At 65.2% G+C, this 227,009-nt stretch carries 199 protein-coding genes, 2 tRNA genes and 10 pseudogenes (2 of these 211 running past the window's edge); 114 read left to right on the top strand and 97 right to left on the bottom strand.

What is annotated here, in order from left to right; all coding sequences use genetic code 11:
- From ACP4XC_RS20065 to ACP4XC_RS20040, 6 genes are all read right to left on the bottom strand, one after another.
- A protein-coding gene (locus ACP4XC_RS20065) for a hypothetical protein (RefSeq protein ID WP_427172474.1) crosses the window boundary here: on the bottom strand, positions 1-186 show its 5' portion. It extends 99 nt beyond the left edge of the window; only the first 186 of its 285 coding nucleotides appear in the window; its start codon is at positions 184-186; the stop codon falls past the left edge of the window.
- A gap of 109 nt (positions 187-295) precedes the next feature.
- Positions 296-1,231 (bottom strand): CHAD domain-containing protein, encoded by a 936-nt coding sequence (locus ACP4XC_RS20060; protein WP_427172473.1) that lies wholly within the window; start codon positions 1,229-1,231, stop codon positions 296-298.
- A gap of 121 nt (positions 1,232-1,352) precedes the next feature.
- The gene (locus tag ACP4XC_RS20055; protein ID WP_427172471.1) at positions 1,353-2,165 is read right to left on the bottom strand and encodes a bifunctional allantoicase/(S)-ureidoglycine aminohydrolase; all 813 of its coding nucleotides are present in this window, start codon (positions 2,163-2,165) and stop codon (positions 1,353-1,355) included.
- Positions 2,162-3,481: a DUF6986 family protein gene (locus tag ACP4XC_RS20050; protein WP_427172470.1), complete on the bottom strand. Its 1,320-nt coding sequence runs from the start codon at positions 3,479-3,481 to the stop codon at positions 2,162-2,164. Before ACP4XC_RS20050 ends, ACP4XC_RS20055 begins: the two co-directional genes overlap by 4 nt.
- A 3-nt stretch (positions 3,482-3,484) precedes the next feature.
- Complete coding sequence (gene aceB / locus ACP4XC_RS20045; RefSeq protein WP_427172468.1) at positions 3,485-5,083, bottom strand: malate synthase A; 1,599 nt, start codon at positions 5,081-5,083, stop codon at positions 3,485-3,487.
- A 26-nt stretch (positions 5,084-5,109) separates the two neighbouring features.
- Positions 5,110-6,522, bottom strand: coding sequence for an NAD-dependent malic enzyme (locus ACP4XC_RS20040; RefSeq protein WP_427172466.1), 1,413 nt, complete (start codon positions 6,520-6,522; stop codon positions 5,110-5,112).
- A 220-nt stretch (positions 6,523-6,742) separates the two neighbouring features.
- On the opposite strand from ACP4XC_RS20040, the gene ACP4XC_RS20035 reads away from it, so the two are divergent.
- On the top strand, positions 6,743-7,498 hold the full coding sequence (locus tag ACP4XC_RS20035; RefSeq protein WP_427172465.1) for an IclR family transcriptional regulator: 756 nt from the start codon (positions 6,743-6,745) through the stop codon (positions 7,496-7,498).
- Between the two features lie 563 nt (positions 7,499-8,061).
- On the opposite strand, the gene ACP4XC_RS20030 is transcribed toward ACP4XC_RS20035, so the two are convergent.
- Both ACP4XC_RS20030 and pucL read right to left on the bottom strand, forming a co-directional pair.
- Entirely contained in the window at positions 8,062-9,567 is a 1,506-nt protein-coding gene (locus tag ACP4XC_RS20030; protein ID WP_427172464.1) for a nucleobase:cation symporter-2 family protein, read from the bottom strand.
- 165 nt (positions 9,568-9,732) lie between these two features.
- A complete protein-coding gene (gene pucL, locus ACP4XC_RS20025) occupies positions 9,733-10,641 on the bottom strand; it encodes a factor-independent urate hydroxylase (RefSeq protein WP_427172463.1) in 909 nt (302 codons plus the stop codon).
- Positions 10,642-11,021: 380 nt separating this feature from the next.
- Here pucL and ACP4XC_RS20020 point away from each other — a divergent pair, with 380 nt between their 5' ends.
- A complete protein-coding gene (locus tag ACP4XC_RS20020) occupies positions 11,022-11,198 on the top strand; it encodes a hypothetical protein (protein ID WP_427172462.1) in 177 nt (58 codons plus the stop codon).
- Positions 11,199-11,200: 2 nt separating this feature from the next.
- On the opposite strand, the gene ligD is transcribed toward ACP4XC_RS20020, so the two are convergent.
- Positions 11,201-12,436, bottom strand: coding sequence for a non-homologous end-joining DNA ligase (gene ligD / locus ACP4XC_RS20015; RefSeq protein WP_427172461.1), 1,236 nt, complete (start codon positions 12,434-12,436; stop codon positions 11,201-11,203).
- A gap of 92 nt (positions 12,437-12,528) precedes the next feature.
- Positions 12,529-13,905, bottom strand: a complete 1,377-nt coding sequence (locus ACP4XC_RS20010) for an 8-oxoguanine deaminase (RefSeq protein ID WP_427172460.1) — start codon at positions 13,903-13,905, stop codon at positions 12,529-12,531.
- 367 nt (positions 13,906-14,272) lie between these two features.
- On the opposite strand from ACP4XC_RS20010, the gene ACP4XC_RS20005 reads away from it, so the two are divergent.
- From ACP4XC_RS20005 to ACP4XC_RS19980, 6 genes are all read left to right on the top strand, one after another.
- Positions 14,273-14,767 carry a nucleoside deaminase gene (locus ACP4XC_RS20005; protein ID WP_427172459.1) on the top strand — a complete coding sequence of 165 codons (495 nt, stop codon included), beginning with the start codon at positions 14,273-14,275 and terminating at the stop codon, positions 14,765-14,767.
- A gap of 14 nt (positions 14,768-14,781) precedes the next feature.
- The gene (locus ACP4XC_RS20000) at positions 14,782-16,332 is read left to right on the top strand and encodes an NCS2 family permease (protein WP_427172458.1); all 1,551 of its coding nucleotides are present in this window, start codon (positions 14,782-14,784) and stop codon (positions 16,330-16,332) included.
- Between the two features lie 158 nt (positions 16,333-16,490).
- Positions 16,491-17,804 carry an XdhC family protein gene (locus tag ACP4XC_RS19995; RefSeq protein WP_427172457.1) on the top strand — a complete coding sequence of 438 codons (1,314 nt, stop codon included), beginning with the start codon at positions 16,491-16,493 and terminating at the stop codon, positions 17,802-17,804.
- The gene (locus tag ACP4XC_RS19990) at positions 17,795-18,802 is read left to right on the top strand and encodes an FAD binding domain-containing protein (RefSeq protein WP_427172455.1); all 1,008 of its coding nucleotides are present in this window, start codon (positions 17,795-17,797) and stop codon (positions 18,800-18,802) included. The genes ACP4XC_RS19995 and ACP4XC_RS19990 overlap by 10 nt, the downstream gene beginning before the upstream one ends.
- A 2-nt stretch (positions 18,803-18,804) precedes the next feature.
- Entirely contained in the window at positions 18,805-21,657 is a 2,853-nt protein-coding gene (locus ACP4XC_RS19985) for a molybdopterin-dependent oxidoreductase (protein WP_427172454.1), read from the top strand.
- Positions 21,658-21,664: 7 nt separating this feature from the next.
- On the top strand, positions 21,665-22,648 hold the full coding sequence (locus ACP4XC_RS19980; protein WP_427175176.1) for an aldo/keto reductase: 984 nt from the start codon (positions 21,665-21,667) through the stop codon (positions 22,646-22,648).
- 25 nt (positions 22,649-22,673) lie between these two features.
- Here the strand turns inward: ACP4XC_RS19980 and ACP4XC_RS19975 are convergent, their stop codons facing one another.
- Complete coding sequence (locus ACP4XC_RS19975) at positions 22,674-23,198, bottom strand: DUF488 family protein (protein ID WP_427172453.1); 525 nt, start codon at positions 23,196-23,198, stop codon at positions 22,674-22,676.
- A 68-nt stretch (positions 23,199-23,266) separates the two neighbouring features.
- Between ACP4XC_RS19975 and ACP4XC_RS19970 the strand changes: the two genes are divergently transcribed.
- Complete coding sequence (locus ACP4XC_RS19970; protein WP_427172451.1) at positions 23,267-23,917, top strand: uracil-DNA glycosylase; 651 nt, start codon at positions 23,267-23,269, stop codon at positions 23,915-23,917.
- A gap of 4 nt (positions 23,918-23,921) precedes the next feature.
- Here the strand turns inward: ACP4XC_RS19970 and nboR are convergent, their stop codons facing one another.
- Together nboR and aceE are read right to left on the bottom strand one after the other, a co-directional pair.
- A complete protein-coding gene (gene nboR / locus ACP4XC_RS19965) occupies positions 23,922-24,530 on the bottom strand; it encodes a nicotine blue oxidoreductase (protein ID WP_427172450.1) in 609 nt (202 codons plus the stop codon).
- 83 nt (positions 24,531-24,613) lie between these two features.
- Positions 24,614-27,355 carry a pyruvate dehydrogenase (acetyl-transferring), homodimeric type gene (gene aceE / locus ACP4XC_RS19960; RefSeq protein ID WP_427172448.1) on the bottom strand — a complete coding sequence of 914 codons (2,742 nt, stop codon included), beginning with the start codon at positions 27,353-27,355 and terminating at the stop codon, positions 24,614-24,616.
- 294 nt (positions 27,356-27,649) lie between these two features.
- On the opposite strand from aceE, the gene ACP4XC_RS19955 reads away from it, so the two are divergent.
- The 3 genes from ACP4XC_RS19955 to ACP4XC_RS19945 are packed head-to-tail and all read left to right on the top strand — an operon-like array spanning position 27,650 to position 30,776.
- Positions 27,650-29,218 carry an NCS1 family nucleobase:cation symporter-1 gene (locus ACP4XC_RS19955; RefSeq protein WP_427172446.1) on the top strand — a complete coding sequence of 523 codons (1,569 nt, stop codon included), beginning with the start codon at positions 27,650-27,652 and terminating at the stop codon, positions 29,216-29,218.
- Between the two features lie 31 nt (positions 29,219-29,249).
- Complete coding sequence (locus tag ACP4XC_RS19950) at positions 29,250-29,993, top strand: aspartate/glutamate racemase family protein (protein WP_427172445.1); 744 nt, start codon at positions 29,250-29,252, stop codon at positions 29,991-29,993.
- Between the two features lie 21 nt (positions 29,994-30,014).
- On the top strand, positions 30,015-30,776 hold the full coding sequence (locus ACP4XC_RS19945) for an SDR family oxidoreductase (protein WP_427172443.1): 762 nt from the start codon (positions 30,015-30,017) through the stop codon (positions 30,774-30,776).
- A 90-nt stretch (positions 30,777-30,866) separates the two neighbouring features.
- Here ACP4XC_RS19945 and ACP4XC_RS19940 read toward each other — a convergent pair whose 3' ends face one another.
- Together ACP4XC_RS19940 and ACP4XC_RS19935 are read right to left on the bottom strand one after the other, a co-directional pair.
- The gene (locus ACP4XC_RS19940; protein WP_427172442.1) at positions 30,867-31,778 is read right to left on the bottom strand and encodes a glutaminase; all 912 of its coding nucleotides are present in this window, start codon (positions 31,776-31,778) and stop codon (positions 30,867-30,869) included.
- Positions 31,779-31,851: 73 nt separating this feature from the next.
- Positions 31,852-33,495, bottom strand: a complete 1,644-nt coding sequence (locus ACP4XC_RS19935) for a PucR family transcriptional regulator (protein ID WP_427172441.1) — start codon at positions 33,493-33,495, stop codon at positions 31,852-31,854.
- Positions 33,496-33,792: 297 nt separating this feature from the next.
- Here ACP4XC_RS19935 and ACP4XC_RS19930 point away from each other — a divergent pair, with 297 nt between their 5' ends.
- From ACP4XC_RS19930 to ACP4XC_RS19920, 3 genes are all read left to right on the top strand, one after another.
- On the top strand, positions 33,793-35,409 hold the full coding sequence (locus ACP4XC_RS19930) for an amino acid permease (RefSeq protein WP_427172440.1): 1,617 nt from the start codon (positions 33,793-33,795) through the stop codon (positions 35,407-35,409).
- Between the two features lie 27 nt (positions 35,410-35,436).
- Entirely contained in the window at positions 35,437-38,226 is a 2,790-nt protein-coding gene (locus tag ACP4XC_RS19925) for an aminotransferase class I/II-fold pyridoxal phosphate-dependent enzyme (RefSeq protein ID WP_427172439.1), read from the top strand.
- 108 nt (positions 38,227-38,334) lie between these two features.
- Entirely contained in the window at positions 38,335-39,855 is a 1,521-nt protein-coding gene (locus ACP4XC_RS19920; protein WP_427172438.1) for a cation:dicarboxylate symporter family transporter, read from the top strand.
- Between the two features lie 123 nt (positions 39,856-39,978).
- Here the strand turns inward: ACP4XC_RS19920 and ACP4XC_RS19915 are convergent, their stop codons facing one another.
- Genes ACP4XC_RS19915 through ACP4XC_RS19905 form a run of 3 tightly spaced genes read right to left on the bottom strand, consistent with a single transcriptional unit; the run spans position 39,979 to position 43,013 of the window.
- Positions 39,979-40,350: a sterol carrier family protein gene (locus tag ACP4XC_RS19915; protein ID WP_427172437.1), complete on the bottom strand. Its 372-nt coding sequence runs from the start codon at positions 40,348-40,350 to the stop codon at positions 39,979-39,981.
- Between the two features lie 32 nt (positions 40,351-40,382).
- The gene (locus ACP4XC_RS19910; RefSeq protein ID WP_427172436.1) at positions 40,383-41,399 is read right to left on the bottom strand and encodes an asparaginase; all 1,017 of its coding nucleotides are present in this window, start codon (positions 41,397-41,399) and stop codon (positions 40,383-40,385) included.
- Between the two features lie 36 nt (positions 41,400-41,435).
- The gene (locus ACP4XC_RS19905; protein ID WP_427172434.1) at positions 41,436-43,013 is read right to left on the bottom strand and encodes a molybdopterin-dependent oxidoreductase; all 1,578 of its coding nucleotides are present in this window, start codon (positions 43,011-43,013) and stop codon (positions 41,436-41,438) included.
- Positions 43,014-43,298: 285 nt separating this feature from the next.
- Between ACP4XC_RS19905 and purD the strand changes: the two genes are divergently transcribed.
- Together purD and ACP4XC_RS19895 are read left to right on the top strand one after the other, a co-directional pair.
- Entirely contained in the window at positions 43,299-44,612 is a 1,314-nt protein-coding gene (purD, locus tag ACP4XC_RS19900; RefSeq protein ID WP_427175175.1) for a phosphoribosylamine--glycine ligase, read from the top strand.
- Positions 44,609-45,565 (top strand): phosphoribosylaminoimidazolesuccinocarboxamide synthase, encoded by a 957-nt coding sequence (locus ACP4XC_RS19895; RefSeq protein WP_427172433.1) that lies wholly within the window; start codon positions 44,609-44,611, stop codon positions 45,563-45,565. The genes purD and ACP4XC_RS19895 overlap by 4 nt, the downstream gene beginning before the upstream one ends.
- A gap of 19 nt (positions 45,566-45,584) precedes the next feature.
- Here the strand turns inward: ACP4XC_RS19895 and ACP4XC_RS19890 are convergent, their stop codons facing one another.
- Positions 45,585-46,859: a helix-turn-helix domain-containing protein gene (locus tag ACP4XC_RS19890; RefSeq protein ID WP_427172432.1), complete on the bottom strand. Its 1,275-nt coding sequence runs from the start codon at positions 46,857-46,859 to the stop codon at positions 45,585-45,587.
- 129 nt (positions 46,860-46,988) lie between these two features.
- On the opposite strand from ACP4XC_RS19890, the gene ACP4XC_RS19885 reads away from it, so the two are divergent.
- The gene (locus tag ACP4XC_RS19885) at positions 46,989-47,219 is read left to right on the top strand and encodes a hypothetical protein (protein WP_427172431.1); all 231 of its coding nucleotides are present in this window, start codon (positions 46,989-46,991) and stop codon (positions 47,217-47,219) included.
- Positions 47,220-47,392: 173 nt separating this feature from the next.
- On the opposite strand, the gene ACP4XC_RS19880 is transcribed toward ACP4XC_RS19885, so the two are convergent.
- From ACP4XC_RS19880 to ACP4XC_RS19860, 5 genes are all read right to left on the bottom strand, one after another.
- Positions 47,393-47,469, bottom strand: a tRNA-Pro gene (locus tag ACP4XC_RS19880).
- Between the two features lie 124 nt (positions 47,470-47,593).
- Positions 47,594-49,471 (bottom strand): ABC transporter ATP-binding protein, encoded by a 1,878-nt coding sequence (locus ACP4XC_RS19875; protein ID WP_427172430.1) that lies wholly within the window; start codon positions 49,469-49,471, stop codon positions 47,594-47,596.
- Positions 49,468-51,273 (bottom strand): ABC transporter ATP-binding protein, encoded by a 1,806-nt coding sequence (locus ACP4XC_RS19870; RefSeq protein WP_427172428.1) that lies wholly within the window; start codon positions 51,271-51,273, stop codon positions 49,468-49,470. The genes ACP4XC_RS19875 and ACP4XC_RS19870 overlap by 4 nt, the downstream gene beginning before the upstream one ends.
- Positions 51,274-51,442: 169 nt before the next feature.
- Positions 51,443-52,390, bottom strand: a complete 948-nt coding sequence (locus ACP4XC_RS19865; RefSeq protein ID WP_427172427.1) for a metallophosphoesterase — start codon at positions 52,388-52,390, stop codon at positions 51,443-51,445.
- A 5-nt stretch (positions 52,391-52,395) separates the two neighbouring features.
- A complete protein-coding gene (locus ACP4XC_RS19860) occupies positions 52,396-54,681 on the bottom strand; it encodes a transglycosylase domain-containing protein (protein ID WP_427172425.1) in 2,286 nt (761 codons plus the stop codon).
- 37 nt (positions 54,682-54,718) lie between these two features.
- Here ACP4XC_RS19860 and ACP4XC_RS19855 point away from each other — a divergent pair, with 37 nt between their 5' ends.
- Genes ACP4XC_RS19855 through ACP4XC_RS19845 form a run of 3 tightly spaced genes read left to right on the top strand, consistent with a single transcriptional unit; the run spans position 54,719 to position 56,393 of the window.
- Positions 54,719-54,874, top strand: a complete 156-nt coding sequence (locus tag ACP4XC_RS19855) for a DUF4177 domain-containing protein (RefSeq protein ID WP_427172423.1) — start codon at positions 54,719-54,721, stop codon at positions 54,872-54,874.
- Positions 54,875-54,876: 2 nt separating this feature from the next.
- Positions 54,877-55,464, top strand: a complete 588-nt coding sequence (locus ACP4XC_RS19850; protein ID WP_427172422.1) for a RidA family protein — start codon at positions 54,877-54,879, stop codon at positions 55,462-55,464.
- A 17-nt stretch (positions 55,465-55,481) separates the two neighbouring features.
- Positions 55,482-56,393 carry an NUDIX hydrolase gene (locus tag ACP4XC_RS19845; protein WP_427172421.1) on the top strand — a complete coding sequence of 304 codons (912 nt, stop codon included), beginning with the start codon at positions 55,482-55,484 and terminating at the stop codon, positions 56,391-56,393.
- A gap of 563 nt (positions 56,394-56,956) precedes the next feature.
- Here ACP4XC_RS19845 and ACP4XC_RS19840 read toward each other — a convergent pair.
- Entirely contained in the window at positions 56,957-57,634 is a 678-nt protein-coding gene (locus ACP4XC_RS19840) for a Crp/Fnr family transcriptional regulator (protein ID WP_011693220.1), read from the bottom strand.
- Between the two features lie 250 nt (positions 57,635-57,884).
- On the opposite strand from ACP4XC_RS19840, the gene ACP4XC_RS19835 reads away from it, so the two are divergent.
- A complete protein-coding gene (locus ACP4XC_RS19835; RefSeq protein WP_427172420.1) occupies positions 57,885-59,069 on the top strand; it encodes a MarP family serine protease in 1,185 nt (394 codons plus the stop codon).
- Positions 59,070-59,162: 93 nt separating this feature from the next.
- Here ACP4XC_RS19835 and ACP4XC_RS19830 read toward each other — a convergent pair whose 3' ends face one another.
- Both ACP4XC_RS19830 and aroQ read right to left on the bottom strand, forming a co-directional pair.
- Entirely contained in the window at positions 59,163-60,182 is a 1,020-nt protein-coding gene (locus tag ACP4XC_RS19830) for a DUF2332 domain-containing protein (protein ID WP_427172419.1), read from the bottom strand.
- A 2-nt stretch (positions 60,183-60,184) separates the two neighbouring features.
- A complete protein-coding gene (gene aroQ, locus ACP4XC_RS19825) occupies positions 60,185-60,661 on the bottom strand; it encodes a type II 3-dehydroquinate dehydratase (protein WP_427172418.1) in 477 nt (158 codons plus the stop codon).
- A 234-nt stretch (positions 60,662-60,895) separates the two neighbouring features.
- Here aroQ and ACP4XC_RS19820 point away from each other — a divergent pair, with 234 nt between their 5' ends.
- Entirely contained in the window at positions 60,896-61,858 is a 963-nt protein-coding gene (locus ACP4XC_RS19820; protein ID WP_427172417.1) for a hypothetical protein, read from the top strand.
- Positions 61,859-61,934: 76 nt separating this feature from the next.
- On the opposite strand, the gene ACP4XC_RS19815 is transcribed toward ACP4XC_RS19820, so the two are convergent.
- The 4 genes from ACP4XC_RS19815 to ACP4XC_RS19800 form a co-directional block, all read right to left on the bottom strand.
- Entirely contained in the window at positions 61,935-64,154 is a 2,220-nt protein-coding gene (locus tag ACP4XC_RS19815; RefSeq protein WP_427172416.1) for an alpha-galactosidase, read from the bottom strand.
- Between the two features lie 145 nt (positions 64,155-64,299).
- Positions 64,300-65,640: an ABC transporter substrate-binding protein gene (locus ACP4XC_RS19810; RefSeq protein ID WP_427172415.1), complete on the bottom strand. Its 1,341-nt coding sequence runs from the start codon at positions 65,638-65,640 to the stop codon at positions 64,300-64,302.
- 46 nt (positions 65,641-65,686) lie between these two features.
- Positions 65,687-66,589 carry a carbohydrate ABC transporter permease gene (locus ACP4XC_RS19805; protein ID WP_427172414.1) on the bottom strand — a complete coding sequence of 301 codons (903 nt, stop codon included), beginning with the start codon at positions 66,587-66,589 and terminating at the stop codon, positions 65,687-65,689.
- Positions 66,590-66,601: 12 nt separating this feature from the next.
- Positions 66,602-67,558, bottom strand: a complete 957-nt coding sequence (locus tag ACP4XC_RS19800) for a carbohydrate ABC transporter permease (protein ID WP_427172413.1) — start codon at positions 67,556-67,558, stop codon at positions 66,602-66,604.
- A 212-nt stretch (positions 67,559-67,770) separates the two neighbouring features.
- Here ACP4XC_RS19800 and ACP4XC_RS19795 point away from each other — a divergent pair, with 212 nt between their 5' ends.
- Together ACP4XC_RS19795 and ACP4XC_RS19790 are read left to right on the top strand one after the other, a co-directional pair.
- On the top strand, positions 67,771-68,973 hold the full coding sequence (locus tag ACP4XC_RS19795) for a Gfo/Idh/MocA family protein (RefSeq protein ID WP_427172411.1): 1,203 nt from the start codon (positions 67,771-67,773) through the stop codon (positions 68,971-68,973).
- A gap of 14 nt (positions 68,974-68,987) precedes the next feature.
- Positions 68,988-70,007: a LacI family DNA-binding transcriptional regulator gene (locus ACP4XC_RS19790; protein ID WP_427172410.1), complete on the top strand. Its 1,020-nt coding sequence runs from the start codon at positions 68,988-68,990 to the stop codon at positions 70,005-70,007.
- Between the two features lie 5 nt (positions 70,008-70,012).
- Here the strand turns inward: ACP4XC_RS19790 and ACP4XC_RS19785 are convergent, their stop codons facing one another.
- A complete protein-coding gene (locus tag ACP4XC_RS19785) occupies positions 70,013-70,804 on the bottom strand; it encodes a DeoR/GlpR family DNA-binding transcription regulator (RefSeq protein ID WP_427172409.1) in 792 nt (263 codons plus the stop codon).
- Between the two features lie 117 nt (positions 70,805-70,921).
- The gene (gene acs / locus ACP4XC_RS19780; RefSeq protein ID WP_427175174.1) at positions 70,922-73,003 is read right to left on the bottom strand and encodes an acetate--CoA ligase; all 2,082 of its coding nucleotides are present in this window, start codon (positions 73,001-73,003) and stop codon (positions 70,922-70,924) included.
- 389 nt (positions 73,004-73,392) lie between these two features.
- Between acs and ACP4XC_RS19775 the strand changes: the two genes are divergently transcribed.
- Genes ACP4XC_RS19775 through ACP4XC_RS19765 form a run of 3 tightly spaced genes read left to right on the top strand, consistent with a single transcriptional unit; the run spans position 73,393 to position 76,293 of the window.
- Positions 73,393-74,775: a hypothetical protein gene (locus ACP4XC_RS19775; RefSeq protein ID WP_427172408.1), complete on the top strand. Its 1,383-nt coding sequence runs from the start codon at positions 73,393-73,395 to the stop codon at positions 74,773-74,775.
- Between the two features lie 10 nt (positions 74,776-74,785).
- Positions 74,786-75,619, top strand: a complete 834-nt coding sequence (gene nth, locus ACP4XC_RS19770; RefSeq protein WP_427172407.1) for an endonuclease III — start codon at positions 74,786-74,788, stop codon at positions 75,617-75,619.
- Positions 75,616-76,293: an NUDIX hydrolase gene (locus ACP4XC_RS19765; protein ID WP_427172406.1), complete on the top strand. Its 678-nt coding sequence runs from the start codon at positions 75,616-75,618 to the stop codon at positions 76,291-76,293. The genes nth and ACP4XC_RS19765 overlap by 4 nt, the downstream gene beginning before the upstream one ends.
- Before the next feature lie 67 nt (positions 76,294-76,360).
- Here ACP4XC_RS19765 and ACP4XC_RS19760 read toward each other — a convergent pair whose 3' ends face one another.
- Positions 76,361-76,576, bottom strand: a complete 216-nt coding sequence (locus tag ACP4XC_RS19760) for a YegP family protein (protein ID WP_427172405.1) — start codon at positions 76,574-76,576, stop codon at positions 76,361-76,363.
- Between the two features lie 145 nt (positions 76,577-76,721).
- Positions 76,722-78,428: a bifunctional 3'-5' exonuclease/DNA polymerase gene (locus tag ACP4XC_RS19755; protein WP_427172404.1), complete on the bottom strand. Its 1,707-nt coding sequence runs from the start codon at positions 78,426-78,428 to the stop codon at positions 76,722-76,724.
- Positions 78,429-78,804: 376 nt separating this feature from the next.
- Between ACP4XC_RS19755 and ssd the strand changes: the two genes are divergently transcribed.
- From ssd to ACP4XC_RS19720, 7 genes are all read left to right on the top strand, one after another.
- A complete protein-coding gene (gene ssd, locus ACP4XC_RS19750; protein ID WP_427172403.1) occupies positions 78,805-79,887 on the top strand; it encodes a septum site-determining protein Ssd in 1,083 nt (360 codons plus the stop codon).
- The gene (locus ACP4XC_RS19745; protein WP_427172402.1) at positions 79,884-81,209 is read left to right on the top strand and encodes a TadA family conjugal transfer-associated ATPase; all 1,326 of its coding nucleotides are present in this window, start codon (positions 79,884-79,886) and stop codon (positions 81,207-81,209) included. The genes ssd and ACP4XC_RS19745 overlap by 4 nt, the downstream gene beginning before the upstream one ends.
- Complete coding sequence (locus ACP4XC_RS19740; RefSeq protein WP_427172401.1) at positions 81,206-82,057, top strand: type II secretion system F family protein; 852 nt, start codon at positions 81,206-81,208, stop codon at positions 82,055-82,057. The genes ACP4XC_RS19745 and ACP4XC_RS19740 overlap by 4 nt, the downstream gene beginning before the upstream one ends.
- Positions 82,057-82,668 (top strand): type II secretion system F family protein, encoded by a 612-nt coding sequence (locus tag ACP4XC_RS19735; RefSeq protein ID WP_427175173.1) that lies wholly within the window; start codon positions 82,057-82,059, stop codon positions 82,666-82,668. Before ACP4XC_RS19740 ends, ACP4XC_RS19735 begins: the two co-directional genes overlap by 1 nt.
- Before the next feature lie 191 nt (positions 82,669-82,859).
- The gene (locus ACP4XC_RS19730) at positions 82,860-83,159 is read left to right on the top strand and encodes a DUF4244 domain-containing protein (protein WP_427172400.1); all 300 of its coding nucleotides are present in this window, start codon (positions 82,860-82,862) and stop codon (positions 83,157-83,159) included.
- 95 nt (positions 83,160-83,254) lie between these two features.
- On the top strand, positions 83,255-83,704 hold the full coding sequence (locus ACP4XC_RS19725) for a TadE family type IV pilus minor pilin (protein ID WP_427172398.1): 450 nt from the start codon (positions 83,255-83,257) through the stop codon (positions 83,702-83,704).
- A 31-nt stretch (positions 83,705-83,735) separates the two neighbouring features.
- A complete protein-coding gene (locus ACP4XC_RS19720) occupies positions 83,736-84,191 on the top strand; it encodes an Rv3654c family TadE-like protein (protein ID WP_427172396.1) in 456 nt (151 codons plus the stop codon).
- 25 nt (positions 84,192-84,216) lie between these two features.
- Here the strand turns inward: ACP4XC_RS19720 and ACP4XC_RS19715 are convergent, their stop codons facing one another.
- Both ACP4XC_RS19715 and ACP4XC_RS19710 read right to left on the bottom strand, forming a co-directional pair.
- Positions 84,217-86,595, bottom strand: a complete 2,379-nt coding sequence (locus tag ACP4XC_RS19715; RefSeq protein ID WP_427172395.1) for a DEAD/DEAH box helicase — start codon at positions 86,593-86,595, stop codon at positions 84,217-84,219.
- A gap of 100 nt (positions 86,596-86,695) precedes the next feature.
- A complete protein-coding gene (locus ACP4XC_RS19710) occupies positions 86,696-87,388 on the bottom strand; it encodes a GNAT family N-acetyltransferase (protein ID WP_427172394.1) in 693 nt (230 codons plus the stop codon).
- Positions 87,389-87,560: 172 nt separating this feature from the next.
- Between ACP4XC_RS19710 and ACP4XC_RS19705 the strand changes: the two genes are divergently transcribed.
- Positions 87,561-88,454, top strand: coding sequence for a rhodanese-related sulfurtransferase (locus ACP4XC_RS19705; protein ID WP_427172392.1), 894 nt, complete (start codon positions 87,561-87,563; stop codon positions 88,452-88,454).
- A 36-nt stretch (positions 88,455-88,490) separates the two neighbouring features.
- Here the strand turns inward: ACP4XC_RS19705 and ACP4XC_RS19700 are convergent, their stop codons facing one another.
- The 3 genes from ACP4XC_RS19700 to ACP4XC_RS19690 all read right to left on the bottom strand — a co-directional run bounded on the left by ACP4XC_RS19700 (position 88,491) and on the right by ACP4XC_RS19690 (position 90,810).
- On the bottom strand, positions 88,491-89,042 hold the full coding sequence (locus ACP4XC_RS19700) for a hypothetical protein (protein WP_427172391.1): 552 nt from the start codon (positions 89,040-89,042) through the stop codon (positions 88,491-88,493).
- Positions 89,043-89,136: 94 nt separating this feature from the next.
- Positions 89,137-89,628: a hypothetical protein gene (locus ACP4XC_RS19695; RefSeq protein WP_427172390.1), complete on the bottom strand. Its 492-nt coding sequence runs from the start codon at positions 89,626-89,628 to the stop codon at positions 89,137-89,139.
- A 108-nt stretch (positions 89,629-89,736) separates the two neighbouring features.
- Positions 89,737-90,810, bottom strand: coding sequence for a hypothetical protein (locus ACP4XC_RS19690; RefSeq protein ID WP_427172389.1), 1,074 nt, complete (start codon positions 90,808-90,810; stop codon positions 89,737-89,739).
- A 776-nt stretch (positions 90,811-91,586) separates the two neighbouring features.
- Between ACP4XC_RS19690 and ACP4XC_RS19685 the strand changes: the two genes are divergently transcribed.
- Positions 91,587-93,284: a DUF7059 domain-containing protein gene (locus ACP4XC_RS19685; protein ID WP_427175172.1), complete on the top strand. Its 1,698-nt coding sequence runs from the start codon at positions 91,587-91,589 to the stop codon at positions 93,282-93,284.
- Here the strand turns inward: ACP4XC_RS19685 and ACP4XC_RS19680 are convergent.
- On the bottom strand, positions 93,174-94,601 hold the full coding sequence (locus ACP4XC_RS19680; RefSeq protein WP_427172387.1) for an MFS transporter: 1,428 nt from the start codon (positions 94,599-94,601) through the stop codon (positions 93,174-93,176). The two genes, ACP4XC_RS19685 and ACP4XC_RS19680, sit on opposite strands and share 111 nt — an antisense overlap.
- Positions 94,602-94,680: 79 nt before the next feature.
- Between ACP4XC_RS19680 and ACP4XC_RS19675 the strand changes: the two genes are divergently transcribed.
- The 7 genes from ACP4XC_RS19675 (at position 94,681) to proC (ending at position 102,536) form a co-directional block, all read left to right on the top strand.
- Positions 94,681-95,337 carry an ArsR/SmtB family transcription factor gene (locus ACP4XC_RS19675; RefSeq protein ID WP_427172386.1) on the top strand — a complete coding sequence of 219 codons (657 nt, stop codon included), beginning with the start codon at positions 94,681-94,683 and terminating at the stop codon, positions 95,335-95,337.
- A 170-nt stretch (positions 95,338-95,507) separates the two neighbouring features.
- Positions 95,508-98,252, top strand: coding sequence for a type I DNA topoisomerase (gene topA / locus ACP4XC_RS19670; RefSeq protein ID WP_427172385.1), 2,745 nt, complete (start codon positions 95,508-95,510; stop codon positions 98,250-98,252).
- Between the two features lie 116 nt (positions 98,253-98,368).
- Positions 98,369-98,842 (top strand): SseB family protein, encoded by a 474-nt coding sequence (locus ACP4XC_RS19665; protein ID WP_427172384.1) that lies wholly within the window; start codon positions 98,369-98,371, stop codon positions 98,840-98,842.
- Positions 98,843-98,920: 78 nt separating this feature from the next.
- Positions 98,921-99,958, top strand: a complete 1,038-nt coding sequence (locus ACP4XC_RS19660) for a Ppx/GppA phosphatase family protein (protein ID WP_427172382.1) — start codon at positions 98,921-98,923, stop codon at positions 99,956-99,958.
- A gap of 1 nt (position 99,959) precedes the next feature.
- On the top strand, positions 99,960-100,817 hold the full coding sequence (locus ACP4XC_RS19655) for a sugar phosphate isomerase/epimerase family protein (protein ID WP_427172381.1): 858 nt from the start codon (positions 99,960-99,962) through the stop codon (positions 100,815-100,817).
- 12 nt (positions 100,818-100,829) lie between these two features.
- Complete coding sequence (locus ACP4XC_RS19650) at positions 100,830-101,171, top strand: YciI family protein (RefSeq protein ID WP_427172380.1); 342 nt, start codon at positions 100,830-100,832, stop codon at positions 101,169-101,171.
- A gap of 531 nt (positions 101,172-101,702) precedes the next feature.
- Complete coding sequence (proC, locus tag ACP4XC_RS19645) at positions 101,703-102,536, top strand: pyrroline-5-carboxylate reductase (RefSeq protein WP_427172378.1); 834 nt, start codon at positions 101,703-101,705, stop codon at positions 102,534-102,536.
- 42 nt (positions 102,537-102,578) lie between these two features.
- Here proC and ACP4XC_RS19640 read toward each other — a convergent pair whose 3' ends face one another.
- A complete protein-coding gene (locus ACP4XC_RS19640) occupies positions 102,579-103,265 on the bottom strand; it encodes a potassium channel family protein (RefSeq protein WP_427172377.1) in 687 nt (228 codons plus the stop codon).
- A complete protein-coding gene (locus tag ACP4XC_RS19635) occupies positions 103,258-104,691 on the bottom strand; it encodes a TrkH family potassium uptake protein (RefSeq protein WP_427172376.1) in 1,434 nt (477 codons plus the stop codon). Before ACP4XC_RS19635 ends, ACP4XC_RS19640 begins: the two co-directional genes overlap by 8 nt.
- Positions 104,692-104,793: 102 nt before the next feature.
- Between ACP4XC_RS19635 and ACP4XC_RS19630 the strand changes: the two genes are divergently transcribed.
- A complete protein-coding gene (locus tag ACP4XC_RS19630) occupies positions 104,794-106,017 on the top strand; it encodes an acetoin utilization protein AcuC (protein ID WP_427172375.1) in 1,224 nt (407 codons plus the stop codon).
- Positions 106,018-106,082: 65 nt separating this feature from the next.
- Positions 106,083-106,679, top strand: coding sequence for a metalloregulator ArsR/SmtB family transcription factor (locus ACP4XC_RS19625; protein ID WP_427172374.1), 597 nt, complete (start codon positions 106,083-106,085; stop codon positions 106,677-106,679).
- 167 nt (positions 106,680-106,846) lie between these two features.
- Here ACP4XC_RS19625 and ACP4XC_RS19620 read toward each other — a convergent pair whose 3' ends face one another.
- Positions 106,847-108,205: an alpha-hydroxy acid oxidase gene (locus ACP4XC_RS19620; RefSeq protein ID WP_427172373.1), complete on the bottom strand. Its 1,359-nt coding sequence runs from the start codon at positions 108,203-108,205 to the stop codon at positions 106,847-106,849.
- Between the two features lie 129 nt (positions 108,206-108,334).
- Here ACP4XC_RS19620 and ACP4XC_RS19615 point away from each other — a divergent pair, with 129 nt between their 5' ends.
- Positions 108,335-109,024 (top strand): FadR/GntR family transcriptional regulator, encoded by a 690-nt coding sequence (locus tag ACP4XC_RS19615; RefSeq protein ID WP_427172372.1) that lies wholly within the window; start codon positions 108,335-108,337, stop codon positions 109,022-109,024.
- Here the strand turns inward: ACP4XC_RS19615 and ACP4XC_RS19610 are convergent.
- Entirely contained in the window at positions 109,021-110,079 is a 1,059-nt protein-coding gene (locus tag ACP4XC_RS19610) for a LacI family DNA-binding transcriptional regulator (protein ID WP_427172371.1), read from the bottom strand. The genes ACP4XC_RS19615 and ACP4XC_RS19610 overlap by 4 nt on opposite strands.
- Before the next feature lie 166 nt (positions 110,080-110,245).
- Here ACP4XC_RS19610 and ACP4XC_RS19605 point away from each other — a divergent pair, with 166 nt between their 5' ends.
- Entirely contained in the window at positions 110,246-111,667 is a 1,422-nt protein-coding gene (locus tag ACP4XC_RS19605) for a Gfo/Idh/MocA family protein (protein ID WP_427172370.1), read from the top strand.
- A gap of 203 nt (positions 111,668-111,870) precedes the next feature.
- Positions 111,871-112,161 carry a hypothetical protein gene (locus tag ACP4XC_RS19600; RefSeq protein ID WP_427172369.1) on the top strand — a complete coding sequence of 97 codons (291 nt, stop codon included), beginning with the start codon at positions 111,871-111,873 and terminating at the stop codon, positions 112,159-112,161.
- Between the two features lie 219 nt (positions 112,162-112,380).
- On the opposite strand, the pseudogene ACP4XC_RS19595 reads toward ACP4XC_RS19600, so the two are convergent.
- Positions 112,381-112,680 (bottom strand): annotated as a pseudogene (locus ACP4XC_RS19595) (LacI family transcriptional regulator); the annotation flags it as partial.
- Positions 112,681-112,997: 317 nt separating this feature from the next.
- On the opposite strand from ACP4XC_RS19595, the gene ACP4XC_RS19590 reads away from it, so the two are divergent.
- The 3 genes from ACP4XC_RS19590 (at position 112,998) to ACP4XC_RS19580 (ending at position 114,867) form a co-directional block, all read left to right on the top strand.
- On the top strand, positions 112,998-114,149 hold the full coding sequence (locus ACP4XC_RS19590) for a 3-deoxy-7-phosphoheptulonate synthase (protein ID WP_427172368.1): 1,152 nt from the start codon (positions 112,998-113,000) through the stop codon (positions 114,147-114,149).
- Between the two features lie 202 nt (positions 114,150-114,351).
- Positions 114,352-114,564, top strand: a complete 213-nt coding sequence (locus ACP4XC_RS19585) for a helix-turn-helix domain-containing protein (RefSeq protein WP_427172367.1) — start codon at positions 114,352-114,354, stop codon at positions 114,562-114,564.
- Positions 114,565-114,768: 204 nt separating this feature from the next.
- Positions 114,769-114,867: a 30S ribosomal protein bS22 gene (locus ACP4XC_RS19580; RefSeq protein WP_003792170.1), complete on the top strand. Its 99-nt coding sequence runs from the start codon at positions 114,769-114,771 to the stop codon at positions 114,865-114,867.
- Between the two features lie 117 nt (positions 114,868-114,984).
- Here the strand turns inward: ACP4XC_RS19580 and ACP4XC_RS19575 are convergent, their stop codons facing one another.
- Complete coding sequence (locus ACP4XC_RS19575; protein WP_427172365.1) at positions 114,985-115,803, bottom strand: HAD family hydrolase; 819 nt, start codon at positions 115,801-115,803, stop codon at positions 114,985-114,987.
- 133 nt (positions 115,804-115,936) lie between these two features.
- On the opposite strand from ACP4XC_RS19575, the gene ACP4XC_RS19570 reads away from it, so the two are divergent.
- Both ACP4XC_RS19570 and ACP4XC_RS19565 read left to right on the top strand, forming a co-directional pair.
- Positions 115,937-116,191, top strand: a complete 255-nt coding sequence (locus ACP4XC_RS19570) for a glutaredoxin family protein (protein ID WP_427172364.1) — start codon at positions 115,937-115,939, stop codon at positions 116,189-116,191.
- A gap of 147 nt (positions 116,192-116,338) precedes the next feature.
- Complete coding sequence (locus ACP4XC_RS19565) at positions 116,339-117,034, top strand: redox-sensing transcriptional repressor Rex (RefSeq protein WP_427172362.1); 696 nt, start codon at positions 116,339-116,341, stop codon at positions 117,032-117,034.
- A gap of 28 nt (positions 117,035-117,062) precedes the next feature.
- Here the strand turns inward: ACP4XC_RS19565 and ACP4XC_RS19560 are convergent, their stop codons facing one another.
- The 3 genes from ACP4XC_RS19560 to ACP4XC_RS19550 form a co-directional block, all read right to left on the bottom strand.
- The gene (locus ACP4XC_RS19560; RefSeq protein WP_427172361.1) at positions 117,063-117,764 is read right to left on the bottom strand and encodes a hypothetical protein; all 702 of its coding nucleotides are present in this window, start codon (positions 117,762-117,764) and stop codon (positions 117,063-117,065) included.
- Between the two features lie 205 nt (positions 117,765-117,969).
- Positions 117,970-118,812: a hypothetical protein gene (locus tag ACP4XC_RS19555; RefSeq protein WP_427172360.1), complete on the bottom strand. Its 843-nt coding sequence runs from the start codon at positions 118,810-118,812 to the stop codon at positions 117,970-117,972.
- A 204-nt stretch (positions 118,813-119,016) separates the two neighbouring features.
- Positions 119,017-119,565, bottom strand: coding sequence for a YceI family protein (locus tag ACP4XC_RS19550; protein ID WP_427172359.1), 549 nt, complete (start codon positions 119,563-119,565; stop codon positions 119,017-119,019).
- Between the two features lie 212 nt (positions 119,566-119,777).
- On the opposite strand from ACP4XC_RS19550, the gene ACP4XC_RS19545 reads away from it, so the two are divergent.
- The 6 genes from ACP4XC_RS19545 (at position 119,778) to ACP4XC_RS19520 (ending at position 126,989) form a co-directional block, all read left to right on the top strand.
- Positions 119,778-120,443: a histidine phosphatase family protein gene (locus tag ACP4XC_RS19545; RefSeq protein ID WP_427172358.1), complete on the top strand. Its 666-nt coding sequence runs from the start codon at positions 119,778-119,780 to the stop codon at positions 120,441-120,443.
- Between the two features lie 71 nt (positions 120,444-120,514).
- Positions 120,515-121,075, top strand: coding sequence for a TlpA family protein disulfide reductase (locus ACP4XC_RS19540; protein ID WP_427175171.1), 561 nt, complete (start codon positions 120,515-120,517; stop codon positions 121,073-121,075).
- A gap of 16 nt (positions 121,076-121,091) precedes the next feature.
- A complete protein-coding gene (locus ACP4XC_RS19535) occupies positions 121,092-121,847 on the top strand; it encodes a cytochrome c biogenesis CcdA family protein (RefSeq protein ID WP_427172357.1) in 756 nt (251 codons plus the stop codon).
- Positions 121,847-123,724 carry a cytochrome c biogenesis protein ResB gene (resB, locus tag ACP4XC_RS19530; RefSeq protein ID WP_427172356.1) on the top strand — a complete coding sequence of 626 codons (1,878 nt, stop codon included), beginning with the start codon at positions 121,847-121,849 and terminating at the stop codon, positions 123,722-123,724. The genes ACP4XC_RS19535 and resB overlap by 1 nt, the downstream gene beginning before the upstream one ends.
- On the top strand, positions 123,724-124,830 hold the full coding sequence (gene ccsB / locus ACP4XC_RS19525) for a c-type cytochrome biogenesis protein CcsB (protein WP_427172355.1): 1,107 nt from the start codon (positions 123,724-123,726) through the stop codon (positions 124,828-124,830). The genes resB and ccsB overlap by 1 nt, the downstream gene beginning before the upstream one ends.
- Positions 124,831-125,012: 182 nt before the next feature.
- Complete coding sequence (locus tag ACP4XC_RS19520; protein ID WP_427172353.1) at positions 125,013-126,989, top strand: amino acid transporter; 1,977 nt, start codon at positions 125,013-125,015, stop codon at positions 126,987-126,989.
- 104 nt (positions 126,990-127,093) lie between these two features.
- On the opposite strand, the gene ACP4XC_RS19515 is transcribed toward ACP4XC_RS19520, so the two are convergent.
- Both ACP4XC_RS19515 and ACP4XC_RS19510 read right to left on the bottom strand, forming a co-directional pair.
- On the bottom strand, positions 127,094-127,534 hold the full coding sequence (locus ACP4XC_RS19515; RefSeq protein ID WP_427172352.1) for a hypothetical protein: 441 nt from the start codon (positions 127,532-127,534) through the stop codon (positions 127,094-127,096).
- 302 nt (positions 127,535-127,836) lie between these two features.
- Complete coding sequence (locus ACP4XC_RS19510) at positions 127,837-128,265, bottom strand: PLD nuclease N-terminal domain-containing protein (protein WP_427172351.1); 429 nt, start codon at positions 128,263-128,265, stop codon at positions 127,837-127,839.
- A gap of 117 nt (positions 128,266-128,382) precedes the next feature.
- Here ACP4XC_RS19510 and ACP4XC_RS19505 point away from each other — a divergent pair, with 117 nt between their 5' ends.
- A complete protein-coding gene (locus ACP4XC_RS19505; protein WP_427172350.1) occupies positions 128,383-128,724 on the top strand; it encodes a DUF4229 domain-containing protein in 342 nt (113 codons plus the stop codon).
- A 38-nt stretch (positions 128,725-128,762) separates the two neighbouring features.
- Here the strand turns inward: ACP4XC_RS19505 and ACP4XC_RS19500 are convergent, their stop codons facing one another.
- The 5 genes from ACP4XC_RS19500 to ACP4XC_RS19480 all read right to left on the bottom strand — a co-directional run bounded on the left by ACP4XC_RS19500 (position 128,763) and on the right by ACP4XC_RS19480 (position 133,158).
- Positions 128,763-129,644: a 1,4-dihydroxy-2-naphthoate polyprenyltransferase gene (locus tag ACP4XC_RS19500; RefSeq protein WP_427172349.1), complete on the bottom strand. Its 882-nt coding sequence runs from the start codon at positions 129,642-129,644 to the stop codon at positions 128,763-128,765.
- A 100-nt stretch (positions 129,645-129,744) separates the two neighbouring features.
- Positions 129,745-130,848, bottom strand: a complete 1,104-nt coding sequence (locus ACP4XC_RS19495) for an AMP-binding protein (RefSeq protein WP_427175170.1) — start codon at positions 130,846-130,848, stop codon at positions 129,745-129,747.
- 55 nt (positions 130,849-130,903) lie between these two features.
- Complete coding sequence (locus tag ACP4XC_RS19490; protein WP_427172348.1) at positions 130,904-131,869, bottom strand: 1,4-dihydroxy-2-naphthoyl-CoA synthase; 966 nt, start codon at positions 131,867-131,869, stop codon at positions 130,904-130,906.
- 21 nt (positions 131,870-131,890) lie between these two features.
- Positions 131,891-132,331 (bottom strand): VOC family protein, encoded by a 441-nt coding sequence (locus tag ACP4XC_RS19485; RefSeq protein WP_427172347.1) that lies wholly within the window; start codon positions 132,329-132,331, stop codon positions 131,891-131,893.
- 65 nt (positions 132,332-132,396) lie between these two features.
- Positions 132,397-133,158: a CPBP family intramembrane glutamic endopeptidase gene (locus ACP4XC_RS19480; protein ID WP_427172346.1), complete on the bottom strand. Its 762-nt coding sequence runs from the start codon at positions 133,156-133,158 to the stop codon at positions 132,397-132,399.
- 80 nt (positions 133,159-133,238) lie between these two features.
- Here ACP4XC_RS19480 and ACP4XC_RS19475 point away from each other — a divergent pair, with 80 nt between their 5' ends.
- The 5 genes from ACP4XC_RS19475 to ACP4XC_RS19455 all read left to right on the top strand — a co-directional run bounded on the left by ACP4XC_RS19475 (position 133,239) and on the right by ACP4XC_RS19455 (position 140,010).
- Positions 133,239-134,948 (top strand): ABC-F family ATP-binding cassette domain-containing protein, encoded by a 1,710-nt coding sequence (locus tag ACP4XC_RS19475; RefSeq protein WP_427172345.1) that lies wholly within the window; start codon positions 133,239-133,241, stop codon positions 134,946-134,948.
- A gap of 202 nt (positions 134,949-135,150) precedes the next feature.
- On the top strand, positions 135,151-135,498 hold the full coding sequence (locus ACP4XC_RS19470; RefSeq protein WP_427172344.1) for a molybdopterin oxidoreductase: 348 nt from the start codon (positions 135,151-135,153) through the stop codon (positions 135,496-135,498).
- A complete protein-coding gene (gene nirB, locus ACP4XC_RS19465; RefSeq protein WP_427172342.1) occupies positions 135,498-138,026 on the top strand; it encodes a nitrite reductase large subunit NirB in 2,529 nt (842 codons plus the stop codon). The genes ACP4XC_RS19470 and nirB overlap by 1 nt, the downstream gene beginning before the upstream one ends.
- A complete protein-coding gene (locus ACP4XC_RS19460) occupies positions 138,023-138,340 on the top strand; it encodes a Rieske (2Fe-2S) protein (protein WP_427172341.1) in 318 nt (105 codons plus the stop codon). Before nirB ends, ACP4XC_RS19460 begins: the two co-directional genes overlap by 4 nt.
- A 206-nt stretch (positions 138,341-138,546) precedes the next feature.
- Positions 138,547-140,010 (top strand): amino acid permease, encoded by a 1,464-nt coding sequence (locus ACP4XC_RS19455; protein ID WP_427172340.1) that lies wholly within the window; start codon positions 138,547-138,549, stop codon positions 140,008-140,010.
- Between the two features lie 126 nt (positions 140,011-140,136).
- On the opposite strand, the gene ACP4XC_RS19450 is transcribed toward ACP4XC_RS19455, so the two are convergent.
- Together ACP4XC_RS19450 and ACP4XC_RS19445 are read right to left on the bottom strand one after the other, a co-directional pair.
- A complete protein-coding gene (locus ACP4XC_RS19450; RefSeq protein WP_427172339.1) occupies positions 140,137-140,862 on the bottom strand; it encodes a dienelactone hydrolase family protein in 726 nt (241 codons plus the stop codon).
- A 113-nt stretch (positions 140,863-140,975) separates the two neighbouring features.
- Positions 140,976-141,152 carry a CsbD family protein gene (locus ACP4XC_RS19445; RefSeq protein ID WP_427172338.1) on the bottom strand — a complete coding sequence of 59 codons (177 nt, stop codon included), beginning with the start codon at positions 141,150-141,152 and terminating at the stop codon, positions 140,976-140,978.
- Positions 141,153-141,306: 154 nt separating this feature from the next.
- Here ACP4XC_RS19445 and ACP4XC_RS19440 point away from each other — a divergent pair, with 154 nt between their 5' ends.
- From ACP4XC_RS19440 to ACP4XC_RS19415, 6 genes are all read left to right on the top strand, one after another.
- The gene (locus ACP4XC_RS19440) at positions 141,307-141,990 is read left to right on the top strand and encodes a pentapeptide repeat-containing protein (RefSeq protein ID WP_427172337.1); all 684 of its coding nucleotides are present in this window, start codon (positions 141,307-141,309) and stop codon (positions 141,988-141,990) included.
- 142 nt (positions 141,991-142,132) lie between these two features.
- Entirely contained in the window at positions 142,133-143,362 is a 1,230-nt protein-coding gene (locus ACP4XC_RS19435) for a thiolase family protein (RefSeq protein ID WP_427172336.1), read from the top strand.
- Positions 143,362-144,234 carry an enoyl-CoA hydratase/isomerase family protein gene (locus tag ACP4XC_RS19430; protein ID WP_427172335.1) on the top strand — a complete coding sequence of 291 codons (873 nt, stop codon included), beginning with the start codon at positions 143,362-143,364 and terminating at the stop codon, positions 144,232-144,234. The genes ACP4XC_RS19435 and ACP4XC_RS19430 overlap by 1 nt, the downstream gene beginning before the upstream one ends.
- A 2-nt stretch (positions 144,235-144,236) precedes the next feature.
- The gene (locus ACP4XC_RS19425) at positions 144,237-145,109 is read left to right on the top strand and encodes a 3-hydroxyacyl-CoA dehydrogenase family protein (protein WP_427172334.1); all 873 of its coding nucleotides are present in this window, start codon (positions 144,237-144,239) and stop codon (positions 145,107-145,109) included.
- Positions 145,110-145,136: 27 nt separating this feature from the next.
- On the top strand, positions 145,137-146,393 hold the full coding sequence (locus ACP4XC_RS19420) for an FAD-dependent monooxygenase (protein ID WP_427172333.1): 1,257 nt from the start codon (positions 145,137-145,139) through the stop codon (positions 146,391-146,393).
- Between the two features lie 54 nt (positions 146,394-146,447).
- A complete protein-coding gene (locus tag ACP4XC_RS19415; RefSeq protein ID WP_427172332.1) occupies positions 146,448-147,065 on the top strand; it encodes a GNAT family N-acetyltransferase in 618 nt (205 codons plus the stop codon).
- Positions 147,066-147,136: 71 nt separating this feature from the next.
- Here the strand turns inward: ACP4XC_RS19415 and ACP4XC_RS19410 are convergent, their stop codons facing one another.
- Positions 147,137-147,922, bottom strand: coding sequence for an SGNH/GDSL hydrolase family protein (locus tag ACP4XC_RS19410; protein ID WP_427172331.1), 786 nt, complete (start codon positions 147,920-147,922; stop codon positions 147,137-147,139).
- Positions 147,923-148,107: 185 nt separating this feature from the next.
- Here ACP4XC_RS19410 and ACP4XC_RS19405 point away from each other — a divergent pair, with 185 nt between their 5' ends.
- On the top strand, positions 148,108-148,818 hold the full coding sequence (locus tag ACP4XC_RS19405) for a tyrosine-protein phosphatase (protein ID WP_427172330.1): 711 nt from the start codon (positions 148,108-148,110) through the stop codon (positions 148,816-148,818).
- A 116-nt stretch (positions 148,819-148,934) separates the two neighbouring features.
- On the opposite strand, the gene ACP4XC_RS19400 is transcribed toward ACP4XC_RS19405, so the two are convergent.
- Entirely contained in the window at positions 148,935-150,143 is a 1,209-nt protein-coding gene (locus ACP4XC_RS19400; protein WP_427172329.1) for a globin domain-containing protein, read from the bottom strand.
- 335 nt (positions 150,144-150,478) lie between these two features.
- On the bottom strand, positions 150,479-150,895 hold the full coding sequence (locus ACP4XC_RS19395; protein WP_427172328.1) for a PaaI family thioesterase: 417 nt from the start codon (positions 150,893-150,895) through the stop codon (positions 150,479-150,481).
- Positions 150,896-151,043: 148 nt separating this feature from the next.
- On the opposite strand from ACP4XC_RS19395, the gene paaZ reads away from it, so the two are divergent.
- A complete protein-coding gene (paaZ, locus tag ACP4XC_RS19390; protein WP_427172327.1) occupies positions 151,044-153,155 on the top strand; it encodes a phenylacetic acid degradation bifunctional protein PaaZ in 2,112 nt (703 codons plus the stop codon).
- A 111-nt stretch (positions 153,156-153,266) separates the two neighbouring features.
- Here the strand turns inward: paaZ and ACP4XC_RS19385 are convergent, their stop codons facing one another.
- Positions 153,267-153,854 (bottom strand): adenylate kinase, encoded by a 588-nt coding sequence (locus ACP4XC_RS19385; RefSeq protein WP_427175169.1) that lies wholly within the window; start codon positions 153,852-153,854, stop codon positions 153,267-153,269.
- Between the two features lie 302 nt (positions 153,855-154,156).
- On the opposite strand from ACP4XC_RS19385, the gene ACP4XC_RS19380 reads away from it, so the two are divergent.
- Positions 154,157-154,564 (top strand): VOC family protein, encoded by a 408-nt coding sequence (locus tag ACP4XC_RS19380; protein WP_427172326.1) that lies wholly within the window; start codon positions 154,157-154,159, stop codon positions 154,562-154,564.
- A gap of 87 nt (positions 154,565-154,651) precedes the next feature.
- On the opposite strand, the gene ACP4XC_RS19375 is transcribed toward ACP4XC_RS19380, so the two are convergent.
- Together ACP4XC_RS19375 and ACP4XC_RS19370 are read right to left on the bottom strand one after the other, a co-directional pair.
- Positions 154,652-155,494, bottom strand: a complete 843-nt coding sequence (locus ACP4XC_RS19375) for a DUF427 domain-containing protein (protein ID WP_427172325.1) — start codon at positions 155,492-155,494, stop codon at positions 154,652-154,654.
- An 84-nt stretch (positions 155,495-155,578) separates the two neighbouring features.
- On the bottom strand, positions 155,579-156,190 hold the full coding sequence (locus tag ACP4XC_RS19370) for a TetR/AcrR family transcriptional regulator (protein ID WP_427172324.1): 612 nt from the start codon (positions 156,188-156,190) through the stop codon (positions 155,579-155,581).
- Between the two features lie 333 nt (positions 156,191-156,523).
- Between ACP4XC_RS19370 and ACP4XC_RS19365 the strand changes: the two genes are divergently transcribed.
- Positions 156,524-156,596, top strand: a tRNA-Lys gene (locus ACP4XC_RS19365).
- A 5-nt stretch (positions 156,597-156,601) separates the two neighbouring features.
- Here the strand turns inward: ACP4XC_RS19365 and paaK are convergent.
- Together paaK and ACP4XC_RS19355 are read right to left on the bottom strand one after the other, a co-directional pair.
- Positions 156,602-157,930: a phenylacetate--CoA ligase PaaK gene (gene paaK / locus ACP4XC_RS19360; protein ID WP_427172323.1), complete on the bottom strand. Its 1,329-nt coding sequence runs from the start codon at positions 157,928-157,930 to the stop codon at positions 156,602-156,604.
- Positions 157,931-157,946: 16 nt separating this feature from the next.
- Positions 157,947-158,432: a hotdog fold thioesterase gene (locus tag ACP4XC_RS19355; RefSeq protein WP_427172322.1), complete on the bottom strand. Its 486-nt coding sequence runs from the start codon at positions 158,430-158,432 to the stop codon at positions 157,947-157,949.
- A 243-nt stretch (positions 158,433-158,675) separates the two neighbouring features.
- On the opposite strand from ACP4XC_RS19355, the gene pta reads away from it, so the two are divergent.
- Genes pta through ACP4XC_RS19340 form a run of 3 tightly spaced genes read left to right on the top strand, consistent with a single transcriptional unit; the run spans position 158,676 to position 162,597 of the window.
- The gene (pta, locus tag ACP4XC_RS19350) at positions 158,676-160,832 is read left to right on the top strand and encodes a phosphate acetyltransferase (RefSeq protein ID WP_427172321.1); all 2,157 of its coding nucleotides are present in this window, start codon (positions 158,676-158,678) and stop codon (positions 160,830-160,832) included.
- Between the two features lie 10 nt (positions 160,833-160,842).
- Complete coding sequence (locus ACP4XC_RS19345; protein ID WP_427172320.1) at positions 160,843-162,012, top strand: acetate kinase; 1,170 nt, start codon at positions 160,843-160,845, stop codon at positions 162,010-162,012.
- A gap of 9 nt (positions 162,013-162,021) precedes the next feature.
- The gene (locus ACP4XC_RS19340) at positions 162,022-162,597 is read left to right on the top strand and encodes a GNAT family N-acetyltransferase (RefSeq protein ID WP_427172319.1); all 576 of its coding nucleotides are present in this window, start codon (positions 162,022-162,024) and stop codon (positions 162,595-162,597) included.
- On the opposite strand, the gene ACP4XC_RS19335 is transcribed toward ACP4XC_RS19340, so the two are convergent.
- The 3 genes from ACP4XC_RS19335 to rfbA all read right to left on the bottom strand — a co-directional run bounded on the left by ACP4XC_RS19335 (position 162,581) and on the right by rfbA (position 168,342).
- Positions 162,581-165,127 carry a PEP/pyruvate-binding domain-containing protein gene (locus ACP4XC_RS19335; RefSeq protein ID WP_427172318.1) on the bottom strand — a complete coding sequence of 849 codons (2,547 nt, stop codon included), beginning with the start codon at positions 165,125-165,127 and terminating at the stop codon, positions 162,581-162,583. The two genes, ACP4XC_RS19340 and ACP4XC_RS19335, sit on opposite strands and share 17 nt — an antisense overlap.
- Positions 165,128-165,156: 29 nt before the next feature.
- A complete protein-coding gene (locus ACP4XC_RS19330) occupies positions 165,157-167,388 on the bottom strand; it encodes a S9 family peptidase (RefSeq protein ID WP_427172317.1) in 2,232 nt (743 codons plus the stop codon).
- 66 nt (positions 167,389-167,454) lie between these two features.
- Positions 167,455-168,342 (bottom strand): glucose-1-phosphate thymidylyltransferase RfbA, encoded by an 888-nt coding sequence (gene rfbA / locus ACP4XC_RS19325; protein ID WP_427172316.1) that lies wholly within the window; start codon positions 168,340-168,342, stop codon positions 167,455-167,457.
- A 66-nt stretch (positions 168,343-168,408) separates the two neighbouring features.
- Here rfbA and rfbB point away from each other — a divergent pair, with 66 nt between their 5' ends.
- From rfbB to ACP4XC_RS19310, 3 genes are all read left to right on the top strand, one after another.
- Positions 168,409-169,407, top strand: coding sequence for a dTDP-glucose 4,6-dehydratase (rfbB, locus tag ACP4XC_RS19320; protein ID WP_427172315.1), 999 nt, complete (start codon positions 168,409-168,411; stop codon positions 169,405-169,407).
- 4 nt (positions 169,408-169,411) lie between these two features.
- On the top strand, positions 169,412-170,818 hold the full coding sequence (locus ACP4XC_RS19315) for a sugar nucleotide-binding protein (protein WP_427172314.1): 1,407 nt from the start codon (positions 169,412-169,414) through the stop codon (positions 170,816-170,818).
- 487 nt (positions 170,819-171,305) lie between these two features.
- On the top strand, positions 171,306-171,686 hold the full coding sequence (locus ACP4XC_RS19310) for a hypothetical protein (RefSeq protein ID WP_427172313.1): 381 nt from the start codon (positions 171,306-171,308) through the stop codon (positions 171,684-171,686).
- Positions 171,687-171,711: 25 nt separating this feature from the next.
- Here the strand turns inward: ACP4XC_RS19310 and ACP4XC_RS19305 are convergent, their stop codons facing one another.
- Complete coding sequence (locus tag ACP4XC_RS19305) at positions 171,712-172,833, bottom strand: LCP family protein (protein WP_427172312.1); 1,122 nt, start codon at positions 172,831-172,833, stop codon at positions 171,712-171,714.
- Between the two features lie 53 nt (positions 172,834-172,886).
- On the bottom strand, positions 172,887-173,495 hold the full coding sequence (locus ACP4XC_RS19300) for a low molecular weight phosphatase family protein (RefSeq protein WP_427172311.1): 609 nt from the start codon (positions 173,493-173,495) through the stop codon (positions 172,887-172,889).
- 237 nt (positions 173,496-173,732) lie between these two features.
- On the opposite strand from ACP4XC_RS19300, the gene paaA reads away from it, so the two are divergent.
- Genes paaA through galU form a run of 7 tightly spaced genes read left to right on the top strand, consistent with a single transcriptional unit; the run spans position 173,733 to position 179,530 of the window.
- Positions 173,733-174,740, top strand: a complete 1,008-nt coding sequence (gene paaA / locus ACP4XC_RS19295) for a 1,2-phenylacetyl-CoA epoxidase subunit PaaA (protein WP_427172310.1) — start codon at positions 173,733-173,735, stop codon at positions 174,738-174,740.
- Positions 174,737-175,039, top strand: a complete 303-nt coding sequence (paaB, locus tag ACP4XC_RS19290; RefSeq protein ID WP_427172309.1) for a 1,2-phenylacetyl-CoA epoxidase subunit PaaB — start codon at positions 174,737-174,739, stop codon at positions 175,037-175,039. The genes paaA and paaB overlap by 4 nt, the downstream gene beginning before the upstream one ends.
- A complete protein-coding gene (gene paaC / locus ACP4XC_RS19285) occupies positions 175,036-175,953 on the top strand; it encodes a 1,2-phenylacetyl-CoA epoxidase subunit PaaC (protein WP_427172308.1) in 918 nt (305 codons plus the stop codon). The genes paaB and paaC overlap by 4 nt, the downstream gene beginning before the upstream one ends.
- An 11-nt stretch (positions 175,954-175,964) precedes the next feature.
- Entirely contained in the window at positions 175,965-176,516 is a 552-nt protein-coding gene (gene paaD / locus ACP4XC_RS19280) for a 1,2-phenylacetyl-CoA epoxidase subunit PaaD (RefSeq protein ID WP_427175168.1), read from the top strand.
- Between the two features lie 15 nt (positions 176,517-176,531).
- Positions 176,532-177,770: a 1,2-phenylacetyl-CoA epoxidase subunit PaaE gene (gene paaE, locus ACP4XC_RS19275; RefSeq protein WP_427172307.1), complete on the top strand. Its 1,239-nt coding sequence runs from the start codon at positions 176,532-176,534 to the stop codon at positions 177,768-177,770.
- 26 nt (positions 177,771-177,796) lie between these two features.
- Positions 177,797-178,579 (top strand): enoyl-CoA hydratase/isomerase family protein, encoded by a 783-nt coding sequence (locus ACP4XC_RS19270; RefSeq protein WP_427172306.1) that lies wholly within the window; start codon positions 177,797-177,799, stop codon positions 178,577-178,579.
- Between the two features lie 60 nt (positions 178,580-178,639).
- Positions 178,640-179,530 carry a UTP--glucose-1-phosphate uridylyltransferase GalU gene (galU, locus tag ACP4XC_RS19265; RefSeq protein ID WP_427172305.1) on the top strand — a complete coding sequence of 297 codons (891 nt, stop codon included), beginning with the start codon at positions 178,640-178,642 and terminating at the stop codon, positions 179,528-179,530.
- Between the two features lie 192 nt (positions 179,531-179,722).
- On the opposite strand, the gene ACP4XC_RS19260 is transcribed toward galU, so the two are convergent.
- From ACP4XC_RS19260 to ACP4XC_RS19245, 4 genes are all read right to left on the bottom strand, one after another.
- A complete protein-coding gene (locus ACP4XC_RS19260) occupies positions 179,723-180,070 on the bottom strand; it encodes a hypothetical protein (protein ID WP_427172304.1) in 348 nt (115 codons plus the stop codon).
- 140 nt (positions 180,071-180,210) lie between these two features.
- Entirely contained in the window at positions 180,211-180,813 is a 603-nt protein-coding gene (locus ACP4XC_RS19255; protein WP_427172303.1) for an LPXTG cell wall anchor domain-containing protein, read from the bottom strand.
- 185 nt (positions 180,814-180,998) lie between these two features.
- Complete coding sequence (locus ACP4XC_RS19250; protein WP_427172302.1) at positions 180,999-182,870, bottom strand: DUF4012 domain-containing protein; 1,872 nt, start codon at positions 182,868-182,870, stop codon at positions 180,999-181,001.
- A 58-nt stretch (positions 182,871-182,928) separates the two neighbouring features.
- Positions 182,929-184,368, bottom strand: a complete 1,440-nt coding sequence (locus ACP4XC_RS19245; protein ID WP_427175167.1) for a sugar transferase — start codon at positions 184,366-184,368, stop codon at positions 182,929-182,931.
- Between the two features lie 447 nt (positions 184,369-184,815).
- Between ACP4XC_RS19245 and ACP4XC_RS19240 the strand changes: the two genes are divergently transcribed.
- From ACP4XC_RS19240 to ACP4XC_RS19210, 7 genes and pseudogenes are all read left to right on the top strand, one after another.
- Entirely contained in the window at positions 184,816-185,955 is a 1,140-nt protein-coding gene (locus tag ACP4XC_RS19240; RefSeq protein ID WP_427172301.1) for a hypothetical protein, read from the top strand.
- Positions 185,956-186,052: 97 nt separating this feature from the next.
- Positions 186,053-187,279 carry a hypothetical protein gene (locus tag ACP4XC_RS19235; protein ID WP_427172300.1) on the top strand — a complete coding sequence of 409 codons (1,227 nt, stop codon included), beginning with the start codon at positions 186,053-186,055 and terminating at the stop codon, positions 187,277-187,279.
- A 32-nt stretch (positions 187,280-187,311) separates the two neighbouring features.
- A pseudogene (locus ACP4XC_RS19230) lies at positions 187,312-187,884 on the top strand (glycosyltransferase family 4 protein); the annotation flags it as partial.
- On the top strand, positions 187,885-189,558 hold the full coding sequence (locus ACP4XC_RS19225; protein ID WP_427175166.1) for a glycosyltransferase family 4 protein: 1,674 nt from the start codon (positions 187,885-187,887) through the stop codon (positions 189,556-189,558).
- Complete coding sequence (locus ACP4XC_RS19220; protein ID WP_427172299.1) at positions 189,551-190,432, top strand: glycosyltransferase family 2 protein; 882 nt, start codon at positions 189,551-189,553, stop codon at positions 190,430-190,432. Before ACP4XC_RS19225 ends, ACP4XC_RS19220 begins: the two co-directional genes overlap by 8 nt.
- Before the next feature lie 127 nt (positions 190,433-190,559).
- Complete coding sequence (gene wecB, locus ACP4XC_RS19215; RefSeq protein WP_427175165.1) at positions 190,560-191,699, top strand: non-hydrolyzing UDP-N-acetylglucosamine 2-epimerase; 1,140 nt, start codon at positions 190,560-190,562, stop codon at positions 191,697-191,699.
- Between the two features lie 871 nt (positions 191,700-192,570).
- The gene (locus ACP4XC_RS19210; RefSeq protein ID WP_427172298.1) at positions 192,571-193,989 is read left to right on the top strand and encodes a polysaccharide biosynthesis tyrosine autokinase; all 1,419 of its coding nucleotides are present in this window, start codon (positions 192,571-192,573) and stop codon (positions 193,987-193,989) included.
- Between the two features lie 146 nt (positions 193,990-194,135).
- Here the strand turns inward: ACP4XC_RS19210 and ACP4XC_RS19205 are convergent.
- The 3 pseudogenes from ACP4XC_RS19205 to ACP4XC_RS19195 form a co-directional block, all read right to left on the bottom strand.
- A pseudogene (locus ACP4XC_RS19205) lies at positions 194,136-194,390 on the bottom strand (transposase); the annotation flags it as partial.
- 38 nt (positions 194,391-194,428) lie between these two features.
- A pseudogene (locus tag ACP4XC_RS19200) lies at positions 194,429-195,732 on the bottom strand (ISL3 family transposase).
- A gap of 121 nt (positions 195,733-195,853) precedes the next feature.
- A pseudogene (locus tag ACP4XC_RS19195) lies at positions 195,854-196,336 on the bottom strand (ISL3 family transposase); the annotation flags it as partial.
- A gap of 851 nt (positions 196,337-197,187) precedes the next feature.
- Between ACP4XC_RS19195 and ACP4XC_RS19190 the strand changes: the two are divergent.
- Positions 197,188-198,461: pseudogene (locus tag ACP4XC_RS19190) on the top strand (IS30 family transposase).
- A gap of 303 nt (positions 198,462-198,764) precedes the next feature.
- Positions 198,765-199,802 (top strand): hypothetical protein, encoded by a 1,038-nt coding sequence (locus ACP4XC_RS19185; RefSeq protein WP_427172297.1) that lies wholly within the window; start codon positions 198,765-198,767, stop codon positions 199,800-199,802.
- On the opposite strand, the pseudogene ACP4XC_RS19180 reads toward ACP4XC_RS19185, so the two are convergent.
- Positions 199,799-200,775, bottom strand: a pseudogene (locus ACP4XC_RS19180) (IS481 family transposase). The gene ACP4XC_RS19185 and the pseudogene ACP4XC_RS19180 sit on opposite strands and share 4 nt — an antisense overlap.
- Positions 200,776-201,002: 227 nt before the next feature.
- Here ACP4XC_RS19180 and ACP4XC_RS19175 point away from each other — a divergent pair.
- Positions 201,003-202,185 (top strand): annotated as a pseudogene (locus tag ACP4XC_RS19175) (transposase); the annotation flags it as partial.
- Here ACP4XC_RS19175 and ACP4XC_RS19170 read toward each other — a convergent pair.
- Positions 202,089-202,700: an ISL3 family transposase gene (locus tag ACP4XC_RS19170; protein WP_427175164.1), complete on the bottom strand. Its 612-nt coding sequence runs from the start codon at positions 202,698-202,700 to the stop codon at positions 202,089-202,091. The pseudogene ACP4XC_RS19175 and the gene ACP4XC_RS19170 sit on opposite strands and share 97 nt — an antisense overlap.
- On the opposite strand from ACP4XC_RS19170, the gene ACP4XC_RS19165 reads away from it, so the two are divergent.
- The gene (locus ACP4XC_RS19165; protein WP_427172296.1) at positions 202,667-203,284 is read left to right on the top strand and encodes a hypothetical protein; all 618 of its coding nucleotides are present in this window, start codon (positions 202,667-202,669) and stop codon (positions 203,282-203,284) included. The genes ACP4XC_RS19170 and ACP4XC_RS19165 overlap by 34 nt on opposite strands.
- Positions 203,285-203,293: 9 nt before the next feature.
- Here ACP4XC_RS19165 and ACP4XC_RS19160 read toward each other — a convergent pair.
- From ACP4XC_RS19160 to ACP4XC_RS19130, 7 genes and pseudogenes are all read right to left on the bottom strand, one after another.
- A pseudogene (locus tag ACP4XC_RS19160) lies at positions 203,294-203,500 on the bottom strand (integrase core domain-containing protein); the annotation flags it as partial.
- A gap of 53 nt (positions 203,501-203,553) precedes the next feature.
- Positions 203,554-203,853: a DUF6262 family protein gene (locus tag ACP4XC_RS19155; RefSeq protein WP_427172295.1), complete on the bottom strand. Its 300-nt coding sequence runs from the start codon at positions 203,851-203,853 to the stop codon at positions 203,554-203,556.
- Positions 203,850-205,754 carry a tyrosine-type recombinase/integrase gene (locus tag ACP4XC_RS19150; protein ID WP_427172294.1) on the bottom strand — a complete coding sequence of 635 codons (1,905 nt, stop codon included), beginning with the start codon at positions 205,752-205,754 and terminating at the stop codon, positions 203,850-203,852. Before ACP4XC_RS19150 ends, ACP4XC_RS19155 begins: the two co-directional genes overlap by 4 nt.
- Positions 205,720-206,499 (bottom strand): tyrosine-type recombinase/integrase, encoded by a 780-nt coding sequence (locus tag ACP4XC_RS19145; RefSeq protein WP_427172293.1) that lies wholly within the window; start codon positions 206,497-206,499, stop codon positions 205,720-205,722. Before ACP4XC_RS19145 ends, ACP4XC_RS19150 begins: the two co-directional genes overlap by 35 nt.
- 55 nt (positions 206,500-206,554) lie before the next feature.
- The gene (locus ACP4XC_RS19140; RefSeq protein WP_427172292.1) at positions 206,555-206,806 is read right to left on the bottom strand and encodes a site-specific integrase; all 252 of its coding nucleotides are present in this window, start codon (positions 206,804-206,806) and stop codon (positions 206,555-206,557) included.
- A gap of 241 nt (positions 206,807-207,047) precedes the next feature.
- Positions 207,048-207,477: pseudogene (locus tag ACP4XC_RS19135) on the bottom strand (transposase); the annotation flags it as partial.
- Between the two features lie 172 nt (positions 207,478-207,649).
- Entirely contained in the window at positions 207,650-208,114 is a 465-nt protein-coding gene (locus ACP4XC_RS19130) for an Lrp/AsnC family transcriptional regulator (protein ID WP_427172291.1), read from the bottom strand.
- Between the two features lie 159 nt (positions 208,115-208,273).
- Between ACP4XC_RS19130 and pdhA the strand changes: the two genes are divergently transcribed.
- From pdhA to ACP4XC_RS19115, 3 genes are read left to right on the top strand one after another with little or no spacing between them, the layout of a single operon-like run.
- A complete protein-coding gene (gene pdhA, locus ACP4XC_RS19125) occupies positions 208,274-209,509 on the top strand; it encodes a pyruvate dehydrogenase (acetyl-transferring) E1 component subunit alpha (RefSeq protein WP_427172290.1) in 1,236 nt (411 codons plus the stop codon).
- The gene (locus ACP4XC_RS19120; protein ID WP_427172289.1) at positions 209,506-210,618 is read left to right on the top strand and encodes an alpha-ketoacid dehydrogenase subunit beta; all 1,113 of its coding nucleotides are present in this window, start codon (positions 209,506-209,508) and stop codon (positions 210,616-210,618) included. The genes pdhA and ACP4XC_RS19120 overlap by 4 nt, the downstream gene beginning before the upstream one ends.
- A 2-nt stretch (positions 210,619-210,620) precedes the next feature.
- Positions 210,621-212,102, top strand: a complete 1,482-nt coding sequence (locus tag ACP4XC_RS19115) for a dihydrolipoamide acetyltransferase family protein (protein WP_427172288.1) — start codon at positions 210,621-210,623, stop codon at positions 212,100-212,102.
- Between the two features lie 75 nt (positions 212,103-212,177).
- On the opposite strand, the gene ACP4XC_RS19110 is transcribed toward ACP4XC_RS19115, so the two are convergent.
- Complete coding sequence (locus ACP4XC_RS19110) at positions 212,178-212,783, bottom strand: YdcF family protein (protein WP_427172287.1); 606 nt, start codon at positions 212,781-212,783, stop codon at positions 212,178-212,180.
- Between the two features lie 309 nt (positions 212,784-213,092).
- Between ACP4XC_RS19110 and ACP4XC_RS19105 the strand changes: the two genes are divergently transcribed.
- The 6 genes from ACP4XC_RS19105 to ACP4XC_RS19080 all read left to right on the top strand — a co-directional run bounded on the left by ACP4XC_RS19105 (position 213,093) and on the right by ACP4XC_RS19080 (position 216,962).
- On the top strand, positions 213,093-213,908 hold the full coding sequence (locus ACP4XC_RS19105; protein WP_427172286.1) for an MBL fold metallo-hydrolase: 816 nt from the start codon (positions 213,093-213,095) through the stop codon (positions 213,906-213,908).
- 104 nt (positions 213,909-214,012) lie between these two features.
- Positions 214,013-214,591: a DUF6919 domain-containing protein gene (locus ACP4XC_RS19100; protein ID WP_427172285.1), complete on the top strand. Its 579-nt coding sequence runs from the start codon at positions 214,013-214,015 to the stop codon at positions 214,589-214,591.
- Positions 214,592-214,690: 99 nt separating this feature from the next.
- Entirely contained in the window at positions 214,691-214,837 is a 147-nt protein-coding gene (locus tag ACP4XC_RS19095) for a hypothetical protein (protein ID WP_427172284.1), read from the top strand.
- 10 nt (positions 214,838-214,847) lie between these two features.
- Positions 214,848-214,991, top strand: coding sequence for a hypothetical protein (locus ACP4XC_RS19090; RefSeq protein WP_427172283.1), 144 nt, complete (start codon positions 214,848-214,850; stop codon positions 214,989-214,991).
- 628 nt (positions 214,992-215,619) lie between these two features.
- Entirely contained in the window at positions 215,620-216,237 is a 618-nt protein-coding gene (locus ACP4XC_RS19085; protein WP_427172282.1) for a TasA family protein, read from the top strand.
- Between the two features lie 80 nt (positions 216,238-216,317).
- Positions 216,318-216,962 (top strand): signal peptidase I, encoded by a 645-nt coding sequence (locus ACP4XC_RS19080; RefSeq protein ID WP_427172281.1) that lies wholly within the window; start codon positions 216,318-216,320, stop codon positions 216,960-216,962.
- A 560-nt stretch (positions 216,963-217,522) separates the two neighbouring features.
- Here ACP4XC_RS19080 and ACP4XC_RS19075 read toward each other — a convergent pair.
- The 4 genes from ACP4XC_RS19075 to ACP4XC_RS19060 form a co-directional block, all read right to left on the bottom strand.
- Complete coding sequence (locus ACP4XC_RS19075; RefSeq protein WP_427172280.1) at positions 217,523-217,975, bottom strand: MarR family winged helix-turn-helix transcriptional regulator; 453 nt, start codon at positions 217,973-217,975, stop codon at positions 217,523-217,525.
- 137 nt (positions 217,976-218,112) lie between these two features.
- The gene (locus ACP4XC_RS19070; RefSeq protein WP_427172279.1) at positions 218,113-218,709 is read right to left on the bottom strand and encodes a DUF3618 domain-containing protein; all 597 of its coding nucleotides are present in this window, start codon (positions 218,707-218,709) and stop codon (positions 218,113-218,115) included.
- Positions 218,706-219,137 carry a phage holin family protein gene (locus ACP4XC_RS19065; protein WP_427172278.1) on the bottom strand — a complete coding sequence of 144 codons (432 nt, stop codon included), beginning with the start codon at positions 219,135-219,137 and terminating at the stop codon, positions 218,706-218,708. The genes ACP4XC_RS19070 and ACP4XC_RS19065 overlap by 4 nt, the downstream gene beginning before the upstream one ends.
- Positions 219,134-220,168 carry a hypothetical protein gene (locus tag ACP4XC_RS19060; RefSeq protein ID WP_427172277.1) on the bottom strand — a complete coding sequence of 345 codons (1,035 nt, stop codon included), beginning with the start codon at positions 220,166-220,168 and terminating at the stop codon, positions 219,134-219,136. Before ACP4XC_RS19060 ends, ACP4XC_RS19065 begins: the two co-directional genes overlap by 4 nt.
- A 248-nt stretch (positions 220,169-220,416) precedes the next feature.
- Here ACP4XC_RS19060 and ACP4XC_RS19055 point away from each other — a divergent pair, with 248 nt between their 5' ends.
- Positions 220,417-220,647, top strand: coding sequence for a zinc-ribbon domain-containing protein (locus ACP4XC_RS19055; RefSeq protein ID WP_427172276.1), 231 nt, complete (start codon positions 220,417-220,419; stop codon positions 220,645-220,647).
- A gap of 9 nt (positions 220,648-220,656) precedes the next feature.
- Here ACP4XC_RS19055 and ACP4XC_RS19050 read toward each other — a convergent pair whose 3' ends face one another.
- The 3 genes from ACP4XC_RS19050 to ACP4XC_RS19040 form a co-directional block, all read right to left on the bottom strand.
- The gene (locus ACP4XC_RS19050) at positions 220,657-221,481 is read right to left on the bottom strand and encodes a sulfurtransferase (protein WP_427172275.1); all 825 of its coding nucleotides are present in this window, start codon (positions 221,479-221,481) and stop codon (positions 220,657-220,659) included.
- A 529-nt stretch (positions 221,482-222,010) separates the two neighbouring features.
- Positions 222,011-222,403, bottom strand: a complete 393-nt coding sequence (locus tag ACP4XC_RS19045; RefSeq protein WP_427172273.1) for a hypothetical protein — start codon at positions 222,401-222,403, stop codon at positions 222,011-222,013.
- A 16-nt stretch (positions 222,404-222,419) separates the two neighbouring features.
- Positions 222,420-222,677 (bottom strand): hypothetical protein, encoded by a 258-nt coding sequence (locus ACP4XC_RS19040; RefSeq protein ID WP_427172272.1) that lies wholly within the window; start codon positions 222,675-222,677, stop codon positions 222,420-222,422.
- A gap of 247 nt (positions 222,678-222,924) precedes the next feature.
- On the opposite strand from ACP4XC_RS19040, the gene ACP4XC_RS19035 reads away from it, so the two are divergent.
- Positions 222,925-223,680, top strand: coding sequence for a TetR/AcrR family transcriptional regulator C-terminal domain-containing protein (locus ACP4XC_RS19035; RefSeq protein WP_427172271.1), 756 nt, complete (start codon positions 222,925-222,927; stop codon positions 223,678-223,680).
- Here ACP4XC_RS19035 and ACP4XC_RS19030 read toward each other — a convergent pair.
- Positions 223,677-224,411 (bottom strand): GAF and ANTAR domain-containing protein, encoded by a 735-nt coding sequence (locus tag ACP4XC_RS19030; RefSeq protein ID WP_427172270.1) that lies wholly within the window; start codon positions 224,409-224,411, stop codon positions 223,677-223,679. The two genes, ACP4XC_RS19035 and ACP4XC_RS19030, sit on opposite strands and share 4 nt — an antisense overlap.
- Before the next feature lie 356 nt (positions 224,412-224,767).
- Here ACP4XC_RS19030 and ACP4XC_RS19025 point away from each other — a divergent pair, with 356 nt between their 5' ends.
- The 3 genes from ACP4XC_RS19025 to ACP4XC_RS19015 form a co-directional block, all read left to right on the top strand.
- On the top strand, positions 224,768-226,039 hold the full coding sequence (locus ACP4XC_RS19025; protein ID WP_427172269.1) for a MinD/ParA family ATP-binding protein: 1,272 nt from the start codon (positions 224,768-224,770) through the stop codon (positions 226,037-226,039).
- A gap of 180 nt (positions 226,040-226,219) precedes the next feature.
- Positions 226,220-226,822 (top strand): hypothetical protein, encoded by a 603-nt coding sequence (locus ACP4XC_RS19020; RefSeq protein WP_427172268.1) that lies wholly within the window; start codon positions 226,220-226,222, stop codon positions 226,820-226,822.
- Positions 226,753-227,009, top strand: partial view of a hypothetical protein gene (locus ACP4XC_RS19015; RefSeq protein ID WP_427172267.1) — the 5' portion only. Its footprint extends 145 nt past the window's final position; only the first 257 of its 402 coding nucleotides appear in the window; the start codon lies at positions 226,753-226,755; its stop codon lies off the right edge, out of view. Before ACP4XC_RS19020 ends, ACP4XC_RS19015 begins: the two co-directional genes overlap by 70 nt.

Raw genomic sequence — 227,009 nt, 5'->3', positions numbered from 1 at the left:
GAGCGCGACGCTCACCGATCCGTCGTCGTCGCGTTCCACCTCGGTCACAATTTCCCCGGCCACCGCGCCCATTTCCATCAATTTGGCGCGGTACAGGGTAATCACTTCTTCCAGACTTTTTTCGGTCCACTCGCCGGGGCGCATCCTGGTTGAAATTTCCACAGGGTCCGGCTGGTTCAGGGTCATCGACATGCCTTTCCTCGGGCTCAGGGGTAACCCAACGCTATGATTCCGGAGGCCTGCAGGCAAGGGTTGCCGCAAAGCCGCCGCGGCCCCGCCAGCGACGCCCGCCCCGTCACGGGAATTTCTTCCACGCCTTGAAGAAGTCCGCTTCCGCACTTCGCGCCAGGGCCTCTTCCGCGGCGTGAAGCCTGCCGTAGGTAAAGCCGTTCTCACCGCTGCGGAGGGCACGGCTGCCGAGTTCGGCCAGAAGGGCGCGCGCCACAACACTGTCCTGGTGGACGCCGAGGATCGCCTGTATCTCATGGGCCGCTTTTTCCGCCCGCCGGGCCTTTTTGCCGACCACCGGACGCGCGGTCTCGGCGGCATAGCGCACCCGCTTGGCTGCCTTGCGGATCTCGTGCAGCCTCACATCCCGTGACACAGGCTCTTCTGCCGGCTCATCGAGCGCACGGACCCTGCCGCGCACACGGGCCTTTTCCTTGGCCAGGAGCTTGCGCATCGCCTTGGGCGCGGGGGCGGAGGCCCTGTCCGCCAGGGGTGCGGCGGCCAGCAGCGTGTCCAGGCTGCCGAGAAGTCGCCGGTAGCGGCCGCCGTCGAGGGCCTCCAGTGCGGCGACCCTGCCAGCCGCTGCGGCGGAGGAAAGCTCGGCATCGATGCGCTCCGCGGCTGCGGCGAAGACCAGTTCCGGGGGCTCCTGCGCCAGAAGGGCCCTGAGGCGCTCGTTCACTACTTCAGGATCCCGGGCCGCCCCCAGCGCCCCCGAGAGCCACTTCAGTTCGGCGCGAATGCCCTCGACGGCGCCGTCGTCGAACAGCTTCTTTCCGGTGGCCAGTGCCGACCGGAGGCGGCGGGCGGCCATCCGCATCTGGTGAACGGAGTCCGGCGCGTCCTTGTGTACCAGCGGGGCCTGCTGCCGGAGTTCGGCGACCTGCCGCGTCAGGTAGTCGAGGAGGACGTCGCCTGCGGAGGACCGTGCGGAGATCGCCCGCTGCGGGTTGGCGTCGGGAGTGGCGGGGGTGTCTGCGGGATGGGATCCTGGGGTCGCCATGCTTCACTCTACGTCCGTGTGGGGGCAGCCGCCGTCGACGTCGTCGGAAACGTGCGAAATCGCCGGAAGCCTGCGGCGAATTCGCAGCCTCCCGGCGATCTCGGCGGCGTCGGGGCGGCGGTTAGGTGAGGCGGATCTGGCGGTTGACGTCCTTGTACAGCAGGTAGCGGAAGTTGCCCGGGCCGCCGGCGTAGCAGGCTTGCGGGCAGAAGGCGCGGAGCCACATGAAATCACCGGCCTCCACCTCCACCCAGTCGTCGTTGAGGCGGTAAACGGCCTTGCCTTCGAGGACAAAGAGTCCGTGTTCCATCACGTGGGTTTCGGCGAACGGGATGGACGCGCCGGGCTGGAACGTGACGATGTTGACGTGCATGTCGTGCGCCATGTCGTCCGGGTCCACGAACCGGGTGGTGGCCCAGGCGCCGTTGGTTCCAGGCATCGGCCGCGGCTCGACGTCCTGGTCGCGGGTCACGAAGGACTTGGCGGTGAAGCCCTCCAGCGGCTCGTAGGCCTTGCGGACCCACTGGAAGCTGGCGATGCCGTCCGAGTCGTTCTTCACGGACCAGTCGGCGCCGGCGGCGAGGTAGGCGTAGCCGCCCTCTTCAAGGTGGTGGATTTCGCCGTCGAGGCTCAGATCCAGCTTGCCCTTGGTCAGGAAGATGACCCCTTCGACGCCGGCCTCCGCCTCCGGTTTCCGGGACCCTCCGCCGGGTGCCACCTCAACGATGAGCTGCGAGAACGTGGTGGCAAAGCCGGCGATGGGCCGGGCGATGATCCAGGCGCGGGTGTTGGTCCAGCCGGGAAGGTTGGAGGTGACGATGTCCCGCAGCACGCCCTTGGGAATGACGGTGTAGGCCTCCTTGACCACGGCGCGGTCCGTGAGGAGCTGCGTCTGCGGCGGCAGGCCGCCTTCGGGGTAGAAATAGTTGCTCATGAATGGGTTCCTTGGGAGTTGGAGGTGGGGGAGTGGCCGGACTCGGCCAGGGAGGACTGCGCCAGCCGGGGGTGGGCCAGACCGGTTACTTGGGGGATTCCGACACCGGCAAGCGCCTGGACGTCTTCGGCGCCGACGGCTCCGCACTGGACGCCGCGCAATATGAACGCGGCCAGCGCGCGTGCCGTGGCGGGCTCATCCATGACCCCGTCCTCGGTGCGTTCGACATAGTTCCGCAGCCGTGCTGCCGCGGCGGGCAGCCCCTGGCGGTAGAACGCGTAGGTAGCGGCGAACCGGCTGGGCAACTGGGCCGGATGCAGGTCCCAGCCTTGGTAATAGCCGCGTTCCAGGGAGCGCCGCACCAGCCGGCCGTGCAGGCGCCACGCGTTTTCCACGTTGTCGCCCACCGGGATGATGTTGGTTGAACCGTCCGAAAGCCGTATGCCGGTTCCGGCCACTGCCAGCTGCATGACCTCCTTGGCGAAGTCCGCCACGGGATGCTCCATGGACTGATATTCAGCCGAGATCTGCAGGGAAGCGGAGTAGTCGTAGGTGCCGTAGTGCAGGCCGCTGATCCGTCCCGGGGCGGCGTGCGGAAGCTGCGCCACCGGCGAGGTTCCTTCCGGGCCGAGGATGAGCTGCGGCGTCTCCACCTGCACCTCGAACCGCAGCCGTCCGGCGGGGAGCGAATGGGCTTCCTCGAGCCGGGACACAGCGAAGTCCATGGCCTTCACCTGCGCCACGGTGGTGACCTTGGGCAGGGTCAGGATCAGGCCCTTCGGCAGCTCGCCCGCTGCGGCCAGTCCGGAAACGAACAGGTCCAGGGTGCGCAGGCCGCGGGCCCGGGTGGCTGCCTCGAAGCACTTGAAGCGGATGCCGATAAACGGTGGCGCTGTGCCGGCCGCCACCGCGGCGGCCACGGCGGAAGCTGCGGCAACGGCGGCGGCGTCCTCGGCGTCGTTGCCCCTGTCCCCGAACCCGTCCTCGAAGTCGAGCCGCAGGTCCTCGATCGGTTCGCATTCCAGTTTTGCCTGGACCCGGGCCGCGACGGCCTCGGCGAGTTCGGCGTCCTGGCCGAGCAGGTGGGCCAGCCGGGTCAGGCCCCCATGCGCGTCCGCCGTCGCCAGCGCCTGGCCGCCCCAGTCGGAGGAGAACGACGGCGTGAAACGGTCAGCGGGTACATACACGGTATGTACCGGCTGGCGGGAGCCGTCGTCACCCGGGTAGTTCTGCTCCAGCATTTGGTCGGTGGCGGCCAGCTGCGCGTCGATCTGCGCCAGATCGGCCGCGCTGAGGGATCCGGAGGGTACGGGCATGCCTCAGCCCACCAGTTCGTAGGCCGGGGTGGTGAGGAAATCGGTGTAGTCCTCCGAGAGACAGATGTCCGCAATGAGTTCGCTCGCGGGCCGGTAGTACTTGGCGAACGCTTCCTCGCCCACTTCGCCGCGGAGCTTTTCGGTTTCCTCGGCAAGGATGGCGCTGACAAGTTCACGCGTGACCGTGTTGCCGGTATCGGCCAGGACCACACCGTTGCGGATCTGCTGCCAGACCTGCGACCGGGAGATCTCGGCCGTGGCGGCATCCTCCATCAGGTTGTGGATGGCAACCGCGCCGTTGCCGGAGATCCACACGGCCGTGTATGCGACGGCGACGTAGAGGTTCAGGCGCAGGCCGCCCTCCGTGACCGTGCCGTCGGCCGAGGCGATGTCCAGCAGCTGCTCGGCCGTGACGCTGACCTCGGGGCGCTGCTTGTCCAGCTGGTTGGGGCGCTCGCCCAGGACGGAATCGAACACTTCCTGGCACACCGGCACCAGGTCCGGGTGCGCCACCCAGGAGCCGTCGAAGCCGTCGTTGGCCTCGCGCGTCTTGTCGGCGCGGACCTTCTCGAACGCCTGGGCGGTGACCTCGGGTTCGCGGCGGTTGGGGATCACGGCAGCCATGCCGCCCATGGCGAAGGCGCCGCGGTGGTGGCAGGTCTTGACCAGGAGCTCGGTGTAGGCGCGCATGAACGGCGCCGTCATGGCCACCGTGGCGCGGTCCGGCAGCACAAAGTCGGCTCCGGCGTCGCGGAAGTACTTGATGATGCTGAACAGGTAGTCCCAACGGCCCGCGTTCAGGCCGGCGGCGTGGTCGCGCAGCTCGTACAGGATCTCGTCCATCTCGAACGCTGCTGGGATGGTCTCGATCAGCACCGTGGCCTTGATGGTGCCCTGCGGGATGCCCAGGTAGTCCTGCGCGAAGACGAACACGTCGTTCCAAAGGCGCGCCTCGAGGTGGCTCTCCATCTTGGGCAGGTAGTAGTACGGGCCCTGTCCGTTGAGGAGCAGTTGCTTGGCCGTGTGGAAGAAGTGCAGGCCGAAGTCCACCAGCGCGCCCACGGTGTGTGCGCCGTCGAGCAGGAGGTGGCGTTCCTCCATGTGCCAGCCGCGCGGCCGGGCCACCACGACGGCGAGCGGGGCATCCGTGCGGAGCCGGTATTCCTTGCCCTCAGGGGAGGTGTAGCTCAGGGTTCCCATGGCGGCGTCGCGCAGGTTCAGAATGGCGTCGATGACGTTAGCCCAGGTGGGTGTGCTGGCGTCCTCAAGGTCGGCCAGCCACACCTTAGCGCCGGAGTTGAGGGCGTTGATGGCCATCTTGGCCGGCGAAGCAGGGCCGGTCATTTCCACGCGGCGGTCCTGCAATGCTGCGGGCGCCGGCGCGACCTTCCAGTCGCCCTCGCGGATATCCTTGGTTTCGGGCAGGAAATCAAGCTTTCCGGTCCGGGCCACCTGCTCGCGCTTGGCCACGCGGGCTTTGAGGAGTTCGGCGCGGGTTCCCGCAAACCGCTTGTGGAGCTCCTCCACGAAGGCCAGGGCCTTCGGGGTGAGGATTTCCTCTGCACGTGCAATCGGCTGCGGGTCTGTGACTGAGAGAGCCATTGTCCGGGTCCTTTCTAGGCTGCGAATCAGGCGTTGGCGGGTTCTAGGTGTGCGCGCGATGCGGCTGCTGCGTTAGCGACGGCCGTGGCCACGTCCGCGGCAACGTGCGGGTCGAAGACGCTGGGGATGATGTAGCTGGCGTTGAGCTCATCGTCCGCCACGCGGTTGGCGATGGCCTCCGCCGCTGCCACGAGCATGTCCGGAGTGATATCAGAGGCGCCAGCGTCGAGCAGCCCGCGGAAGAACCCCGGGAATGCCAGGACGTTGTTGATCTGGTTGGGGAAGTCGCTGCGCCCCGTAGCCACCACTGCCGCATGTTTCGACGCTACCACCGGGTCGATTTCCGGGGTGGGGTTGGCCATGGCGAAGACGATCGCCTTATCAGCCATGGAAGCCACCTGCTCCTCGCCGATCACATGCGGGGCACTGACGCCGATGAAGACGTCCGCTCCCTTGAGTGCCTCATGGAGGGTGCCGGAGAAGCCGTTCTCGTTGGTGTTGGCGGCGATCCAGCTGCGGTGTTCGTCACTGTACTCCTGGCCTGAGTGGATGGCGCCGGAGCGGCCGGCGGCAATAATGTGCCGCGCACCCTGGGCCTTGAGGAGCTGGATGATGGCCGAGCCCGCGGCGCCCACGCCTGAGACCACGATCCTGACGTCGGAGAGCTTCTTGTCCACCACGCGCAGGGCGTTGACGAGGGCGGCGAGGGTGACGATGGCCGTGCCGTGCTGGTCGTCATGGAAGACCGGGATGTCCAGTTCCTCCCGGAGCCGGTTTTCGATCTCGAAGCAGCGCGGCGCGGCGATGTCCTCAAGGTTTACGCCGCCGTACACCGGAGCGATCGCCTTGACGATCTTGATGATCTCTTCGGTGTCCTGGGTGTCCAGGCACACCGGCCACGCGTCCACGTTGGCGAACTGCTTGAACAACGCGGCCTTGCCTTCCATTACCGGAAGGGCGGCAGCCGGGCCGATGTTGCCCAGGCCCAGGACAGCGGAGCCGTCGGTGACGACGGCGATCGTGTTCCGTTTGACCGTCAGGTTGCGTGCGGCTGCCGGGTCTTCCGCGATGGCGAGGCAGACGCGGGCGACGCCGGGAGTGTAGGCGCGGGACAGATCGTCGCGGTTCCGGAGGGCAACCTTCGGGACCACCTCGAGCTTGCCGCCAAGGTGCATCAGGAAGGTGCGGTCCGAGACGTGCTGGACCGTGACGCCGTCGAGCGCGTTCAGGGCGTCCTTGACGCGCGCGGCATGCTCGTCGTCGGTGGTGTTGCAGGTAACGTCCACAATCAGGGTCTCGTGGTGGGACTCAGTCACGTCCAGGGCCGTGATGGCTGCTCCCGCAGCTCCGACCGCGGCGGCCAGTTCGCTCGTCGCGGTGAAGCTGGACGGTGCCTCTACGCGCAGGGTGATCGAATTTCCGGGGCTCGGGTTCGCCATTGAATGTTCCTCCTGGTCGGGCCCGGACGCTGAGGGCGTCGGGCGTACTGCTCAATCAAATGTTTTCGTATTATGGATATTATTATCTACTTTGTGGAAACACAAGCTCTGCGGCTTCATCGACGAGGGCCGATCCGTGCTGTATCTTGGGTCTTCTAAGCAATTTTTTTCACGATGTGGATAAGAGTTGTCGGAATCGATACCGCAGGAGACCACGGTTATGGCTGAAAAGGCCTCAGGAGGCGTGCAGTCAGTTGAGCGCGTCTTCGAACTTTTGGAACTGATTACTGACGCCGGCGGAGACGTCACACTCAGCGAGCTCTCTTCCTCCACCGATCTGCCGCTCCCCACCATCCACCGCCTGCTGCGCACACTGGTCACGCTCGGCTACATCCGCCAGCTGCCCAACCGCCGGTATGCACTGGGCCCGCGGCTCATCCGGCTCGGCGAAGGCGCCAACAAGCAGCTCGGTGCACTGGCCCGGCCGCAGCTGAAGTCCCTTGTGGACCGGCTGGGGGAGACTGCCAACATGGCTGTGCTGGATTCGGACATGGTTATCTACGTGGCGCAGGTGCCGTCCCTGCACTCCATGCGCATGTTCACCGAGGTGGGCCGCCGCGCCCACACGCACGCCACGGGTGTGGGCAAGGCGATCCTGGCCCAGCTGGATGACGACACCGTCCGAGGGATCGTCCATCGCAGCGGCATGCCGACCCCCACGCCCAAGAGCATCGGCGACATCGATTCCCTGCTCCTGGACCTGAAGCTGATCCGTGAACGCGGCTACTCCATCGACGAGGAGGAGCAGGAGATCGGCGTCCGCTGCTTCGCCATGGCGGTCCCGAACGCGCCGACTCCCACGGCCATTTCGGTGTCCGGACCGGTGTCGCGCGTGGATCAGTCCTTCGCGGAACGCGCTGTGCCGCTGCTGCGCGAGGCCGCGCAGGCGATCTCCGACGAGCTCAACCAAAGCTGACGGCCCGGCGGGAACGGACACTTAAGCCCCACGTGGGCGTCCGCCGTCGTTGGGCCCCTGAGAGCTGACTGAGCGCGAACGGACACTTAAGCCTCCAAAGAAGACCGTGCCTTAAGTGTCCGTTCGCGCTGGAGGAAAGCTCGACGGCGGGGGGCTCGCCTTCGGTGACGGTTCGCCTTTGGCGGCGGTTCGCCCGAGACGGCGGTTCCGTCGCTGACGGTGCCGGGGTTGAAGGCCGGGGAGATGAAGCTGGCCACGATGTTGATGCCCACGCAGCCAGACGAGGACCAGGCCGCCCAGGAGCACGGCGAACACCGTGTCGATTTCCCGGACCGTCTTGACGGGGGCCGGTGATGAGGTGGCCGAAGACCGGGATGGTGACGGATGCGGGGATGATGTCTGCAGCGAGAAGAACAGGAAGTTGACCGGCAGGCCCAGGTGGTTGCCCTTCGTATCGGCCCTGAAGCTCCGTGGACCGGCCAAGTCAGCCAAGGCGGAAGCGCGAACGGACAGTTGAGGCCCGGTGGGAAGGAGCCTGAACTGTCCGTTCGCGCTTGGGAGTCCTAGTGCTCGGATTTCGACGAGGACTGGATGGGAACTTCCTTTCCCTCGCAGTCGATGAGCTTGCCGTCCTCGAAGCGGTCGCCGTGGGCCAGGCACTCGAGATCCTCCTCGCGCACCAGGCGCCCGGTCCCGGCCACGAAAACCGACTGGTTCTCCGAGTTGCCGGCCTTGAGGTGGTTGAACAGCAGGTTGAGCAGGATCGCCATCACCGCCGCCGAGCTGATGCCCGAGTGGAAAATCGTGGAGAACCAGGACGGGAACTGGTTGTAGAACGCCGGGGCAGCAATGGGAATCATGCCAAAGCCGACCGACGCCGCGACCACGATCAGGTTCATGTTGTTCCGGTACTCAACCTTGGAGAGCGTGCGGATTCCACTGGCCGCAACAGTTCCAAAAAGTACCACGCCGGCACCGCCCAGGACGGGGGTGGGCACAGCAGCGACCACGCGGCCAAGCACGGGCAGCAGACCCAGGATCACCAGGATGACTCCGCCAGCGCTGACCACGAATCGGCTCTTCACACCTGTGATGGCCACCAGGCCCACGTTCTGGGCGAAAGCGCTTTGGGTGAAGGAGTTGAACAGCGGGGAGATGGCGCTGGAGAGCATGTCCGCGCGCAGCCCGTTGCCGATCCGCTTGGAGTCCACCTTGCTGCCCACGATCTCGCCCACGGCAATGATGTCCGCGGACGTCTCCGTGAGCGTCACCAGGATCACGATGAGCATGGAGATGATGGCCGCGAGGTGGAAGGTGGGCGGCCCGAACGCGAACGGGGTGGGGAAGGCCACGACGTCGCCCTGGCCCACTTTGGAGAAATCGGCCATGCCGGTGATGAGTGCAATTACCGTGCCCAGCACCATGGCCAGCAGGATGGACAGCCGGGAGACTGCGGCATTGCCCACCTTGCTCAGCAGCAGCACGATCGCCATGGTGGCCGCTGCCAGGCCGATGTTGGCCACGCTGCCGTAGTTCGGGGCTTTACTGTTGCCGCCCATGGCCCAGTTCGCTGCCACCGGCATCAGGGTCAGGCCGATGGTGGTGATGACGGTTCCAGTGACCACGGGCGGAAAGAACTTGATGATCTTGGAGAACAGGGGCGTGATGAGCAGCCCGATCAGCGAAGCCACAATGACCGCGCCAAAGACCGACTGGATGCCGCCGCCGTCGTCCACTATGGCCACCATGGTGGCCACGCCGGCGAACGAAACGCCCTGCACCAGCGGCAGCTGGGAGCCGAAGAACGGAATGCCGATCGTCTGGAGCAGCGTGGCCAGGCCGCCAACGAACAGGCAGGCCGCGATCAGCACTCCGATGTTCTGGGGTGACATCCCGGCGGCGGCGCCGATGATCAGCGGCGGCGCAATGATGCCGCCGTACATGGTCAGCACATGCTGGAAGCCGTAGGCGAAGGTGCTGGCAAGGGGGAGGCGTTCGTCTTCGGGCCGGCCCGACTGCTTGCGGCCCGTGCCGGCACCCGCGGTGGCTGATTTCTTTTTCGTGTTCATGGCAGACTTTCTGGGTTCATGGCAGACGTCTTTGTCTGGCTAACGGTGTCTGGCTAACGGTGTCTGGCTAACGGTTCGAGGTAAGGGACGGGGAGGCGCCGGAGTCTCCCGCGTGGGGAGACTCCGGTCCCTGAGGTAGTTCGGATGTGATGCTGGGCCGCGGGCCTAGCAGAAGCCGGCGATGCCGGACCAGGCGATATCAGCCGGAGTGGCGTCTTCGCGCTGGACCGTGGCCTCGATCAGGCCGTAGGGACGGTCCGCGGCGAAGAAGACCTCGTTGGGGTTCTCGAGGCCGAACGGTGAAAGGTCCACCAGGAAGTGGTGCTTATTGGGCATCGAGAACTTGATCTCGTCGATCTCGCTGTGTGCCTCCAGCACCTTGGCGCCCATGTCGAAGAGGGTTTGCTGCAGCGCGTGCGAATAGTTCTCGGTGAAGCCTTCCAGGAGGAGTGCCTTGACGTCGTCGTAGCTCTTGTTGAAGTCCATCGAGCTGAAGTCGGTGGCGGTGTTGAAGCGCCACCGGGCGGAAACATCCGTTGCGAGGATGCGGTCCGTGGTTTCCGGCAGGGTGGTGTACTTGTCCCGCGGGTAGCCCACGAAGCCCGACTGGGTGGTCTTGAGGACGGTAAGGTCCTTGAGCCCGGAGATGACGTGGGCGTCTGCGCCGTCGCGGACCAGAACGGCGGTGCGGACTTCCTGGCCGTTCCGGACGAAGGAGTGGTCGTGCGCGGTGCCGTGGGCCTGGATGCGGTCCCAGCTGTAGGACTCGGCTTCCCAGCGGCCGCCGGTGACCCAGTCGAAGCTGGACGTGAAGTGCTCGCCGAGGCGCAGGAGGAACTTCTCCGGGGAGCCGATGCCTTCACGGGCAAACGCGTAGATGGTGTTCTTCTGAGTGTCCGTGGCCACCACATGGCTGTTGTCGCCTTCCAAATGGGCGGCGGCGAAGTCACCGCGAAGTTGCGAGGTGACGTTCAGGTCTTCGATCTCGTGGCGGTGCGTGTCCCTGGTGATCTTGACGACGCGGACTTCGGCTTTTCCATACTGGTTGTGGCCGAGGACGATCTTGTTGCTCATGGTCTGATTCCCAACTTCAGGTATGTGGCACCAAAGTCCCACATAGAAATTAAGCGCATGTTTCCCATGCGTTTCTTATTCCGTCGGCCCACAAAAAAGAGCCGACATCAGTTGATGCCAGCTCATTACGACCCTGCCTGCTGCTCCCAGGTTACGTGACGCACGCCACGAATTGAATTAAAGCGTAGCCGAGCCGGGCGGTGGTGTACATCACTTTCCGAAAAACTGGATTGTGACCGCCGGTCCGGCGTCCTTGACCGTTGAGCCTTGCCGCGCGTAGTCTTTTCCGCATAACAATAAACATTTTCCGAATGATGGAATTTGCTGGATGGGCTCACGCATCCGCGTAAGAGCGGCCACACATGAACGAGGAGGAACAGATGGACTCGCAGGACTCGAACAACATCACTGAATTTCCGGCCCCCGGCCAGGAGCTGTACCTGCCGTTCGGCTCCACGGACCCGGACTTCTATATTCCTGCCGACTGTGACCGCGCCGGCCGCGGGTTCTCCCGCTGGCTGCGTGCCCTCCCGGTTTTCGGCCGGCAACGGCCGTAGGGCTACTGTCCCGGCCACTCCTTGCCGGCCCACGGGTCGTAGTCGGCGATCAGCTCCTCCTGCTCCGGACGCTCCGCCTCGGGGACGTGCTGCAGGTTCACCCGCACCCTGTACCAAAGCGAGCTCGATCCGCGCATCCCGTCGACCAGCACATCGGCGGGGTGCAGTGCCGGGACCAGGTCCGCATGCCGGGTCTTCCACTGCTCGAGGGCCGCCAGCGCCTCGGGCCTGGTCTTGGTGCGGGCCACCTCGATCAGCGGCATCACCGATTGCCTGCGCCCCGAGCCGTCGCCGCCGCGCGGCGGCTTCTCGGCGGGGCCGAGTTCGGCAGCCAAGGCGAGGAGGCCCTCCAGCGCGCCGGCCGCGTCGTCGATGCCGGCGTGCGGGTCCCCCACCTCTGCGAAGCGCTCGAGCACGGTGGGCACGGTGAACTCTTCCGGCTTGGTGGAACGGAGCTCGTCCCACGTGAGCGGCGTCGAGACCCTGGCGTCGGGCAGGGGTCGGATCGAGTAGGCCGATGCCACGGTGCGGTCCTTTGCGTTCTGGTTGAAGTCGACGAACACACTCTCGCCGCGCTCCTCCTTCCACCACCGCGCGGTGGCGAGACCCGGAGCGCGGTTTTCGACCTCGCGGGCGAGGGTCTCGGCAGCGAGCCGCACGTCGCGGTATGACCAGTCCGGGGCGATGCGCACGAGGATATGGAGTCCGCGAGACCCGCTCGTCTTTGGCCATCCCACGAGCCCTGCGTCGTCGAGCACCTCCCGCGCGACATGCGCGACGTCGACGATCTGAGACCAGTCAACTCCCGGCATCGGATCGAGGTCGACCCGGAGTTCGTCGGGGTGCTCGAGGTCCTCGGCGCGCACGGGATGCGGGTTGAGGTCGAGGCATCCAAGATTCACCACCCACGCCAGGCCCGCAGCGTTCCGGATGACGGCCTCTTCGGCGGTTGTCCCGGACGCGTAGCGCAGCGTCACCGTGTCGATAAAACCGGGGTGGTTTTCGGGCACTCGCTTCTGAAAGAACGGCTCGGCGTCGATGCCTTTCGGGAAGCGCTTGAGCACCATCGGCCGGCCGCCGGCGCCGCGCAGCGCACCATCGGCGACGGCGAGGTAATAGCGCACCAGATCGAGCTTCGTCAGCCCGGGCTCGGGGAACACCACTTTATCCGGACTCGAGATGCGAACCTCGGTGCCGGCAATGTCGAGGATCTCGGCCGGGGCCTTCGACGGGTTCATTCCGCCACGCTAGCAACGATCGGATGCCGCAGCCAGAGCAGCTGCGCGGGAGCCGAAAGCGGTAGGCCCTGTTTCGACGAAAGTGCCCCGGCTCAGCCGTTGAGGAGCCTGCGGGCCGCGGCCGAGTGCTCCGCGATGAGCCCGGCGATGTCCAGCCCGGGAATCCGGCCATCCACCACCCGCCACGCCCCGCCCACCATTACACGGTCGGCACGGTCGGCAGCGCACAGCAGGAGGGCGGCCACGGGATCATGGCTGCCGGAAAACCTCAGTTCGTCCGTCCGGAACAGTGCCAGGTCGGCCTGCATCCCGGGTGCCAGCTGGCCAAGGTCCGGGCGGCCAAGAGCCGCCGCCGAGCCTCGGGTCGCCCAGCCCAGCGCGCGCTCCACCGGCACCTGCGCCCCGTAGCGGAGCCGCTGCAGGTACAGGGCCTGCCGCGCCTCGAGGATCAGGTTCGAGGCATCGTTCGACGCCGAGCCGTCCACTCCCAACCCCACCGGAACGCCCGCGTCCTCCAGTTCCAGCACCCGCGCCGTGCCGGAAGCCAGCCGCATGTTTGAGGTGGGGCAATGGGCGACGGCGGTGCCCGCGGCACCCAGCAGGGCGATCTCGGCGTCGTCGAAGTGAATGCCGTGGCCCAGCCACGTCCGGCCGCCCAGCCAGCCCACGCTTTCCAGGTACTCCACCGTGCGCAGGCCAAACCTCTCCCGGCAGAACGCTTCCTCGTCCAGGGTCTCGGCCAGATGCGTGTGCAGCCGGACATCGTGCCGTTCGGCCAGGACGGCGGTCTCGGCCATGATCTCTTTGGTGACGGAAAACGGCGAGCATGGGGCCAGCGCGATCTGGATGTCGGCTCCATCGCCCCGTTGGTGATACTCCCGGATGAGCCGTTCGCTGTCAGCCAGGATCACGTCCGCCGGCTGGACTGTCGATTGCGGCGGGAGGCCGCCATCGTCCTCGCCCCACGTCATGGAACCGCGTGTAAGTGTGGCCCGCATGCCCAGCTCGCGAACCACCCGGACCTCAATATCGATGGCGTCCTCCAGGCCGTCCGGGAAGAGGTAGTGGTGGTCCGCCGCGGTGGTGCAGCCGGAAAGCAGCAGTTCGGCCAGGGCAACCTTTGTGGCGAGCTCCAGGTCGCGGGGCGTGAGCCTGGCCCAGACCGGGTACAGGTGCTGGAGCCACGGGAACAGCGGGGCGTTGGCCACCGGAGCCCAGGCGCGGGTCAGTGTCTGGTAAAAGTGGTGATGCGTGTTGATCAGGCCCGGCAGCAGGACGTGGTTCCCGGCGTCGAACGATTCCTGGCATGGCGCGGACGGCACCTGGCCGGCGGCGAGCACCTCCGCGATGAGGCCGCCGCTCACCACGATCCCGCCGGACGCATCGAGAGCGTTGGCGGTGAAGGCGGCGAGCGGATTCCGGATCCACAGGCGGGAGGCGGGGAGGGTTGGCGCAGGCGTCGAGGCCATGGTGTTCCTGTCTGAGCGTGCCGATGAGTAGCCAGCTCAGTGAAGGTCCTGTCTGCTGATCCAGGCGCCGCCGGGTTGGGGGCGGTTGGGGATCAGCGTAGGGCGGCCGCAACGTGCGCGTCAAACGTCCCTGATGATGACAACTCGGTAACACAAATTTCACATGACGAAATTAACTTTCCAAAACATATGGCGCAGCTCACGTTGCGGTGCTAATCTCGATCTTGCCAAAGGCGGGCACCCGGATCCCGGGAAGCTATCTACCAGGCGCAACCTTCAAAAGCACATGCTGAAGCCTGGTAACCGTCGCATCCGGCACTTCCGTCTCGTCGCGGCGTACCGGCTTCCACAGCAAGGGAGTCGCATCATGAGTACAACCGTCACAGCCCAGAAATTCCTGGCCAGATCCATCGAACTGGCCACTGCCAATGTCCTCAACAGCGGCGGCCCGTTCGGCGCCGTCGTGGTCACCGCGGACGGTCAAGCGTTCGACGGCGTCAACCGCGTCACCGCCACCAACGATCCCACCGCGCACGCCGAGGTCACCGCCATCCGGCGGGCGTGCAGCGAACTGGGCACCTTCGATCTCAGCGGAGCCACCCTTTACACCAGCTGCGAGCCATGCCCCATGTGCCTGGCATCAGCGCTGTGGGCCCGGGTGGAACGAGTGGTCTTCGCCGCTGACCGGCACGACGCCGCCTCTGTAGGCTTCGACGACGCCGTGTTCTACAACTACTTCGAAAATGACCAGCGTGACGCGCTGATGCCGGTGGGCAAGATGGATCTCACGGACCCGCATGCTCCCGCCTTCCTGGAACCCTTCAACACCTGGAACACCCTCGACTCCAGGATCGACTACTAGGGCCAGGGACTGACATGACAATCCTGGACAAGACCCCGGAGGGCCCGAACGCGGCCCGCCCGCTTGAGCAAAAGTCCCGCGGCACTGAGAAGTCCCGCGGCACCGAAGGGACGCACGGCCCCCGGCCCCCGGCGTCAAACGCTTTCCTGGACCGTTTCTTCCAGGTCACCCGGCGCGGATCAACGGTCGCCAGGGAAGTCCGCGGCGGCCTGGTCACCTTCTTCACCATGGCCTACATCGTGATCCTCAATCCGCTGATCCTGGGCGGCTTCAGCCCGGACAATGCGCCGGTGGACGTGGCCGGCGGCTGGCTGTCCGCCGCCCAGGTGGGCGCCGTCACCGGCCTCACTGCCGGCGTCATGACCATCCTGTTCGGCATAATTGCCAATCTTCCCTTCGGCCTGGCAGCGGGGCTGGGCATCAACTCCTTCCTCGCCGTGGCCGTCATCCACGAAGTCACCTGGCCCGAGGCCATGGGGCTGGTGGTCATCAACGGCATTCTGATCGTCCTCTTCGGGGTCACCGGAGCCCGGACCGCCATCTTCAAGGCCGTCCCCCGTGAGCTCAAGGCGGCCATCACGGTGGGCATCGGGCTGTTCATCGCCTTCATCGGGTTCGTGGATTCCGGCTTTGTCCGGGGCACCACCGCTGGGCCTCCGGTCCAGCTCGGCACCAACGGATCCATCACCTCGGTGCCCACCCTGGTGTTCATTGTGGGCCTGCTGGCCATGGGCGTCCTCGTGGCCCGCAAGGTCCAGGGCGGACTGCTGATAGGCATCGTGGCCACGACAGTCCTGGCCGCCGTGGTGGAGGCCGGGATGAAGATCGGTCCCGGCGGCCCAACGAACCCAGGCGGCTGGCACCTGAACACCCCTGTCCTCTCCGGCCGGCTCGTGTCCGCGCCGGACCTGTCCCTGGTGGGGCAGTTCGATATGTTCGGCGCCTTCGGCAGGATTGGCGGGCTCGCAGCAACCATGCTGGTGTTCACGCTGGTGTTCACCAACTTCTTCGATGCCATGGGCACCATGACCGGCCTGGCAAAGAGTGCCGGCGTGGCGCACAAGGACGGCACATTCCCGCGGCTGAAGTCAGCCTTCATCGTCGAAGGCCTGGGAGCAGTAGCAGGCGGCGCCACCTCCGGTTCGTCCAACACGGTGTACATCGATTCCGCCGCAGGCATCGGGGAAGGCGCCCGCACCGGACTGGCCTCCGTTGTCACTGGCGTGCTGTTCCTGGGCTCGATGTTCCTCACTCCGCTCACGTCCGTGGTGCCGCTGGAAGTTGCTGCCGCCGCCCTGGTGGTGGTGGGGGCCATGATGATGGCCCAGATCCGCGAGATCAAGTTCAGCAAATTCTCCGTGGCACTGCCGGCATTCCTGACCATCGTCACAATGCCCCTGAGCTACTCCATCGCCAACGGCATCGGCGTGGGCTTCATCTCCTGGGCCGTCATCAGTGCCTGCTCCGGGAAGATCCGGAAGGTGCACCCGCTGATGTGGGTGGTCACTGTTGGCTTCCTGGTGTACTTCGCCCGCGGTCCCATCAACGCCCTCCTGGGCGCCTAGGGAACCACTAACCGGGACCGGGGCAGGCTGACGGGGCCGGCCCCGGTCCACCACACCGCAACGAAAATGACGCAGACGCAACTGCCGGTGCTTCCCCCGGCGCAGGATAGGAACGAGAATATGGACACCATCGCCGCACAGGAAAAGGGAGTGCAGCAATGTTGGATCTGATGCCTTCACTGAAGGAATGGCAGCCCGCCAGTACCGGCCAGCGGTGCGCGGTGGCCACCGTGGTGGGTGCCAACGGATCCGTCCCGAGGCCGGTGGGCACGTCGATGCTGGTGTCCGAGTCAGGCGAAGTCCTGGGCAGCCTGTCCGGCGGTTGCGTTGAAGGCGCCGTCGTGGAGGCGGCACTGGAGGCTCTGCACGACGGCGGGACCCGCCGTGAGCTGTTCGGCTACAGTGCCGCGGACGCGTTCGCGGTCGGGCTCACCTGCGGGGGAGAGCTGGAGGTCCACATCGAGCCGATGGGTACGGCCGCCGGCGGGCTCAGGCTGGAGCACCTGCTGGCGCTCGCCGGACAGGGAGCCGGGAGTGCACTGGCGCTGATCCGCCGGGTGGATGCCCGCGGAGGCGGCGTCGTCGTGATCCCGGATCCGGCGAAATTCCTGCTGGAACAACCTGTGGAGTCTTCCGCGGAACTTGCGGCGCTGCTGGGGCTGTCACCCGTTGACGCTCCGGAAACCGGTCTGTCCACTGGTCTGTCCGCTGGTCTGTCCGCCAAGCGGCTGCTGCGGGCGGCCGCCGCCCAGCTGGAACCGCTGCTGCACGGGGGCCGGACCGGGCTGGTCCGGCTGGCCCCGCCGGAGGGCTGCCTTTCCGGCACAGCCGTGCCACAAAGCCCCGGGAGCAGGCCGGAGCCCATCACCCTGCTCGTCGAGAGCCGGCTTCCCCCGGCCCGCCTGCTCATCTTCGGCGCCAACGACTTCAGTGCCGCGCTGCTTCCCGCCGCCCGGCTCCTGGGCTACGACGTGACCTTGTGCGACGCCAGGCCGGCCTTTGCAAACCAGGCGCGCTTCGCCGCCGCGGACAAGGTGGTCACTGACTGGCCGCACCGCTACCTTGCGAAGGAAGCCGCGGCACGCCGGATCGACGCCCGGACCGTGGCCTGCGTGCTCACCCACGACCCCAAATTCGACATCCCCCTCCTGCGAACCGCGCTCGCCCTGGACCTGGAATACGTGGGTGCCATGGGATCGCGGCGCAGCCACCGGCAGCGCATCGACTCGCTGCTTGCCGCCGGGGTCACCACCGAGGCGCTGGCCCGGCTGCATTCGCCCATCGGGCTGGACCTCGGCGCCGTGACCCCCGCCGAAGTGGCCGTATCCATCACCGCCGAACTCGTGGCCAGCCGTTGCGCCGGCGCGTCCGTGCGGGCCGCGTCGCTGAAGAATGGAACGGGTCCAATTCACGGCTCCGGACGCGTTCGCAACGTCAACACCGAACAGCCCCAGGAGATTCCATGGACATGAACACCATCGAGGCCGTGGTCCGCACCGAGGACCCGGCCGAATGGCGGGAGGGGGACGCTTGGCTGGCGGGCGGGTCGGTCCTCTTCTCGTACGGCAGCCTGGCGTTCGGAAAGGAGCCGCTCCGGCGCCTGCTGGATCTCGGCGCCGCCGGCTGGCCGGCCGTCACTGTGACGGGCAACGGCATCGAGCTCGCCGCCACGTGCACGGTAGCCGCGCTCTATGCCCTGCCGGATTCCCATTTTGTGGCCGAACGGGCGGCGGCGTGGCCCGCACTGGACCTCATCCGCCCCTGCTGCGACTCCTTCGTGGCCTCCTTTAAAGTGTGGAACATGTCCACCGTGGGCGGCAATCTCTGCACCTCGCTGCCCGCCGGTCCCTTGATCTCGCTTTGCGCCGCCCTCGACGGCCAAGCCACTGTTCTTGGTCCGGGCGGTGCCAGCCGCACCGTCCCGGTGGCTGACTTCGTCACCGGGGACGGCAAGAACTGCCTGGCGCCCGGCGAGCTTCTTCGCAGCATCCAGCTCCCCGCGTCGGCACTGGCCTCACGGGTGGCATTCCGCCGTCTGTCGCTTAGCAACCTGGGCCGGTCCGGGGTCCTGCTGATCGGAAGGCTCGACGCCGACGGCGGCCTGGTCCTCACCGTCACCGCCGCCACCAGGCGCCCCGTGCAACTGCGCTTTCCGGCTCCGCGGGGGGATGCTCAGCCCGGAGATGCTGCGACCGGTGCCCCGACGTCGGCGGCGGAACTCGCGGCGGCACTCGACGCCGCCATTCCGGAGGGGCTCTACCACGACGACATCCACGGCCTGCCGGCCTGGCGAAAAGACATGACTTACCGGCTCGCGGAGGAAATCCGGGCTGAACTGGCCGTCCCGGCAGGGCTTCCGGCAGCCCGCGTCTCCGGAGATTTCTGGCCGCCGCAGCGCACGCTGCGGCACCCCGGCTCGCCACAACACACTGCTTCATCCCACGCTTCGCCTCGGCAGGAAGGGGCCTGAGCATGGCCAACCAGACCACACGCGCCATCGAAATCAACGGCATCCCGGCCGCGGCCGAACCCCGGCCCGGCCAGTGCCTGCGCACCTTCCTGCGGGAGCAGGGCAACCTCGGGGTCAAGAAGGGCTGCGACGGCGGCGACTGCGGCGCCTGCACAGTCCATGTGGACGGCACCCCCGTGCACAGCTGCATCTACCCGGCCGTGCGGGCCGAAGGGCACGCGGTCACCACTATCGAGGGGCTGGCGGTCACGGCGTCCGACGCCGGCGCCCTCCACCCGATGCAGCAGCAGTTCCTGGACCGCCAGGGCTTCCAGTGCGGATTCTGCACCGCCGGAATGGTGATGACGGCGGCCACGTTCGGCGAGCAGGAGAAGGAAAACCTGCCCCGGAACCTCAAGGGCAACCTCTGCCGCTGCACGGGTTACCGTGCCATCGAGGATGCTGTCTGCGGCCAGGAGGGACACCCGGACCCCAAGGGCCCGGGTTCAGGAATCGCCGGCGAAGGGCAGCCCGGGCCGAAGCCGGGCCAGCTCGGCGACGACGTGCCGGCCCCCGCCAGCCTCGGCGTCGTGACCGGAAAGGCCCGCTACACCCTGGACGTGCCCGCGGAGGAACTGCCCGGGCTGCTCCACCTGAAACTGCTGCGCTCACCCCACGCCCACGCGCGGGTGCTCTCAATCGATCCAACCCGCGCCCTCCAAATCCCGGGCGTGGTGTCCGTCTTCACCCACGAGGACGCCCCGGCGCAGCTGTTCTCCACCGCCCAGCACGAGCTCTACACGGACGACCCGGACGACACCCGCGTCCTGGACGACGTGGTGCGGTTCATCGGGCAGAAGGTTGCCGCCGTCGTCGCCAATTCCGTGGCGGCCGCCGAAGCCGGCGTGCGGGCCCTCAAAGTCAAGTACGAAGTGCTCGGCGCCGTGTTCACCCCTGAGGAGGCGATGCGGCCGGGTGCCCCGGCGATCCACGGGGACAAGGACGCGGCAACGGCACGAATCATCCGGCCCGAACGGAACATCGTGGCTGAGCTGCACTCGGAGCTGGGCAGCGTGGCGGCAGGGTTTGCCGAGGCCGATTTTATCCACGAACAGACCTACCGGACCCAGCGGGTGCAGCACACGGCGCTGGAAACGCATGCCGCGATCGCGTCGGTCGACGACGACGGCCGTCTTCACGTCCGCACCTCCAGCCAGGTCCCCTTCCTGGTCCGGCGCACCCTGTCCCGGCTCTTCGCCCTCCCCGAGGAGCAGATCCGCGTGGTGGCCGGCCGGGTGGGAGGCGGTTTCGGCGGCAAGCAGGAGGTGCTCACGGAGGACGTCGTAGCACTGGCGGCCCTAAAGCTCCGGCGGCCGGTGCAGCTCGAATTCACCCGGACGGAGCAATTCACGGCCGCCACCACGCGGCACCCGTTCACGATCCACCTCAAGGCCGGAGCCAGCCGGGACGGCCGGCTTACGGCGCTGCAGCTGGATGTGCTCACCAACACCGGCGCCTACGGCAACCATGCCTCCGGGGTGATGTTCCACGGCTGCGGCGAATCCCTGGGCGTGTACAGGTGCGCCAACAAGAAGGTGGACGCGCACGCGGTGTACACCAACACGGTTCCGTCCGGTGCGTTCCGGGGCTACGGCTTGAGCCAGATGATCTTCGCCATCGAGTGCGGCATCGACGAGCTCGCCACCGGGATCGGGATGGATCCGCTGGAGTTCCGCCGCCGCAACATGGTCCTGGAGGGCGACGATATGCTCTCGACGCACTCCGAACCGGAAGAGGACGTGCACTATGGCAGCTACGGGCTGGACCAGTGCACCCGGCTCGTGCAGGACGCCCTGGCCCGCGGGCATGAGCGGTACCGGGCCGCCGGGCTGGATGACCTGGGCCCGGACTGGGTCACGGGGGAGGGGACCGCGCTGTCCATGATCGACACGGTCCCGCCGCGCGGCCACTTTGCCCACTCCAAGCTCCGGCTCCTGCCGGACGGAATGTATGCCGCCGACGTCGGAACCGCCGAATTCGGCAACGGCACCACCACCGTCCACGCGCAGCTCGCGGCCACCGCCCTGTCCACGACGGCGGGGCGCATCACCGTGCGGCAGTCCGATACCGACCTCGTGGAGCACGATTCGGGAGCGTTTGGATCCGCCGGGACCGTGGTGGCGGGCAAAGCCACCCTGGCCGCCGCGGAGGACCTCGCCATCCGCATCCGTGCCTTCGCCGCGGGCATCCGGCAAGTGCAGTCCTCCGGCTGCGTGCTGGAGGAGGACGCCGTGGTGTGTGAAGGAACCAGGGTGCCCCTGACGGAAATCTTCGCCGCGGCCGAAGCGGCCGGCGTCGAGCTTGCCGCCGACGGACACTGGGGCGGGACGCCACGATCGGTGGCGTTCAACGTCCAGGGTTTCCGGGTGGCCGTCAATACCGGAACCGGAGAATTGAAGATCCTCCAAAGCGTCCAGGCAGCCGATGCGGGCGTGGTGGTCAACCCGCGGCAGTGCCGCGGGCAGATCGAGGGCGGAATCGCGCAGGCCCTCGGCGCCGCGCTGTATGAGGAGGTCAAGGTGGACGACGGCGGGAAGGTCACCACGGACATCCTGCGGCAATACCACATCCCCACCTTCGCGGACGTGCCCCGGAGCGAGGTGTATTTCGCCGAAACCAGCGACAAGCTGGGCCCGCTCGGGGCGAAGTCAATGAGTGAAAGTCCGTTCAATCCGGTGGCACCGGCGCTGGCGAACGCCATCCGGAACGCCACCGGTGTGAGGTTTGCCGAGCTGCCCATTTCCAGGGACAGGATTTACCTGGGACTTAAAGAAGCGGGCCGTGTTCCACACCGTGAGAGTGCCGAAGCCCTATAGTCGGATGATGGAAAAACGTAGATTGGGTAGGACCGGACGGAACGTCTCCATTATTGGCCTGGGGACCTGGCAGCTCGGTGCCGATTGGGGCAATGTGGACCCGGCAGAAGCTCAGGCCATCCTCGCCGCCTCGGCGGAAGCGGGCGTTAGCTTCTTTGACACCGCCGACGTTTACGGCCACGGGCGCAGTGAACAAGCCATCGGCGCCTTCCTGGCGGACAACCCGGGCCTGGACATCACCGTGGCTACCAAGATGGGCCGCCGGGTGGAGCAGCGGCCGGAGAATTACAATCTGGCCAACTTCCGCGAATGGACGGACCGGTCCCGCCGCAACCTGGGCATGGAACAACTTGACCTGGTCCAGCTGCACTGCCCGCCCACCGCCGTGTACAGCAACGCCGAGGTCTACGACGCGCTGGACACCCTCGTTGCGGAGGGCGCCATCCGGAACTACGGCGTCAGCGTGGAACGGACCGACGAAGCCCTTGAAGCCATCCGCCACGATGGCACGGCCACGGTGCAGATTATCCTCAACGCCTTCCGGCTCAAGCCCCTGGACGAGGTGCTTCCCGCCGCGAAGGCGGCTGGGGTGGGCATCATTGCCCGCGTGCCGCTCGCCTCGGGCCTGCTGTCCGGCAAGTACACCAAGGACACGTCATTCGCGGAGAACGACCACCGGAACTACAACCGCACCGGCTCCGCCTTCGACGTCGGGGAGACCTTCTCCGGGGTGGACTTTGAACAGGGCCTCAAGGCGGTGGCTGAGTTCGAGGAACTGGTGCCCGACGGCGTCAGCACCGCCCAGGCCGCAATCGCCTGGGTTACGGCGCAGGACGGCGTCAGCACGGTGATCCCGGGCGCCCGCAACGTGGATCAGGCCCGCTCCAATGCCGCTGCAGCGGACGCCACCGGCATCGACGCAACGTTCGACGTCGGCGTCCGCGAAATCTACGACCGTTACTTCCGCGCATCGATCCACCCGCGCTGGTAGCAACACTTGTACGGATAGTCACCGATTAGCCTTCCGGATACCACACCCGTTCTCCCTCAACGCGGGCGAAGGAGGTCAGGGCGTGGGGCTTGGCGGACTTTTCCGTCATGATGTCCAGCACTTCGACGTTCCGGGCCACGAGCGCGTCGCCGATCAGCGAGCGGTGACAACGCCACGGGACAGCCTCCGCGCACATGATCGCCGAATTATTGGTCCGTGCGCGTTGAATCAGCTGGTCGATGGCCGCTGAGAATTCGTCGGTCTGCATGTAGTCGGCATACCCCCGGAAAGACGCGTTTCGCCAGGCTCCGTTGGGGCTGTCTTTCCGGGTGTGCCGCAGGCCGCCGAGGGATTCCATCCGCCGGTAGGTGATCCCGCTGGCACGCAGGCTGGCCGCCAGCTCCTCCCCGTTGAACTGCGGATTATGCCGGGACTTCGGGACGGTGCGCACATCTATCAGCTTCTTGATGCCATGGGCCTTCAGGATGCCGATGAATTCCTCGATGGGATGAGTGGAGTGCCCGATCGTAAAGATGGTCATGTCCGTCATGCCCCAATGCTAAGGCGGCGGCCCGGATATCCTGAGTGTCTTACCAGCTGCCAAGGGAACGGAGTGGCATGACTTCATCCGCCATCGGTGGCTTTGTTGACCGGCTCGCGGCCGTGGCAACGGGGCCGGGGTGCCACAACTTCTTCGATCATGCCGTGCCGGAAAATGCGCAGCGCCGGCACAACCTGGAGCTCTACCTGACGGAAATGCGGCAACGCGGACCGAAGGTGCTGCTGGTGGGCGAAGCCCCGGGCTTCCGGGGCATGCGGATCACCGGAATTCCCTTCACCAATCGCACAATTCTCGAGGGCCCAGCCAATTCCTTCGGGCTGTTTGGGCCGGGGAAAGGCTATGTGTTGCCAGCGGACTCCGCGGCAGTGGCATCCGAGCCAACCGCCACAGTGATGTGGCAGGTGCTTGCTGAGCTGGAATTCCTGCCACTTCTCTGGAGCGCCTACCCTTTCCACACCCACGTTCCGGGACGGCCATTATCCAACCGCACCCCCACTCTGGCCGAAACTGCCGTCGGGACTCCCTTCTGGCAGGCGCTGACGGGGCTGTTTCCCATCGAAACCGTGGTGGCCGTGGGGAACGTGGCATACCGGAGCCTGCAACGGACGGGTGTCACCGCGCCCAAAATCAGGCATCCCGCTCACGGCGGCCGGTCCGGCTTCAAACGCGGACTGGAGGAGCTGCTCGCGGACGGGATGCAGGCCTAAGGGATTAGTCGAGCAACCCCAACTGGTCCGGTGTATCCAGGTCTTCGCCGTCGGAAAGGTCGTTGCAGTCCACCAGATCAACCAACTCCGGGTGGGCTTGCAGGAAGATCCGGGCGCCGGCGTCGCCTGTTGCCGCTTCCGTCGCTTCGGCACGGAGGCTGGCATCGAGCAGCAGCGGATGGCCGCGTCTGAGCCGGCCGTCCGGCCCCCGATAGGCGGCAGCCGTCACCCGGCCCGGCCGGTGGGAGGCCAGCAGCCGGGCGACGGTCTCCGGGCTCAGACCCGGCTGGTCCACGAGTGCGATCAGCACATGGTCCTCCGCTGCCGCGGCAGCCACGCCCAACCGGAATGAGCCACCCATCCCGGTCTGCCAGCCAGGATTCTGGACGACCATGAATCGGGCCAGATCAGCGGTTTCCGAAACCCTCGCCGCGTCAGCGCCAAGGACTATAACCACCTCGCGGCAGCCGCCGTCGAGCAGCACCCGCGCGAGCACCTCCACCAGGGTCTGGCCGCGGAACGGCAGCAGGGCCTTGGGGCCGCGCCCCAGCCGGGAGCCCGACCCCGCGGCGAGCAGCACCGCCGTCGTCCTCCGGTTTGGTGAGTCAGCCATCGTCCCAGCCTATCCAACCACACGAGAGTTGACGGCGGTGTTCCGGGGAGCGGCTGCCGTCAACCCTTGTATGGATGAGCGCGTCAGGCGTCGCCGCCTGCTCCTCCGGTTGTGCCGGCGTTTACGTCCAGTAGCTTGTAGCGGTCCATGGCGTACGACGGCGCGCCCTCCTCCACGTCGCCCCTGGCCGCGAGCAGTTGCAGCGTTTTCACCACGATTGAGTGGATGTCGTTCTTGAAGAAGCGGCGTGCCGCGGCGCGGGTGTCGGAGAAGCCGAAGCCGTCCGCGCCGAGGGAGGCGAACTCGTTCGGGAGGAACTGGCGGATCTGGTCCGGGACGGCCTTCATGTAGTCCGAGACCGCCACGATGGGTCCGGTTGCCCCGGCGAGCTGTTCGGTGACGAACGGTACCCGCGCGGGTTTCCCCGGGTTCAGGAACGCGTCTTCTTCGGCCGCCATCGCGTCGCGGCGCAGTTCGTTCCAGGATGTGACGGACCAGACGTCCGCGGAGACGCCCCAGTCCTCGGCCAGGATCCGCTGGGCTTCCAGGGCCCAGGGAACGGAGACGCCCGAGGCCAGGATCTGCGTGCGTGGGCCGTCGATCCTGGCCGGCGCGAGCAGGTAGATTCCCTTGATCACTCCCTCAACATCGAGCTCGTCCGGTTCGGCGGGCTGGGTGATGGGCTCGTTGTAGACCGTGATGTAGTACATCAGGTTCCGGTTGGTGGAGTCCGGTCCGTACATGCGCTCGATGCCGTCGCGGACGATGTGGCCCATTTCGTAGCCGAACGCGGGGTCGTAGGTGACCACGGCGGGGTTGGTGGAGGCCAGGAGCGGGGAGTGGCCGTCCGCGTGCTGGAGTCCTTCGCCGGTGAGGGTGGTCCGGCCCGCGGTGGCGCCGATGATGAACCCGCGGGTCATCTGGTCGCCCGCGGCCCAGAAGGAGTCCCCGGTGCGCTGGAAGCCGAACATGGAGTAGAACACGTAGACCGGGATCAGCGGCACGCCGTGGGTGGCGTAGGCGGTGCCGGCGGCGGTGAAGGCCGCCACGGCGCCGGCTTCGTTGATGCCCGGGTGGATCAGCTGCCCGGCGGGGGATTCCTTGTAGGCCAGGACCAGGTCCCGGTCCACGGAGAGGTAGTTCTGTCCCTTGGGGTTGTAGATCTTGGCGGTGGGGAAGAACGCGTCCATGCCGAAGGTGCGGGCCTCATCGGGGATGATCGGGACAATGTGCTTGCCGAACTCCTTGTCGCGCATGAGTTCCTTCAGCAGCCGGACGAAGGCCATGGTGGTCGCGGCCTGCTGCTTGCCGGAGCCGCGCTTGGCGACCTCGTACGTTTTTGCCTCCGGAAGGGCGACGTCGGCGTGCTTGGAGCGGCGCTCGGGCACGGACCCGCCCAGGGCGGCACGGCGTTCCATCATGTACTTGATTTCCGGGGCGTCCGTGCCGGGGTGGAAGTACGGCGGGGCGTACAGGTCCCCCTCGAGCTGCTCGTCCGTGACGGGGATGCGCAGGTGGTCCCGGAACGACTTGAGGTCGTCGAGGGTGAGTTTTTTCATCTGGTGGGTGGCGTTGCGGCCTTCGAAGTGGGGCCCGAGTCCGTAGCCCTTGACCGTTTTGGCCAGGATCACGGTGGGTTTGCCCTTGAACTCGGTGGCGGCCTTGTACGCGGCGTAGACCTTGCGGTAGTCGTGGCCGCCGCGCTTGAGGTTCCAGATCTGGTCATCGGTGAGGTCCGCGACCATTTCCTTGGTCTGCGGGGTTTTCCCGAAGAAGTGCTCACGGACGAACCCGCCGGACTCGGCCTTGTAGGTCTGGTAGTCCCCGTCCGGGGTTTCGTTCATGATCTTCACCAGGGACCCGTCCGAGTCCCTGGCCAGCAGCTCATCCCATTCCCGGCCCCAGACGACCTTGATCACGTTCCAGCCCGCGCCGCGGAAGAACGCCTCGAGTTCCTGCATGATCTTGCCGTTGCCGCGCACCGGCCCGTCCAGGCGCTGGAGGTTGCAGTTGATGACGAAGTTCAGGTTATCCAGGTTCTCGTTCGCGGCGAGCTGGAGCAGGCCGCGGGACTCGGGCTCGTCCATTTCCCCGTCGCCCAGGAACGCCCAGACCTGCTGGTCGGAGGTGTCTTTCAGGCCCCGGTTGTGCAGGTACCGGTTGGACTGGGCCTGGTAGATCGCGTTCATCGGCCCGATGCCCATGGACACGGTGGGGAATTCCCAGAACTCCGGCATCAGGCGCGGGTGCGGGTAGGAGGAGAGGGCGTGGCCCTCCTTGGATTTTTCCTGCCGGAACCCGTCCAGGTCCTCCTCGGTCAGCCGGCCCTCCATGTAGGCCCGGGCGTACATCCCGGGGGAGGCGTGGCCCTGGAAGAAGACCTGGTCCCCGCCGCCGGGGTGGTCCTTGCCGCGGAAGAAGTGGTTGAAGCCGACCTCGTACAGGGTCGCGGCCCCGGCATAGGTGGAGATGTGCCCGCCCACCCCGATGTTCGCCCGCTGCGCCCGGTGCACCATGACCGCGGCGTTCCAGCGCATGTAGGCCCGGTAGCGGCGCTCGTAGTCCTCGTTCCCGGGGAACGGCGCTTCCTGGTCCACCGGGATGGTGTTCACATAATCCGTGGTGGTGACCATCGGGACCCCGACGCTCTGGGCGCCGGCACGCTGCAGGAGACTGCGCATGATGTACTGGGCCCGTTCGGTGCCCTGTTCCCTGATCAGCGTGTCCAGGGACTCAATCCATTCGGCGGTCTCTTCCGGATCACGATCAGGCAGCTGGTTAGTCAACCCGCTGAGGATATGGGAGGTATCTTCTCCTGCAGCCACGTTCAGCCTCTCTTCATCTTTGAATGTGTAGGGCTCTAAGTTTTCGTATTGTGAGAAAACATTCTTGCTATTCGAGATTATCGAGGCAGGCGCGACGCAGTCAAGACGATCTCCCCGCACCCCGGTCGGATCGCGCCGCCCGGCTCCCGCCACCAATTGTGACCGTGGAGGAGGAATCGACCCTTGACCAGGGAGTGACGTGCGTCATAAAGTTATTCCACTATTCAAAACACAAGTTCCGCAATGTGAAAACTTGGGGCAGCATTCCGGACAAACAGAGAACTGGAGAACCAGATGCACTCCACACCAGTTGTGGACGTCACGACGAGTCCTGAAGCAACGGCGCTTCCCGGCCACGTGACGCATCCGGCACAGGGCATCGACGCCCTCTGCGAATCAGCCAGCGTTGCCTCGGGGCACGCTATCAGCCCGACCCTCTACAACATCGACCTCGCACCCACAAAGCGCCAAGGGCGCCGCTGGACGGGGTACAGCATCTTCACCCTGTGGGCGAATGACGTTCACAGCCTGGGGAACTATGCGTTCGCCGTCGGCCTCTTTTCGCTGGGCCTCGGGGGCTGGCAGATCCTCGTGGCACTGGGCATCGGCGCCACCCTTCTCTTTATGCTGCTCAGCCTGTCCGGGTTCATGGGACACAAGACCGGTGTTCCCTTTCCGGTCATGAGCCGTATCAGCTTCGGTATCCGTGGCGCCCAGCTGGCCAGCCTCCTCCGCGGGGCGGTGGCTGTTGCCTGGTTCGGGATCCAGACCTTCCTGGCCTCCGTTGTGCTCCGGGTCATGCTCGTCGCCATGGTGCCATCACTCCACGAACTGGACGCCAACTCGATCCTGGGCCTGTCCACGCTGGGTTGGGCCGCCTTTGCGGCCCTCTGGATCATCCAGTTGATTATTGTCAGCTTCGGCATGGAAATGATCCGCAAATACGAGGCGTTCGCGGGGCCGATCATCCTGCTCACCATGGTGCTGCTGGCCATCTGGGTGTTTACCGAGGCCCACGGCCAGATCCAGTGGAGCGGCATCCGTGGCCTCGAGGGTGGCGAAATGTGGCGCACGATCTTTGCCGGCGGTGCCCTCTGGGTGTCCATCTATGGAACTTTCGTCCTGAACTTCTGCGATTTCACCCGCTCGGCCGTGTCCAGGAAATCAATAGTCCGGGGCAACTTCTGGGGCATCCCCATCAACATGCTCGTCTTTGGCGCCATCGTGGTGGTGCTGGCCGGCGGCCAGTACAAGATCAATGGGACCGTCATCGAAACACCCTCGGACATTGTGGGGAGCATCCCCAACACGCTCTTCCTGGTCCTGGCCTGCCTCGCGATCCTTATCCTGACCATCGCGGTCAACCTGATGGCTAACTTCGTGGCCCCCGTCTACGCCCTCACCAACCTGTTCCCCAAACACCTTAACTTTCGGAAGGCGGCCTGGGTCAGCGGCACCATCGGCTTGATCATCCTGCCATGGAACCTCTACAATAACCCGCTGGTCATCGTGTACTTCCTTGGCGGACTTGGCGCACTGCTCGGTCCACTCTTTGGAGTGGTGATGGCCGACTACTGGCTGCTGCGCAGGGGTAAGGTCAATGTGCCCGAGCTGTACAGCGACAAGCCGTCCGCGGCCTACTTCTACAAGAAGGGGGTCAACCCGAAGGCGATCATGGCGCTTCTGCCGGCTTCCGCCGTCGCGATCCTCATCGCTTTTGTCCCCGCCGTCGAGGCGGCCGCTCCGTTCGCCTGGTTCTTCGGTGCCGGCATCGGGGCGCTGACCTATTACCTGATCGCGGACCGCAAACAGCAGTTCCAGGATGTCGACGGCGAGGCCATCGCGGTCGCCAGCACGCACTGACAGCGGCCCCGCGTCCCCGAAGGAGAAAACCATGCGCATTCTTGTCGCAAACGTCAACACCACGCAGTCCATGACCGATTCCATCGCAGCCCAGGCCCGTCTTGTGGCGGCGGCGGGAACCGAAATTGTGGGACTCACCCCGCGTTTCGGCGCAGACTCCTGCGAAGGGAATTTCGAGAGCTACCTGGCGGCGATCGCGGTCATGGACAGGGTGATGTCCTATCCGGAGCCATTCGACGCCGTCGTCCAGGCCGGCTACGGGGAGCACGGCCGCGAGGGCCTGCAGGAGCTGCTGGATGTGCCGGTGGTGGACATCACCGAGGCGGCGGCCAGCACGGCGATGTTCCTGGGCCACAAGTACTCGGTGGTCACCACCCTGGACCGCGCCGTTCCGCTGATCGAGGACCGGCTGAAGCTGGCGGGCCTCGACGCCCGCTGCGCATCCGTCCGCGCCAGCGGCATGGCAGTGCTGGAGCTGGAGGAGGAGCCGGAACGCGCTGTCGAGGCCATCATCGAGCAGGCCGAAAGGGCGGTCCGGGAGGATAAGGCCGAGGTGATCGTGCTCGGGTGCGGCGGCATGGCCGGCCTGGACGAGGAGATCCGCCGTCGCCTGGGGGTGCCCGTGGTGGACGGTGTGGCCGCTGCAGTGACCATCGCGGAATCCCTGGTCCGCATGGGCCTGTCCACGTCCAAGGTCCGGACCTACGCAAGCCCGCGGCCCAAAACCGTCATAGGCTGGCCGTTGGTGGCGGCTGATCTTCACCCCGCCCCGTAGCCCCCGCAACAGGAGTACCGAATGAGTGTTGTCCCCCCGCCCGGTAAGGTGGCCGTCGTCACCGGCGCTGGCTCCGGCATAGGACGGGCCGTTGCGCGCCTGATGCTCGCCGAAGGGTACCGGGTGACACTCGCCGGGCGCCGGGAGGCCCCCTTGCTGGAGACTGCGGACGGTCACCCCGGCGCGCTGGCGGTGCCGTGCGATGTCACCGGGCCCGACGACGTCGAACGGCTCTTCGGCGCCGCCCTCCAGCAGTGGGGGAGGCTGGATGTGCTGTTCAACAACGCCGGGGTGTTTGGACCGGCCGCCTCCGTGGATGACATCAGCCTGGCTGACTGGAATGCCACGGTGGCGGTCAACCTCACGGGCTCCATGCTGTGCGCGGCGGCGGCCGTCCGTGCCATGAAAGCGCAGACCCCGCAGGGCGGCCGCATCATCAACAACGGGTCCATCTCGGCACACTCTCCCCGGCCCAGGTCCATGGCCTACACCGTGACAAAGCACGCCATTACGGGTCTGACCAAGAGCATCGAGCTGGACGGGCGGGAATTTGGCATCACCTGCGGCCAGATCGATATCGGCAACACCGCCACGGACATCATGGACGCCATCGGAGTGGGCTCCGGCGCCCTGCAGGCCGACGGCAGCCGCCGGGTGGAGCCCATGTTCCCCGTGGAGGACGCCGCGCGTGCGGTGCTGCTGATGGCCGGAATGCCGGCGTCGGCCAACGTCGGTTCGATGGTCATCACCGCCGCTGGCATGCCGTTCATCGGCCGCGGATAGGAATCAGCTGCTGTAAGGCGGGGGCCAGCGGCCCCCGGTTGAAAGGGCCCCCGGTTGAAAGGGCGGCCCTCGATCAGAACGGCCTTTCGGCTAGAAGATGGACCAGCCCGTGCGGGTGGTGAATTCGTCCAGTGCGGCCACACCGGCCACGGAGTTGCCGGAGCGCCCCAGGCCCGGACTCCATACCGAGACGGTGCAGTTGTTCGGCACCACGGCCACGATGCCGCCGCCCACCCCGCTTTTCCCGGGAAGCCCCACGCGATAGGCGAACTCCCCGGCGGCGTCATAGGTGCCGCACGTGAGCATCACCGCGTTGATCCTCTTCGTCTGCAACGGCGACAGCAGTGACGTTCCGTTGGAGCGCCGGCCGTTCGTGGCAAGGAACCGACTGGCCAACGCGAGGTCGGTGCAGCTCATCGCCAGCGCGCACTGGTTGATGTAGGCCTCAAGGACCTCTTCAACCGGGTTCTCCAAATTCCCATAACTGGCTAGAAAGTGCGCCAGGGAACTGTTGCGGTGCCCGTGGGCTGCCTCCGAGCGGGCAACGTCCGCGTCGGAATCGATCGACGGGTTGCCGGTTTCCTGACGGAGCAGTTCCCGGACGGCGGTGGGTGCGTTGGCCGAGATGCTCAGGAGCCTGTCCGTGACCACAAGCGCCCCGGCGTTAATGAAGGGATTGCGGGGGATTCCGTCCTCGTGCTCCAGCTGGACCAACGAATTGAAAGGATTGCCGGATGGTTCCCGGAACACCCGCCGCCAGATGCGGTCGCCGTCGCCCGCGAGCACCAGGGCGAGCGCGAAAACCTTGGAAATGCTCTGGATCGAAAACGGAACATCGGCGTCACCGGCGGAAAACACGTCGCCATTCCGGGTGGCCACGGAAATGCCGAATTGTCCCAGGCCCACTGATGCCAGGCCGGGGATGTAATCGGCCACGTCGCCCTGCAGTGTCAGGGGTTCAACAGCGCCGACAATGTCGTCGAGGAGGTTTTGGATGTCCATGGTGCAGCACTTCTACTTCTTTGGAGGGCGGTCAGGTTGGTGTAGGGAATCGCGGAGGGAAGAGGCGTGCGCCTCAGCGCTGTCCCTCGGAATGCGTCCAGAGCCGGATTTGAAGATGGGCGAGGAGTCGCTGGTCCGCTTCATTGAGGTCGATCCCGGCCACCTCGCAGGCACGCCGAAGGCGGTAGTGCACGGTGTTCCGGTGGATTGCGAGTTCTTCGGCGCAGCGGTTTACGTCACCAAAAAGGTCAAGGTACGTCAGGAGGGTGGTGGCGAACTCCGGGTGCCGGGTGCACAGGAGGGAGATTCCCTCGTGCCGCAGGCAGGTCCTTGTGCCAAGAAGGTCAAAGAGTTCCCTCGTCAGGACCGTGGTCTCCACGTCCCGGTACGAGGCCACCTGTATCGATGGGTTTGATTCCAGGACAGTCAGGACACTCCGGACGTGCTCCAAGGTGCCGGGCAGCTGATCCAGCCGTTCGACGACCGGACCCACGGCAGCCTGCACCTGGCAGTGCAAGTGAACCCTTGCGTCCCGGACAATGACGTTGATCAGGCGCCTGATGGCCGGCGGTGACTTCACAAGGTCAAGGTCAGGAAGGATCATGGCTATTTCCAGGCCGATGGCTCCCACCACCGCGCCAGGCCGGTACGCGGCAGCGTGAATCGACGCCACGTTTGCGAGTTCTCCCCGCCGGAGCTGGAGCCCCGGGGCTGATTCGTCCACGTCCTTTGCCGAAATCAGGACCAGTGCCGCCGGCTTGGTCGGGTCGATGCCGGCGGATTGGGCCTGAGAGTGGATCTGGGCGGTACCGCTGAGGAGGCTCGAAATCCGGTCACGCCGCAACGCTTGGGACTGCTCATTCCGGTGCCGGACCAACTCGATGGCGGCGTGGCGGGCGGCGCCCACCATGATCTTGTCCGTATTGGGCTCCAGTGGTTCCAGCCCTTCCTGCAGCCAGATGTAGCCTAGAATCCGGTTCCCGGCATGGATTCCGATAGCCACGCGCTCCCGGAGTCCTTCGGCCGGATTGGCCTCGATGTGCACTGGCGCTTCCACGGCCTGAAGGTGCTTATAGACCCCCGACTCCTTCAGCAGCTTCTGGTACCGCTCCGGTCCGCGTCTGGCCAGGATGGACAGCCTGCGCAGTTCGTCCACATCGTTGGACGCCGGCGAGTATGCCAGGACGCGGTTTGCAGGATCCTCGATAACAACGTGGCCGTTTGTGAGCGTCGCCGTTGTCTGGGCGATAGCGAAGAGGTCCCGGTGAATCGTTGCGGCCGCGTCCGTGGCCAGCGCCGGCTCCTGGATGCGGTCCCGCGCGATGCCCTCGAAAGTATCCCATCTCGTCGCCGGCGAAACGGCGATCAGCCCAACGCCCGTGGGACGCAGCATTTCCTTAATGGCTTCAAGCTCGCCTTCGGACCCCTTGACGGCGATGGCGGCAGGGAAACACGGAATCAGCTTCCGGACCGTGGGCACAGCGGCCCGTCCCCGGGCCCCGATGAGCAGGACAAGCGTGGCGCTTTGAACAACCACGTCATCTTCGGCGTCCACGATGATGGTGGCGCGCACAGTCCCGTTGTTCGCTGCGGGGGCGAGCACCAGCTGTCCGTTATCCACGCCAACGTCTTCGAGTATGTCGCTGAGCATGGCGCCAATGGCATGCTCATCCGGTTGCTGGGGTAGTACCACCGCCGTGTTATTCGCTTCCTTCAAGGAGTTCCGTATTTAGATTCTCAGGCCCGGGGCCGTCCGTGTCATCAGGCGTGAGAGACCGCCACAGCCATGAACATTACTCGCCTTCCGCGGAACCGGGTTGTGATCCAGGCACAATCAGCCATGCCGGAATTTAGCGCCCCGAACAGTTTGTTCACCCGGCCCGGATCCTAGAGTTGATGAGCGTCCCCCGACGGCGCCGGAGCGGCAACGACGCCGTGCGTTCAGCCGTCCGGGGGCCACATATTTGTAGCATCCAGCCGCTTGGCGGTAACGGAGTCAAAGGAGACCCCTGGAATGAAACGCACCATGAATCCATCCCCCCTCCCACCGGTGCCGGGCCTGGACCCTGCCGGTCTGGACCCTGCCGCCCCGGACCCTGCTGATGCAGTGGAGAACAGCAGGGAACTCCTGGGCGACAGGCTCACGGCCGTGCAGGACTTTGCCAGCGAAGATGCCGGCTACCACAAGACCCTCAAACCGCGTCAGATCCAGATGATCGCCATCGGGGGAGCGATCGGGACAGGGCTTTTTATGGGAGCCGGCGGACGACTGAACGGCTCCGGGCCGGCACTGATCCTGGTCTACGCGGTCTGCGGGTTCTTTGCGTTTCTGATCCTGCGCGCACTGGGGGAGTTGGTCCTGCACCGGCCGTCCTCAGGCTCTTTTGTTTCATACGCCCGGGAATTCTACGGCGAAAAGATGGCCTACGCCGCCGGCTGGCTGTACTTCCTCAACTGGGCCATGACATCAATCGTGGACGTCACGGCGGTGGCCCTTTACGTGAAGTTCTGGGGCCAGTTCTGGGTGCCCCTGCAAACGGTTCCGCAATGGCTGATCGCCCTCGGCGCGTTGATTGTTGTCCTGGCGCTGAACCTTGTTTCGGTGCGGATCTTCGGTGAGATGGAGTTCTGGTTTGCCTTGATCAAGGTGAGCGCCCTGGTGATCTTCCTGGTGGTGGGAGTCTGCTTTATCGTCTTCGGCGGACGAACAGACATCGGAGCGCCAGGGCTCGGACTGATTCTGGATCACGGCGGGGCATTTCCCACCGGTGCGGTTGCGCCCCTGCTGGCCATTAGCGGCGTCGTCTTCGCTTACGCCGCGATCGAGCTCGTCGGGACCGCGGCCGGCGAAACGGCCAACCCGCAAAAGGTCATGCCCAAGGCCGTCAACACCGTGGTCTTCCGTATTGCCATCTTCTATGTAGGTTCGGTCCTGCTGTTGTCCCTCCTCCTGCCGTTCACGGCCTATAAGTCCGGCGAGTCGCCCTTCGTCACGTTCTTCTCCCATCTTGGGGATCCCCAGGCGGCAGCAGTCTCCGCCTCGGTGATGAATTTCGTCGTCCTGACCGCGGCGTTGTCGAGCCTGAACGCGGGGCTGTACTCCACGGGACGGATCCTGAGGTCCATGGCGGTCAACGGCTCGGCCCCCCGGTTCACCGCCAGAATGAGCCGTTCAGGGGTGCCGTATGGCGGCATCCTGCTCACGGCCGTCATCACTTTGGTGGGAGTGGCACTCAACGCGCTGGTCCCATCGCAGGTGTTCGAGATTGTGCTGGAAATATCCGCGGTGGGGATCATCGGCGGCTGGGCAACGATCATCCTGTGCCACATCAAGCTCCAACTATGGGTCAAGGCGGGCAAGGCCGTACGTCCCTCGTTCCGGCTCTTCGGCGCCCCGTTCACGTCATACCTCACCCTTGGCTTTCTCGCCTGCGTGCTGGTCACCATGGGCTTCTCCAACACAGGACGCTGGGTCCTGGCATCCCTGCTGATCCTCATTCCGCTTCTGATACTCGGATGGTTTGCCTGCCGGAAGGGCATCTTGGCGGCCGTGGAGAACCGTCGCGGCCACACGGGGTCCTTTCCGGTTATCGCGGAGCGGCCCGCACAGGTTATCCAGCGCCAGCGCTGATTAGCTCAGCGAGGAAATACGAAACTGATGGAGAACGGAACCACTTTGACCAACGAACCTTCGGGCCGGGAAATCCGCACCCCCAGCAGCGCCTGGCGCTCGCGCGCGGATGCCTGGGAATTTCTCGGATACGCGTTCAAACAGCTGACGAAGGGCCCCGACGGGCACGCCGGCCTGAAAGCGCAAGCTGCGCAGGCGCTCGGCCTGCTACAGGCCCTGGAACTGTATTGGGCCGCCCCGGGACTGCCTGTCGTAGGGCAGTTGCGCAATGCCTTGGACAGGGGCGCCTACAGCTTCGGCCTTGAACTTCTCAATGGCATTCCGGAAGCCGTGGACCGGGACGGTCGTCCCTCCGGCGCGTGGCCGGAGCAAAGGGGCGTCCGGAGGTCAGGCACGGAGTCGCCGGAGGAGGACAGCGGGGAGGGGCAACCGGCACAAGACCGGCCGCGATTCGAGGTGCTCGTCGTCGATGACCTGACGGAGGAGGCGGCCGGGACGCTTAAAGCGGACATGCTGGCCCAGCGCCGTCCTTCCGATGCCTTCAGCTACGAGATGGTGGTGGTCCCCAGCTACGAGGACGCACTCGTGGCGCTGCTGCTAAACCCGGCCATCCAGGCGTGCATTTTGCGGCCGGGATTCGCCGTGACCAGCACTCAGCCGCTGGGCAGGGACTTGAAGGCCTACCTGGGGACTTTGGCAGGCAAGGAGCTGGCGGCCGTGCAGCCATTGGGCAGGATTCTCAGCCTGGCCGAGCAGATCTCCGACCTGCGCCCAGAGGTTGATGTCTACCTCGTGGCTGCTGTCTCCATCGAAAGCCTCGCCGGATCGCTATCAAAGCGGTTCCGGAGGATCTTCCGCCGGCACGATCACCTTGACCTGCACCTGTCGGTCCTCTCTGGAGTGGCCGAACGCTACAGGACCCCGTTCTTTACCGCGCTGCAGGAGTACAGCCGTCGGCCGGCCAGCGTCTTCCACGCCTTGCCGATTTCCCGCGGGGGCTCGGTGGGAAACTCGCCATGGATCCGGGACATGGCGGACTTCTACGGTCAGAATCTGCTTCTGGCCGAGACCTCCGCAACGTCCGGCGGCCTGGATTCCTTGCTGGATCCCCATGGCTCCATCAAGGAGGCCCAGGATCTCGCCGCGCGCGCATTCGGCGCGGAGAAGACTTTCTTCGTTACCAACGGCACCTCCACGGCCAACAAGATCGTGCACCAGTCCATCCTGGCCCCGGGTGATGTGGTGCTCGTTGACCGGAACTGCCACAAGTCCCACCACTACGCATTTGTCCTTGCCGGGGCGCAGGTCTCTTATCTCGACGCCTATCCGCTGGACCGGTACGCCTTTTACGGCGCGGTGCCGCTGGCCAGCATTAAGGCAAGGCTGTTGGATTACCGCCGGGCGGGACGGCTGGACGAAGTCAAGATGATCACCCTGACCAACTGCACCTTTGACGGGATCGTCTATGACGTCGAACGCGTCATGGAGGAATGTTTGGCCATCAAGCCAGACTTGGTGTTCCTGTGGGACGAGGCCTGGTTCGCCTTTGCCAGGTCCCACCCGGTTTACCGGCGAAGGACCGCCATGGCCGCGGCGAGGAGACTCGAAGCCTCGTTCAGCAGGCCGGAGTATGCCGCGCGTTACATCCAACAGGCCGCAACACTCCACGACCCGGTCACCGGCGAGCCTGAAGACGATGAGGTGTGGCTGGCGACCCGGCTGATTCCGGATCCTGCCAAGACCCGGTTGCGCGTTTATGCCACCCAGTCCACCCACAAGACGCTAACGTCGCTGCGCCAAGGGTCCATGATCCACGTCTTTGACCAGGACTTCCGGAGCTGCAATCGTGAGGCCTTCCGGGAGGCCTACATGACCCACACCTCCACGTCGCCGAACTACCAGATCCTTGCCTCGCTGGACATCGGCCGCCGGCAGGTGGAGCTGGAAGGCTTTGGTCTGGTCCAGAAGCAGTCGGACCTGGCCACGAGCGTTGCCCAGGCAGTGGCCCGCCACCCGCTGCTGAAGAAGTACTTCCGGGTCCTGACCTCCCGGGATCTGATCGACGCTTGCCACCGTGAAACCGGCAGCCCGATGCCGCTCCGGGACGGATTGGCGGCGCTCGCGGCCGCGTGGCAGGACGACGAATTCGTGGTGGACCCCAGCCGCCTGACGCTCGACATCAGCCGGACGGGCATCGACGGGGACACGTTCCGGCACCGCTACCTCGCCGACGAACACGGTATCCAGGTCAACAAGACCTCGCGCAACACCGTGCTGTTCATGACGAACATCGGCACGTCCCGGAGCGCGGTGGCGTACCTGATCGAGGTCCTGGTCAAACTCGCCGAATCCTTCCACGAAGCCGGGATGCTGGAAGAGGGGGCCGGCACAGGGCCGGTCGCGGCTGCCACTCCGCCGCTGCCGGACTTCAGCAGGTTCGCGGACCGTTTTCGGCGTGATCCACTCAGCCCTGACGGGGACATCCGCGCGGCGTACTTTGCCAGTTACAAATCAGGATCAACCACCTACGTTTCCGGTGACGAGCTGTCAGGAATGCTCCGGGCCGGTCAGGTGGTGGTCTCCGCAGGCTTCGTGACCCCCTACCCGCCCGGGTTCCCCATCCTGGTGCCGGGCCAAGTGATCACGAGCCAAACCCTGGAGTTCATGGCAGCCCTGGACACCCGCGAAATCCACGGCTTCGACCCGGAGCGCGGTTACCGGGTGTTCGCCGGCGAAGATCCGGCAGCGTCCGGGGTCCAACGACCGCGCGACAGCGAGGAGGAAGCCGGGGAAACAGTATTGACTTCCGCATTGTGAAATATCTATTTCCCCTTGCGGAATAATGTGAGCGGGGTTACTTTGGAATCAGCCCGGATTTCCGGGGCAGTTTCCCGATACAGTTTCCCGATTGATAGGTACAGATCAATGAAGATCCCAGATTCCGCGGCGCTGAAGGCGAGTTCGGCGCCGTCGAAGAAGAAGCCCCTGTATAGGTCGCTCTTCTTCCAAATTCTGATCGCCGTCGTGGCAGGTGTGCTCATTGGGCACTTCTGGCCGGACCTCGGCTCGCAGCTGAGGCCGCTCGGAGATGGATTCATCCAGCTCATCAAAATGATCATCGCGCCGCTGATCTTCCTGGTGATCGTCACCGGAATTTCGGCCGTTGGCGACGTCAAGGCGGTCGGAAGGGTAGGAGTCAAGGCGCTTTTGTACTTCACCGCGGCCACGCTGTTTGCCCTGGTCTTCGGTTTAATCGTCGGCAACATCGTGCAGCCCGGAGCCGGCCTGAACATCGATCCCAGCACGCTCTCCCAGGACGCGCTGAATGCAAAGACCGGGACCGCGCCGCCCAAGGATGCGGCTTCATTCCTGCTGGACATTATCCCCACCAGCGTTATTGGCGCCTTCGCCACCAATAGCCTGCTTCAGGTCCTGTTCTTCTCTGTCTTCTTCGGCGCCGCAGTCGTGGTCATCGGCCGCGAGCGTTGCCTGCCGGTCATCAGCCTCATGGAAACCCTCCTGGAGCTGATTTTCAAGATCATGTCCTGGATCATGAAGGTGGCGCCCATCGGGGCCTTCGGCGCCATGTCGTTCATCATCGGTCAATACGGACTGGGCACGCTGGGCACCTATGCCGTGTTGATTGCCGCCTGCTACGGAGCTGCAGCAATTTTCATCGGCCTCCTGTTCCTCGTGGCCTGGGGATTCGCGCGGGTACCGCTGTGGCATTTCCTGAAGTACACCCGCGAGGAGTTCCTGCTGGCGCTGGGCACCGCATCCACTGAAGCCGTGATGCCCCGTATCATGACCAAGCTGACGAACGCAGGCTGCTCCCGTGCAACCACCGGTCTGGTGGTCCCCACCGGCTACTCCTTCAACCTCGACGGCGCCGCCATCTACTTGTCGATTTCCCTGCTTTTCCTGGCGCAGGCTTTCGGTCACCACCTTGATCTGGGCCAGCAGCTCGCGGCCCTCGGCGTCCTGCTGCTGACCTCCAAAGGCATGGCTGGCGTACCCGGCTCCTCGTTCCTGGCACTCTCCGCCACGGCGGCTGCGCTGGGCATATTCCCGGTGGCCGGCGTCGCCCTCCTGCTCGGGGCCGACAGGCTCATGGACTCCATGCGCGTTGTGGTGAACCTGCTGGGAAACTGCGTGGCCACGTTCGTGGTGTCGAAGTGGGAAGGCCAGTTTGACCACAGCGTTATGGTCCGGGCCTTCCGGGGCGAAATCACCAACGAAGATTCTGCCATCATGCTCGGCCAGGAAGACCTCTTCGAACGCCAGGAACTCGAACGGCTCAGCGGCGGCCAAGAGGCATCCCCCAAGTTTCGGGGAGGCCCGAATCCTGACGACATTCCTGAGTTTCAGATGAGCAAGGCGACGCGCGGGGCCTCAGCCCAGCCAGGCTACGATGACCGCAGCTCTGCCGCATTCAACCACGAATAGGGGCGCTCCACTGCCAGCCCCTGCCAGTACCCGCCCCGTCGTACACAGGGGCGGGTACTGCGCGTTGAGCTTGATCCCCGGACGTTGCGGCCGTGGACAGAAACGCAGAAGGCCCGCAGCGTCTTAGAGGGGCAGCAGCTTCGACAGGTCCGCGCGGAGCCCCGAGGCCGCCACCTTGCCGGACGCCACGGCGTCCGCCCAACTCAACTGTCCGGTTACCATCGAGAGCCAAGTGGCGGCGTCGCACTCTATGACGTTCGGGGGAGTGCCCCGGGTGTGGCGCGGGCCCTCCACGCACTGGGTAACGCCGAACGGCGGAATGCGGACCTCCACGGAGTTGCCCGGCGCCCTGGCGGTCACTTCCTCCAGCGTGTAGCGCACCGCGGTCGCGGTGACGGCGCGGGGGAGGTCCGACGGCGGGGCGCCGGCTTCCCGCCAGGCGGCCAGCGCGGCGCGGCCTTCCTCAATATCAATGCGGCGGCGTGCAACTGCCATGGTGGGTCCTTCCGAATACTGTCCGGCGAAAGTCAGTCGAGCAGCGCGGACACCGCATGGCCCAGCCGGATCTTGCCGACGGGCCGTCCGCCTCCGAGCACGGGCTCGACAACCTTTTCCAGCACACTGGACACACCCGGAATATCCACGGCCCCGGACGCCGCGAGCAGCGTGAGCCCCACCAACGTGGTGGCCCGGACGTTTCCGTCGAGGATCTTGACGGCCACGGAAACACCCTTGGGGGTGGCCATGACCAGCACGCCTTCGGCCCCCACCTTTGCGATGATTTCGAGTTCATCCATCACGATGGTGTTGGCTTCACCCTTCCCCTGGACCGCCCACGGATAGTCCAGCATGGACGTCGCGATCGTGGCGGCGCGGGCGCTGGAATTCTCGTCCCCGGGGGCCTTGGCCAGACGGGAGAAGGCCCGCGCCAGCCCGGTGAGGGAAATGGCTGCCACCGGGGCTCCGCAGCCGTCAATGCCCAGGTGGGCGATCCGCTCGCCGGAGTATTCCTCGATGACGGAACGGACGCGCTGCTGCAGCGGGTGGTTCGGTTCAAGGTAGCTGTGGGTGTCCCAGCCGTTCTCGGTACACGCCCACAGGAATGCCGCGTGTTTCCCCGAACAGTTGAAGGCGAGCTTTGACTTCCCCTGCTCGGAGCGGATCAGCCAGTGTCGGGCGTTCTCGTCCTGCGGCCACGCGGCCGGGCACTGAAGCTGTTCCTCCTTCACCCCGGCGGCTTTGAGCATTCCCTCCACCACATCCATGTGGTCCAGAGACCCGGTGTGGCTGGCGCACGCCAAGGCAACCTGGGCGCCGCGCAGGGGAACGCCGGACTGCATGGCGGCGAGGGCCTGCAAGGGCTTCAGGGTGGACCGGGCGTAGATGGGGGTGTTGATGTCGCCGAGTTCGGTGACAACCGTTCCGTCCGCCGCCATCACCACAGCCGAGCCGATGTGCCGGGATTCGACGAAGCCGCTGCGTTCAACGACTGCCAGTTCGACGGCGGACTCAACAGCGAAGGTGGCATGCGAATTCAAGGGCATGCAGCCAGTCTATGATGCCGGTTCCGAATTCCCGGGCTACTCCACGGTCACCATGACCGACTGCCGGCCCGATGCTCCGTCTGGCACCGGATCCGCACGCTTGTCCGTCTGGACCTCGCCGGTTCCGTCCGTGGCCCGCACCTTGATGTAGTGCGGGCCCGGCGTGGCGTCCCAGTCAAAGGACCATTGACGCCAGGTGATCACGGATGCTTCAGCGGAGAGCTTGGCCTCGGTCCAGGGACCGTCGTCGATCTGCACCTCCACCTTGGTGATGCCCCGGGTTTGGGCCCAGGCGGTGCCGCCGATCGCGACCCTTCCGGCCGGGACTTTGGCGAAGGATTTGGGTACTTCCACACGGGCCATGGTCTTGATGGGCCCGCGCTCGGACCACCCGCGCTGGGTCCAATAGGCCTTACTGTCGGCGAACCTGGTCACTTCAAGGTCAACCACCCATTTGGTGGCGGAGACGAAGCCGTACAGCCCCGGCACCACCATGCGCACCGGGTATCCGTGCTCCAGCGGCAGGGGCTCGCCGTTCATCCCGATGGCCAGCATCGCGTCACGGTCGTCCTGGAGCACTTCCAGCGGCGTTGATGCGCTGAACCCGTCCTCCGAGGTGGAGAGCACCATATCCGCGCCTTCCTTCGGCCGTGCCATCTTGAGCACGTCGCGGATGGGAACGCCCAGCCACCTGGCATTGCCCGCCAGGTTCCCGCCCACTGGATTGGACACGCAGGTCAGTGTCACGTGGGACTCGATCAGGTCGGCGTCGAGCAGGTCCTGGAACGTCAGCGTGACCTCCTGCTCCACCAGGCCGTGGATGCGCAACTGCCAGTCCCGGGCATTAATTTCGGGGACGCTGAGGGCGGTGTCGATCCGGTAGAAATCTCCGCTGGGCGTCAACCACGGGCTCACTCCGTTGACCGGAGACTGCACCCCGGCCGGCACTGCAGGCGCGGCCTTGACGGGGGAGGGGAGCTGCAGCGACCCCCGGGCCTGGGCCACGTTGCTTCTGGCGGCGCTCAGCAGGCGGCCGCCGGTGGCGGAAACGGCAGCCGCGGCGGCCGTGACGCCTGTTGCCGCGAAGAATCCACGGCGTGTGGTTGCCGGGCGGTCGGCTCCCTTGGCGGCAACATCCGCAGCCTGGGCGGGCCATTCGTGCAGCCGCCAGAGACGCGTGACCAACAACCGGAGCACCACCAGGCCGGCCGCGGTGCCGACCAACGACGGAATCGCGTCCAAGGGCTTCACACTGGCCCGGGTGACTACGCTGGCCACAATCACCGCACCCATCAGCAGCACACCGGCCACGCCGAGCGCCCACTTCCGGTAGGCCACCACGCCGAGCACGCAGGCCAGGAGGAAAATCGTGAGCCCCATCCCGGCAAACAGCGCGGCCTTGTCGTTGGTGCCGAAGGTGGTGACCGCGAAGTCCTTCATCCACGGCGGCGTGAAGTCGATGAAGGTGGATCCGAGGGCAATCACCGGCGTTGCCCGCGCCGTGAAGAAGGCGCCGATCAGTTCCGCAACGGAAAGTACGACGACGGCGGCCGCCACCCCGGCCAGCGCAGCCAGCGCAGTGGGACCCTTGAGCCAGTTCGTGAGCTTCTTCATACAGGGTCTTCGGAGCCGCCCGCCCCGCGGATTGTCCGCGCTCCCCGCGGGGCATGTCCTCCCCTGGTGTGCGCGGATGGGCATGCTGGGCTTATGTCCCTTGGTCGCGGCCAGGGCTGGGCATGTCCCGTGGGTTGTCCGCCCTCGCCGGGGGACATGTCCTCCCCTGGTGTGCACGGATGGGCATGCTGGGCTTATGTCCCTTGGTCGCGGCCAGGGCTGGGCATGTCCCGTGGCTGAGACGGCTTAGGAGTGAGCAGGGTGCACAAAGTACCCTTGGAGACTGTGAAGGTACTCGTCATTGGCCCCGGAGGCCGCGAACACGCCATTGTCCGATCCTTGCTTGCGGACCCCAACGTCTCCGAAGTCCACGCGGCTCCGGGCAACGCCGGCATCAGCAAGCTGGTCCCAACCCATGCCATCGACGCCAATGATCCCGAGGCCGTCGCGGCGCTGGCCACGAAGCTCACGGTGGACCTCGTCGTGGTGGGCCCCGAGGCCCCGCTGGCGGCAGGGGTGTCCGACGCCGTCCGCGCCGCGGGCATTCCAGTGTTCGGCCCCAGCAAGGCGGCCGCCCAGCTTGAGGCGTCCAAGGCCTTCGCCAAGCAGATCATGGCCGAAGCCGGCGTTCCCACCGCCATGGCACGCGTGGCCGGCAATGCCGAGGAAGCGGCCGATGCCCTGGACACCTTCGGTGCACCCTACGTGGTGAAGGACGACGGACTCGCAGCCGGCAAGGGCGTGGTGGTCACCAACAACCGCAATGAGGCACTCGCCCATGCCCAGAGCTGCTTCGATGCCGGCGGGTCCGTGGTGATCGAGGAGTTCCTGGATGGGCCCGAGGTCTCGGTTTTTGTCCTCTGCGACGGCCGCACCACGGTCGCCCTCTCCCCGGCGCAGGACTTCAAGCGTATTTTCGACAACGACGAGGGACCCAACACCGGCGGCATGGGTGCTTACACCCCGCTGGAATGGGCCCCCGAAGGGCTTGTCCAGGAAGTCATCGACCGCGTGGCCCAGCCGACCGTCAACGAGATGGCCCGCCGCGGCACGCCGTTCGTTGGCGTGCTGTTCGTTGGCTTGGCGCTGACCTCCCGCGGCACCCGCGTCATCGAGTTCAACGTCCGTTTCGGCGACCCCGAAACCCAAGCGGTGCTGGCACGTCTCAAGACGCCCCTCGGTTCCTTGTTGATGGCAGCGGCAAAAGGCGAACTGGACAAGGCCGAAGAGCTGCGCTGGTCCAAGGACACGGCCGTCGCCGTCGTCGTTGCGGCCGAAAACTACCCGGGAACGCCCCGGACGGGGGACCGCATCCGCGGACTCAAGAAAGTTGACGAACTCGAAGGCGTCCATGTGATCCACGCCGGAACCGCCCTTGACGACGAGGGCAAGGTTGTTTCCGCCGGCGGCCGCGTGCTGGCGGTGGTGGCCCTGGGTTCCGATTTGGTGGAGGCCCGTGAACGGGCGTACGACGGCGTGGAGCTGGTTCAGCTCGAAGGCAGCCAGTTCCGCACGGATATTGGACGAAAAGCCGCCCGCGGCGAGATCAAGGTCGCGGCGGCTGTTGGCACGCCCGCGGCCCCGAATGTGAAGGCATGACTGTGGCAGAGCATAATCCGTCCGAAACATCGAAGGGCGGCTTCAACACCGCCACACTGGAGCTGCCCGGCTGGCGGCACATCTACTCCGGCAAGGTCCGGGACTTGTATGTTCCCGCCGAAGAGGCCATCAAGGACCAGATGGGCCAGGACTGCGTCCTGGTAGTGGCAAGCGACCGCATCAGCGCCTACGACCATGTGCTGGCCAGCGAGATTCCGGACAAGGGGCGTATTCTCACCCAGCTGAGTCTGTGGTGGTTCGACCAGCTGGACGTGGCTCACCATGTCCTGGCCTCAACTGTCGAGGGCGGCGTTCCGGCGGAGGTGGAAGGCCGCGCGATGATCTGCAAGAAGCTGGACATGTTCCCCGTGGAGTGCATCGCCCGGGGCTACCTGACGGGCTCGGGCCTCCTCGAGTACCAGCAGTCCGGCACCGTCTGCAGCATCCCGCTGCCTGAAGGCCTGGTGGACGGTTCGCGCCTGGCCGAGGCGATCTTCACGCCCTCCGCCAAAGCCGAGGTGGGCGAGCACGACGAGAACATCACCTATGGCGACCTTGTGGACCTTGTGGGGGAGGACATCGCAGGGCGGCTGCGGGAGCTGACGCTGAAGATCTACACCCAGGCCGAGAAGACGGCCCGGGAGCGCGGCATCATCCTGGCCGACACCAAGGTGGAATTCGGTTTCGATGCCGCCTCCGGCGTGATCACCCTGGGCGACGAGGTCCTTACTCCGGACTCCTCGCGCTTCTGGGATGCCGCCACCTACGAGCCCGGCAAGTCACAGCCGTCCTATGACAAGCAGTACGTCCGGGACTGGCTGACCTCGGCCGAGTCCGGGTGGGACAAAGCCTCGGACCTGCCGCCGCCGCCATTGCCGCAGGACGTGGTGGAACGGACCCGGAGCCGCTATGTGGAGGCGTACGAGAAGCTCACCGGGCACACGTTCGCCTGAATCGTTAGCCGGACCGGCCTCAGCTGGCCTCTGCCGCGGCTTCGGCCGCGGCAGCCCGCCGCTGGGCCAGTCTGATCTCAAGCACGGCATCCATGGCCTGCTGCACCCGGTCCTGGGCGCCGGCTGAGCTGAACTCCTTCTGCGCCTCCTCCAGGAACACCAGAGCCTCCTCGGACTCGCCGGCGGCCTTCAGGGATTTCCCCAGCAGGAGAGACACCTCGCCGGCGGTGTGCCGCGCCAATGCCTGCCGTTCGGCGTGGATCTCGCGCAGTTTGTCCACCGCAGCCATGATGTCGCCCGTGAGGTAAAGCCAGCGGGCGCGGATGAACGCCACCTCCAGCTGGTCAGTCTTGTTTCCGCCCACAATCGACAGTGCAAGTTCTGCCCGCTCGATGGCGGAGAGAGTCTCCGGCGCCACGATGCCCGAGGAGAGCCGAACGGCGGCCGAGGCCTTGTTGAACCGGGCCCACAACTCGATGTCGTTGGCCGGGGACAGCAGCTTGGCGGCCCGTTCGTGGTACTTGATGCCCTCGGGGTAGTCGTGCCGCATAAAGGCCACGTTCCCGATGACCCACGCCACTTCGCCCGCCAGTTGGGAAATGGACTGATCATCCATCTGATCGTTCATGGCCTGGCAGTAGGTCCAGGCCTCGTCGAGCCGGCCGCTTTCGGCCAACGCGCCAATCAGTGCCCGCAGGGCGCCGATGATCAGCGTCGACCCCTTGGGCAGCTGCGCGCAGAGTTCCACGGCCTTTTGGGCATGCTCGACGGCGGTGGCCAGCTGCCCCTGTCCGTGACACACCGCGGCAAGCATCTGCCGGGCACGCACCCCCAGCCCTGCGGACTCGGTGGCCATGGGGTGTTCGAGGAGGTGCTGGATGATTTTTTGGCACTCCTGCAGCTGGCCCTGTTTCATCAGGCATTCGGCCTGCATGTAGGTCATGTTCCACCAGGCGCTGGTGTTCTTTCCCTCCAGCGCGATCTGGGCGGCTGTGGCGGCATGGGCCGCGGCGAGCGGATAATCCCGCAGGTCCCACGCTTGGCGTGCGTAGAGCCCGGCGAGGACATACTCGGCGTCGCTGACAGAGATGGGCTGGCTCCAGGCCTCAAGCGCTTTGGGCGCGAGTTCCAGGCGTCGCGCCAGTTCTTCGATGACGTCCGCGGTGGGTTCGCGGCGCCCTGTTTCCAAGAGGGAGATGTAGCTGGGAGAATAAAGGTCCTTGCCCAGTTCAGCTTGCGTCAACCCACGTTCGAGTCGTTCGGCGCGGAGCTTTTCCCCGAATCCGTTGCCCACGGGTCCTCCTTATTCCGGACAGTCTCTATACCAAATGCTTGACAGTCTCTGTGGAAAACATTTTACAATGTATGTCAACAAGGGCAGTGCTGACTTTGTAACGAAACCGACGCGTATTGAGGAAACCTTATGTTGAAGAAGATTGCAGCCGCCGCCGCTTTGGCAGGGGCCCTGGCATTCTCAGCTGCGGCCCCCGCCGTGTTGTCCGCAAGTCCTATCGTTGGCCTGACGGATCAGCTGGGCAGCACTATTGCCATCGGCAACTGGCCGGATCCCATGTCAGTCCCACAGGCCATCGGCAACTGGCCTGATCCCATGTCAGTCCCGTCCTGCATCGGCAACTGGCCCGACCCCATGTAATTCCGTTGGATGTAGACCACAGGCTTAATCTCCCGCGAGGGAACCCGGGCCCCGGGACATGCGCGAACCATGTCCCGGGGCCCTTTCTTGCGTTGCGCGGGCCCTGCCGGCTCCTGTGCAATCGTCGGAAACGAAAAAGAGGGCCTCCCAAGTGGGAGACCCTCTTTTTACCTTGGTCGGGATGACAGGATTTGAACCTGCGACCTCGTCGTCCCGAACGACGCGCGCTACCAAGCTGCGCCACATCCCGATCCGCTGCAAAAGCAACTTCACAAGAGTATCCGATGAGTGGCCCGGATGCGAAATCGGGCTCCACGGGGCGGCGGTTCGGCGCCCCGGTTCCATCCTGAAGACCAGTCCGGCCGGGTTGGGTCCTAAACCAGGGAATCTTTCCAGGCCCAGTGCAGCTGAGCGAAGCGTCCGCCGCCGCCGATCAGCTGGTCCGGGGTGCCATCTTCCACCACGCGTCCATCGTGGACCACCAGCACCCGGGCAGCGGTCTCCACCGTGGAGAGACGGTGGGCGATGATCAAGGCCGTCCGCCCCGCCGTCGCCGCCTGTCCACTGTCCTGCCCATGGTCCTTCTCCTGTCCCGGGCCCGCAGCGGTGCCCCGGAGGAGCCTTGCCAATCCGTGCTGGACCAGCCGTTCCGAGGGAACGTCCAGTGAGGAGGTCGCCTCATCGAGGATAAGCACCGCCGGGCGTGCCAGGAAGGCCCGGGCAAAGCTGATGAGCTGCCGCTGGCCGGCCGAAACACGTCCCCCGCGCTTGTTCACGTCCGTGTCGAAACCGTCCGGCAGTTCCATGATGAAGTCGTAGGCGCCAACGGCCCGGGCTGCTTCCTCGATTTCCCCGCGCGAGGCCTCCGGGCGTCCCAGGGCGATGTTCTCAGCCACGGAGCCGCTGAACAGGAAGGCTTCCTGGGTGACCATCACCACGTTGCGGCGCAAGTCTGCGGTGGCGAGGCTTCGGAGGTCCACACCGTCCAGGGTTACCGAACCCGCCGTGACATCGTAGAACCGGGCAATCAGCTTGGCCAGGGTGGACTTTCCGGCGCCCGTCTGGCCCACCAGTGCAACGGTCTGTCCTGCTGGAATGTGCAGGGTCATTTCCGGGATGACCAGCGGTCCGTCGCCGTAGCGGAACTCCACGTTGTTAAAGTCGATGGTGCCCCGGGCGGCCGTCAGTGCCACCGGGTTCTCCGGTGGCCTGACAGTGGGAATCTCCTCCAAGAGCCCGGAAACCTTTTCAAGGGCTGCCTGGGCGCTCTGGAAAGAGTTGTAGAACATGGCCATCTGGTCCACCGGCTGGAAGAAACGCTTGGTCGACAGAATCAGGGCAAGCAGCACGCCGACGGCCAGCTCCCCGTTGAGCGCGCGGAATCCGCCCACAAGCAGGACCACCGCCACGCACACGTTGCCAATGAGCACGAGTCCCGGCTGGAAGACGCCATTAAGGTTGATGGACCGGAAGGTGACCTTGCGGTAGTCCTCGGACAGGCCGCCGAACCGTTCGGCGTTTTCCCGCTCCTTGCGGAAGGCCTTGACAGCCCGGATCCCGGTCATGGTCTCCACGAAGTGGACGATCAGCCGAGCAGACACCACGCGGGACTCGCGGAAGGCGATCTGGGAATGCTTCTGATACCAGCGGGAGAGGACGAACATGGGAACCCCCGCGGCGAGAACGAGCAGTCCGGAGCGCCAGTCGAGGGCGAACACCGTGACGGCGGTGAACGCCATGAACAGGATTCCCGAGGCCAGGGAGCTCACCCCGGAGTCCAGCAGTTCACGCAAGGCTTCGAGGTCCGAGGTCTGGCGGGCGATGATGCGGCCGGACGTGTACCTCTCGTGGAACTCCAGGCTCAGGCGCTGGGTATGCCGGAAGACCCGCACCCGCAGGTCAAGCAGCATGGCCTGGCTCAGCCGGGCAGTCGAGGTCACGTACAGGGCCGTGAGCCCCGCCGTGGTAACCGCAGCAGCCAAATAGGCGGCGCCCGCAAACACCAGCGGCACACTGTCCCCGGCCCGCAGCGCCGGGAGCGCATGATCGATGCCGAAGGCGATCAGCGCCGGGCCGGCCACGCGGGCCGCCTGGGAAAGGACCACCGTGGCGATGGTCAGCCAGAATCTCAGCCGGACCGGGCGGATCAGGGACCGAAGCAGGTCGAGTGACCGGCGTCGTACGGCCTTGCTCTCACTCTTGCTGAGGTGGGCGTTGTCCTCGTTGGCCGTTCCAAAGGTCGCGGCGCTCATCGGGACACCTCCGCCTCATCCTCGAGGGCTGACAGTTCGGAATCCAGGTCCCTCGGCTCTGTGTCCAGGCTGGCAATCACGTAGCGGTAGTGGGGGTTGCCGGCCAGCAGCTGCGTGTGGGTGCCGACGGCGGTGATCCGGCCCTCCTCCAGCAGCGCCACCCGGTCCGCCAGAGCCACGGTGGACGGCCGGTGGGCAACGATCAGGGTGGTGGTGTCCGAAAGGACTTCCCGCAGGCGCGCCTCCACGAGCTCCTCCGTGTTGACATCCAGGGCGGACAGGGGATCATCCAGCACCAGGATCCTTGGCTTGGCGGCGATGGCACGGGCAAGCGCGATGCGCTGGCGCTGACCCCCCGAGAGGCTGAGCCCTTCCTCGCCGATCAGCGTGTCCGGCCCGTCCGGGAGGGAATACACAAAGTGAGCCTGGGCCACGTCAAGGGCCTCCTCGAGTGCCGCGTCGGTGCGGTCCGGGGCGCCGAGCAGCACGTTCTCACGGACGGAGTTGGAAAACAGTGTGGTGTCCTCGAAGGCAACGCCCACTATGGTGCGGAGTTCGTCCACGTCGAAATCTCTCAGGTCCACGCCGTCGATGGCGATGGAGCCGTCCGTGACGTCGTACAGGCGGGGGACCAGCTGGAGAAGTGCGGATTTTCCGCTGCCGGTGATCCCCACGAGCGCCATTGTCTCGCCGGGCCGGATGTCCAGGTCGATGTTCTTGAGGATGGGTTTGTCCGGGGCATCCTCGAAGGCGAAGGTGGCCGAGTCGAAGGTGAGGGCGCCCCGGAGGGAGGCCGGCCGCTGCGGACACGCTGGACTGGTAATGGTGTTCGCCGAGTCCATCACTTCAAAGTGCCGGTCGACGGCGGACTTTGCGGTCAGCGCCATGGCCAGGAGCATCCCGGAATACTCCACCGGAGTGGCGATGACCGCGGCGGTGGCGAAGAAGGCCACGAGGGCGCCGATGCTGAGCTCGCCCTGTGCTGCCAGCATCACGCCCACTACCAGGGCTGCGCCCAGTGCGAGTTCGGGCAGGAGGGTGACCACCATGCTGAAGAGGGCCAGGTGCCTTGCTTTGGCGATCTCGGTCTGCCGCAGTTCTTCCGCCTGCTCGTTGAAGTTCTCCAAGGCCTCACGGCTGCGCCCGAAGGCCTTCAGGACGCGGATGCCGTGAACCGACTCCTCCACGGTGGTGGCGAGATCGCCTGCCTGGTCCTGGCTCCGGCGGGCCACTTTGCTGAACCTGGTCCGGAAACGGAAGCCGAAGACCATAAGCGGTACGGCGGCTGCCAGGAAGATCAGGGCCAGCTGCCAGCTCATGGAAAACATCACGACGACCCCGATTACCACCGTCAGCGTGGTGACCACCAGCATGATGGCTCCGAAGGCCATCCAGCGGCGCAGGAAATTCAGATCGGTCATGGCGCGGGAGAGGAGCTGGCCGGATCCCCAACGGTCGTGGAACGATACCGTCAGGTCCTGGAGATGGTTGTAGAGAGATACGCGGAGGCGCGTTTCCACGGTGGTCGCCGGGTTGATGACAAACTGCCGCCTCAGGGCGACGAGGCCCGCCTCCGCCACGCCCAGGCTCAGGACGGCGAGGGACGCTATCCAGACAGCGTCCGTGGCCCCGCCCGGACGAAGGGAATCGTTGATCAGCACGCGTAGGACCTGGGGGATGGCGAGGGCAACGAGGCTGGCCAGCAGGGCAGAGACGAGCCCCATAACGAGCCGGGGAAGGATCGGCTTCACGTGGGGATAGAGACGGCTGATGGACGTGAAAAATGGAGTCTGCTTGGCCATGCCCGCTTCTTAAAGCTTCAACGTGGAATGTAGTTTCCTCTAGCAACTACCCTATGCCATGAAGAGCCACGCTTCACAGGATCCGGTCACGCCGGGAACAGTTGCCCCGTTGTTGCGTTCGGCAATGACCCGGCCCATTTGTATGGGCGGAAAGTGGTCCGCGGTGCGCTCAGGCGCGCGGCGTCAGCGTCAGCAGGACGGCCTCGGGCCTGCAGGCTATGCGCACGGGCGCGAACCGGGAGGTGCCGATCCCGCCGGAGACGTTCACCGGCGTCGAGTGCCCTCCGCTTTCCCAGTCATGGAGTCCCTTGGCCCTCCATGTGGGGAGGTCGCAGTTGGACACCAGCGCTCCGTAGCCGGGGATGCAGATCTGGCCGCCGTGGGTGTGGCCGGCCAGGAGGAGGTCAGCGCCGTCCTCGGTGAAGTGATCGAGCACGCGTTGGTACGGGGCATGAATGACGGCCACGCGCAGATGCGGGTCGGCGTCGCGTCCCTTGGTCCCCCGGGGCCAGCCGGCGTACCTCTCAAGGCCAAGGTGGGGATCGTCCACGCCGGAAAAATCAAAACGCAGCCGGTTCAGCACCAGGGACTGGGCGCGGTTGGTCAGATCCACCCAGCCGGACATCCCGAAGTACGCGCGCAGCCTGGGCCAGTCGAGCTCCACCGGTTCCTTCTGTGCCTTCGAGGGTCCCACGAGGTACGACGCCGGATTCTTCAGCGTGGGCGCGTAGTAGTCATTCGAGCCGGGCACGAACACGCCAGGAAATTCCAGCAAGGGGGCCAGCGCCTTGAGCAGGGGATCAACGGCCTTGGCATGGCTAAGGTTATCGCCGGTGTTCACTACCAGATCGGGCTCCAGCTCGGCCAGCGAGGACAGCCACTGGGCCTTGCGGTGCTGACCCGGCACGAAGTGGATGTCGCTTAGGTGCAGGATCCGGAACGTGCCGAACCCCGGAGGCATGATCGGGAGGCTTTCCTCCCGCACCACGAACTGGTTCTTTTCCCACAGCCCGTAACCGGCGGTGGCCAAGCCTGCAGCAGCACCGGCCGCGGCGGTGACGGCAAAGCCGCGCCCGATGTTCCGGGCGCGGCTGGCGAGGGCGGAGGCATCAACCACTGGCGCTACCCCTTGCCGTTGCCGTTGTTGCCGCTGTTGCCATTACTGGGCGCCGGAGCGGGCGCAGCCGTGCTGGGCGCGGGGAGCGGTGAAAGATTCGGCGTGGACGGCGTGGTCTGCCGGGTGGCGGGAGCCCCGTTGACCATGTTGGACGGCGGAGCGGGGAACGGGTTGGTACCGTAGCCCGGAGCCACCTGTGCCATGTAGTTGGAGAACTGGGGACCGGCAATCATGTAGCCGTCGATGCCCTTGTAGAACTTGCCGTTCACCGTGATGTTCTGACCGGCCCGGCTCTGGTCGCCCAGGGGGTCGCCGAACCAAGTGGCCGTCGCCAGGCCCGTGGTGTAGCCGGCAACCCAGGTTGATCCGTTGGTGTCGTTGGTGCCGGTCTTGCCGGCGATGGGGAAGTTCGTCTTGGTGGAGATGCGTGGCTGGATCAATGAACCCGAGCCGCGGTTCAACACTTCCTGCATGGCGTAGGCGACGCCCCGGGCCACTTCGGGCTTGACCGCGTCCCTGCAGCTCGTAGCCTGGGCCGGCAGCTGGGCGCCGTTCTGGTCCGTCACCGACACGATCGCGATCGGCTCGCAGTACTTGCCGTCGTTTGCGAACGTGGCGAACGCGCTGGCCATGGTCAGGGGGGCCGTCTGAGTGGACCCGATCAGGTTACCCAGGGTGGTCATTTTCACCTTGGGATTGGGTGAGTCGGCGTTGGGCAGGCCGGCGTGAATACCCACGGCATCCACGATCTTCTGGATTCCGCAGAGGTCCACCTGCGCGGCGGAGGCGAACGTCATGGTGTTGATCGAGTTCGCCAGGCCGTCAAGGACGGACATGTATTTGTAGTAGCCGTCTTCGGCGTTCTGCAGGTCCTTGGTGCCGTTGGTGCTGTCATACCAGCCGACCGTTGGTGTGGGGCAGGTGTTCTTCCACGGGAAGTTCTGCGGATATCGCCGCACCGCGCCGTTGAGCTGGGTGTTCATTGATTTGCCCTCGTTCAGCCATTCGGCGAAAGTGAAGGGCTTCATGGTGGAACCGGGCTGGAACCCGCCCAGGCCGTTGAGGTCGTTGCCGTTGGCGTCCTTGGCATCGACGTTGAAGTTCTGGGTCTGGTCGAATTTACCGTCGGCCGGGAACCAGACGGTATTTTGCGCCATCGAGATGATCTTGCCCGAGTTGGGCTGGACGGACACCAGGGCCGCGCCCCACTTGTCCGGGTTGGCGCCGGCCGAGGCATCCACCTGGGTCTGGGCCACGCCCTGCGCCTTGGGATCCAGGGTGGTGGTGATGGTCAGGCCGCCGCGGAAGACCTTCTTTTCACGTTCTGTGGCGTCCGCTCCGTATGCGGGGTTGTTCAGCAGCAGGTGCAGGACGTAGTCGCAGAAGTAGGGGGCGGTTGCGGCGTAGGCGCACCCCTGGCGGGCGGGGGTGACCTTGGTTTCCACCGGCGTGGCCACCGCGGCGTCGTAGTCGGCCTTTTTGATCTTGCCCTGGTTGAGCATGGAGCTGAGCACCAGGTCACGGCGGACCTTGGCATTGTCCGGGTGGTTGATCGGGTCGTAATAGGAGGGGCTGTTCACCAGGCCTGCCAGCAGTGCGGCCTGCGGCAGGGTCAGGTCCTTGGCCGTGGTGCTGAAGAAGAACTTTGAGGCGGCTTCAATGCCGTAGGCGTCCCGGTTGAAGAACACGATGTTGAGGTAGCCCTCGAGGATCTGCTCCTTGGTGAACTTCTTTTCCAGGGCGATTGACAGCTTCATTTCGCGAAGCTTGTCGCCGACACCCTTGTTGACGCCGTTGAGCTTGACGTCCTCGCTCTTGCCCTCGGCTTCAAGGGAAGCGTTGATGACGTTATTCACGTACTGCTGGGTAATTGTGGAGGCGCCCTGCTTGTTCCCGCGCGCCGTGCTTACCAGTGCTCGCAGGATGCCGGTCGTGTCCACGCCGCCGTGCTGGTAGAAGCGGCTGTCCTCGATCGAAATGATCGCGTCTTTGATGTATGGCGACATCTGGTCCAGCGAAACGCGTGTGCGGTTTTCGGCGAAGAGATTGGCGATCACGCTGCCGTCAGAGGCGAGGATCTTGGTGGATTGGCTGGGCGGGTCCACCTGGAGTTCGGCCGGCAGCGTGTCGAAAAATTGGATGGAACCGCTGGCCGTGCTACCGGATACTGCCGCCGCGGGGACCAGCAGGCCCGCCACGAGGACACCACAAATAGCGCTCACGCCAAGGAAAGCGAGGATCTTTCCGAGGGTGGTGGCCGTGTCGAATAAAGGGTTTCTACCAGTCGCCATGTTTTCCACTTTAGCGGCAACGACTAGGCTTTAGCTCATGACCAAATGGGAGTACGCCACGATTCCGCTCATTATTCACGCCACGAAGCAGATTCTGGACCAGTGGGGAGAAGACGGGTGGGAGCTCGTTCAGGTAGTCACCGGTCCCGAAGGCAACGGTCTGGTTGCCTACCTTAAGAGGGAGAAGCAGTAGTCATGACTAGCACTGCACACACCGGCCCGGAGACCCCGGCACCCGCCGAAGAAACCGCCGCCGGCACCGAAAGAACCTCCGTTACCGGAGCCGCAGCGCCGGCTTCCGCCGTCGAACAGCGGTTGGCCGAGCTGGGCCTGGCCCTTCCGGAGGTGGCTGCTCCGGTGGCCGCCTACGTCCCGGCGGTCATCTCCGGCAACCACGTTTACACGTCGGGCCAGCTGCCGTTTATTAACGGCAAACTCGAAGCCACGGGGAAGGTGTCCACGGGCGCCGAGGGCCACGCCGACGAGGCCACGGTGTCGCCGGAGACCGCCAAGCACTATGCCGCCGTCTGCGCTGTCAATGCGCTGGCTGCGGTCAAGAGCGTCATCGGGGACCTTGACCGCATCACGCGGATCGTCAAGGTTGTCGGCTTCGTGTCCTCGGATCCGTCCTTCACCGGGCAGCCCGGCGTCATCAACGGGGCATCCGAATTGCTCGGCACCGTCCTCGGCGACGCCGGACAGCATGCCCGCTCCGCCGTCGGCGTGTCGGTCCTGCCTCTCGACTCCCCTGTGGAAGTCGAATTGATTGCGGAATTTAGCTAGAAGGCCGGTCAATTCCCTTGCCCCAGTTAGCCCGTCGCCTGTTTGTGTTGCCTCCCGATCTTGAGGGAGCGGCACAAAGCTGGCTTGAACACGGCGAGCGGACGCCCCGCGCGCCGCGGTTCGCCTCATCCGTGGTCCTCCTCCGGGACTCACCCACCGGCCTTGAGACCTGGCTCGGATACCGCCCCGGATCCTCTCCGCTGGGAGTCCTCGCCTTCCCTGGCGGCTCCCTGGACGCCTCGGACGACGACGCCGTCGGCTGGCTGGGGCCCTCGCCCCAGCAGTGGGCGGACGCAATGGGGACAACCGACGTCGGACTGGCCCGACGCCACGTGGTGGGCGCCATCCGCGAGCTCTTCGAGGAAACCGGGGTGTTGCTGGCCGGTCCGGACCTCTCCACCACAGTGGAAGCCATTTCCACCTCCGAGTGGATGCGCGCGCGGGAAGCCGTGGCCGATCAGGAAAAGTCCTTCACCGACGTTCTCGCCAAACGCGGCTTGTCGGTGCGGACGGACCTGCTCAAGCCGCTGGTCAACTGGCTTAGCCCCGACTTTGCCCACCGGCGTTTCAATACCCGTTACTTCGCCGCCACGGTGCCCGTGAACCAGCAGCCCTCGCTCCTGGCCAGCAAGGGCGTGTGGGGCCGTTGGGTGTGCGCGAAGAAGATCATCGAGGAACGGGACACCACCGCCCTCGGCGACGAAGTGGGCCAGGAAAACACGGTGGGCCTGAAACTGGGCCAGCTGCTGGTGCCCGGATCCGAGATCATGCTCGAAAAGATGGCCGCCGCCAACGGGTGCATTGCCTACCTGAGCTACAAGCGCAAGCCCCACGTCTACCAGCCCCGGCTCGTCGAGGAAGACGGCAAGCTCATGCTCGAGGTCGAGGCAGCCAAAACCATCGCCGGCGAGCCGCAGCGCGAACGCTGACACGGCCGGCGCAGGCTCAGGCGCGTCCCCGGGGCGCGGGACGTGCCTCCGGCTGGGGGACATGCCCCTTCCTGAGGCTCACCGTGGGACATGTCCACTGCTCGCGAAGACCCCCGGGGGACATGCCCTCCCCTGGCCCGGACCAATGGACATAAGGGCGTTATGTCCACGGTCTGCTCCCGGGAATGGGCATGTCCCAAGGCCCGGGAAGTGGGGAACGGACATGTCCTCCCCGGACTGATTTGAGCCACTGGACATGTCCTCCGGCGACTTACCCGGCTGCTGCCGACGACCTCCCCACCACTGGATATGTCCTCCGCCGACGCGGGCCGCTGAGCACAGTGGCGTTATGTCCGATGTGTGGTGCCGCGACTGGGCATGTCCCGTGGCGCTGAGCGGCCCAACACTGTGAGCGAGCCAACGCTGTGAACGAACCAACACCGGAGCGAACCCCTGCGCTGAGTGATCCGCGCAGCCGAACGGACCGGGCAAGATCCCGCATTAAACGACGAAAGCCGGCTCCGTTTCCACGGGCCGGCCCTCGGGCTTGCTGCTAATTGCGGTTAACGGGAGCGCTGGCGGAGGCGCTGCATGTCCAGGATCACGACGGCGCGGGCTTCCAGGCGCAGCCACCCGCGCTGAACGAACTCGGCCAGGGCCTTGTTCACGGTTTCACGGGAGGCGCCCACCAGCTGGGCCAGCTCCTCTTGGGTGAGCTCGTGGGCCACCAGCACGCCGTCCGTCGCCGGGCGGCCGAAACGGTCGGCCAGGTCCAGCAGCGCCTTGGCCACGCGGCCAGGGACGTCGGAGAACACGAGGTCGGAGAGCGAGTCGTTGGTGCGGCGCAGGCGGCGGGCCAGGGCCTGCAGCAGCTGGGCGGAAACCTCTGGACGGGTGCGGAGCAGGGCGTTGAGGCTCTCGTTCTTCAACCCGGCCAGGCGGGTCTCCGAGACGGCAGTTGCCGTGGCCGTGCGGGGGCTCGGGTCGAACAGCGCCATCTCACCAAAGAGCTCACCCGGGCCGAGGATGGCAAGCAGTGACTCGCGACCGTCGGGAGACGTGCGGCCCAGCTTCACCTTGCCGGAGACGATGAAGTACAGCTGGTCACCCTGGTCGCCTTCCCGGAAAACCGAGGCTCCACGTGAGAGGTCCACCTCGGTAAGCTCATCCGTGAGAAGGCGGAATGCTTCGTCGTCGAGCGTGGCGAAAAGGGGTGCGCGGCGCAATACCTCGATGTCCATAAAATCTCCTGACTTATTGTGTCGGCTGGGGCGCTTCAGCCATTGTTTCAGAATTTTGAAAGTTCTGTGACGTACTTGGCACCTGCAACGCCCTAAACGACGCCGCGAGGGCCTGGGGGCTGCCCGCTGAAGCGCCCTCGGGCGGCCCATTCAGAGGTCCGCGGCGGATGACGTCCGACGGCGGGCCCGTCCGGCAAACTGTCAGTATCCACCATTAGAATTGGGGCTTACCTGTCTGTAAGGAGACCCGTTGTTCGGCTTGACCATCTTGGACTTGGCGTTGATTCTCACGCTGCTGTCCTATTTGATATACGGCCTGCGCAACGGCTTTCTGGTAACGCTGGGAGGTATCGCCGGATTTGTTGCCGGGGCCCTGGCCGCGTTCGTTTCCGTTCCCATTGTCAGCAACCTCGTGCAGGACAGCGGCTGGAGGCTCACCGCTATCGTGGCCACCGCCGTCGTGCTCATTGTCCTCGGACATGCGCTGGGCACCATGATCGGGCGGAGTATCCGCAGCGCCGTGCGGATCCAGCCCCTTCGCACCGTGGACCGCGTGGTGGGAGGCGGGGTCAACGTGGTGGTGGCCGCCCTGGTGATGTCCATGCTCTCCTTCAGCATCAGTGCGCTGGGCGTTCCCTTTGTGTCGCAGCAGTTGGCCGAATCCAAGGTGATCCGTTTCATCGACGGGCTGACCCCGACGCCGGTCAAGACCGCCGTGGCGCAACTGCGGTCTGCCGTGATCGGGGACGGCATTCCCACCCTGATCGAGGGGATAGGCCAAGGACAACAGGTAACGGCTCCCAATGCCAGCACGGACACTCCCGCCTTGAACCGGGCTGCGGAATCGGTGCTGAAGATTGCCGGAACCGCCTATCAGTGCGGGCAGAACCAGACTGGAACAGGGTTCGTGGTTTCGCCCGGCCGGGTTGTGACCAACGCCCACGTGGTGGCGGGCGTGTCGCAGCCCGTGGTGGAGGCCCCCGGCGTGGGGGCCATGCCGGGCCGCGTGGTGTACTTCGACAGCCAGCACGACCTCGCCGTCCTCGCCGTTGACGGATTGCCCGCAATCCCACTTCCGCTGAGCGGAAACCTGCCTGCCGGCAGCCCGGCGGCTTTCGCCGGCTACCCGCACGGCGGCCCGTTCCAGTCCAAGCCCGCAACCGTGCAGGACATCACTCCGGTGCTTGTCCCGGACATCTATGGCAACAATCCGTCGCCCGAGGACGTGTACCGCATCGCCGGCGACGTCCAGCCGGGCAACTCGGGCGGACCGCTGCTGACCAACAGCGGAGAGGTGGCAGGGGTTATCTTCGCGAAAACCACGTCGCAGGAAGCGCTGGGGTTCGCCATTACCATGGCTGATCTGGGACCCGTGGCGGCGCAGGCTCCGGGCCTGAGCAGCGCCGTATCGTCCGGGCAATGTATCCAGAAATAGCGCAACCAGCAACAGCGCAACCAACAGTCCACCTCTCGGGATTCAGCTCCTGACTATCAAGGGAGCGGGCCGAAGCCCGGGCCCGGTGCGCTGTTAGAGCCATTGCAGGCTTTGGCCGTGGGGACCGGCGATGGCCACGGGTTGTCCGTTGTGCAGCAGCAGGAAGCGGCCGCGGAGCCGTTCCGGATTCATTTCGGGGACCACACTGGAACCGTCAGCCTGCTGGATCACCGTGTGGCCCTCGTTGGACAGCCACTGACACCCCCGGCTTACCGCGAGTGCGTTGATTGCCTGGCGGAATCTTTCACGTTCGGCCGACGTCAGATAGGCCATCACCGCGCTGTGGAACACCACCAGCGTTGCGTCCGCCGGCGCTGATGCTGCGAGATGCACCAGCTGCTCGTTAAGGTCGCCGGCCACAAGCAGCGGCGGCTGCTGTTGCGCGATGGCGATGGCCTGGCGCAGCCGCTCCCGGCGGAATTCCTGCTCCGGCCAGATGAGCGCCTCAAGCCATGCAACGTCGTCGGGATTGGCTATGTCCAGCGGGTTGAGGTCGATCCCGGCCCGCCACACCACCTCAGGGAGGGCCGCGGGCACGGGGACCGGGCCTTCAATGGTGCAGCGGAGCATGGGCGGTGGCGGCTCCTCCGGTCCAGGTAAGAGGCGGGTGATCCCGGCGGCGCCCTGGTATTCGTAGGCGTACCGGTCCGGAAACAGGCCAAGCCCGGCGGATGCACCCACTTCCAGCAGGGCAAGCGGCTTTCCGGTAACGTCCGCGATCGCCGCCAGTGACGGCAAGAGGGTGGCGCATCGTCCGGCCTCGTTGGTCTGTGTGGCGCGCGCCAGCACAATGCGCGAGATCTCAGCCCAGTGGTCGTATAGGAACTCGCTGAATGCCGGGTACGGGCTGATGCGTGCGCCCAGGAAACGGGCGGCGGCCAGCATGAGCAGCGGCTGACGCTTGTTGTGCGGCCACTGCTCGATGCGGCGGATCAGCTCAGGGTCGTTCGCGATGCCAACGGACCACTCCGCGTAACAGGGCGACGACTCCGGGGCGTCGAACATGCCGAAGTTCCGGTACCAGTCAGCCGTTCCTGGTCCGTCCGCGCACATAGTCAGGCTTGCGGGGAATTCAAGTCAGCCAGGTATTCGACGGCGAACCGGTAACCCATGATGCCGGCCCCGGCGATGACAGCCTTGCTGATGTCCGAGAGATAGGAGTGGTGCCGGAATTCCTCGCGGGCGTGGACATTGGTGATGTGGACCTCGACGGCGGGCAGCTGCACCGCGGAGATCGCGTCGCGGATGGCCACCGAGGTGTGGGTGTAGGCGCCGGCGTTCAGCACGATGCCGACGGCTTTGCCCCGGGCCGCGTGGATGGCGTCCACCAGGGCGCCCTCGTGGTTGGACTGGAAGCACTCGACGTCGAAGCCATGTGCCGCCCCGGCTTCCTTGGCGAGGTTTTCGACGTCGACCAGTGTGGACGTGCCATACTTTTCGGGCTCACGGGTGCCGAGCAGGTTCAGGTTGGGGCCGTTAAGGACCAGGATGGTGCCACGGCTGGCGTCGTTGGTGGGGGCGGCTTCAGTCATGTGTGCAAATGTATCGCGTGGCGGGCAACCTGCGCGGATCTTTACGGGTGGGGCCGTGGGGCGGCGCCGGGCCGCCCCGCAGGGCGGCGCCCCGCAGGGCGCCGCGGCAGCCCCACCCGGCACTTCGCCGGACTCTGGCGGGCCGTCACCGCGGTGCTTAAACTGAGAGAACCATCGTGCGGAGCTCCCGTACGGGTCAGCTCGCGCGGAAAGCCCGATCTGGAGAGCGTCATCATGCGCCACACAAGTATTGGTTCAGGAAAAGCACTTCGCCGCGCCGCTGTGGGACTCGTGGCCCTTGCGGCACTTTTCGTTCCGGCCCCCATGGCAGGCGCCAGGGCGCCGTCGGCCGAGCGTTCGACGTCGGTCATCAAACTCCCGGGGGCCACATCGGCTGAAGGAATCGCCGCCGGGCGGGGGAGCACCTTTTACGCAGGAGACCTCGCCAAGGGCGACATCTACCGCGGGGACATTCGCGACCGCACCGCCGAACTCTTTATCGACGTCCCGGATGGCCGGGCAGCGGTGGGCATGAAAGCCGACGTCCGCCATGACCTGCTCTTCGTCGCCGGCGGCTCTACCGGGCAGGCCTACGTCTATGACACACATACCCGAAAGACCGTGGCGGAGTACCAGCTGACCGCGGCGACGCCACAGCAGCCGGCCTTCATCAACGACGTCACGCTGACCGACGACGGCGCCTGGTTCACCAATTCGACGCGCCCCGAGCTTTACTTCATCCCGGTCAACCACGATGGGGAACCCGGCGATGCCGAGACGCTCGCGCTGAGCGGGCCGGCCGCGGACATCAAGCAGGGCTTTAACCTCAACGGCATTGCGGCCGTCCAGGGCGGGCGGACCCTGGTTGTGGCCCATACCGTCAACGGGGCCCTCTACACCGTGGACCCGGAAACGGGCTCCAGCGCCCGGATCACCGGCGTGGATGTGCCCTACGTCGACGGGATCGTGGCGCAGGGACACACCCTGTGGGCGGTGCAGAACCAGCTCAATCAGGTCAGCCGCATCCGCCTGGATCCCGGGACCGATTCCGGCGAAGTCCGCGCCGTGATCACCAGCCCCGACTTCCAGGTTCCGACGACGGCGGCCCTGTTCGGGGACACGCTCGCAGCCGTGAATGCAAAGTTCGGCATAGCCGGGGCCAGTGAGTTCGAAGTTGTCCTGGTGGACGCCCGTTAGGCCCTGTGAGTTTGGCGCCCGGGCGCCCGGGGCGGGCAGCTGCGCGGCTGGCCGCCCCGGCCCCGGCCGGCTCAGCTCAGGCTGCCGACAACTTCAACAGAAGTGCATGCTCCGGGTTGAGGACCGGCATGGGCAGGCCCACCTCGGCAAGGAACCGGCCCCTGGCCTCGGCGCCGGCCGCCAGCCATGCCGGCGGCCGGACCTGGGTGTAGGTGCGGGCATAGTCGGCATCCGAGGGGACCGGGAAGATGGCCTCCACGCGGTAGCTGCGTTCAGGGTCCAACCCGGGGATGGTGACGCGGCCCGGTTGTTCGGCGAAGCTTGTCCGCGTGCTCACGAGGGCGAACAGGCCGGCCGTGTCGCCTGCGACCATGCCTGCCGACAAGGCGGCGGGGGCCACCACGCCGTGAAGCATCAGGGATTCGTCGGCCAGATCCGCCCTGACCATGCGTCCGGCATGGATCAGCCCGCGGTGCTCCTTGTAGAGGCCGATGAAGCGCTTGAGTTCCTCACGCTCGGCCCCTTGAACCTGGCGGACGTCCCATTCCATGCCAAAGTGCCCGAACAGCGCGGTGATGGCGCGGAAGGAGAGATCGTGCGTGCGGGCGGTGGTGTGGGAGGTGGTGGGTCCGATGTGGCCCCCCACCAGTTCCGGCGGCACCACGAGCCCGGTCCAGCGTTGGATGGTCTGGCGTTCCAGGGCGTCGTTGCAGTCCGAGCCCCAGATCCGGTCGGTCCGTTCCAGGATGCCCAGGTCCACGCGGGCTCCGCCGGACGAGCAGCTTTCGATCTCGACTCCGGGGTGCGCCTTGCGGAGTTCGTCGAATAGCCGGTAGGCGGCAAGGGTCTGCTGGTGCACCGACGCCCGGCCGGCGTGGCCGTGCTCCAGAAGATCCCGGTTCTGGTCCCACTTCAGGTAACTGATGTTGTTTTCGGTCAATAAAGCATCGATCCGGTCGAAAATGTACTGCCAGGCCCCGGGATTGACGAGGTCGATGATGTGCTGGTTGCGCCATTCCAGCGGCAGACGCCCCCCGTCCTTGTGCGACGCAGCGGCAGGGCCAGCGATCCAGTCCGGGTGGGCGCGGGCCACGTCGGAGTCCAGGTTGATCATTTCCGGTTCGACCCAGAGGCCGAATTCCATGCCCCGCGTGGTTACGGCCTCGATCAGCGGTGACAGTCCGGCTGGCCACAGGCCCTCGTCCACGTACCAGTCACCGAGCCCGGCGTGGTCGTCGCGGCGGCCGCGGAACCAGCCGTCGTCGAGGACGAACCGCTCCACGCCGAGCTCGGCGGCGGAATCGGCCAGTTCGATCAGGGTGTCAAGGTTGTGGTCGAAATAGACCGCTTCCCAGGTGTTGAGTACCACGGGACGTGCTTTGCCGCCGCCGGTAGCGGGCAGGACGTGGTGCGGCCGGTTCCGGAACCAGCTGTAGAAGGCTTCACTGATGCCGTCCAGGCCATGGCTGGAATATGCGGCGAAGAGTGCGGGGGTGGTGTAGCTCGCGCCGGGTTCGAGAACCACCTCGGCGGGTCCCAGCAGTTCGGAGCCGCCAATGACGGTGCGGCCGTCCGCAATGCTGTCTGCGAACTGTTCATGGTTTCCGCTCCAGGCCAGATGAGTGGCCCAGACCTTGCCGTGGCGGTTGCCAAAGCCGGAAGTGCCGGCCGCCAGCAGCAGGGAGGAGTCGTGGCCTGTGCGTCCGTGGCGGCCAGTCCGTACCCAGGTGCCCTGCTGGATGGGCCGGCGCTGCGGGTGGCGCTCGCGGCACCAGCGCCCGGTCAGGTCCAGGAGTTCGACGGCGTCATGAGCCACCGGGAGCACGGTGGCCAGTTCGTCCACCTGGAAGGGTGAGGTGCCGGTGTTGGTCACGGTGTGCCGCATTTCGAGGAGGCCGCCGTCGTGCAGCTCGATGCTTGACACAACGGCGATGCCGGCGTCCGGATCCGACTGGGTGATGACCGCTGACTTTCCAGCGTTGCCGGCAGCGCGGGCGCGGGTTCCGGCCGAAACGTCCGCGACGCGAAGGCGGACGGAGAAGTCGTGGCCGGGCACGCCGTCGGCGATGCGGTGTCCGCGGAGGGCGGGACGGCCGCGCCAGCTGGACGAGGCCTGCGGAAGGAGCCCGGCGGGGACGGTGGCATCGATGGCCGAGTGCGGGATCGGTTCGCCCAGGATGGCCAGATCGGGGAGTGAACCGCCCAGATCGGCTCCCCAATGGATGACCTCGGCCTCCCCGCTGTCGAAGCTGATCACCAGGCTGATGCCGGCGGAGCGGAGATGCAATGGATCCATGGGGGTCTCTTTCGATTGATAAGGGGTGCGTTCAGTAACGCAGTACGGAAAAAATTTTGGTGACGGGAAAGCTCCGGGGTGCCGCCGCCTTGAGCAGGGAAGCGGCGGCACCCGGTGACTGCGGTCAGCCGCAGTCGATGCAGGCCTACTTGAAGAGGGCGTTGACCTGGTTGTTGGCTTCGGTCAGGGAGCTGGCGGGCTTCTTGCCGGAGAGCACAGCATCCATGGCCGGCTTCATGATGCCGTCCACCTTAGCTGCCTTGTCCGCGATGGGGAACAGGAAGGTGGTGCCGTCCTTGACATGGGTGGTGAAGGCGGAGACGTCCGTACCCTTGTCCGCGAAAGCCTTGGCCGCGAGCTCCGAGGAGCTGGTGATTGCCGGGAAGACCACTGCCTTTTTGGCCACGACGTCCTGGCACGCGGTGGAGCCGAGGTATTCGACCCACTTGATGGAGGCGGCCGGGTTCTTGGTGCCCGCCCAGACCGAGTCCGCCAGGCCGTTGAACATGCTGGCGCGCTTGCCGTCGGGTCCCTTCGGGGTGGGCGCGAACGCCGCTTCAACGCCCTTGTACGACTTGTACTGACCGATCAGCCAGTCGCCGGTGGTGTTGATGGCGGCCTTGCCTGCCCCGAAGTTGTCCGCCACGCTGGCGCCCACGGTGGTCTCAAGCTTGGGCATGTAGCCCTTCTCGATCAGGCCGGCCCACCAGGTGATGGTGTCCTGGAAACGAGGATCGTCGTAGTTGAACTTGGTGCCCCACGGGTTCTTGTCCGTGGCGGTCCACCCGGTGGTGGCGCTCAGGAAGCTCCACTCCGTCTGGCCCTGGCCGGATCCGCTGCTTGCCAGGCCCAGCCCATAGACGGCCACGTTGTTCTTGTCGAAGCCAGCCTCATCGCCACGTTTGCCATTCTTGTCCACGGTCAGGTGCGCAATGGCCTTCTCGTAGCTGCCGCCGTCCTTGGGGTTCCAGTCCAGGTTCGCCATCTGCTCCGCGCTGATGCCGGCGGAATCGGCCATGGCCTTGTTGTAGAAGAGGCCCACGGTGTCCCAGTCCTTGGGCAGGCCGTAGCGCTTTCCGTCCTGGCCCACCCAGAGCTCGGGGAGGCCCTTGGTGTAGCTGTCCAGCTTGACGCCGTCCTTGGCCACGGCATCATCCAGCGGCAGGAGCTGCTTCTTCGCCGCGTACTCGGGGTACTTGGACAGGTGGTCGGTGAAGACGTCGGGGGCGGTTCCGGCCACGAATCCGTTGGTGAGGGTGGTCCAGTAGTCATCCCAGCCGCGCTGGGTGATCTTGACCTTGATGTCCGGGTTGGCCTTGGTGAAATCGTCCGCGCACTGCTGGTAGGCCGGGAGCTGGTTGGCGTCCCATAGCCAGTAGTTGATCTCTCCCTTGGCCTCGGTGGAGGCCGAGCCCGTGCCTCCACAGGCGGAGAGGGATATTGCGATTGCTGCGGCGGCGGCGACGGCGCCGAGGGTCTTCTTCATGGTGGACCTTTCTGGAGGGTGAATCAGAGGGGAATGCGGTGGGGGACTACTTGATGCCGGAGAAGCCGATGGAGTTCACCACTTTCTTGCCGAAGGCGATGAAGAGGATGAAGATGGGCAGCGCCGCGACGAGCGTGCCGGCCATCAGGCCCGTCCAGTCAGGGGCGCCCTGGGGCGACTGGGACTTGAAGACTCCCAGGCCCACCGTGAGGACGCGGACACTTTCGTCCTGTCCCACGAGGAGTGGCCAGAAATACTCGTTCCACTGGCCGATGAAGGTCAGCAGCGCCAGGGTGGCCAGGGGCGCGGCCGCGTTGGGGATGACGATCTGGAAGAAGATCCGCAGGTGTTTGGCGCCGTCGAGCATGGCGGCCTCTTCCACTTCCCGGGACATGCTCAGGAAGAACTGGCGCAGGAAAAAGATGGCGAACGGGGTCATGAACACGAAGGGAAGCGTCATGCCGGCAAAGGTGTTGAGCAGGCCCAGGTTCTTGATCATGAGGAAGTTGGGCAGTGCGGTGAAGATCGGCGGAACCATCATGGTGGCCAGGAACAGCGCGAACACCACGTTCCGGCCCGGCCAGCGCAGCCGGGAGAAGGCATAGGCAGCCATCGCGCTGAAGAACACCTGCCCGGCGGTGGTGATGGTGGCGAAGATTGCCGAGTTCCGCAGGTACAGCCAGAAGTTGATGGCGGCGCCGGAGCCGCCTTCGGCGATGGCCTCTTCGGGGCTCTGCAGCCCCAGCACCCGTTTAAAGGCGCCCCAGCTGAAGTCCGCCGGAAGCAGGTTGCCGGCGTTTGAAGCAAGGGCTGCGTTGCTGGACAGGGCGGTCCGGAGCATCCAGAGGAACGGAGCCACCGTCACGGCGACGGCCACGACGACGAGGGTCCAGGCGCCGACGCGGCGCCAGTTGATGGGCTTGGTGCGGGAAAATGTGGAGGTGCTCATGGCTGGGGTTCCTTAGTCCAGATCCGATTCGTTGCCCTTGAGGAACTTCATTTGCAGGAAGGCCACAAGAGCGAGAATGACGAAGAGAATGACGGACAGCGCGGACGCGTAGCCGAAGTCCGACTCGCCGAAGGCCTTTTGGTAGATGTACATCTGGATCACGCGGGAGGCATTGATGGGGCCGCCGCCCGTGGTCACCGCAACGGTGTCGAACACCTGGAAGGAGCCGATGACGGTGACTACGAGGACCAGGACCAGGACGGGGCGCAGGAGCGGCATGGTGATGCTCCAGAAAGTCCGGGTGGGTGAGGCGCCGTCGAGCGAGGCCACCTCGTACACATGGTTGGGGATGGACTGCAGGCCGGCGAAAATCAGCAGGGCCGTGTATCCCATGTGCCGCCAGACGTTGACGGCGGCGATGGTGGGAATGGCCCATTGCTCGCTGCCGAAGAAGGCGATGCGCGGCAGGCCCATCCAGTTGATGATCTCGTTGACGATTCCGATCTGGTAGTCGAGCATCCAGAACCACAGGAGGGCGACTATCACATTGGCAACCAGGAACGGCAGCAGCAGAGCGCCGCGGATGAAGGTGGACTTGGCCACCCGGTGCATCAGGAGCGCCAGTCCGAGGGCTATGACGGTCTGGAAGCCGATGTTTAGCGCCACGTACTGGACCGTGACCGCCATGGCGTTCCAGAACAGCTCATCGCCGAGGATCGCGGTGTAGTTCTTGATGCCGATCCAGGTGGGATCGCCCAGGATGCTGTACTCCGTGAAGCTGAGGTAGACCCCCCGGATGGTGGGGACCAGAAAGAAGAAAACGAAGCCGATCATCGCCGGGAGGATGAAGAGCAGTGCGATCTTCAGGTCCCCAAGGCGGCGGGTCAGGCTGCGGGGGGCGGGTTTCGCTGTTTTGGGCCGTGCGGCCCGGGAAGCCGGGTCCTGTTGCTGCTTGGTAAGGGTGGTCATCTTCGACCCTTTCCTGACTGTGATGTGGGTAACAACTGATGAGGAATCTACACGAGTAGATTTGGCACAGCAAGTCTTTTTTATTGAAATGAAGGGAAATTATGCCGAACTGCCTCAAGTCGTTGACTCGAGTAGATTGCGATGTAAGACTTCCCGTATGGCCGGTGGGGCCACGAGGCCCGGATTTACGGGCGGTCAGGGAAAGGTAAACAATGACGTTTTCAATCGGAGTTGTTGGGGTGGGCCAGTTCGGCGGACACTTCGCCCACCTCTTCAAGCTGCACCCGGGCGTAAGCGAGGTCTATGTCGTCGACGAACGGCCGGACCGCGCCGCCGCGGCGCTGCGGCAATGGGGGCTCGACGGCGCGAAGGCGAGCTTCGAGGAGCTGCTGGCGTCCGACGTCGACGCCGTCGCCATTTTCACGCAGCGCTGGACCCACGGTCCGCTGGTGGAACAGGCGCTCCGGGCCGGCAAGCACGTGTATTCCGCCGTCCCCATGGCGGTTTCAGAAGAGGAAATCGAACGCATCATTGACGCTGTGAAGGGGACCGGGCTCGTCTATGCCATGGGGGAGACCAGCTACTACAACCCCGCCACGGTCTACGCCCGCAACCAGCATTCCGCCGGCAAGTTCGGCCGGATCTTCTACAGTGAAGGCGACTACGTCCATGACATGGACCTGGGCTTCTACGACGCCTACCAGTACAGCGGCGGAGACGCGTGGAAATCGACGGCAAGCTACCCGCCCATGCTGTACCCCACGCACGCAATCGGGGGCGTCCTGGGTGCGCTGCCGTCACACGCCGTCAGCGTGAGCTGCATCGGCGTCAAGGACGACCGGAACGACGGGGTGTTCGATAAGGAAGTGAGCATGTTCGGAAACGACTTCTCCAACGCCACCGCGCTTTTTGAACTGAGCGACGGCGGTGCCATGCGCACCAACGAGATGCGCCGCGTGGGCTACCCGTCCCACATTCGCGAGTCGCGCTTCCGTTTCTTCGGCACCGAGGCAAGCTTTGAGCAGCTCGCCAACGTGACGGTGTGGCAGGACAAGGAAAGCGTCCATGACATCTCCGCGCAGGTGGAGACCCGGCCCAGCATCCCGCTGGACCACCCGTCCCTGGCCGATGTCGCCCCCGAACTTCGTGACGCCTTCATCTCCGGCCTGGCCCCCGTGCACGATCACGGACGGCTTCCGGAGGAATTCCGCGGGGCCCCTAACGGTCACGAAGGCAGCCACCAGTTCCTCGTGGACGATTTCGTGACGGCGGTCAACGAGGGGTCCCTGCCCCCGGTCAACGCCTGGGTGGCCGCCCGGTTCACCCTGCCCGGAATCGTGGCGCACGCGTCGGCCCAGAACAACGGCGAACGCCTGCCCATCCGCGATTTTGGCAGCGGACCGCAGGGTGTGTAGTTAGCATGTACTCCATGACCACCCCCGCAGTGCACACACCCCGAGGCCCGGTGACCCGCAAGGACGTTGCCCGCTATGCGGGTGTGAGCACTGCGGTGGTCAGCTACGTGGTCAACGGCGGTCCCAAACGGGTTGCGCCGGCCACCGAAGCGAAGGTCCAAGACGCGATCCGGATTCTGGGCTACCGGCCGAATGCCGCCGCGCGCGCCCTCAAGCTCGGATCCAGCGAAACCATTGGCTTGATCATCCCGGACAACAGCAACCCGTTCTTCTCATTGCTGGCGCACGCCGTGGAGGATGCGGCCGGCGAACTCGGCTACGCATTGTTCCTGACCAATTCCGACGGTGACCTCGCCAAGGAGCGTCGCCATATCCGCAACCTGGCCGCCCGCCAGGTGGACGGCGTCGTGCTCGCAAGCGTGCTCTCCGAACCGGACCTCGCCGATTTGGAGGCGGCGGAGATTCCATCGGTCCTGCTCAGCCACAGCGCGCGGCTGGCCGGCCTCACGAGCGTTGGCGTTGACCTCGCCGCGGGCGCCCGCACTGCCGTGGAACATCTCGTGGGTCATGGCCACACCAACATCGGCCTGGCCATGGGTATCACCACGGCCAACGAGGCGGATGACCGCGAACAGGGCTGGCTGCAGGCGCTCAAGGCTGCCGGCCTGCCGGAAGGCCCCATCGCCCGCAGTTCCTTCACCCGGGATGGAGGTTACGCCGCCGGACAGCGCCTATTGGCGTCCGGCCACCGGCCCACCGCTATTTTTGCGAGCTCGGACATGCAGGCCATCGGGATCCTCCGGGCCCTCCACGAGGCCGGACTCTCCGTTCCGGGGGACATCGCGCTGGCCGCCTTCGATGGTTCGGTGGATGCCGAATATTCATGGCCCCCGCTGACTACGGTGGAACAGCCCGTGCGTGACATGGCGGACGCCGCCGTGCGCGCGCTGGTCGGCGCGGACCGCGGCGAGCCACCCCGCCACCATGTCTTCCCCACGCGGCTGCTGATCAGGCAGTCCTGCGGCTGCCCCTGAGGCGGCTACCGGGGGGAAACGATGCGCAGCCGGCCCACGCGCTCCTGGAGGGTCCGCTGCGCGTCCACGCTGAGCCCGGTGTCACTGATCACTTCATCCGCCTCGTCGAGCCCGGCGATGGTGCTGATGCCCAGCGTGCCCCACTTTGTATGATCGGCCAGGACCACCACTTTGCGGGCCGCGGCCACGAACGCCCGGTCCGTTTCAGCTTCCAGCAGGTTGGGCGTGGTGAAACCGGCGTCGGCGTCCATTCCGTGGACGCCGAGGAACAGGATGTCCAGGTGCAGCTGCTTCAACGCGGCCGTGGCGATCGGCCCCACCAGGGCGTCCGACGGCGTCCGCTGGCCCCCGATCAGGATCACGGTGGAGTCGGCCCGGGATCCTCCGGAGGACGGACCCACGTGAAAAAGGTCCGCGATGCGCACCGAATTGGTGACCACCGTGATGCGCGGACCGTTGACTAGCTCCTTTGCCAGCGCCCAAGTGGTGGTGCCGGCGCTGAGTCCCACCGCGGTGCCCTCCTGAACCAGCGAGGCCGCCTCGAGGGCAATAGCCCGCTTCTCCGCCGTCAGCTGGGTGGACTTAAGTTCGAACCCCGGCTCGTGCGTGCTGGCCCCGCCCGGCAGCTTGGCCCCGCCGTGGATACGCTCCAGCCGCCCGGCTTCCTCCAGCTGCTCGATATCCCGGCGCACGGTCATGAGGGACACGCCCAGCTGCTGGGCGAGGTCCGTGACCCTGACAACGCGTTCGCGCTGGACCGTGTCCACGATGGCCTGGTGGCGTGCTGCGGGAAGCATCTAAGCGGTCCTTGGGGCTGGGCGACGTCGGGACTTCCAGTCTATGGTGCAAGCGGGCGCACCTGAGGGGCGCCGCTCATCTTTGGGATGAACGGCGCCCCTCAGGACCGCGACGCGCTATTTCCTGAGCGACTGCGCAATTTGGGCCATGACGGTGTTGTCGGCGAGGGTGGTGGCGTCGCCCACTTCGCGGCCTTCGGCGACGTCTTTGAGCAGGCGGCGCATGATCTTGCCGGAACGGGTCTTGGGCAGCTCGGGCACCACCAGGATGGTCTTGGGCTTGGCGATCGGTCCGATTTCCGTGCCGACGTGGTTGCGGAGCTCCTGGATGATTGCGTCCCCGGAGTCCACGGCGTCCCCGCGGAGGATCACAAACGCCACGATGGCCTGCCCCGTCGTGTCGTCGGCGGCACCAACGACGGCGGCTTCCGCCACAGCGGGGTGGGACACCAGGGCGGACTCGATCTCCGTGGTGGAGAGCCGGTGTCCGGAAATGTTCATGACGTCATCGACGCGGCCCAGGAGCCAGACGTCGCCGTCCTCATCCTTCTTGGCGCCGTCGCCGGCGAAATACATCGACTCGAACCGGGACCAGTAGGTCTCTTTGAACCGCTCGGGGTCGCCCCAGATGCCGCGGAGCATGGCCGGCCACGGTTCGCGGATCACCAGGTAGCCGCCGGAGCCGTTGGGCACCGATTCGCCGGACTCGTCCACGACGTCCACGGCGATGCCGGGCAGCGGCACCTGGGCGGAGCCGGGCTTAGTGGCGGTCACCCCGGGGAGCGGGGCGATCATCTGGGCGCCGGTTTCGGTCTGCCACCAGGTATCCACGATCGGAGCCGGATCGGCCTTCTTCTCCCCGTGCTTACCGGCGTTGCCGCCGATGACCTCGCGGTACCACATCCAGGCTTCCGGGTTGATGGGCTCGCCCACGGAGCCCAGGACACGGATGGAGGACAGGTCGTAGCTGCCCGGGATCTCCTTGCCCCATTTCATGAAGGTCCGGATGGCGGTGGGGGCGGTGTACAGGATGGACACCTTGTACTTCTCGATCAGCTCCCACCAGCGGCCCTGGTGCGGGGAGTCCGGGGTGCCCTCGTACATGACCTGCGTGGCGCCGTTGATGAGCGGGGCGTAGGCGACGTAGGAGTGCCCGGTGATCCAGCCGACGTCGGCCGTGCACCAGTAGACATCCGTCTCCGGGCGGAGGTCGAAGACTGCCTTGTGGGTGTAAGCGACCTGGGTGAGGTAGCCGCCGGTAGTGTGCAGGATGCCTTTGGGCTTTCCCGTGGTTCCGGAGGTGTACAGGATGAAGAGCGGGTGTTCGGAATCGTGCCCGACGGCGGTGTGCTCGGCAGAGGCCGCCCCGACCGTGTCGGCCCACCAGTGGTCCCGGCCCTCGTGCCAGTCCACGTCCTGGCCGTTGCGCTTGACGACGACGACGTTCTCGACGGTGTGACCGCTACCGTTCCCTTCGTGGGACAAGGCGTCGTCCACCGCGTGCTTAAGCGAGCTGGGCTTGCCGCGACGGTAGGTGCCGTCGGCGGTGACCACGAGCTTGGCCTCGGCGTCGTCAATCCGGGAGCGCAAGGCCTCGGCGGAGAAGCCGCCGAACACTACGGAGTGGATGGCTCCGATCCTTGCGCAGGCCAGCAGCGTGATGACGGCCTCGGGAATCATGGGCAGGTAGACCGCCACCCGGTCGCCCTTCGCTATGCCGAGGGACTCGAAAGCATTGGCGGCCCTCTTGACCTCTTCAGTCAGCTGCGCGTACGTGTACGTCCGCGTATCGCCCGGCTCGCCCTCGAAGTAGATGGCCACCCGGTCCCCGTTGCCGTTCTCCACATGGCGGTCCAGCGCGTTGTAGGCGGCGTTGACTTCTCCGCCGACGAACCATTTGGCGAACGGCGGATTGGACCAGTCCAGCGTCTTGGTGAAGTCTTTGCTCCAGCTCAGCAGCTCGCGCGCCTGCTTGGCCCAGAACGCGGGACGGTCGGCGTCGGCCTCGGCGTACTCTGCCGCGGTGACCACTGCCTTAGCGGCGAACTCGGCCGAGGGCGCGAAACGGCGGTTTTCCTGGGACAAATTTTCGATGGCATCGCCCTGCTGTGCCTGGTCTCGGGCGGCCCCGGCAGGCTGCAGGCCAGGCACCGTGGGGTTTGCAGCGGTGGTCGTGGAGCTTGGAGTGTCGTGGGACATGGTGAACCTCATCATTCATCGATCTTTGCTGCGCGGGACTGTCCGTTACCAGCCCGCGACCGTCCGCTGTGCGCGGCATCGGGCAGCGGCTGATCACGGCGTACCGCAAAGAGCTGTTCCGGAATAAACACTAATACCTGTGATCTACACAGCGTGTGCCGGGTCACATAGTGAACCGTGAACGGCATTTATTTAGCGCCGAGCGGTTCTTGCCGACGGGCTTTGCCGCCTGGCTCGCTCCGGCCAGTCAGCTAGTGATCGGCCAGTCACTTGGCTAGGCTGAGATGGAGTTGTGACATCCGATGGAGGCTACGGGACCGCTTGCGGCCTTGTTCTTGCCTGCCGTTAGGCGACGCTGTCCAGGGCGACGCCATGCTAAGGAGAACGAAATGAACCAGCAGAGCCATGGACAGCATAAAGCCGGCCATCAGCACCCCGGTCAGGCGAATCCAAGCCAGTTAAGTCCAGGAAGCGGGACGAACGCGGGCGAGCCCTCCCGGGCCGCCGGGCGGCTGACCGCCAAGAGGAACGAGGCGGTCCTTGGCCCGTTCACCGCGCGGGACGTCACCGTCTTCGCGTCCACGCTGCTGCTCTTTGTGGCTTCACTCATTCCCACGTTCGGCGCCGTCTACAACCTGTGGAATCTGGGCAACTTGTTCTTCCTTGGCCTCGGCATCATCCTGCCGCTGATCGTTACAGCCCTGTTTGTGGCACGCCGCCTGAGCCCTGGCACCAAGGTCCGGATCGGGTCCCTGTCGGTGGACCAGTTCGCGTCCGTGGTGGCCTCCTTTGCGCTGGCGTTTTTCTTTCTGTCAGTGGCTGGCGCCTTTGTGCCAGTCATGTTGGTGGCACTGATCGGTTCCCTCGTTTTGTTCGTGGCCACAGTGCCTGCGCGCTTCATTCCTGTTTTTGCCAGTGACTTCCTGGACCGCCCCGAGGTACCCGCCCACGTGGTGGCCCGCGAATCCGCGGTCCCCTTCCGCAAGCCCACCACTCCCAAGCCCGCCAAGGCCGCCAAGGCACCCAAGGAAGCGGGCGCAGGTCCGCTTGCTGGCTGGAGCAAGCGGATAACGGCGGGCCGTGCCGGTGCGACGGCGGTCAGTACTGCTGCCCCCGCGCCGCCCGCGCGGGCCGGGCAGCCGGGCCCCGCGCCGACGCCCGTCCACACGCAGGGGCAGTCCGCAGGCCAGCCCTCAGAACCGGCCGCTCCTGCTTCCCCCTCCACGCAGGCTTCCCCCGTGGTGCCGGTCCCCGCGGAACAGACGCAGGCTTCCCCCGCTGCCGCTGCCGCCCCCGCTGCTGCCACGCAGGCTTCACCCGTGGTGCCTTCCGCTGCGGAGCAAACGCGCGCCGGCGACGTGCCGGTCCGCGAGGGCGCGCCGGCTGGCGCTACTTCCGTATCCCCGGCCGTGACGGTTCCCCATGCCTCCTCCGGCGCGTCCAGTGCCCATGCGGCGCCGGCCCCGGCGCCTGTCCAGGCTCCCGCCGAGACGATGCTCCACCCCCAGGTGACATCGCAGGAGCCCATCGGTGCCACGGTCGACCCGTCAAGCCGCTCAGCGAGGCAGGAGGAGCCAGTCCATGAGGCCTTCTGGTTTGCTGTGGCCCAGCCCCGCACGGCAGTCGATGAGCGGACGGGTATGCCGGCGTTCGTGATTGAACCCGGCGGCTGGGTTCTGGCGCTGGAGGATCGCGGCAACGAGTTCCTGGTGCAGCATTCCGATGGCCGATTGGGCGTTCTTCGCGACCTCACCAACATCGAACGCGGCTAGCCGGACGCCGGTGGCCACCGACTCCGTCCCGCCCGAGTACGGGAGCATCACGCCGAAGCCGCCAGCGGAATCCCTGCTGGCGTTGAAACGGCGTGCACGCAGGATCAACAGGGAACTCGCCTTGCTGTATCCCTATGCGCACGCCGAACTGGACTTCCGTAACCCCTTCGAGCTAGTGGTGGCCACAGTGCTTTCCGCGCAGACCACGGATGTGCTGGTCAACCAGATCACCCCGCTGCTGTTTGGCCGCTACCCGGACGCGAGAAGCATGGCAGAGGCGGACCCCGCCGAACTCGAAACGATCATCAAGCCCACGGGGTTCTTTCGCGCCAAGGCGCGGAATTTGCTGGCGTTGTGTAACCGGCTGGTGGACGAGTACGACGGCGAGGTGCCGGGACGGCTCCAGGACCTGGTGACTCTGCCCGGCGTCGGACGCAAAACCGCAAATGTGGTGCTGGGGAACGCCTTTGGCGTTCCCGGCATCACGGTGGATACGCATTTTGGGCGCCTGGCCCGCCGATTCGGCTGGACAGACTCGGACGACCCGGTCCGCATCGAAGCCGACGTCGCCGAGCTCTTTGAGCCCAAGGACTGGACCATGCTGTCCCACCGCGTGGTGTTCCACGGCCGGCGGGTCTGCCATTCCCGGAAGCCGGCGTGCGGGGCGTGCGGGGTGGCCAATTGGTGCCCCAGCTACGGCATGGGCGAAACCGATCCGGAGAAGGCCAAGAAGCTGCTCAAGTATGAGCTGGCGCCCGGGCAGGAGGCCCTCCTTGCACAGCTGCTGGCCGAGACGCACCGGGCGGCGGAGATCCGGATGGAATCGCAGAAGAGGTCCCGGTGACCGCACGCCAAGACCTGCTCAATCTTGTGGCGGCGATTGAAGCCGGCACCGGCCCCGCGCCGCATCCATACTGGCGCGAACTTTCCGTGGACCCGGCCGTTGCCAGGAAGGCTGCGGTCCTTATGCTCTTCGGCGCGCTGGACGAAGTCCCCGCAGTGTCGGGCAAGCCGCTCGCTCCCGCCGATCTGGACGTCCTCCTGTTGGAACGGGCACACACCCTGGATGACCATCCGGGCCAGGTGGCGTTTCCTGGCGGCGGAATCGATCCTGGGGAATCGCCGGTGAATGCCGCACTCCGGGAGGCTGTGGAAGAGACCGGCCTGGACGCCGAAGGGGTGGAAGTGCTGGGCGCGATGCCTGAACTCGCCCTTCCCCGCGGGAACTACCTGGTGACACCAGTCCTGGGCTGGTGGACCTCGCCGTCGCCCGTTGGTGTGGTGGACTACGGTGAGTCAGCCCAGGTCTTCCGAATCCCCGTCAGGGACCTCCTCGACCCCGACAACCGGGTAATGGCCACCGTCACCCGCCTCGGCCAGACCTTCCTGAGCCCAGCCTTCAAGGTGAACAACGTGGTGGTGTGGGGCTTTACCGGCATGATCCTGAACGAACTCTTCGACCAGCTTGGCTGGTCGGTTCCCTGGGACCGGACCCGGCTCCACCCGATCAATCTCTGACCAGGTTTCCGGAAGCGCGGGCCCTGCCTGAGCGGCCGGCCGGCAGCGGGGCTGGCCGAAAGGCGGGCTATCTCGACGCCAGCGCGGCCGGGGTGCGGACTGGCCCGGAACGGTCAACCACGAGGCCGGTGGCGGCGCTTTCGCGCACGGCCGTGATGCCGGTGACGACGCCTTTCAGCGTTTTGAATCGTGGTGAAACGGCAACCAATGTGCCGTCGGCAGCCCTCAGCCTGAAATAAAATGATTCATCTTCGGCCTTAGCGATCTCAAACGTAGCAGCCAATCTTTGTTGCCTCCCCAAACTCATGCGTCGTTGCATTGGCCGACGGACTGCGCTGCTGAATCCCGGCCCGCACGAGCGTATAGGGTGGGACGCGCAAGGCACAACGCTACCGGCGGGTACGTTACGAGGCATGTCCTCAACGCCGTTATTTTGCCTTGTCGTAGGACTCCACGACGGCCACGCTGACGGGAAACTCGACCGGAATCCGGCCGAACAGCAGCTCCTTGGCCACGTTGGCGGCTTCCTCGATGGCCGAGACGCAGGCGTCCACGGCTGCGTCGGGGCAGTGCACCATGACCTCGTCGTGCAGGAAGAATACGAGTTCCCCGGCGGGGGCGCCGTCGGAGCGCATGGCGCGCAGCCGACGTCGTAATTCCGCCAGCCAGCAGGCCGCCCAATCTGCCGCGGAGCCTTGCACCACGAAATTCCTGGTGAACCGGCCGCGCGAGCGGGCAATGGATTCGGCCCGGCGCTGTTCCTCCGCTGTGGTGGACTGCTGGCTCTGCAGCCAGCGCTGCGAGGGCGGGGGACTGCTGCGGCCCAGGCGTGAAGTGACTGTCTTCCCGGCCTCGCCGTCGCGGGCAGCCTGTTCCACAAAGCCGACCGCGCGGGGGTAGGTGCGGGCCAGTTGCGGCATCAGCCGACCCGATTCCCCGGTGGTGGCCCCATAGATGGCGCCGAGCAGCGCCACCTTCGCCTTGGCCCGGTCTCCGCCGAAACCCTGCGCGGCGATCCCGGCGTAGAGGTCCTTGTCCCGGGCTGCTTCGGCCATCTTGGAATCCTGGGCCAGCGCCACGAGTACCCGGGGCTCCAGCTGGGATGCATCGGCGACGATCAGTTTGTGGCCCGGATCGGCGTGCACGGCGCCGCGAATCTGGCGCGGGATCTGCAGGGCGCCGCCGCCACGCGAGGCCCAGCGGCCCGAGACCACACCGCCCACCACGTACTCCGGCTGGAACCGACCGTTCTTCACCCAGGCATCCAGCCAGGCCCAGCCATTGGCCGCGTGCAGCCGCGACAGCTTTTTGTAGGCAAGCAGCGGCTCGATCGCCGGGTGGCTGGATTCCTTCAGTTCCCATTGCCGCGTGGTCTTCACCTCGATGCCGTTGCGGTGCAGGGCCCGCATAAGCTCCTGCGGGGAATCGGGGTTCAGGGAGGGAGAACTCAGCAGCTGGCGCAGTTCCGTGTTGAGCGCCTCGAGCTTGGCTGGTCGGTGGCCCGTGGGCGGGCGCGGACCGAGGTAGTCCGCCAGGATCCGCTCGTGCAGATCCTCCTGCCACGGGACGCCGGTATGCTGCATCTCGGCGGCGATCATGGCTCCCGCGGATTCCGCTGCCAGGAGAAGCTGGAGCCGCTGCCGCTGGTTGGCGTCGGCGCTGGCATGCGCGAGGGCCTGCTGCTGCGCCGCGTACCCGGCACGCAATTCCTCCATCGACTGCCCGGGCTCCATGTGGAGGGCCGGGGCTTCGAACAAGGCGCCCTGATCGGCCGGGGGTGGAGGAGGTTGCAGGCCGCGTGGCACCTGCTGGAGGTCATCGTCCTGCGTGAGCTTTTCCGCACCTTTGGCATAGGCAGTGTGGGCCGTGAAGGCCGAATGCGCCAGGATCGCGCCGCACAGAGTGAGGTCGTAACAGCGCTCCAGCTCCACCCCGGCGCGCAGCAGGTCCGGATACCAGTCCTGAGTCCGGTGCCAGATCCAGCGGGGGCGCCGCTGTTCGAGTTGACGTACGACGGCGGCCAGCTCGCCGCGGCTGACCAGCCGGGGTTGCGGGCTGGTCATGTTCGGCTCGCCGGCCGCAGTCAGTTCCTGAAGGGCTGCACCATCTGGGTGGGCGGCGAGCAGCAGATACATAGCTCCAATTCTGCCTTGCGGAGAGCAGTGGTCTGTGCCGCTGCTTTTGGACCCTGCCACCTGTCCTCCACAGGGGGTGCCCGGGCGCGGTGCCCGGCGGGGTTGTCCACATGCCGTCATTGCCTGCTTCTGCCGCGGACGGCCGGAGGGCACATTTGGCAGCATGAGCAGGCATCACTTAGACATTCGCGGTCAGGACCCCAGCGGTCAGGACCCCGGCGTGCACGTTACCGGGCCGGTGGCGGCCGCGGGGCCGCAGGTCCCGGGGCCGGCTGCCGGGGATCCCGCGGGGCCCGGGCCGGAGAGGCCTTTTGGGGCGGGGCGCGGCCGCGGCCCGGGCGGACCTGGCACGGGCGCACCTGGCCCGGGGCCGGGCGTGCGGCCGGCAGCGCGTGCCCCCGGTGCCTGGCTGCCGGCGGAGTCGTCCGAAACCCTCCTCCTGACAGGTTTCGATTTTCTGCAGGGCGAGGTGGAGCGGATTGTGGCCGCAGCCGGCGGTCAGCTTCGCGTGGTGGCCGATGCTACCGAAGCCGCCCCCTACTGGGACACGGCCTCCGTGGTGCTGGTCGGCAGCGACGTCCGCGAGCTGCCCCCACGCCGCCGCTCACCTGCCGTCTTGGTGGGCCTCAGCGGCGAAGGGGACAGCCTGTGGCATCTTGCCGCCGCGCTGGGGGCCGAACGCGTGGCGGTCCTTCCGGACGCGGCATCATGGCTTGCGGAGTACCTAAGCCGCTCCCGGTCGCCAGAGGCGGGCGGCCTCGTGCTCGGTGTGACAGGAGGCTGCGGAGGGGCCGGCGCCACCACGGCATCCATCTGGCTGGCCCAGGCGGCCGCGGAGTGGGGCGCCCGGGTCTTATTGATTGATGGCGATCCCTGGGGCGGCGGGCTGGAACTGGCCCTGGCGGCCGAGGAGTCAACGGGGCTTCGCTGGCCTGATCTGTCCGACGCCAGCGGAAGCATCGATCCCGAGCAGCTTTCCGACGCGCTGCCCGTTGCGGGCGGGTTCTCCTTTCTCTCGTGGCCGGGCAGCAGGGAACGGCACACCGGCGTGGACTCGGCGACGGTCGGCGGTGTTCTTGATGCCGCCCGCCGGGGCTATGAGCTGGTGCTGGTGGACATCGGGCGTGGCACCGAGCCATTGCGGACCTTCGCCTGGGACTGTGACCGTATCCTGCTGGTGGCGCCGGCCCAGTTAAAGGCCGCCGTGGCCTCGGCAAGGCTTCTCCAGGAGCTGCCTCCGGTCGAGACCGCACTGGTGATCAGGGGCAAACCGGGAGCGACTCTCGACGGGCCTCTTATCGCGGATTCCGTGGGGCTGCCGTTGCAGGGAATCGTACCGGAAGTGAAAGGCACATCTGCCGCTACGGAACTCGGAAGGCTGCTGGAGACGGGCCGGCGCCGGACCGTTCGACGGTTCGCGGCCTCGGTCCTCGATTTACTCGCAGGTGACCTGAGATGAGCCAGCGTTCGCAGCCGCCGGGACCGTCCGTTCCCTTGGGAAGCGGCAGCAGCGGCCGGCGCAGACAGAACCGGGTTCTGGACTCCGGGTTGTTGGATTCTGTCCGGGAGTCCGTGATGGCAGACGCCGGCCCGGTGACCGCATCCCGCGTTGCAGCAGCGGTGCAGGCCACAGGAAAGCTGCTGGGGACGGCGGGCTCGCTGGCGGCCGTCGAGCGGATCAGCGCGGAGCTCAACGGCCTCGGCCCACTCCAGCCGCTCACACGGGACACCTCGGTAACGGACATCTTTGTGAACGCACCGGACTCCGTCTGGCTGGACCGCGGCAACGGCCTGGAACGGGCGCCCGTTTCGTTCTCCGGCGAAGCCCAGGTCCGCGCCCTGGCCTCGCGGCTGGTGGCAGCCGGTGGCCGCCGGCTTGACGACGGCCAGCCCTGCGTGGACGTCAGGCTCGACGCCGGCTACCGGATCCACGCTGTCCTCCCGCCGATCTCGACGGCCGGTACGCTCCTGAGTGTCCGGATCCGGCGCCATGAGGTCTTTTCCCTGGATGAGTTAAGGGAAGGCGGAATGTTCGGTTCCCCGGTTCAGAAGGTGCTTGAAGCAATCCTGGTCCGTCGGCTAAGTTTCCTCATCAGCGGCGCCACAGGCTCTGGAAAGACCACCTTGCTCTCAACCCTCCTTGGTCTCTGCAACCCCGGAGAACGGCTCGTCCTGATTGAGGATGCCTCCGAACTGAACCCGGTCCATCCGCATGTTGTGTCGCTCGAATCGCGCCACGGAAACCTCGAAGGCGGAGGCGAAGTGGACCTCGGAGAACTGGTCCGGCAGGCACTCCGGATGCGGCCGGACCGGCTTGTGGTGGGCGAATGCCGCGGAGCGGAAGTGCGCGAACTGTTGACCGCCATGAACACGGGACACACCGGCGGGGGCGGCACCATCCACGCGAATACCGCTGCTGCAGTCCCCGCAAGGCTCACCGCGCTCGGGGCGCTCGCGGGTCTCGATCAGGATGCAGTGAGGCTGCAGGTGGCGAGCGCGCTGGACGTGGTGGTTCACGTGGAACGGTCCAGCCACGGGCGCCATGTGGCGTGCATCGGCGTCATGGCGGACACCGGCCACGGACTTGGCGTCACTGTGGCCATGGAAATGAAGCACGGCGTAGTCCAGTACGGCCCCGCATGGCCCGGCCTGGCCCACCGCCTTGGCCTGAGTGCCACCCTGAAGCCTCCCGGGCCAGGCCGGGGGGCCGCCACGGGGCCGATGGCCGAAGACTGGACGGCGCCTCGCCCGGGCAGTCCAGAACCGGGGTCGGTGGCATGACAGCCTTGCTTTGCCTGGCTCTGGCACTCGCGGTTTGGCTCCTTTTCAAACCCTCAGGCGGCCTCTCCGCGCGACTACGGAGGGCGCTTGGAAGGCCATCGTCCTCCCCCCGCCCCGGACCGGAGGACCGGGCCAAATCCTTGAGTGCCTCCCTCGTGCTGCGCGTTTCCGGGGCCCGACACGGCGCGGAAGTCGTGCCTCTGACGGTTGTTGTTCAACAGATGGCTGCCCTGCTCCGGGGCGGCCGCGCACCGTCCCGGCTATGGGACGAACTCTGGCTGGTCTATTCGGCGGACGCGGACCGCGCAGCTGACACGGCTCCGGCTCTCAGTTCAGCATCGGTGTCGATGCTGGCGGCGGCCCGGGCGGCGGCGGCGCGTGGTTTGCCCGTAGCCCAAGCAATTCGGACCGCAGCCTCCGGCGTCTTCCCGGGGCCTGCCGTGCGCGGCCGGTTCCTAGGCACCCGCTCCGGCGTCGGTGCATCGCGTCAGGCAGCCATGCGCGAAAGGCGGATCTGGGGTGAGCTCGCGGCCTGCTTCGTCATCGCCGAGGCCAGCGGATGTCCGCTCGCGGACGTACTGGCCCGGCTGGCGGCACAACTCGAGGTGGAGGACGACGCGGAAGCAGTCAGGCAGACCGCCCTGGCCGGTCCGAGGGCCACCGTCACTCTTCTTACATGGTTGCCACTGCTGGGGCTGGGGCTGGGAGCCGCCCTCGGCGTCGATCCGCTGTCCATCCTGTTGGGCACCCCTTTGGGCATGGCCGCATTGGGGGCTGGAGTCGCCCTGACCATCGCTGGGCGGATCTGGTCCGCCAAGCTCGTCAGGTCCGCCACAGGAGGGCCATGATGCAGGACGTGCTGCCCGCGGTTCTCTTTGTGGTCACGTTGAGTGCGGCCGCCCTGCTTGCTTTAGCCCGCCGGGGATATTCGCGGAACAGGTTCCTCCGGCAGCATCAACCAGGGCCGGGAGGTGCGGACGCGAACCTGACGAGTAGTGAGAGCCGTACGCCGGCGGGCGGGGACGGACTGCGGGACACCGCCATGATGCTCGAACTGATCGGTGCGATGCTGGACGCCGGTTCGGGACTTGGGCGGGCGCTTGAGCTGGTCGCTGCCACGGCGTCGGACGAGTATCAGCGGTCGTTGCGGCCGGTTGTCTCCGCTTTGGCCATTGGGGCTGACTGGCCGACCGCGTGGGGAAGTTCCGAGACGCGGACGCGGGAGCTGCTGGCCCTGAAACAGGCGCTAAGCTTCGCCGCACTCACGGGAGCGCCGTCGTCCGCTATCCTGTACGCCCAGGCCGCCAGGCTGCGCCGCGAACGCTTCCGTGCTGCGGAGAAGCGGGCCGCTGCCCTCGGCGTGCGGCTGGTGGTGCCCCTGGGTCTTTGTTCCCTGCCCGCCTTTATCTGTCTGGGCGTGGTTCCAGTGCTCCTCGCGATGCTCCCCGCGGGTCCCTGACCATGTCAACCCCACCCTGGACCGTCCCGCCCCTCAGGCCTGCGGCGGCCACGTCGACCGCTGGGCAGGCCGCGAGTGCTCCTCCACAGGGTTCGCCGGAAGGCCCTTATCCACTTAGCTGAACTACTCCCTTACTGGGGATCGCCACAGCCGGGAGAGTCGAATAACCCGGCAAGTCTGCCGGCATATCAATGGAAGGAACGCTCATGTCAGCCACTTCAAATCCCCACCCCCAGGCCCAGCAGCGCCAGGCAGCTGCAGCGGAGGCCGAGGTGCGGGAAATCTACCCGGGGGCGAGGGACGCCGCACGGGTGCCCGGCCGCCGGACTCTAGGGATGATGGGATCCGAGGCCGGAATGGCCACTGCGGAATATGCCATCGCCACGCTCGCGGCCGTGGGATTCGCCGGAATCCTGGTTTTCATCCTTCGAAGCGACGAAGTCCGGGGTTTCCTGCTGAACCTGATCCGTACGGCGCTGGCGTTGCCGTGATTCAGGTATGGCAACCGGGGGTTTCGCGGCAAAAACACCCAGGGTGGCGAAGAGGCGCGGGCCCGGGAACGGCGGGGGCCGGGGCATCTCGGTTAATGACCGGAGCATGTGGTTCTCCGCGAAATATCGGGTTCCGCGGTCAGGGGAAGAGCCGCGGAGCTGTCACGGCCGAATTCGCGGTTGCGCTGCCGGCGGTTGTGCTTCTCCTTGCGCTGCTGCTTGCGGGGTCCGCGGCGGGAATCACCCAGCTCCGGTTGGAGGAGGCCGCGCGGGCCGGCGCGAGGGCGCTGGCACGGGGTGAGGACAGGACGGCGGTGTCCGGCATTGTCCCCCAGCTCGCTGGATCCTCGGCGACATTGGCGGTAACCGCCGACGGCGAGTGGATCAGCCTGACGGTTTCGGGGAGGGTCTCCGGGCCCGTCGGCTCGATGGTTCCGTGGACGCTGTCCGCCAAGGCTTTGGCGCGGGGGGAGGCGCCGGAGTCAGCGGACGTCCGCCGGCCAGCGCGGGTAACCCTGCTGACCTCTGCGGAGAAGTCGGCATGACCCTGCCGTATTTCCTGAGGCGAGTTTCCTGATGCGCCGTGGGAACTTCTGCGCCAAGCAGCCCGCAGGTCATCGTGCCGGTCGAGGTGCTGATCCTGGACCTCCACGGCGCGTCACCGAGGGCGTTACCCAAAGCGTTACGGATCGCGGCTCGGAACGCGGTTCGGGGACGGTTTTGGCGGCGGGCCTGGGCATGGCGGTGATGGTGGCCATGGCGCTGATGCTCCTGCTGGCTCAGTCCGCCGTCATGGCGTCACGGGCGGCGTCCGCGGCCGATCTTGCCGCCCTGGCTGCGGCGGATGCCGCGAGAGGTATCACTGCGGGTGAGCCGTGCGCGGTCGCGGCGGACGTCGCCGAGCGGCAGGATGCGAGAATCCTGAGCTGCGCGGAGTCGGGAGGTGAGACTGTGGATATCCGGACCGAGCTTCTGGCACGGACCACGTTCGGCGCCGCCAGGGGGCATGCCCGTGCAGGACCGCCGCCGTAGATGCCGCGGTGGATGCACAGCTGAGTCAGGCCGAGTGGGTTGCCAACACGGGGTCATGCTGTTCCGTTGCATCCTTCAGCAGCACGTCGATCAGGGTGATGGCGGCGGCCTTGTCCAAGGGATTGTTCTTATTGCCGCACTTGGGTGACTGGACACAGGATGGACAACCGGATTCGCACTCGCAGGCCTTGATGGCGTCGCGGGTCGCCGAGAGCCACACCTTGGCTTTGTCGAATCCGCGTTCGGCGAAGCCCGCGCCGCCGGGGTGCCCGTCATATACAAAGATGGTGGGAACCCCGGTGTCGGCGTGGATGGCCGTGGAGACACCGCCAATATCCCAGCGGTCACTTGAGGCGACCAACGGAAGCAGCCCGATGGCGGCGTGTTCGGCGGCATGGAGCGCGCCGGGGAACTGCGCCTCGATGAGCCCCGCTCCGGTCAAAGAACGGTTGTCCACCACAAACCAGACGGCTTTGGTAAAGAGGTCCCTGGCGCCGAGCTGCAGCGGCTCCTCGCCAAGAATCTCATTCGAAATCAACGCCTTGCGTTGGAAGGAGACCACCTGCGTAGTCACCTTCACGTCCCCGAAATGTACGGCGATGTCGCCCCACTGCGCCGTCCGCAGCGTCTCAAGCACTTCAATCTGGGTCACGTCGCGGGCAGTGGTGTAGTAGTCGGGATTGGCCCGGCGGACCACCACGCAGTGATCGTCCTCGTTCAGGTCCTCCACCACGTAGCTCTCGCCCTGGTGGACATAGACTGCGCCGGTGTGGGCCTGGTAGTGGGTCTGGGGTGAGTCCATGGTGCCCAGTAGGGAACCGGTGTCGGCGTCCACGATGCTCACCGGACCTCCGCCATCGGCCCTCAGGTTCACCATGGCGGCGGCGCTTTGCGGATGGGTCCAGAACCAGCCAGCCGGCCGTTTGCGCAGGTATCCCTGGGCAACGAGTTGGTTCAGCAGCTTCTCCGCCGTCTGGCCGAACAAGTCCAGCTCGGCATAACCCAGCGGGAGTTCGGCAGCGGCGGCGCAGAGATGGGGACCCAGCACGTAGGGATTCGAGGGATCGAAGACCGTGGCTTCCACAGATACGTCGAAGATTGCCTCGGGATGGTTCACCAGATACGTGTCCAAGGGGTCATCGCTTGCCACGAAAGCGGCGATGGCGTCCTGACCCGCACGGCCGGCCCGTCCGATCTGCTGGAACAGTGATGCCCTGGTGCCCGGCCAGCCGGCCACCAGAACGGCATCCAGTCCCGAAATGTCAATGCCCAGCTCAAGGGCGGAGGTGCTGGAGACGCCCAGTAGCTCTCCGGACCGGAGTGCCTTTTCCAGCGCGCGCCGTTCCTCGGGGAGGTACCCGGATCTATATGCGGCCACACGCTGTGGCAGGCTGGGGTCCACCTCATCCAAGAGACGTTTGGTAATCGAGGAGATGGTCTCGGCCCCGCGCCGGGATTTGATGAAGGCAATGGTCCGGATGCGGGCGGAAACCAGGTTGGCCAGGAGATCGGCCGTCTCCGCAACGGCCGTCCGGCGCTCCTTGGCCCCGTTTTCGCCGCGGAGTTCGGTCAAAGCCGGCTCCCAAAAGGCCACCGTGGTGGAGCCGTGCGGAGAGGAATCTTCCGATACAGCTTGGACGGGAGCCCCGATAAGGCGCCCAAAGGAAGTTGCAGGCTCGGAAGCCGTGGCGGAGGCTGCGATGAACACCGGACCTGGATGGGAGGTATTAGGACTGTAATAGGCACAGATCCGGCGCAGCCGACGCATCAGGTTGGCCACGTGGGAGCCGAAAACGCCCCGGTAGCTGTGGGCCTCGTCCACGATTACGTACCGCAGCTTGCGGAAGAAGCTGGCCCACCAGGCGTGGTTGGGCAGGATGCCGAAGTGCAGCATGTCCGGGTTGGCCAGGATGATGTTGGCGTGGTCCCGGATCCACCGCCTGGACGCGGGATCGGTGTCCCCGTCATACGTTTCCGCCCGCACCGTGGGCAGTTTCAGCGAGCGGATCGCGGCGAGCTGATCGGCCGCCAGCGCTTTGGTGGGCGAGAGATAAAGGGCCACGGCACCGTCGTCGTGGATTCTGCCTGGCTCGGAAAGCACCCGCAACTCGGAGCGGTGGATCGCGTCCAGCGCCGGAAGCTGGTAGGCCAGGGATTTACCGGAGGCGGTGCCCGTGGCAATCACTACGTGCCCGCCAGCGTGGGCCAGATTGGCTGCCCGGATCTGGTGCCGGTACGGCTCGTGGATGCCCAATGAGCCGTAGGCCGTGACCAGGTCCGGGTGCGCCCAATCCGGCCATGGCTCGTGAACGGCCTCGCGGGCAGGTATGGTGCGCACGTGACGCAGCTGTTCCGGGTCCGGGCCGCGGCCCAGCAACGGAATCAGGGAGTCATGTGGGTTCACCCAAACATTCTTTCACCCGGGCTCAAATCGTATTTCGCCGGAGCAAACCGGCTCCGGCTGCGCGGACCCCGGGATCCGCTGAGAAGTGGCTCCGGTGTCGCTAGCCCACCGAAAGGTCAGAGCCCTCATTGGATGAGGAGAGCATCAGCACATGGCAGACCGTTTCCCACCCCAAGTGCGAGTACAACTTCTGGCCGTCCAAGGATGCCAGGAGCAGCCCGTTCTCCACATCGTGCTCAAAAGCCTGCGCCGCGAGGGCCTTCATGATGAACGAGCCCAGACCACGGCGCTGGTATCGGGGCTCGGTCACAATCTTGTCGAACACCGCCGTGTGGCCCACCACGCAGACGCGGCCGCTGGCTGCCACGTCTTCACCGGCGTGGACCACCGCATGGTGGACACCGTCCGATGTGGATCTTGTGAGCTGCAGATCGTCATCTGAGAGGTACGGATCCTCGGAATCCTGGGTCTCCATGTCAACGAACATCATGGTTTGCGAAGCTGAGGTGACGTTGAGCCCGTGTTGTTGCGCCAGGGTCATGTAACGGGGGACATCGTTGGTGAGGATGGTAAGGATGCGGGCCGGCGCTTCGGCGGTCTTCTCGGCCAGGCTGGCGAATTCCGCGTCCGATGGATCGTGGGCGAAATACTCCCATTCCCCGGTGGTATCGGCACGTAGGGCAGCAGGGAAGCGGCCCTCCGTTCGGGTCTTATAGCCTCGGCAACCGGCCCAGCCGGCCACCCAGACTTCCAGCAGGTATGTGATGTCTTCAACCATGGCGTCCGGACTCATGACACGAGAGTATTCCAGCGTTGCCCCCAGCAACAGGGGTACGGTCCGGTAAGAGGGCTTGCTTATGGAATTGTGATCCGGTCATGCAGCGGCCTGCACCGCAGCAACTGACCAGGGGGCGGCCGAGAGAGTGCGGTACCAACCCTCCAAGGCACCCAGTACCCTTAAATACGTGGCTCTAAACCGAATTGTGCTGTTCTACGGCTTCACCCCCATCCCCGATCCCGACGCCGTGCGTTTATGGCAGCGTGCCCTGTGCGAGAAGCTCGGACTGACCGGGCGCATCCTCATCTCCAAGGACGGCATCAATGCCACCGTGGGCGGGGAAATAGACGCTGTCAAGCAGTACGTGAAGACCACACGTGAATACAAAGGGTTCCACGGCATCGACGTGAAATGGTCCGACGGCGGCGCGGCGGACTTCCCCCGGCTCAGCGTCAAGGTACGCGACGAGATCGTGTCCTTCGGTGCTCCCGGGGAACTCAAGGTCGACCAGAACGGCGTGGTGGGCGGCGGCACCCACCTCAAGCCGGAGGAACTGCACCAGCTCGTGGACGCCAAAAAGCAGGGCGGCGAGGACGTGGTGTTTTTCGACGGCCGCAACGCATTCGAGGCCCGGATCGGCAAGTTCAAGGACGCGATCGTTCCGGACGTGGCCACCACCCATGACTTCATCAAGGAACTCGAGTCCGGCAAATACGACTCGCTCAAGGACAAACCGGTGGTTACTTACTGCACGGGCGGCATCCGTTGCGAAGTGCTCTCCAGCCTCATGGTGAACCGCGGCTTCAAAGAGGTCTACCAGCTCGACGGCGGAATTGTCCGGTATGGCGAAACGTTCAAAGACCACGGGCTGTGGGAAGGCTCACTCTACGTCTTTGACAAGCGCATGCACCTTGAATTCAGCGAGGAAGCCAAGACCATCGGCGAGTGCGTCCGCTGCGCCAAGCCCACCAGCAAATTCGAAAACTGCTCCAACCAGAACTGCCGAACGCTCACGCTGTATTGCACGGAGTGCGCATCCAACCCGCAGACGCTCCGCTGCCCAGAGGGCTGCGCAGCCTAGCTCCCCGGCCTGGACGGCACTTCCCGGTTGGCATGCCTAGATCCGGCTGACGCGGTACGCGAAGTTCGCCGCCGCCTGCGCCGCCACTTCCACGCTGAGCACCGCGTCGGCGGACAGCTGAAGCACGTTCACCCGCGACGTTCCGCACCGCAGGCTCAAATCAATGAGGGCAAAGTCGCCGGCACGCACCGTGAACGACACTCGTCGAGGGCTTTTGCAGGCCAAGGTCACGGCGTAGGTTCCACTGGGCAGTTGACCGGTGGATTCATTCCGAGTGACCCCGCCCTCCAGCGTGCCGTAACTGCGGTGAAATTCCTGCCCGGCCGCATCGGGCAGTACCTCGTGAGCCCATTCATCGAGTTCAGCGCCGGAGACCGGAAGGTTGCGCCGCGGGTCCTGGGGGAGCGCTGGGTCCGTGAAGGAGGGCAGCCTGGTCGGCGCCGCCGTGCCGGTCAGAGGCGCCCTGCCGTCGTCGTACGAGTATTCACAGGAACTCAGCAGCGGGCTGGCGGCGAGTATAAGGGAGAGCACGACGGCGGCCGCGGCGCTGCGCCACCGCGGCACCTGGGGTGCCGGCACAGTGTGCATACTCTGACTTTAGGCCCGTGCCGACCGCCAAACCAGAGCGGGTGTGGGCGCCGGCGTCGGCGGTTCTACCGGGGAAATCTGGCCGCCGGTGGTCCTAGCTGGCGGCCACAAGCTGGTAGGCGTAAAGAATCGGGGCGTCCACGCTTGAGGCGCTGATTTGAACGGTTCCTGCGGTGGCCAACGTGATCCGGGCAGTTTCGCGGCTCCCATTGCAGGCTGCCCCCGCCTCGGCCAGTTTCTTCCCGCCGGTGGACACGGCAAAGAAGGCCTTGCCGCCGCCGTCGCAGGTCATGGTGAGGGTGTAGCGTCCCGGGGCCAAGTTGGCGGCGTCCTTGGTCCGGGGATCGCGGTTGAGGATCTTTCCGGCATCCTCGAGAGCAATCGCACTGGCAGACGGCAATGCGGTGGCCTTCCAGGCCGGAACGTCGGCGTTCTCCACAGACACAGCGGAAGAACAGGCCGTGGCGGCGAGAACAACCGAGGCACCGATGGCCAGGGTTGAAACACGGCGGCGGACGGCCGGGCCGCGGGCGGCAGCACGGACGCCCCGCGGAGCCCGGGAAGGCGCGGATGGAAGTAGAACCATGCTTCCAACTTACCCGCTGATGCCATCCCTCCCGGACCCGCGGCGTCCCGTGACTCTGCTCCTCACTCTGGCGCCCGCAGCAGCCGGGCATCCTCGGATCCGAGCCCTTCAACCGCCAATAAGTTCCTGCACCTTTCCCCGGTGCAGTGCCGTATAGACCCGGTCCCGCAACTGGTTGGCTTCGGCATCGGTCAGGGTCCGGTCGAGCGGCTGGAGTACCAGGCTGAGCAGCACATTCACATCGCCTGGAGCCAGCCTGAGGCGTTCGACGGCGGCGGCCGGCAGGTCCGCCGTCGGGGTGACCGCCTTGATCTCCAAAGAGGCCAGAACCTCGGCATCCGTGCCGAGGGCGCTTCGTGCGAGGTCGCCCAGCAGCTCCGCATCAGCGTCCGCCGGGTCCGGCAACACCAGTGAGAGGTCCCTGCGGATTCCAGGCATCACCGAAACCGTCCGGTACGGCCGCAGATCCGTCATTTGCCCCCGGATGTCCGGATGCTGGGAACGGAGCAGACGGATGTCGGGGATGCCTTTGCGGAGCATCAGGGCCCGGTCCAGGCCCAGTCCGAGGGCCAGCCCTGCCCACCGGCGCGGGTCCAGCTGCGAGCCCCGCAGCACCGGGGCGGCAACCAGCCCGCATTCGGCCAGTTCCAGCCATTCCCGGCTGCCATCAGGTAGCGTGACCAGCACGTCCAGCTGCTGCCCGGCGGCCGTGTAGCTGTGGGTGGCAGGGGTAGACCGCCAGCTGACCCCGGGGTGGTCCGCCGCGGGCAGCACCGCCTCCACGACGGCGGCCATCATGGCACGTAGCTCCGCCGGCCCCAGCAGCCCGCGTGCCGTGATGCGCCATAGATCCACCTGGTGGGGAGTACCCACATGCGTGCGGTCAACAGCGTCGCGCCGGTACACCAGCCCGGGAAGGACATGCAGGCGGTCATAGCGGCCCAATTCGCCACGAAGGGAGTCCAGCAGGGCAGGAATCCCCGACGACGTATGGCTGCGCAGCATCACGGTGGGGCTCACATGGCGGGAATACCGCGAGTCCCGCGTGACGTCGCCCGGCGAGTAACCCAGGCGGTCATAGTTGTCCGCGGTGGCCACCAACGGATTCAGACGGTGTACTTCCGATGGGATGCCCCACAAGCGTTCCAACGCCGCCACGACGTCCGCGAGCAAGAGCTGCATGGCGTGGGCGCCGGAGGAGGGGTCCGTAAGGTCGCGGACGGCAAGCGCCGAATTTAATTCAGTGAGTGAGAGGTAGTTCTTCACGGGGGTCCTTGGATTCCAGATGCCGGTAGGGGAAGGTTCACCCTCTGCCGCTGAACCGGACGGACCCCGGCGGCTACAAAGTTATGCGCGCGACAAGAAGCCCGAGCGGCCGGAAAGCGGCCGAGGGCTCATAAATCGCTGCTGAATGCGCATGAGACCATGGTGCCCCTGCCGGGCCGGATCGGCAAACCGGGCCGGATCCGCAGACCGGGCCGGATCCGCAGACCGGGCCGGATCCGCAAACCGGACGGGGTTGCGGCCACTGACTTGCGGTGCGCAGCGGCGTAAACCCCCGGCCAGCCGCGGGAAGTTGCTGGATTTAGTTCGTCCAGACGGCGCCAGAACCCGGCGCGGAGGGCCTTTCGGATGTCCTGAAGATCGGTCGTGGCTTCCCCGATCTTGGCTGCGCAGTCCGGGGCTGCGATTCCGGAAACGTGCCACAAGATCCAGGCCGAGCTTAGGTTCACGCCTTTTTGTTCACCGTTATGGGACATTCGCCCCATCCGGTCTTTGACGCCAGGCAGCAGCTCGATCCGTTTGTGTTCCCCGGACAAGCGGCCCGCGGCAGGGACCTGCGCCTGCGCGAACCATAGAATTACACGGTGAACGAAACAGCGGCGAACGAATCAGCAGTGAACGAATCAGCAGAGAACGGAACCGCGGAGCGCCGAGCGGCAGCGGGCGAAACTGCCGTGTACTTCACCTCCGGCAACACCCCAGATACGCCCCGGAGCGACCTGCCTGACCTGCTGACCGCACTCGCCACGGACCTGCGCAACATCGAATACACGGTCGACGGAGTCTCCCGGCTTCTGGGGGAATCAGCGTACGCCGCCCTCAGCCGGGACCAGCTCATCCCGGCCCTGATCGTCACAGGGGCCGCTGCCAAGGGTGAGAGGGTACCGGCGGCGCTCGCCGCCGTCGTCCGTCTGTGGCTGCTGGCCGTGCCACAGCCTGCGGAAGTGCTCGACGCCGCCCTGCCGGGCATCGGCTCCGAGGGGCTCCTGACGCTGGGGCTGGTTGAACCCACGACGACGGACGGTCCTGCGGTGGGGGCTCTGGTCCAGGCCAAGGTGGACCTGCGGCCGTATGGCTGGCTGCCGACCGAAGCGGAGGACCCGGCCGCCGGGGCGGAACAAGCCGCCGGTCAGGCCCCGGACAACGGCGCCGAGCTGTGGGTCGCCAGCGACCTGGCCGCACATCAGCAGCCGGGCGTTCTCCGCCATGACCACGTGCTGGGAATCGGGCAGGCATCCACCACGCTGGTGCAGACCACCATCCGCCGCCACGTGGCCAAGGCCCTCGACCTGGGCACCGGCTGCGGCATCCAGGCCTTCCACCTCCTGCGCCACGCGGAGCATGTCACGGTCACGGATATCTCCCCGCGAGCCCTGGCCTTCACCCGCTTCAACCTGCTGCTCAACGCCGGAGAACTGCACATCGACCCCGCTAATTTGGAAAGCCGTGTAAGCCTGCGGCTGGGCTCGCTGCTGGAACCGGTGGCCGGCGAGGAGTTCGACCTCGTGGTCAGCAACCCACCCTTCGTCATCACTCCAAGAAGTGCTGACGAGGCGTCCACGGATCAGTTCACTTACCGCGACGGCGGACTCCCGGGCGACGACATTGTGGCGTCCCTGGTGCTGACGCTGCCGGGGATCCTTGCCCCGGGCGGAACGGCCCAGCTGCTCGGAAACTGGGAAATCACCTCCGGCGGGCTTTGGGATGCCCGTCCCAGGACCTGGGTGGAGGCTTCCCGTAGTGGAACAAGCGCGGCGGTTGACGCGTGGTTCATCCAGCGTGAACAGCTGAGCCCTGAGCTGTACGCCGAGACATGGCTGCGGGACGCCTCTGAAACCCGCGACCGCCAGCACTACCAGGAGTCCTACTCCAACTACCTCGACGATTTCGCCTCCCGGGATGTGGCCGGAATCGGCTTCGGCATGATCTGGCTGCGGCGCCCGGCCGATGCCGCCGCCCAGCCGTCCATCACACGGTTCGAAGAAATCACCTACCCCATCGAGCAGCCCATCGGCCCGTGCCTGGGCGCCGCCGTCGAACGGTCCGACTGGCTCGCCGGCAACGATCTGGCGAACACGCACCTGCTCGTGGCCGAGGATGTCACTGAGGAACGCCATCAGCGCCCCGGTGCCGAGCACCCCGGCGTCATCCTGTTGCGCCAAGGCGCCGGACTGCGCCGCACCAATCTGCTCAGCACCGAGCTGGCGGGTTTCGTGTCAGCATGCGACGGCGACCTGTCCGTCCGCCAGATTATTGGGGCGCTAGAAGCGCTGCTGGGCGGGGGAGACGGGTTCGACGGCGATGCCTTCCGCGCAGGGCTCCTTCAAGAGGTGTACCACCTGGTCCAGGACGGTTTCCTGCTCCCCGCCTGAGCTGCGGCGGGGCCGCGGATGGTCTGCCGACCCGGTAGAGTCGGCCGGCTCAACGTCGGTCCCCCCGAAGCGCTTCGATACGGTCACGGCGATGGCCAGGGAAACCACCGCACCGGTTCCGCCCACCAGCAGGAACGCGGACCGCACCGGCAACAGCGCCCCCAGCAGTCCGCCCAGCATGAGCGCCGCCAGGGAGATGGCCCGCATAAGGCCGCCGATCATGGCCATGGCCTGGCCGCGGCCTTCCTCCGGCATCCGCATGATCACAATGGCCCCGAAGCACGCATTGAGAACCCCGCAACTGACTCCCATGGCGGTGTAGGCGATGAACATCTGGGCGACGGTGGGCACCAAGGCCATGGCGCCGAGAATGACCGACGTGAGAGCCATGGCCACCAGGAGCAATCGCAGCCGCAGCCGCGGTGTTCTGATCAAACCCGCCAAAGCGGCGCCGCTTGCCATTCCCAAGGCAAAGGCAGCGACCAGCAGGCCGTATTGGGTCTCGCTGGCGCCCATTTCCCCCCGGACAAGGAAGACCTCGAGCACGTTGGTGGCCTCGCCCACGGCAATGAAAAACAGCGCTCCCAGCACCAGCGACCAGACCAGGCGGTCTTTCCGGAGGAGCCAGAGGCCCTCCAGCAAGGCAGGGGTATTCCGGCCAAGCCGTTCGGCCACCGTGCCACGCCGCGTCCGGATGAGGAGGGCGCCCACCCCCATGGCGACGTAGCAGCTGCTGGCCACGATGAAGACCAGCCCCGAACCTCCCCAGCCGCTCAGCAGTCCGCCCGCCGCCGGCCCAGCCATTCCCGCAATCATGACGGTGGCCTGCATGGTTCCCACCGCCCGCGGTGTGCGGGCTTCCCCCACGATCCGGGGGAGGAGCGCCTGCCAAACTGGGGCAGCCACGGCCTGGGCGGCGTCAAGGACAAAGGTCAGGGCAAAGAGTGCCGGGATGTAGTTCTCCAGGAACTGCATGCTCAGCCCCATAGCCGCCACAGCGGCGGCGCTCACGGCGGAAGCCGCCGTCGCGAGCGTCCTCGAATCCCTTGTGTCCGCCAGCCGCCCGGCCCAGGGCGCCAGGATCACCAGCGGCAAAGCCGAGCACAGCAAGTAACCCGCCACCAGCCAGGACCCGGGGAGGAACGCCGTCCCGGAGGCTGCTGTGCTTTGAAGGTGAAGCATCACGCTGACCACGACCGCGCCCATGCCTGCGGCCGCCATAAAGCGCGCGACCCCGGCCAGCAGGAAGTCGCGGTTTCGCCACAGCGGAGCAACATCGTTAAAATTCGCCGGACGTTGCCCAGCAGTGTTCCCCATGGTCGCGAAAATACTCGTTTGCGATCATCAATGTCAAGCATTTCTTTCAGAGTTTGCGGATGCTCGATAGACTTAATGCGTGAGCGCCGATACACCCCCGGCCGGGCCGGCTTCCCAGGCTGCCGCCAGTGGGAGGGGGCGGCCGGAGAAGAAAGTGGAGATCACCGATCCCAAAGCCATCCGTGCGCTCGCCCACGGTGCCCGCCTTGAGGTCATTTCGGAGCTTTATTCCACCCAGCTCAGCCGCACCGCCACCGAACTGGCCGCCCAGACCGGACTTACTCCCAGCGCCATGAGCTACCACCTGCGGGCACTGCGGAAATGGGGCATCGTGGAGCCTGCGGCTCCTTCCGGGGATGCCCGGGAGCGCCGATGGAAGGCCGCCGGCACTGATTTCACCATCAACTCAGGCGGGGGAGTGGCGAGCCCCGAGCTGGCCGTCCTGGACCTTGAGATCGAGGCCTTCCGCCGGCGCGTCAGTGCGTATGCTGCAGTCCGCGACCGGCGGTTGAAGAACGGGGAAGTGGCGGAAGCTGCGTCGGTGGTGGTGTTGTCCAGCACCCTGCTGTACCTGACCCCCGCGCAGCGGACCGAACTGCGGGAGAGAATCTTCGCGCTGCTGAAGGAATATGAGCTGGAAGATCCCACCCAGGTCCCTGAGGGCGCGGAGCGCATCGCCACTCTGTGGTCCATGATTCCGGATGACCGTCCCGGTGCGGGGCCGCCCAAGGGCTGAGCGCCGCCGTCGCCCGGTAATCCGGTGGGATTACTGCCTGGTAGGTTACGTTCCGACCGTGCCGTGGAACGACTCCGTTTTTCCCGTGAATGCGCATCGTTCTCCAAAATATGGTGAACTAGGCGGGTATGGGCGCATCTGCCCGAGCAACCTTTTTCTGTAGGAGCACCGTGCCAAGCAAGGCCCAAACCGGCAAGAAACTCGTAATCGTAGAGTCTCCCGCCAAGAGCAAGACCATCGCCAAGTACCTTGGCGAGGGCTTCATTGTTGAGGCCTCCATTGGTCACATCCGAGACCTGCCCCAGCCCTCGGAGCTCCCCGCAGAACTGAAAAAGACCTCAGTGGGCAAGTTCGCCGTCGACATCGACAACGACTTCAAGCCGTATTACGTGGTGTCTCCGGACAAGAAGAAAAAGGTCGCCGAACTCAAGGCACAACTCAAAGACGCTGACGCTCTCTATCTCGCAACCGATGGGGACCGCGAAGGCGAGGCCATCGCGTGGCACCTGCTGGAAGTGCTCAAGCCCAAGGTTCCGGTCTACCGCATGACGTTCGGTGAGATCACCAACGAAGCCATCCACCGCGCCATGGACAACCTGCGCGATGTGGACCAGGACCTGGTGGACGCTCAGGAAACCCGCCGCGTACTGGACCGGCTCTATGGCTACGAGATCTCCCCCGTGTTGTGGCGCAAGGTGGCGCGCGGCCTGTCCGCAGGCCGTGTGCAGTCCGTGGTGACCCGCATGGTGGTGGACCGGGAACGTGAGCGCATGGCGTTCAAGGCCGCTTCCTACTGGGACCTGACCGGTCAGTTCGGCGCTGATTCCGGCGCTGCTTCCTTCAAAGCCAAACTTGTTGCCGTGGACGGCGCCAAGGTGGCCAGTGGCCGTGACTTCAACGACAACGGCGAGCTCACATCGCGCAGCGTCGTACACCTCAACGAGGAACTCGCAACGTCCCTCGCCGCCGGTCTGCAGAGCGCCGACTTCCGTGTCCGCTCCGTCGACACCAAGCCGTACACCCGCCGTCCGGCCGCGCCGTTCACCACCTCCACCCTGCAGCAGGAGGCCGGGCGGAAGCTGCGCTTCACCTCCAAGAGCACCATGCAGGTGGCCCAGCGTCTCTACGAAAACGGCTACATCACGTATATGCGAACGGACTCGTCCGCGCTGAGCAACGAGGCCGTCACGGCCGCGCGGCGCCAGGCGTCCGAGCTGTATGGCCCGGAGTTCGTGCCGGCGTCCCCGCGCGTCTACAGCGGCAAGGCCGCGAACGCGCAGGAAGCCCACGAGGCCATCCGCCCCGCCGGGGACTCCTTCCGCACGCCGGCCCAGGTTGCCAAGCAGCTTTCCGGCGACGAATTCCGGCTGTACGAGCTGATCTGGAAGCGCACCGTCGCCTCGCAGATGGCCGATGCCAAGGGCTCCACTGCCACCATCCGGCTCGGCGCCGTCACTGTAGGCGGCGCGGCTGATCGTCGGGATGCGGAATTCTCCGCCTCCGGCACCGTCATCACCTTCCCCGGCTTCCTCGCCGCCTACGAAGAAGGCAAAGATGAAAGCCGCGGCGACGACGACTCCGAGGAAGCACGCCGGCTGCCCAATGTGGCAAAGGACGACGCGCTCACCGCCTCGGATATCGTCGCCGTCGGACACGAGACCTCCCCGCCGCCCCGCTACACCGAAGCTTCGCTGACCGCCGAGCTGGAAAAGAGGGGCATCGGGCGCCCGTCCACCTATGCCTCCACCATCTCCACCATCCAGGACCGCGGTTACGTCCGGAAGCAGGGTTCTGCGCTGGTCCCGAGCTGGATCGCGTTCTCGGTGATCCGCCTGTTGGAGCAGCACTTCCACGATTATGTGGACTATGAGTTCACGGCCGACATGGAAGCGGACCTCGATAAGATCGCCAACGGCCAAGCGGAGGGACCCGCCTGGCTCAAGCACTTCTACTTCGGCGAGGATTCCGAGCCAGGCCTGCTGAGCATCGTCAACAACCTCGGCGAGATCGACGCCCGCGAAATCAACTCCATTCCGATCACCGACGGCATCACCCTCCGGGTCGGGAAGTTCGGCCCGTACCTCGAAAGCTCGGTTCCCACCGTGGATCCGAAGACCGGGGAAGTGGTGGAATCCGCCCGCGCCAACGTCCCCGAGGACCTGGCCCCGGATGAGCTCACCGCCGCCAAGGCGGTTGAACTGATGGAGACTGCTGCCCCCGAAGAGCGTGTGCTTGGCACGGACCCGCACACCGGGCACACCGTGGTGGCCAAGAACGGCCGCTACGGCGCCTACGTCACCGAGATCATTCCCGAAATGACCGAGGAACAGCTCGCCAACCAGCCGGTGGAGTACTACAAGAACGGCAAGCTGAAGCCGCCGAAGAAGCCCGTCAAGGCCAAGCCGCGCACCGGCTCGCTGTTCGCGTCCATGAGCGTGGACACGATCACCCTGGATCAGGCCCTGCAGCTAATGAGCCTGCCCCGTGTGCTCGGCCAGGACGCCGACGGCAACCCGATCACGGTGCAGAACGGCCGCTTCGGCCCGTACCTGAAGAAGGGCACGGACTCCCGCTCCATCGGCTCGGAGGAGGAAATCTTCACGATCACCCTCGAGCAGGCGCTGGAGATCTACTCGCAGCCCAAGCAGCGCGGGGCCCGCGCGGCGGTTCCGCCGCTGGCCGAATTCGGGCCGGACCCGGTCTCGGAGAAGAACATCGTGGTGAAGGAAGGCCGCTTCGGCCCGTACATCACGGACGGCATCACCAACATCACCGTGCCGCGGGACACCGCGCTGGAGGAGCTGACCCGGGAACGCGCCGTCGAACTCCTCGCGGACAAGCGGGCCAAGGGCCCCGTCAAGCGCACCAGCACGGCCCGCAAGGCTCCGGCGCGGAAGGCCGCAGCCAAGAAGTAGGGGGGTCCGCCGGAATCGCCGGAAGCGTGCGGGATCGCAGGGGTTTTGCGGCGACTTCGCAGGTTTCCGGCGATTTCGCGTTTGCAGACCCCGGCCCAACGTGATCGAGTAGGAACATGACTGAACAGCCTGCACCCATGGATATCCAGCCCCTGAACGATCTCGAAGAGAAGCTCGCCAAGGGTGAGCAGCCGGATGCGAACCCGGTGGACGTGATCCTCTCGTTCCTCAACAACGAGGTGTACATCGTCAGCTCCGATGCCCTCGAAGGCGAGGACTCCCAGGTTGAGCCGCTGGTGCTGTCCAACGCCGAAGGCAAGCCCGTCCTCGCCGTGTTCTCGCATCCGAGCCGCGTCGATGAGCAGTTCCTTGCGGCGGCGCCGAACGTGCTGGGCACCCAGGGCGCCGCGATCATCGGCAACCTCGGTGAGGAGCTCGGCATGGTGATCAACCCCGGCAGCACGTTCGGCTTTGAAATCGATCCTGAGGGCGTTGCCAACATCAGGCGCGACTTCAAGCCCGCCGATCAGCCCGATGACGAGACCCGTGGAGGGACGGACGAAGCCCCGGGGCAAGAGTCCGTCCAGTAACCGCCACCGTCCCTGTCACCGGTAGCAAGCCGCCGTCGCATTTGCGCCGGCGGCTTGCTATCGGTGAATAATGGCAGCATGCGGCTAGGCGTTCTCGACATCGGGTCAAACACTGTCCACCTTCTCCTGGTTGATGCGCACCCCGGCGCGCGGCCGGTGCCTTTCGCCTCCCACAAGCGCCCGCTTTCCCTGGTCCAGTTCCTTGATGCGGACGGCAACATTAACGACGCCGGCCAGCATGAGCTGATCGAGTTCGTCCTCGAAGCATGGGAGTTCGCGGCCAAGCACAAAGCCGAGGATCTCCTGGCGTTCTGTACGTCGGCCATCCGCGAGGCCACGAACGGGCCGGCCGTGCTGGCGCGGGTCAAGCACGAGACCACCGTGACCCTTCAAGAGCTCACGGGCAGCGAAGAGGCGTCCATGACCTTCTTCGCGGTGCGCCGCTGGTACGGCTGGGGCGCCGGGCCTGTCCTGGACCTGGACATTGGCGGCGGCTCATTCGAGATGGCTTTCGGCCAGGATGAACTCCCCGAGCTTGCCCTGTCCGTCCCTCTCGGGGCCAGCCGGCTCACCCGTGACTGGCTGCACGAGGATCCGCCCACGGCGAAGAGCGTCAAGGAGCTCCGACGCTACATCCGTGCCACGCTCAAGCCTGCCGTTCGCCGCTTCGACAAGCTGGGCAAGGCGAACCTGGTGGCAGGAACGTCCAAGACCTTCCGGTCCCTGGCGCGGATTGCAGGGGCTGCTCCCAGCGCCGCCGGACCTTATGTCAAACGGGAACTGTTCGCCACCGACCTGGGCTTGTGGGCGCAGCGGATTTCCGCCATGGGGGTGGAGGACCGGCTGCATCTGCCTGGGGTCTCCGAGGCTCGCGCACCCCAGCTACTCGCGGGTGCCTTGGTGGCCGAGGCCGCTTTGGAGCTCTTCGAGTTCCCGAGCATGGAAATCTGCCCCTGGGCCTTGCGTGAGGGGCTGATCCTCCGCCGCCTGGACCAGCTGGTCTTCGATGGACCATTGGAGCTCGCCTCCCACGTTGGGCAGCCGCCGCCCCCGCCGCCGCAGGCGGTGGCCCCCGGATCGCGGCTGGCTGGCGCATCAGGCGGGCGGCCCGGCTGAGATGAGTGCCGACGTCGAGCTTTCCCCGGCTGAGAGCCGTGCCATTCCGGTGGCTCTCTCCAGCGCGTCCGTCTATCCCTTGAAAGTCCACGATGCTTTCGCAGTGGCTCAGGACCTGGGTTTCGACGGCGTGGAGGTGATGGTCACCAACAATGCCACCAGCCAGAGCCCTCATTCGCTCCTGGAGCTCAGCCACCGGTACAGGCAGCCGATCGTCTCGATCCATGCGCCCACCCTGCTGCTGACCCAGAAAGTTTGGGGAGCTGCGTGGAACAAGATCGAAATGTCCTGCCGGATGGCCAGGGAGGTGGGCTGCGACACCGTGGTGGTCCATCCTCCGTTCCGCTGGCAGGGAACCTACGCTCAAAACTTCGCCGCCGGCGTGCGCCAACTCGCCGACATGTACCAGGTGCGGATCGCCGTGGAAAACATGTACCCGTGGCGCGTCCGGGGCCGGGAAACGGTTGCGTACCTGCCGCACTGGGACCCCTTGGGCCAGGATTACGACGACGTCACCTGGGACTTCTCGCACGCCGCCACCGCGGGGGCCAACAGCCTCGACGCCATCACATCGCTGGGCAGCAAGCTCCGCCACGTCCACCTCGCGGACGGCTCGGGATCCGGCAGGGATGAACACCTCATTCCCGGCCGGGGCAACCAAGGGTGTGCGGAAGCGCTGCAGTACCTCGCGGGGAGCGGCTTCGAGGGGATTGTGGTGGCCGAGATCTCCACGCGGCGGGCCAGGTTCGCCGGGGAGCGGGAGCAATGGCTCGACGAGACCCTGCGGTTCGCCCGGCAACACCTGGCCCAGCCGCTCGTAGACGCACCGGGGCACCGGCCCGGGCTGGCTCAATCCTAAGGAGGAACCACAATGTCGCAGTATCTGCTCAGCATTTATCAGCCGGACGGTCCTGCCCCGGCGCCGGAGGTCCTGGAACCGATCATGCGGGACCTTGACACCCTGAACAAGGAGATGAAGACCGCGGGTGCCTGGGTTTTTGCTGCGGGACTCCAACCGGCCGGGACCGCCACCGTGCTCAGGGCACAGGGGGACGAAGTGCTCGTCACGGACGGCCCCTTCACTGAGGGCAAGGAGCACCTTGGGGGTTTCACCATCATTGATGTGGAGGACCTCGAGGCCGCGCTGGGCTGGGCCCGCGAAATGGCCAAGGTGATCACCCTGCCCATCGAAGTGCGTCCCTTCCGGGATTAGCCCGAGCGGGCAAACGCCGGACGGTTTGGCCAGGAGGAAATTGGGGGAACCCTCCTGCCACCGTCCGGCGCTGCGCCAGTTCCGGAGAACCGGCTTTCATCACTCGCACCTATGAGGCACTTTCCAAGCTACAGACGGATTGTGGGAAAGCCCGGGGACCTGCCTGTGTGAAGGCTGGCAACGGCGGCCGCCCCGGGAAGCGCGGCCGGTTAAGGGCTGATTGAAGTCAGTTAAAGCGAAGGCACCGGCGGCCCGTGCAGGAAAATGGGGGAAAACCTGCGCAGAACACCGGTGCCAGGCAAACATCCCCATGCTTGCCTCATCACTCGCACCCTCAATGAGGTAGTTACTACGCTATGACGGCACTATGTGTGCCAGCCTCGGCCAACATGGGAGCCGGCTGTGAATCGCGGCCGCCCGGACCGCGGGCACCGGGCAGGCCACCCGGCGAACCACCCGGCCATGAGTCGCCAACGGTCCGGTCCGCGACACGGACTGCAACTACTCCCACCGAACTGCCATGATGGATCAATGAGCAAACGAATCGCCTTCCTGGGCTGTGGATCCATGAACGAGGCCATCATGAGCGGGCTGATCGAGGCGGGGGCGGATCCGGCGGACATCGTTGCCACCGTCCGCCGGGCCGAACGTGCCGCGGAGTTGGCCCAACGGCACCATGGAGTCACCGCAATCGCGGGCGAGGAAGAGCCGGATAACAACAACGAGGCGGCCCTCGGCGCCGACGTCGTGATTCTGGGCGTTAAGCCCGTGGGTATCGCCGATCTGGCGCGGGAAATCAGCGGCTCACTGGCCCCGGCAACCATCGTCATCAGCGTTGCGGCGGCAGTGTCGATCGCGCAGCTGGAGGCCGCACTGCCTGCCGGTCAGCCGGTGATCCGCACCATGCCCAACACGCCCGCCAAGCTCGGTCGCGGCGTGGTCTCCGTTTCGCCCGGCACCAACTGCTCTGCCGAGCAGTTGCAGCTGGCCAAAGACCTCCTCAAGGGCGCGGGAACCGTCGTCGAGGTTCCGGAAGAGCAGGTGGATGCGGTGTCCGCCATCAGTGGCTCAGGGCCCGCCTACGCCTTTTACCTGGCGGAGGCGATGGCGGCCGCCGGAGTCGAACTTGGCCTGGATCCGGACCTGTCGCTCCTGCTGGCCCGGGAAACCGTGGCGGGCGCCGGATTCATGCTCGCCGAGCCCGGGGCGGACCCCACGGCGCTACGCAAGGCCGTGACCAGCCCGAACGGCACCACGGAGCGTGCCATCGCAACGTTTGATGAGCGCGGCATGCCCGCGATCATTGCAGCCGGCGCGCGCGCTGCGGCCGAGCGTGCCGCGGAGATCACGCGGCAGCTCGCCTGAGGGGCGCCAGCTTCCGTGGGTGCGCCTACCTCCGAGGGGCGCCTACGGGCGGGCGGCGAACCGTTCCAGCAGATCCACGTGACCCGAAACAATGAGCATGTCCCGTGAGGACACCTTGGTTTCCGGCCGCGCGTAGGTGAAGTCCTCGCCGGGGGATTTGACGCCCACGATGGTCACGCCGTACTTGGAACGGACCTTGGACTCGTCCAGGGTGAAGCCCACGGTTTCGCGCGGGGGATACATCTTGACGATGGCGAAGTCGTCGTCGAACTCAATGAAGTCAAGCATGCGGCCGGACACCAGGTGCGCTGCCCGGACGCCGGCGTCGGCCTCGGGGTAGATCACGTGGTTGGCGCCGATCCTGGTGAGGATCTTGCCGTGCGACGGCGTGATGGCCTTGACCCAGAGGTGCTCAATCCCGAGGTCCACCAGGTTCACGGTGATCAGCACCGAGGACTCGATGGACGTTCCCACCCCCACCACGGCGGAGCTGAACTCCTGGGCGCCGAGCTGACGCAGGGCGTCGATGTTGGTGGCGTCCGCCTCCACGACGTGCGTCAGCGTACCGGCCCACTTCTGCACAAGATTGCGGTCGCGTTCGATCGCCAGCACTTCGCGGCCCTGCTTGACGAGCTGCTCTGCAGTGGACGCGCCAAAGCGGCCCAGCCCAATCACCAGTACGGGTGCGTTATGGGCGGGGCGGTTGACGGCGCCAGACGAACTAGCCAATGATCGGCCTTTCTTCGGGGTAGTGATACAACTGGCTGCGCTGGCGCAAGGCCAGGGCAGCGGCGAGGGTTACGGTGCCGACGCGGCCGGCGAACATGAGGATTGACAGGATGTAAACACCCGACGGCGGCAGTTCCGAGCTGAGATTGGTGCTCAGGCCCACCGTGCCAAATGCCGAGATGGTCTCGAAGAGCACCCGGTCCAGGGAAGCGCCGCTGATCTGCAGCAGCAGGAACGCCGAAACGGACACCAGGGTTGCTCCAGCCACGATCACAGAGATGGCCACACGCATTGTTCCCTCGGGAATGGTGCGACCGTAGATCTTCACATCGGCGTCGCCCCTGGCCTCGGCAACGATGGCGAGGAACATCACCGCGATGGTGGTCACCTTGATGCCGCCCGCGGTGGATGCCGAACCGCCGCCGGCAAACATCAGCGCATCGGTCAGCAACATGGTTGTTGGTTCCATATGATTCTGTTCCACCAGGTTGAAACCGCCGGAACGGGTCATGATGGAGGCGAACAGCGAATGTGTGACCTTGTCGCCGAGGTTCATGTGGCCGATGGTCCGGACGTTGTCCCACTCCATCAGGCCCCAGAGAAGGGTTCCTGCCACCAGCAGGATCAGCGAAACCTGGATGGTGAGCTTGGTGTGCAGGTTCCATTTTTTCCAGTTGAGCCCGTTCTGCTGCAGGACCATCACCACCGGGAAGCCGAGGCTGCCCAGGAAGACGCCAATCATGAGCGGAATCAGGATCCATAGATCCGTCTGGTAGGGGACGATTCCGTCCGAATGCGGGGTGAAACCGGCATTGTTGAACGCCGAAATGGCATAGAACACTCCGTGCCAGATGGACTGACCGAAGCTCTCTCCGAGTGCAAGGAACCGGGGGACCAGAGTCAGGGCGAGGGCTCCCTCGATCACCACCGAGGTGGTGATGACAATTCGGAGGAGGGTACCCACCTCGCCCAGTCGTCCGGCGTTGTTCATTGCTTCCTGGGCAATCAGCTTGCCGCGGACGCCCAGCTTCTTGCTGACCATAAGAGCCAGCAGGGAAGCCAGTGTCAGGGTGCCCAGGCCGCCCACGAAGATGCCCACCAGGATCACAAGTTGGCCGAAGAAGGACCAGTGAACGGCGGTGGAAACCACCGTCAGGCCAGTGACGCACACAGCGGATACCGCGGTGAAGAGGGCCTGATGCAACGGGGTGAAGTCGCCCGTGGCCGAGGATGCCGGAAGCGACAGCAGGGTGGTGAAAACCACAATGACCACGCCGAACGCGGACAGCGCCAGACGAGCCGGTGAAGTGTTGGCGATGTTGTCGATGAAATCGCGCAAGCCCGTGAAGATCCACAGGCCTTCCCGCTCAATTTTTCCGGGCTGCCAGTTGGCCGGGTTCGTGGACCTGGACTGGCTCTGCGTCATGTGTGGCTTTTCCTCGGTTGAAACTACTTCCTCCAGTAGTAAACCACTAAAACCGCCGGATGACCGGCGGTGGGCCCGCCGTGCTCGGGTAGCCTGTCCTTGATGACATTCCTGCCCGGACTCGACCAGCCCGCACTGCCAACGACGGTGGTGTGGGACATGGCCATGACCGCTTATAACTTCGGCCACGGGCATCCGATGGCACCGGAGCGCATGGAGCTGACTGCCAGGTTGGCCGGCAGCCTTGGCCTGCTGGACCTCGCACATGTCACCGTGGCGGCTCCCGAGGTGGCCCACGACAACGAACTTTGCGCCGTCCACAGCCCGGAATTTGTGGCGGCTGTCCGCCGTGTCAGCGCGAATCCGGACATGCCGGACCTGAAGCGCGGCCTGGGAACGGAGGATGATCCGGCGTTCGCCGGCATGCACGAGGCCAGCGCCCGCATCGCCGGCGGCTCCCTGCTGGCCGCCGCCGGAATCCTTGACGGCAGCGCGGTCCGGGCGGTGAATTTCGGCGGCGGCATGCACCACGCCGCACGCGAAAAAGCCAGCGGCTTCTGCATCTATAACGACGCCGCGCTGGCCATCCAGAAGCTGCTCGACGGCGGGGTGCAGCGAGTGGCGTATATCGACGTCGACGCCCATCACGGGGACGGGACGCAGAGCATCTTTTGGGACGACCCCCGTGTGCTGACCATTTCGCTGCATGAGAGCGGCCTGACGTTGTTCCCGGGCACGGGGTTTGCCAATGAGATTGGCGGACCGAATGCCCAGGGCAGCGCCGTGAACGTGGCGCTGCCGGCCGGCACCGGCGACGCGGGGTGGCTGCGGGCCTTCCACGCGGTAGTGCCGCAACTCGTGGGGGCCTTCGAGCCCGAGGTGATCGTGAGCCAGCACGGCTGCGACTCCCACCGGCTCGATCCGCTCACGCACCTGAACATCAGTGTGGACGGTCAGCGGGAGGCGGCCACCGCCGTCGGAAACATGGCTGCACGCTATTGCGAGAACCGGTGGATCGCCACGGGAGGCGGGGGCTACAACGTGGTAAGCGTGGTGCCCCGGTCCTGGAGCCATCTGATCGCGATCGCCGCCAGCCGGCCCGTACCGCTGCGGACCCCCGTGCCGGAGGACTGGCGGACGTACGTGAAGGAGAAATACGGAGCCAGGTACGGTGTGCCGGCCCCGAAGTTCATGGGTGATGACGTGGACCTGTGGTGGCGTTCATGGGAAGTCGGGTTTGACCCCAACGACGATGTGGACCGCACCGTCATGGCCACGCGCAAGGAAGTGTTCCCGCTGTACGGGCTTGACCCATGGTTCGACTAGCATCGGGCATTTACGCCGTGTAATTGTGGATGCCATCCGGCGTATATGTCGCTAGGGTGGAACCCATGGTGACAGACGACGTATTTGCCGTCATTGCTGAGGCGACCCGGCGTGACATTCTCGTGGCCCTCCGCGCGGGGGACAAAGCTGTGGGGGAACTGGTCGAAGAACTGGACGCCAGCCAGCCCACGATTTCGAAGCATCTGAAGGTCCTCCGCGAGGCACACCTCGTGAGCATGCGCGCCCAGGGCCAGAAGCGCTACTACGCACTGAACCCCACACCCCTTCAAGGTGTTGCCAACTGGCTGGAAACGTTCGACGTCGGCCCGGCCCGCGTTGCCGGGAAGGCGGCTGATGTTCCGGTTCCCACAGCGAAAGCCCAGCCGTCACCGGAGATTTCATCATCCGAGGTTCCGTCAATTGAGGTTCCGTCACCCGAGGGCGTGCCGGCGGAACCGGCCGCGTCGGCACCGGTTCCTGTTCCGGCCGTGGCCGGAACAGGCCGCTCCGCCGGCGGCCAGCTGAGTCCTGCCGTCGCCATACCGGTGGCGACGACGCCGGACGACACGGTGCCGCAGCAGATTGGCCGCACCGTGGGCCGGGCCGCCACCAGGGCCGCGGACCTGATCGCCAATCTGCCGAAGTTCGGCCGTAAGAAATAGCCCCGCGCCCCGCCCCGCCCAACTGACTCGCCCGCCCCGCCCAACTGACTCGCCCCGCCCAACTGACTCGCATTTGATGCCGCCAAAACGCGGAATGAGGGCATTAACTGCGAGTCAGTTGGGTGCGGGGCGGGCGGCAGGTAAGTGGCACGCGGGCGTTGGAGCCCCTACTTGCCGAGGATCCGGACGTGGTCCGGGTTCAGTTCCGAGATGCGGCTGACGCCCAGCAGGGCCATGGTGCGCGCCATGTCCTTCTCCAGGATCTGAAGGGCCCGGTCCACGCCCGCACGGCCGCCGGCCATCAGCCCGTACAGGTAGGCCCGGCCGATTAACGTGAAGTCCGCGCCAAGGGCCAGCGCCGCGATGATGTCCGCGCCGCTCATGATGCCGGTATCGAGGATGATGGCAGCATCCGAGTTGTCCGCGGTGAACGCTTCCTTTACCTCGGGCAGCAGGTGGAACGGGATGGGTGCCCGGTCCAGCTGGCGTCCGCCGTGGTTGGAGAGGACCACGCCGTCGGCGCCGTGGTCCACCACCTTGCGGGCGTCGTCCACGGTCTGGATCCCCTTGACCACGAGCTTTCCCTTCCAGGTCTCGCGCAGCCAGTCGAGGTCTTCGAATGTCAGCGTCGGATCGAACATGGAGTTGATCAGGTCCGCCACAGTGCCGGTGTAGCGAGAGAGCGAGGCGAAGGTGAGCGGTTCGTGGGTGAGGAAGTTGAACCACCAGGCCGGCCGGTAGGAGGCGTCCAGCACGGTCTTGAGGGTCAGGGCCGGGGGGATGGTCATGCCGTTGCGGACGTCGCGGAGGCGTGCGCCGGCAACGGCGGTGTCCACCGTGACCATCAGGGTGTCATTGCCTGCCTTCGCGGCGCGCTCGATCAGTTCCAGTGAGCGGTCGCGGTCCGTCCAGAGATAGAGCTGGAACCAGTTGCGTCCGTTCGGCGCCGCCTCCGCAACGTCCTCGATGGAGGCGGTGCCCATGGTGGAAAGCGTGTAAGGAATGCCGGCGGCTTCCGCGGCCTGCGACCCGGCGTATTCGCCTTCGGACTGCATCATGCGGGTGAATCCGGTGGGCGCGATGCCCACAGGCAGCCTCGACGGCTTCCCCAGAATGTCAGTGCTGAGGTCGATGCTGGAGACGTTCCGGAGGATGCCGGGACGGAACTCAATGTCCAGGAAGGCTTCACGGGCGCGGCGCAGGGTGATCTCGGCCTCAGCCGCGCCGTCGGTGTAATCGAAGGGAGCCTGCGGGGTGCGGCGCTTGGCGATCTCGCGCAGCTCCCAAATGGTGCTGGCCCGCCTGAGCCGGGCTTCCTTGCCGAACTCGGGCTTCTTGAACTGCATGAGGGGAGCCAGATCGGAGTACTTGGGGAGGCGGCGTTTGAGGGCTGCCGGCACCGGGCGCCAAGGCGAAGCCGCTGCCAGGCCGGCGCCGGGAAGTCCAGTAGCCGCTGCGGCGGGGGCGTCAGTTGCTTCCGGCGCGGGCGTGGCCTCTGGGTTGTTCGGCTGGATTGTGTGGGTCATGGCTGCCTCCGTTGGTGGGCCGGTAACGTGATGCGCAGGGCGCCGCCCGTCAGGACAGGCGGCTGGCGCAAATGTGGTCTAACCACACTGTAGGGGATATGGTCCAACCACATCAAGTATTATGGGCAAATGCGTACCCATCAGCTGGTCCTGACATGGATCGAAGACCAACTCTCCAGCGGGCAGCTTGCTTTGGGCGGGCGGCTCCCGGCTGAGCGCACACTGGCGGAGCAATTGAAGGTTTCGCGCACCTCGGTTCGTGAAGCCATCCGGATTCTGGAGGCCATGGGCGTGGTCCGCCCCGGCGTGGGCTCGGGTCCCGAGGCCGGAACCGTGGTGATTGCAGATCCCACGTCGGCCCTGGGCTCCGCGCTGCGGTTCCACGTGGCCACCTCGCACCTGCCCGTGGCGGACATCGTCCAAACCCGCGTGCTGCTGGAATCCTGGGCAGCGGCCCGCGCGCGCGCGGATTCGCCGGCGCTGGCCGAGGCCGCCGGACTGCTTGAGCAAATGGACGCGGGCTGCACCACGGAAGAGTTCCTGGCGCTGGACGTGCGCTTCCACCTGGCCTTGGCTGAGGCCGCCGGCAATGCCGTGGTGAGCGCCATGATGGGTTCCCTGCGTGAGGCGATTCAAAGCTATGCCGGCAAACTTACCGCCAACCTTCCGGACTGGGAAGCGACTGCCGCCCGGCTGCGCGCAGAGCACCGCGAGATCCTCGTTGCCATTAAAAACCACGACGGCGGCCGGGCGGCCGGGCTCGTGGCAGCCCACATCGAGGGGTACTACAAAGAAGCCGGGCTGGGCAACCCGTCCTAAGCTTGGCGTTCCGGCCGCCCGCTGATTGGCCCATACGCCTTCGGCCGACCCGTGCTGCCGCGAACCTCCAGGAGCGGCTGGAATACGGTGGGGCTGTCAGTGCCGCCCTCGGGCCCTGTGTGCCGGATAAGATCCCGCATGCGGTGCCACGCCTGCTGCCCCAGTTCGGTGATGGGAACGGCGGCCGTGGTGAGCGGAGGGGTGGTGTAGCGGGCAAAGGGGATGTCGTCGAAGCCGGCGACGGAAATGTCCTCGGGCACCTTGACGCCGCGTTCGTGGAGTCCGCTGAGCAGGCCCATGGCCACGAGGTCGTTGAAGGCGAGGATTCCGGTGGCGCCGCTGGCCATCACTGCAGCCGCTGCATGGTGCCCGGCGTCGAAGCTGGAGCCACCGTCCAGCATCCGCACGTCAATCGCGGGGTGGGCCGTTTTGAAATTTTCGAGGCCCTGGAGGCGCAGTCCGTTTGAGGCGCTGCGGCCAGGCCCGGCGAGAAAGGCAAGCCGGGTGTGGCCCAGGTCCATGAGATGTTCTGCCAGCTGCTGGATGCCTTGGGCGTAGTCCACCATCAGGCTGGGCGCTCCGGTACCTGGTGTGCGGCGGTTGATCAGCACCATGGGGTGCAACGTGGGCGCCAGCTCCTCCAGCTCTGCGTCGCTCATGCGGGGAGCGCACAGCACCAGCCCGTCACAGCGGCGCCGGGCCTCCCCGGCCAGGATCGCTTCCTCGCTGGAGACTTCCGAGGAGTCCCCAATCAGGACGCGATAGCCGTCCTGGGCGGCGGCCATGCTCAGGCCGCGGAGGATCGCCTGGAAGGTGGGGTTGGAGAGGTCAGGAACCACCATTCCGATTGTGTCGGTCTTACCCAAGGCAAGGCTTCTGCCCACGGGATTGGGGTGGTAGTTCAGCTCCGTGGCGGCAGCGCGCACACGCTCGGCGATGGCCGCATCAACGGTGACGTTGCCGTTCATCACGCGCGAAACCGTGGCATGCGAGACGCCTGCCTTGAGGGCGACGTCGGCAATGCCGATTCGCCGGGCGGTTGATCGTCTGCCCAAGGGGCCCCCTCCGTAGTCTTCCTGGCCAGGGCCGCACGTCGTGGTTGACCTGGCTGTCGCGGCCTTGGTACAAAGCTTATAAGGAGAAAACGCTTTCTCTTATTAGTCCCTGGCATGTCCCGGACGTCGAACGGCCGGCATTACCGCTTTCGAAAGGGCCAGTTCCATGGCTGAAGCAGCCAGCACCGCCAGTCCGGGCCGCGGAGCCCCCGCGGCAGCCCGGATCCCATCCCCGGCCGGGGACGCCACCAGATCCCGCATCGCCATCATCGGCACGGGCGGCCGAGCGGAAATGTACATCAGGGCCATCTGCGGCCGGCACTCCGACGCGGCCACCCTGGTGGGTCTGTCCGATAGCAACCCTGGACGGGTGGAGTTTTATCAAAAGCTGATCAGGGAACTGGGGGAAGCGTCGCCCGTTCCGTCCTTTGAGCCGGGTGAGCTGACCGCATTCGTCCAGCACCACGGGATCGACCGCGTGGTAGTCACGACACCGGACTACACGCACGCGGACTACATCGTAAGGGCGCTGGAGGCGGGTGCCGACGTCGTCGTCGAGAAGCCGCTGACCATCAACGCTGAGGGCTGCCGCCGCATCACCGAAGCCGTGGGGCGCACGGGCAGGAATCTAGTTGTCACTTTCAATTACCGGTACTCGCCGCGCAACAGCGCCCTCAAGGAGATCATCCAAAGTGGTGTGATCGGGAAGGTGACCTCGGTGGATTTCAGCTGGGTGCTTGATACCGTCCACGGTGCCGACTATTTCCGCCGCTGGCACCGTGACAAGAATAATTCCGGCGGCCTGCTGATCCACAAGGCCTCCCACCACTTTGATCTCGTTAACTGGTGGATAGATGACGTTCCCGAGCGGATTTTCGCCTCCGGAGGCCTGAAATTCTATGGCGAAAGGAACGCCGCGGAGCGTGGCTTGGGCGCCCGGCCCGAACGGGGGACGGTCGACTCGGACGCCCAGGATCCCTTCGCCCTGGACCTGCGCGAGGATGAACGCCTCCGGGAGCTGTACTACGACAACGAGCACTTCGACGGCTACCGCCGCGACCAGGATGTGTTTACCGCGGGGATCACCATCGAGGACAATCTTGCGCTGGTGGTGGACTATCAGGGCGGCCCAACGCTGAGCTATTCGCTCAACGCCCACAGCCCCTGGGAAGGCTACCGGGTGGCCGTCAACGGCACCGCTGGCAGGGCGGAACTTGAGGTGGTGGAGCGCGCTTCGGTGCGGCGGGGCACGGAACGGAAAACCGTGGTGGATCCCAGCGCGGTGCTGGTGGAAGGAGACGAGACCGTCCGCCGGAACGGCGAGCGGCTGGTGGTCCAGCGGCACTGGGAGGCTGCCTACGAGGTGCCGATCGTCAATGGGGAGGGCGGTCACGGGGGCGGCGACGAGCTGTTGTTATCCGACCTCTTCAACGGGCCGGGAGAGGACCCGCTGGGGCGGCCGTCGGGGTACTTGGACGGTCTGCGCTCCGTGTCCGTGGGGATCGCCGGCAACCGGTCGCTGGAATCGGGCCTGCCAGTTCACGTCGCTGATCTCGGACTCGGCATCGACCTCCGACGCGGTAACTGAAGCGCACCTTCCGCCACCATCGCCATGGCCGGGTGGACCTGGCGCTCTGGGACCTGCAGGCGCGCCAGGCAGGCCAGGTGGAAGAGGCGCCATGGTGCCGACGGAGGTCCTGTCACGGGAAAATCACCGGGCGGAAACGTGGCGGCAATCTTCCTGAAGGAAGCTGATCTTAGTTATTGAGGACCCTAGGGGAGGAGCCGATCATGGCCGCAGGCGATGTGCCAGTCGTTCGGGATTGTTCGGAGCTGTCGGAGGGCCAGGAAATTGAGGCCTGGCACAATGGCCGGCTGTTCCACAAGGGCACTGTGGAGCGGGTTCTGCCCTCCGCCGGGTTGTTCTGGATCACGGACGAAAAAACAGGCAGCCGCAAGCTCCTGGATGTGGAAGCGCTGAAGATCATCAGGGCCGAAGCGCGGGTGGCCCGGGACGAGGTTCAGGTCCTCACGGAACAGCGAAGCTTCCAGCCAACCATCGTCTGGTTCTCCTCGGCCTGAGCCGAGGGTCCCCACGAGTGCGGCCGCGGCTGCCGCACTCGGGCCGCGGGTCCGGGTACGGCTCCTTACTGGCGCCGGGTGCTCCGCCGGGCGACGAGTTCCGGGGTAAATACCACTTGGCTGTGCACGTGGCCGGCCTCGTCGTCGATCTCGTCGAATCAGGAGTCCGAGCGCCAGTTGGTCGTTGGCGGCAAACACGGCGTCCGGCCGCTTCGACGGCTGGAGATTGGCGATGAGATCGCCAGTTTGGCGCCCGCGGTGAAATTTGAGGTCGGGAGTTTCGAATAACTGAATCCGGATCCCCGCCTGCGCCGCCGCATCGGCGGCGCCCCGGTAGCGGTCCTCGACTTGCTGCAGCGTGAACGGGCCGCCAACGAACGCCGGCCGCACCGCCCCGACGCTCAGGAGGTGGGCCAGGGCCGTCGCGCCGCCGGCGACGTCGTCAACGGAGACCGAGCAGAATTGGTCCGCTCCGGCGAGCCGGTCAACGAGCACCGAGGGGATGCCCCGCGAACGCATGGTTTCGAGCCGTTGAAGCGTTAGTCTGAGTCGACCAGACGGCCAGCCAGTGGGGAACTTAGACACTGAAGAGGTGGCTGTTTGGGCACCGCCATGTGACGGCCCGATTTGGCGCCCGACGCGGGGCCCGTTTATGGTGTGCTTATGACTAACCGTTGGTATGCGTATTTTTCGTTGGCTCTGGAGGGGCCCGCGTCTAACTGACACGCATCCAACTTTCCTTCAGAGCCAACAGGGCAGAGATCATTCTCTGCCCTTCGCCATTTCCCGGCGGGTTCTGATCAGGGCCCGCTCCGCACCCGGAACAGGACCCGCACATGAGCACCGCAGCAACCACCGAAACGCATCCTTCCCATTCAGAGGAAAACACGCCGATCCGGCAGTCCACCTCCAATCTCAGGGTGAGTGAGTTCACCCCGCTGCCCACTCCCCAGGAAATGGTTGCGGAACTTCCGCTCGACTCCCGCGTGGCGGGCGTCGTCGAACGCGGCCGGGACGAAGTCCGGGCCATCATGGACGGCGTGGACGACCGCCTGCTGGTGATAGTGGGACCGTGCTCCATCCACGACCCCAAGGCCGGGCTGGAATACGCCCGCCGGCTGGTCAGCCAGGCGGAGAAGCACCGGGAAGATCTTCTGATCGTGATGCGGACCTACTTCGAAAAGCCGCGCACCACCGTGGGCTGGAAGGGCCTCATCAACGATCCCCATCTGGATGGCAGTCATGACATCGCCACCGGGCTGAGGGCAGCACGCCAGTTCCTGAAGCAGGTCACTTCGCTGGGCCTCCCCACCGCCACCGAGTTCCTGGAACCGATCAGCCCGCAATACATGGCCGACCTGGTCTCCTGGGGCGCCATCGGTGCCCGTACCACCGAGAGTCAGATCCACCGTCAGCTGGCGTCCGGCCTCTCCATGCCCATCGGGTTCAAGAACGGGACCGACGGCGACCTTCAGGTTGCAGTCGATGCCTGCAGCGCCGCTGCGGCCGCCCAGGCGTTCCTGGGGATCGACGGCGACGGGCGGGCCGCGCTGGTGGCCACGGCCGGCAACCCGGACACACACCTGATCCTGCGCGGCGGACGCAAGGGCCCCAACTACTCCGGGGCGGACATTCTGGCCGCTTCCGGCAAGCTCGCGGCCAAGGGGCTCAATCCCCGGCTCATCGTCGATGCCAGCCACGCCAACAGTGGCAAGAGCCACCACCGCCAGGCTGAAGTGACGCTGGAAATCGGCGCCCAGCTTGAAGACGGCGGCGCGGCTGCTGGAGCGATCGCCGGGGTGATGCTGGAGAGCTTCCTGGTTGGCGGTGCCCAGAACCTGGACGTGGCCGATCACGCCGCCGGCATCGACGATCTGGTGTACGGCCAGAGCGTGACGGATGCCTGCATGGAATGGGACGTCACCGCCTCGGTGCTGGGCCAACTCGCGGCCTCGGCAAGGAAGCGCCGAGGTGCGATGGAGCGCTGATCTCGGGCCCGTTTTCCAGCGGCAGGGCGCCATTTTACGGCGGTCCAGGCCGGCAAAAACAGATTGCCTTAATGACTTTCACAATGGCACCATCAGCCACTAGAGTATCTAGCACAAGGTTGGTTGATGGCTCAGCATCGGCACACCGCACTGAGGTTTTTTGGGGTTGCCATCATCAGCTGTTAACAAAGGAATAAGGGAAATGTCCGCAGAGTCGAACTTCTCGAACGCGCAGTTCCTGACTGTGGCCGAAGTGGCCGAGCTTATGCGCGTTTCCAAGATGACCGTCTACCGCCTTGTCCATTCCGGGGAGATGCCAGCCGTTCGGTTCGGCCGTTCCTTCCGGGTGCCGGAATCCGCCGTTGAGCAGTATGTCAAGGGCGCAGTGGTTGACGGCCAGTCAGACACCGCCTGAAATTCCGCGAGGTCACAATTCCCCGCAGTGCGGCCGGCTCCAGCGTGCCGGCACGGCTGCGGTCAGTGGAGGCCCCGGATAAGCGGTACCCTGTTAGGGAACGTTTTTCGTTATTGTAAGAATCTGTCAGTTGTTTGGTCTGTTGCTTAGTCCGCGGACGTCTTCCATCAGACAGGTACTCCTTCTAGTTTGTAAGGAACTTTCGTGGGTTCAGTTATTAAGAAGCGTCGCAAGCGTATGGCCAAGAAGAAGCACCGCAAGTTGCTTCGTAAGACCCGCCACCAGCGCCGCAATAAGAAGTAGAGATACTTCACAAAGCGTAAATGCCCGCCACCTCTGAGGTGGCGGGCATTCTTGCGTCCAGGGACGTCTCCCAAAATGTCGGGCCCTGCCCCTAGAGGCTGCCCCTAGAGGCTGCCCCTAGAGGGACGGACCGCGGAAGCGGCTGAACCCGCGCCAGAGTCCATAGATGGCCCCTCCCACGGTGGCAGCCTTGAGCCCCAGGGTGGCGGCGCGCCGGCCCGAGCGGAAATCGTAGACCGGCCAGTTGTTGTCGCGCGCGTGCCGGCGGAGCCGTCCGTCCGGGTTGATGGCCACGGGATGGCCCACCATGCTCAGCAACGGGATGTCGTTATGCGAGTCGCTGTAGGCCCAGCACCGCTTGAGGTCCAGGCCTTCGGCGTCGGCTATGCCCTGGACGGCCACAGCCTTGGCCTGACCGTGGAGGATGTCGCCCACCAGGCGGCCGGTATAGGCGCCGTCCTCGATCTCGCCCACGGTGCCCAACGCGCCGGTGAGCCCCAGCCGGGTTGAAATCACCGTGGCCACTTCGATGGGCGTTGCTGTCACCAGCCAGACCATCCGGCCCACGCGCAGATGCTGCTGCGCCAGGGCCTTGGTGCCGGGCCAGATCCTGGACTCGATCATTTCGTCGAAAACTTCCTCGCCCAGGACCTTGATGTCCGCCACCAGGATTCCGGCCGCAAGCCTCAGGGCAGTTTCACGGACTGCATGGACGTCGTCCATGTTCTCGCCGCGAAGCACGAACTTGAACTGCTTCCATGCCATGCCGGCGGCCTGGGGAATGGTGAACGCTCCGCGCTGGTGCATTTTCCGGGCCACATGGAAAAGGCTCGCGCCCTTCATCAGGGTGTTGTCTACGTCGAAGAAGGCCGCCTCGCCCTGTTGCGGCCGTGCAACGGGCGCTCGGGTAACAGCGACGTACTTCTCCTGGGCCATGACTTGAGTCTAGTCAATGGCCGGCGCTGCCACCGTCACGGCGGGCGCGGGATGCCAGGGCGGGAGGGCCGGGCGGAGGTGCGCAGGAGGAGGTCCGTCGACGACGCCCCGCGCACCGGGCTACCGTTGACGTATGGCTAAACCCGACGTCGTCCTGATCACCAAAGCTGACTGTCACCTCTGCGAGGAGGCGCGCGACGCCGTCGGACGGGTCACTGCCGCACTGGGACTTCAGTGGAGCGAACAGTTGGTGGACAACCGGCCGGAGCTGCGGGAGCGATACGCCGAGGAGATCCCCGTGGTGCTGGTGGATGGAATCCAGCGCGACTTCTGGAAGATCGACGAAACGCGGCTGGCCCGCGTGCTTCGCCAGGCCATGGGCAAGTAGCGGACTGTGGACCCCTTAGCCCGGAAACCGCATGGTGCCGGCCTCGGGGGCGCGGGCAGACGCCGTGGCCTGCCGTGACGGCCGCTTTGTTGGCAGCAGAGCCGGGGTCCTAGAGTGGAGTCACAACGTAACTCAATGGAGCAGATAGTGACTTCGCTGGAATCATCCCCCGAGGCTGTCCACGGTGACACGGGAACCGTGGCAAAGCAGATTCCGCCTGCTGCCGTGGCGCGGCTGACCATTTACCTGCGCGCCCTCACCACCATGCTGGCAGAAGGTGTTGAACGGGTATCCTCGGAGTCCCTCGCCGAGGCCTCAGGCGTGAGTTCATCAACGCTCCGCAAAGACCTCTCGCATGTGGGCTCCTACGGCACGCGCGGCGTCGGCTACGAAGTGCAGTACCTCAGCCGGAATATCTCCGCAGCTTTGGGCCTGACCCGGGACTGGAAAGTCGCCATTGTTGGCGCCGGTAACCTGGGCAAGGCCCTTGCCCGCTACGGCGGATTCGAGTCCCGGGGCTTCGACGTGGTGGCCATTTTCGACGCCGACCAGATGGTGGTGGGCAACGAGGTGGGCTGGCTGCGGGTCAGCGACGTGGCCGATCTCGAAACGGTGCTTCACCGGACCGGCGCCAACATGGTGGTGCTGGCGCTCCCGGCGGCCGTGGCCCAGGGAGTATGCGACCGTGTGATTGCCGCAGGGGTCAGGAGCATTCTCAGCTTTGCCCCCGTGATGCTTCAGGTTCCGCCGGATGTGAACCTGCGCAAGGTGGACATGGCCACCGAGCTGCAGATCCTGGCCTACCACGCGCAGCGCACGCAGGCTCCGGGAGACGGCCGCTAGATCACGCCATCCCCGTCAAGCCGCACCGTCAGCGGAGGTAGGGGCTGGAATATGCCTGTCGTGCCCGGAAATACGGTGCCGCGGCGGGGAGGTACAGCAGGACCATGGCCGCCGCTCCAGCGAGAATCGCCGGCGTCCCGAGGTTCATCTGGAGGACGCCGAGGAGCGAGAATGCGGCCAGGACGGTGCCAAGGATCCGGGCCCAGTTCCTGCCTTTTCGGATCTTGAAGGCGACCAGCAGATACAGCCCGGCCCCGATGGCGGTCATGGCGAAGACCATTGCCACAATGATGCCCTTCAGCGAGTTGAAGTCGACCTTCGAGCCGCCGGCTGCCAGCCGGGCCTCGAACTGACGGCGCAGGGCGGGGTCGTCAATGACCGATAAGGACATCAGCACCGACGCCACCCACAACGCGCACGCTCCGATGAGCAGCCAAAAGGAAATATTCACCAACCCCGGGGCGCCCCCGGCGGCGCCCTGCTGGGGCAGTTCCGAGGGGTAGGCCATGTACTGGCGCTGCCCGTAGGCGGGGTGCGGCACGTGCCCAGGCTGCTGCGCCTGCCCATACTGGGGCTGGGCGTATGGGGGTGCCTGAGTGAATTGCGGCGCCTGCCCGTACTGCGGCGCCTGGCCATATTGCGGCGCCTGGCCGTACTGGGGCTGCTGGCCGAACTGGCCGCCGGGCTCGGGATGATTCGGATTGGACGGATGGACGGGCGGCTGGCTCATTCCTTGATCCTCTTCTGTGTCGACTACTTCTAATCGGCTACCGGGATCAGCGAAGGTGTCCTGCCCCCAGCATGGTTGGATACACCGTACCCCGCAGTGGGCGGCAGTAGGATCAATTTTTGGGCAATATTCCCGGGCACCAATCTGCCCGGGAAGGCATCGGCCCTTCCCGGGCAGGCAGCCGGAAGTGCCCGGAGGTCAGGACCTACCTGCCGTACGGGTTGCCGGGCTGCGAGTAGGGGTTGCTGAAGGGCTGCTGCTTCCGGAAGTACGGCGCTGCCGCGGGCATGTACAGCAGTACGATTGCCACAATTCCGAGAAGCGGCCCCAGCGATCCGACGCTGGGCGGGAAGAGGCTGAAGATCGAAAGCGCGGCAAACACCGTGCCCAGGATGCGGGCCCAGTTCTTGCCCCTACGGACGTTGAAGGCCACCAGCGCATACAGGCCGACGCCGATCAGGCCGATCGCCACCATCGTGCCGATCACCACGCCCTTGATCGACTCGAAATCGATGTTAGCGCCGCTGCTTGCCATCTGCTGCTCGAACTGACGGCGCATGGCGGGGTCGTCGAGGGCCGGAATTGCCAGCAGCAATGAAATAATCCACACCGCAGCAGCCGCGGCGAGCAGCCAGAAGGAGATATTGACCAGCTGCGGAACGCCCCCGGCCGCCTGGGCCTGGGGGAACTGCGACGGGTACTGGGTGTAGGGGGACTGGCCGTACTGCTGCGGAGCCTGCCCGTACTGGGGAGCGTTCTGCCCGTACTGCGGGGCGGCGGGCGGCTGCTGGCCGTACTGGGGAGCGTTCTGTCCGTACTGCGGGGCGGCGGGCGGCTGCTGGCCGTACTGGGGAGCGTTCTGTCCGTACTGCGGGGCGGCGGGCGGCTGCTGGCCGTACTGGGGAGCGTTCTGTCCGTACTGCGGGGCGGCGGGCGGCTGCTGGCCGTACTGGGGAGCGTTCTGTCCGTACTGCGGGGTTTCAGGCGCGGGCTCGCTGCCGGACTCGGGTTCGTTCGGGTTGGACGGGGGGACTGGCGGAGTGCTCATGGGAGGTCCTCTTTGCGTCGACTGCTTCTTCATCGGCTACCGGGATCAGCAACGGTGCCCTGCCCCCAGCATGGTCTGTCTACACCGTACCGCGCCAGGACCCGCAGGGGATCATTCCGGAGGGCGAATAAACCGGCGGTTAAACGCAGCACCCCGCCCCGTCGGTGAGACGGCGCGGGGTGCTGTTGGGCGCTGGGGCAGGACTTAGGCCGCGGGAGCGATGAAGGCCAGTTCGAGGTTGATGGCAACCTTGTCGCTGACCAGGACGCCGCCGGCTTCGAGGACTGCGTTCCAGGTCAGGCCGAAGTCCTTGCGGCTGATGGTGGTTTCAGCGGTGAGGCCGGCGCGGGTGTTGCCGAATGGATCCACAGCCACGCCGTGCAGCTCGGTTTCCAGGCTCACCTTACGGGTCACGCCCTTGATGGTGAGCTCGCCCTGGAGCTCATAGGCGTCGCCCTTGGGAACGATGGCGTTGGAGACGAAGGAGATCTCCGGGAACGTCTCGACGTCGAAGAAGTCTTCGCCGCGGACGTGGCCGTCGCGGTTGGCGTCGCCGGAGTCAAAGCTGGCGGTCTTGATGGTGGCGTTGACCTTGGAGTCGGCCACGTTCTCGGCCAGGTCCAGGGTTGCTTCGGCGTCCTTGAACTGGCCGCGCACCTTGCTGATACCTGCGTGGCGAACCGTGAAGCCGATCTCGCTGTGCGAGTTATCGAGGGTCCAGGTGCCGGTGTTGACGTTAGCGGGAAGTGCCATGGTGTTGCTCCTTGTGTCGGGTGGGAAGTGCGAAGAACATCTGATCGCCAGCCAAAACCCCATTTGTTGAAGTCTCAACTAACTGCTTCACCCAGTATAAACATGCATTTGCATCTTTTATTCCAACTCCGGGAAACATTTCTTCAAACTCTTCAGTTCTACTCTCGGTAGAAGATTTCGAATCGACCGGCATCTTTGAGAAACTAGTACACATGCCCCAAGCCACTGTTCATCTGCTTCGCCACGGCGAGGTCCATAATCCGGACGGCATCCTCTATGGCAGGCTGCCGGAATTCCACCTCTCCGAGCTGGGGCGGCAGATGGCCGCAACCCTCGCCGATCACTTCAGCGAGCGCGTTTCGCAGGGCGCCAACATCGTCCATCTGGCGGCGTCGCCGTTGACCCGGGCGCAGGAAACGGCCCTGCCGATTTCCGAGGCGCTTAACCTCGAAATCCATACGGAAGCCCGCATCATCGAGGCCGGAAACCACTTTGAAGGCCTCAAGGTCAATAAGGCAGAGCTTCTCAAACCCAAGCACTGGCCTTACCTGCGCAATCCCTTGGTCCCGTCCTGGGGCGAACCCTACAAGGCCCAGGCCGCCCGCGTCATCGCAGCGGTCCAGGACGCGCGCCGCCGCGCCATCGAGCTCGGCGGTGAAAATGCCGAAGCCATCCTGGTCAGCCACCAGTTGCCCATCTGGTCCACGCGGCTCAGCGCGGAGGGCAAGCCCCTGTGGCACGATCCCCGCAAGCGTGAATGCACGCTCACCTCGGTCACCTCCCTGGTGTTCGACGACGCCGGCGCCCTCGTGCGGGTGGAGTACAACGAGCCCGCAAGCGCCCTCCTCCCGGGCGCCTCGAATACTCCGGGAGCCTGAGCGTGACAGGATTCGCACACGGCAACACCCACCGTTCCGCCTCGCGCCGCAGCGTCCTCGCGGCCGGCGGCATGGCCCTGGCCGCCCTGACCCTCGGGCTGTCCGCGTGCGCCCAGGACGACGCCCTGGCCAAGCAGGCCAAGGCCGGCGACAACAAAAACTACGTGGCCGGCGACGGTTCCGTCACGGAATTCGCCGCCGCGGACCGCAAGGCACCCGTCAGCATCAAGGGCACACTCTTCGATGGCACGGCCGTCCAGCCCGCGGACTTCGTGGGCAAGGTCACCGTGCTGAACTTCTGGTTCGCCGCCTGCGCGCCCTGCCGGGTCGAAGCGCCTTCCCTTGAAGCCCTGCACCAGGAATACAAGGGCCAGGGCGTCCAGTTCTACGGTGTGAACCTTCGGGACGAGAAGGCCGCGGCCGAGGCCTTCGACAAGACGTTCAACCTCACATACCCCAGCTTCAACGACAAGGACGGCGGCGTGCTCCTGGCTGTCTCCGGCCTCGTACCTCCCGGTGCCGTGCCCACCACGCTGGTGCTGGACAAGCAAGGCCGGGTTGCCTCCCGTATCCTTGGCGAGATCCAGAAGGGCACCCTCAAGTCCCTCATCGCCGCCGCCGTGGCCGAGTAGCGGCGGCCTGCAGATCGTGAACAGCCCCTTCGCCGAAGCCATCCTCAATGGTTCGCTGCTGCTTGCCATTCCGGTGGCCCTGCTGGCCGGTTTTGTGTCCTTCCTCTCGCCCTGTGTGCTGCCGCTGGTGCCGGGATACCTCGGCTACGTCACGGGACTGACCGGGGTGGACCTGCAAAAGCAAAAGCGGGGGCGCATGCTGGCCGGCATCGGGCTTTTCGTGCTCGGCTTCTCCGTGATCTTCGTTCTGCTCGGCGGCGCGTTCGGTCAGCTGGGCACCCTGATCACCGGCTCCCAAAATGCGTGGATCACCCAGTTGCTGGGGATTCTGGTGATCGTGATGGGGGTCGTCTTTATGGGCGGTTTCGGCTGGCTCCAGCGCGACGCCAAGATCCATGCAAAGCCGCCGGCCGGTCTCTGGGGTGCCCCGTTGCTTGGCATCACCTTCGGCCTGGGCTGGGCGCCGTGCATCGGCCCCACCTATTCCGCGGTCCAGCTGCTGAGCCTCTCCGGCGGTTCATCGGCGGCGAAGGGTGCGCTCCTGGCGTTTGTGTATAGCCTTGGCCTGGGCATCCCGTTCCTGCTGATTGCCCTTGCCGTACGCCGCGGAATCGGCGTGATGTCATTCTTCCGGACACATCGGCTGGCCATTCAGCGGACCGGCGGCGGCATCCTGATAGTCCTTGGCCTGCTGATGGCCAGCGGCGTGTGGGGAGCCTGGGTTTCCGGGTTGCAGTACTGGTTCCAAACCGATGTGAAGTTGCCGATCTGATGAGCGAGCGCGTGAACGTAAAGAAGAAGTCCCCGAAATCCAAGGATCCCCAAGCCACGGACAACCGCGACGGCAATAAGAGCAGTGACAAGCCCGAGTCCGATGGCCGGGCTGGCGGGGGCCCGGCCCCCGTTGCCGCGGCGAAGGCTGACGCCGTGTTGCCGGCCCTTGGACTCCTGGGCATGCTGCGCTGGGCCTGGACCCAGCTGACCAGCATGCGCACCGCGCTGTTCCTCCTGTTGCTGCTGGCCGTTGCCGCAGTGCCGGGCTCGCTCTTCCCGCAGCGCCCGGCCAATCCCTCGATCGTCACGCAGTACATCGCTGACCACCCGGACTACGGGAAGATCCTGGACTCGCTGCAGCTCTACGACGTGTATTCCTCCGCCTGGTTCTCGGCCATCTACATCCTGCTCTTCATCTCCCTCATCGGGTGCGTGGTGCCGCGTGCTATCGCGCATTACAAGGCGCTGCGGTCCCAGCCTCCGCGCACTCCGGCACGGCTGTCCCGCCTTCCCGAATACGGCACCATGGCGCTGCCCGCGCAAGCCGGCATCCCGGCGTCGGACGCCATTGCGGACGCCGCGCGGCTGCTGAAAAAACGCGGGTACCGGGTTGAGATCAGGGACCACGACGGCGAGCGGCCGTCCTTGGGGGCCGAGCGCGGACTCCTGAAGGAAGTGGGAAACCTGGTCTTCCACACCGCGCTGATCGGCGTGCTGGTGTCCGTGGCGCTGGGCGGCCTCTTCGGCTACAGCGGGCAGCGCATCCTGGTGGAGGGCGATACTTTCGTGAACACCCTGGTGGGCTATGACCAGTTCACCCCTGGCACCAACTTCCAGAGCAGCCAGCTGCAGCCGTACTCCATCCAGCTGGACAAGTTCAGCATCACCTTCGACCGCGAATCGAAGGGCAAGTACGGCCAGCCCATCGACTTCACGGCAAATGTCACCACCAAGGACACCCCGGATTCGCCGGCCCAGAAGCAGGTGCTGAAGGTCAACGATCCCTTGAACCTGGGCGGAACCAGCGTCTACCTGACCGGCAACGGCTACGCCCCGATGGTGACCATTCGCGACGGCCAAGGCAACATCTCCATGCAGGGACCGGTGGTGGCCAAGCTGCAGGGGGACAACTACTACTCCTCCGTGGTGATCAAGGTTCCGGACGCCAAGCCGGACCAGCTGGGATTTGCCGGGTTCTTCCTGCCCACCGCATTTGTCTCCGACAAGGGCGTCTCCTTCAGTGGCGATCCCGAGCTCATCAACCCGCAGCTCACCTTGAACTCCTACTACGGGGACCTCGGGCTGAATAACGGCGCCCCCCAGAACGTCTTTGAGCTGGACGTCAAGAAGTTGACGCCGCTCAACGCCCGGAACCTTCCCACCAAGGGCATCACCCTGGCACCCGGGAGCAGCTACACCCTGCCGCAAGGCAAGGGCTCCATCAGTTTCGACGGCGTGAAGCGTTATGTCGGCGTGGACATCCACCACAACCCGGGCCAGCTCTACGCCCTGATCTTTGCACTGACGGCCGTGGCCGGCCTGGTGACCTCCCTCTACGTGAACCGGCGCCGCGCGTGGGTCCGGACGGGCACCCACGAGGACGGCCGCACCATGGTGGAGTACGGGCTCCTTGCCCGCGGTGAGGACCACCGCCTCGCCGCCGAAGCCGCGGCCATCCGCGCGCTGCTGGCGGCCGAATGGGGCCTCGCCGAGGCAGGCTCCGCCCCGCCGTCGGCTCCCGCGGACGGTGCCCAGCCTTCTCCCAGCGGGAGGGCGGATAATGACCGGGCGGACCGTGTGGCGAACCATGCCGCTCCGGCACAGCCCGCAGCAAACTCGATCCAGCCAACAGCAGCCTCCAAGAAGGACCAGTAATGTTCCCCATCAACGAAACCATGGGCCAGTACAGCGAGCTCTTTATGCTGCTGGCGGCCGGCACCTACACTGTGGCGTTCATCGCCTTCGCCTGGGATCTGGCCAAGAGCAGCAAGGCCCTCCGCGCCGTGGACCTCAAGGCGGCCGCGGCTGCCGGAGCGGCCGCAGCGCCGCTCAAGGTCCCGGTCGGGGCCGGCGTGGGCGCCGCCGGATCCGTGGACCGTGCCGACTCGGACGTCAGCGGACCGGCGGGCCGGGCCGAGCGCCCGTCGTCGGCTGTGGGCGCCGCGTCCCAGGGAACCGGTGCCGGGCAGACGGCCGACGGCGGCATGCGCTACGGCGCCGAGCGCAGGGCGCCGGCCCGTGTGGCTGTCGCCGTCACCGTGCTGGGCGCCGCGATCCACGCCGCCGGCGTGATTACGCGGGCCATTGGCGCCGGCCGCGTGCCGTGGGGCAACATGTACGAATTCCTCACCACCGGCGCGTTCGTGGCCGTCGCGGTGTTCCTGATTGTGCTGATCCGCCGCGACCTGCGCTTCCTGGGCACGTTCGTGATCGGCCTGGCCATCATCATGCTCGTTGCGGCCTCCGTGGCGTTCTGGACTCCCGTTGGACACCTCGTTCCGGCGCTGCAGAGCTACTGGCTGGTCATCCATGTGTCCATCGCCGTGATGTCCTCGGCGCTGTTCACCCTCACCTTCGCCATGTCCGCCCTCCAGCTGCTGCAGTCGTACCGCACCAAGGCCGTGGCCGCCGGAAAGCCGGACAAGCTGGGCTTTATGCGTCTGGTGCCCTCCGCGCTGAGCCTGGAGAACCTGTCCTACCGGATCAACGCCATCGCCTTCATCGGCTGGACGTTCACCCTGATGTTCGGCGCCATCTGGGCCGAGAAGGCCTGGGGACGGTTCTGGGGCTGGGACACCAAGGAAGTGTGGACCTTTGTGATCTGGGTGGTCTACGCCGGCTATCTGCACGCGCGCGCCACCCGGGGCTGGACCGGAACCCGCGCAGCATGGTTGTCGATCGTGGGCTACCTGTGCGTGGTCTTCAACTTCACAATCGTGAACCAGTTCTTCAACGGGCTGCACTCCTACTCCGGGCTGTAGCGAGTCCACCCGGCGGCTGACGCTGGAACCGCAGGCCAGGTCCCTTGATGAGGGGCCTGGCCTGCGGCGTTAAGGAGGCGTTAAGGAATCGCAAAGATCCCGCCCGCCGCCGTTGTTGCCCTCCGCGCGGGTGTTATGTTCGGCAGAGATCGCGATGCACTCTGCAGCGCGGAAAGGCATGGATGACAACGTTAAGCAGGCCGCCGGCCGACCCCTCGGCCCCGCGCCCGGGCGCCAAGGAGAATCTGCGGACCTGGCTGCTTTTTGGCCTGCAGGACAGCAAGGGCACCCACCAGGGCCCCGGAGCGGTGAGTGACGCCCACCTGAGGAAGCATTCGTGGTGGCAGGTTATGTGCCTGACCGGCGTGGACTACTTCTCCACACTGGGCTACCAGCCGGCCATCGCCGCACTCGCTGCCGGTGTGGTTTCCCCGCTGGCCACCTTGGTGCTGGTGGCGGTCACCCTCCTCGGCGCACTGCCCGTTTACCGGCGGGTGGCGGGGGAGAGCCACCGCGGTGAGGGTTCCATCGCCATGCTGGAACGCCTCCTGCCCCGGTGGGGCGGGAAACTCTTTGTGCTGGTGCTCCTCGGCTTCGCCGCGACGGACTTCATGATCACTATGACCCTCTCGGCCGCCGATGCCACCGCGCACTTCATCCAGAACCCGATCGTTCCCAGCTGGATGCAGGGACAGAACGTGGCCGTGACGCTCTTCCTCCTGGCGCTGCTGGCAGCCGTGTTCCTGCGCGGGTTCAAGGAGGCCATGGGGGTGGCCGTCGTCCTGGTGGTGGTTTACCTTGGGCTCAACGTGGTGGTGGTGGTCACCACCGTCCTGCAAGTGGCCGCACATCCCGCTGCGGTAGGCGACTGGTGGCAGGCGCTGACCACCTCGCACGGCAACCCGCTCATGGTGGTTGGCATCGCGCTGCTGGTCTTCCCCAAGCTGGCGCTGGGCTTGTCCGGCTTTGAGACCGGCGTGGCGGTTATGCCGCAGATCCAGGGCCACCCGGACGATACCGAGGAAAACCCCGCGGGACGGATTGCCGGTGCCCGCCGCCTGCTGACCACCGCCGCCGTCATCATGAGCGTCTTCCTGATCACCACGAGTTTCACCACCGTGGTCCTCATCCCGGAGCAGGAGTTCCAGCCAGGCGGTCAGGCCAACGGCCGCGCCCTGGCCTTCCTGGCCCACGAGTACCTCGGTGTTGGGTTTGGCACGGCTTACGACATCAGCACCATCGCCATTCTGTGGTTTGCCGGAGCCTCGGCCATGGCCGGGCTGCTGAACCTGGTGCCCCGTTACCTGCCGCGCTACGGCATGGCACCCCAATGGGCCAAGGCTGTGCGTCCGCTGGTGCTGGTGTTCACGGTGGTGGGGTTCATCATCACGTTCCTCTTCAACGCCGACGTCGACGCCCAGGGCGGCGCGTACGCCACCGGTGTATTGGTGCTGATGACCTCGGCCGCCGTCGCCGTGACGCTGTCGGCGCGCCGGCAGAAACAGCCCAAGCGCACCATCGGCTTCGGCGTGATCGCGGTGGTGTTTATTTACACCACAGTGGCCAACATCTTTGAACGGCCCGAGGGCATCCGGATCGCGGCCGTGTTCATTCTGGGGATCATTGTGATCTCGCTGCTCTCCCGGGTGCGGCGCTCCTTTGAGCTTCACGCCACCCACGTCCATATGGACCGGCAGGCCCTGGAATTCATGTCCTCGGACATCAGCGGGCCTATCGGCATCATCGCCCACGAGCCGCTCCGGCTCAGCGCCCAGGCCTACGAGGACAAGCTCACCTCTGCCATCGAGGTCAGCCACCTGCCGGTGGACTACCACGCGCTGTTCCTGGAGGTGATCGTCGATGACTCCTCAGACTTCGAAACCGAGCTGGAAGTGAAGGGCGTGGTGCGGCACGGCTACCAGATCCTGGAAGTACACGGCCCGGTGGTGCCCAACACCATCGCGTCGGTGCTCCTGCACATCCGCGACGTGACCGGCCTGATGCCGCACATCTACTTCCGCTGGACCGAGGGCAATCCGGTCACCAACCTGCTGAAATTCCTGTTCCTGGGCGAAGGGGAGATCGCCCCGGTGACCCGCGAGGTGCTTCGGGAAGCCGAACCGGACGTCACCAGACGCCCCTGGGTCCACGTCGGTTAGGCGGGACGGGTCGCGTCCTTAGGCTGGTCGGTTAAACGATTTCGGGGCTTCGGCCAGTTGGTCCGGAGCGGGCTGAGCGGTTCGCTCCGCCTAAGCGCTGTGGGCTACGCGGTCCAGGTGGGCTCGGCCTCGCCGGTGGCCCTGGCCTCGCTGAGGCTGGCCGCCACCGCGGCGGCCTCCTCGTAGGTGGCGGGCGCCTTGTCCCTGAATGCGGCGTCGGCCTCCCTGCCCAGGACGCCCGTGGCCAGAACCCGGACCTTGACCTCGTCGCCCTCGTCGGATTCGCTGCACGCCAGGATGTCGCCGTGAACCTTCGACGAGGCGGCGGCCGTGCCCGGTAATGCCTGGAAGATTATCCACCAGCTGCCGCCCTCGCTGTCCGCGAAAAGGTGGCCGTGCTTCGAGGTGTAGGCCGCGCCGTTGACGCCGCGGCCCCCGTAGCCGGAAACGTTCTCGGCCAGCGCCGCGAAACGGGCGCCGCCTTCTGGCCCTCGCCGGACGACGCTGTGCGCGCGTGCGTGGGGGAAACCTTCGCCTTGGATCATGGCGTCCCTGTTTCTACTTGGTGGAACGGATGAAGGACACAACCAGCCAGATCAGCAGCACCACCATACCCGCGAAGTACAGGATGGTCTCGGTATCTTCTGTGCTCATCGGAAGGCTCCTTCCAGATGGCTGGCGCTCGTGACAGGAGCAATCGATGTTCCTGGATTCATCAAACACTGGCCGACGGATCGGTGGCGGGTTTCAGCGGAATTCTTGACGGATTCTTAACGCAGGCCGTTTCCTGGGCCCGGCTGCAGCGGCCATCCGGCGGCCGGTACGGGCAGAAGTGCCTTGACGGCGGTTACTTGACTTCGTCAGTGCCGTGCGCGTCGGTCTCGCCGGTGCTGTGGGGTTCGCCGGGCTTGTGCGTCCCGCCGGATCCGGGGCTCCCGCCGTTGAGCTTGCGTTCCTTGGCCTGCAGGTCGTTCTGGAGCTTCTTGAGGCGCTCGGCCTCCGCTTGGTTGCGGCGGCGGATTTCGAGGTTGCGCAGGAAGTCCGGATCATCGTCCGGGGCCAGCGGGTGGCTGTAGGTTTGCGGCGCGGGCGATTCTCCGCGCGGCCGCCCGATGATGAACCACAATGCGGCTCCCACCACCGGCAGGATAATCATCACCACAATCCACGCTGTTTTGGAGATGCCCCTGGCGAGGTGCCGATCGGTCCGGATCACGTCCACGAGGCCATAGACGAATATGGCAAGAACGGCGACGGCGACCAGTACACGGGGCATACCAATATTCTAGCGTCAGCAGGCCTCTCGCAGGACTCCTCTGCCAAGGCTCAGACCGGCAACCGGCCATCCTGCACCCTGGCGGTCGGGCCTGCCATGGACGGCTAAACTTGGGGTGTGGCTTTCGTGAAATACTCCCTGATCCGGCTGGCAATCTTCGTGCCGTTGTTCGTGCTTTTCTTATACCTTCAGCTGGGAGCGTTGCTCGCCGCGCTCTGTGCCGGCCTGATGGCCTTCGCCATCAGCTACCTGTTCTTCCAGAAGCAGCGCAATGACGCCACGGCCGCTCTCAGCTACCGCTTTTCCGGCCGCGCCAAGCCGATCCGCAGCGCAGGCGAGGTTGAAGACGCCGACGCCGAAGACCGGTTGGTGGACGCCAACCCGGAGATCGCTGTGAACGCGGACCGTCCCCGCAAGGACTCCGCCAAGGACCCGGGCAAAGACTCCAGCGACTCCTAGACACGGGCCGGCCCCGGCCCCGGCCCCAAGACCGGGTCCTAGAACCCGTGGCCCAGCACGAGTCCCAGCGAGAACAGCAGGCTGTAGCCGAGGTTGATCAGGCCCGTCTGTTTGAGCACCGGGATGAGGCTCTTGCGCTTCCGCCCGTTGATCATGAGCCAGGACGGCATCAGGATGGCCGGGATCAGCAGCAGCACAATGAGCATCCAGGGGCGTCCCGGGGCCAGGATCACCACCAGCAGGATGGCCACCGCCAGCATCAGCACGTAGCTTTCACGGGCGTGCTTGTCGCCCAGCCGCACCGCGAGGGTTTTCTTGCCTGCCTTGATGTCCGTGGGAATGTCCCGGACGTTGTTGGCCATCAGCAGCGCGCACGCGATGAGTCCGGTGCCGATCGCGCCGATGATCGAGGCCAGGCTCAGCTGTCCGGCCTGGGTGTAGGTGGTGCCCAGCGTGGCAACCAGGCCGAAGAACACAAACACAAAGAGATCCCCGAGGCCCATGTAGCCGTACGGGTTCTTCCCTCCGGTGTAGCCCCAGGCAGCCATCACGCAGCCAAGCCCCACCAGGATCAGCCACCACGTCTGGGTGATGATCACCAGGGTCAGCCCGAACAGCATCGCGAGCCCGAAGGCTGCGAATGCTGCCATCTTGACCTGCTCCGCCTTCGCGGCGCCGGAGCCCACCAGCCGCAGCGGTCCCACGCGGTCCTCATCGGTGCCGCGGATACCGTCGGAGTAGTCGTTCGCGTAGTTCACCCCCACCTGAAGCAGCAGGGCAACCAGTGCGGCGAGGATGGCATTGAGGGGGCGGAAGGCGTCCATCTCGTAGGCCGCTGCCGTGCCGATCAGTACCGGCGCGATCGCGGCCGGCAGGGTGCGCAGTCGGGCGCCTTGGATCCATTGTGCGGCTGTGGCCACGGTCAGTACTCCGTCTTGCTTCGTTGAGGTGTTTCGTTGAGGTGTTTCGGATGGTGCTTCCGCCGGGCCGGTTCGGGCTGTCCCGGCGGGAAGGGCTTTTCTATTTTCCCTGATGCAGCGAGGCCAGGGCGCCAATCATCTGCAGCCGGTCCGGTTTCCCGTTGGGCAGCATCTTCAGTTCAGCGGCCGCCAGCACGGTCTTGGGGGCCATGGTGCCCAGCGTCGAGAATCCGCGGCCGCTGAATTCCGCGATTCCCTCAGCCGAACTGTCGGCCAAAGCCACATAGGCTGCCACCGCCTGGCCCCACTCCGCGGACGGAACCCCGGCCACGAAGGCGGCCAGGACGCCGTCGAGCTTTTCCAGTTCCAACTGCACCTGCGCGGCGGAGACTTTGACCCCGCCGGTGATGATGACGTCGTCGGCGCGGCCCAAAACGGTGAGGCGGCCGTCGGCGTCGATGGAGCCGAGGTCGCTGGTGCGGTACCACCGCACGCCGTCCTCCTCGAAGAAGGACCCGGCGCTCAGCGCCGGATCGTCCAGGTATCCGGCGGCAAGCGTGGCGCCGCCCAGCAGGATCCTGCCGGTCCCGTCCACGCGGACCAGCACGTCCTCGAGCGGGAATCCGTCGTACACGCAGCCGCCGCACGTTTCCGCCGAGCCGTAGGTGGTGATCACGCGGACGCCGGCCTCGCGGGCGGCGGCCAGCAGGTCCGCCGGGGCGGGGCCGCCGCCGAGCAGGATGCCGTTGAAGCGCCGCAGCACGGCCAGTGTTTCAGTGGTCGGCGAGTCCAGCAGCCGCTGCAGCTGGGTGGGCACCAGGGATGTGAAACGGATCTTGTCCGTGAGCTCCTGGGCGGCGGCGGTGAACGCCTCGGGAGTGAACCCGCCGGACAGGTCCATGACCCACGGGCGGGTGCCCGCAAAGAGGGAGCGGACCAGCACCTGGACCCCGGCAACATACTGCGGGGGCAGCGCCAGCAGCCACTGGCCCTCGCCTTTGAGGGCAAAGGCGGTTGCCATGGAGGAGGCCGCCAAGGCGTCTACGGTGAGGACCGTGGCCTTGGGCGTGCCGGTGGAGCCCGAGGTCCGCACCACCACGGCGGCGTCCTCAAAGCCGGGCGTGTCCGCGGCGGAGACCAGGAGGCCACCGTCGGCGTCCACGGAAAGTTCGACGGCGGGCCCCTCGCCGTGGAGGGCGGCCATAAGGGCCTTCAGGGCGGGCGCGATGTTCACGGGTCCAGTAGTCACAGTGGCTGCCTTAGAAGTAGTACGGGAACTTGGACCAGTCGGGATCGCGCTTCTCGAGGAAGGCTTCCTTGCCCTCCACGGCCTCGTCCGTCATGTAGGCCAGGCGGGTGGCCTCGCCGGCGAAGACCTGCTGGCCGGCCAGCCCGTCGTCGGCCAGGTTGAAGGCGAACTTGAGCATCCGGATGGCCTGCGGGGACTGCCGGGCGATGTCCGCGGCGTACTCCAGGGCCACGTCCTCGAGGCGCTCGTGGTCAACGGCCTCGTTCACTGCGCCCATGCGGACCATGTCCTCGGCGGAGTATTCGCGGGCCAGGAAGAAGATCTCCCGCGCGGACTTCTGGCCGATCTGGCGGGCAAGCAGCGCGGAGCCGTACCCGGCGTCGAAACTTCCCACCGTGGCGTCGGTCTGCTTGAACTTGCCGTGCTGGCGGGACGCGATGGTGAGGTCCGAGACCACATGCAGGGAGTGCCCGCCGCCTGCTGCCCAGCCGTTGACGACCGCGATGACCACCTTGGGCATGGTCCGCATGAGCCGCTGGACCTCGAGGATGTGCAGCCGGCCGGCGCGGGCCGGGTCGATGGTCTCCTTGGTCTCGCCCTCTGTGTTTTGCACTACGTACCTGTACCCGTCGCGCCCGCGGATCCGCTGGTCCCCGCCCGAGCAGAACGAGTGGCCGCCGTCCTTGGGGGAGGGGCCGTTGCCGGTGAGCAGCACGGTGGCCACGTCCGGGGTCATCCGGGCATGGTCCATGGCACGGTAGAGCTCGTCCACGGTGCCGGGGCGGAAGGCGTTCCGGACCTCGGGGCGGTTGAATGCGATGCGGACCGTGGGCAGGTCGCGCACCACTTTCCCGTCCGCGGACCGCTCCACCTGGCGGTGGTAGGTCATGTCCTGGAAATCGTCGAAGCCGGACACTGTGCGCCAGCGGGCGGGGTCAAAGACGTCGGACACCTTGGCGGGGATTTCGTTGCTCACAGACCGAGTCTAGTAATGGCCTCAGCTGATGCAGAACTCGTTGCCTTCCGGGTCGGCCATGGTGTGCCACGAATGCGGGCCCTGGCTGGCGGTCCAGAGGAACCTCGCGCCGCGTGCTTCGAGGGCCGCGCGGACCTCGTCCTTGTCCCGGCCGTCCAGCCTCACGTCCCAGTGCACCCGGTTCTTGACGGTTTTTTCCTCGGGGACCGGCTGGAACAGCAGGCGGCGGCTGGGCGCCTTGGCCTCGAGTTCCTCCGGCGGTCGGATGGCCGCGCCGGCCTGCCAGACGAGTTTGCCGTGGTGGGTTGTGGTGTCGGCGTCCGTGGCGAACCCCTGCTCGATCATGGACCGGATGAATGCCTCGTCCTGTGGTTCCACGGCCCAATCCAGCGTTTCGGCCCACCAGTCGGCGAGTTCATGCGGATTCCTGCAGTCAATGGCTATCTGGATGTTCAGTGTCATGGATCAAACGTATGACGCCGGCGTCCCCGCCGGTAGGGGCCGTGCGGCATCATCCCGCGGGGTTGCTAGCCGTGGACCTGCTGCAGCTGGGTCATCAGCTCCGGCGGGATTGCGTAGATGAAGATGACGGCGAGCAGGTTCTTGGAGGCGTGGACCATGTAGGAGAACATCAGGTTCTTCCCCGTCCACACGTACACGAACACCAGGGTGGCGCCCATGGCCAGGTAAGGCATCAGCACCGGCAGGGTGAGGGTTTCCTGGCCCACGATGTGAAGGGCCGCGAAGAGCAGGGCGGAGAGTGCACAGCAGACCCAGATGTTGACGCGCCTGCCCAGCTTGCCGATCAGCAGATGGCGGAAGATGTACTCCTCCACGAAGGGGCCCACCACCACCAGCAGGGGCACGATCAGCCAGGCCGGCACCTGCTGCATCAGCGCCTGGACGTTCGCCTGGTTGGCGGAGTTCTGCACGGACCCGCTCCATGCCACCAGCACGGCCGTGAGGATCAGCATCACTATCACCGACGCCGGCACCATCAGCAGCGTGAACCACGGCCGGGTGGCAAGGACGCGCAGGTCCCGGGCCACCACCCGCCGGGCGGCGGCAACGGCAAGAATGCCCACGCAGCCGTAGAACAGCAGGTTGACGGCATAGACCGCCACGGCCGGATTGGGCGAGAGCTGCAGGAGGAGCGGCCGGAGCAGGTCGCCGGCCACGGCAAAGAGGACAGCCACCGCCACGTACACCCCCACGGTGGCGTAATCCAGAGGCGAAAAGACGTAGAGCTCCGGCTGCGGCGCCGGCGGTCTGCGGAGAACTGTGCCCATGCCCCCCAGCCTAGCTTCCAGTCCAGCTTGACGGGGTCGCGGGGTGCGTGCACGCTTGATGCCTACTGCGAGGACCCCCATTGGCTGAACATCTCCACCTTTCCGGCGTGTCCCACGGCTACGGGGACCGCCAATTGTTTGACGGCGTCGAACTAGTCATTACTCCCGGCGAGCACGTGGCGATTGTGGGCGAAAACGGCGCGGGCAAATCCACGCTGCTGCGGATCCTGGCGGGCCGGGAGGTGCCGGACGAAGGGACCGCCGGCAGTCATGGCCGGGTGGGCTACCTTGCCCAGACCCACGGCCTGCCGGATACGGTGACCGTGGGCAGCGCCATTGATGCTGCGCTGGAATCGCTGCGCGCCATCGAGGCGGAGCTGGACCGTATGGAAGAGGGGCTGGCCGACGCCGACGCGGACGAACTCGAGGCCTACGGCAGGCTGCAGACCGAATATCAGCTCAGGGAAGGCTACGCCGCCGAATCCCGCGTGGAGGCGGCGCTGGACCGGCTGGGGCTGGGCGGACTGGACCGGCAGCGGACGCTGGGCTCGCTCTCCGGCGGTGAACAGGAGCGCGTGGCGCTGGCCTGTGTCCTGGCCGACCCGGCCGACATCCTGCTCCTGGACGAACCCACCAACCACCTGGACGCCAGCGGCACGGCGTGGCTGGAAGCACGGCTGGCTGCCCATCGCGGCACTGTGGTGGTGGTCTCCCACGACCGGGTGCTGCTGCGCAAAGTGGCAACAACGGTGATTGAAGTGGACGCCGAACGCCGCACCGTCAACCGCTACGGAAACGGCTACGCGGGATATCTGCACGAGAAGGCGGCGGAACGCCAGCGCTGGGTGCAGCAGTATCACTCCTGGCTCGATGCCATGGCCGCCGAACGGCTCCAGGCCGATACCGTTGCAGGAAAGATGGGCTACGCACGCCAGCGAGACGGCGACAAAATGGGTTTCGACTTCAAAGCCGGCACCTGGCAGCGGGCAGCGAGCAGCAAGGTCCGCAACGCCCAGGAACGGCTGCGCCGGCTGGAGGCCAGCCCGGTTGATCGGCCGCCGGAACCCCTGCGGCTCGCCGCCGAACTGGCCGTCCGTCCTACCGCGGTGGAGGCTACCGCCGTCGAGCCTACGGCCGCGGCTTCGGCAGGCGGCGGCGGAGATTCAGCGGGTGTCCCTGTCCTTGAAGCCCGCGGAGTGGTGGTCCGCGGGCGCCTGCAGCTGCGCGAACTCCGCGTGGATGCCGGGCAGAAGATTCTGATCACCGGGCCCAACGGCGCGGGGAAGTCCACCCTGTTGTCCGTGCTCGCAGGGGCCCTGCAACCTGAACAGGGCGAGGTGACCAGGCCCGCACGGATCGGCTATCTGCAACAGGAGCTGGAGCCGCCGCGGCACCCCGGCGTCCGGCTGCTGCCGGCCTTCGCCGCGGGGCTTGGCGGCAACATCGATGAGCATGCCGAGGCGCTCCTCCGCCTGGGGCTCTTCCGCACCAGTGAATTCCACGTTCCGGTAGGGGGCCTCTCTGCCGGCCAGCAGCGCAGGCTCGCGCTGGCCAGGCTGCTGCTGGGCGGCTTCGGGACCATGATCCTTGATGAGCCCACCAACCACCTGGCGCCTGTGCTCGTGGAACAACTCGAGGCTGCCCTGGCCGGGTTCGCCGGAACGCTGGTTATGGTCAGCCACGACCGTGCCCTGCGGGAGTGGTTCAACACCTGCGCCCGGGAAAGCGAGCGGAAGCACGACGGCGGCAGCTGGCTCCGGTATTCCATGCAGGACGGCGCGCTGACATAGCCTTCGTCGGGGCGGCACGGGGGCGGCGTCCCAATGCCCCTCAGGCAAAGATGCGTGTGGTGAGGCAGACGGTGAAGTTTGCGTTAAAGGATTGTTACCCACCGAGCGGCGGCCAGAAACAACAGCGGAGCAGGATGGAACCGTGCCAGCGGTTTCCACCCTGTCGCCAAGCCCGTCTCAGCCGGCCGAAAGGATCTCTCCCGTGATCACCAAGAACCTTTTCCTGCAGGGCATCTTCCCGTTCATGGGAACCGGACTCGAGAAGCCGGTTCCCATTCACAGCAGCCTTTCGCACTACGTCCCTGACGGCGTCATCAACCAGACCCTTTATTTCCGCGGCGGCAACTCCTCCGCAGAACTGGTCACGGTGGTCCTGATGCGCGACGGCGTGCCCATGCGCTACTTTCCCATCGGCGCCCGGAGCGATGTCCACGTGCCGCTTCGGGTGGTCGAGGACATCGACGGCGGTTCGGTGATTGAGCTGTATCTCGCCGCTCCGGACGGTGTTGCCGGATCCGTGGTGATCGACCTGGGCATGGTGGAGCACTGATGACCAGCGTCCTGGAACGGCGGCAGGCCCCCACGGGCATACCCGACACCCGTCGGCGGCTGGTGGTGATCGGCAACGGCATGGCCGGAGCGCGGGCGGTGGAGGAGATCCTGGCCCGCGGCGGGGCGGAGCAGTTCAAGATCACCATGTTCGGCGACGAACCCTACGGGAACTACAACCGCATCATGCTCAGCCATGTTCTCTCCGGCGAGGAGGACGACTCCAAAATCTTCCTGAACTCGCTGCCCTGGTACCGGGAAAACAACATCACCCTCCACGCGGGCGTCCGGGTGGAACGGATCGACCGGTTCACCAAATACGTCTTCGCGGCCAACGGCCATGTGATTCCCTACGATGTGCTGATCATTGCCACCGGCAGCCGCTCCTTCATGCCGCCGATGGACGGGCTGTACACCCCGGCCGGTTCGGTCAAGCCCGGTGTGTTCACGTTCCGCACCATCGATGACACCCGCAGGATGGTCCAGCATGCGCAGCAGCACGAGCACCTGGAGAGCCAACGCAGGGCAGTGGTGATTGGCGGCGGCCTGCTGGGGCTCGAAGCCGCCCGCGGACTGCAGACCCACGGCGTCGACGTCGAGGTGGTGCACTCCGGAAAGCACCTGATGAACGCCCAGATGGGACCCGAGGGCGGCGCCATCCTCCGCCGGAGCGTGGAGGCCCTCGGCATCCGGGTCCACACGGGAAGCCGGACGACCGCGGTCCTCGGCGCGGACCGGGTCACCGGCGTGCGCCTGCGCGATCAGCCCGATATCGGCTGCGCCATGGTGGTGCTGGCCGCCGGAATCCGCCCCAATGTGGACCTCGCCGTACTGAGCGGCCTGGCCGTGGAACGCGCGATTGTGGTGGATGACCAGCTGCGGGTGCTGGATGAGGACAACATTTATGCCGTGGGGGAGTGCGTGCAGCACCGCGGGGAGGTGTACGGACTTGTGGCGCCTTTGTGGGAGCAGGCGGCCGTCCTCGCGGACCACGTCACCGGCTCGGACACCGCGTCCGCCTACCTCGGATCCCGGACCGCCACGAAACTCAAGGTGGCCGGCGTCGAAGTGGCGTCCATGGGCCTGCACGGCCCGGAACTCGACACTGACGAACACATCGTCTTCTCCGAGCCCAGCCGCGGCGTGTTCAAATCCATCGTCATCCGGGACAACAAGATGGTGGGGGCCACCCTCCTTGGCGACAGCCGCAAGGTGGCCTACCTGACCCAGGCCTTCGACCGGGGACTGCCGCTCCCGGCGGAGCGGATCTCGTTGATGTTCGATCTTGGCGGCCCGGCCGAGGACCAGGGCGTGGCCGAGCTCGACGGTGAGGCGCAGGTGTGCAACTGCAACGGCGTGAGCAAGCAGACCCTCGTGGACACCGTCAGGGGCGGCTGCAACACCGTAGCGGGCGCCATGGACGCCACCCGGGCGGGCAAGGGCTGCGGTTCCTGCAAGCTCCTGGTCAAACAGGTGGTGGAATGGGCGGCCGACGGCGCCGTGGACGAGGACCCGGCGGCCGGCTACTACGTGCCGGGCATCCCGCTGGACAAGCCGGCGCTGATGGACGCCATCCGCGAACAGGGCCTGCGCTCCGTGTCCTCGGTGTTCGCCGCTCTTGCCCCGGGAAGTGTGGAGGATGCGAAATCCAAGATGGGCCTGGCATCACTGATGAAGATGATGCTGGCGGACCGGTACATCGACGAGCGGGACGCCCGGTTCATCAACGACCGCGTCCACGCGAACATCCAGCGCGACGGCACGTTCTCCGTGGTGCCGCAGATGAGGGGCGGCGTGACGTCCGTGCAGCAACTGCGGCGGATCGCCGACGTCGCCGAAAAACACAACATCCCCCTGATCAAGCTCACCGGCGGCCAGCGAATCGACCTGCTCGGCGTGCCCAAGGAGGACCTTCCGCAGGTCTGGGCGGACCTGGACATGCCCTCCGGTTATGCCTACGGCAAGAGCTTCCGCACCGTCAAAACCTGCGTGGGAAAGGATTATTGCCGCTACGGGACGGGCGATTCCACCACGCTGGGCATCGAGATCGAATCACGCTTCCAGGGCATCGAGGCTCCGGCCAAACTCAAGCTCGCGGTATCCGGATGCCCCCGCAACTGTGCCGAGTCCCTCGTGAAGGACGTGGGGGTGGTGGCCGTGGAGGGCGGACGATGGGAGATCTACGTAGGGGGAGCGGCCGGTGCCCACATCCGCAAGGGCGACCTGCTGGCCACCGTGGATGATCCGGAGGCCGTCAAAGTCCTTGCCGGACGGTTCATGCAGTACTACCGGGAAAAGGCCAACTGGCTGGAACGGACGTACGCCTTTGTGCCCCGGGTGGGGATCGAGCACCTCCGGGCCGTAATCGTCGAGGACGCGGAGGGCATCGCTGCCACGCTGGACGCCGCCATGCAGGCTTCCGTGGACAGCTACGTGGATCCGTGGAGCGAGCGAGACGATCCCCGGACGCCGGGCCAGTTCCGCACATCCCTGCCGCTGACGGTCCTCCCGCAGGTTCCGGTCCGATGAGCGCCGGCCACAACCTTGGTCCCGTGGCCCAGATCCCGTTCGGAGAGGGCCGGGCCTTCGGTGTCGACGGCGAACAGGTGGCGGTGTTCCGGCTCCGCGACGGCTCCCTGCGGGCCCTGTCCGCGGTCTGCACGCACCAAGGAGGCCCCATCGCGGACGGCACCATCGACCAGGACCTGGTCCTGTGTCCGCTGCACCAGAACGCCTTCAGGCTGGACACCGGGTGCTCCACCACCGGCGCCGAACCTCTGACCAGCTATGACGTCCAAACCGACAATCATCAGAACATTATTCTAAGAACTTCCTCAAGATAAGAAAATCATTCGGCATAACACCGTTCCACTGTTGTCTGCGTCACTGGCCGTTCCGCACGCCCTATAAACTGGGGAGGCCGCGCGAACCTCGACGCCCTGAGGGTTTTCGTCCAGATAATTCCCCCAATCGCGGGATAAACCTGAATTATCCGAACGAAAACTCTGCGTTTCTGAGCCGGCCATACTCCGACCCACAAGGAACAGTTGTGCCACAAAGTACGTCTACAGAACTTCAGAGCGCGCCGGTGCAATCCGCCGTCGTCGACTCGACTCTCAGCGCCGAGGGCTATAAAAAGACCCTGAGCGGCCGCCACGTGACCATGATCTCCATGGGCGGCGCCATCGGCGTCGGCCTGTTCATGGGGGCCGGCGGACGCCTGGCCTCCACCGGCCCGGCGCTGATCTTCTCCTACGCCATCGCCGGCGTCATCGCCTACCTGCTGATGCGGGCACTGGGCGAGCTCATCATGTACCGCCAGACGTCCGGTTCCTTCGTCAGCTACGCTGGCGAAATGTTCGGCAAGAAGGGCGCTTTCGTGTCCGGCTGGATGTACTTCATCAACTGGGGCATGACGGGAATCGCGGAACTGATAGCGATCGGCCTGTACTTCCAGTTCTTCTTCCCCAACGTGCCGGTGGAAGCCTCCGCGATTGCGGCACTGGCGCTGCTCGTGGCCGTGAACCTTTTCAGCGTCAAGGCCTTCGGCGAATTTGAATTCTGGGCCTCCTGCCTCAAGGTGGGCGCCATTCTGATCTTCCTGGCTGTGGGCACCTTTATGGTGATCACCAATGCCAAGGTGGGCGTCGGCCACGCGTCCGTTGCCAACCTCTTTGACGGCGACGGGGGAATGTTCCCCAAGGGCGCCCTGGTGATGGTGCTGGTGCTTAATGCGGTGATTTTCGCGTACAACGGCATCGAACTTGTGGGCATCACCGCAGGTGAGATGGAAGACGCCAAGCGCGAAGTGCCCAAGGCGATCCGCGCCGTCGTGCTCCGCATCGTGGTCTTCTACGTCGGTTCCGTGCTCCTCCTGGCCATGCTGCTCCCCTCGGACCAGTACAAGGCCGGAGTGTCCCCGTTCGTCACCGTCTTCGGCCAGATGGGCCTCGGCTGGGTGGGCGACGTCATGAACATGATCGTCATCACCGCCGCCCTGTCGTCCTGTAACTCGGGCCTGTACTCGATCGGCCGCGTCTTCCGCACCATGGCCAACAATGGACATGCCCCCCAGTGGCTCACCAGGATGTCCACCCGCCACGTCCCCTACGCGGCCATCCTGGCTATCGCCGCCTTCTACCTCGTGGGCATCCTGCTCAACATCTGGCTGGGCGGCTCGCACGCTTTCGACCTCGCGCTGAACACGGCCTCCATCGGCGTGATCTTCACCTGGGGTGCCATCTTCGCCAGCCAGATCGCCCTGCGGCACCAGAAGGGCCGCGTCTCCGGCCTGCCCATGCCGGGTTCACCGTGGACCAGCTGGGCCGGACTCGTGGCGCTGCTGGCCATCGCCGTGCTGATCGGCTTCGACAGCATGACGGACAAGGCCACCGGCGAGGTGTTCCAGCTGGGCCTTTGGACCCTCGCCACTATCCCGTTCTTCGCGCTGCTGCTGTGGCTGGGCTGGCAGAAGGTCAAGCACAACGAACCGAAGAGCGCGCTCTTCAGCTAACCGTTGCCCGGGAAGCGCGAACGGACACTTCAGCCCGGTTTTGCGCGCCCCCGGAAGCGCGAGCGGACACTTCAGCCCCCTTTTGGCTGGGCTTAAGTGTCCGTTCGCGCTTAATCCGTCAGGTGGTCAGCCCTTCAGATACTTGGCAAAATGTTCCTCGATCCGCTGCCAGGCTTCCTGGGCGGCCTCGGGCTCGGGCTTGATGCCCATCACCCGGAAGAGCGGGCGCAGCGGCCGCGGGCCCTCTTCCGAATCATTCATAAAGGCGTGGCCGGCGTTGGGGAACTCCTTGACGTCGTGTTCGATCCCGAGCCGGTCCAGCACGGCCTCCAGCTTTGCGGCGGCGCCGGGGAGCGTCTTGTCCTTTTTGCCGTAGTTGGCCACGATGGGGCACGCTCCCCGGAGTTCCTCTTCGGGATGCTTGGGGAGGCGGCCGTAGTTGGCGGCCGCGGCGTCGAAGCCGGTCCGGGCGATCAGCAGCGCGAAGCCGCCGCCCATGCAGAAGCCAATGACGCCCACCTTGCCTGTGGCGCGGCCCGAAGCCTTGAGCCACGCCTGCGCGGTGGCCAGGTCGGTGAATGCCCTGCCCGTGCCGGAGGCCATGGACCGCATGGTGGAGACCAGGCAGCGGCGGGGGCCGCCGTCGGCAAAGAGGTCCACGGCCAGCGTGAGGTAGCCCGCGGCGGCCATCCGGTCCGCCTGGCGGCGCGTGGAATCGGTGAGGCCGAACGCCTCATGGATCATCAGGACGGCGGGAAAGGGCCCGGCGCCCGCCGGTTCGGCGAGGTACCCGCCAAGCTTCGGTGAGCCGCCGGCCGCCAAGCTGGCCTCACTGAGATCGATGAATGGCATCGTTGGGACCTTCCGGTTGTGGCCGCGGAAACAAAAAAGACGGCGGGCCTCCCCCAAAGGAAGGTCCGCCGCCATTATCACAGGCGCCCGCCGCAACGGATGCCCATGATGCTTTAGTCTTTCTTGAACTCGTCCTTCACGTTTTCGCCAACTTTCTTGGCGTCGGCAACAACCTGGTCCTTCTGACCCTCCGCACGCAGACGGTCATTGTCCGTGGCGTTGCCGGCCGCTTCCTTGGCTTTGCCGCCGAGGTGCTCTGCTTCGTTCTGAATTTTGTCGCCGATTCCCATGGTGTAAGCCACCTTTCGTTTCCGGTTAAAAAACTAACGCTCAGCCAGAATAACACGCAGTATGCTTAGTAATTGACGCCCGGATGTCCTGACCGATCGCCGCTTCGCGCGCTTTTTCCCCCGGTTGTCGGCGCCCCGGGCTAGGCTCGAGGGCATGGATCACAAGACCAGCAGGGCTGCGCGAAAATCCGCCAAGGTGACGGGGCCCAGGCTTTCGCCGGTCAGGCTTGAAGAACTCCGCGACGAGCCGTCGCCTGATTTCCGGCGCGGCGAAAGGTACGACGGCGTCCGGTTCAGCCGCGCTGTTGCCGACGGACTCGAACTCAGCGGGACCGACTTCGCCGAGTGCGAGTTCGCCGGCGTCTCCTTCAATGAAACCCAGCTGCGCGGCGCCACGTTCCGGGATTGCATCCTGACCGAGGTCCACGCCCCTGTGTTCACCGCGGCACGGTCCTCGCTGCGCGACGTGGAGATCGGCAATCCGCGGTGGGGCTCCGCGGAGCTGTATGAAAGCGGCTGGCAGTCGGTGCGGATCGATGGCGGCAAGCTGGACTACGTGAACCTCCGGGGATCCCGGCTGACCGATGTGCAGATTAGCGACTGCATCATCAGCGAGCTGGACCTCGGGTCGGTGACCGGCACCCGGGTGGCGCTGAAGAACTGCACCATCGGCACCCTGGACCTTGCCGGGGCCAGGCTGAAGGACTTCGATTTGCGCGGCACGGATTTTCGCACCATCAGCGGACTGGGCAGCCTTTCGGGTGTGGTGATCGACGACTACCAGCTGACCCTCCTCGCGCCGCTCCTGGCCGCCCATCTTGGCGTCATCGTTGTGTAGTTTGGTTGACCCCCGGGCGGCGCAGTGTAATCTTTATAGAACGAACGGTCGGTAAATTAGCCCCAGCTAGTCCCAGGCAGTTGCTGCCGCCGATGACAGTTCCCCGCATGACATTGCCGTTAATCGCGTGAAGGGTGAATCCATGGCTTCAGCAGTTGCAGGACCACAGGCATTTTTGGTTGGAGGCGCCCGGACTCCCGTCGGCCGTTACGGCGGCGCGCTGTCCGCGGTCCGCCCGGATGACCTTGCCGCGCTGGTGGTCCGCGAGGCCGTAAGCCGGGCCGGGCTTGACCCGGAGTCCATCGACGAAGTGATCCTGGGCAACGCCAACGGCGCCGGCGAGGAAAACCGCAACGTCGCCCGGATGGCAACCCTGCTGGCCGGCCTGCCCCTCCACATTCCCGGCATCACCGTCAACCGGCTGTGCGCCTCCGGCCTGAGCGCCATCATCATGGCCAGCCAGATGATCAAGTCGGGTGCGGCGGACATCGTGATCGCCGGCGGGGTGGAATCCATGAGCCGTGCCCCCTGGGTGCAGGAAAAGCCCCGGACGGCCTTCGCCAAGCCGGGCGAAATCTTCGACACCTCCATCGGCTGGCGCTTCGTGAACCCCCTCTTCAAGAAGGGCGGGCTCTCCCGGGGCGGAAAGATGACGTACTCCATGCCGGAAACGGCGGAGGAAGTGGGCCGCGTTGACGGCATCTCCCGCGAGGACGCCGACGCCTTCGCCGTCCGCTCCCACGAACGCTCCCTTGCCGCCATCGCCGCCGGCAGGTTTGCCGCCGAGATCGTTCCCGTGACCGTCAAGTCCCGCAAGGGCGAAACCGTTGTGGACACCGACGAAGGCCCCCGCGCCGGCACCACCTTGGAGGTGCTCGCGGGTCTGCGCCCGGTGGTCGCCGGTGGCTCCATCGTGACGGCAGGGAACTCCTCCACCCTGAATGACGGCGCGTCCGCCATCATCGTGGCCTCCGAAGCAGCCATCCAGAAGCTGGGACTGACGCCGCGTGCCCGCATCATCGACGGCGCCTCCGCCGGGTGCGAGCCTGAAATCATGGGCATCGGCCCCGTCCCCGCCACCCAGAAGGTGCTGGCCCGCAGCGGGTACAGCGTGGATGACCTTGGCGCCGTCGAACTTAACGAAGCGTTCGCCACCCAGTCCCTCGCCAGCATGCGCCGGCTCGGGCTGGACCCGGAGATTGTGAACCGCGACGGCGGCGCGATCTCCCTGGGGCACCCGCTGGGTTCGTCCGGGTCGCGGATTGCCATCACCCTGCTGGGGCGGATGGAGCGCGAAGACGCGAAGATGGGCCTCGCCACCATGTGCATCGGCGTGGGCCAGGGCACCGCCATGCTGCTGGAGCGTGTGTAATGACGACCCCGAACAGCGCGAACGGACACTTGAGCACCCTGGACTTCAGCACCCTCCTGGTCGAGGAGCGTGACGACCGGGTGGTGGTCCTCCTCAACCGCCCCGAGGTCCGCAACGCAATCGACCAGCAGATGGTGGACGAACTCCACCTCGTGTGCGCCGCGCTGGAACAGAACCCCAAGGTGCTCATCATTGCCGGCGTGGACGGCGTATTCGCCTCGGGTGCGGACATTGCCCAGCTTCGCGAACGGCGCCGGGACGATGCCCTGCAGGGGATCAACTCCACGATTTTCGTCCGGATCGCCAGGTTGCCCATGCCTGTCATTGCGGCCCTGGACGGTTTCTGCTTGGGTGGCGGCGCGGAGCTCGCCTACGCCGCGGACTTCAGAATCGGCACGCCCGGCGTCCGGATCGGCAACCCCGAGACCGACCTGGGCATTCTCGCAGCGGCCGGTGCCAGCTGGCGCCTGAAGGAACTGGTGGGGGAGCCTGTGGCCAAGGAAATCCTGCTGGCGGGAACCGTGCTCCGCGCCGAGCGGGCCCTTGCCGTCAACCTCATCACCGAGATCCACGAAGCATCCCAGCTAATGGATGCTGCGCACGCGCTGGCCGACAAGGTGGCCGCGCAGGATCCCCTGGCCGTCCGCATCACCAAGTCCGTGTTCCACGCCCCGGCTGAGGCGCATCCGCTGATCGACCAGCTGGCACAGGGGATCCTGTTCGAGTCCCAGGCCAAGTTCGACCGGATGCAGGCTTTCCTGGATAAAAAGTCAGCCAAGAAGTCAGCCAAGAAGTCAGGCGCGAAGCCGGCCGGGCAGCCCGCGGAGCAGATCGGCCCGAATGCCGACACCACCCCAGAACGGAAGAAGTAGACATGAGCAACTCCGCACTCCCAGCAAACCTTCCGGCGAAGGTCGGCGTCCTTGGCGGTGGCCGGATGGGCGCGGGCATCGCCCACGCGTTCCTGATCAAGGGAGCCGACGCCCTTGTGGTGGAACGCGATGAGGAATCGGCCGAGGCCGCCCGCGAACGCGTGGAGTCCGCTGCCGCCAAGAGCATTGAGCGCGGTGCCGTGGACGCCAACCTGGACGAGATGGTCTCGCGGCTCTCTGTCACCGTGGACTATGACGACTTCGCCGACCGGCAGTTGGTCATCGAGGCCGTCCCGGAGGATTGGGACCTCAAAGTCACCGCGCTGCAGGGCATCGAGGCCCGCCTTGCCCCCGATGCCTACCTCGCTTCCAACACCTCCTCGCTCTCGGTGGACGGACTGGCCCGCGAGTTGAAGCGCCCGCAGAACTTCCTCGGCCTGCACTTCTTCAACCCGGTGCCGGCCTCCACCCTCATCGAGGTGGTCCTCGGTAAGGAAACTTCCGCCGAACTCGCCGCCGCAGCGAGAGGCTGGACGGAAGCGCTGGGCAAGACCGCCGTCGTGGTTAACGACGCCCCCGGCTTCGCCTCCTCGCGGCTGGGCGTGGCCATCGCGCTCGAAGCGATGCGCATGGTGGAAGAGGGCGTGGCGTCCGCGGAGGACATCGACAACGCCATGGTCCTCGGCTATAAGCACCCCACCGGGCCACTCCGTACCACGGACATCGTGGGCCTGGACGTACGGCTGGGCATCGCGGAATACCTGCAGTCCACGCTGGGGGACCGGTTCGCGCCGCCGCAGATCCTCCGGGACAAGGTGGCCCGCGGGGAACTGGGCCGGAAGACCGGCAAGGGTTTCTTCGACTGGACCGCCTGACCTGCCAACCCGGCAGCGAGGGGCGTCATGAACACCGCGCGTCGGCCTTCCGCAGTGATTGTGGGTGCCGGGATCGGCGGCCTGTGCGCCGCCCTCGCGTTGCGCGGGATCGGCTGGGACGCCACCGTGCTGGAACGCCGCGACAGGATGGCCGACGGCGGGTCCGGCATTTCGCTGTGGCCCAACGCCATGCGCGTCCTGGAGCGCCTGGGCGTGGCCGATCAGCTTGCGGACCTGGCCGCCCCGCTGTCCGCGGATGGCGGCCTGCGGACGCCGTCAGGGCGTTGGCTGACCCGGGCCCGGCCGGGAGATGCGCCGCTCATCGAGGTCGTCCTGTTGCACCGCGCCGATCTGCACTCCGTGTTGCGCGCCGCGCTGCCCGAGGGCTGCGTCCGCGCCGGAGTCGCCGTGGACGGGCTGACGGGGTTCGCTGCGGGCCAAGGGCAGTCCGAGGCCCAAGCACAGCCGGAGGCGCTGGCGCAGTCCGGGGCCCCAGCGGAGCCGGAGGGCAAAGCCTCGGCGCCCGTCAAGGAACCCCTGCGGGTCCTGGCCAGCGGGGCAGCGGGACGGTTCGAGTTGGCGGCGGACCTGGTGATTGCCGCCGACGGCGTGCACAGCACGCTTCGGTCGCTGATCTTCCCGTCCTCGGCCCCGCCGGTGTACAGCGGTCACACGACCTGGCGGGGCATCACTCCTGCCGGCGCGGTGGATGTGGCCGGCGGCGGCGAGACCTGGGGCAGCGGCGTGAAATTCGGCCATCTTCCGTTGCGTGACCAGCAGGTTTATTGGTTCGCGGAACGGAACGCTCCCCGTGGCGGCCGGAATGAGGACGAGCGGGCGGCATTGCTGGACACCTTCACTGGCTGGCACGCGCCCATCGGCGAGCTTATCCGGGCAACCCCGCCGCAGCGGATCCTCAGGCTGGATGTTGAGTATCTTCCGGACCTCCCCAGCTACGTCCGCGGCGCCGCCGCCCTTCTGGGGGATGCTGCGCATGCCATGACTCCGGACCTCGGCCAGGGCGGGTGCCAGGCCATCGAGGACGCCGCCGTGCTCGCCGCCCACCTGGCCGGCGCTGCGGACGTCCCCGCCGCACTGCTCCGCTATGACCAGGACCGCCGCGCCCGGACCCAGGCCATTGCCCGTTCCGCGCGCCGGATGGGAAAGTTCAGCCAACTGAGCAATCCCGCGGCCGTGGCGCTGCGGAACACGGCCATCCGCCTGACGCCGGCACGCGCCGCCTTGAGACCCCTCCAAAGGATCAGCAACTGGACGCCGCCGTAGAGCCGCCGCCGCTTCGCACACCCTGGCTCAGCGCACGATAGCTAGGATGGTGCGATGGCTGCCATGGAACCCCTCACGCTCACCGGAAAATACGTCGTCCTCGAGCCTCTGAGCCACGGCCATCACGACGCCCTGGTGGAGGCGGTCCGCGATGGTCAACTGTGGAAGCTCTGGTACACCTCCGTCCCCGCGCCGGAGGAGATGGGCGCGGAGATCGACCGCCGCCTGGCCCTGCAGGAGCAAGGCTCCATGGTGCCTTTCACCACGCGGCTCATCGACCAGGTCACCGGGGCACCCGGCCGGGTGATCGGCATGACCACCTATATGAACATCGACGCCGCGACGCCGAGGGTGGAGATCGGTTCCACGTGGAATGCGGCGTCCTCCCAGGGCACAGGCACCAACCCGGATTCGAAGCTGCTGCTGCTTCGTCACGCCTTCGAGTCCCTGGGATGCCCCGCCGTGGAGTTCCGCACACACCTGCTCAACCACCAGTCCCGCGAGGCGATCGCCCGGCTCGGCGCCAAGCAGGACGGGGTTCTGCGCAGCCATTCGCGGACCAGGGACGGCGTGCTCCGGGACACCGTGGTGTATTCGATCCTGAAGCACGAGTGGCCCATGGTCCGCGCCGGCCTGGAGTTCAGGCTCGCCAAGCTGCGCTCGCCCCGCTAGAGACGCGCCCCGCTAGAGACGCGCCGCGCTAGAGACGCGCCGCGCTAGAGACGCGCCCCGCTAGACACCCTTTAGAACACCCCCGCGCCAAGCAGCGCGCTGTAGTACGCCCGGTAGCCCGCGGCGTTGGGGTGGAAGTCGTCCGGGGTGGGCGTGCCCAGCGGGGTGTAGTTGACCCACGGGTCCAGGGATCCGATGCCGTGGCCGGTGAAGGCCGCGGACACGTCCACGTACTGCGCGCCGGTGCCCATTGCGGCGGCGAAGATGGAGCCGTTCAGGCCATCGACAAAGAGGTTCGCCTGGTCCGGAAAGCCTGGCGCGGGCGCGAACAGATGCGGATAGCCGGTCACCACAATCTTCGCGTTCGGAGCAGCTGCCTTGACGGCAAGGATCATGCTGGCCACCCGCGAGGTCAGCTCGCCGCTGCTGATGAGGGTCTGGGCGGACGCGATGGCCTGCAGGCACGCGGGACTGCCCAGGCTGGCACCGCACAGCACCATGATCGTCCCCACATCCAGGTCATTGCCGCCGGCGGTGATCGTCACGAGTTCGGTGCTGGGGTTGAGGCGGCCCAGTTCCGTGGACACCACTTCCGCGGTGGTCTTGCCGCTGCACGCCGCATTGGTGATGAGCTTGACGTCCTTTTCCGCGTCAGCGAGCCCCGCGTAGCTGTTCTCGCTGCGGTAGCACAGGTCCAGATAATCACCGGCGCCCTGACCCGCGGCATACGAGTCGCCAAGAGCCACATATGTGGTCTTGACAGTCGCTTGGGCAGGGCCGGCGGAGGCCCCCATGATCATGGCCACCGTGGCGAGACCGGCAGCCAGCGCCGAGCTCCGGCGTCGTGGTTTCAACATTTCCAATGTGTTCCCCTTTTCATGCGTGACGCCGCCATAGGTGGACGCGGCGTGCCGCCCGGAAGAATGAGACCTGCGAAAGACGGGCGCCCTGCCACCCTACGCCCCCGCCCCGCGCGGATCCCGGGCCGATGGTCCCGTCTTGGGGCGTGTACCGCGGCCCGGCCGTGTGGTTAGCTTTCGGGGTGGACAAGTTTGGGACGGCCGTGGGGTGGGACGGCGCCGTGAACGCCTGGCGCGTCGCCGGGGACGTTTACCGCATGGGACGCCGGGAATGGGTCACCGAGGCAGGGTGGCGGCAGGCGTACGACGACGGCGTCCGCACCGTGATCGACCTCCGTAACGCAGTGGAACAGGGCCGCCGGGACACCGATCCCGAGGTGGGCGAGGACGCATTGGCGGCGTTCCGCGTGGTGCACGCCCCCACCGAAGATCCCGACCATCCCGAGTTCAAGGCCCTCTGCGTTCCCTACCTCAATGATCCGGACTGCTACGCGGACAACGCCCGGATGTTCCCCGAAAAGCTGGTGGCCGTCTTCAAGGCCGTGGCGGTCTCCCGTGGCGGGGTGGTGATCCACTGCTCGGCCGGGCGCGACCGCAGCGGCATGATCGCCGCGATGCTTCAGGACCTGGCCGGGGGCAGCGACCATGACATCGTGGTTGCCTATCAGCTGGCCATGCGTGGCATCAACGAACGGCACCGGACAGCCGCCACACCCCACCCACACGAACGGTACCTGTCCGAGGAAAAGCTTGCGCCGCTGTTGGAGAAACGGGGCCTTGGCGCCCTGGAATTCGTCCGACGCCTCGATACCCGCAGCTACCTGCTGCGTCACGGAGTCACGGGCGCGGAGTTGAGAGCCATCCTGTCCCGGCTGGGCGCCAGGGTGGCGTAGCAAAGTTCGAACTCCCGGCGGCGGTCCCGCCGCTGCCTGCCCGGTCCCGCCGACTACCCGGTCCCGCCGCTGCCACTGGCCGCCGCCCACCTACCTGGCTGCTGCCAACCGCCTGGCTACTGAAAATCGGCCAGCCAAAGGTCCGGGCCAAAGACCTCATATTGGATGTCCCTGGCCGGTACGCCCCGGGTCACGAGGGCGCTCCGGACCGACTGGAGGAAGGGCAGCGGGCCGCAGAGGTAGTACTCGGCGTCGTCCGGCAAATCCAGGGAGCTTAGGTCCATAAAGCCTGAGAACTCGGATTCGCCGGGCTCCCGGCCCTCCGTCGGGTTGAGGAACCAGGTGGTCAATGAAGCGTCCGTCAGCTGAGCGAGGTCCTGGCTCACCTGCTCCCGGAGCGGGAACGAAGCGGCGCTGTCATCGGCGTGCAGGAGCATCACCCGCCGCTGCGAGCCCGACTTCACCAGGTGGGAGAGCATTCCGGCCATCGGCGTGATGCCGATCCCAGCGCTGGCCAGGACCACGGGACGGTCTGTGTACTCCAGCACCACGTCGCCGAATGGCGCCGAGAGCACCACCTCGTCGCCCACCTGGACTTCGTTGTGGAGCAGGTTGGACATCTCGCCGTCCGGGGTGGCGAGCCCGTGAACCCTCTTGACGGCGAACTGCCGGTGCTTGCCGTCGTCGGCCTTGGTGAGGCTGTATTGCCGGGGCTGGTGCACGCCGTCGTGCATCACCATCTTGATGGTCACATACTGCCCTGGCAGGGACGGCTTGACGTCGCGCTCATCGGTTCGTTCCACCACAAAGGTGACCACGTCGTCGGTCTCCTGGATCTTCTGGGCCACCCGCCAGGTCCGCCAAATGGTTTCCGGCGAGAGGTGCACGGCGTTGTAGAGCCCGCGTTCCTTGTTGATGAGCATGTTGGCCATCAGCCAGTACACCTCATCCCAGGCGGCAGCCACCTCGGGGGTGACGGCGTCGCCCAGCACATCCACGATGGCCCACATCAGATTGTCGTGGACAATCTCGTACTGGTCCGGGCTGAGCCCAAGCGAGACGTGCTTGTGGGCCACCCGCGAGAGGAGGTGGTCCGGGAGCTGATCCGGCTTATCCACCAGGTAGCCTGCGAACGCGGCGATGGATCCAGCCAGCGCCTGTTGTTGCCGGCCATCGGCCTGGTTTCCCCGGTTGAACAGCCCATCCAGAAGGTCCGGCCGTGCCTCGAACATGTGTTGGTAGAACCGCTTGGCAATCTCCTCAATGTGCTCGCCCACCACAGGCAGCGTTTCCTTGATGACGGGCAGGGAGGTGTCTGAGAGCATGACGGATTCCTTCCGGAGGGACCGGTTATTTCCAAGCGGTTTTGCGAGACTCAGCCTTGCCAATCTAACAGCCTGGGCCGTGGGCATTCCGGGTCGATCGGCCCTACGTCAGCGGGTGAGCTCGGTGTACGCGAGCCCGGGCGACCCCGAGCTCGCCGGAAACGTGCGGGGTCGCCGTACCGCTACGGCGACCCCGCAGGCTCCCGGCGACCCCGGTGCAAACCCGCCCCGCGACGCCCACGCCCGCCCCCGCGCAGACGCCCCCCGACGCCCGCCCCCGCGCAGACGCCCCCCGACGGCCGCTCCCGACGGCCGCCCACGCCCGCCCCGCAGCCTCAGTTCTTCCGGTCCAGGAGGAGGTTGGTGATCCGCAGGGTGCACAGCCGCTGCCCGGCCTCGTTGGTGATCAGCACCTCGTGGGTGGTGAGGGTCCCGCCCAGGTGGATGGGGGTGGCGGTGATGGTGATGGTTCCCTCGCGCGCGGATTTGTGGTGCGTGGCCGAGACATCCACGCCCACCGCGGTCTTGCCCAGCGTGCTTGCGTGGATCACGGCCGCCCAGGAGCCCACAGCCTCACCCACGGCCAGGGAGGCTCCGCCGTGCAGGAGTCCAAAGGACTGCCGGTTGCCTTCCACGGGCATGGTGGCCACCACCCGCTGCACGGACTCCTCGACGATTTTCACGCCCATCTTCTCGTCGAGTTCGCCCAGGGTGATCTTCCAGAGCTCGGCATTGTGGGTTTCGGCCGTCATGGCCCCTCCTTGGCTAGTGTCTTGGCTAGTGTGCTTTGGCTAGTGTGCAGCCGGGCACCTTCATGTACTGTAGACATATTACCGAACGGACGGTCAGTAATACTCTGGCCGCGTTGATCTTGCCCCGCGTTGGAAGGACCCGTCAACGATGACCACCACTGCAACTGCTCCCGCACCCACAGTAGACACTGTTGAGACCGTCCCGAGTTTCGTCCAGGATGCCTGGTGGACGCCCGACGCCGGGGCGGCGGCTTCCGCGGTCCCCGTCCTGGACGCCAGCACGGGCGAACTCCTGGCCAAGGTGAGCACGGAGGGCCTGGACCTTGCCGCCGTCGTGGAGTACGGCCGCACCACCGGCCAAACGGAACTCGGCCGGTTCACCTTCCACCAGCGCGCGCTGAAGCTCAAGGAGCTGGCGCAGTACCTCAACGGCCGCCGGGAGGAGTTCTACGCACTCTCCGCCCAGACCGGCGCCACGAAGATCGACTCGATGGTGGACATCGACGGCGGCATCGGCGTGCTGTTCACTTTCGGCTCCAAGGGCCGCCGTGAACTGCCCAACTCGCAGGTGGTGGTGGACGGCCCCATGGAGGTCCTGTCCAAGGACGGCTCCTTCGCCGGTGAGCACATCTACACGCGCATCCCCGGCGTCGCCGTGCAGATCAACGCCTTCAACTTCCCGGTCTGGGGCATGCTGGAGAAGCTGGCGCCAGCGTTCATCGCCGGCGTTCCCACCATCGTCAAGCCCGCCACCCCCACCGGCTACGTGGCCGCGGCCGTGGTGAAGGCGATCGTGGAATCAGGCATCCTGCCCAAGGGCTCGCTGCAACTGATCTCCGGCTCCGCCCGCACCATCCTGGACCACCTGGATTACCGGGACATGGTGGCCTTCACCGGCTCCGCGTCCACGGCCAACGCGCTGAAGTCACACGCCAACGTGGTCAAGGGCGGCGTGCGCTTCACCTCCGAAACCGACTCCCTCAACGCCGCCATCCTGGGCCCGGACGCCGTGAAGGGCACCCCCGAATTCGACGCCTTCATCAAGTCCGTGGTCACCGAGATGACGGTCAAGGCAGGCCAGAAGTGCACCTCCATCCGGCGCACCATCGTGCCCCGGGAACTGGTGTCCGACGTCGTTGCCGCGGTGGGTGCCCGCATCCAGGAACGCGTGGTGCTGGGTGACCCCCGCGCCGAGGGCGTCACCATGGGCGCGCTGGCCTCCCTCGAGCAGCTGGCCGATGTCCGTGCCGCCGTCCAGTCCATGCTCGACGCCGGCGGCGAACTGGCGTACGGCACCCTCGATTCACCCAAGGTGACCAGCAAGGACGGCGGAGTGGGCGTCGTCGAACGCGGCGCGTTTATGTCTCCGGTGCTGCTGACCTGGGCGGACGCCGAGGCCGAGCAGGTCCACTCCCTGGAGGCCTTCGGCCCGGTGTCATCCGTGATCGGCTACACCGACCTCGCCGACGCCGTTCGCCTCGCCGCCCGCGGCGGGGGCTCGCTGGTCGCCTCGGTCTGCACCAACGATCCCGAGGTGGCGCGCGAGCTCGTCACCGGGATCGCGGCGCACCACGGCCGTGTGCTGATGCTCAACCGCGAGGACGCCCGCAGCTCCACCGGCCACGGCTCTCCCGTTCCGCACCTGGTTCACGGCGGCCCCGGACGCGCCGGCGGCGGTGAGGAACTGGGCGGCATCCGCTCGGTGATGCACCACATGCAGCGCACCGCCATCCAGGGCTCACCCAACATGCTCACGGCCGTCACCGGCGTCTGGCACACGGGCTCGGACCGGAACTTCACGGTGGAGACCGAATCCACGCACCCGTTCCGGAAGTCGCTGAAGACCCTGCGGATTGGCGACGCCGTCCGCTCCGATCTGCGCCAGGTCACCCTCGAGGACATCACCGCGTTCGCCAACTCCACCGGGGACACGTTCTACGCGCACACCAACCAGGAAGCGGCGGCGGCCAACCCGTTCTTCCCCGGCATCGTGGCGCACGGCTACCTGCTCCTCGCCTGGGGCGCCGGGCTGTTCGTGGAGCCCGCACCGGGCCCCGTCCTGGCCAACTACGGGCTGGAAAACCTGCGCTTCATCACCCCCGTGGCAGCGGGAGACTCCATCCGGGTCACCCTGACGGCCAAGAAGATCACACCGCGTGAAACCGACGAGTACGGCGAGGTTGCCTGGGACGCCGTCCTGACCAACCAGAACGACGAAATCGTGGCCACGTACGACGTCCTGACGCTGGTCGAAAAGTAGGGGCCGCTTCCCGGCCGGTCGACGCACCCCGCAGACGCTCCCTCACCAGTGAGGGAGCGTCTGCGCTTAAGGTCCGAATGCGGACCGAGCTTTCCAGGGAGTGGCGGGGGACTAGCGTCCGCTGGCCACCGAGGCGGGGACGGGGTTGCCGATGGCGCCCATCACCCTGTCGGTGACGTCGCCGATCCCGCCGATGCCGTCCACGCGGGTCAGGATGCCGCGTTCGGCATACCTGGCCACCACGGCCTCGGTCTGCTGGTGGTACAGGTCAAGCCGGTGCCGGATCACGGCTTCGGTGTCGTCGCTCCGGCCGGTTTCCTTGGCACGGCCCAGCAGGCGGCTGACCAGTTCCTCGTCGTCCGCGGTCAACTGCAGGACAACGTCCAGCTGCTGCCCGCCGTTGGCGAGGATCGCGTCAAGGTAGTCCACCTGCGCAGTGGTGCGCGGATAGCCGTCGAGGAGGAAGCCGCCGTCGACGTCCTCCTCGCTGAGCCGGCTGCGCACCATCTTGTTGGTCACGGCGTCCGGAACAAAATCTCCGTTATCCATGTACTTCCGGGCCTCGATGCCCAGCGGTGTCTCACCCTTGACGTTCGCGCGGAAGATGTCGCCGGTGGAGATCGCAACAACGCCGAGGCGATCGGAAATCCGTTCAGCCTGGGTTCCCTTGCCGGAACCGGGCGGGCCAATAATCAGCATTCTGGTCATAAAAGTATTCCTTCGTTGTGTCGTTTCTTCAGGCCGTTGTCCAGGTCAGTTGGTATGCCTGAATCAGCCCTCTCGTCGTGACCACAGGCCGGGGCTCCAGAGGTTGCCGGGGAGCCTGAGAGTAGAGTACGACGGCGGGAGGCCCCGCCGTCGTCCACCGGGCCTTCTGTGCTGCTACCGGTAGCTACGGTGCAGTGGGCGGTCATTCGCGGCCGTGTTTTACGGCCTCGCGAGGTTCGTAAGATCTTTCCGGGTCCTCCCGGCGTAAAATATGCACCGTAGGAGGTGGCGAAATGACCCTAGTATTGAACACAGCCACAACCGTTCTGCCCGTTGATGATAAAGAGCGTGCCCGTCGTTTCTACGCGGAAACCCTTGGGCTCCCACATCGTGGCGTGGCGGATGACGGAAGCGAACTGTTTGGCAGCGAAGGCGGCCCCATGCTGCAGTTGATGCCCGTGAAGGATGGCAAGCACTCCGAGCACACCACCCTCAGCTTCGAGGTCCGCGACATCGAACGCACCGTGGACGAGATGGAGGCAAGGGGAGTCCGGTTCCAGGACTACGATCTCCCGGACCTCAAGACCGACCACCACATTTGCTCCACCCAGTCGGAGAAGTGCGCCTGGTTCATGGACACGGAGAACAACATCCTCTGCATCCACGAGAACCTCGGACAGCAGGCCGAATATCAGCTCTAGGTGAGGGACCGGTTTAGCGTGCCGGCCCGGGCTCAGAGCGAGGAGACTGGCGCCCCGGCTCAGCGGGGCGCCTTTTCCATGCCCGGCCTAGGGCCACGCCGCAGACCACGGCGTCACGGGTCGCTCCTGGCGCACGCCGTCCACGGTCAGGTCCACGCGTTCATTGAAGAAGCACATCAGCCCGTGGATCTGCGCGGCGTCAAGGAACCGCTGGTCGTAGCTCCAGGCGATGTTGCGTCCGGTTTCGGCGAGCGGATAGGTCCAGTAGCTTGCGGTCCCTTTGTAGGGGCACACCGTCTTGGTGGTGCTGGGCTCCAGCAGGTCCAGCCGCACGTCCGCCATGGGGATGTAGTAACGCACCGGGAGCATGGTTTCGTACAACAGCTGCGCGCCGGTGGTCTCGGCGAGCGTGACGTCGCCGAGCCGCACCTCCACCGGCACCGAGGAGGCGCGGATGTCCACCCGGTGGAACGGGTCCCGGGGGTGGCCAATGATCTCCTCGTCGTCCTCCATCCACTCAAAACTGTTGAAATCGAGGACCACGTAACCGGCCAGGTCAGGGTCGTCGGGCCGGAATGCTGCCCGGGTCGCCGTGGCCTCCGGGGTCACCACATCCAGTTCCTCGCCGGGCGAGGTGTGTTTGCCGAAGCCTGTCCGGGGATCGAATCCGGGCCCCGCGCCCAGGGGCAGGCTCACGCTGAGCTCCTCCGCTTTGTGGTCTGCCGGTGTGGGCGCCGCAAGCTCCGCATGGAGTTCGTCCTCGGGCACGGCGAAGACGGGCGTAATCCTTCGCGGCTCCCAGACCAGGTAGGCATTGAGGGTGTCCACCACGGGCTGCCCGGCGAGGGACGCCCGCACCCTCTTGGCGGTCGGTTCATAACGCAGTTGCGGGAAAGCTCCCGAGAGTACCCGCGACAGTCTGGTGGCCATGCTCCAAGAGTGGCGGCCGTGCCGCGGGCCGTCAATGAGTTTGGCGCGTCAATTCCGGGGGTCTCGCCATGGCAGGCAGGCGGGTCAGTCCGCGCCGGGGACGTGGAGACCCTTGAACGCCATGGTGATGACGTCGTCGGCCAGCTTTTCCGGGGAGAGTGAGCCGCCCGGCTTGTACCATTCGACGATCGAGTTGATGGTGCCGAACAGCAACCGGGTGACGGTGCGGGGATCGATGTCCTTGCGGAGGGAGCCTTCGTCCCTGGCCGCGGAGATCAGCTCTGCCACCTTGTGGTCAAAGGCGCGACGGCGTTCCATGGCGTCGCGCTCGATGTCCGTGTTGCCCCGGAGGCGCAGCAGTAGCGTGACGAACGGGAGCCGTTCCACCAGCACCGAGACGGTCTGCCGCAGCACGAACTCCAGCCGGGCCTCGGCGGTGCCGGTCTGGGCCCGCGGCTCCTCCAGGATGGCCTCGAGGCCGCCCAGGGCCTGGTCCAGCGCCAGCTTCAGGAGGTCGCCCTTGGAGGGCACATGGTGGTAGATGGCGGACTTGGAAATGCCCAGGTTCTCGGCGAGGATGCCCATGGACGTGGCGTCGTAGCCGTGCCGGTTGAAGACTTCGACGGCGATCTGCAGAACAGACTGCTGGTCGTAGCCGGGGCGGCCGCGCTTGGTGGGGACATCGGTTGTGGACATACCGGCTATTTTCTCACGAACGTTCGGTCAAGCGGCGCAAATCCGCCGCAACACCCCTTGAATCGGCGCCCGGCCGGTGCTAAATAGGTTATGTCAGGGGAGTGGATCGGACAGTATTCAAGGGTGCGGCCGTGCGGGGACGCGGCTGGACCCGAAGAGCCGGGACGGGATCCGGGCAAGTGAAGCCTGCATGCCGGGCGTTCGCCCGCGAGGGCCGCCACGCGCATCTCGCGCACGGCAGCAGCGCCCAGGAGGCGTCCCGCAAAGGATGGTCCCCGGCCGTAACGGCCGGGGACCATCCCCATTGGAACCAGTCCCCGCCATCGGGTCGAGGCACCTGTAGCTCAGTTGGTAGAGCAGTGGACTTTTAATCCTCGGGTCGTGGGTTCGAGTCCCACCGGGTGCACTCCGTTAGCCCTTGGGGCGCAGGTCGTAGATCCGGCGCAGTTTGCCGTTTGAACGCTCCAGGGAGCCGGGCTCCACCACGTCCACCGTGCAGGAGGATCCCACGTGGATCTTGATCTGCTGCTGCAGGGTCCTGGCCGCTGCCGTGGTGCCCTCAACGGTCACCGATTCCCGGCGTTCGATCTTGACGGTGAGTTGGTCCATGCGCTGGCCTTCGGGGCGGGTGAGCTCCAGCTGGAAGTGCGGGCTGAGCTCGGGGATGCGCAGGGCGATCTCCTCGATCTGGGACGGGAAAAGGTTCACGCCGCGCAGGATGATCATGTCGTCGCTGCGCCCGGTGATGCGGCCCATGCGGCGGTGCGCGGGGCGTGCGGTGCCGGGCAGCAGGCGGGTGAGGTCCTTGGTGCGGTAGCGGATGATGGGTAGAGCCTCCTTGGTGAGGGAGGTGAACACCAGCTCGCCGGGTTCGCCGTCGCCCAGCACCTTGGTGGGGTCAAACGCGTCGATGATTTCCGGGCGGAAGTGGTCCTCCCAGATGTGGCTTCCGTCCTGCGTTTCCACGGCCTCGCCGGCAACGCCGGGACCCATGACCTCGGACAGGCCGTAAATGTCGCAGGCCTTGAGGTTCATGGTCACTTCGAGCTCGTGGCGCATCTCCTCGGTCCACGGCTCGGCACCCAGCACGGCATACTTGAGCGAGGTGGAGGCCGGGTCGATTCCCTGCTTCATCATCGCGTCGGCGATGGTCAGCAGGTAGGTGGGGGTGGCCAGGATCGCGTCCGGCTGGAAGTCCTGGATCAGGGTAATCTGGCGTTCGGTCTGGCCGCCGGAGATCGGGATGACGGTGCAGCCCAGGGCCTCGGCGCCAGCGTGTGCGCCCATGCCGCCGGTGAACAGGCCGTAGCCGTAGGCGTTGTGGACCTTCATGCCGGGGCGCACGCCGGAAGCCCGCAGCGAACGTGCCACGAGCTTGGCCCAGTCTGCGAGGTCCTTTTTGGTGTAGCCCACCACAGTGGCGCGGCCGGTGGTGCCGGAGCTCGCGTGGATCCGGGCCACCTCGCTCTGCGGCACGGCGAACATGCCGAAGGGGTACTCCAGCCGCAGGTCCTCCTTGGTGGTGAAGGGAAACTTGCCCAGGTCGGAGAGCTCGCGCAGGTCCGTGGGGTGCACGCCGGCCTCATCGAACTTGCGCTTGTAGAGGGGCACGCGGTCGTACGCGTAAGCGACGGTGTGCTGGAGGCGGGAGAGCTGCAGCGCCTCAAGCTCGTCGCGGGAAATGGTTTCTTCGCGGTCCAGGACGGCATCACTGGGGGCGGCGACGGTGCTTTGAGTCATCTGTGTTCTCTGATTTCTATTTCTTGGAGATGGTGCGGCTGCGGCCGCGGAACTCGGCGATGAGCTCGCCCGGAAGGGGATCTGCGGGTGTGGCGTCCGCGGGGGACAGGCCAGGGGCGCCGGGGTCGGCGGCGTAGATCTGGATGTCGTACAGGCCGGTGCGGCCAGCGTGGGCGCGGCGGTTCGCGACGGCGGTGATCACCTGGCCCCGGTAGGCCGGCTTGAGGAAGTTGATGTCGACGCCGGCGGCCACGGTGATGGTGCCCTCCTCGCCCTGCCCGGGGGTGGCGGGGTTGCAGGCGAGGGCGAACGCGGTGTCACCGAAGGCGAAGATCATTCCGCCATGGGCCATGCCAAAGCCGTTGAGCATCTCCTGCCGGAGCGTCATGCGGATGGTGGCGTGCCCGTCCTCAACCTTGAGCACCTCGATGCCCATCCACTCGGACGCGTAGTCGTCCTTGAGGATCTGGTGGGTTGCACCGGGAATGGTCAGTTCAGCCATGCGTCATTGCCTCCAGCTTTATTTACCGAATGTTCATTAGGTAATCCCATGTGGGTGCCTTCTGTCAAGAGCTGGCCCCGAATCCGCGCTCCGAAACAGGGTGCGGCTCCCCGAAAATAGGCCCCTGAGCAGCACCGTCCCCGCCGGCGTGGCGGTGAACACCCGCGGGTGATCCCGCAACCCCGCCAGGAAGTGAAAGTATGGTGGAACGGAGAACCATCACGTCACCACTAAGGGCGGACCATGGCCAAGGGAATTTACGTCAGTGCGACCACTCCGGGTTCCGGAAAGTCGCTCGTAGCGCTGGGACTCGCGGACGCGCTGCACCGGCACGCGGACCGGATCGGGTTCTTCAAACCCGTGGTCCACGGCACCAGTGCCGCGGCGGATCCCATGGTTGCCCTGATGAAGTCCAGGTTCGATCTTGACGATGACCGCTGCCGCGGCGGGCTCACCTTCGCCGAGGTCCGCCGCCTCCTGGCCGAAGGGAACCGGGCGGAAATCGACGCCCGCTGCGTGGAGATCTTCGCCGAGATGTCCCGCCACTGCGACGTGGTGATCGTGGAGGGAACCGACCTCACCGGCCAGGACGCCGCCGTCGAATTCGACCTCAATGCCCGCCTGGCCAACAACCTTGCCGCCTCCGTGGTGGCGGTGGTGGGCGCGAAGGGCCGCACCGTGGATGAGGCGGCGGACGCCGTCGAGGTGGCCCGGAAGGAACTCGCGGCCGAGCGCTGCAGCCTGCTGGCCATCATGGTGAACCGCGCCGATCCGAAGGATGTGGACGCCATTGCCGCCGCCCTGAAGCCCGGCGCCAGCGGGCGTCCGGTGTATATCTTCCCGGAGCTGGAGGACATTGCCCGGCCCACCACCGGGGAGGTGGCCACCGCCCTCGGCATCCGCCAGGTGGCCGGCCGCCAGGACATGGAACGCGACGTTCGCTCCATCAAGGTGGCGGCCATGAACGTGGCCAACTTCCTGCACGTGCTCGACGACGGCGCGCTGGTGATCGTCCCGGGCGACCGCGCCGATGTGATGGTGGCGTGCCTGGCGTCCTCCTTCTCGCCGGAGTTCCCGGTGCCCTCGGCGCTGATCCTCACCGGCGGCCTGGCCCCGGAGCCGAACATCTACTCGATGCTGGCGCAGGCGCCGTTCCCCGTGTTCGCCGGCCCGGACGACACCTACACCACCGCCAAGCAGGTCTCCGAGGTGCGCAGCGAGATCTGGTCCGGGCACCGCCGCAAGGTGGCCTCGGCCCTGGGCCTGTGGGCCAAGCGCGTGGACGAGGCCGAGCTCGTGGAACGCCTGCACCTGCCGCGGCTGGAGCGGATGACACCCCTGCGCTTCCTGCACGACCTCATTGAGCGCGCCCGCTCCCAGCGCCGGCACATCGTGCTCCCCGAAGGCACGGACGTGCGCATCCTGCGGGCCGCCGAGATCCTGCACCGCCGGGACGTCTGCGACCTCACGGTGCTGGGCAACGAGTCCGAGGTCCGGGAGCTGGCATCCACCCAGGGCATCGACCTCAACGGGATCAGCATCATCGATCCGGCCACCTCGGAGCTGCGGCAGGAGTTTGCGCAGAAGTACGCGGAACTGCGCGCGCACAAGGGCGTGGACCTGGCCAAGGCGTTGGAGGTCATGCTGGACGGCAGCTACTTCGGCACCATGATGGTCCAGCTGGGCGTGGTGGACGGCATGGTCTCCGGCGCCGCACACACCACGGCCCACACCATCCGCCCGGCGCTGGAGTTCGTGAAGACCCGCCCGGGCGTCAAGCTGGTCTCCTCCGTGTTCCTGATGCTGATGCCGGACCGGGTGCTGGTGTACGGGGACTGCGCGGTGAACCCGGAACCGAACGTGGAGCAGCTGGCGGACATCGCCCTGGCCTCGGCGGAAACGGCCGCCCAGTTCGGGGTGCAGCCGCGCGTGGCCATGCTCTCCTACTCCACCGGCGGCTCCGGCGCGGGCGAGGCCGTGGACGCGGTGCGGCAGGCCACCGAACTGGTCAAGTCCCGCCGGCCGGACCTGGCCGTGGAGGGACCCATCCAGTACGACGCCGCCGTGGACGCCGCCATCGCCGAGTCCAAGATGCCCGGCTCCACCGTGGCCGGGCAGGCCACCGTGTTCATTTTCCCGGACCTGAACACCGGCAACAACACCTACAAGGCGGTGCAGCAGTCCTCCGGTGCGGTCGCCGTCGGGCCCGTCCTGCAGGGCCTCCGCAAGCCGGTGAACGATCTCTCCCGCGGCTGCACGGTGGAGGACATCGTGAACACCGTGGCCATCACCGCCATCCAGGCCCAGTCGGTCCCGGCCCACTCCGCGCCCGCTCAGTCCGGCGCCGCCGGCGCCCCCGCGTCCGAAGCCCTCGCCCCGTCCGTTGAAGCCAAGGCCTAGGAGGCCCTCCATGCTCGTGCTTGTCATCAACTCCGGCTCGTCCTCGCTCAAGTACCAGGTGCGGGACGTGGCTTCCCACAGCGTGCTCACCGAGGGGCTGATCGAGAAGATCGGGATGGGCAACGGCGGTGAGGGCGACGGCGAGATCGAGGGCCCGCGGGACCACGCCGAGGCGCTGGAACAGGTGGACGCCGCCATCCACAAAGTGCTCGGCGACCGGGAACTGGATGCCGTGGGGCACCGGGTGGTGCACGGCGGGGAGCGCTTCGCGGAGCCGGTGCTGGTGAACAACGAGATCACCCGGGCCATAGAGCGGCTCAACCCGCTGGCCCCGCTGCACAACCCGGCCAACGTCCTGGGCATCCGGGCCATCACCAGGAAGTGGCCGGACCTGCCGCAGGTGGCCGTGTTCGACACCGCCTTCCACCGCACCCTGCCCGAGCACGCCTGGCGCTACGCCGTGCCGGACTCGCTCTACACCAACCACGGGATCCGCCGCTACGGCTTCCACGGCACCTCGCACGAATACGTGGCGCACCAGGCGGCCGCGCTGCTGGACCTCCCGGTGGAGGAGTTCGACGCCGTGATCGCCCACCTGGGCAACGGCGCCTCCGTCACGGCGATCCGCGGCGGCAAGTCCGTGGACACCTCCATGGGCTTCACCCCGCTGGAGGGCCTGGTGATGGGCACCCGGTCGGGCGACCTGGACCCCTCCATCCTGGTGTTCCTGGGCCGCGCCGGCTGGTCCCCGGAGGACATCGACACCATGCTCAACCGCGAGTCCGGGCTCAAGGGCCTGGCCGGCAACAACGACATGCGCTCCGTGGTGGAGGCCTCCGAAGCGGGGGACCCCAAGGCGGCCATGGCGCTCGCCGTTGCGTCCTACCGGCTGGCCAAGTACATCGGCGGCTACCACGTGGCGGTGGGCGGGGCCAAGGCACTGGTGTTCACGGCCGGCATCGGGGAAAACTCGCACCAGTTCCGCACCCTCGTGGCGGAGCGGCTCGGCGCCCTGGGCGTAGAGCTCGACGCCGGGTTGAACCTCATGCGGTCCAAGGAACCCCGCGTGATTTCCACCCCGGAATCCGTCATCCCCGTCCTGGTGGTCCCCACCGACGAGGAGCGCGCCATCGCGGAGGCAACCGCCGCCGTCGTCAGCCATTCATCGGTCGATGCGTAGCCCGGCCGAATGCCACGCATAATGCTGCCCATCCGCACGGAGCGCCTGGTGCTGCGGCGCTTCGAGGCCGCGGATCTTGATGCCTTCCACGCCTACCACTCGCTGCCGGAGACGGCCCGCTTCCTGCCCGGCGACGCCAAGAGCTACACGGAGTGCATGGAGCGGGTGGGGAAGTACGCCAACTTCGAGTTCGACAAGGAGGGCGACTGGGTGGCCCTGGCCATCGAAGCCGCCGACTCGCCCGGGCTGATCGGCGAGGTGGTGCTCAAGTGGCTGCCCGGGGACGGCCAGGGCGAGGTGGGCTGGAGCTTGGCCCCGGAGGCGAGGGGTCACGGCTATGCCACCGAGGCCGCCGAAGCCATGCTGAAGCTTGGCTTCGAGGAGCTCGGCTTCCACCGGATCGACGCCAAGCTGGACGCCCTGAACACGGCTTCGGCGGCCATCTGCGAGCGCCTGGGCATGCGGCTGGAGGCCACCCACGTGGACAAGTGGCGCTACAAGGGACAGTGGGCCACGGAGCTCGTGTACGCCATGGTCTGCAGCGAGTGGCAGGACCGCGTCGGAGGCTCTACGGCGCTTCGGTGACCAGCCCGGTGTTGCCGTTGACCGTGACGCGCTGCCCGTCCCTCAGCACGGCCGTGGCGTTGCGCGTTCCCATCACTGCGGGAATGCCGTATTCACGGGCCACGATTGCGGCGTGGGAGCCGGCTCCGCCCGCATCCACCACCACGGCGGCGGCGCGCTGGAACAGCGGCGTCCACGACGGGTTGGTGTAGGGGCAGACGAGGATCTCACCGCTGCGAAGCTCGCCGAAGTCGGCCGGTCCGCGGATGATGCGCACAGTTCCAGTGGCGGTTCCGCGGCTGGCTCCGGTTCCGGCCACGAGTCCGTCCCCCTGCCGTTTCCGGTCCGCGAACAGGACATCCAAGTCCACCACCGGAGTCCCTGCCAGCTCCTGGCGCTTCGCGGACCTGGCCGTGACGGTCGCGCGGAGCCGGTCCCGCTCCCGGGACGGGAGTGTGCCCGGATCGGCCACGGCCAGGAGTTCCTCGTAGCGCAGATGGAAGACGTCGTGGCCCTGGTCCACAATCCCCGCCGTTCGCAGCCGTTCGCCCATCTCCAGAAGCGCCCGGCGCAGCGGGGGAAGCAGCATGGTGATGTAGAAGTGGGTGTCTTCGCGGAACGCCATGCCGGCCTTGGAATCATCCACCGCGGTGAGGACCTGGCGCCGCAGCCAGGGGTTGCGCAATGCCGGGTGGCTACCGAGTTCGCGCAGGGCGTCCCCGGTCTGGTCGGCGGTCCGGCCCTGCTGGCCCAGGAGCACCTTCACCAGTCCCAGGATCACGTCCGGCGTCTCGGACCACGTGGGTGCGCTGCTCAGCACCGCGCTGGTGGATTCGCGGTGCCCGTACTCGCTGAGGAAGTCCCGGAAGGCGCCGGCGAAGTCCGCGTACCGGGAATCGCCGCTCAGCCGGGGCAACAGCTCCGCCGCGGGCAGCGCTTCGAAAAGGCGCCTCAGGCCTTCGTCGGAGCGGACCAGGCCGGCCAGGCGTTCGAGTTCCCGGTTCGCGTCGGTGGTGCGGCTCTGGCCCCCCGCGATCAGTGCCGGGCCAAGCCGCTGCTTTCCCAGGAGCAGCAGCAAAGGCCAGAGCCTGAGCTGTGAGACCAGAAGCCCGGGCAGATAGGACACTCGCAGGGCGGTTATCGGCTGGAACGCCTCGAAGATGTGCTGCACATGCGCCGTGAGCTGCGGCCAGGGGAGCTCCCGCGGATCAACGCGGTTGATCATGCCGATCTCGGCCAGGAACTTGGCGAGCCGCGCATCGCCCTTCCACCGCGCCAGTTTGAAGCGCTTGGCCCGGGAGGCCACTGCGGCGGGAGCGGCCAGGACCCGCAGGGTGGGCCGGGGGACGGGCGGAACCAGCGTGAGGACCACCCCGTCCTCTTCGGGCAGCACCTGGTCATGCGAGGGAAAGTCCACGCCCACGCTGGCTGCCATGTCCCTGAGCATGATCAGCACGGCCTGCTCGAGCCAGCCCGATACGTCCAGCGGATAGGGGCGCTGGTTGAACATTTCGGCGAAGAACGGACCCAGTTTCTTTTGGAAGGCGTTGAGCCGGACCGGTTCGCGGGGCAGCGCCGTCATGGGGCGCGCCTGCAGCAGATGCACGCTGCCGCCGTTGACGGCCCATTCCATGTCCTGCGGAACACCGAAGTGCGCCACGGCTCGGCGTGAGATGCCGGCCAGCGCGGCCAGTTGTCGTTTGGTCAGGGACGGCCCGGATTGTGGCTCGCCGCTGGTCTCGGTGGTCCCGCCGCCGGGCGCGGAACGGATGAGAGCCTCGTGGCCGCCCGGGGTCCATTCCTTGAGGCGGCCGCGGGGGCTGAGGACGTAGTGTTCGGGGGTGACCAGCCCGGAGACCACTGCTTCGCCCAGACCCGGGCTGGCGTCCACCACAATGCAGTCCCGCCGTCCCGTCACCGGGTCGGCGCTGAACATGACCCCGGCAACGTCGGCATCCACCATTTTCTGGATCACGACGGCGATCGCGACGTCTTCCGCCGGGATGCCCCGGCGGGTGCGGTAGGAGATGGCACGGTCCGTCCAGAGGGAAGCCCAGCAGTCTTTGACCGAGCGCAGCAGGGCGTCCTCGCCCACAACGTTCAAAAACGTGTCCTGCTGGCCGGCGAAGGCGGCGCCCGGGAGGTCCTCGGCTGTGGCGCTGGACCGGACCGCCACCGGTCCTCCGCCGGCCTGCCGGTACGCGGCGGTGATGGCATCGCGCAGGGACTCCGGCATGGGAGTTGCCGCGAAGGCTTCCCGGATCCTCAATCCTTCGGCCCCGGTTTCCAGCAGCCCGGCTAGCGTGGCGCCCAGCCCGGTGTCCTCCAGCATGGCGGCGTAGGCGGCCGTGGTGATGACGAAACCGGGCGGGACCGGGAACCCGGCCCGGACCAGTTCACCCAGGTTGGCACCCTTGCCGCCGGCCAGGGCCACATCCGCGGCCCCGAATTCGGCCAGCGGCCCGGTGAGCGCGCCCGGGAGCGGCGCGGTGAGTGCCCCGGCGCGCGCCCCCGCGGGCCGGGGCCGCCGTCGTCCAAACCTTTTGCCCATACCCGGAGTATTGCAGACGAGAGAAGCCCCTACTTCAGCCCGGCTCCCGGCAGCAGCTCCGTGGCGCCCACGGAGTCGGCCACAAACGCGTAGTCCCACGCCCGTTCTCGCCACTGCACGTACCGTCCGGAGGCGCCGCCGTGGCCGCCGTCCATCTCGATCTTCATCACGATCGGCTCGGGGCCCGTGGTGTTGGCCCTCAGGACCTGCACCCACTTGGCGGGCTCCACATATAGCACGCGTGTGTCATTAAACGAGGTGACGGCCGCGATCTTGGGGTACCGGGCGGCATGCACGTTCTCGTACGGACTGTAGGACTTCATGTACGCGTAGACCTCCGGATCAGTGATGGGGTTGCCCCATTCCTCCCATTCGAGGGCGGACAGTGGAAGCTCCGGGTCCAGGATGGTGGTCAGCGCGTCCACGAACGGCACCGCCGCCACAATCGCCGCGTACTTCTCGGGCGCCAGATTGGCCACGGCGCCCATCAGCAGGCCGCCCGCGGAGCCGCCCATGGCCGCGATCCGCGAGGGGTCAACCCAGCCGGAGCCGGCCAGCCAGTCGGTGGCTGCGATGAAGTCCGTGAACGTGTTCTTCTTGTGGAGCTTCTTGCCTTCCTCGTACCAGTGCCGGCCCAGCTCGCCGCCGCCTCGGATGTGCGCGATCACGAACACAATCCCACGGTCCAGCAGGGAGAGCCGGGGGATGCCGAAGCCGGGATCCATGCTCATCTCGTAGGAGCCGTAGCCGTACACCAGGCCCGCCGCGGTGGAGTCCTGCTTCACGGAGACGTGCCGGAGCACGGAGAGCGGAATGCGGGTGCCATCCACGGCCGTGGCCCATTCGCGGGTGGCCACGTAGTCGGCGGGGGAGTAGCCGCCCAGCACGGGGCTTTCCTTGCGGAGCAGCAGCTCCCCGGCGGGCTGTTCGGGGGTGGGCAGCACAAAGTCGTACACGCGCGACGGCGTGAAGTAGGACGTGTAGCCCATCCGGATCACGGGCGCCTCGTAGTCGGAACCGGCCACCCCGGCGGTGTAGAGCTCCTCGTCGAAGGCGGGCTCCACGGGGTCAAGCTGCCGGGTGGTGCCCAGGCCGGCCAGCGGTATCACCTGCACCCGCTCAATGGTGTCCTTGCGGATGGACAAAATCACGTGCGTGGAGGTGACCCCGGCACCGTTGACCCGCACGTCGTCGGAATGCTCGACGACGGTGGTCCAGTACTGCTCGGCGAACGGCTTGGCCAGTTCGGCCGGGTCCACAAGGGACACCATAGAGTTGATGGCGTCCTGGTTGTGGGTCAGCAGGATTTTCTCGGACGCTGCGCCGGAGGCATCGGTCAGCAGGAACGGTTCGGCCTCGTAGAGGACGCGTGCGTCGCGGGAGATCACGGTGGTCAGGCCGGCGTCGTAATCGTCAAAGCGCAGCAGGCGCGTTTCGCTGAACTCGGAGCAGCCGATGCTCAGCACCAGGTGGCGCCGGTCGGCGGAGAGCTCAAAGCCCAGCCACATGGCCACGTCGTCCTCCTGGTAAATCACCTCGTCCTCGGCGACGGGCGTGCCCAGCACGTGCGCCTTCACCTGGTAGGGGCGCCAGGCGTCGTCCACCACGGTGTAGAAGAGGCGGGTGCCGTCCGGGGAGAAGGAGATGCCGTAGAAGATGTTCTCGATCACGTCCGGCAGCAGTTCGCCGGTCCGCAGGTCCTTGATGCGCAGGGTGAAGCGCTCATCGCCGGCGTTGTCCACGGCGTAGGCGTACAGGTTCCCGTCCACGGTCACCGCCGCGCCGCCCACGGCAAAGAACGGCTTGCCTTCGGCCTCCACGTTGCAGTCCAGCAGGACTTCCTCGCCGGAAAGTTCGACGCCGGCCTCCACGGCCGGGGGAGTCCAGTCCGCCACGGCGTCCCCCGTGTCCTGGGCCTTGACCCGGCACTGGATGCCGTACTCCTTGCCCTCCACCGAGCGGGTGTAGTACCACCAGCCGTCCTTGCGGTTGGGCACGGAGAGGTCCGTCTCCTGGGTGCGGCCCTTGATCTCCTGGAAGATGGCCTCGCGCAGCGGCTGCTGGCGGGCGGTGACGGCCTCCTGGTAGGCGTTTTCGGCCTTGAGGTGCTCCACCACTTCGGGGGATTCCTTCGCGCGCAGCCATTCGTAGTTGTCCACGAACGTGTCGCCGTGATGGGTCCGCTCGGTGGGGACCTTCTTGGCCACCGGGGCGGCCGCGGCGGTGTTGTCGGCAGGGTGCTGCACTGGAGTCTGGGTCATGGACCCAATATATAGAGCGGCCCGCGGGCTGGCAGCCCGCGTTCGCTACCGGGGTAGTGCGGGCGGCTAGCGCGCCAGCAAGCTGTGGTCGCCCTGGTTCAACAACTCCAGCAAGTAGTGTCCGTAGCCGCTCTTCGCCAGTGGTTCGGCGCGCTCTCGCAGGTCGTCATCGCTCAGGAACCCCATGCGCCAGGCGATCTCCTCGGGGCAGCCGATGGAAAGGCCCTGTCGCTTCTGCACGGTACGGACGAACTCGGAGGCTTCGTTGAGTGAGTCAAAAGTTCCGGTGTCCAGCCATGCCGAACCGCGGGGGAGAATCTCCACCTGGAGCTTTTCGCGTTCCAGATAAATTCGGTTTACGTCGGTGATCTCAAGTTCGCCGCGCGCGGACGGTTTGAGGTTACGGGCAATTTCCACAACGTCGTTGTCGTAGAAATAGAGGCCAGGCACTGCGTAGTGGCTCTTCGGCGCCGCAGGCTTTTCCTCAAGGGAAATTGCGTTGCCGGAATCATCGAATTCCACCACTCCGTACGCGGAGGGATCGGCCACCCAGTAGCCAAACACGGCGCCGCCGTCAATGTCGGCGAACCGGCGCAGCTGGGTTCCCATGCCGTGTCCGTAAAAGATGTTATCGCCCAGAACCAGGGCCACCGGGCCGTCACCAATATGCTCGGCGCCCAGCACAAAGGCTTGGGCCAGGCCGTCCGGGGAAGGCTGCTGCTTATAGGTGATGTTGACACCGAAGCGGCTGCCATCGCCCAGCAGGCGCTCGAACTGGTCCCCGTCGTGAGGGGTGGTGATGATCAGGATGTCCTGGATCCCCGCCAGCATCAAGGTGGAGAGCGGGTAGTAAATCATCGGCTTGTCATAGACGGGAACCAGCTGCTTGCTGATTCCTAAAGTGATCGGATGAAGTCTTGAACCGGTCCCCCCGGCGAGGATAATTCCGCGCATGACGCCCATCTTCCCCGGTGAATTCAGGTTCAACCAAATCGGGCGTGTTATGAAACTATGTAAATCATGCAGAAGCTCCTCGTGACCGGCGGCGCCGGATTCATTGGTTCGAACTTTGTCCACTATGTCCTCGAGCACACAGACCACCGCGTTACGGTCCTGGACAAGCTCACTTACGCGGGAAATCGGGATTCCCTCAAGGGGCTCCCGGACGAAAGGTTTGCGCTCGTTGAGGGCGACATTGCGGACGCCGCCGTGGTGGATGATCTCGTTGCGGACTGTGACGTGGTGGTTCATTACGCCGCGGAGTCACACAATGACAACTCCCTGCATGATCCACGTCCCTTCCTGGATACGAACATCATCGGCACGTACACGCTGATCGAGGCGGCCCGCAAGCACAACAAGCGGTTCCACCACATCTCCACGGACGAGGTCTACGGGGACCTGGAGCTCGATGACCCGGAGCGGTTCACCGAGAACACCCCGTACAACCCATCCAGCCCGTATTCCTCCACGAAGGCCGGCTCGGATCTTTTGGTGCGTGCCTGGGTGCGGTCCTTCGGGCTGCAGGCCACCATCAGCAACTGCTCCAACAACTACGGCCCCTACCAGCACGTGGAGAAGTTCATTCCGCGCCAGATCACCAACGTGATCGACGGCATCCGGCCCAAGCTGTACGGCAAGGGCGAGAACGTCCGGGACTGGATCCACGCGAACGATCACTCCTCCGCGGTCCTGGCCATCATCGACAAGGGACGCATTGGCGAGACGTACCTGATCGGCGCGGACGGGGAGAAGAACAACAAGGACGTGGTGGAGCAGATCCTCCAGCACATGGGGCAGGAGCCGGACGCCTACGACCACGTGGTGGACCGGCCCGGCCATGACCTCCGCTACGCCATCGATTCCTCCAAGCTCCGCGAGGAGCTCGGCTGGGTGCCGGCGTTCTCCAACTTCGACGCCGGCATCGAGGACACCATCGCCTGGTACCGGGACAACCAGGATTGGTGGCGCCCGCAGAAGGCGGCCACCGAAGCCAAATACAGGGAACAGGGCCAGTAGGGATATGCCGATCGAATTCTCGAAAAAGCTCACTGCCCACCAAACACCGATTCCGGGCGTGGTCCTCTATGACCTTCCGGTCCATGGGGATAACCGCGGCTGGTTCAAGGAGAATTGGCAGCGGGAAAAAATGCTGGCACTGGGCCTTCCCGATTTCCGGCCCGTGCAGAACAACATTTCCTTCAACGAAAAAGCCGGAACCACCCGCGGAATCCATGCCGAGCCGTGGGACAAGTTCATTTCCGTGGCCACGGGGAAGATTTTTGGCGCCTGGGTGGATCTGCGTGAGGGTCCGTCGTTCGGCGCGGTCTTCACGGCGGAACTGGATCCGAGCCAGGCCATTTTCATCCCCCGGGGCGTGGGCAACGCCTTCCAGACCCTGGAGGACAACACCGCCTACACATACCTGGTCAATGATCACTGGTCCGCCGACGCGCAGGGCCAGTACACCTTCCTCAACCTCGCGGACGAGACCGCGGCCATTTCCTGGCCCGTCCCGCTGGAGCAGGCCGAGCTCTCGGACAAGGACAAGGCCCACCCGCGCCTCGCGGACGTGGTGCCCATGCCGGCGAAGAAGATCCTGGTCCTGGGCGCGGACGGCCAGCTCGGCAAGGCGCTGCGGGAACTCTACGCCGGCAATGCATCGGTGGAGTTCGCCGGCCGGAACGAGTTTGACCTCACCCGCGCGGACTCCTTCTCCGCCCGTAACTGGAAAAATTACTCCACGGTGATCAACGCGGCCGCCTACACAGCCGTGGATGCCGCCGAGACGGCCGAAGGCCGGGCCGCGGCCTGGAACATCAACGTCAGCGCGGTGGCACGCCTGGCACGGACCGCGGTGGAACATGACCTGATCCTGGTCCACGTCTCCTCCGACTACGTCTTCGACGGCACACGCGGGATCCACCACGAGGACGAACCGTTCACCCCGCTCGGTGTCTACGGGCAGACCAAGGCCGCCGGCGATGCCGTGGTCAGTGTGGTTCCCCGGCACTACATCGTGCGCACCAGCTGGGTCATCGGTGAGGGCAACAACTTCGTCCGCACCATGACCTCCCTGGCAGGGCGCGGCGTCAAACCGTCCGTGGTCAATGACCAGATGGGACGGCTGAGCTTCACCGAGGACATCGCCGCCGGCATCCGGCACCTCCTGGAGTCCGGCGCGGAGTACGGCACGTACAACCTCAGCAACGACGGCCCCGCCCAGTCGTGGGCAGACATCGCCGCCGAGGCCTACGAGCTCGCCGGCGAGGCACGCGAATCGGTCTCGGGGGTGAGCACCGAGGAGTATTTCAAGGACAAGCCGGCGGCTCCTCGCCCGCTGAACAGCGTGCTGGACCTGGGCAAGATCAAGGGCGCGGGCCTCGCGCCACGGGACGCCGCGGACGCGCTCCACGCGTACCTGAAATAGCCGGGCTCACGCAGGGCGCCAGCGGGCATGGAGTGCCTGGTTCCCTGCGTAGCCGGTGGCCCCAACCGATACTCATGTCGCAAAAAGACAGGTAGTGGCCACTCAAGCCCAACCGCCAACCCCATTCATAGGCTTACATTGTCCGGTCGGTGAGTGACCCGGTCCCCCTGGGTCAGTCACCGGCCTGTCAGACGGCCCGGACCATGATCCGGACCCCGTTGAACTGGGCCGGCGGTGATAAGCCTTCTGAGACCGAGGCTTCCCCAGGCACCGCCGGCCCTTCAACGTGTGCACGCCGTCCTAAGCCCAGCTGCAGCCGGCTCAGCCGCGATTGGCCCACTACCGCACAGTCCCGCGGTTGTTCAAGGGCCCACGCTGTTCATAACGCGCACCAGCGCGGATGTGACGCCAAGTGTTGCCTGCGTCACATCCGCTCCCTAGGCTGGGGGCGGTCGCAGCGTCGCGGCCGTGCACGAAGGGGAAGCACTTGAACAACAAACTTAAGGTTTTAGTCCGGCTGGACCTCGATTGTGGCGAGGCGGAAGTAGCAGCGCAGGGTCATGTGACGGCGAAAAGCCTCCAGGCCTTGTATGTGGTGGTGAAGAGGGCCAACCACCTGAAAGAAGGACTCCGCCTGGTGGTGGATGTCAGCCACGCGAACGTGGACGCAGCAGCAATGGAGCAGCTGCAGGCCTGTTCGGAAGCCCACCACCTGCCGGCATCCATTGATCCGCAGCAGGCCGAATGCAACCTCCGCATCCTGGCCCCGGTGGACAGTACCCCGAGGAGCGGCGGGCCCGCTAGCAGCAGCCCGGCACCCAGCGGCCGGATCCGCAGGCCGGCCGGCGCACTCCGGCTGGCAGCGTAAGCCCCAGGCCCAGCCCAGCCCAGCCTCAGTTTCCGTTTTCAAAACCGTTTGCGGCCACATAATCGGTCAACTTGCCCTCGGCGAGTGCGGTGGCGAGGGCGGATATCGCGGCCGGGTCCTGCAGCACGATGGACTGGCCGTCCGTGCTGACTCCAAAGCCGGCCGTGGGCACCCTGAACAGCACGGCGTCCTGCGGCTTCACGTTGCGAAGGCTGAAGGCCAAATGGACCAGGGTCTCGGCGTCGAGGCCCTGGTCCACGATCAGGTAGGGACGCACGGCATTCACCACGTTCCGCACCGTAGCCGGGCTGGTCAGGGTGCTGGCGCTCATGAATTTGCCTATCACGGCCTTTAGGAAGGTCTGCTGGTTGCGGATCCGCTGGAAGTCGCCGTCGGAGAACGCATAGCGTTCCCGGACGAACTCCAGCGCCTCGGCACCGTTGAGGTGGTTGATGCCGGCAGGGAAATCGTGCCGGGAGTCGTGGGTGGACGTGAAAGGAAACGTTACGTCCACGTCTATGCCGCCCAGGCCATCGGTAATGGTCTTGAAACCTTCAAAGTCCAGCATCGCGGTGTGGTCGATGTGGGTGTTGAACAGCGACCCAACGGTTTTCGCCACCAGCGGCATGCCGCCGAGGCCCAGCGCTGCGTTGATCTTGGACTGGCCATACCCGGGAATATCCACCCAGAGGTCGCGCGGGATGGAGATGCCGTAGATCTTCTGCCGGTCGGCGGGGATATGGACCAGCATGATCATGTCCGAGCGCTGATCGGCCGGCGTCCCCGCGGCTGCCTGCGCCTCGGCCGCCCGGGCGTCACCCCGGTTGTCGCTGCCCAGCAGCAGGACGTTCATGTCCGCGGTGGGGGGCTCCGGGGTGGGTGTCGGTGTCGGTGCCGGCGTAGTGGGCGCAGCTGAGGTGGGGTTTCCCGCCGTCGCCGGCCCATTGCTGGCTGAGGGGGCGGGGGACGGGCCACGTCCGGCCTGGGAAAATGCGTAGGCCGTTGCCCCCAGTGCGATCACCAGTACCAGGGCCAATACCGATTTCAGCCACGTGGGACGAGCCCGCCACCAAGTGGCGAGCCGTGTGCCAGCTCCCCGTGGCGGGGGACCCGCAGCCGCATCCTCCGGACCTGACTGGTTGTCCATGATGGGACGCTACCACCGTTGGGGGTGGAAAGCGCCGACGACGGCGGCCCGGCTTACGCGGGCGTGTTCAGCCGGGCGTAGCGAAGGATAGTGAGGATCGCCGGGGCCAGTTCGTCTTCCATCTGGCGGTACACTTCGGGACTTCGGCGGTAGGGGTCCACCACCTCGTTGTCCGCAGCATCCGCGGCCAGCGCCAGGTGCCGCACCGAGGCGAGGCGGGCGGGCAGGCCGCGCCACAGTGTTCCGGCGTCGGGTGCTTTTTCAGTGGGGCCAGCGGCGTTGTCCCGCTCCTCAAGCGCTTCCAGCATCCGGGCGAACTCACGGATGGTGAAGGTGCGTTTGAGCAGGGAAGCGTCCAGCTGCAACACTTCGCCCCGGTGCCTGGAAGTCATGGTGAGGACGATGTCTGTTTCGCCGAGGATCTTGGGGGTCAGCTGCCGTGCGGCGAATCCCCGCTCGGTGCCGCCGTACATCCGGATGATGTCCGCGGAGAGCGGCTGGATGGGATCGCCCACCATGGCCCGGGTCCCGGCACTGCGCACCTGGAACGCTCCGGGCAAAACCTGGTCCAGCCCGGCCTGCAACAGCCGTTCGGCAACGGGGGAGCGGCAGATGTTTCCCGTGCAGACGGTCAAAATCCGGACGGGCGTTGGCGATTCCACGGTGAGGGCTCTTTCGGGTACGGCTGGCAGATCGGCGTGATCCCTGGCGTCCAACTTAACACGCGTGGTGTCCGGTCCCCCGTGAACCACGCTGGGAGCAATGGTCATACCTGTGGGCGGAAGGGAAGCCGCGGGATCGACCGGAGCCGGCACCGGTGTGCTTGACGTGCCTCGCGGCTTCCGCATATCCTGAACGAACGGTCGGTAATTATTTATCGGATATGCATAGGAGCAACCATGGCATCGCAGACCCTGCAGTCAGTGCCCGCTGAGCTGACACCTGAACAGCTCGAAGAAGCGGCGCGCCTTGAGGCGGAAGGCCAGGCGTACTTTGACCGCGTCATGGCTGAGGACTCGCGGATCGAGCCCAAGGACTGGATGCCCGCGGCATACCGCAAGACCCTCATCCGCCAGATCTCGCAGCACGCGCATTCGGAGATTATCGGCATGCAGCCGGAAGCCAACTGGATTTCCCGCGCCCCCAGCCTGAAGCGCAAGGCCATCCTGATGGCCAAGGTCCAGGACGAGGCCGGCCACGGCCTGTACCTGTACTCCGCCGCCGAGACCCTGGGCCAGCCGCGCGACCAGATGATGCAGGACCTGATGGGCGGCAAGGCCAAGTACTCCTCGATCTTCAACTACCCGGCGCGCACCTGGGCGGATATGGGAGCAATCGGCTGGATGGTGGACGGCGCAGCCATCGCCAACCAGGTGCCGCTGTGCCGCGCTTCGTTTGGGCCCTACGGCCGGGCCATGGTCCGGGTGTGCAAGGAAGAGTCTTTCCACCAGCGCCAGGGCTTCGAAATCCTGCTGGAACTCTCGCACGGAACACCGGAACAGAAGCAGATGGCGCAGGAGGCAGTGAACCGCTGGTACGCGCCCGCCCTGATGATGTTTGGCCCCCCGGATGATGATTCGCCCAACTCCAAGCAGTCCATGGCCTGGAACATCAAGCGCTTCAGCAACGACGAACTGCGCAACCGGTTCGTGGGCATGATGATGGAACAGGTCAAGGTCCTGGAGCTCACCCTCCCGGATAAGGACATCCGTTTCAACGAAGAGACCAAGAAGTGGGAGCACGGGCCGCTGGACTGGGCCGAGTTCCATGAGGTCCTGGCCGGCCGAGGGCCTTGCAATGCCCAGCGCCTGGAACGGCGCCGCGAGGCACACGAGAACGGTACCTGGGTGCGCGAAGCCGCCGCCGCGTACGCACGCAAACAAGCAGAGAAGGAATCCGCAGCATGAGCCCCGAAACCCCCGCCGGCAACGTCTGGCCCATCTGGGAAGTATTCGTCCGTTCCAGCCGCGGCCTTTCACATGTCCACGCCGGCTCCCTGCACGCGCCGGACGCAGCGATGGCGCTGCGCAACGCCCGCGACCTGTACACCCGCCGCAACGAGGGCGTGTCCATCTGGGTTGTCCCGGCGGACGCCATCGCCGCGAGCGATCCGGACGCCAAAGGCGCCTTTTTCGAATCGCCGCAGGGCAAGGACTACCGCCATGCCACGTACTACACCAAGAGCGAAGGCGTGAAGCACCTGTGACCATCCCCGAAGCCACTCAGGAAACCACAGGCCACGGGGACATCTCCGTGGGCGTCACCACCGCCGGCACCAGCGGAGACGCCACTGCCAGCGCCACCCGCATCACACCGGGCAACGCGCTCCGGCCGGAAGACATCGCCCTCGAGGTGCGCCGAGGCACGGCCAAACCCACCGACGACGTTGCCGAGTTCGCGCTGCGGCTGGGCGATGACGCCCTGATCCTGGCCCAGCGCCTGGGCCACTGGATCTCCCGGGCCCCGGAGCTGGAAGAGGACATCGCCCTGGGCAACATCGCCCTGGACCAGCTGGGCCATGCCCGCTCCTTCCTCACCTACGCCGGCGGCGCAACGGGCAAGAGCGAGGATGATCTCGCCTACTTCCGCCGAGAAAACGAATTCCGTTCCGTGGAGCTCTTCGAGCAGCCCAACGGGGACTTCGCCGTCACCATCGCCCGGCAGTTCGTGGTGAGCTACTACCAGTACGAGCTCTACCGCCGGCTGACCTCGTCCACCGACGCCACCCTGGCCGGCATCGCCGCCAAGGCCGTGAAGGAAGTGGATTACCACCGCGACCACAGTGCCCAGTGGGTGCTTCGCCTGGCCCTCGGCACGGACGAATCCCGCCAGAGGATGATCCATGGCTTCAAGGTCATCTGGCCCTACGTGGACGAACTCTTCCGCGATGACGAGCTCACCGGCCGTCTCAGCGAGTCCGGCGCAGCCGTTCAGCCCTCCAGCCTCCGGGCCGATTTTGACCGCCTCACCGGCGAGGTCCTGGCCGAGGCCGAACTCGACGTGCCGCAGGTTCAACCTGCACTTGGCGGCGGCCGCCGCGGACTGCACTCCGAACACCTGGGCTACATCCTCGCCGAAATGCAGGTGCTTGCCCGCGAGTTCCCCGGAGCGAGCTGGTAACCATGGCGGAGATGTACGTCAGCCACCCCACTGCCCGCCAGGAGCACGCGGCCACAAGGACTCCGGAGCAGAAAGCCTGGGACCTCGCCGCCACGGTCTGCGATCCGGAAATTCCGGTGCTGACCATCGCTGACCTGGGCATCCTCAGGGACGTGAAGTTGTTCGACGACGGCGGGATGGTTCCGGCCGTTCAGGTCACCATCACGCCCACTTACTCCGGATGCCCTGCGATGGATGCCATCCGGGATGACCTCAAGACGGTGTTCGCCAAAGAGGGTTACCCCAATGTCCACGTTGAGCTGGTGCTCTCTCCGGCCTGGACCACTGACTGGATGAGCGAGGCCGGCAAGGCCAAGCTGAAAGAGTACGGGATTGCCCCGCCCAGCGGCCGGTCCGCAGCCGGCGGCCACTCCGGCCCGGTGCGTCTGAGCCTCGCCGTCAAATGCCCCCAGTGTTCGTCGTTGAACACTAAGGAACTCACCCGCTTCGGTTCCACCTCCTGCAAGGCGCTCTACGTCTGCCAGGACTGCAAGGAACCGTTCGACTACTTCAAAGTTTTGTAAGGAACAGGTGCTCCCATGACTGTTGTCCGCCAGACCGCCGCCCAGACGGCCACGGCCACCGGCCGCCGTCGTGCGTCCTTCCACACACTGACCGTGGCGGAAGTCCGCCGGCTCACCAACGATGCCATCGAGGTGACGTTCGGTGTCCCGGCGGAACTGGCCGGCCAGTTCGACTACCTCCCCGGCCAGTACGTGGCCCTGCGCACCACGTTGCCGGACGAAACCGGCGAGCCGCATGAGATCCGCCGCAGCTACTCCATCTGCGCCGAACCCCGCAGCTTCGCGGACGGCAGCAGCGAGATCCGGGTGGCCATCAAGAAGGACCTCGGCGGCCTGTTCTCCACCTGGGCCAACGCCGAGCTCAAGGCCGGCGACACCCTGGACGTCATGAGCCCCATGGGCGCGTTCGTGTCCAAGCACGGCCGCGACGGCAAAGCTGTGGAACAGAACGTCATGACCTCCATGAATGACCCGAAGGGTATGGAAACTGTCTTGGCAGGGGAGCCGGGAAGCTTTGTGGCCATCGCCGCCGGCTCCGGCATCACCCCGGTGATCGCCATTGCCCGCACCCTGCTGGCGGCGAACCCGGAGACGCGCTTCGACCTGATCTACGCCAACAAGGCCGCCATGGACGTGATGTTCCTTGAGGAACTCGCGGACCTGAAGGACAAGTACCCGAGCCGCTTGGCCCTGCACCACGTGCTGTCCCGCGAGCAGCGCATCGCGCCGCTGCTGAGCGGAAGGATCGACGCCGAGAAGCTCCAGGCGCTCCTGGGCACCGCCATCCATGCGGATGACGTGGATGAATGGTTCCTGTGCGGGCCGTTTGAGCTGGTGCAGTTGTGCCGGGACACCCTCGCGGCCCGTGGCGTGGAGCCGGAGCACGTCCGCTTCGAGCTGTTCACCTCCGGCAAGCCGGACCGTCCCGAGGGCAACATCGGCCGACCCGTCATCGCCGACGAATCCAAGGAGACCTACAAGATCACGTTCAAGCTGGACGGACTCCAGGGCGAGGTGGCCAGCCCCACCCACGCCCGCGAATCCATCCTCAATGCGGCCCTGCGCGTCCGCCCGGACGTGCCGTTCGCCTGCGCCGGCGGCGTGTGCGGAACCTGCCGCGCCAAGGTGGTGGCCGGCGCTGTGACCATGGACGAGAACTACGCGTTGGAGCAGGATGAACTGGACAAGGGGTACGTGCTGACCTGCCAGTCGCATCCCACCACCCCTGAAGTCACGGTCGACTTCGACGTCTGAGCCGTTCCACCCATTCAAGGAGTTCCATGATTTCCCTCTCCATCGAAAACGGCGTCGCCGAGATCGTCCTGGACGCCCCCTACAAGCTGAACGCGCTCGACGAGGCGGCGCTGTCCGACCTGGGGGCCGCGTACGACGACGCCGCTGCCGCCGCCTACACCGGTGAGGTGCGGGCGCTGCTGCTCCGGGGAGAGGGCCGCGCCTTCTGCGCCGGGCGGGACATTGCCGGCGTGACGCCGGAAACCGACGACGCACTGGCCTACCTTGGCACTTTCGTCCAGCCGCTGCTGAAGAAAATGAGCGTCTTCCCCACCCCCACCTTCGCCGCGGCTCAAGGCGCGTGCCTGGGCGTGGGGCTGGGCCTGCTTCTGGTCACGGACGTGGTGTACGTGGCGGAAAACGCCAAGTTCGGCTCCCCGTTCGCCAAACTCGGAGCCACGCTGGATTCGGGCGGCCACTGGTACTTCACCGAACGCCTGGGAATGCACCGGACGCTGGATCTGATCTACACCGCTGAGCTCATGAGCGGCGCCGAGGCCGTGGCGCAGGGCCTTTTCAGCCGCGCCATGCCCGCGGATGAGCTGCTGGCGAACACCCGCGCCATCGTGGCGAACGTGGCCACCGGTGCCACAGGGGCGTTCACGGCCAGCAAGGAGCTGGTGGCGCACATCCGCGACCAGCGCCTTGGCCTTTGGGAGTCCATGGAGGAGGAGAACTCCGAGCAGGCCCGGCTGTGCAAAACCGACGACTACGCCGAGGGTATTAGGGCCTTCCAGGAGAAGCGCAGCCCGGTGTTCAAGGGCGAATAGCATGGCGTCACACCGGTGCCCGGATTGCCAGAATCCTCCATCGATTTGTATGGTGCAGCTATGACTCTGGGGAAAACCGTAAGAAAAGCCGTCATTCCTGCTGCCGGACTGGGAACTCGCTTCCTGCCCGCCACCAAGGCAATGCCGAAGGAAATGCTGCCGGTTGTTGATCAGCCGGCCATCCAGTACGTGGTTCAGGAAGCGGTGGACGCCGGCTTGACGGACCTCCTGATGATCACCGGACGCAACAAACGCTCCCTGGAGGACCACTTCGACCGCGAACCGTCGCTGGAGCGCGCACTGGAACTGAAGGGCGACACAGCCCGCCTGAACGCCATTCAGGACGCCTCAGGCCTCGGGCCGCTGCACTACGTCCGCCAGGGCGAGGCGAAGGGCCTGGGACACGCCGTACTGTGCGCACGCCAGCACGTGGGTGACGAACCGTTCGCCGTGCTTCTGGGTGATGACCTGATTGACGAGCGTGACGAGCTGCTCACCACCATGATGGACGTCCAGGCCAAGACCGGCGGTTCTGTGATCGCACTGATCGAAGTGGATCCGTCCCAGATCAGCGCATACGGTTGCGCGGACATCTCCGCTGTACCCGGTGAGGATTACGTCCGGGTCAACAGCCTGGTGGAGAAACCCTCCGTTGAGGAGGCTCCGTCCAACCTGGCCGTCATCGGCCGCTACGTGCTCCACCCGGCAGTCTTCGACGTTCTGGAGATCACCGAACCCGGCCGCGGGGGAGAGATCCAACTGACCGACGCACTGCAGACGCTGGCTGCTGCAGAGGGGGAGGGCTCCGGCGTTTATGGAGTGGTCTTCAAGGGCCGCCGTTACGACACCGGGGACAAGCTGAGCTACCTGAAAGCCGTCATCACGCTTGCTTCGGAGCGCGTGGAGTTCGGCGAAGAGCTGAAGACCTGGATGAAAGCCTTTGTCAGCTAATCTGGGCTTCTCGTTCTAACTAAAGAGGTTTATTGAGACAGGCTCAACGCCGGCAGGCGTTGGGCCTGTTTTTGTCCCACGGCGTGGAGTAATGCTCCCGCCAGGAGGACGCCTATGACGGAACCTGCGGTGTTTGTGACAACATCAATGGGGCTTGAAACCCGGCTGTGAAGAAACAGCAACTGGCCCAACTCAAATGCAGCCGGACACCATGGTTCCAAACGCCGCATTCTGCCACCACCGCTTGTCCGGGAAGGCCAGCCCCACCGTCACACCTAAAGGAATGAAGAGCACCACGTTGGCGGATTCCTCCACCAGGGAATAGTTGACCCAGAGTGGAAATCCGTGATTTTGCAGGAACTTCAGTCGGCTCGCAAGCTGGCCTTGGATGGGGGCGTCCACCGGGCTGGGCCAGAAGCCAATTATCGCGAGGACCATCAGTGATGCGATCAGGACTCCGCGCCACACCGGGGGCCGCTGTAACGCGGTCAAACGGGCCTCAGGAGGTTCGCAGAACGGCCAACGAGTAATCTCCGCCAATGTCTTCTCTCCTTAGCTCTAATGACTACCGAAGCAAATCGTGGCCTTGGTATGTTTGTGCTTCTTAAATGCGGAGGGTGGGCGGTTTCCGGTTTCCCGGAGTGCCGCCCACCTTCTTTGGTGCGTATAGGTTTTTTTCCTTACGCCGCGGCCTCAGCCTTGGCGCGGCGGCGAACTACAACCACGGAGGTTGCGCCGGCGGCCAGTGCGCCTGCGCCCACGAGCGACCACAGGATCAGGCTGGCGTCAGCACCCGTGTTGGCGAGGGCAGCGCCACCGGTGTTAGCCAGCGGAACAGAGCCGGTGTTTGCCAGGGCGGCACCTACAACCGTGACGCTGATGGGACCAACCGTGATGCCGGAGGTGTTGCCGGTGGCGGTGATGCTGTAGGTCCCGGTTTCGCTAATGCTCATCGGGAAAGCAACGGCACCCTTTGCATCAGCAGTCGCCGCGAAGGACTGCGCAGCCAGCGGCAACGTGATCTTGCCGGACACCGAACGGCTACCGTTGGCAACGCTTGCGCCGTTTGACGCAGGACGGCCCCCCGGTGTTACCGAGATAGTGAGGCCTTCGCCGGCCATGAAGCCCTGGCCACGGAAGACGAACTGCTCGCCCGGGCCCACGGTACCGTCGGAGACGGCTGCCTGAGGCGGGAGGGGCGGGTAAGTGGCGGCAACAGACGGTGCCGCGCCGATAAGAGCGATGGATCCTGCAAGCGCGAGTGCCGCGAGTGATTTCTTCAATTAGTCCCCCTGAGACCGTAAATATGAGACCGTAAGCGATTGTTACGTTCTGTAGAGATTTCCGATTTCCCTCGAGTGGCTCAAGGTCGAAATCTCAGTTACTGCTGTGCCCGAGTAGAGACTAACACCCGGTGCCAGTCGTACCAAAGTGAATCAAGTCGCTTTACAAACTGTTAACGCGCAGTCTACTTGCCGGAGACGCAATCTGCTGGTTTCGTGGCGAGGACAACGTCCTTGACAGCTTGAACAGTCGGCGTGACAACTACGTTAGGTTCTGTGTGCTGCACAATCTTACTGAAAGTCAGCTCCACGGTGCTGGTCTGGCCTGGCGCCAAAGTTACCGTGACCGTTCCTAGAGGCCGGCCGCTCTGCCTATTGGCTGCGAACGCTGTCTTTTTTCCATCCACGGCGGCATTTTCCACGTTCGCCTGCGCTGGTCCGTAAATAACTACATTGGTTTGGACCGACCCTGGAGGAACTCCAAACAAGCCCCCGCCGGTCACGTATTCTGGCAATGACGTGGCGGCATCTGCAGGCGCCGTGTTGGTGCTGGTTACTCGCACCTTCACCTGGCCGAAGTCGTCATCCGTGCATTCCTTCACCAATTGGACCGTCCGCTTGACGTAATAATCCATTTTGGCGCCCGTTCCGTCGTTGAAGTACACGCCGAACTGTGCCGGTGCGACGCTGGGACCCGTGATGGAGCCGCTTAGCGGATATTTAGCGATCAGTGCCTGTTCATCGATCATGCTGGACCACACCAGGACCCGGCCTTCAGACGCGCCGCGGGTAATGCCCTCGAGCAGACCCTTTGAATTACCTTGGCCGCCCGAAAGCGCTGCGAATATCTCTCTTGCAACCACTGCAAAGTAGGCATCTTGAAGTTTAGGTTGATCGATCTTGGCATATACGTCGGAAAGGAGAGTCGGGACAACGTTCTTGCCGCTAAGTTCCGTAGGCAAGCCCCCCCGGGCCACGGCTTTTAGGTTTGAGTCGGTAATCTTGATCGGTCCGGTCGCGTCCAATATGTACCCCAGCGCCACTGGGTCAATGGAGATCACCCCATCTACGTGCTGTCCGCTTTTTCTCTGCCACATTGCTTGGGCCGTATTAGCCGCAGTGGGGAAGTCAGGAGTTAGGTTGACGTCCTGCATGTATTTCCCGAGGCGCCCGGAGTAGATCTGTTGCTGTTCAATGTCCACAGGCAAAGTCGGAGACATGACACCAACGTCCCCCGCGCTACTTTGCGCACCCAAGGTTAATTTGCCCTTGTCAAGGTTTAGTACCGCAAGCGCTCCCGGGATACCGCCGGATGCGCGGGCTTCCGCATTGTTCTGGATCATTAGCAAGTAGTTGCGTGGTCCTTCGGCTCCCAACATCCCAGGAGCAATCTGCGCCGCATTGGCTGATTCATCCAGGGCGCCAGTGACGGTCTGCAGTTGCTGCCGTGCCCGCATCAAAGGCTCGGCCACTTCGGGCCACAGATTGCTCGCATCGATTGCGTTCAGACGTTCGGTGGAAGCTCGCACAGCGTGAGCGGCGGCCGAAACGCTCGGAGAGGCCGTTCGAATGGACTCCAAGTCTGTGCCCGCCGTGCTTGGTAGCAGGCTGTTCCAGTTTAGGGAATTGAAAACCTTCACAAGGGGAACCAAGCCCAGCGTGGAAACGTCGTCGGCGGATCGGGCGATTTCAGCAATGGCGCTGAAATTAACTCCGAGTCCCGGAACGGCAGCGGCCAAGGTCCAGAGCGGGTCTTCTGCGGCGTCGCGGGCAGCCGCTGTGTGGGATCGAAGCTGAGCCACGGTAGTTCTAGCCTCTTCGGGCATTTCGCCAGCGATGTTTTCCTTGAGCGCGGGTATGAGCTGGGTCGAGGCTTCAAGTTCGTTCTTGATGATGGTAGCTCTGGAGCCGAGCCATGCAGCAACCGCAATTGAGACGACCGCGGCAACGGCGAGCCAGGATGAGGCTACAATCCAACGACGAATTCGCGGTCTCTTGAGGGGGGAGCCATGGCGCACGCCGGCTGCCGGAAGAACTGACCTAGATCTGGATTCCATCGGATCTCTCATTGTCGGCACACTATAATGAGGCATCGGGCAATAAAATGAGCTTCCACTACACAGCCCCGGTACCAGAAAAGACAGCCTTGAACGTCTTGAAAAGAATCACCAAGTCGCCCATAAGAGACCAGTTCTCCACATAGTAGAGGTCCAACCGAATACTCTCTTCCCAGCTGAGATTTGAGCGGCCGCTAACCTGCCACAGACCGCTCATACCCGGACTCACATAGAGTCGGCGATGCGCTGCGTCGTCGTAGAGAGCTACCTCCGCATCTCTTTGTGGGCGCGGTCCCACGAGACTCATACTCCCTCCCAGTACATTGAACAACTGCGGCAATTCGTCTAGAGAGAATTTGCGTAATATTTGGCCAACGCCTGTAATTCGGGGATCGTTATGGATTTTGAAAAGAGGTTTGTCTATCGAGCCCTGAGCCTCCAGCAGCCTAGCTAGTTCCTCGTCGGCGTTTCTCTTCATCGAGCGGAACTTGCGCATTCTGAAGACCCTACCTCGGAGACCGACACGCTCTTGACTGTAGAAAAGAGGACCGGGGCTGGTGGTCTTGATCAATATGGAAACTATGAGGAAGACCGGTGCTAGGGCCAGGAGGAGCGTTCCTGCTGTTGCGACGTCGAATGTACGCTTGGCCAGTTTCTTTCCACCGGTTAGTTTTGGCGTAGACACATGAATCAGCGGCAAACCGGCGACAGGCTGCGTATGGATACGTGGGCCCGCAATGTCGGTCAGGGCGGGCGCTAGAATCATGCCAATGTCGCGGGCGGCCAACTCCCAACCCATGCGGCGGAGGTCCGTTGGAGGCAGTTCTGCTCCCGCCGAAATCGCGACTGTGTCAACCTCGGAGGACAGTATAGCCGCGAGAATCGACTCAAAGTCGGACTGTATGCCGGCGACTGGAACCGATACACGAGAGAGGTGGAGCTCCTCAACCGAGGCGCCTGGAAGGTAGACTAATACAGGAATGTACCCTGCCGCAGGGGCGCTTCTCAGAGAACGAACCAAATGGGCGGTGGACTCCGGACTCCCTATGATCAGCAGCCTCGAACTGCTGCGACCTTGCTTCCGCTCTAGAGCCAAGTGTTGCCGAACTAGCCAACGAGCAGCCAAGAGACCAAGTACTCCAGCAGGTAGGGCCAACCCCACGAAACCTCTTGCGGTGTCAATCCTTAAACTATAAGAAACAATAGCGACTGAGGCGAAAAGCCACATCGACACTGTCAGCAGCCGCTTGTATTCATCCGCGCCACTACCAAGGACGTTGGGCGCTCGGCTGCCCCATGCTCCCAACATCAACCACCATGCTCCGGCGAGGATCGCAGCCAAAACGGCATATGCTGTTTCCTCACTTCGCGGAACCGATACTTCCCTAGGGCCAAATCGCACGAAATAGGCGCCGGCGACAGCCCAACAGACCACAAATCCGTCGAGTACGGCTAGGCGCCCTGCGTATCTTCTTCGCCACTGTCTGTCAGCCGGCATCCTGTCCCCCCCTGGCGCCATCGTGACGCCATTCAGAATAATAGCTTGAACTTTCCCCTCCCCCTGCCAAATTGCTGAGAGGTGTCGGCGCGCATCAACGGTGGTTTGTAGGGCAGCGTTCCTAATGCCAGCGGAACCTACCTCGAGATCCACGTTCCCGAGCTCTGCTCCGAGGGGAAAGCCAGTGCCTCGGCTGTGAGATGATACCCACTGGTGTTCGAGAGGTACCGAGTTTCCGAGGTTAGGAATCTGGTCCAAGTGATCTGACCGGACTGTCGATAACACGCAAGAAAGCAGCTTGCAATCAGTGGAAGCCTGTTGGAAGGGGGAACTTTGTATTCGATCGTGGCGATGCTCCTCGTCTTCATCCGAGATCGTCGTGTCAACCCCGGCGCTCTTCTTATCGCACAGTTACTGCTACCGACAATCGGATTCTATATTCTCCAAATGGAGAATGGCGAAGTGCGAAATGGTTGGCTTGTCTTAGCTGCTCCCGTGTTTGTTGCCGCGGGCATGATGCTTGGGCCGCGGCGAAAGCCCGAGGTCGATTCAACAATTTGCGATCCTGTTTTCCCTCGGTTCTTAATCCATTCATTCTGGATACTATTAGTTCTTGCGGCGCTTCACTTTGCCATCGGCGGAATACCGGTTTTAAGTGCAAATGTCGAAACGGACCGATTCAACCTGGGCGGCAGCGGGTTGGGAGGTTTTCCGAGCCGAGCCGTTCTTTATGCTATCCCTGCAGTTGCATTGCTGAGTTTGTCGACCGTCAGAGCAGCCACCAAACGGCAGACGATTGCTATCTGGATGCTATACGTCCTCACTCAGTTGGGGCTGGGTTTCAAGGGTGCAGTCCTTGAGATCATTGTTCTTGCGGGGATCGGATACTTGATCAGAGTAGCAAGACCTAGATTTAAGCACATGGCAATTTTGATCGTGGGTCTTGTCGGTGCCTTTATATATGTGGATGTGGTTCGCTCGCTATATGCAACGACAGCAGGAGGAGGACCTGGCGGCCTTCAGTACATATGGGATCGCTCGACCACGCAAGCTATCGAATCGGGATATCTCGCGCTGTGGAATTCACCAGACTTCTCCGGCGGTCTATCGGCGTTCTGGCATGATCTACAAACATTACTAATGCGTTATGCTGGAGCGGCAAATGATGGCGACTACACATTTGACATGTTGATGTCCTCGATCGTGACTGGGACTCCGCTTGGGGCTGGAATGTTCATCGTGCCCGTGACGGTGGGCGGGACAGTATATCTAATGTTTAGTCTGGCGACGCCTGTGGTGATTGCTGTACTTGGTGCGATTGGCTGGACTTGGTCCTGGGCTGTTGCCGGCCTGCGGTGCAACCCGACCTTATTCCGGGGGACGTTCGCCGCGGTGTTCATCATCGGACTTCGAATGTTTCTACTAAACGGCAACGGAGCGTATCTAGTGATCAATCTGATGTTCGTCGTTGTACTACTCTGGATCTGTGCACTGCCATCCTGGCTCATCAGCCGGAAACGCCGTTTAGGAACGGCCATCGAAATGGACCCTCGGACTAGCACGACAACCAGGCCTGCACTTGGTTAGGGGCGTCCAGCCTCCGGCCGACTCCGCGAAAGTTCTTGAACGGACGCCAGCGAGGCGCGGGGTTCTCCTAGATTTTGTCCTTTACCAAAGCGGAACATTGAGTGTCGTAATCACGACGGTGCTTATCTGGCCGTTTTTGGGCAGAATCCTCAACCAAAGCCTGCTTGGTGAGCTCTCGCTTCATTTTGCCATCGCCAGCATCCTGGCACCTGCGTTATGCCTCGGAGCACATCTATATTTAGCGAACAGGATGGCTTCCGGGAGGGAAATCGGAATCGCAGTTGAGGCGCGAACTGCGGTCACACTTACGACCGCGCTGTACGCTTTTTCATTATTAATGACTACTAGTTCATTTATATTTGAATTCTCGAACGTCCTCATGTCAATCGGATTATCTGCGGCGGTGTCTGCGTATTTAGTAACGTCAGGGGTTATGCGTGGAATAGACAGGCCGCGATCCTTCGCATTTTTCGCCTTCTCCGTTCAAGTAATCGGGTTAGCCGGACTCGGATTGGCCGCGGCGGCAACGGAAGAGCTGCGGACAGGCATACTTGCATATGATTTGATGATTGGAATTCCTGTTGCCGCACAGTATCTTCTACTGAGGCATCAGTTGATCGCGGTCAGGTGGCGGAGCATAACTACGACACTAGTTAAGTCGGCAAGCTTGGTGCCGCACTTGGTTCTCGCGGTTGCGTTGCTTATGATGATGCGGGTTTTGGTCTCCATTCAACTTGGCAATCAAGCCGCTGCGAACTACACATTTGCGTCATTGATAATTGGGGGATCGCTTACTGTCGGGGCTTCGCTAGATGCGCATTGGTCGGTAAGAGCCCAAGCCTCGAAGACAGTTCATTCTTTGTCCAGTGTCCTCTCGCGTAACCAGCATAGAATTCAGATTATTCTTCTTGCGGCGTCGGCTGGAGTGGCGCTGTTCCTGTTTTTCGGTTTAGATTTGTGGTTGCCGGCTGGCTACGACAGCGCAGGGGTCAGAGTCGCTGTAATTTGTGCGATTCCCGCGGCTTCGCTACAAGCCCTTGCTGATGGGCGGGCAGCGGTGTTGATGTGGACGAACAGCCCAGCCCTGGTTTCCCTGTCGACATCTTTGGGGACATTGGTAACGGTAGCGCTAGCGTATTTTCTTCTGCCTAGCTATGGCTGGCCCGTGATTGGTATTGCCCTTACGGGGGGACTATTGGTGCGTACGATAATTGCCACTTTGAGTACCCGACTCGTTTGCGCTGATAGTCGAGTTGGCGCACTTAATTATGTGATTCTATTCGTCCAGTTCATCTTCGCCTCGACGCTATTCGCGATCGCGTAGCGGGTCCGTCCAAGTTTATTACAGGAGCATAAATGAAAATATTGATGATCTCCAACAACTATGTTGACAGGACGCGCGGTGGCGTGGAGATGCATGTCTATAATCTCGCTCATGCGTTGGTACGTGATGGACATCAAGTTCAAGTCGCCAGAACGACTCCCGGCCCGAGCATTTACGAATCGGGGGAGACGGTGCCGTTATTGACTGTGCTGGGTCATCAACGCGAATCGAAACGCGGAGTCAGCCGGCGTGTTCAGAAGATCCGAATGCTGAGATTCGCGGCAAACTTTCTCGGGAGAGTTCGGACAGCAGTTCGAGCTGGGCTAATTCTTCGATCGGACGCTGAATTTCTGAAGTCCTTCGACGTAATTCATCATCATGATTTCATCACTAGTGTAATTATTTCGAGAATTGTAAAACCGCTAGGCCTCACCCAAGTGTGGACTAATCACTTGGGCGAGTTCCTGATGATAAGGCGACTACCAGTCGTAGGAAGTCTATTAACTCGCCTCATGACACGGTCGTTCGCGGGAGGGGTGGGCCCTTCCGCGGAACTGTCGGACCAGTCCACAGTTTCTTGCCCCATTGAGTATGTTTCAAACGGAGTGAACACCGATTTGTTCGTTCCACTCACTCTTGATGGCAAACACGCCAGAAGGCAGAGCCTAGGCTGGAACACCGACCGCACCATAGCCATTGTTCCAAGGCGTTGGGCTCCCACTAAGGGCGTAATATTTGCGGCTCAGGCAATGTCCTCGCCTCAGTGGCCGGCGAACTGTGACGTCGTGTTTGCCGGCGCAGGTGAATCTGATTTCCCTGAATATAGTGCCCAAATCAGACGAGTTCTCGATGCTAGCCCCGTTGGATATCGAATTATTGATTCTCTCTCCATGGAGAGTATGGCCCTGGCCATCCAAGGAGCTGATTTTTGCATTATCCCTTCCTTGATGGAAGCAACGAGTCTGTCGGCGCTAGAAGCGATGTCCGCAGGCCTTCCCGTTGTAGCCACGACAGTGGGAGGACTGCCGGAAATCATAGATGAAGGCGTCAATGGGTATCTCGTACCACCGATGGACCCAGACGCGATAGCTGTGAGTTCTGCTGCAGTTTGTAGTCTCACTCCGGCTGAGCGGTATGCGCTTGGTCAGACTTCCCGTGAACGGATTTCGACTGCCTACTCTTGGGGGGGGCGTTGCGCTGCAGATGATGAGTGTGTACACGAAGGCAATGGCATGAGGATCGCTTATGTTTCTCATGTTGACAGCAGATGGATCAAACAGCGGCCTCACTTCATAGCCGAGTCGATGCAGCGTGACTCCCACAAGGTTACCTACGTATGCTCAGGCCTGGTGAGGGGAGAATTTCTCGTGAGGACCCAAGATCTTTCAGTCCCAGTGGTCCGCATCCCTCTGCTTCCCCAAAGGTTCCGGGGGCGTCTGAGGGCTTTGGACCCTGTCACCTCTGCAATATCTGCATTCATTATCCTCCTGCGAATTAGACCCCACGCTGTGGTCTTCACTCACTCGCGGCACTTCAGGCTGGCTCGACATGTTCGCCGCATGGGAGTCCGAGTCTTCTACGATTGCATGGACCTAAACGGTTTGTTCTCTGATGCGACGACCACGGAGAAGTCCGACGAACGTGATCTTGTGACTTTTTCCGAGCGCACGTTCTGTTCGAGTGAACGTATCGCAGATCACATTAGGGCCCTTCTTCCTGGGGCGCCGGTTGACATCATTTCAAACGCGCTGAACCCTGGAGCGTTTGAGGGACTGCAAGCTCAGGCACAACCGTTCGTTTCTAATACCATAGGATATGTTGGGGCGATTTCGACTTGGTTTGATTTCGATACCATCTTAGCCTTGGTGAATGCGAGGCCCAATTTATCAGTGCGTTTGTGGGGACCTTGCGACGTCGCCATACCGGCGCATGACCGAATTGAACACATGGGGATCGTTTCTCATGAATTGGCAATCAAGGCGATGCAGTCGTGTTCACTCTTACTTTTGCCATTCAGGGTTACAGATTTGATCAGGGCAGTCGACCCTGTAAAGGTGTATGAGTACGTGGCTACTGGTAGGCCGGTCGTTACCTGTGACTATCCACAGTTGCAACACTTCGGAAACCTCATCAATCGATATAGATCGAGTTCAGAGCTTATAGAAATAGTTGATACCCTCCTAGATTCTCCATCGCTGAGTAGGATGGATGTTTCCGAGTTCATTTCATCCAACTCTTGGGCCATTCGGGCGGAAAAGATGCTTAAAACAATTGAATAGTACAGTTGCGGCTGTAGTTGTCGCCTTTAAGAATGGCAACGATCTTGCTGAATGTTATATTCGTCTCTGTGCTATTGCTGAGATTAGGCATATCGTGATTGTAGATAATTCCTATTGGGAGGTAGGATCTTGCCTCACCTACGCTGGCATCAATGCAATTGATGTGCGGACTATCCATGCTGTTCCGGATGGTAATCTCGGATACGCGGGGGGCAACAACTTCGGAATTGATGTGGCGAAACGGGCGGGTGCGGAGTGTGTGTTAGTCTGCAATCCTGACGTTCTAATAGAAGCGGAAACCGTCACGAGCCTGCTTTCTGAAATGGAAACTAGATCGCTGGATCTTATTTCCCCCCGTCTATTGGAAAACGATCCGATAGGCGGCGTAACGCTTCTTAGTAATCCTGGCTGGGACGCGTATTTGGGTAAGGGCGTAATTGATATACCGGCATCACGTTTCGCGTCACGATATATTCCCACGTTTTATGGGGCCTGTTTTCTGGCCACGACCAGACTCTGGGATCATCTCGGCGGATTGAGCGAAGATTTTTTTCTCTACGGCGAAGAAATCGATTATACTATGCGAATTAATCGATCGAGTTTTCGATGGGCAGTCTCGGAGTGTAGCGTTGTTGCGCACGCCAGGGGATCGAGTATATCTCCCGGACGGAATGGCAAATCTTTGGTGGCTTTTTTCCATGCAGCCCGGTCGGCCGTTATAGTTGGTCGAAAATATTGGCCAGCGGCGGTTGTTTGGTGGACGGCTGTCCGTCTCGTCTTTGCTGGATATTTGGCGTTGCGGCGGCGCCCTTCGGAATCGCGAGCCGTGGTACGTGGCTTGATGCAGGGCGTCAGATCCCCTCTCACCAGTTAGTCACGTTTCTTCGCCGATTTGCTGGACCTCTCGATCATTTCTTCGGAAATTCTATGAAGCGGTGCAGCACTGTTTTATAGTGACAGTTGTCAAATATTTTGTAGACACGAGAATCGCAAGGAAAACTATGCCTTTGATAATGCCAATTTTTGGGACCCGGCCCGAAGCGATCAAGATGGCTCCGATCGTACAGGCACTGAAATCTTCCGATATGGACTGTTTTGTAACTGTAACCGGACAGCACAGGGATATGCTTGACCAGGTCAACGACCTGTTTGGTGTCGTGCCCGATGCTGATCTAAATATACTTCAGCCACGACAGAGCCTCAGTTCTATTTTGGTTAGGACTATTGACGGCCTAGACCGACTATTTGCCTCGAATATGCCAGACGCAGTGTTGGTGCAGGGCGACACAACAACGTCGACCGCCGGTGCTATTGCCGCATTCTATCGCGGCATACCCGTGGTTCATGTTGAGGCTGGCTTGAGGAGTGGAGACATTTTTTCTCCCTTCCCGGAAGAGGCTAACCGCAAGATTACGTCGCAAGTGGCAAGCCTACATCTGGCCCCGACTGCAATGAGCAAGGCAAATCTGCTTAAGGAGAACGTGGCTGCGGCAGACATTGTTGTGACTGGAAACACTGTTATTGATGCTCTTCTGACAACGGTTTCCAAGCCGGTTTCCTTCAGTGATCCTAGGCTTGAAGAAGTGGCTGAGGCTGGCAAGAAGGTGCTCTTGGTAACTACGCACCGTCGAGAGAACCAGGGAGAGACTATGCGTGGAATTGGCCGAGCACTCGCTCGAATTGCGGATGCGGAAGGGGACCTCACGATCGTGCTCCCTATCCACAAGAATCCAGCAGTACGGGAAGCGGTTCTTCCGGCGCTGACCGGGAAGTCAAACGTTATTGTGACGGAACCCCTTGCCTACGGGGAATTCACGCGTCTGCTCGCTATTTCAGCTGTTGTCCTCACTGATTCGGGAGGCGTTCAGGAAGAGGCCCCTAGCCTAGGGAAGCCAGTACTTGTCATGCGTGAAAACACTGAACGGCCGGAAGCTGTCGATGCGGGGACAGTACGGCTTATCGGGACTGCTGAGCAGCGGATTGTTGATGAGGTCTTGCTTCTACTTCGAGACGAGGTGCTATATAAGACCATGGCCAATGCGGTGAATCCCTACGGCGATGGCATGGCCGCGAGCCGTTCAATTGCCGGCATCGCACAGATGCTCGGAGTAGGATCTCGGTTGACTGATTTTGAAGCCTAGTTCGTTATCCGCTCTGTGACGGTTTGATAGTCTTCGACCTCGGCGACGGTCCACGGTCCACCGGTCTTGATCTCGGTGTTCCAGGCGCGCTAGCCCTGTGGTTTCATGGCGGCTCACCGCGGTTCCTGGTGAATTCCAGTGTGCGGTGGATGGTCAGACCGCTGTTCTGGCGGCGCTTCTGAGCATAATGCGGTTCGTGTAGTTCCGGCTATCGACGAATCCCCGGCCTGTCCGTTCAGGTGCTCGATGGCGGTGTTGTTCGCTTCCACTTTCGCCGTTGTTGCACCGGTGACAATAAGTGGCTCGTCACGGTTCTTGGGGAAATGGACTCCCGGATGAGAGTCATGCCGCCGTCCGGAGGGCACTTCTCATGAGAATAACCGATTCTTAATTGCCGGGGTTTTCGGTAGCCCCGGGCGGTTTGCTTGGTCGCAACCAATTCAAAGAGGCCCTGACCTCTTCCAGCCACACCACGCCGCAGCGAAACTCGTCGAAGACCGCGTGGGTCTATTGGATGGTTTTCTACCCGTGTCAGCGATCTCGGTGATGGTACGTTTTCTGGCGGGTCCATGCGCACTGTCACGGGCATATGCCGCTGGGCCAGGATCACCGGGGCCGTGTCCCTCGCGGAGACGATGCACAACAGGGCATTCAGGCCGCGGACCCGGAGCATTTATAACTGGAGCCCTGCTTGGAGTAGCCATGGACCTCGACGATCTTGTCGCCCGCAGTTCTGCCAGGCCCGCCCGGCCATTTCTTGCCAGAGGCGAACGCGTCCCAGGCTGTATCGACGGGTAGGATTGGCGGGGGCGGCAAGCCTCCCTCCAAATATACGTTTTATCGGCAGCCATCAAATACAAGGGGACATAGCTTGGACCTGCAAGAATACCTGCGCCTTCTGCGCCGCAACTGGATTCTAGTTACGGCCTCGATGTTATTAGGCCTCCTTGGAGGAGGTGTCGCGTCAGTCATGGTCCAGCCAACTTATACTTCGGAGACGCAGCTTTTCGTCGCCACCCAAAGTTCCGGTTCGGTGACGGAATTGCAGCAGGGAAACAGCTTCAGTCAAGCTAGAGTTCAGTCGTATGTGAAAACCGTCGCAAGTCCTTTGGTTCTGCAACCTGCCATTGACGCGTTGGGGCTCGGCTCCACTGCGGCTGAGTTGTCGAAGCGTGTTACGGCGTCCACAGACTTGAACACGGTGCTCATTAATATCGCTGTCTCCGATAAATCGCCCGTTCAAGCTGCGGCGATAGCGCAGGCAGTGGCAGACAGCCTAATTCGGACCGTGGATTCGCTAGAGAAGCCCAAGTCCGGTGGTGCTTCACCTGTGAGCCTGTCCATCGTTAAACCAGCCGTCGCCCCGACAGAGCCTTCGGGCCCAAACACTCGACTGAATTTGGTTGGTGGGCTTCTGGCAGGGTTAGTCCTGGGCGCCGGAGGCGCGCTTTTGCGTTCGACATTAGACACGAGAATACGTGGAGAAGCAGACGTACGCCAGATCACGGATGTATCTGTCCTGGGGGGCATTGCGTTCGACCGGGACGCAACTAAAAATCCACTACTGACGCAGGCTGCACCGCAAAGTCCGCGAGCTGAGTCGTTTCGACAGCTTAGGACAAATTTGCAGTTTGCAAACGTGTCTGCGCACGCAAAAACCGTCTTGGTAACCTCGTCTATCCCCGGGGAGGGTAAGAGCACTACCGCCACAAACCTTGCGATTGCACTTGCTCAGTCCGGACAAGTCGTGTGCCTCGTGGATGCTGACTTGCGACGACCGATGGTGAGCGAGTACCTGGGCCTTGACCGGAGTGTGGGTCTGACGACCGCACTAGTGGGGGACACTGATGTGGCTGAGGCGCTGCAGCACTGGGGTGAGGACCAACTATATGTTCTGACCTCGGGCATGATCCCCCCAAACCCCAGCGAGCTTCTTGGCTCTCAGGAAATGCGGAGTCTCATCGAGCGTCTGGAAGATTCTTTCGATTCAGTTGTCATAGACGCGCCGCCGCTGATACCCGTTACTGATGCTGCGGTCCTGGCACAGCATGTCGGCGGAGTCATCATGGTCGCGGGAGCGCAGACTGTCCGACGGCACGAATTGCAGAAGTCGCTCAACGCGCTTAATTTAGTTGGCGCGACAGTGCTTGGGGTGGTACTCAATAGGGTTCCAACCAAGGGAGCTGACGCGTACTCCTACTCCTATGCTTCGTACGCGTCTGTCGAAGCAGGAACGAGTTGGGCCACAGTCGGTGACCTCGGGGAGGAGCCGCCCCGCCGGCGGGCATGAGTCTGGATCGGGTGGATTCAACCAAATGTGGATCCGGGCTGCCCCGGCTTTTGGGGCCCTTCGCAGATGAGCGTGGTTAGGTCGGCCAGAACGTACCGCCGCCGCGCCGGACGTTTTCGGTTCGGCGTGGTGTGGCGGGAAAGAGGTCAGGGCCTCTTTGAATTGGTTGCGACCAAGCAACCAAGACCCAAAAGGGCCCATCGTATTTGAGGGTGTAGCCGGGGTTTGAATCCGCCGGTCTCTAGGAGTGACCGGGCGACTTAGTTGGCAAGGTTCCGGAAGCCGAGGGCGGAGCCGCGGAGGTGTTCGAGTCTGCCGTTGAGTGCTTCAGTGGGACCGTTGCTGGTGCCGGGCCGGTCGAAGTAAGCGAGCACGTCCGCTGCCCGGCGTTTCAGGGCTCTTCACGGTTCGTGGTGAAGGTTCTGCCGTGATGGGTGGGTCATGCCGCCGTTCTGGCGGCACTGCGCAACAGGATACGCGTCTTGTAGTTGCGTGCGTTGGTGGATCCCCGGCCAGTCCTTTTGATGTGCTTGATCGCGGCGTTATTGGCTTCCACCTTCGTCGTTGTCGCGCCGGTGACAACGAGGACTTAGATCTCTTTCCACCACCGGCAGACCGTGCGCCAGAGCCGGCTGGTTTCCGGCTGGGCAGCCTGTTCGACCAGGGCTTGCAGGCGGTCTTTCGCGGCGGCCGCGGCGGCCGCGGCGGCCAGGGACCCGGTGGCCAGCAGCGCGCGAAGCTGCTCTTTGACCAGCCAGGCGGCCTGGAGTTTCCCGGTGGCATCGTCGGTGGCGAACACGGTGCTGAGCCTGTCCCGGGCCCGGTCCGAGAGTGTGTCACCGCGCGGAGGAGCAGGCGCCGGTGGGCCCAGACCGGCTCCATGGAGGGGCCCCGCCGGCCGTGGACCTGCTGGGTGAGCCGTTGCCGGACTTCGGTGAGCATGTCGTTGCCGAGCTTGACCAGGCGGAACGCGTCGACCGAGACGGCGGTGCGCGGCAGCCACATCCGCAGGGCCTTGCGGAACGCCGCTGACGGGTCGATCGCGACAACCTGCACGCCCAGACGCCACTCGAGCGGACGGGCGAAGAGCCAGTCTCCGACGCCCTCACTGTCACGGCCGTCCACGATGCCCAGGACCTGGCCGGTGTCCAGATCGACAATGGTGGTTATCCATGGTTCATAGCGTTTCCAGGCCTTGGTGGCCGGGTCGCGGAAGAACCGCACGGACCGGTAGTGGTGTTCATCAATGCCGAGCATCCGCGGGGCGAGTGCGTCAACATCGGGAAGCGTCAGTGCTGCGGAGTCCAGTGCCCGCTGGACTAGCCACCAGGAGACACCGAACGAAAAGGCGGCCCCCGCCCCCGCCGCCGCCCTTCCCTATCCGATCACGGTGGCAACCAAAGCGTCACGGAGCCGGCGAGTGGATCGTGCCCGGCGCGGGACTTGGGCGGTTTCCTCGGTGAATGTCCTGCGTGGGCAAAGGAACTCATCGCAGAAGAACCTCCGCTTGGCCCAGACCACTTCGACCGCTCCGGCGACGGGGATGTCACGCAGCCGTTGTGGCCAGCGGGAATGAACCCGCGCGCAGATGACCCCGCAGGACGGGCAGCCCGCCTCGGGGGTAGCCACGATGTGGATCCGTCGCTGCCCGAAGGCGAGGATCTCGGTGTCTGTGACGCGGTAGTCGGCCAGGTTGAAAATGGCGGTGGCAGCATCGGGGGCCTGGGAAGTAGGCTCGATCAAGGCTCGTAGCTCCTGACTCTTGATGAATGCGTAGAGAACATCCATCACGGCAGGGCTACGAGCCCTCCAGCTTTCAAGACTCGGAACCGGTTTCCGGTTTCACCATCAACCACGAAGAGCCGACAAACTTGTCCCCGCGCCGGGTGTGCCGCACAACATGCTCATCAACGCCGATCACGGCCACCCCGTTGAACCGGCCCGGGTCCTCGATCAACGCCCGCTTGCCCCGGCAAGGATCGCGCTGTTCGCGGTGTGCAAGGACACGCCCAGGCCTTCCGCGACGCGGGCGACGGTCAAATGCTGACACACGATGCCCTCCAGCGCCCAACGAAGCCCGCGACGGGAGATCTTCGCCCGGGGCTGAGCCGCTTTGGAGATGTCGTGCCGCCACTCCCAACCGCACCCGGTGCACTTGTACCCGCGGACCCTCACCAGCAGCGTCGTCGGCCGCCAGCCCAGCGGTTCGTGCGCGAGAGCCCGCGTGACCGTGCCGCGGGCGATGCCCTGCCCACCACACGAACGGCACCTCTACCGCACGGCCCGGGGCGAGACGCTGCCCGGCAGCTTCCAGCCCAAGCTCATCAAGCCGGCAGAACCTAGTCAGGTCAGGAGGCGCGAAGGTAGCGTGGTGGGATACGTCGAGGTCTTTCGGATGGGCAGTGTAGGAACTTCCATCACCGGAAGACCTCGGCCCCTACCCAGCCACCGACGCGCCCACCCCCGCTACACCCTCATTGACGATGAGTGTCAATGGCCATCAGTTTCTGCCCACCGGCGGCCAGTGAATGTGCCCGCTGGGCGAGTTCTAGTGAGCGTTGCAACACCCCCGAATAATCGGGAGTCGCAACACCCATGGAATCACCATCAGAAAATAGTCTCCGCTTAAGGGAAAAATCTCCTTTACCGGAAGAACCGGCGCCTTGGTCTGGGGCTGCCGTGAAGCGTCAGCAGCAGTCTCATACCCGTGCGCAAAGACAGGATTTCCTGTCCGCCGTGGCGCGGTTGGGAACCGTCGCGGAGGCGGCTCAGGAGCTCGGCGTCAATAGGAGTACCTGCCAGAAGTGGGCGAACGCTGCCGGGATCAGGCCGCAGCGCCAGTACAGCCAGGCGGACAAGGACCACTTCTATGCCGTTCTGGACAGGACCGGCACCATCACTGCGGCGGCCCAGGAGCTGGGATTGAACATCAGCACCGCGCATAACTGGGCCGGCAAGGTCAATCCTGCCGCGAGAAAACCACGGGCCACGAGGACTGTGAAGCCTGTTCCGGCGCAGCGCCACCCGACGGCGGTGATTGAGGAGTTTCTGGGTCTGTTGCGCGAAGTCGGCAACGTGAGCGCGGCAGCCCGGCAACTGGGCCTGAACCACTCCACCTGCCACAACTGGGCCAAGGCCGCCGGTCTGGTCTCCGTCGGTACGCGAGGCTCATCGGCGAAGCAGATTCACTACCTGCGCCTGCGCCGGGAAGGAACCGGCCGGAGGGACGCCGCCCTCGCCGTCGGCGCCAGCAAACAGAGCTCCTACGTGTGGGACCGGCAACAGGCTGCAAGGGACACGGCCGCGGCCCAAGGTCAAGCAGCTGATCTGCCGTATAAACAGGAAGTGAGAACTACATTCGCGGAACCGCCGGCCCCTGCAGCGGCACCAGAGCGGACGGCAGCGGCAGCGCCGGAGCTGCCAGCCTCAGCGACGGAGCCAGCACCCGCCGCGGTGGCGCTGGAAGCTCTGGAGCAGCCCATCAGCGCCCGCTACCTTTCCTTGCAGGAGCGGGAGAGGATCGCGGATCTGCGCTCCCACGGGACCTCCATGCGGGCGATCGGCAGGGCGCTGGGCCGGTCCGTGGGCACCATCAGCCGGGAGATCAAGCGCAACAGCCACCCGGTGCTTGGTTACCGGCCTTACGGTGCTCACCGGGCTGCCACGGCGGCCCGTGCACGGCAGAAGGACAGTAAGCTGGCAGAACCCGGGGAACTGCACGACTACGTGAAGACCAAGCTCCTCACCCGCTGGTCCCCGGAACAGATCTCGAAGGCGCTGATCAAGGACTTCCCCGATGACGAGCAGATGCGCGTGAGCCCCGAAACGATCTACCAGGCCCTGTACTTTCAGGCCCGCGGCGGACTCAAACGCGAGGTCAAAGAGGCCCTGCGCAGCGGCCGGACCCGCCGCAAGCAGCACAGGAAGCCCGAGGAACGCACCAGCCGTTTCCGGGATCCGATGATCAACATTTCCGAACGCCCCGCCGAGGTCGAAGACCGCGCCGTCCCAGGCCATTGGGAGGGGGATTTGGTGACCGGAGCCTACAACCAGTCGGCGATCGCCACCCTGGTCGAACGCACCACCCGCTACGTGATGTTGGTGCACCTGCCGGTGGACCATACCGCCGAATCGGTCCGCGACGGGCTGATCAAGACCATGGCCACCCTGCCGGCGCACCTGCGCGGATCCCTGACCTGGGACCAGGGCGCCGAAATGGCCAAACACAAGGCCTTCAGCCTGGCCACGGACATGGACGTCTACTTCTGCGACCCCGCCAGCCCCTGGCAGCGCGGATCCAACGAGAACGCCAACGGGCTGCTGCGCCAATACTTCCCGAAAGGCACGGACCTGAACGCCTACGGGCCAGAGGACCTCGAGCACGTCGCCCAGGAACTCAACGCCCGACCACGCAAGACACTGGACTGGGACACCCAGCCGAGCGTCTACGTGATTTACTGATAGCCAGCTAAGCGCGGGTGTTGCAACGACCCCTAGAATTCAAGGGTAGCGGCCTCAAGCCGCCGGGCGACACCAAACCCCCACTGTCTCGGCACTGCACGCGTTGTTGCGTTATTGATATCTGAACAGATTGGAAATTTGCAGTGACAAGGACACCGGACCGACGATCAATTCTCCTCGGCGCCACCGTAGCCCTCGCCGCCTGCTCGCCCGATCAAGTCGAGGCCAGCCGGGTCTCCGTGCCTGCCCGTGTAGTTACCGCTAGCGATATGATCGGAGGCGCGGACTGCACGACTGCCCTGCAAGGATTCTTTATGGAGGCCCAGACCAAGGGTATTCCCTTGATGATTCCTCGTTCAGCCAACGGCCTAGCCTACAAATCTTACGCAAGTCTTCAGGCATGGACTGGCGCAAGGCTCATCGGCCACGGGGCTGTGATAGATTTTCAGACCGATCACTCAGCGACAGGATGCGGGTTGTTCCTTGGTGCCCCCGGAGGTGGGCCGGAGGTATCTGACGTGCAAATGCACGGCGTCAAAGTGATCAGCTCCAATGCGACAGGGCGCAATAGCGTGTATGGCCTGATCAGCATCTTTAACAGCTCGGACGTTCTCTTAGAGGACTGCTGGGTGGGTAGTTCATCACCCGGTAGCGGGGGGGAAGGATGTGGAATCTTCAGCCTAAACTCGACAGATCTCAGAATTGTACGGCCACAGTTGCAGAACACCCTCGCGGACGGCATTCATCTGTCCCGTGCCACATTGCGCGTCGTCGTGGATCATCCCATAGTGATCGGGGCGCAGGACGACGGCGTTTCAGTTGTCTCTGTGAAGCAGGACGCCACAGGCCCAATCTACGGCCCCTGCCAATACATCGAAATCCTTCAGCCAGTCGTCCGAAACTCAACTGTGCTAGGTAATGGCGTTGCACTGATCGGAGCCCAAGACTGCACAGTCATTGGTGGGAATGTTGACACTGTTCCGGACTCCGGCCTCGTAATTGGGGAGGCGAACTACGGAGGCCTCATCAAACCTGCCCGGAACACAGTGATCGGGCTGGGCATTAGAAATGCTGCTTCTGTGTCAGGTTGCCTGCGAGTGGGGCACGCGACCGATACCGTTCTCACGGGAATCAATGCAACGGGAGGATTTGGCGGGGTATCCGTTGTGGGCAGCACGGACACGATTATAAGTGGCAGCCGCATTTCCAGCGTAGGAACATCTCAGTTTGGCGTTTACGACGACGCTACGTCTATACGGACACTCGTTACGGGATCGAACCTGACCGGCAACACATCTGGTCCTTACCTATTCCAAGGGATCAGATCTATTCAGTCGGGGAATATCACCTAGTTGTAATTCCCACGGACGTTGTGAACGCGGCTGATGGGGGTTTTGCCTCCGATGCCGGTATGGGTCCTGTGGTGATTGTAGTGGTGTAGCCAGCTCTGGTAAGTGGTGGCGCGTTCAGCCTCTGAAGCGTAGGGGCGGGCGTAGGCCCATTCGGTGGCGAGGGTTCGGTTGAAGCGTTCAACCTTGCCGTTAGTCTGTGGCCGGTAGGGGCGGGTTCTGCGGTGTTTTACGTGCGGGCCCAGGGCGGCTGCGAAGGCCCGGGAGCGGTAGCACGATCCGTTGTCGGTCAGCACGGCCCTGAGGATGATTCCGTGGGCGGCGAAGAATGCGACGGCACGGAGCCAGAAGGCGGATGCGCTCTCTTTCGTCTCGTCGTTGAGGATTTCGGAGTACGTCAGCCGTGAGTGATCATCGACGGCGTGGTGCAGATAGGCGTACCCGGTCCCAGCACGGCGGTTCCGCCGACCCTTGGCTCGGCCGAGTGCGCGGTGGCCGCCGCCGTTGGGGATGCGGCCGAGCTTCTTGATGTCCACGTGGATCAAGTCCCCAGGGTTCTCGTGTTCGTAGCGTTGTGGTACGGGCTTGCGCACGGGCAGGCCGGTACCACGGTCCAGACAGGCGAGCCGGGGCATCCGGTACCGGATGAGGACCTTGCCGACTGTGGAACGGGCCAGGTGCAGGTGGGCCGCGATGCGGTGGGGACCCCACCGGCGGCTGAACCGCAGCGCCACGATCCGCCGCTCAGTCCGGGCACAGGTGCGGTTCGGGCTCCGGCGCGGCCGCGAGGGCGCGTCCGCCATGCCGGCCTCGCCGCAGGCGCGGTACCGGTCCGTCCATTTCTTCGCCGTCGCCGGTGAGCATTGGAAGCGTTCCGCTGCCCGGCGCAGGGTCCAGCCTTCCTCGAGGACCAGGAGGGCGAGTTTCCCCCTTGCCTTGGGGTGAGGTCGGCGTTGGCATGGGTAACGTAAGACACGAGGGCCTCCTGGGCGTCGAGATGAGTGTGGTAACCCAAATCGATACCGGAGGCCCTCGCCCTTTACATCACGCCACGCTGTTCACAACGTCCGTGGGAATTACACCTAGTCCGGGGTTTTCATGGCGGGTCGTCGGGATGGCGTGGTAATCAGGGAAGGGTGCTCTGAACTGGGAAAATAGTGGTTGTCGAGACTGTTATTTGCCGAGCGAGGGAGCACCCTTTCGATGCAGAAGTCTACCGCCGTTTTTCCGTCCCTGCCAGTTAGTTTCACCGGCCGGTCGCTGATCTCCCACGCCGGCATTTCGGTTCTCACCGGCTTCATGGATGCGCTGGGTTTCGGCAGTTTGTGCGAGGACAGGCTTGGCCAGTTCGTTCCTTCCGGCGCGAAGCACCGGCCTGGCCGGTTGGTTGTTTCCCTGGCGTCGAACGCGACCGTCTCCCGGTTTTTCGAACGCACCGTCGCAAACCCGGAGCTGTTCGGCTACGGATTTGAAACCCTCACCCGGGAACTGCGCACCCGAACCTGGAACGCCGCCGGGCACCGGAACCCGGCGCTGGCCGCGACGGCTGCGGATCCGCTGATCATCGACATCGACGCGACGTTCGTGACTTCGCACTCCGATAAGGAAAACGTCGCCGGAACCTACAAGGGCGGTTACGGGTTCGCCCCCTTTATCGCCAGCGTCGATTACGGCGCCGGCAACGGTTCCGCGGAAATCCTCGCCGCCGTGCTGCGGCCCGGCAACGCGGGAGCGAACAGCGCCGAGGACCACATCCGGGTCTTCCACGCCGCCGCTGCCCAACTGCCCGAGGGGTTCTTCAACGAGGCAGGGTCTCTGGCTGGGGAGAAGGTCCTGGTCCGCACCGACAGTGCCGGGGCCTCACGGAAATTCCTCTGGCACCTGCACAGTCTGGGCGTGCAGTTCTCCACCAGCTACACCCTCCCGTTCGGTTAGGCGCACATGATCGACGGGATCAGCGACAAGGAGAACTGGCAGCCGGCCGTGGACCAGGCCGGAAACGACCGGTCCGACGCGTGGGTCCATCAACGTCACCGACGTCATCCCGCTCACCGATTACCCGCCGGGCACCATATCGTTCCTGCGCGCCGAGCCGCTGCATCCCGGCGCGCAGCCGACCCTGCTCGATGTTGACGGGCACCGGATCACCGCGTTCCTGACCAACTCCCCGCGCTGGCACGGACCCTTCCTTGATGCCCGACACCGAGCCCGCGGCCGGTGCGAGAACAGGATCAAAACCCTCGAAAACACCGGCCTGGGCAAACTGCCGTTCTTCGATTTCGCTGCAAATCAGGCTTGGGTCAACATCGCCGCCCTCACCTTCAACGTGGTCTTCTGGATCCAGCTCGCCGCCCTCCCGGACGGCCACCGGGCCAAGGCCTGGGACAATTGTTTGAGTGTCCGGCCGAGGCGGGCGACTTCCGGGATCGGCCAGGCCGGGAACGACGCGATGACCTCGGTTACGTTTCCTGCCGTGTTCCGGCCTTGCGTGGTAGATGGTGCGGAGCTTCTGGTAGCACTGCCAGGCCAGCGTGACTTCGTGGTCCGGATCCCCGCGGGTGAGTTTCGCGTCAAGGCGGCCTGCCTGCTTGTCGGTGAGGTTTTCGGCGCCGACCTGCAGGTTCCTGCGGATGCCGTAGAGCGGGCCTCCTTGCGGCCCCGGTGCCCGAGAGTGTCCTGCTGGACCCTGCGGCGGACCTCGTCGACCATGGCTGAGCCGAGCTTCACGACATGGAACGCGTCAAGGACGGTGATGGCTTCGGGCAGCTCGTCGCGTATCGCGTTGACGTAGCCGCGGAAGGGATCCAGCGCCGCGGTCTTGATGCCGGCGGTGAAGCCGGTGCCGCGGTCTTTGAGCCAGTCGGCGTATGCCTTCGCGGACCGTCCCGGAACGAGGTCCAGCAGACGGGCGGGACCACACCCTGGGCGTCACGGGTGTGGGCCACGATCCCGGTGACCATCCCCGTGCCTGGCGGGCCGATATGAGCCCAGACATGTTCGTCGACGCCCAGCGCATCCACACCCTTCAACCGGCCGGCGGCGCCGATCCGCCGTCCGGCCTCTGCCCTGATCCCGTGCCAGACCGTGTGCCAGGAGACGCCAACCTGGTGGGCCAGAGCGGAAACCGAGGTGTCGAAGCGCTGCAAAGCGTCGGTCGCACAGGCCACGGCGCGGGCGGTGAGTTTTGCCCGTGGCCCGGCCAGCGGGTGCTCCTCGGTGAACGTTGTCCGGTGGCAGTCCGGGTCCGGGCCACGCCAGACACGCTTGGCCTACAGCAACCGCACCGGCCTGCCGAAACACGGAACGTCATGGAGCCGGACCTGGCGTCGGCCGTGCCCGACCGCAACGACGCCGCAATCAGGACAACCCGTGAGGTCGCCACCGGTTTCGATGCCCAGGAGCAGGCCGGCCCGGCTGTCGTGACGAAGCGGACGTGGATGCCATCGACACCGAGCTGCTACGGTGATTTCGGACAGCGGAATTAGCGGATTCTTCTACGCTGCCAAGGCTGGCTGTTGATGCCCATAGTGGACTTCGTTGGGCCGCCGGCAGCCGAGCGCGGAGTGACGGCGCCGGCTGTTGTAAAACCCCTCGATGTAGCGGATGACGTCGCTCCGTGCTTGTGATTTGGTCGGGTAAACAGTCCGGTACACACGCTCGTTTTTCAGGGCGGAGAAGAACGATTCGGCCATGCTGTTGTCCCGCCATTATCCGGCTAATGTGCCCGGATGTCGGCGATTAGCCGGTTAAGGATTTAGCCTTCTCGGGAGGCCAGTTTCCGGAGTTGCTCTTCGTGGCGCCGGACCCTTTCGGCCAGTGTCTCGACCGCGGCGCGGAGCGTGGCGATCTCGTCGGTGAGGCCGGCGAGGGTGCCGCCGGTCGCTGCGCGGTGGCGGTTGTTCTCGATGGTGGCCCGGATTATGGGGTCCCGGTAGAGAGTGGTGCGGCCCAGGCCGGTGTGGGCGGCCACGGCGGTGAATGTCACTGCCTGTCCATTCCGGAGGAGATCGGCGCAGGCGCGTTCGACGCTGTTGAGGGTGCTCGTGTTGGTCATCCTGCGGTGGCCTCGTTGATCAGGGTGTCGAGTCGGGTGATGAGCTGTTTGTGTCGGTCGGCTTCGGCGATCCAACCTCGTTGTTCGGCGTCGCGGGCGAGTGCGTCGGCATCTACGCGTTGGGCGGCAAGGATCGGTAGTGAGCTGGGCTCGGCGTGGAAGCTGGGGCAGTGCTCACAGATATTTGCGTAGGGGCAGGCGCCCTGGGCCGGTGCCCGCAGGCAGAATCCACCGGCCATGCGCGACTTCAGCAGCGGGGTGTCTTTCCAATCCTTTCCGCCGGTGATGTCTCTGAGCGGCAGACTGGTCCGGCCGCTGAGGGGTGTGAGGGCCTGTTGTTTGGCCAGATCAAGGGCCCGTTCGTACTCGGTGCGCACGGTGGCATCGAACAGCCGTCCGTAGCGCAGGCTCATCTCGGCTGACATGTGCCCGAGGAGCGCCATCAGTGCCTGCAGGGAGACGCCGGCGTTGACCAGGGCGGTGGCGTAGGTGTGGCGAAGCTGGTGCGGGGTGATGTGTTCGAGCCCGGCGGCGCCGGCGGCGCGGTCGAGTTCGGCGCGGACCGCGCTTTGCGCGAGCCGCCGTCCGTGGTGGGTGAACAGGAACTGGGCCGGGCGGCGGTAGCGGGGGTGCGGCAGCGGCCGCCCCGGTGATCTGATGTCGGCTATGTGGTCGATCAGGTCCAGGATCTCCTCATCGAGGGGGACCATCCGCTCGGTGTCCAGCTTGCCGAGGGGGACCTTGAGCCAACTGCCGTGGCCGGGGACTTCGTGGACGCAGTCCAGTTCAAGGTCGAGCAGTTCCCCGATCCGCAGCCCGCAGGAACGTTGCAGCCGCAGGGCGGCCGCGGCCAACTCGTTTCCCGGGGACTTGGTCAGGGCCTGGGTGAGGCGCCGGTCGACGTCAACGGGCAGATAACGAGGCAGCGTTTGCGGGAGCCTGGGGATGTCCTCGCGGAAGAGAAGCTTGCGCCGTGGCGCTTCGGGCCAGTCCCACTCGGTGATGTCGGTCAGGAAGCCCATCAGCGCGAGCACCCGCCGGGACCGGTCGGCCGCGGTGACGGTCTCCCCGTTCTTGGAGTTCACGGCGTCGACCATGCTGGTGAGGTAGGGCTCGATGTGTTTGGTTCGTTCGAGGGCGGCGACCGATTCCAGATCTGGGTCGAGGACGGCCAGGAACACGCCGAAGTGCTTGAGCCGGGTCGCGATCGTTGAGACGGTCTTCGGCTGGCAGGTCGCGCGTTTGCGGTCCAGGTAGGAGATCATCGTCGCCCGGATCGGCGGCTGAACCTGTGCCAGCCGCTCGGCGAAAGGGACCGGGCCGCCGCCGCGGGGCAGCCCATCGAGGACTCCAAGGTGGAACAGCACCCGCTGGGCATTGCTGACCGCCGACAGGTAGTGGCCGTGGCCCTTACCGGTGCGTTCCTGCCTGTCCTGGCAGGCTGCGGTGAATTCGGCCAGATCAGCCAGGGTGAGCTGTTCCAGGCGCCGGCCGGTTTGGATTAGCAGCCGGACCGGCACCTGGGAGCCGGTGGCGAACCGGACCCGGTCGGTGAATCCCAAGTCAGCGGCCGCAGTCATGAACCGGTCGAGGTCGACCGTCAGGGGTGAGTCTTTGACCTCGCGCCAGATACTGGAGAGCTTGCGTTCCAGCAAGTAGTCATAGCCCGGCCGCAGACCTTGGTGCAGCATCAGGAAAGTGATGATCGGCCGGGTAGCAGCCCCGGCAGACAGGCGCACCTGCAGCGGCTCGGCCGCCCACTCCTGCGGGTCCGGCCACCGCTGGAAGAATGTCCTGGCAGCCGATGAGTAGGCGGTGTTACCCCGCCCGGTCCGCCGCAAGTACTCCAGATACGCGGCGTGCGGGTCACTGCTGGGAACGGATGCGATCGCGAGCGGCATCGAACTCTGCTTTCACGTGGGCCGGAGCCAGATGGATATAGCGGGCAGTGGTGTCGACGTGGGCGTGGCCGAGCAAGGCCTGCATCACCGCCAGATCGACGCCCGCCTCGGCCAGTGCGGTCCCGAACGTATGCCGTAATGCGTGCGGGTGGCCGCCAACGATTCCCGTCACGCCGCGGTGATACCGGAAGACCGTACGCAGCCCGGCCGCTGTCAACGGTTGGCCCCGGTTCGGACCTTTAGCCACGAGAAACAGGCGGCCACTTACCGATTCGGGCCGCTCGGCCAGCAGATACACCTGGATGACGGAAGCCACGTCCACGTCAAGCGGCACCCGTCGTTCCCGCTGTCCCTTGCCGACCACCTGCAGCCAGCGGCCGCCGATGTCGACGTCCGCGACGTCCAGGGCCAGCACCTCGGCCGAACGCAACCCGCAGTAGAGCATCAAGCCAGCGATCGCCCGGTCCCGCCACGTGCGGAAACTCCCCAGCAGCTCAGCCGCATCGGACTGGGGCAACGCCGTAGGCAGCCGGCGGGGCTCCCGCAGCCGAAGCGGAGAACGGCTCTTCTGCCGCCGGACCGTGTGCGCCAGCATCCCACTGCGCTCACCGGGGGCAAGCCAACGGGCCTCCCGGCCCCTGGGAACCGGGTTCTTCATCTCCGGATCCCGCATCGAGGCAAAGGCGAACAGGCCCGAGATCGCGGCCAGCCTTCGGTTGATGGTCGTCGCGGCGTACTGATCCAATCGGCGGCCCGACAACCTGATCACATTCGGCCCGACCCTGCCCGGGACTTTTGCCTCATGGCAGGCCCGCAGAAACCCCCAGCAGCACTTCCGTGCCCACCTCCGGCAGTGGCTGCCCGGTGGTCAGAAGCCACCGGCAGAACGCCAGAAGGTCATACCCGTAGGAACGCACCGTCCTCGGCGAGTAGTTCCGGTCCGCCAGATAGGCAAGGTATTCATCCACGAGCCTGAACTGCGGCGCATCCTGCCCGGCCAATGCCCAGCCGCCGTCACGTTCCTCAAGCCGCAGATCGCCATCGCTGCTCATGAAAAACAGATGTACCAGAAGTGATCCAGATCACCGGGAAAGGTAGGTGAAATGGCGTGTCGCTGAGCTGCAGAAACGAACGCATTAGCCGGTTAAGAGGGACACGCCGGCGCGTCCCATCGAGGAGCGCATACCGAGGCTGGCCACCAGGGCCCTGAAATCGCTTGAGGTGTAGACGCTGCCCCGGTCGGAGTGCCAGATCGCGGACTGCTCGATCCGGGTTGTAGCGGCGGTATTCTTGAGCGGTGGCCGATTGGGGACGGGTGGCCCAGTGATAGAAACCGGAGGTCGAGACGGCCAACCAGCGGCACATGTTCACCACCGAATTCAGGTTGGCGGGCTCAGCTTTTTGGGAATCGATGAATTCGTACTTGCTCACTACCGCCGCTGTTCCCGTGCGAAGTAAGCGCTGGCTTTTTCAGGAAGGCCGTCCCTGCCCGCAGCTCTTGAACTTCACGCTCAAGTTCCTTCAGCCGGGCCCGTTCCGACACCGTCAGATCCACCTCCGTGCCGCCGTTGGCCTCGCGGTACTTGGCCAGCCAGTTGCGGAGCGTCTCGGGGCCGACACCGTACGCGGTGGCCACGTCCTTGATCGGCTTGGACGTGTTGATTACTTCGCGGCACAGCTCGTCCTTGAACTCCGGGGTAAATCTTTTGCGTGATGCGGTCATTCTGATCCCTACTTTCGGTTGACCCCCATTTGAAGAGGGCCCACTGTCCGAAATCTCCGCCGCAGCTCAGAAAGATGAAGATAGAACGGGCGGAGTGGTGAATCCGAGGGTCTGATACCGGGTGGCAGCGTTCACGGGCTTTCTTGGGAAGCGGCCGCGCTGCGGCCTTGCATCATCGCGTATCCACGTCCTCGAACACCAAAAACGTCTGCGTATCCAGCACCCCGGGCATGGACTGCAGCTGATCAAAAATCACCCTGCGCAAGTCAATATTGTCCACGGCCCGCACAAGCAATATGACGTCAAAGTCGCCGCCCACCAAGGCAATGTGGTGCACCTCCGGGATGGCCCTCAGCAGTTCGCGCAGTTCCCGCCAGGAATGCTGCCGCACTTTCAGGGTCACGTAAGCCGACGATTTGAGCCCGGCCTTAATAGGGTCAACGAGTGCGGTGAACTTCGTCAGGACTCCCTCGCCGGTCAGCCGCGCGATCCTCGTATAGGCGTGCGCCCTGGAAATGTGGACGTTCTCCGCCACCTGCGTCACGGACATCCGGCCGTCCCTGGTGAGCTCCGCAATGATGTTGCGGTCCACGTCGTCCAGCGGCACCGCCACCTGCTCCGCGTCTGCTTCTGCCATTCGTCCACAACTCCCGCCCGTAACGCAGCTCACACTTACGATTCGTCTTCCAGAATAGGCGCAAAATCTCAACATCTCCACGATTTCGGCCGGGACTGGATACGAAAGTTCCCTTGGGATGATACTGGGAACGAATAGTGGCTATAGAAGGACGGACCAATGACGATCTCCGCGGACCATGATGCGCCTGGGCAGGTAGCTCCCCAGCAGGCTGCATCAGAGCACGTGACAGAAGGCGCCGCCGCCGAGGCCGTGCGCAAGTTCGGCATCACGGTGGAGGACTACATGCTGCCCGCCAGGCATCCGATCCAGATCGTGGACCAGGACGGCAGCTTGAACCCCCACACCGAGCAGGGCGCCCAGCCGGGCCACGAATACGCTCTGCCCGGCGACGCCCAGCTGCTGGCCGCGTACGAGCAGCTCGTCATCGGACGGCGCGTCAATGACCAGAACTCGGCACTAGTCCGGCAAGGCCGCATGGCCGTCTACCCTTCCAGCCACGGTCAGGAGGCCTGCCAGGTGGCGGCCGCCCTGTGCCTGTCCGACGGCGACTGGATGTTCCCCACCTACCGCGACTCCGTGGCCGTGATGGCCCGGGGCGTGGATCCCGTCCAGACCATGACGCTCTTCCGCGGCGACTGGCACAGCGGCTACGACCCCGCCAAGCACAAGGTTGGCATCCAATGCACGCCCCTCACCACTCAGCTGCTCCACGGCGTCGGGGTGGCCCACGCCGCCAAGCTGCGCGGCGAGGACACCGTGGTCCTCGCCATGTGCGGCGACGGCGCCACCAGCGAAGGGGACTTCCACGAGGCCCTGAACTTCGCCGCCGTTTTCCACCTGCCCGTTGTCTTCTTCGTCCAGAACAACCAGTACGCCATCTCCGTGCCGCTGGCCCACCAGTCGGTGGCGCCGTCGCTCGCGCACAAGGCCGTGGGCTACGGGATGGCCGGCGAACGGGTGGACGGCAACGATGTCGTCGCCCTGCTCGCCGTGTTGGACCGGGCCGTCAAGCTGGCCCGCGAAGGCTCCGGCCCCCTCCTGGTGGAGGCCCACACCTACCGCATGCAGGCGCACACGAACGCCGACGACGCCACCCGCTACCGCCAGGACAGCGAAGTGGCGCAGTGGGTGGCCAAGGATCCGCTGAAGCGGATGAAAACGTACCTCACGGACCGCGGACTCCTGGACGACGACGGCGCCGCCCGGATCGTCGAAAAAGCCGAGGCAGTGGCCACCCAGCTCCGCGAAGGCCTGGGGGAGGACGTCCCCGTGGATCCCCAGGATCTCTTCCGCTACGTGTTCTCCACTCCCACGCCCCAACTGAAGGAACAGTCCGCCATGCTCGCCGACGAACTAGCCCGCGACGCACACACCGGAGAGGCCGCAAAATGAGCCCCACCCTCACCACCTCCTCCGAGGCAAACGGCAACGTCAGCGCCGCAACCGCCCGCGCCGCCGCAAAGGCAGCCGCATCGGCCGAAAAATCCGGCCCGCAGACCGTCACGCTGGCCAAGGCACTGAACACCGCAATGGCGGACGCGATGCACGCCGACCCGTCCGTGCTGGTGTTCGGCGAGGACGTCGGCCTGCTCGGCGGCGTCTTCCGCATCACCGACGGGCTCACCAAGACCTTCGGCGAGACCCGCTGCTTCGACACCCCGCTGGCCGAGTCCGGCATCGTGGGCATGGCCGTTGGCATGGCCATGAACGGCATGCGCCCGGTGATCGAGATGCAGTTCGACGCCTTCGCCTACCCGGCCTTCGAACAGATCGTCAGCCACGTGGCCAAGATGCACAACCGCACCAAGGGCGCCGTTAAACTGCCCATGGTCATCCGCGTCCCGTACGCCGGCGGGATCGGGGGAGTGGAGCACCACTGCGATTCCTCCGAGTCCTACTACGCCCACACAGCCGGCCTGAAGGTCTTCACTCCGGCCACTGTGGCGGACGGCTACCGCATGCTCCGGGAAGCCATCGACTCCGATGACCCCGTGATGTTCATGGAACCCAAGAAGCTCTACTGGTCCAAGGACCTGGTGGACCTGGAAGCCCTCCGCGCCGAGCACGAATCGAACACCAAGCACGGGAGGTCCTCGGAAGGCCGCGCCGCCGTCGCCCGCCCCGGGACCGATGCGACGCTTATCGCCTACGGACCATCGGTGCCGACGGCGCTGGCTGCCGCCGCCGCAGCCGCGGAGGAGGGACGCTCGCTGGAAGTGATCGACGTCCGCTCCATCGTTCCGTTCGACGACGAGACCGTCTGCGCCTCCGTCCGCAAGACCGGCCGGGCAGTTGTCATCGCCGAGGCCCACGGCTTCGCCTCGGTGTCCTCCGAGATTGTGGCCCGGGTCCAGGAACGCTGCTTCCACTACCTCGCCGCGCCCATCCGCCGCGTCACCGGTTTCGACGTGCCCTACCCGGCGCCGAAGCTCGAGCACTACTACCTGCCCGGCGTGGACCGCATCCTCGACGCCGTCGACGACCTCCAGTGGGAAGACTGATCATGAGCGAACCGAAAGTATTCCTCCTTCCGGACCTCGGCGAAGGCCTCACCGAGGCCGAACTGGTGAACTGGCTCGTCGCCGTGGGCGATGAAATCCGTGTGGACCAGCCCATCGCCGAAGTCGAGACCGCAAAGTCCATGGTGGAGGTGCCCTCACCGTATGCAGGCACCGTCGCCGCTCTGCACGGCGAGCCAGGACAGACGCTCGACGTCGGAAAGCCACTCATCTCCGTGACACCCGCCGGAGCTATGGAGGCAGTGGCTGCCGAAACCGGGCCTGCTGAGAATGGGAAGGTTGAGCCCGTCGAAAAGCCTGAAGCCGAGACCACCGCTGCTGAAACGTACCGCGAGGAAGAAAAGGCGGGCTCGGGCAATGTGCTTATCGGCTACGGGACGCCCGGTGGCGCCGGCACAGCCCGGCGCACCAGGGCGCGGAAGATTCACGCCGGACTGTCGGTGATCGAGCCTGCCGAAACCGAGCAGCCGGAGACACCGGATGTGGACCTTTCGATGCTTCGCACCCGGGTTCCGGGGAAGCTTGGCGCGGTGATCTCCCCGCTGGTGCGCAAGATGGCCCGAGATCATGGGATTGACTTGGGTGGACTTCAGGGCTCGGGCACCAGCGGGCTGATCATGCGCAAGGACGTCGAGGAGGCCATCAAGCCAGGCCCGGCGGTTGAGCCCGTCGAAGCCCCGCGCAAGGTGGTCCGGTCCGTGGAGCCCACTTGGACTTCACGATCCGAAATTGACGCCCGCACCGGGCTGGGCATTGTGGGACGGGTCCCGGTCCGGGGCGTCCGCAAGGCTGTTGCCGCGAACATGTCCCGCAGCCGCTCCGAAATTCCGGAAGCCACGGTGTGGGTGGACGTTGATGCGACGGCGCTGGTGGAGATGCGTGCCGCACTGAAGAAGTCCGATCCGAACAACACCCCGGGATTGTTGGCTTTCATTGCCCGCTTCGTCACCGCAGGGTTGAAGAAGTTCCCGGAATTGAACTCCAGGATCGTCACCACCGAGGACACCGCTGGCGGGGAAATGCAGGAGATTGTCGCGTTCAGCGGCGTCAACCTCGGCTTCGCGGCCCAGACGGACCGCGGTCTGATGGTGCCTTCGGTGCGGAACGCCGACAAGCTCAGCGCCCGTGAACTGGACGCGGAGATCCGCCGCCTTACCGCCGTCGTGCGCGACGGCAAGGCCACCCCCACCGAACTGGGCAGCGGGACGTTCACGCTGAACAACTACGGCGTGTTCGGCGTGGACGGCTCAGCGGCGATCATCAACCACCCCGAGGTCGGGATCCTGGGCGTGGGGCGCATCATCGAGAAGCCTTGGGTGGTGGACGGCGAACTGGCTGTCCGCAAGGTCACCGAGCTAACGCTCACGTTCGATCACCGCGTTTGTGACGGAGCAGCGGCCGGCGGCTTCCTCCGTTACGTTGCCGATGCGATGGAGAACCCTGGATCTGTGTTGGCGGACATCTGAGCTAACCACTACTTGACGCTGCGAATGGAGTGAGACGGTGCGCCGGCAATTTGTGGCGACCATACGACGGCTTCCTCAGCAGCCCGGGTTGACGGCAACCTTGACGAACGCCGCTGACTGGTACATGTACTGGTAAATCCAGGAACCCGTGAAGTCTGAAGCGGAAAATAGGGGCAAGCGTCTCCGGTCGGCAACCATGGTCAGGTCGCCCGCGTAGCACCGGTCCAAGATGACTCGGGCTCGGGCCAAGTGGAACTGGGCCGTGAGCACGTCGGCGCTCCTCCACCCATACCTTAAGGACAGATCACTGAGCGCGCGGGCCTCCCCTTGCGTGGTGAACGGTTCGGGGTTGAAACATATGACTCTATATGGGCGATTCGAGCCACATATTGGGGCGTCGAACCGGCCATCCTTCCCCAACGGAACTGAGACGGCTAGCGTCGGTGCGTACCCCTGCTTCATGAGCTCTTCCGCGTGCTCCATTCGCTGGTCGGGCGGGCCGAGCACGAACAACACATCCGCGTGCTTCGGGCTGTCAGCCTGTGGGGCTACGTAAAGAAAAAGGCCAGCTACGGCCCAAACGATAAGAAGCGTGGCAACGGCACTGACAGTCTTCAGGAACCAACGCGTGCTTTTCTGTGAGGGAGCCAGAGTTTCGAGAAGATGCGTACTGGTCATCATGCCGTCCTCCAGCCTCTTGGGAAAATGAGCGGCGACGCTGCACTAGCTCCGAATTTACCCGCTTAAGGGGCGGCGGTCGAAACCCGAATCATCGAAAGTATCGCGGACGGGCTGTTGTTTAGTGACCATGGCCACTTCATAAGCACCTAGGCGTTTCGCCAGGGTTACCGAGGTAAGCCACTCCGCGAATGTCTCGCGCTCCCGTCCAACGCGATGAAACCCGCCCCCGGCCTCGCGGATAAGTGCAGTCGTGATCGGTAGAATCGAGGCCTGAAGTTAGCAAGTACTCGCCGGAACAACGGAGAAATAATGTCACGATGGCTTGAGGTTGGCCCCAACAATTATGTGCTGGCCACCCAAGGTTCACTGCTGAACACCGGCCTGGTTGTTGGAACAGAACGCGCCATGGTGATCGACACCGGCGGCGGCCCCCGGCAGGGTCACGAGATCCTTGGGGCTGTGCGCGAAAAGACCCAGTTGCCCCTCGTGGTGGTCAACACTCACGCCCACTACGACCACTTCTTCGGCAACGCCGTCTTTGCAGACGATGGGGTCACCGAGTTCTATGCCCACCAGAACTGTGCGGCGGAAATCGAGGAGAACGGTGACCGCCAGCGCCGCATGGTCGCCTCGGCCGAGCCGGAAATGGCGGCCGGCGAGGGCGCGGAAGCGGAGCTTGTGGTTCCCAACGCAATCGTGAAGGACCAGCCTGTCCTGGTGGACCTTGGCGGTCAGACCGCCACCCTGTTCTACCTGGGCCGCGGCCACACCGACGGCGATCTCCTTGTGGGCACCCCCACCACGTTGTACGCCGGGGACCTCGTGGAGCAGGGCTCGCACCCCTCCTTCGAAGATTCCTACCCCGAGGATTGGGCCGATGCGCTGCGGCACCTCTCCGCGCTGCGGCACCGCTACGAATTCCTGGTTCCGGGCCACGGCAACCCCTGCAGCGACCAGTTCGTCAAGACCATGGCCAACACCATGAGCACAGCCGTCCGCCAGGCCATCCAGTCCATCCGTGATACTCCCAGCGACGCCACCAAGGCCATCCCGGTGCTGCCCTACGGCCCTGAACAGTCGCGGTGGTTCATCAAACGCCTCCAGGAGACCCGCGCGCAGCACTAGGTGGAAGCGCGGACCCATGGTCGCCTGACAAAAAGTGATAGCGCACAAAGCTCGAGGGTCTGCCCCGAGGTGGTATATCTTCAGGAAGCGAGTAACCGGAACGGATGGGGTGGGCTGTGTTTGAAGATGTGCCTGATGAGGATGCTTGGCGCAATTGCACCACGCTGGAGGGTGCCTGCGAACTGACGGCCCGGTGGCTTGAAGGAAGCTTCAGGTATGTCCCGGGATACCGGGTACAACAGCCAGCGGGGCAGCCCGGCCCCATGAGCCAGGCTCTGGCCGACATCAACAGGCTTGGCTTCCTCACCGACGACTCACAGCCCGGCGCCGCAATTTCCGGGGGCTACGGTCAGCGGGCCTTCGTTACAGGCCGCTGTTCCGAGCAGAGCGCTGCAACGATTTCCGCACTGCTCGTTGAAACGGAACTGGTGGTTCTTGTGTTTCCTCCGGGCGAATCGGGGAGCGGGCAGATCTGCGTGACGCTCGAGGCCGACAGGGAGTTCACCTGGCTTGGAAGGTCGGGGGGTCCGTCCTACTCCCTCGAGGCTTACAGCGACTGGAGCAATGAAACGCTTGCAAAGGCCCTGGTGGATTGCTTTGAACTGCAGATTTTCGACCCAGTCTGGGGCCGGAACAGCAAGCTTATGCCAGCGCTCCAAGCCGCGCTCGCCGCCGTCGGGTAAAAACAAGTACTCGGCTGAGCCCAACCCGAGTGGTCGGAGCGACATAGGCAGGTAGTGACCACTCTGGGACTAGGAGCCCTCCGCTCTTAGCGTAGGTGCATGATAACCGCCATTAGAGAAGCCATCCGACGCTTCGTGGCAAGGAACATCGTTGCCGATGACCCCTACCCCGTCCGTTCCTGGCTTGACCAGCAGAGCATGCCGCCCGAACCGGCCGCCGAGGTTCTTCACAGCATGCGCGGGTAACATCCGGCGCATGAGGAAATACAAGCGCGGTGTGAATGGACTGGACTCCCGGCGTGAACTGCGGAGGCGACGTCTCCAAGTCCTGACCCGCATTGGGCTTGCGGTGCTGGCCCTCGCCACCGCCGTCGTCGTTGTGATTGCTTTGCAACGCTAAAGCCCGCAGCCACGCCACCGCGGAGTTGGACACGATCGCCTACCCGTGGGTAGGGTGGTGAGCAGTCCGTGGGGGACCTGAATTTAGCAGCTGACGTTAAGCCGGATCTGTAGCGGGCCTGAGCCGAACGCGACGACGCATCCCGGAGGTATCCATGACACCCAGCGAGTATGTCCTTTCCTTGACCGCTCTAATGATCAGCCTCCTTGTTCCTTTCACCCTCCTATACGGCATTCTCCAGCTGAAGCGTGCCCAGGCGAAGCCAGTTCCCGTAAGGATCCGTAAGTAGTGCCCTACGTAGACATCAACCCGCACCGCTCCGGCCCGAAGTGGCCCCGTTACGCACTACTGGCGGTGTTGCTGGCCGTGACCGTGGGGGTTGTGGCCGCCGCCCTGATGAGGTTCTAGGACGGACGAAGTACCACGGCACCGATTCTCTTCCCTTTAGTCCCTGAGGTATGAGCCCTGTCCGATCCTGGCGCTGATCGGAGGACCAAGTCTTGACCGAATCTTGAGCCTATGCGTAGTCGACCTTTGATGACAGCACGGCAATGTTGGCACGGCTGGCCGACGGGGCCAGTAGTCAACGGCCCGCGTGACGCGGTCCCTTTCACGGAAATGGAAGCTCATGGGTCTCAGCCTGACAACCACCACCGGTAGAGTTCTTGCTTCCCTCACCCTCGTTGGCGCGGCTGCCGGCGTGGCAGGCATGGGTACTTACGGTGCCTTCGTGTCCAGCACTTCGGCCAACACCAACATTGCATCAGGTACGGTCAACATCGCTCTGGGCGCCACGGGTGCTGCCAACCGCCTTAGCGTGGCCGCTTCAGGCCTGGTACCTGGGGACACCGTGCAGCGCGCGCTGACGTTGACCAACGGCGCTGGCAACCAGGGTCTGGCCGGGATCACCCTCTCCACAACGGCGCCCACCTCCTCCAAGCTGGACACCGACGCGGGCGGCCTCCAGTTGTCTATTGACAGTTGCTCAACCGGCTGGGTCGAGGCGGGCACGGCACCTGCCTACACCTACACTTGCTCGGTGACCACTACGCAGGTTCTGGCCCCGCGCCCTGTCATCGGGTCCGCAATGCCCCTGACCAATCTCACCTCCTTGGCGGCAAACAAGACCGACAACCTTCGGGTCACGCTGTCCCTGCCTTCCGCTGCGGATAACGGATTTCAGGCGCAGTCCAGCACAATAGCCTTGGACTTCACGGGCACGCAGCGCTCCGGCACTAACCAGTAATCAACCCACCAACCAGTCCTCCGCCGCATCCCTTGAGCAGGGAGGCGGCGGAGGGTACTCGTCGAAACGGAAGTGCCGCCATGACCGCCTCGCTGGTTAGAGACCTTCGGCAGCCGCACACCCCGGCCGCACCTTCTGTCGGCCGCCAGCGCGCCCGCAGGTCAGATACCGGGATGAAGGTGATGGTTCGGCTGGCCAAGCTAGCGGCGACGGCGACGACGCTGGCCGCTGTTGCTGTGTTCCTATTCCTTGCCGTGGGTCCCAGGGTGCTGGGCTACCAGACCATCACGATGCTGACCGGGTCAATGTCTCCACTGATTAGTCCCGGGGATGTTGTGGTCACAGTCCCAACCCCCGTCAATGCGCTGAAGACCGGGGACATCATCACGTACCGGATCCCGGTTGACGATCACCGTGTGGAAACGCATCGAGTCGTGAAGATCATGCGCAATGCGGACGGCACCACGACGGTGCAAACCAAGGGGGACGCGAACAACACGGAAGATCCGTGGACCGCAACGCTGCAAGGCGAATCAATCGACGTCCACACCGCCACCATCCCCTACCTTGGCGCGGCCATCAGGACCCTCCGCGACCCGGTTCTGTTGAACACTCTGATGTACGGAGCGCCGGCTGTTTTGGTCGTTATGCTTCTGGACACGATCTGGAGGAAGCCCCCGACAAGAGGGACGGCGGCCGCGAAAGTGCCCGCGGGTGGAGAATAGCCGCGTAACCCTGCCAAGCCAGATCGAGGACGCAGAAGTGAGAGGAAGACCCGACCTTGTGCGTGAGCCCCTGAGCCGACCCGGGGTGATGCCGTCTGGCTTCGCGCGCGCCGCGGCGTTCCTGACCGCGCTGACGGTGCTTGTGATCACTGCCGGCGTTGCCCAGGCTGCTTTTATTGGGAGTGCGGGTGGCAGGATGAGCACTTCCACGCTTAGCCTGGTTGTGCCGGTGGGAGCAACCGCTACGGCAACCTGTGTTGGACGAACCCTCACTATCAGAGTCACCCAGAATGGTTCAGTCCCGGGCGCGAACTCTTTCCGCTTAGAAGTAACGAACACCGGAGGACCCGTGGCCACCGTCGACACCGCCGTGGGAACTGGCGGCGCGTATACGGCTACTCTTACAGGCCCGAAAGTAACGTGGACATACCAGGTCAGGGGCCTGTACACCGTAAACGCCGGCAACATCTGGATTGGGCAGCCGTTCTTATTCCCGACAATATCCTGCTAGACGAGTCTCACGAAGCAACGCACTTGCCTTACTGCCCGGATTGGCACCCTCAGGCATGCCTGGCGCGGTCTTCGCCCTCCATCAAATGGTCGATATGCCGGGAGAGGTGGCGCCTGAGTTCGGCCTCCGCGGCCGCATCCGGGCGCGGGATTCCCCGCACCAGCTCGTCCGCGGTGCGCAGCACGGACCTGCCGCGCTGGGTGAGCCGGATGCTCCTGCACCGGCCGTCCACGGAGCCCCGCTCCTTGGTCAACAGGCCCAGTTCCTTAAGCCGTTCCAGCACCTTCCCCAGGCTCTGGGGCGTGACGCCCAGCTGATCAGCCAGGCCGCTTTGCGTAAAGGGCCCCGTCTCCGCCACCGAGTCCAGGGCATCGAAGGATGCCTTGGTGAGTCCGAGGCCCGAGAGGCAGCGGTTGATCCTGCGTTCATCCAAGCGGGCCGCCGTCGAGAGCAGCCGGTGGGTTGACCAGTGGTCCGGTTTCTTTCCATTAGCCCAAGCCATGTGTTGAAATTCGTCCTTCCGGGACAACCGCGTCTGGGGCACGGTGGTGCGATCGCCGCGGGCCGTTCCAGCCGTCCAACGGCAAGGCAGCCCCGCCAAAACGGCGGAGCGGCCTCCCTCAACTCAACTCATCACGATCACGCCTGCTGGACGTTGTCCCGGGCATCCTCTGCCCGGTACCGGACGTCCTCCACGGCATTCTGGCCTTCGCCCTTGACGTGCTCCGTGGCGTCGGCCGCGGTTGCCTTGACGTTCTCCATGGCCTCCTGCGCCGGCGCCTTCAGCCCCTGCGCCAGATCCTTGGCGGCGTCGGTCAGCTCCGTGGTCATGGGCTCAGCCGCCGTCTTGAGTGCATCGGCCGCCTCGCGTTCCTTGTCGCTGGCCGGAATCAAGGACGACACCAGCAGGCCGGCGCCGAAAGCGATCAGGCCCGCGGCGAGCGGGTTGCCCTGCGTCTTGGTCTTCACCTGCTGCGGTGCGTCCCCGATAGCCGAACCGGCGTCGCTAAAAGCCTGCCCGGCGCCGTCGGCCCCTGAATGGACACCGGCGCTGGCGTGGTGGGCAGATCCCATAACTTTCTCCTTCGCGCCAAAGACCGCGTCCCTGACTTTGTCGGTCTGCCGCTGCACGATGTGCGACGGCGTCACCTTGTCCGCCACGGCGTCGACGTTGGTGCCGAGCCGCATACGGGTTGCTTCAATGTCGGCGCGGATAGCGTCCGGGTTTTCGGTCATCGTGTTTCCTCGCTCGGCTTGAGGGTGGGGGGAATTTCCTGAAGGGTCTCAACGGTCTGGGGCATGCCCTTGATGGCGCTCAGCTCCTTGCGTCCCATGGACGCCAGGACGGCGGCAATGATGCCCCAAATAACGGCGACGACGACGGCGGACCAGCCCAGCCCCATCACCGTACCCAGCGCCCACCAAAGCGCCAGGGACAGGAAGAGGAGGACAAAATGGCCCGCCACGCCCGCGCCGGCCAGCATGCCACCGCCCTTCCCGGCCCGCGTGCCCGTCTGCTTGAGCTCCGCCTTGGCCAGTTCCACCTCCTGGCGCATCAGCGTGGAGAGGTCACGGGTGACTTCGCCCAGGAGATCTCCCAGGGAGGTGGTCTCGGCCTTCACATGCGCTTCCGCGTGGGGTGCCTCGGGTATGTGGTGACTCACTGGCCGCGCTCCTCGCTACCGGGGAAGGGGCTGTTGCCTTCCAGGGCGTCGTCCCGCAGGTTCTCCCGCAGGGCCTCGCGGTTGTACTGGTCCTCGTTGTACTCGCGCAGGGAGGTCTCTCCGGCGGTTCCGCCGGGAAGCGTCTGAGCGGATGAGGGGTAGGACCCGCCTGCCACCACGGGCTCATCGAAGAAGGTGTCTCCGGCGCCGGCGGCAATCACGGTTTCCTGTGCGGGCAGCTGGGTTGCCTGGGGTGCGGCGGTGCGGGGCGTGGTGCCGGTGGTGCGGGCGCTGGTGCCGGTACTTGACTCGGGAGCGCCTGCGCTCAGGCTGCGGGCAAGCCGTCCGGCCAGGATGCCGGCTCCGGCAGCCACCAGCAGGAAGGTGCCGGGACGCTGGCGGGCGAAGGACTTGGCCTCGTCCAGGAGCGAACCCGGATCGCGGCCCTCAAGCCACGACGCGATGGACGCCGAACGGTCGGCTGCCTGGCGGACCAGGTCGGTGGCGACACCGGGCTGATCGGAGGCATTGGCCATGGTGCGCAGTTCCCCGGAAATGGAGTGGAGGCCCTGGGCCACCTTCTGCTGCTGGGTCCCGGCCTGTTCGGTCAGGTCCGACTTCGCCTGGTACAGGAGATCCTTGGCGTTCGACTTTGCCTCGGCGGCAACGTTTCCGGCCTCGGCCTTGGCCGTCTGGGCCACCTGCTGCGCGGAGCCGGCTGCCTGGTGGGCAACATCCTTGGCTTCACTCGTGGCGGTGTCCGTCTTGGACGGGGCTGAGCAGCCTGAGGCCGGCTGGGCGGGCTGGTAGGCGGGCGGCGCCGTCTCGGTTATGGGGTACTGCGTGACCGGAACGTCAGCGGGCGCATATTCGGTGTCCGCGTATTCGGCGTCCGCGTATTTGGCGTCCGGAAAGTCTGTTTCGGGCACAATGTCTGTTTCCGGTGCGGCGGAGGCGTAAGGATCCGTGGTCTGGTACGTGGCCGGGAAAGCCCCGCGGCTTCCGTCTTTGGGCCATTGGTTCTCTGTCATCTTCGCTCTCTTTCCAAGAAGGTCAGCTGCTGATCAAGAACCAGCACTGCTGGCTCCCCAATAGTAAGCATGATTACTAATGAATAGTAAGTACCCTTGCTAATTATTTTCGACGACGGCGGTTTGGCTGGGTGCTTCGGTTGGGTTCCGGCGCGGGATCTGGAGGCTCCGAATGGGGCGGATTCCGGCGGTCTCAGCTATCCTAAGCTTGCTTACTAAATTAGTGCGAGCAGTGGAAAGGGGGAGGCATGCTCATTCTCTTCGGCGTAAGGACGGTCCTGAGGGCATTGCCCGGCCGGGCCACAACCTGCAGGCGCTGCGGGCTCTTTGCGGAACATCTTCTGGAGGAGAGGGCCACCAAATTCAGCGTGTTCTTCATCCCCATCTTCACCTTGTCCAAGGACTACCGCATCACGTGCACCAACTGCGGCGAGCGTTCCGCGCTCTCCCGGCGCGGGATGAAGTCCCTTTCACGCTAGGCCTGGTGCTCAGGCGGTCTCGACCGGCCTGTCAGTAGCGTGTCCATATTGGGACCAGCCGCCGACGAACAGCTGGCCCCTGCCCAGCCCCAGGTGCTCCATGACAAGCAGGTTGTGGCAGGCCGTGACGCCCGATCCGCAATAGGCAATGGTGTTCTCGCCGGAGACGACTCCGGCACGCTCAAAGTTTTCGCGGAGGTGTTGGGCTGGCAACAGTCGTCCTGTTGAGTCGAGGTTTTCCCGGCAGGGGACATTCACTGCGCCGGGAATGTGGCCGGGGCGGGGGTCGATGGGGTCCTGGCGTCCCTCGAACCGGTCGCGATTCCGTGCGTCCATGACCTTGTATTTATCCGAGGACGACGCGGAGATGTCCGCAAGCAGCGCCTGGGGCCACGCCTGAGCCGGGAAGTGGGCACTCAACCTTGTCGAAGCCGTTGTGGCCAGGACCCCTGGATAGCTGGCAATTCCGCCGTCAAGGACGGCGGCCTTGCGACCCAGCGAGCGAAGCATCCATACGAGTCGGGCCGCGATGACGCCCCCTGCGTCGTCATAGGCGATCACCACGTCGGAGTCGCTAATGCCGGTTTCGCACATCCCGCTCGCAAAAACCCGGGCATGGGGCAGCGGGTTCCGGCCGGCTTCTTTCGAGGCCGGCCCGGAGAGGTGCTGGTCCATGTCGACGAAGACGGCACCGGGGATATGGCCGGCGTGGTAGGCGTCCTTTCCCGAGGCGCCGTCCAGATACCAGCGGGTATCGGCCAGAACGATGTCCGCAAGATTGTTGGCGCACCAGGCCCAGCCGACGAAGGGCTGCAGGTTGGAATAACCACTCATGCTTCGGAGTCTAAGGGCAAAATTCACATGTTGAGATGGTCATCTCAGGATGTGAGCGGAGCGGGCGCTAGGGTTTCACCATGATGTTCGAAACCGACAGATTGATGGCCCGCCATTTTGGAACGGCGGATCTTGACGAATTCGCCGAACTTTGCGCGGACGAGGAGGTCATGCGGTTTGTGGGTGAGGGCCGGTCTCCGCGACAATCGATCCCAGGAACGAGCAGTCCAAGCGCGTCGCGGCCAAACTCGGGATGACGGAAACTCCGCCGGCCAGCAACGCCGTGAGCCTCTGGACTGCGACACCCTGGGACCTGATGCCATGGGCACGCGTGGGGAACATCCCCGCCGGGAGTGAGTCTCCCCCGGGTGTGAGTCCGGGCCCGGCGTAAGTCTCCGCCGCCGTCGTGCCTTGGAAGAGCCCGAAGCGGAAGAAGCCGGAACGTCAAAGCCGGTGTGCCAGCCAGCCCCCAAGGCTGGCCGGCGCACCGGCTTCTTCCGTGCTTATGTGATGAAGTTTAGGACGCGGCCTAAAGGCCGTGCAGCTCGACGTGCGGCTGGCGGAGCGGCGGTTCTTTGCTGCTCTGCGGCTGGAAGGGAAGTTCCATCTGGAATCCGCAGGCGCAACGCCGCACCCTGGTCTGAAGGTAGGCAGCAAGGCCCGAATCGGGGACGCCGGCGTCCGCTGTGGCCGCTTCTGTGGATGAGTCCGAGAAGAGACGGGTGAGCTCCGGTTCCACCATTTTCATGGGCTCGCCGCAGTGCATGGGCTCGCCGCAGTGCATGGGCTCGCCGCCCATGGTGTCGCTTTTCGTCGCCCCTTTGGCGGCAGCCTGGGAGGCGGCGCTATTGAGGAGCAGGTGCTCGTCGCTGAACGCGACGTCCGGGTGCATTGGGAGGGCGAGCTTTCGAGTGGTCTTCATTTTCTTGCCCGGGCCCCTAGACCAGGTCCGGGTAGGAGGCAAGAATGTAATCCGCCGCGGCCGGACCGGTCATGCGAAGGCCATTGGTTGAGGGGCGGATGCGAAGGTTCCGCATGGCTGTCCAGAAGATGGAGCCGGGTTCCGGGCTGGATTGGTTGAGCAGGCACCAGCTGGTGTACAGGCCATACAGCTGGTCTTTCCTGAGTGATGAGTGTCCATCCGCGGCTGGACTGGTAGCTTCAGTGAGGAAGCGGTTGAATTGTGAAACGGCCATGACTGGCTCTTTTCCATGCTGTGCATTTTGTGCCGCCATTCGGCTACAGCGGCTGCTCTCCAAAACCCGTGCACTGGGTCAAGGTGTGTTTCCCGCACTCTGGTCCCCACTGGAGTGCCTGTTTTGTGAGCGTAAACGAGACCGCTCTACAACGTAGACTCTAGGCGTAGACTACGACTTAAGCAACAGTGGATCTTCCGCTGTACCTCAACTGGCGACGCTCACGTCAAGATGATGGACAAACAACATGGCCGCCCCGCAGGATGCTCCCACTACTCCCAACGCCGAGTCTGCCACCGGCTCGAACGCAAAGAAACGCTTGAGTCGTGAGGTGGTCTTGCAAGCTGCGCTGGAGCTTGTGGACGACGAGGGACTGGCGGCGCTGACCATGCGCAGGCTGGGGCAGGTGCTGGGCCGCGACCCCATGGGCCTGTACCGATACGCGGAGAACCGGGCGGCGCTGCTGGACGGCGTCACCGAGCTAGTCCTGGCCGAACTGAAGATCTTCCCCGAAGACTCCGACTGGCAGGCCCAGCTGCGCCGAATCGCGCACGATCTCCGCCTGCTGGCGCTCCGGCACCCTAATGTGGTTCCGCTACTGGTCACCCGCCCGCTGTCCACGCCCTTGGGGCTGCGGCCGCTGGGCACCGTGCGGCCCCTCGAGCAGATCCTGGGGCTGCTGATCGATGCGGGATTCGCTCCGGCGGACGCCCTGCATGTGTACCGCGCCTACTACGCCTTCCTGTACGGGCACATCCTCAATGAGCTGCAGGAGTTCATTGTTGATCCCGAGGAAAACGAGGTTCTCCTGCGCCTGGGCCTGCACCGGCTTCCGGCGCGGGACTTCCCCCACCTGCGCGCATTGGCCCCCGTGCTGGTGGATTACGACGGCGAGGCCGAGCTTGACCAGGGCCTGAGCATTCTGCTCTCCGGGCTGGCGGCCCAGTTGAACGCTCCGGACCGTGGCCGCCCCTCAGGGCGGCTTGAGGTCAACGGCGGCTAGGGTTCAAAGTGCGTGCGGACGCCGCCGCCGGCCAGGTTGGCCAGCATTTCCTCGGCCACTTCGCGCAGTTTCTGGTTGCGGTGGCTGGAGACCTTGGTCAGGATGGCCATGGCCTCGGCCTGGGAGCAGCGGTTCTGTCCCATGATGACCCCGCAGGCAAGGTCGATGGAGGTCCTGCTCGCCATGGCCGCGGCGAGGTCGTCGGCCAGATTCTGGGCGGTGCCAAGCTTCACCGCGAGGCGCACGGCGCGGCCGGCGATGTCCGCGAACTCAGTGGCCTCCCGGATGATTTTTTCGGTGAAGACCCCTGAGCCGAATGCGAAGAAGTTCAAGGCGGCGGCTGAATCCTGATCGATTTCCAGGGGCACACCCAGGGTGGCGCGGCAGCCTTCGGCGATGAGCGCTTCCTGGTAATCCGGCCAGCGGGGGTCCTTGTAGACGTCGCCCAGCAGCACCGTTTCCTTGGATCGCAGGGCGGCGATGCAGGGACCGTCGCCGATGCGCTGCTCTATCTGGTCAAGGTGGACGGCTCGCGGGCTGCTCCCGGCCACGGTGGCCGTGCGCCGCTGGCGTTTGAGCGTGACGCCACACTCGATCTTGGTGGTGCTGTCCCGGCTGAGCGCTCCGGCAGCCATGACGGAGAGGCGCTCAAGGAATTCGGCAACATTCGCGCTGCCGATGATGAGGTCCTGCAGTTCAAGGACGCGGTCGCTCTCGGGGGAGGTGGGCATTCCTTAATGGTAGCGGCCAGCGTCCGGCGGGCGACTGGCGTGCCGCCGCGGGGTTGCCGCGGGCAGCTGGGGGGGCCGCCGTCGGGCAGCTGGCGAGGTTGCCGCGGGGGCCGCCGTCGGGCAGCCGGCGGGCCCAGAGTCCGGCAACGCGCGCGATAGCGCCTAGACTTGCTGTTTGACCGAAGCCATAAAGCGCCGCACGGCATTTTTGCCGTGAGTCCGGGGGGACAGACATGCCTGAATCGGCCGACCACAACGCACCAGCCACTGTAGAAAACGCAGGGCAGCCCCAGATGCGCCGACGCCGCGACCTTCGTCGCCCGGCCGGTCCCTCTTCGGACGCCCGGACAGGAACTATGCCCGCCGCAGCACCAAACACTGGCCGCACCGCCGCCGCTCCAACCCGGCGCGGCACCTGGGCCGAAGCCGCGGCGATTGCCGATGCGCAGGTTGAAGCGCAGCAGGAAGCGGCTCCCGTCCCGGCACGGGCAGCAACAGTCCAAGCCCAGCCTGAGAGGGCTCCGCTCGCAGCCCAGCCGGTGCCGGCGCAAGCCGAACCCGCTCCGGAGCCCGAACCCGCTCCGCCGGCACAGCCGGTATCAGCGCGCCGTGCCGTCCCCGCCGAACCCGACGCCCCGCCGTCGAACGTTCCTGCCTTTGACGCGGCGCCTGCGCGGCAGATGGCCGGCAGCGCCCCCATTGCCGACTTCACCAACTCGCCCGGCTCGTTCGTCCGCGAGCAGAAGCCCCGGCCGGTGGGCGGATTCCGCGGAGCCCTTTACAAGATGACCGGCGGGGCGCTCAACCTCGGCCCCGGCCCGCGGCAGCGCGAAGAGGACGAGCTGGCCCGGCGCATCTCCCGCCAGCTCCAGGGCAGCTACAACACCGCGGTGCTCAGCCTCAAGGGCGGCATCGGCAAGACCTCCACCACGGTGGGCGTGGGGCTGACCCTGGCCGAATTCCGCGGCGACGCCCCGTGTGCCATCGACGCCAACCCGGACTCGGGAGACCTCGTGGAGCGCGCCCTGGGCGAGGGCATCTACCAGCAGGCCAGCCCGCGCACCATCACGGACCTGCTCAAGAACATCGACTCCGTGGATTCCCTCACCGCGCTGGCCCGTTTTATGCACCACGCCGGCCGGCTGCACCTGATCGCGGGGGAGCAGGACCCGGAGGTCTCGGACTCGCTCACGGCCGAGGAATACCTGCGTATCCGCAAGCTCATCTCCGGCTACTACTCCGTGGCCCTGACCGACTGCGGCACCGGCGTCACCCACAACGCGATGAGCGGCATCCTGCAGTCCGCGGACAACCTGGTGATCGCCGCCGGGTATGCCGTGAGCGGCGCCAAGCGTGCCCGCAGCACCCTGCAGTGGCTGGCGCACCACGGCTACGAGGACCTGGCCCGGAACGCAATTGTGGTGATCACGGACAAGGACGAGGTCTCCTCGCGGGTGGACAAGGACGCGATCGAGGAGCACCTGTCGGGCCTGTGCCGTCAGCTGATCGCCGTCCCGCACGACCGCGGAGTGGCCGACGGCGACCTGGTCACACTCGACGTGCTGCGCCCAGAGACCCGGCGCGCGTACAAGGAGATCGCGGCGGCAATCGTGGACGGGTACGTCTAGGCCCGCTGCTTCCTCCCTCCGCCCACCCCCTCCCTCCCAGCCCCCCAACCCTCCCAACTAGCTCGCAATAGATGCCGTTATGGGCGCCCATAACGACATTAAGTGCGAGTCAGTTGGGCGGGGCGGGCATGGGCCTGTGGATAACTCTCCGCGGCCCCGCTGAATTTGCCACCATGAGGCATGAGGAACCCCCAGCCGCTGCCAAGCGACCTGAACCGTGCGCCGTTCACGTTCGGCGAAGCCGTCGAGGCGGGCGTGAGTATCCGGCGGCTACGGTACCGCGGCCTCGGCTCACCGGGCCGCGGGTTGAGGTCGCCGGGCACCCTGCTTGATTTCGAGCTGCCCCTGCAAGTCCGGCCGTATACCGTGGTCACGGCGTTCTCGGCGGCTTCGCACGCCACGGCTTTCCTGCTGTGGGATTTTCCAGGCTTCCTTCCCGGGAGCGACGACCCCAGGATTCACATCTCCCGCCCCGACACCATGGCGATTCCGCGGCGCAGGGGCGTGGCCGGGCATGTGGGACAGTTCTTCGACGACGAGATCACCAGCCTTGACGGCGTGCTCATCACCAGCCGGGCCCGGACGTGGCTCGATGTCTCGCGAAAGATGAGCATCGATGAACTGACCGTGGCGGCGGACCACCTGCTTCGAGTTCCCCGGCCCGGGTTTGAAGGACGGGAGGCGCCCATGCCACCCCCGAGCAACTGGCCGACATGCTGGACCGGCACAAGGGGACACCCGGCATTCAGAAGGCCCGGCTCGCACTCGAGCAGGCGCGAATAGGTGCCGACTCCGCCCCGGAAACGAGGCTTCGGCTCGCACTGGAGCGGGCGGGCCTGCCCGAAGCGCAACTGAATGTGCCCACGCTGCTTAGTGCCGGCGTCGTGCGTCAACCGGACCTGTCCTATCCCGAACACCGCGTCGCAGTGGAATATGAGGGCGACGGGCATTCCGAGCCCGCGCAGATCGT

This window comes from Arthrobacter sp. 92, from assembly GCF_050260325.1.
Lineage (GTDB): Bacteria > Actinomycetota > Actinomycetes > Actinomycetales > Micrococcaceae > Arthrobacter.
Note: the sequence above shows the minus strand (reverse complement) of the source record. Positions and strands in the feature narration are given on the sequence as shown.

Excerpts from the sequence above, each read along its gene's own strand:
- pdhA (WP_427172290.1), top strand. The coding sequence starts at position 208,274 with ATGACGATCTCCGCGGACCATGATGCGCCTGGGCAGGTAGCTCCCCAG.
- resB (WP_427172356.1), top strand. The coding sequence starts at position 121,847 with ATGAGCGAGCGCGTGAACGTAAAGAAGAAGTCCCCGAAATCCAAGGAT.
- ACP4XC_RS19340 (WP_427172319.1), top strand. The coding sequence starts at position 162,022 with ATGCCACGCATAATGCTGCCCATCCGCACGGAGCGCCTGGTGCTGCGG.
- paaA (WP_427172310.1), top strand. The coding sequence starts at position 173,733 with ATGGCATCGCAGACCCTGCAGTCAGTGCCCGCTGAGCTGACACCTGAA.
- ACP4XC_RS19355 (WP_427172322.1), bottom strand. The coding sequence starts at position 158,432 with ATGGCTGAACTGACCATTCCCGGTGCAACCCACCAGATCCTCAAGGAC.
- ACP4XC_RS19795 (WP_427172411.1), top strand. The coding sequence starts at position 67,771 with ATGACGTTTTCAATCGGAGTTGTTGGGGTGGGCCAGTTCGGCGGACAC.
- ACP4XC_RS19480 (WP_427172346.1), bottom strand. The coding sequence starts at position 133,158 with ATGGGCACAGTTCTCCGCAGACCGCCGGCGCCGCAGCCGGAGCTCTAC.
- ACP4XC_RS19110 (WP_427172287.1), bottom strand. The coding sequence starts at position 212,783 with ATGATGACCAGTACGCATCTTCTCGAAACTCTGGCTCCCTCACAGAAA.
- ACP4XC_RS19860 (WP_427172425.1), bottom strand. The coding sequence starts at position 54,681 with ATGGCGACTGGTAGAAACCCTTTATTCGACACGGCCACCACCCTCGGA.
- ACP4XC_RS19400 (WP_427172329.1), bottom strand. The coding sequence starts at position 150,143 with ATGCTCTCAGACACCTCCCTGCCCGTCATCAAGGAAACGCTGCCTGTG.
- ligD (WP_427172461.1), bottom strand. The coding sequence starts at position 12,436 with ATGAACCCGTCGAAGGCCCCGGCCGAGATCCTCGACATTGCCGGCACC.
- ACP4XC_RS19495 (WP_427175170.1), bottom strand. The coding sequence starts at position 130,848 with ATGGCCGCCCTCCACGGCGAGGGGCCCGCCGTCGAACTTTCCGTGGAC.
- pucL (WP_427172463.1), bottom strand. The coding sequence starts at position 10,641 with ATGAGCAACAAGATCGTCCTCGGCCACAACCAGTATGGAAAAGCCGAA.
- ACP4XC_RS19930 (WP_427172440.1), top strand. The coding sequence starts at position 33,793 with ATGAAACGCACCATGAATCCATCCCCCCTCCCACCGGTGCCGGGCCTG.
- paaK (WP_427172323.1), bottom strand. The coding sequence starts at position 157,930 with ATGACTCAAAGCACCGTCGCCGCCCCCAGTGATGCCGTCCTGGACCGC.
- ACP4XC_RS19870 (WP_427172428.1), bottom strand. The coding sequence starts at position 51,273 with ATGGCCAAGCAGACTCCATTTTTCACGTCCATCAGCCGTCTCTATCCC.
- ACP4XC_RS19585 (WP_427172367.1), top strand. The coding sequence starts at position 114,352 with ATGTCCGCAGAGTCGAACTTCTCGAACGCGCAGTTCCTGACTGTGGCC.
- ACP4XC_RS19735 (WP_427175173.1), top strand. The coding sequence starts at position 82,057 with ATGCAGGACGTGCTGCCCGCGGTTCTCTTTGTGGTCACGTTGAGTGCG.
- ACP4XC_RS19115 (WP_427172288.1), top strand. The coding sequence starts at position 210,621 with ATGAGCGAACCGAAAGTATTCCTCCTTCCGGACCTCGGCGAAGGCCTC.
- ACP4XC_RS19430 (WP_427172335.1), top strand. The coding sequence starts at position 143,362 with ATGACGACCCCGAACAGCGCGAACGGACACTTGAGCACCCTGGACTTC.
- ACP4XC_RS19130 (WP_427172291.1), bottom strand. The coding sequence starts at position 208,114 with ATGGCAGAAGCAGACGCGGAGCAGGTGGCGGTGCCGCTGGACGACGTG.
- ACP4XC_RS19060 (WP_427172277.1), bottom strand. The coding sequence starts at position 220,168 with ATGACAGAGAACCAATGGCCCAAAGACGGAAGCCGCGGGGCTTTCCCG.
- ACP4XC_RS19725 (WP_427172398.1), top strand. The coding sequence starts at position 83,255 with ATGACCGGAGCATGTGGTTCTCCGCGAAATATCGGGTTCCGCGGTCAG.
- ACP4XC_RS19915 (WP_427172437.1), bottom strand. The coding sequence starts at position 40,350 with ATGGCAGTTGCACGCCGCCGCATTGATATTGAGGAAGGCCGCGCCGCG.
- ACP4XC_RS19080 (WP_427172281.1), top strand. The coding sequence starts at position 216,318 with ATGACCGCCTCGCTGGTTAGAGACCTTCGGCAGCCGCACACCCCGGCC.
- ACP4XC_RS19740 (WP_427172401.1), top strand. The coding sequence starts at position 81,206 with ATGACAGCCTTGCTTTGCCTGGCTCTGGCACTCGCGGTTTGGCTCCTT.
- ACP4XC_RS19545 (WP_427172358.1), top strand. The coding sequence starts at position 119,778 with ATGCCCCAAGCCACTGTTCATCTGCTTCGCCACGGCGAGGTCCATAAT.
- ACP4XC_RS19905 (WP_427172434.1), bottom strand. The coding sequence starts at position 43,013 with ATGAAGAAGCTCACGAACTGGCTCAAGGGTCCCACTGCGCTGGCTGCG.
- ACP4XC_RS19575 (WP_427172365.1), bottom strand. The coding sequence starts at position 115,803 with ATGGCCCAGGAGAAGTACGTCGCTGTTACCCGAGCGCCCGTTGCACGG.
- ACP4XC_RS19790 (WP_427172410.1), top strand. The coding sequence starts at position 68,988 with ATGACCACCCCCGCAGTGCACACACCCCGAGGCCCGGTGACCCGCAAG.
- ACP4XC_RS19730 (WP_427172400.1), top strand. The coding sequence starts at position 82,860 with ATGGAAGGAACGCTCATGTCAGCCACTTCAAATCCCCACCCCCAGGCC.
- ccsB (WP_427172355.1), top strand. The coding sequence starts at position 123,724 with ATGTTCCCCATCAACGAAACCATGGGCCAGTACAGCGAGCTCTTTATG.
- ACP4XC_RS19720 (WP_427172396.1), top strand. The coding sequence starts at position 83,736 with ATGCGCCGTGGGAACTTCTGCGCCAAGCAGCCCGCAGGTCATCGTGCC.
- ACP4XC_RS19910 (WP_427172436.1), bottom strand. The coding sequence starts at position 41,399 with ATGCCCTTGAATTCGCATGCCACCTTCGCTGTTGAGTCCGCCGTCGAA.
- ACP4XC_RS19570 (WP_427172364.1), top strand. The coding sequence starts at position 115,937 with ATGGCTAAACCCGACGTCGTCCTGATCACCAAAGCTGACTGTCACCTC.
- ACP4XC_RS19985 (WP_427172454.1), top strand. The coding sequence starts at position 18,805 with ATGGCCAACCAGACCACACGCGCCATCGAAATCAACGGCATCCCGGCC.
- ACP4XC_RS19380 (WP_427172326.1), top strand. The coding sequence starts at position 154,157 with ATGACCCTAGTATTGAACACAGCCACAACCGTTCTGCCCGTTGATGAT.
- ACP4XC_RS19345 (WP_427172320.1), top strand. The coding sequence starts at position 160,843 with ATGCTCGTGCTTGTCATCAACTCCGGCTCGTCCTCGCTCAAGTACCAG.
- ACP4XC_RS19150 (WP_427172294.1), bottom strand. The coding sequence starts at position 205,754 with ATGCCGCTCGCGATCGCATCCGTTCCCAGCAGTGACCCGCACGCCGCG.
- ACP4XC_RS19955 (WP_427172446.1), top strand. The coding sequence starts at position 27,650 with ATGCACTCCACACCAGTTGTGGACGTCACGACGAGTCCTGAAGCAACG.
- ACP4XC_RS19620 (WP_427172373.1), bottom strand. The coding sequence starts at position 108,205 with ATGACCCACACAATCCAGCCGAACAACCCAGAGGCCACGCCCGCGCCG.
- ACP4XC_RS20050 (WP_427172470.1), bottom strand. The coding sequence starts at position 3,481 with ATGCCCGTACCCTCCGGATCCCTCAGCGCGGCCGATCTGGCGCAGATC.
- ACP4XC_RS19745 (WP_427172402.1), top strand. The coding sequence starts at position 79,884 with ATGAGCCAGCGTTCGCAGCCGCCGGGACCGTCCGTTCCCTTGGGAAGC.
- ACP4XC_RS19510 (WP_427172351.1), bottom strand. The coding sequence starts at position 128,265 with ATGCCCCGTGTACTGGTCGCCGTCGCCGTTCTTGCCATATTCGTCTAT.
- aceB (WP_427172468.1), bottom strand. The coding sequence starts at position 5,083 with ATGGCTCTCTCAGTCACAGACCCGCAGCCGATTGCACGTGCAGAGGAA.
- ACP4XC_RS19875 (WP_427172430.1), bottom strand. The coding sequence starts at position 49,471 with ATGAGCGCCGCGACCTTTGGAACGGCCAACGAGGACAACGCCCACCTC.
- ACP4XC_RS19460 (WP_427172341.1), top strand. The coding sequence starts at position 138,023 with ATGAGCGCCGGCCACAACCTTGGTCCCGTGGCCCAGATCCCGTTCGGA.
- ACP4XC_RS19245 (WP_427175167.1), bottom strand. The coding sequence starts at position 184,368 with ATGCCGGCTGACAGACAGTGGCGAAGAAGATACGCAGGGCGCCTAGCC.
- ACP4XC_RS19690 (WP_427172389.1), bottom strand. The coding sequence starts at position 90,810 with ATGCAGCTCTTGCTCGCGGACGTCGTGGCGGCGTTGGAACGCTTGTGG.
- ACP4XC_RS20060 (WP_427172473.1), bottom strand. The coding sequence starts at position 1,231 with ATGGCGACCCCAGGATCCCATCCCGCAGACACCCCCGCCACTCCCGAC.
- ACP4XC_RS19375 (WP_427172325.1), bottom strand. The coding sequence starts at position 155,494 with ATGGCCACCAGACTGTCGCGGGTACTCTCGGGAGCTTTCCCGCAACTG.
- ACP4XC_RS19050 (WP_427172275.1), bottom strand. The coding sequence starts at position 221,481 with ATGAGTGGTTATTCCAACCTGCAGCCCTTCGTCGGCTGGGCCTGGTGC.
- ACP4XC_RS19075 (WP_427172280.1), bottom strand. The coding sequence starts at position 217,975 with ATGGCTTGGGCTAATGGAAAGAAACCGGACCACTGGTCAACCCACCGG.
- paaB (WP_427172309.1), top strand. The coding sequence starts at position 174,737 with ATGAGCCCCGAAACCCCCGCCGGCAACGTCTGGCCCATCTGGGAAGTA.
- ACP4XC_RS19515 (WP_427172352.1), bottom strand. The coding sequence starts at position 127,534 with ATGATCCAAGGCGAAGGTTTCCCCCACGCACGCGCGCACAGCGTCGTC.
- ACP4XC_RS19785 (WP_427172409.1), bottom strand. The coding sequence starts at position 70,804 with ATGCTTCCCGCAGCACGCCACCAGGCCATCGTGGACACGGTCCAGCGC.
- ACP4XC_RS19815 (WP_427172416.1), bottom strand. The coding sequence starts at position 64,154 with ATGGATCCATTGCATCTCCGCTCCGCCGGCATCAGCCTGGTGATCAGC.
- ACP4XC_RS19975 (WP_427172453.1), bottom strand. The coding sequence starts at position 23,198 with ATGACGGACATGACCATCTTTACGATCGGGCACTCCACTCATCCCATC.
- ACP4XC_RS19120 (WP_427172289.1), top strand. The coding sequence starts at position 209,506 with ATGAGCCCCACCCTCACCACCTCCTCCGAGGCAAACGGCAACGTCAGC.
- ACP4XC_RS19165 (WP_427172296.1), top strand. The coding sequence starts at position 202,667 with ATGCCTTCGCGGACCGTCCCGGAACGAGGTCCAGCAGACGGGCGGGAC.
- ACP4XC_RS19410 (WP_427172331.1), bottom strand. The coding sequence starts at position 147,922 with ATGTTGAAACCACGACGCCGGAGCTCGGCGCTGGCTGCCGGTCTCGCC.
- ACP4XC_RS19450 (WP_427172339.1), bottom strand. The coding sequence starts at position 140,862 with ATGCCATTCATCGATCTCAGTGAGGCCAGCTTGGCGGCCGGCGGCTCA.
- ACP4XC_RS19155 (WP_427172295.1), bottom strand. The coding sequence starts at position 203,853 with ATGACCAACACGAGCACCCTCAACAGCGTCGAACGCGCCTGCGCCGAT.
- ACP4XC_RS19090 (WP_427172283.1), top strand. The coding sequence starts at position 214,848 with ATGAGGAAATACAAGCGCGGTGTGAATGGACTGGACTCCCGGCGTGAA.
- ACP4XC_RS20035 (WP_427172465.1), top strand. The coding sequence starts at position 6,743 with ATGGCTGAAAAGGCCTCAGGAGGCGTGCAGTCAGTTGAGCGCGTCTTC.
- ACP4XC_RS19085 (WP_427172282.1), top strand. The coding sequence starts at position 215,620 with ATGGGTCTCAGCCTGACAACCACCACCGGTAGAGTTCTTGCTTCCCTC.
- ACP4XC_RS19040 (WP_427172272.1), bottom strand. The coding sequence starts at position 222,677 with ATGGCCGTTTCACAATTCAACCGCTTCCTCACTGAAGCTACCAGTCCA.
- ACP4XC_RS19650 (WP_427172380.1), top strand. The coding sequence starts at position 100,830 with ATGTCGCAGTATCTGCTCAGCATTTATCAGCCGGACGGTCCTGCCCCG.
- wecB (WP_427175165.1), top strand. The coding sequence starts at position 190,560 with ATGCCTTTGATAATGCCAATTTTTGGGACCCGGCCCGAAGCGATCAAG.
- ACP4XC_RS19660 (WP_427172382.1), top strand. The coding sequence starts at position 98,921 with ATGCGGCTAGGCGTTCTCGACATCGGGTCAAACACTGTCCACCTTCTC.
- ACP4XC_RS19755 (WP_427172404.1), bottom strand. The coding sequence starts at position 78,428 with ATGTATCTGCTGCTCGCCGCCCACCCAGATGGTGCAGCCCTTCAGGAA.
- ACP4XC_RS19800 (WP_427172413.1), bottom strand. The coding sequence starts at position 67,558 with ATGACCACCCTTACCAAGCAGCAACAGGACCCGGCTTCCCGGGCCGCA.
- ACP4XC_RS19990 (WP_427172455.1), top strand. The coding sequence starts at position 17,795 with ATGGACATGAACACCATCGAGGCCGTGGTCCGCACCGAGGACCCGGCC.
- ACP4XC_RS19630 (WP_427172375.1), top strand. The coding sequence starts at position 104,794 with ATGACATTCCTGCCCGGACTCGACCAGCCCGCACTGCCAACGACGGTG.
- rfbA (WP_427172316.1), bottom strand. The coding sequence starts at position 168,342 with ATGCGCGGAATTATCCTCGCCGGGGGGACCGGTTCAAGACTTCATCCG.
- ACP4XC_RS19420 (WP_427172333.1), top strand. The coding sequence starts at position 145,137 with ATGAACACCGCGCGTCGGCCTTCCGCAGTGATTGTGGGTGCCGGGATC.
- ACP4XC_RS19940 (WP_427172442.1), bottom strand. The coding sequence starts at position 31,778 with ATGGACATCCAAAACCTCCTCGACGACATTGTCGGCGCTGTTGAACCC.
- ACP4XC_RS19425 (WP_427172334.1), top strand. The coding sequence starts at position 144,237 with ATGAGCAACTCCGCACTCCCAGCAAACCTTCCGGCGAAGGTCGGCGTC.
- ACP4XC_RS19520 (WP_427172353.1), top strand. The coding sequence starts at position 125,013 with ATGACAACGTTAAGCAGGCCGCCGGCCGACCCCTCGGCCCCGCGCCCG.
- ACP4XC_RS19395 (WP_427172328.1), bottom strand. The coding sequence starts at position 150,895 with ATGACGGCCGAAACCCACAATGCCGAGCTCTGGAAGATCACCCTGGGC.
- proC (WP_427172378.1), top strand. The coding sequence starts at position 101,703 with ATGAGCAAACGAATCGCCTTCCTGGGCTGTGGATCCATGAACGAGGCC.
- ACP4XC_RS19045 (WP_427172273.1), bottom strand. The coding sequence starts at position 222,403 with ATGAAGACCACTCGAAAGCTCGCCCTCCCAATGCACCCGGACGTCGCG.
- ACP4XC_RS19095 (WP_427172284.1), top strand. The coding sequence starts at position 214,691 with ATGATAACCGCCATTAGAGAAGCCATCCGACGCTTCGTGGCAAGGAAC.
- paaE (WP_427172307.1), top strand. The coding sequence starts at position 176,532 with ATGACTGTTGTCCGCCAGACCGCCGCCCAGACGGCCACGGCCACCGGC.
- ACP4XC_RS19370 (WP_427172324.1), bottom strand. The coding sequence starts at position 156,190 with ATGTCCACAACCGATGTCCCCACCAAGCGCGGCCGCCCCGGCTACGAC.
- ACP4XC_RS19625 (WP_427172374.1), top strand. The coding sequence starts at position 106,083 with ATGGTGACAGACGACGTATTTGCCGTCATTGCTGAGGCGACCCGGCGT.
- ACP4XC_RS19950 (WP_427172445.1), top strand. The coding sequence starts at position 29,250 with ATGCGCATTCTTGTCGCAAACGTCAACACCACGCAGTCCATGACCGAT.
- ACP4XC_RS19385 (WP_427175169.1), bottom strand. The coding sequence starts at position 153,854 with ATGCTGATTATTGGCCCGCCCGGTTCCGGCAAGGGAACCCAGGCTGAA.
- nirB (WP_427172342.1), top strand. The coding sequence starts at position 135,498 with ATGACCAGCGTCCTGGAACGGCGGCAGGCCCCCACGGGCATACCCGAC.
- ACP4XC_RS19925 (WP_427172439.1), top strand. The coding sequence starts at position 35,437 with ATGGAGAACGGAACCACTTTGACCAACGAACCTTCGGGCCGGGAAATC.
- ACP4XC_RS19830 (WP_427172419.1), bottom strand. The coding sequence starts at position 60,182 with ATGTGCGCGGACGGACCAGGAACGGCTGACTGGTACCGGAACTTCGGC.
- ACP4XC_RS19030 (WP_427172270.1), bottom strand. The coding sequence starts at position 224,411 with ATGCCCACCTCCCCCGAGAGCGACCGCGTCCTTGAACTGCAGGACCTC.
- ACP4XC_RS19435 (WP_427172336.1), top strand. The coding sequence starts at position 142,133 with ATGGCTTCAGCAGTTGCAGGACCACAGGCATTTTTGGTTGGAGGCGCC.
- ACP4XC_RS19710 (WP_427172394.1), bottom strand. The coding sequence starts at position 87,388 with ATGAGTCCGGACGCCATGGTTGAAGACATCACATACCTGCTGGAAGTC.
- ACP4XC_RS19440 (WP_427172337.1), top strand. The coding sequence starts at position 141,307 with ATGGATCACAAGACCAGCAGGGCTGCGCGAAAATCCGCCAAGGTGACG.
- ACP4XC_RS19250 (WP_427172302.1), bottom strand. The coding sequence starts at position 182,870 with ATGGAATCCAGATCTAGGTCAGTTCTTCCGGCAGCCGGCGTGCGCCAT.
- ACP4XC_RS19540 (WP_427175171.1), top strand. The coding sequence starts at position 120,515 with ATGGCCCTGGCCGCCCTGACCCTCGGGCTGTCCGCGTGCGCCCAGGAC.
- ACP4XC_RS19995 (WP_427172457.1), top strand. The coding sequence starts at position 16,491 with ATGTTGGATCTGATGCCTTCACTGAAGGAATGGCAGCCCGCCAGTACC.
- ACP4XC_RS19240 (WP_427172301.1), top strand. The coding sequence starts at position 184,816 with ATGGAGAATGGCGAAGTGCGAAATGGTTGGCTTGTCTTAGCTGCTCCC.
- ACP4XC_RS19700 (WP_427172391.1), bottom strand. The coding sequence starts at position 89,042 with ATGCACACTGTGCCGGCACCCCAGGTGCCGCGGTGGCGCAGCGCCGCG.
- ACP4XC_RS19305 (WP_427172312.1), bottom strand. The coding sequence starts at position 172,833 with ATGGACAACCAGTCAGGTCCGGAGGATGCGGCTGCGGGTCCCCCGCCA.
- ACP4XC_RS19615 (WP_427172372.1), top strand. The coding sequence starts at position 108,335 with ATGCGTACCCATCAGCTGGTCCTGACATGGATCGAAGACCAACTCTCC.
- ACP4XC_RS19055 (WP_427172276.1), top strand. The coding sequence starts at position 220,417 with ATGCTCATTCTCTTCGGCGTAAGGACGGTCCTGAGGGCATTGCCCGGC.
- aroQ (WP_427172418.1), bottom strand. The coding sequence starts at position 60,661 with ATGACTGAAGCCGCCCCCACCAACGACGCCAGCCGTGGCACCATCCTG.
- ACP4XC_RS19775 (WP_427172408.1), top strand. The coding sequence starts at position 73,393 with ATGAACCAGCAGAGCCATGGACAGCATAAAGCCGGCCATCAGCACCCC.
- paaD (WP_427175168.1), top strand. The coding sequence starts at position 175,965 with ATGTACGTCAGCCACCCCACTGCCCGCCAGGAGCACGCGGCCACAAGG.
- ACP4XC_RS19820 (WP_427172417.1), top strand. The coding sequence starts at position 60,896 with ATGCGCCACACAAGTATTGGTTCAGGAAAAGCACTTCGCCGCGCCGCT.
- ACP4XC_RS19840 (WP_011693220.1), bottom strand. The coding sequence starts at position 57,634 with ATGGACATCGAGGTATTGCGCCGCGCACCCCTTTTCGCCACGCTCGAC.
- ACP4XC_RS19020 (WP_427172268.1), top strand. The coding sequence starts at position 226,220 with ATGAGGAACCCCCAGCCGCTGCCAAGCGACCTGAACCGTGCGCCGTTC.
- pta (WP_427172321.1), top strand. The coding sequence starts at position 158,676 with ATGGCCAAGGGAATTTACGTCAGTGCGACCACTCCGGGTTCCGGAAAG.
- ACP4XC_RS19895 (WP_427172433.1), top strand. The coding sequence starts at position 44,609 with ATGACTGTGGCAGAGCATAATCCGTCCGAAACATCGAAGGGCGGCTTC.
- galU (WP_427172305.1), top strand. The coding sequence starts at position 178,640 with ATGACTCTGGGGAAAACCGTAAGAAAAGCCGTCATTCCTGCTGCCGGA.
- ACP4XC_RS19665 (WP_427172384.1), top strand. The coding sequence starts at position 98,369 with ATGACTGAACAGCCTGCACCCATGGATATCCAGCCCCTGAACGATCTC.
- ACP4XC_RS19810 (WP_427172415.1), bottom strand. The coding sequence starts at position 65,640 with ATGAAGAAGACCCTCGGCGCCGTCGCCGCCGCCGCAGCAATCGCAATA.
- ACP4XC_RS20000 (WP_427172458.1), top strand. The coding sequence starts at position 14,782 with ATGACAATCCTGGACAAGACCCCGGAGGGCCCGAACGCGGCCCGCCCG.
- ACP4XC_RS19555 (WP_427172360.1), bottom strand. The coding sequence starts at position 118,812 with ATGAGCACTCCGCCAGTCCCCCCGTCCAACCCGAACGAACCCGAGTCC.
- ACP4XC_RS19330 (WP_427172317.1), bottom strand. The coding sequence starts at position 167,388 with ATGACCCAGACTCCAGTGCAGCACCCTGCCGACAACACCGCCGCGGCC.
- ACP4XC_RS20005 (WP_427172459.1), top strand. The coding sequence starts at position 14,273 with ATGAGTACAACCGTCACAGCCCAGAAATTCCTGGCCAGATCCATCGAA.
- ACP4XC_RS19590 (WP_427172368.1), top strand. The coding sequence starts at position 112,998 with ATGAGCACCGCAGCAACCACCGAAACGCATCCTTCCCATTCAGAGGAA.
- ACP4XC_RS19855 (WP_427172423.1), top strand. The coding sequence starts at position 54,719 with ATGACCAAATGGGAGTACGCCACGATTCCGCTCATTATTCACGCCACG.
- ACP4XC_RS19805 (WP_427172414.1), bottom strand. The coding sequence starts at position 66,589 with ATGAGCACCTCCACATTTTCCCGCACCAAGCCCATCAACTGGCGCCGC.
- ACP4XC_RS19070 (WP_427172279.1), bottom strand. The coding sequence starts at position 218,709 with ATGACCGAAAACCCGGACGCTATCCGCGCCGACATTGAAGCAACCCGT.
- ACP4XC_RS19185 (WP_427172297.1), top strand. The coding sequence starts at position 198,765 with ATGGAGGCCCAGACCAAGGGTATTCCCTTGATGATTCCTCGTTCAGCC.
- ACP4XC_RS19560 (WP_427172361.1), bottom strand. The coding sequence starts at position 117,764 with ATGAGCCAGCCGCCCGTCCATCCGTCCAATCCGAATCATCCCGAGCCC.
- nboR (WP_427172450.1), bottom strand. The coding sequence starts at position 24,530 with ATGGCTGACTCACCAAACCGGAGGACGACGGCGGTGCTGCTCGCCGCG.
- ACP4XC_RS20010 (WP_427172460.1), bottom strand. The coding sequence starts at position 13,905 with ATGGCCTCGACGCCTGCGCCAACCCTCCCCGCCTCCCGCCTGTGGATC.
- ACP4XC_RS19605 (WP_427172370.1), top strand. The coding sequence starts at position 110,246 with ATGGCTGAAGCAGCCAGCACCGCCAGTCCGGGCCGCGGAGCCCCCGCG.
- ACP4XC_RS19850 (WP_427172422.1), top strand. The coding sequence starts at position 54,877 with ATGACTAGCACTGCACACACCGGCCCGGAGACCCCGGCACCCGCCGAA.
- ACP4XC_RS19945 (WP_427172443.1), top strand. The coding sequence starts at position 30,015 with ATGAGTGTTGTCCCCCCGCCCGGTAAGGTGGCCGTCGTCACCGGCGCT.
- ACP4XC_RS19315 (WP_427172314.1), top strand. The coding sequence starts at position 169,412 with ATGCCGATCGAATTCTCGAAAAAGCTCACTGCCCACCAAACACCGATT.
- ACP4XC_RS19980 (WP_427175176.1), top strand. The coding sequence starts at position 21,665 with ATGGAAAAACGTAGATTGGGTAGGACCGGACGGAACGTCTCCATTATT.
- ACP4XC_RS19485 (WP_427172347.1), bottom strand. The coding sequence starts at position 132,331 with ATGACACTGAACATCCAGATAGCCATTGACTGCAGGAATCCGCATGAA.
- ACP4XC_RS19025 (WP_427172269.1), top strand. The coding sequence starts at position 224,768 with ATGCCCGCCGCAGCACCAAACACTGGCCGCACCGCCGCCGCTCCAACC.
- ACP4XC_RS19140 (WP_427172292.1), bottom strand. The coding sequence starts at position 206,806 with ATGAGCAGCGATGGCGATCTGCGGCTTGAGGAACGTGACGGCGGCTGG.
- ACP4XC_RS19270 (WP_427172306.1), top strand. The coding sequence starts at position 177,797 with ATGATTTCCCTCTCCATCGAAAACGGCGTCGCCGAGATCGTCCTGGAC.
- ACP4XC_RS19920 (WP_427172438.1), top strand. The coding sequence starts at position 38,335 with ATGAAGATCCCAGATTCCGCGGCGCTGAAGGCGAGTTCGGCGCCGTCG.
- ACP4XC_RS20040 (WP_427172466.1), bottom strand. The coding sequence starts at position 6,522 with ATGGCGAACCCGAGCCCCGGAAATTCGATCACCCTGCGCGTAGAGGCA.
- paaZ (WP_427172327.1), top strand. The coding sequence starts at position 151,044 with ATGACCACCACTGCAACTGCTCCCGCACCCACAGTAGACACTGTTGAG.
- ACP4XC_RS19635 (WP_427172376.1), bottom strand. The coding sequence starts at position 104,691 with ATGACGCAGAGCCAGTCCAGGTCCACGAACCCGGCCAACTGGCAGCCC.
- ACP4XC_RS19885 (WP_427172431.1), top strand. The coding sequence starts at position 46,989 with ATGTTGAAGAAGATTGCAGCCGCCGCCGCTTTGGCAGGGGCCCTGGCA.
- ACP4XC_RS19445 (WP_427172338.1), bottom strand. The coding sequence starts at position 141,152 with ATGGGAATCGGCGACAAAATTCAGAACGAAGCAGAGCACCTCGGCGGC.
- ACP4XC_RS20020 (WP_427172462.1), top strand. The coding sequence starts at position 11,022 with ATGGACTCGCAGGACTCGAACAACATCACTGAATTTCCGGCCCCCGGC.
- ACP4XC_RS19415 (WP_427172332.1), top strand. The coding sequence starts at position 146,448 with ATGGCTGCCATGGAACCCCTCACGCTCACCGGAAAATACGTCGTCCTC.
- ACP4XC_RS20030 (WP_427172464.1), bottom strand. The coding sequence starts at position 9,567 with ATGAACACGAAAAAGAAATCAGCCACCGCGGGTGCCGGCACGGGCCGC.
- ACP4XC_RS19680 (WP_427172387.1), bottom strand. The coding sequence starts at position 94,601 with ATGGGGAACACTGCTGGGCAACGTCCGGCGAATTTTAACGATGTTGCT.
- rfbB (WP_427172315.1), top strand. The coding sequence starts at position 168,409 with ATGCAGAAGCTCCTCGTGACCGGCGGCGCCGGATTCATTGGTTCGAAC.
- ACP4XC_RS19335 (WP_427172318.1), bottom strand. The coding sequence starts at position 165,127 with ATGGGCAAAAGGTTTGGACGACGGCGGCCCCGGCCCGCGGGGGCGCGC.
- acs (WP_427175174.1), bottom strand. The coding sequence starts at position 73,003 with ATGTCCCACGACACTCCAAGCTCCACGACCACCGCTGCAAACCCCACG.
- ACP4XC_RS19035 (WP_427172271.1), top strand. The coding sequence starts at position 222,925 with ATGGCCGCCCCGCAGGATGCTCCCACTACTCCCAACGCCGAGTCTGCC.
- ACP4XC_RS19550 (WP_427172359.1), bottom strand. The coding sequence starts at position 119,565 with ATGGCACTTCCCGCTAACGTCAACACCGGCACCTGGACCCTCGATAAC.
- ACP4XC_RS20055 (WP_427172471.1), bottom strand. The coding sequence starts at position 2,165 with ATGAGCAACTATTTCTACCCCGAAGGCGGCCTGCCGCCGCAGACGCAG.
- ACP4XC_RS19600 (WP_427172369.1), top strand. The coding sequence starts at position 111,871 with ATGGCCGCAGGCGATGTGCCAGTCGTTCGGGATTGTTCGGAGCTGTCG.
- ACP4XC_RS19695 (WP_427172390.1), bottom strand. The coding sequence starts at position 89,628 with ATGGTTCTACTTCCATCCGCGCCTTCCCGGGCTCCGCGGGGCGTCCGT.
- ACP4XC_RS19655 (WP_427172381.1), top strand. The coding sequence starts at position 99,960 with ATGAGTGCCGACGTCGAGCTTTCCCCGGCTGAGAGCCGTGCCATTCCG.
- ACP4XC_RS19105 (WP_427172286.1), top strand. The coding sequence starts at position 213,093 with ATGTCACGATGGCTTGAGGTTGGCCCCAACAATTATGTGCTGGCCACC.
- ACP4XC_RS19100 (WP_427172285.1), top strand. The coding sequence starts at position 214,013 with ATGGGGTGGGCTGTGTTTGAAGATGTGCCTGATGAGGATGCTTGGCGC.
- ACP4XC_RS19970 (WP_427172451.1), top strand. The coding sequence starts at position 23,267 with ATGACTTCATCCGCCATCGGTGGCTTTGTTGACCGGCTCGCGGCCGTG.